The organism is Microbacterium sp. NPDC079356, from assembly GCF_049545465.1.
Classification (GTDB): domain Bacteria; phylum Actinomycetota; class Actinomycetes; order Actinomycetales; family Microbacteriaceae; genus Microbacterium; species Microbacterium gawkjiense.
The window spans coordinates 1-195,321 of the sequence record NZ_JBMWDN010000005.1 but is presented as its reverse complement, the minus strand read 5'-3'; the positions used below and the strand labels follow the sequence as shown (position 1 = coordinate 195,321).

Here is a 195,321-nt window from a genome sequence, read left to right as displayed (position 1 = left end):
AGCGTTCATCCTGAGCCAGGATCAAACTCTCCGTAAAAGAAAAATACTGACAACGACCGGAATAGGCCGAAGCAGCGAGTTTGAACTGACCAAAAGATAAATCATTGCTGACTATCCATCGCCGACACCGAAATGCCGGACTTTGATCCAAAGGAATCTCACCTCAGCCGAAGCCGAGATCGAGGTTATTTGGCATTTGACAAGTGCACGCTGTTGAGTTCTCAAGGATCGGATGCTCCCACACCACCCCCGCAAGGGCTTCGTAGTGAGGCAACTTCTCTACCTTAGGATGACACCCGCGAACCCGTCAAACCCGACACGCCGGCGATCTCGAAAGATCCGGAGTGTGGGAGGTGACGGCTGCGGGAGCGTCCCGATGCCCCGTCCTAGACCTGAGGTCAGACCCAATCGCAAAGCGACTGTTTTTTCTTGGAGGGGTGGTTCGCCATCTTGAGGACGGCGGGCCTTTCGGCCTCTCGCTCTTCCCTGTGGGGCGAACAAGTAATAAGTTACGCGGGGTTCGGGGACTGGGCAAATCAGCCCCGCATCCCGGGCGTGTCGGGCTCGCAGACCCGCTCAGCGCTTGTAGTTCGGCGCCTCGACGACGATCTGGACGTCGTGCGGGTGGGACTCCTTGAGACCGGCCGAGGTGATGCGCACGAACTTGCCGCGCGCCTTCAGCTCCTCGATCGTGCGGGCGCCCACATAGAACATCGACTGGCGGAGCCCACCGACGAGCTGATACGCGACGGCCGAGACCGGACCGCGGTATGCGACCTGCCCCTCGATGCCTTCGGGGATCAGCTTGTCGTCGCTCGGCACGTCCGCCTGGAAGTAACGGTCCTTCGAGTAGGAGGTCTTCTTGCCGCGCGTCTGCAGCGCACCGAGCGAACCCATCCCCCGGTAGAGCTTGAACTGCTTGCCGCCCTGGAAGACGACCTCCCCCGGGGACTCGTCGGTACCCGCCAGGAGTGAACCGAGCATGACCGTGTCCGCACCGGCGACGAGCGCCTTCGCGATGTCTCCCGAGTACTGCAGACCACCGTCGGCGATGATCGGCACGCCGGCCTCGCGCGCCGCGAGCCACGCCTCGTAGATGGCGGTCACCTGCGGCACACCCACGCCGGCGACGACGCGGGTCGTGCAGATCGACCCCGGTCCGACGCCGACCTTGACGGCATCCACTCCGGCGTCGATCAACGCCTGCGCGCCTTCGCGGGTCGCGACGTTGCCGCCGATGACGTCGATGTGCGCGAACGAGGCGTCGGCCTTGATTCGCTTGACCATGTCGATGACACCCGCGGACTGACCATTGGCCGTGTCGACCACGATGACGTCGACCCCGGCATCCCGCAGCGCCTCGGCGCGCTCCCAGGCGTCGCCGAAGAACCCGATCGCTGCGCCGACCCGCAGCCGGCCCTGATCGTCCTTCGTGGCGAGCGGGTACTTCTCGCTCTTGTCGAAGTCCTTGATGGTGATGAGCCCGGCGAGCTTTCCCTCCTCATCGATGAGGGGGAGCTTCTCGACGCGGTGGTGGGCGAAGAGGGCGATGACCTCGTTCGCCCCGATGCCGACCTTGCCGGTGACGAGGTTCTCGCTCGTCATGACGTCGCGCACCTTCGTCGTCTGGCGCTCGAAGCCCGAGACGAAACGCATGTCGCGGTTGGTGACGATGCCGACGAGGTGCCCCTCGTCATCCACCACGGGGAGACCCGAGATGCGGTACTGCCCGCAGAGCGCGTCCACCTCTTCGATGGTCGCGTCGGGGGTCGTCGTGATCGGGTCGGTGATCATGCCCGACTCGCTGCGCTTCACGCGGTCGACCATGGATGCCTGATCGGCGATCGACAGGTTGCGGTGGATGATGCCGATGCCGCCCTCGCGCGCGATGGCGATCGCGAGGCGCGACTCGGTGACGGTGTCCATCGCGGCGGAGAGGAGAGGAGTCGCGACGGTGATGCGTCGCGTGACCCGGGAGGAGGTGTCGGCCTCGGACGGGATGACGTCCGTGTGACCGGGCAGCAGCAGGACGTCGTCGTACGTCAGTCCCACGAATCCGAACGGGTCGTTGTGCTCCATGTGCTCTCCTGCATCGAACGGCTTGTCTGAATTCTAAGGCGCGGGGCGCTGCTTTCATTCCCTCCGCCCGCGATGAGGGCAAGAGGCGGAGTGTCGATGGTTGCGGCAGGGAAACACAGCGGCAACAATCGCTGGATACGGTCGTGTGGCGCCGGGGGCACCCGTACCTCTGCGCGCTGACCATGCTTCAACCAGGAGGTGTCGGTGACGACCACCCGCTCTGTGCGCGCCCGCAATCGATGGCGACGCGCACTCGTAGCCCTCATCGCCGGAGTCTTCTCCGGCGCCCTGCTGTTCGGCCTCGCGAATCCCGCGATGGCCGGCACCCAGGATCCGGAGGATTTCCCTTTCGCCGTCCAAGGCAACGTCCGGGCCGCTGGTGAGCCCGTCGAAGGTGCCACGGTGGTCGTGACGGGCGGTGAATACACGGGTGAGGCGGAGACCACAGCGAACGGATCGTGGCGCGTGCCCGTCCCCACGAAGGACGTGCCCTACACGGTCGAGCTCGTCGAGGACTCGCTTCCGGACGGCGTGAGCGCGCCCGACGGCTTCGAGTTCACGCAAGAGGTGGAGTTCGGCGCGACGAGCAACGTGACGCGCAACTTCACGCTGGGAGCGGCGGAACGGACGACGACGTCCTTCTTCGACCAGTTCCTGTCTCGAGCCGTGAACGGGCTGAACTTCGGTCTCATGCTCGCCCTCGCCGCGATCGGCGCCTCCCTCGTCTTCGGCACGACCGGTCTGTCGAACTTCGCGCACGGCGAGATGGTGACCTTCGGCGCACTGGCAGCGCTCTTCTTCTCCGTAGCCGTGGACATGCCGATCTGGATCGCGATCCCGCTCGCGGTGATCGTCTCGGGGCTGTTCGGATTCGGGATGGATGCCGGCCTGTGGCGGCCATTGCGACGAAAGGGCATCGGCACGGTCCAGCTCATGATCGTCTCGATCGGCCTGTCGCTGGCGCTGCGCTACGTCTTCCAGATGTTCGTCGGCGGTGGGACGGTCAATCTGCCGGGCGGAGCATCCGCAACGATCCCGGGGCTCGGCCCGATCCGGCTGACGGTGACCGACCTGATCAGCATGGGCGTCTCCATCGTCGTCATCGTGGCATTCGCCTTCTGGCTCATGCGCACCCGCATCGGTCGCGCGACGCGCGCGGTCTCCGACAATCCGTCCTTGGCAGCGGCAAGCGGCATCGACGTCGACAACGTCGTCCGCATCGTCTGGATCATGGCCGCTGCGCTCGCGGGACTGTCGGGCGTCCTGTGGGCTTACTTCCGCCCGGGGATCAAGTGGGACATGGGCACGAGCATCCTGCTCCTGGTCTTCGCCGCCATCACGCTGGGGGGTCTCGGCACCGCCTTCGGCGCGCTCGTGGGCGCGATCATCGTCGGCCTGCTCGTCGAGGTCTCGACGCTGTGGATCCCGTCTGATTTGAAGTACGTCGGCGCGCTCGTCGTGCTCATCGTCATCCTTCTGTTCCGTCCGCAGGGTCTCCTCGGGCGCCGAGAGCGAATCGGATAACGCCTCATGGACTTCCTCCAGATCCTCAGCAACACCGCGGCGCAGATCCTGTCGCCGGTCACCCTCGGCTTCGTTCTCGCGGCGATCGGTCTCTCCGTTCATTTCGGCTTCGCCGGCCTGCTCAACATGGGCGTCGCGGGCTTCATGGCCGTCGGCGCTTACGGCTTCGCGATCTCGACACTCACCTTCGGCCTTCCCTGGGCGGTGGCAGCCCTGATCGGCTTGGTCGGTGCGGTGCTGTTCTCCCTGGTCATGGGCATCCCGACTCTGCGTCTGCGAGGGGACTACCTGGCCATCGTCACGATCGCTGCGGCGGAGGTGGTGCGTCTGCTCTTCCTGACGTCCTCCTACCGCGAGGTGACGGGTTCGGCGGACGGCCTCTCGGGCTTCCAGCGCGACTTCCGCGCGAGCAACCCGCTGCCGCCGGGCCGCTACGGCTTCGGACCGTGGACGTATCAGTCCGACCAGTGGTGGGTCATCATCGTCGGCATCGTCGTCATCGCGGTCGTCGTCGCCTTCGTCTGGCTGCTGATGCGGAGTCCCTGGGGACGTGTCATCCGCGGGATCCGCGAAGACGAGGACGCCGTGCGCTCGTTGGGGAAGAACGTGTTCGCCTTCAAGATGCAGGCGCTCATCGTGGGCGGCGTGATCATCGCGGCCGGCGGAATCGTGACGGCGATGGGTACCAACGTGAACCCGAACGTGTACGTGACGTCGCAGACGTTCTACGTCTGGACGGCCCTGCTGCTCGGCGGCGCCGCCACGATCTTCGGCCCCGTGCTCGGAGCGGTGCTCTTCTGGGTCGTCCGCGCATTCCTGTCCAACCTCCTCCCCGCGCTCGTGAAGATCGGCTGGCTGCCCTTCCTCACCGCGGAGCAGAGCCAGATGCTCGTGTTCGTCCTGGTGGGTGTCGCCCTCATGCTGCTGGTCATCTTCCGACCGCAGGGCATCCTCGGAAGCAAGAAGGAGCTGACCTTTGTCCGCTGACGTCGCGCCCCCCGCTCCCCGTCCCAAGGCCACCGGCCTGCACAAGGGCGAGATCCGCCCCGGTGTGGAGAAGGTCGACCCGATCATCGTCGCCGACGGTGTCAAGCGAGTCTTCGGCGGCTTGACCGCCGTCGACGTCGACCACCTCGAGATCCCGCGGAATGCCATCACCGCGCTCATCGGTCCGAACGGTGCCGGCAAGACCACCTTGTTCAACCTGCTGACCGGGTTCGACAAGCCCAACGAGGGCACCTGGTCCTTCGACGGCCAGAACCTCGCCGGCATCCCGGCGTTCAAGGCCGCCCGGATGGGCCAGGTGCGCACCTTCCAGCTGACGAAGTCGCTGGGACTGCTCACGGTGCTCGAGAACATGAAGCTCGGGGCGCCCGGTCAGGGTGGCGAGACCATCTGGCGCGGCATCCTGCCGTTCCTCTGGCGCAAGCAGGAAGCAGCGATCGAGGACAAGGCCCGCGGCCTGCTCGCCCGGTTCAAGCTCGACGCCAAGGAGAAGGACTTCGCAGCATCGCTTTCTGGCGGTCAGCGCAAACTCCTCGAGATGGCGCGCGCCCTGATGAGCGACCCGACGCTGGTCATGCTCGACGAGCCGATGGCCGGCGTCAACCCGGCGCTCACGCAGTCCCTCCTCGACCACATCCTGGATCTCAAGGACCTCGGGATGACGGTGCTCTTCGTCGAGCACGACATGCACATGGTCCGTCACATCGCCGACTGGGTCGTCGTGATGGCCGAGGGGAAGGTCGTCGCCGAGGGGCCGCCCGACACCGTCATGAAAGAGCAGGCCGTCATCGACGCCTACCTCGGGGCCCACCAGGACGTCGATCTCGGCGTCGTCACGGGCCGCTACGAGGGCGAGCTGACCGCCGAAGCTCAGGAACTGATCGAGGAGCAGCACAAGCTGCAGGACACCGTCGAGGCGGATGCCACGACGCACGCCGCGGAGGATTCGTCGGCACCCGGCACTCCGGGCTCGACGCGCGGAACGGAGGAGACCAAGTGAGCGACACCGCCGCATCCCCCGCGGGCGCGACTGCGACTGCACGTGCTCAGAACGTCGTCGAGCTGCGAGATGTGCACGCCGGCTATCTGCCGGGCGTCAACATCCTCAACGGCGCCAATCTGACGGCCGCGAAGGGCGAGCTCATCGGCATCATCGGCCCCAACGGCGCCGGTAAGTCCACGATGCTCAAGGCGATCTTCGGGCAGGTGAAGGTCCGCTCCGGTGCCGTCATGCTCAATGGCGAGGAGATCACGGGCCTGCGAGCGAACAAGCTGGTGGCGAAGGGTGTCGGGTTCGTCCCGCAGACGAACAACGTCTTCCCGAGCCTGTCGATCGCTGAGAACCTGCAGATGGGTGCGTATCAGCGGCCGAAGGTCGTCAACGAACGCATCGACTTCGTGACGTCGATCTTCCCCGACCTCGCCAAGCGTCTGCAGCAACGGGCCGGTTCGCTCTCGGGCGGCGAGCGGCAGATGGTCGCCATGGGCCGCGCACTGATGATGGACCCCTACGTCCTCCTGCTGGACGAGCCGTCGGCCGGTCTGTCGCCGTCCCGCCAGGACGAGGCGTTCCTCCGCGTCTCGGAGATCAACAAAGCCGGTGTGACGACCATCATGGTCGAGCAGAACGCGCGCCGGTGCCTGCAAATCTGCGACCGGGGCTACGTCCTCGATCAGGGCCGTGACGCTTACACGGGCACCGGCCGCGAGCTGCTCAACGATCCGAAGGTCATCGGCCTCTACCTGGGGACGCTCGGCACCTGACCTCCAGAAGGACCCTTCGACGCCCCCGGCTTTCGGTCGGGGGCGTCGTCATGTGCGCACGGAATGCCGCCGGCGGACGTCCTCGGCGGCGGCATCCGCTCCCCTGCCGCGATGCACCGAGCGCCGGCCCATCGCTGCCGGTGACAGCGCGTCGGGCGCACAGAGAACGGCCCCGGTCCGAGGACCGGGGCCGTTCTGTGATCGTCGAATCAGCCGACGTTGAGGAACGAGTAGTTGTTGTCCTCGCCGTACTGGAAGACACCGATGGATGCCTCCGTCGGGTCGCCCACCTCGTTGAAGGTGATGGGGCCCGAGACACCGTCGTAGTCGGCGACCTCACCGGCGTTGATGATGTCGGCGCACTCCGCATAGGTGGTGCACTTCGTGCCGTCACCCGAGCCGCCGGACACCTGCTGCAAGTGCGCAGCGACGTCCGGACCCTCGCTGGAGCCGGCCTCGAGGGCAGCGAGTGCGAGGAGGATGACCGCGTCGTAGGACTCGGGACCGTAGGTGTAGTCCTTGAGCTCCTCGTTGCCCTCGCCCGTCCAGAACGCGTTGAGATCCTCGCGGAACGTGGCGATGCTGTCGGGGTCGACGGCGGGGTAGGTTCCCTTGGCGCCCGTCAGGGTGCCGGCCTCGAATTCGTCGCCGAAGTTCGAGAGGTTGCCGTCCACGAGGTACATCTTGTCCTTCGGGAAGTCGGCACCCACGAGCTCGGGGATGATCGTCTTCACCTCTTCGAACGTGATCAGCGCGATGGCGTCGGGGTCAGCCGCGAGGACGTCCTCGACCTGAGCCGAGAAGTTGGTGTCACCCGTGTTGTACAGCGACGCGGAGACCACCTCGCCGCCGGCGTTCTCGAAGGCGGCCTTCGTGAAGCAGGCGAGACCCGTTCCGTACGAGTCGTTGAGGATGATCATGCCGAGCGTCTCGGCGCCGTCGCCCGCGATGAGGTTGCCGAGCACCTCGCCCTGCAGGACGTCGGAAGGAGCGGTGCGCCAGTAGAGACCCTTGTCCTCGTAACCCGTGAAGGCGGCCGAGGTGTTGGCGGGCGAGAACTGGATCGCGTCGGCGGCGATGACCTGATCGATGAACTGCAGCGACGTGCCGGAGGACGCCGCGCCGATGATCGCCGTGGCGCCCGCGTTCAGCAGACGGGGGATCTCGGTCTCGTAGGCCTTGTTGTCGGTGTCGCCCGAGTCGCCCTGGACGAGGTTGATGGTCACACCCTTCGCCGCGTCGTTGACCTCAGCGGCAGCGAATTCAGTGCCGGCGATCTCGGGCGGGCCGAGGAAGGCGAGGTTTCCGGTGACAGGCAACGCGGTGCCGATGGTGAACTCGAGGTCGGTGGCGGGGCCCTCCGACGTGGAGGTGTACTCCGGGGTGTACGAGGCCGGTTCGGCCTCGTCGCAGTTGACCGGGAACTTGAAACCGGCCGGCTCGTTGGACGCGCCGCCGGACGCTGTGGGGGTCGAGGATCCGGCGCAACCGGCCAGGACCAATGCGCTCGCGCCGACCAGGGCGATGGCGCCCATGACCTTTGCGGAACGCGAACGGGAGAGAACGCTCATTGTGCTCCTTGCTGTGGTGACACGGGTCAGTTCGGGACCAGCCCGGTGTGTTCAACCTAGTGGCGCGCTCGTCTCCCCAATGTTGCCGTTCGTTAACGATGTGTAACGAGGTGGGCACGCTCCCATAACGGTCTCGGAAAGCGCGGTCAGACGGGGTCGGGCACCAGCGCTTCGGCGCGGGTCCGGTTGCGCCGGGACGACAGAAGCGAGTCCACCGTGAAGACCGCGACGGCGACCCAGACGAGGCCGAATCCGATCCAGCGCTCGAAGGGCATCGGCTCGCCGAGGATGAGCACCCCGGTGAGGAACTGCATGATCGGCGCGATGAACTGCAGGATGCCGACCACGGTCAGCGTGGTGCGGCGGGCGCCGGCGGAGAAGAAGAGGAGCGGAACGGCGGTGACGGCCCCCGCCAGCAGGAGCAGGACGGTGTGCCCGGTCCCTTCGCGGCCCATCGTCAGTCCGGAGGTGACGCCGACGAGGACGAGCTGGAGGACGGCGATCGGCACGAGCCAGAAGGACTCGAGGGTGAGGCCGCTCACGGCATCCACCGACGGTCCGATCTTCTTTTTGACGAGACCGTACGTCGCGAAGCTCGCCGCGAGGGCGAGCGCGATCCAGGGCACGCGGCCGACCGCGACGATGATCACGACCACCGCGACGCCCGCGATGCCGACCGCGACCCACTGCGCAGTGCGCAGGCGTTCCTTCAGCACGATGACGCCGAGGAGCACGGTCGCGATCGGGTTGATGAAGTACCCGAGGCTCGTCTCTACGACGTGACCGGTCAGGGTCCCGATGAGGAAGACCTGCCAGTTGACGTAGATGAGCAGGCCCGCCAGGAGCGTCCAGAGCATGAGGCGACGATCGCGCAGGATGACCCGCATCCGCCCCCAGCCGCGGGTGATCGCGAGCAGCGCGATGCAGAAGACGAGGCTCAGCAGGATGCGCCAGCCGACGACCTCCCACGGGGTCGTCGGGGCGAGGCTGACGAAGTAGAGCGGCAGGAAGCCCCACAGGACGTAGGCCGAGAAGACGAAGACGCCCCCGAGGGACTTCTCGCGCGCGGCCTGCTCGGGTGTCATGAGCACAAGCCTATGACGGTCATGACAGCGGGCGCGTCATCCGCACTGCCGTCGATCGCCCGGATCCTGCCATCAACGGGACAGGGCCCGGATGCCGAAGCATCCGGGCCCTGCGCTGCAGTCGCTGCGTGTCAGCGGACGACGACCGCCAGGACGTCGCGAGCCGACAGGACGAGGAACTCGTCGGCGCCGAACTTCACCTCGGTGCCGCCGTACTTGCTGTACAGGACGCGGTCGCCGACGGCGACGTCGAGCGGAACGCGGTTGCCGTTGTCGTCGATGCGGCCGGGGCCCACGGCCACGACCTCGCCCTCCTGGGGCTTCTCCTTGGCGGTGTCAGGGATGACCAGGCCACTTGCGGTGGTCTGCTCGGCCTCGACCTGCTTGATGACGATGCGGTCTTCGAGCGGCTTGATGGAAACCGACACGGTCTACCTCTTTCTTGCTGGTGGGGTCCTGCTACAAGACTCATCAGCACTCGCTTACCGAGAGTGCTAACAAAAGTCTAGAGCGCGGTTGGCACTCATGCAACGCGAGTGCCAACACGATGACGGATGCGGCGACGCACCATCCGACCGCGGAGACCTAGGCTGGCCGGATGGACAAGGCCGAGCTCACCGCCCTCCTGACCCCCCAGGGGCTGCGGATGATCGACGAGGTCGGACCCCTGGCATCCACCGCCGAGGTCGCGGCCGCCGTCTCGCGGCTGCGCTCCGCCGGCCACTCCCCCGATCTCGTGTCGGCCGTCGTCGGGCAGGCGCACCTGCGGGTGCGTGCAGAAGGCAAGTTCGGTCCGTTCGCCGAGCGCATGCTGTTCACCCGCGCGGGACTCGAGCAGGCGACCCGCCTCGAGGTCGCCGCCCGGCACGCCGGACGGTTCCGGGCCGCGGGGATCACCCGCGTCGCCGACCTCGGATGCGGCATCGGCGGCGACGCCCTGGGACTCGCGGGCATCGGCCTCGATGTGCTCGCGGTCGACGCCGACGAGACGACGGCCGCCCTCGCCGCCTACAACCTCGCGCCGTTCGGCGATGCGGTCACCGTGCGGCAGGGCCTCGCCGAGGAGACCGACCTGGACGGCTGGGACGCGGTCTGGCTCGACCCCGCCCGTCGGACCGCGGGGCACAGCGAGACCAGCCGCACCCGGCCCGAGGACTGGTCACCCTCGCTCGACTGGGCGTTCGCCCTCGCAGAGCGGATGCCGGTGGGCATCAAACTCGGACCGGGCCTCAATCGCAGCCTGCTCCCCGACGACGTCGAGGCGCAGTGGATCAGCGTCGACGGTTCGACCGTCGAGCTCGTGCTGTGGTCGGGCGCCCTGCGTCGCGACGGCGTGGCACGCTCGGCGCTCGTGATGCGGGGCCGGGCCGCGGCGGAACTGACGGCGGCCGCCGACGCGCCCGACGAGCCGGTCCGCGAGCTCGGCGCCTTCCTCCACGAGCCCGAGGGCGCCGTCATCCGCGCGCGCCTGATCGGCGAGGTCGCCCGGGAACTGCAGGCGGGGATGGTGGCCGAGGGCATCGCCTACCTGACCTCGGATGCCGCCTTGACGAACCCCTTCGTGCGGACGTTCCGGGTGCGGGACGTCCTGCCGATGAAGGTGCCCGCGATCAACGCCGCTCTCCGCGACAGGGGCGTCGGCACGGTCGAGATCAAGAAGCGCGGCGTCGACGTCGACCCGGCGCAGTTCCGGCGCAAGCTCGCGCTGCGCGGCGACGCCTCGGCGACGCTGATCCTCACGAGGGTGGGCGAGGGGCGGGACGCGAAGCGGGTCGCCGTGCTCGCGGAGCGCGTCTGAGTCAGCCGGATAGGGCGCCCTGCGAGGCCGCCCACCACAGCCAGCCGGCGCTGTAGGCGAGCGAGGCGATGCTCAGACCGAGACCCCAGAACGCGGTCTCGCGCTTCTCCCACGGGCGTCGCAGCGCGAGGACCGCGAGGACGACGCCGATCACCCCGACCGGGAACCCCCAGCCGACGAAGCAGGCCAGCACGAGCGCGAGCGACCCGAACAGCAGCGACCAGCCGGCGCTCCGCGGCAGCACCGGCGCCGGGGGGATCCAGCGGACGTCCGGCGCGGCGGCCTCGTCGGGATCCGGGTGCACCGCGAGCGGCGGCGCGACGGGCAACGGCTGCGTGAGCTCCCGACGGAATCCGCCCCGGTGCGCGCCGGGGAGCGCGGTGTCCGTCGGCGCAAGGACGACGTCGGGCGATGCCGCCTCGACGGCGGGGGCGGCGGGGGGCTCGTCCGCGGCTGGTGCGGCGGGCGGCGGCATCCGCTCGTCGCTCATGACGAGGGCTCCACCTGGATCGTCGTGACGGGCAGGGTCGAGTCGGCGCCGAACGCGAGGGTCGAGGCGGGGCGACCGCTCATGATGAGCTCGGACGCCAGTGCCGCGATCATCGCCCCGTTGTCGGTGCAGAGCGAGAGGGGCGGGATGCGGACGGCCACCCCCGCGGCCTGCGCACGCTCGAGCGCGACGTCGCGCAGGCGCTTGTTCGCGATCACGCCGCCGCCCAGCAGCAGGCGGGGCACGTCGTGACGCGCGCAGGCGTCGAGCGCCTTCGTCACGAGGACGTCGACGACCGCTTCGCGGAAGGATGCCGCCACGTCGGGCACCGAGACGGGCTCACCGGCCGCCTCGCGCTGCTCGACCCAGCGCGCGACGGCGGTCTTGAGCCCCGAGAACGAGAAGTCGTAGCGGTGCTCGGCCATGTCGGACGCACGCGACATACCGCGCGGGAACCGGATCGCCTGCGGGTCGCCCGTCGCGGCGGCCTTGTCGATCTCGGGGCCGCCGGGATAGGGCAGACCGAGGATGCGGGCGATCTTGTCGAAGGCCTCGCCGGCGGCGTCGTCCATCGTCTCGCCGAGCAGCTCGACGTCGGAGACGAGGTCGCGGACGAGGAGCAACGAGGTGTGCCCGCCGCTCACGAGCAGCGCGACGGTCGGGTACTCGACCTCGTCACCGGTGAGGATGTCGGCGGCGATGTGCCCCACGAGGTGGTTCACGGCGTACAGCGGTTTGTCGAGGCTGACCGCGAGCGCCTTGGCGGCGCCCACGCCGACCATGAGGGCGCCGGCGAGACCCGGCCCGCTCGTGACGGCGACCGCGTCGAGGTCGGCGAGCGAGACCTGCGCCTCGGCGAGCGCCGCCTCGATCGCCGGCTGCAGCGCCTCGAGGTGGGCGCGCGCGGCGACCTCGGGCACGACGCCGCCGTAGCGGGCGTGCTCGTCCATCGAGCTCGCGATCGTGTTCGAGAGCAGGGTGCGTCCCCGGACGATGCCGATGCCGGTCTCGTCGCAGCTCGTCTCGATACCGAGCACCAGGGGTTCGTGCGTCATCTCAGCACCATCCTTCGGCGGCGGTCGGCGCCGCGGTGCGACGGGCGTCCCAGGCGACGAGGTCCAGCTGCATGACGATCGCGTCGACGTCGTCGGGCTGGTAGTAGCGCGGCCGGCGGCCCACCTCGGCGAACCCTTCGGACAGGTAGAGCGCGGTGGCTCCGGGATTGTCGGCGCGCACCTCGAGGAACACCTCGCGCGCGCCGCGGGACCGGGCCGTCGCGAGCAGTTCGCGCAGCAGCGCGCGGCCCCGGCCGTGACCCCGCGCGTCGGCGGCGATGGCGATCGTCTGGATGTCGGCATCCGCTGCGCCCTGCACGGCGCGCACACCGCCGTACCCGACGAGGCGGCCCGCCTCGACGTCGACGACGTACCGGCCGTGGGGGGAGGCGAGCTCGCCCGCCATGAGGGCGTCGCTCCACGCGTCGGTCGGGAAGGACGCGCGCTCGAGGCGCATGATGTCGTCGAGGTCCGCGGCGGTCGCGGTGCGGAGGGTCACGAGCCGACCTTCTTGCGAGCGCCGGGGAGGGTGACGTCGGGTGCGCGCAGGTAGAGCGGCTCGCCGAGGGACTCGACCCGGCCCGCCGCGACCGCGCGCGCCGCGACGAGCGCGACCATCGCGCCCGGGATCGCCGTCACGTCCCGGCGCTCGGCGCCGTGCGCGGCGAGCGCGTCGTCGACGGCGTCGCGCGGGGTCAGGGTGGCGTCGATCACGCGCCGCGGGAGTCCGTCGTCGTCGATGCCGTCGTAGACGGTGTACGCGAACTCGCGGCGGCGGGCGTCGGTGACGACCGCGAACCGCGGCAGCTCGGCGAACGGGTCGGCGAGCAGCACCGCGAGGGCGGCCGCGTCGTGGCTGCGGACGGGGACGACCGGGATGCCACGGCCCAGCGCGAACGCGCGCGCCGCCGCGATCCCGACCCGCAGCCCCGTGAACGGCCCGGGACCCATGCCCGCGGCCACGTGGGTCAGGGCGACGGGCTGCGGAGCGCCGGTCGCACCGATGGGGCCGTGCGCGGCATCCGTCATCACCTGCTGCAGCAGGGAGCCGATGATCTCGGCGTGCCCGAGCGGGTCGGCACTGGCGACCTCGGCGCGCACCGCACCGTCGACATCGGTGACGGCGACGGCCGTGCCGAGGGACGTGTCGATGCCGAGGATCACAGGATCAAGGGTATCGGGAGGACGGATGCCGCGACGCGGCCGCCGTGGTCAGGGACGCCGCGTGACGGTGACGATGCGCGGCGCGGCGTCCTCGAGCTCGGCGGCGTAGGGGCCGGTCGTGCCGCAGGCGTTGTCGACGCCCGTGCCGCTCCAGCCGCGCTCGATCTCAAGCTCCCACCACGTGTCGACGAGGCCGTCGACCATGCCGCGCCCCCACTCGACGATGGTGACCGACCGGTCGGGGTCGAGGCCCAGGTCGTCGAGCTCGGCCGGGGAACCGAGCCGGTAGGCGTCGACGTGCACGAGCGCCGGGCCGCCGACTTCGGACGGGTGGGTGCGGGCGATCACGAACGTGGGGCTCTGCACCGGGCCGCGGACCCCCAGGCCCGCGCCGATACCGCGGGTGAGGGTCGTCTTGCCGGCGCCGAGGGGACCCGTGAGGACGAGCAGGTCGCCGGCGCGCAGGGCGCCGCCCAGCTCGCGGCCGAGCCGCTCCATGTCCTCGGGCGAGGCGACCTCTCGGCGCCCCTCGAAGTGCTCCATCCCGGTCACGACCGCACCTCCCGTCGCGGCACGCGCGGGCCGATGCGCGTGACGATCTCGTAGTTGATGGTGTCGGCGGCGTCGGCCCAGTCGGTCGCCGCGGGCACACCCGTCGCGGGGTTGCCGAAGAGCACGGCCTCGTCGCCGACCGCGACCGGGGCGTCGCCGACGTCGACGACGAACTGGTCCATCGCGATGCGTCCGGCGACGGGGAACGTGCGCCCGCCGATCGAGACGGGGCCGGCTCCCGAGGCCGCGCGCGGAACACCGTCGGCGTAGCCCATCGAGATCAGCGCGAGCGTCGACTCGCTGGCCGTGCGGTGCAGGTAGCCGTAGGAGACCCCCTGCCCCGCGGGCACGCGGCGCACAGCGGCGACCGCCGCCCGGAGCGTCATCGCGGGACGCAGCCCGAGGTCGGCGGACGACCGGTCGGCGAACGGCGACAGCCCGTAGATCGCGATACCGAGACGGACGCAGCCCAGGCGCGCCTCGGGCAGGTCGAGGGCGGCGTGGGATGCCGCGATGTGACGCAACGGCGGACGGAGACCCGCCGCTTCGGCCGCCGCCTGGGCGACCGTGAAGCGCGACAGCGCCGTGCGGTCGTCGGCGGCGGACGTGTTGGAGAGGTGACTGAACAGGCCCAGGACCCGGATGACGCCGGCCTCCTCGAGGGCCGCCGCCTCGGCGAACACCGCGCCGTAGTCGGCGGGGGCGATGCCGTTCCGACCGAGGCCCGTCTCGACCTTGAGCTGCACCGTGACGGGCCGCTCCCGCGACCCGGCCGCCGCGGCGGCGCGGACCTGCTCGAGGCTCGACACGCCGAGCTCGATGCGGGCGGCGGCGGCCTCGGCGAAATCCGCGCCCGGGGCGTGCAACCAGGCGAGCACCGGGGCGTCGATGCCCGCGGCGCGCAGCTCGAGCGCCTCGCCGACATCGGCGACCGCTAGGCGCGCTGCCCCGCCGGCGAGGGCCGCACGCGCCGAGCGGACGGCTCCGTGACCGTACCCGTCGGCCTTCACGACGGCGATGACCTCCGACGCGGTCACCCGCGCGAGGTGTCGTACGTTGTGCTCGATCGCGCCGACGTCGATGACCGCTTCCCGCGCGACGCCCTCCGGCATCCGGGTCACGATCCCACCTCCGCGACGACGTAGGCCGTCGCGAGTCCCGCGTCGTGCGAGAGCGACAGGTGCACGGTCGTGATGCCGCGGTCGGCGACGGTGACGGCGGTCTCGCCCGACAGCGCGAAGACGGGGCGGCCCGACGGTTCGGAGGCCACCTCGATGTCGGTCCAGTGCACGCCGTCCGAGCCGCCGAGCGCCTTGATGAGCGCCTCCTTCGCCGCGTAGCGGGCGGCGAGCGAGTGCGGCTTGAGGGTCTGCTCGGCGGGCGTGAACAGGCGCTGCATGAGTTTCGGGGTGCGGGCGATCGACGCCTCGAAGCGCGGGATGTCGACGAGGTCGACGCCGATGCCGATGATCATGCCGCCTCCCCCTCGCCGCGCTCTACGGCATCAGATCAGGATATCCGGGGTGCGCGGCAGGACGTTCGCACGGCGCGGCCGGCACGTACTTCGGAGATCCGGCGCCGGTGTGCGAGGAGAAAGGCGGACTTTCCGCCCGGAGTCGCTCCGTGGCGCCGATTTCTCCGCGGATGTTGCCGCCGCCGGGATCAGCCGCCGGGATCAGCCGCCGGGATCGGTCGACGGGATCAGCCGACGGCGAGGCGGACGACGCGCTCGACGGCGTCGAGACCGGGCGAGAGCTGCGCGTCGGAGCGTGCGTAGGTCTCGCGGGAGCGGCCGTAGGGGTCGACCACGTCGTCGTCGGCGGGATCCGCGGGCGGGAGCACGAGACCGCGCTGCCCCGACAGGACGGCGAGCGCGCCCCGCAGGCGGTCCCGCGGCTCCGCGCCGACGGCACCGGCCCGCAGCGCCTCATCGGGGGTCGCTGCGGCGAGGCGCTCGAACTCACGGATCGTGAACGCGGTCCGCAGCTGCCCCGGGGCGAGCTCGACCACCGCGCGCCGGTGGTCGCGGTCCATGGCGAGCACCAGGTCGGGGCCTCGCAGGATCGCCTCGGTCAGGTACCGCGATCCGTGGGCCGCGATCCGGTCGGCGGGCACGCCGCGGGCGATCGCGAGCTCGGCGGCTTCGACCGGCATCCGCACCCCCTCGCGTGCGCGGATGCCCGCGCTCGTCGCCGCCACGCCGAGGTCCGCGAGGCGCTGCTCGAGGACGAGCGCCGCGAGCGGCGAGCGGCAGATGTTGCCCGTGCAGACGGTGAGGATGTGGATCACGCGGGGCCCTTCGAGACGGATGCCGCGACTCGCCCTCGCCCGAGTCGCCCCCTCGGTGCTCGGCGGGACGGTGGCGCGGGGATGGGACGCGGACGGGCACCCGGTACGGTAGGCCCGTGCAGGATCAGCTTAGCGACGGCCCCTCGTCCCCCGCGGCGGAGGCGGAGACCCCGATCGCCGAGCCCGAGCACCGCCCCGACGGCGACGAGCGGCGCCGCCGCGGCCGTCGCCGACGCCGCACCGACTGGCGCCTCGGCGGCACCGGGGTGCGCCCCTGGAACGGCAGTCTGCTGGTCCTCGCGCTGCTCAGCCTGGGCGCGGCGATCTTCGCCGGCTCGCTCGTGCAGCTGCTGTGGCGGTCCCCGTCGGCGCCGCTGGTCTCGACGGCGATCCTGTGGGTCGGGATGCTGGTCCCCGTCGTGGTGGCGTTCCGCCGAGGACGCCCGGCCGGGCTGCTGCGCGTGCGCGGCGCGGACGTGATCTACGGACTCGCTCTGGGCCTCGGCCTGCGGGTGATCGAGGGATGGGTGTCGGATGCCGCGGCCCGCCCGTTCCCGTCCGCGAACCTCACCTCGTCGTGGCTGCTGTTCGAGGCGATCCCGTCGGGGCTCGTCGGCCCGGTGGTCGAGGAGTTCTTCTTCCGCACCGTCATCCTCGTCGCGATGTACGGGCTCCTCCGTCGCACCGCGGGTCGCGCGGCGGCGGCGGTCGCGGCGGTCCTCGTCTCGACGGCGAGCTTCATCCTCATCCACGTCGTCGACGGCTCGCTGCCGCTCGGCGAGTCCCTCTCGGTGGGCGCCGTCGGCCTCGTCTGCGCGACCCTCGTCATCCTGACCGGTCGCGTGTGGGGCGCCGTGTTCGCGCACATCGTCTACAACGCGACGGCGCTGCTCCTGATGGCGGCGGGCGCGGCGATCTCCGGCGGGCAGTGACACCACCCGCCGGAGCGCAGCGCATCGGTCAGGGGCGACCCATCCCGTAGTACGTCCAGCCGGCGGCGCGCCACGCGGCGGGGTCGAGGGCGTTGCGGCCGTCGACGACGACGCGGCCGGCGGCGAGGGATGCCGCGTGCGCCGGGTCGAGCTCGCGTCGGTACTCGTCCCACTCGGTGACGAGGATGACGGCGTCGGCACCGGTCAGCGCCTCGTCGCGGTCGGCGACGTAGGTGAGCTGCGGGTGCTGGCGACGGGCGTTCTCGATGGCCTCGGGGTCGGTGAGGGTGACGTTCGCGCCGAGCCCGTGCAGCCGGACGGCGACGTCGAGACCAGGGGAGTCGCGGATGTCGTCGGAGTGCGGTTTGAAGGCGGCGCCGAGCACGGTGACCTTCTTTCCGTAGACCTCGCCGCCGAGGCCCTCCTGGACGAGCTGGACGGCGCGCTCGCGGCGACGCATGTTGATCTCGTCGACCTCGCGCAGGAACGCGACCGACTCACCGCGGCCGAGTTCCTCGGCGCGGGCGGAGAAGGCGCGGATGTCCTTCGGCAGGCAGCCGCCGCCGAACCCGATGCCGGCGCCGAGAAACCGGCGACCGATGCGGGCGTCGTGGCCGATCGCGTCGGCCAGCATCGTGACGTCGGCACCGGCGACCTCGGCGATCTCGGCCATCGCGTTGATGAAGCTGATCTTCGTCGCGAGGAACGCGTTCGCCGACACCTTCACGAGCTCGGCGGTCGCGTAGTCGGTCACGATGAAGGGCGTGCCCTTTGCGATCGACGGGTGGTAGACCTCGCGGAGCACCTGGGTGGCGCGCTCGCCCTCGTCACCTGCGGGGACACCGGCGACGAGGCGGTCGGGGTCGATCGTGTCCTGGACGGCGAACCCCTCGCGCAGGAATTCGGGGTTCCAGACGAGGGTCGCGCCCGTCGCGCTGACGCGGGGAGCGAGGGATGCGGCGGTGCCGACCGGAACCGTCGACTTGCCCGCGACGATGTCGCCCTCGGACAGGTGCGGGAGGAGCGCGTCGACGGCCGCGTTGACGTAGGTCAGGTCGGCCGCGTAGCCGCCCTTGACCTGGGGCGTGCCGACACCGACGAAGTGGACGGCCGCGCCCGCGGCGGCGGCGAAGTCGGTCGAGAAGGACAGTCGACCGGAGGCGATGCCCTCGGAGAGGATCTCGGACAGGCCGGGCTCGAAGAACGGCGCCTCCCCCGCGGCGAGCGACGCGATCTTGCGCTCATCCACGTCGATGCCGACCACCTCGTGGCCGATCGAGGCCATGGCCGCGGCGTGCACGGCGCCGAGGTAGCCGCATCCGATGACAGAAAGTCGCATTGAAAAAGTCCCTCCACAACGAACGCCGTGTCGTCGACGCCCCGGTCGTGTCTACCAGATTCCGGTCACGATGTTTTTTCGCCGCCGTGTCGTCGCGCGTGCGGATCGTGTGGACGGGCCGGGTCCGACACGTGACGCCGCGGGCTCCTGTCGCTATCGTGAGCGCAACCGCACCGTCACTTCCGCCTGCGCACACCGACGCGCCCGCGTACACGCCCGACGACCGCGTCGCCCCCGAGGATCGTTCGCTCCTCTGGCCGGACGCGCACCTCCTGGCCGCGCCGCCGCCGGGCTACGAGCCGCTCGAGATGCCGGAGGTGTGGGAGCCGGATGCCGCGCCGGCGGCGCCCCTGCAGCCGTGGCCGTACGCGCCGTATGCGCCGACCCGGCAGCAGCCGCCGGAATCGGAACCGACGCCGGCGGCCGGTCCCGTTCCGGGCTACGTCATCTCGGTGCCCTACGAGGGGTCGCCGGCCCCGGCCGCGACGCCGCGCGCTCCCGCGGGACCGGCGACGCCGAGGAGCTTCCGGGACCTCCGCACCGGTCCGCTCGCCGGCCGGGACTTCGGGTCGATGCAGGAGTTCGCGGTCGCGGCCGTGCTCGAGGCGGGCTATGCGCAGGCGGACGTCGCGCGGCTGTTCCGGTTCGCGCCGTGGCAGCTGCGCGCCTGGGTCGACGAGGCGCGGAACGCGTCGTTCGGGCCGGGACGGAACCCGGCCTGACTCACTCGACCGTGACGGACTTCGCGAGGTTGCGCGGCTGATCGACGTCGAGGCCCTTCGCCGTGGCGAGACCCATCGCGAAGATGTGGAGCGGCACGACCGCGAGCAGCGGCTCGAAGAGCGGACCGGCCAGCGGGATGCGGAGCACCTCGTCGGCGAACGGGAGGACGGCGGCATCCCCCTCTTCGGCGACGGCGATCACACGAGCGCCGCGGGCGCGGATCTCCTGGATGTTCGAGACGACCTTCTTGTGCAGCTCACGCGAGGCCCGCGGCGACGGGACGATGACGAAGACCGCCTGACCGGGTTCGATGAGCGCGATCGGGCCGTGCTTGAGCTCGCCGGCCGCGAACCCCTCGGCGTGGATGTAGGCGAGCTCCTTGAGCTTCAGTGCACCCTCGAGGGCGATCGGGTACCCGACGTGGCGGCCGAGGAAGAGCACCGACTGGGTGTCGCCCATCCACCGCGCGAACTGCTCGATGTGCTCCTGCTCGGTCTCGAGGACCCGTGCGATGCCGGCCGGGACGGCCTCGAGCTGGGCGACCGCGTCGCGGGCGACCTCCGTCGCCAGCGACCCGCGGACGCGTCCGATGTGCAGGGCCAGCAGGTAGAGGGCGGTGATCTGGGCGACGAACGCCTTCGTCGAGGCGACGGCGACCTCAGGACCGGCGTGCGTGTAGACGATCGCGTCGGACTCGCGCGGGATCGTCGCGCCCTGCGTGTTGCAGATCGACAGCGTCTTGGCGCCCTGCTCGCGGGCGTACTTGACGGCCATGAGGGTGTCCATCGTCTCGCCCGACTGCGAGATCGAGACGATGAGGGTGTCGGGGCCGATGACGGGGTCGCGATAGCGGAACTCGTGCGCGAGCTCGACGTCGACGGGCACGCGCGTCCACTGCTCGAGCGCGTACTTGCCGACCATTCCGGCGTACGCGGCGGTGCCGCAGGCGACGACGATGACGCGGTTGATGCCGAGGAACAGGTCGTCGAGGCCGTCGAGCTCGGGGATGACGACCGCACCCTCGTGCAGTCGGCCGCGGAGCGTGTTCGCGACGGCTTCGGGCTCCTCCGAGACCTCCTTGGCCATGAACGACGACCAGCCGCCCTTCTCGGCGGCGGACGCGTCCCAGACGACCTCGAACGGCTCGACCTCGACGGTGCCCCCGGCGAAGTCGGTGACCTCGACGCCCTGCGGCGTGATGGCGACGATCTGGTCCTGCCCGATCGCGAGGGCGTTGCGGGTGTGCTCGACGAAGGCGGCGACGTCGGAGCCGAGGAAGTTCTCCCCCTCGCCCAGCCCGATCACCAGCGGCGAGTTGCGACGCGCGCCGACGACGAGGCCCGGCTGGTCCTGGTGCATCGCGAGCAGCGTGAACGCCCCCTCGAGGCGGGCGACGACGGCGCGGAAGGCGGCGACCAGATCGTGGGATGCCGCGAACTCCCGCCCGAGCAGGACGGCGGCGACCTCGGTGTCGGTCTCGCTGCGGAACGTGTAACCCTCGGCGAGGAGCTCGGCCTTGAGCTCGGCGAAGTTCTCGATGATGCCGTTGTGGATGACGGCGAGCTTTCCGTCGTCGGCGAGGTGCGGGTGCGCGTTGACGTCGGTCGGTCCGCCGTGCGTGGCCCACCGCGTGTGGCCGATGCCCGTCGTGCCGTCGGCCATCGGGTGCGCGGTCAGGTCGTCGCGGAGCACCTGGAGCTTGCCGGCGCGCTTGCGCATGTCGAGGTCGCCCTCGCGGTCGATGACGGCGATGCCGGCGGAGTCATAGCCGCGGTACTCGAGACGGGCGAGACCCGAGAGGAGGATGGCCTGGCTGTCCCGAGGCCCCACGTATCCGACGATTCCACACATGCGCTCCATGCTAGGTGCGGGCGGCTGGGACTCCGCCCCCCGGCGGGGCGCCGGGCGCGTCGCCGTCGGCAACGGCAAGGTGTGGTGCACGAAACATGCGTTTGGTACCTATGGACTTCTGCGTCCCCAGCGCGGCCGTGCCCCCACACGATGGAGTTCCCCCCATGTCCGCATCCCCTCGCGTCCGACGACGGTCGGCGCTCGCCCTCACCGCGGCCCTCGCGCTCGCCCTCTCCGTGCTGCCCGCCGGCACGGCGTCGGCGGCCGTGTCGACGTCCTGCACCGGAACGACCCAGTCCGCTGTGCAGAAGCGGATCCTGGCCGACGTGAACGCCGCCCGGAAGGCGAAGGGCAAGTCCGCCCTGTCGCTGAACTCGGCGATGTCGACCGTCGCGGTGAACTGGTCCGGCAAGCAGGCTGCCGCCAACCGGATGAGCCACAACCCGTACTACGCATCGCAGATCCCGAAGGGATGGACCCGCGCGGGTGAGAACGTCGCCTTCGGGTACACCCCGCAGAAGGTGACCGCCGCGTGGATGGGATCGACGGGTCACCGCGCCAACATCCTGGGTTCGTACAACCGCATCGGGATCGGCGTCGCGTGCTCGTCGAAGGGCCTCCCCTATTACACGCAGGTGTTCGGGTACTACCCGGCGCGGTGACGGGCGCGGGCGCCCGCGCGGCCCGTAGACTCGCGCTCACGTCGCAGCGTCGCGTCACCCCCGAGGAGGACCGATGCCCGACACCCCGCCCCCGCTGCCGCCGGGGACGCCGCCCCGCCCGCCGCTTCCCGCGCGGGCGCGGCGACCGCCGGCATCCGTCCCCGTGCTCGTCCTGGCGGGGTACCTGCTCCTGCTCGCGGTCATCGCGTTCTGGCCGACGCCCGTCGACGCCGATGTCGCCCCGCTGATCGACGCACTCTCGCGGCGCCTGCCCGCGATCACGCGACCCCGCGTCGAGTTCGCGGCCAACGTCGCCCTGTTCGTGCCGTTCGGAGTGCTGCTGCCGCTGATCCTGCGCCGCTCGCCCGAACTCGTGCTGCCGATCGCCCTGGTCGCGACCGTCACGATCGAGTGCGGGCAGGCGCTGCTGCTCAGCCACCGGGTGCCGAGCGTGCTCGACATCGTCGCGAACGTGACCGGAGCGAGTATCGGGATGCTGGTGCTCGCCCTGTGGCGCCGGATGCGGCGCGCCTGAGTCAGAGCTTGCGCAGGCGCACCGTCTCGACGGTGTGGTCCGCGGCCTTGCGGAGGATGAGCCTCGCACGGTGGCGGGTGGGCTCGACGTTCTCGACCAGGTTGGGGAGGTTGATCTCGTTCCAGTATCCGAGCGCGCGTGTCACGGCCTCGTCGTCGGGGATGTCGGCGAAGACCTTGAAGAACGAGTGCGGGTTCGAGAACGCCGCTTCGCGGAGGGCGAGGAAGCGGTTCACGTACCACTGCGCGATGTGGTCGTGGTCGGCGTCGACGTAGATGGAGAAGTCGAACAGCTCGCTGACGGCGATGTCGTGCGGGTTCGGCGCCGAGGCGAGGACGTTCAGCCCCTCGACGATGATGACGTCGGGTCGACGCACGGTGACATGGGCGTCGGGGATGATGTCGTACCGCATGTGCGAGTAGTAGGGCGCCTTCACCTCTACCTCGCCGGACTTCACCGCGAGCAGGAACTCGACGAGCGCGCGGCGGTCGTACGACTCGGGGAAGCCTTTGCGGTCCATGATCCCGCGGCGTTCGAGCTCGGCGTTGGGGTAGAGGAAGCCGTCGGTCGTGACCAGCTCGACCCGCGGGGTACCCGGCCAGCGGCTCATCAGCTCGCGGAGCAGTCGGGCGACCGTCGACTTGCCGACCGCGACCGATCCCGCCACCGCGACGATGAACGGCGTCGTGGCGTCGTTCTCGCCGACGAACTCCGCCGTGTCGGCGCCGAGCCGTTTGGTCGCCGAGGCGTACAGGGACAGCAGCCGGCTCAGCGGCAGGTAGACCTCGCGCACCTCGGTGATGTCGAGGCGGTCGCCGATGCCGCGCAGCTGCACGACCTCGGTCTCGGTGAGGGGCTGCTCCATGCCGGCGGCCATCCGCGCCCATTCGGCACGGGGGATCTCGCGGTACAACGAATCGTTCGTCGTCGGCGTCTCGTCGGGGGACATTGCGGCAACTCTAGCCGTGCCGCCGTCGCCCCTTACGCGCGCGCGTGCGGGTCCGCGTGCCGTACCCTGAGATCCGGTGTTCCGACGCGGCGATTCTGCCGCTCTCGACGGGGGTTTTCCATGTTCCGACGCGTGCTCGCGGTCGCGACCGCGCTCGTGCTCGCGGCATCCCTCGGCATCGCCGCGACACCGACGACGGCGGATGCCGCGACGGCCCCCCTGTCGTGGCTGAAGACCAACGGCAACAAGATCCAGTACGTCTCGACCGGCAAGACGTTCACGATCCGCGCGACGTCGTGGTTCGGCATGGAGACCGAGACCTGCGCGCCCCACGGACTGTGGTCGATCTCGCTCGATCAGGGCATGGCGCAGATCGCCGGCATGGGGTTCAACACCGTCCGCGTGCCGTTCTCGAACGAGTGCCTGGCGAAGAAGTCCGTCGGGTCGGTGAACACGGCCCTCAACCCGAAGCTCGCGGGCGCCTCGACGCTGACGGTATTGGATGCCGTCGTCGCGACGGCGCGCAAGTACAAGCTGCGCGTGATCCTCGACCGGCACCGCCCGGGCTCGGACGCGCAGTCCGCGCTCTGGTACACGGCGCGCTACTCCGAAGCGAAATGGATCTCGGACTGGAAGGCGCTCGCGAAGCGCTACAAGGGCGAGCCGACCGTCTTCGGGTTCGATCTGCACAACGAGCCGAGCGGGAACGCCTGCTGGGGGTGCGGCGTGCGGTCGCGCGACTGGCGCGCCGCGGCGATGCGGGCGGGTGACGCGATCCACGCCGTCAACCCGAAGCTGCTCATGATCGTCGAGGGCGTCCAGTACGGCGCCGACGGCAGCAACTCCTGGTGGGGCGGCAACCTGACCGGCGTGAAGACGAAGCCGGTCACCTTGAAGGTGAAGAACCGGGTCGTCTACTCGCCGCACGAGTACCCCGCCTCGGTGTTCGATCAGACCTGGTTCTCCGCGAAGAACTACCCCGCCAACCTCACCTCGGTGTGGGACAAGCAGTGGGGCTACATCTCGCGGAAGAACATCGCTCCGGTCTTCGTCGGCGAGTTCGGGACGAAGCTGCAGAGCGCGTCCGACAAAGCGTGGATGAAGAAGCTCGTCGCCTATCTGAAGGATCGGCGCATGAGCTGGGGGTACTGGTCGTTCAACCCGAACAGCGGTGACACCGGCGGCCTGCTGAAGGACGACTGGTACACCCGCGAGAAGACGAAGCTCGCGGCGCTGAAGCCGATCCTGACGCCGAAGAAGGTGCCGTACCCGGCGCCGCCGGTACCGAGCCAGCAGCCGCAGCCGAGCCAGCCCTCGCAGCCGCAGCCGTCGCAGCCCCCCGTCGTCGGCGGGACGTCGAGCGCGTCGTCGAACGGGGTGTCGGCGACGCTGACCGTCACGAGCGCGTGGCAGGGCAAGTACCAGGTCGGGCTCTCACTGACCGCACCGTCGACGGGCAAGGTGCGGTCGTGGACGGCCTCCTGGGCGTCGCCGGGGGCCAGCGCGATCGACAACGCGTGGGGCATGTCGTGCACCGTCGCAGGGGCCGGTTCGTCGTCGGCACGCATCACATGCCGCGGTTCCGAGTGGGGTGTCGCCAACCTGACCAACGGGGCACGCGTCGACGTCGGCGTGATCCTCAGCGCGCCGCAGCCGCCCGCGAAGCCGAAACTCTCGCTCTCGGTCAGCCGCTAGCCCCGGATTGGAACGCGCCGGGCGTCTGACGGTCAGGGCGTGACCATGCCGCCGTTGACGTTGAGGGTCTCGCCCGAGACGTAGCTGGACTCCGCCGACGCGAGGAACACGAAGGCCGGTGCGACCTCGGCAGGCTGTCCGGCGCGCTTGTACTCGTTCTCCTCGTCGAACGCGCGCATCTGCTCGTCCGAGACGCCGTCGCTGACCTGCAGCGCCGTCCAGACCGGACCGGGGGCGACGACGTTGACCCGGATGCCGCGGGGCGCCAACTGCTGTGCGAGACCCTTCGACAGGTTGTTGACCGCGGCCTTCGTCGCGGCGTAGTCGAGGCGGTCGGGCGCGGGCTTGTAGGCCTCGAGCGAGGCAGTGCTGATGATGGATGCCCCGGGAGGCATGTGGACGAGGGCGGCCTTCACGATCCAGAAGAAGGCGAAGACGTTGGTCGCGAACGTCTCGCTGAATTGCTCGTCGGAGAGGTCCTCGACGCGCTCGACCGCGACCTGCTTGCCCGCGTTGCTGACGAGGATGTCGATGCCGCCGAGGAACTCCGCGGCCTCGGCCACGAGTTCACGGCACTGCGCGCGGTCGCTGATGTCGGCGACGATCGCGTGACCGCGGACGCCCGCGTCGGCGATGACCTGCAGGACGTGATCGGCATCCTCCTGCTCGTCGGGCAGGTGCACGATGACGACGTCGGCGCCCTCGCGCGCGAACGCGATCGCCGCCGCCGCGCCGATGCCTGAGTCGCCGCCCGTGACGAGCGCCCGGCGCCCGCGCAGCCGCTCCGAACCGCGGTACGTCGACTCGCCGAGGTCGGGGACCGGCGTCATCCGCGCCTGCACGCCCGGCTCGGGCTGGTGCTGCAGGGGCGGCTCGACACGCGGGTACCGGGTGACGGGATTGTCGAACGTGTACTGATCGGTCATCGCGCCACCGTAGGTCGGGATGCGGCATCCGTTCGCCCCCTTGCCAGCGACGGCTTCTGGTGTAAGCGGGGGGTGGCGGGGGCGCCGGGATGATCGCAGGTGCCCGCCCCGGGCGCAAGCGTTCTGCCGAGGTGGGCGCCGTTCCTAGAGTGAGGCCGTGTCGAGCGCCCCCTTCCCCTCCCCCGAGTGCACCGTCTTCTTCCTGCCCGGGTTGGGGTTGGATGCCGCCGCTGCCGACGCGATCATCGCCGCCGCCGACCCGCGTCTGCGCATCGTCGGGATCGACCTGCTGGATCGCGGACGGGCGGCGTCGGTGGACGACCTGGCCGACACGGCGCTCGAGCGGATCGCGGCCGCGTCCGACGGCGGCCCGTTCCTGGTGTGCGGGCACAGCCTCGGCGGCAAGGTCGCCGCGCGGGTGATGGCCCGCGTGCTCGCGGGCACCGAGCCGGTGTTCGGGCTCGCGGGCGCCGTGCTGCTCGCCCCCTCTCCCCCGACGCCCGAGCCGATGCCCGACGACAAGCGCGCCGAGATGCTCGCGACGGCGCATGGCGCTCACCTCTCGCGCGAGGATGCCGCGGCCTTCGTCGCCGCGAACGTCGCCGCCTCGCTCGCCCCCGAGGTGCACGAGGCCGCCGTCGACGCGGTCGTGCGACAGCCGGCATCCGCTTGGCGCGACTGGCTCACCGCGGGAAGCCTCGAGGACGCGACCGGACTCGTGGGCGTGCTGGATCTGCCCGTGGTCGTGCTGGCGGGGACGGAGGACGACGCGCTCGGCGCCGACGCGCAGCCCGGGCTGATCGCCGATGTCTACCCTCGGGCGCGGGTCGAGCGGATGCCGGGGGTCGGCCACCTGCTGCCGTACGAGGCTCCCGAGCGGGTCGCCGCCGTGCTCGCCGAGCTCTGGGACGCGATCCGCACGACGGCGCCGACGGTCCTCGCGGAGTGGGGTCGGGTGATCGCGTCGTCGCGGGTCGACGTCGCGGTGCGGCGGACGCTCGCGCACCGCGCGATCGCGGATGACCCGCGTCGCGTGCCACGCGCCCTCACCGACGCGCAGGTCGGGACCCTGCGCGAGCTGGCCGCACGGATCGTGCCGCAGCACGGCGCCGCCGTCGACCTGGCCGCGCGGATCGACGACATGCTCGCCGACGGCGGCGGCGACGGGTGGCGGCCGGCCGGATCCCCCGTCGACACCGTCGCGTACGCGCTCGGGCTCGACGCGATCGCCGAGGTGTGGCCGAGCGACGCCGCCGAGCAGCGCGCGTTGATCACTCGGCTCATGACCGACGGGATGCCCGCGGCGGGTCTGGGGGCCGACGGCATCCGCTCGTGGTTCGAGGATGCGCGCAACGACATGCTGCGGATGTGGCTGTCGCACCCCGCGTCGCTCGCACGGATCGGGTTCGACGCGTTCGCGGTCGGCGGGACGGGTCCGCGACCCGTGGGGTGGTCGGAGATCTCCGCCGGGAGACGCGAGTCGTGGGAAGCGGCCGAGCTCGGGGAGGGGGCGGCATGAGCGGCGATCGTCGCCGGGTGACCGACGCCCCCGGCATGCAGCGATTCGACACCGACGAGGTCGTCGACGTGGTCGTGGTGGGCACGGGCGCCGGCGGTGCTCCGCTGCTCGCACGGCTGGCGCAGGCGGGGCTGCGGGTCGTGGCGCTCGAGGCGGGGCCGGACTTCGCGCCCGCCGAGTTCACGCCCGACGAGCTGGAGTCCACCAAGATCAACTGGATGTCGGACCGGCTGAGCGGCGGCGCCGACCCGACGGCGTTCGGACCGAACAACAGCGGCTACGGGGTCGGCGGCAGCACGCTGCACTGGGGTGCGTTCACGCCGCGGCCCGATGCCCGCGACCTGCGGCTGCGCTCGGAGACCGGCGAGGGCCGGGACTGGCCGATCGATCACGCCGAGCTGATCCGCTACATCGAGCGGGTGGAGTTCGACATCGGGGTGAGCGGCCCCGAGCATTACCCGTGGGATCCGTCGCGCCGGTACGCCTATCCCCCGGTGCGCCGCAACGGGTCGTCCGACGTGATGATCCGCGGCTGCGACGCACTCGGCATCACCGCGACCGACGGCCCGGCGGCGATCCTCACGCACGACCGCGATCAGCCGCATTTCGGCGTGCGGTCGGCGACGCTCGACAACGGCGACATCCACCAGGGCGACCGGTTCGGCGCGAAGGCGACGACCGCGAACACGTACCTGCCCGCCGCGGTGGCGGCCGGTGCCGAGGTGCGCCCGGACGCATTCGTCCACGGGATCGAACGGGATGCCGCCGGCCGGGTGACCGCGGTCGTGTACCGCTCGGACGGGGTCGAGCGGCGGCAGCGGTGCGCCGCGCTCGTGCTGGCGGCGGGCGGCGTGGAGACGCCGCGGCTGCTGCTGCACACCGGGGTCGGCAACGCGAACGGCGTCGTGGGGCGGGGGTTCATGGCGCACGGCGGCGTGCAGGTGTGGGGCCGGTTCGACGAGCCGATCCGCGCATACCGGGGCTACCCGTCGTCGATCATCAGCGAGGACTTCGTGCGCCCCGCGGATGCCGACTTCGTGGGCGGGTACCTGCTGCAGAGCCTCGGCGTGATGCCGCTGAACTTCGGCACGCAGCTCGTGCGCGGCGCGGGGCTGTGGGGCGACGAGCTCATGACGGCGGTCGACGAGTACCCGTACAGCGCGGGTGTCGGCATGAACGGCGAGTGCCTGCCCGACGACCGCAACGCGCTGACGCTGAGCGACGAACTCGCCGAGGACGGGATGCCGCGCGCCGAGATCTCGTTCTCACAGGGAGAGAACGAGCGGGCCATCGACCGGCACGGCGTGGCCGTCATGGAGGGAATTTTGCGGGCGGCGGGGGCGCGCAGCACGCGGGTCACGCAGCGCTCGTGCCACACGCTCGGGACCGCGCGCATGAGCGACGATCCCGAGGACGGCGTCGTCGACGCATCCGGTCGTTCCCATGAGGTCGACAACCTCTGGATCTGCGACAACTCGACGTTCCCGAGCGCCTTGACCGCGAACCCGGCACTGACGCAGATGGCCCTGTCGCTGCGGACCGCCGACCTCATGCTTGCCGCGCGCTGAGGTCGGCCGGTCGCGTCGCCCGCGTTCGCCGTGACGTTCGCGGATGCAACAGATCCACCCCGACACGCCGACCCCCGACCGCAGGATGCCGCGTGTCGCCCGGCATCCATTGCATCCGTGAACGCGGCAACGCGGCGACACCCGCCCCCAACCCGCAGGGTCCCGTTATGTCAGCTCGCTCGTCGACCCGTCGTCGTCGCAAACGGTCTGCTCCGAAGCCGCCGGGGCTGCCCCGGTGGGCGTATGCCGTGCTGGTCGTGGTCGCGCTCGGCGCGCTCGCGCTGGTCGTCGCGGCGCTGCTCGAGTACTGATCCCCGAGTACTGATCCTCAGCCGACGCGCGACGCCCGCGGCGTCCACCACGGCCGCCGAATCGGCGCGGCCGCGACGACGAGCTCAGGGCTGAGCGGCACCGGCACCTCGAGCACGACGACGTCGTCGCGCTGGTAGATGCGCGACCCGACGCCGAGCACGACGATGCCGCGCAGCTCGGGGCCTCCCGCGGGGAGACGGTCGAGCACTCCGCGCGACCACGTGCGGACGAGCAGCGCACCGTCGACGACGTCGATCGACAGCCACACCTCCTTCGCCTCGGAGTGCTTGATCGCGTTGACGAACCCCTCATTCACGACGGTCGCGACGCGGCGTGACAGCGCCGGGTCCTGCAGCGCGTCGACCGCCTCGGGCGAGATCTCGCTCGACACCCCGAGCACCGTCCGCCACGTCGCGACGAGCTCGAAGAGGTCCTCGTGCGCCCCCTGCAGGGTTCCCTCGAGCGCGGCCGAATCCGTCTCGGCGATGAACGCGAGTATCGAGTCGAAGGCGGCATCCGTCTCCCGCCGGAACGTCTCGATGTCGTCGGGCGTGAGCTCCCACTCGTCGGCGGCCGCGGCGAGCAGCACACACCGTCCCTGCACCCGCCCGTGCAGCACGTGCGCCGCGTTCCGCAGCGGGCGGCGGGCCGACGCGGTCTTCGCGGTCAGGGTGCGGGCGACGAGGCTCAGCACCGCTTCGAGGCGATGGGCGCTGTCGGCGGCGCGGGCGATCGCGTCGGTGCACGCGGCGAGCGCGAGCGCGACGAGCGGCAGCGAGATGAGGGGCACGAAGCGGGTCGGATCGGCCGGTCCGAGGATGACCCACGCGACCGCGGTCATCGCGATGCCGGCTGCGAGCCACACGCCGACGAGGATCCGTCCGCGTCGTGCGGGGGCCTTGCCGGGGGCGAGCCACCGGATGACGGCGTCGGCCGCGAGGGTCACCGGCGCTCCGGCGAGGATCGCGGCGAGCGCCGCCCACGGTCCGTTCGACTCATACGCGTACGGCACGGCGCCGACGAGGAAGACGAAGCCGGTGAGCAGGTACGGCGCGGGGCGGAGCATCGTCAACGCAGACCGGGACGGCGGCTCGATGGCGTGCTCACCGGTGCCGCCCTCGACGGCGCGCAGGTCGAGCCCGGCGCGTTCCTCGAGACGGTGGCTGGCGGTGCGCACCTCCTCGGAGTATGCGCGGGCCGCGGCGAAGTCGATCGTGCCCGCGAGCATCTCGTCGCGGCGGCGACGCAGTCGCGAGACGAGCGGGGCGAGCTCGGCACGGTTCTCGGATTCGAACCGGGCGAGACGCCGGCGGCCGGCGGTGAGCGCGGCGATCGCCTCGGTGAGTCGCCGGCGCGAACCGCGGGTGAGCTCGATCGACCGCACCGTCATCGCGATGATCGACAGGCCGGCGAGCCAGACGAACACGTTCGACCCGATGCGCGCGCCGATCCCGTCGAAGTCGGGCACCCCGTCGTACAGCCCGACGTAGATGGCTTCGTTGACGAACGGGCGGATGCCGGCGGCCACCGCGACCGCGGTGAGGACGAGGATGCCGCGGTGCGACGCGCGGCGCAGTCGCCGCTCGGCGAGCGCGACCGGGACGAGCAGCACCGCGAGCGCCGCCCACCCCAGGAATCCGACGGACACGACGTGGGCCACCCCGGCGCCCTCGTCGATGTGCTGGAACGGGGCGAGGACCGTGACCGCGATGAGGATGCTGATCCACAGCGCCGCGGGCGAGAAGAAGGCACCGCTGGTCACGGCATCCCACCACACGTGAGCGCCGAGACCGATGCGTCGCCGAGCGACGGGTGCGGGATCTCCCCCGGCCATATTGCGTCTTTCCCCAGCGGGCCCGGGTCGGCCCGGCGTCAGTCTAGCGAGGGGTCAGGCGCGGTGCGCGTGGACGTCGGGCGCGATGGGCGCGTGCGGCTGCGGCCGCTTCTTCGTGCGCGCACGGACGAAGTCGCCGACGCGACGCGACAGCTTGTGGCTCGGGATCTCGACGATCTTGAAGAACACCCACGACAGCGGGATCGACAGGACGGCGCTGACGAGGGCGGCGATGCGCAGGTTCTGGTCGCCGAACAGGTGCGCCATCGAGATCACGACGGGCTCGTGCACGAGGTACAGGCTGAACGAGATGAGCCCGAACCACTGCATGACGCGGCTCTCGAGGAAGCGGCGGAAGATCGGGACGACGATCGCGGCGATCACGGCGACGACGGCGCCGATGGTGGTGACCGCGTCGAACGGCTTCACGAGGAAGCGGAGCGACTCGAACGGGCGGATGAGCCACGGCGAGACGAGCAGGATGGGTGCGGCGAGGAGGAGCAGCGCCTGCGTGCCGCGGCTCGGCTTCCACGCGCGGATGGTCGGCAGCCAGGTGGCGATGACGACGCCGATGAGGAACATCGGCAGGTACACGAGCGCACGGTTGCCGAGGGTTGCCGAGACGCCGATGCCGACGACGGCGGCGATCGCGAGGATCCAGTTGTACCGGGCGAACCGGACGCCGAGGAAGACGAACACGGGCAGCAGGAACGAGAACGCGATCTCCCACTGCAGCGACCAGAGCGGGCTGACGAGGTCACCGGTGCCGAACAGCAGGGTCGCGTCGCCCCAGATCGCTTCGGGGCTGACGGGCTTGCTCGTGATGTCGAGCCAGGCGCTCTCCATGCCGCGGTCGCGCGGGATGATCAGCACCCAGCCCAGGTAGACGATGATCGCCGCCCACACCGGCAGGTAGAGGCGCAGGAGTCGCTGCGGGTAGTAGCCGACCCATGAGAAGTCGCGGCCCTGCTTGAGCACGGGCAGCGTGAGCACGACACCGCTCAGGACGAAGAAGATGAAGACCGCGCCCGCGCCGTCCCAGAAGATGTGCAGCGGGCTGTAGGCGAGCAGCTCGGGAAGGCCGTTCTCGGCGCGGCCCTTGAGATAGGGCTCCGCGAACAGCGGGAACGTCAGCATGATGTGGTGCACGAGGACGATGAGCGCGGCGAGTCCGCGCAGACCGTCGAGCGATGTCAGCCGTTTCATGGATCTCCCGGGACGCCCGCCGACGGCCGTGGAGGGGGGGGAGATCACGCGTCGCGTCGGGGAGAACGTCGAGTGAAGTGTACGTGAACGGGTGTGGCGGGCCCCGGCATCCGCCTGTGAGTCGTCGGATGCGGGGTGGGATGCCGAACGCCCGGGTCCGTGGCGAGCCCGGGCGTTCGGTGGGGGCTTACTTGAACGCGTCCTTCACGTTCTCGCCGGCCTTCTTGAGGTTGGCCTCGGTCTGGTCCTGGTGGCCTTCGGCTTCGAGGCGCTCGTTGTCGCTCGCCTTGCCGGCAGCTTCCTTGCCCTTGCCGGTGAGGTCCTGTGCGGCGTTCTTGATCTTGTCGTCGAGTCCCATGATCTGGTCCTTCCGTCGATCTTTCCGGAAGCGGCGCGTTCCGGGACCACCCACGCTAGGCAGGGGCCGGATGCGAGCCAACCCCTGGCTATTCGCGGCGTGATGGGTTACCGCGTCATGGTCGACGGGGCGCGGGTTGTCAACGCCCCGGCGGGCGGCGGTGTCGCGACCTATCGTGGCGGGGTGGGAGAAGAAGTCGAGAGCCAGGAGATCACGGGTGCGGACCGCACCCTTCATCGCGAGAAGATCCGTCGCAACCTCGACGTGTTCGAGCGGATGCTGCGCGAGGCGCGCTTCGACACGGATGACCCGATGACGGGTCTCGAACTCGAGTTGAACCTCGTCGACGCCGTCGGTGACCCGGCGATGCGGAACGAGCAGGTGCTGCGGGCGATCGCGGACCCGGCGTTCGTGACGGAGCTGGGGCGTTTCAACGTGGAGATCAACGTCCCGCCGGCGAAGCTGCGCGAGGGCGGGCTGACGACGTTCGAGGAGGGTTTGCGCGAGCGGCTGAACGAGGCCGAGGCGCGGTCGGAGGACCTGGGTGCGCATCTGGTGATGATCGGCATCCTTCCCACGTTGGCGGAGCGGCATCTGAGCCGGAGCACGTTGAGCGCGGATTCGCGGTACGACCTGTTGAACGAGCAGGTGCTCGATGCGCGCGGCGAGGATCTGGCGATCTCGATCGCGGGGCCGGAGCGGCTCGAGACGACGGCCGACTCGATCGTGCCGGAGGCGGCGTGCACGAGCACGCAGTTCCATGTGCAGACGTCGCCGGCGCAGTTCGCGGCGTATTGGAACGCGTCGCAGGCGATCGCGGGGGCGCAGCTGGCGGTGGCCGCGAACTCGCCGTACCTGCTGGGGCGGGAGCTGTGGCGGGAGTCCCGCATCCCGCTGTTCGAGCAGGCGACCGACACGCGCAGCGAGGAGTTGAAGGCGCAGGGGGTGCGTCCGCGGGTGTGGTTCGGCGAGCGCTGGATCACGTCGGTGTTCGATCTGTTCGAGGAGAACGTGCGGTATTTCCCTGCGCTGCTGCCGATCGTCGACGATGAGGATCCGCTGGAGGTGCTCGAGGCGGGCGGGGTGCCGTCGCTGGCGGAGCTGAAGCTGCACAACGGGACGGTGTACCGGTGGAACCGTCCGGTGTACGACGTGGCCGACGGGATGCCGCATCTTCGCGTCGAGAACCGGATCCTTGCGGCGGGGCCGACGGTGGCGGACACGGTCGCGAACGCGGCGTTCTACTTCGGTCTGGTGCGTTCGCTCGCGGAGGATGAGCGGCCGGTGTGGTCGCGGATGCCGTTCGCGACGGCGCGCGAGAGCTTCCTCTCGGCGGCGCGCGACGGCATCGACGCGCGGCTGTCGTGGCCGGGTGTGGGCCACGTGCCGGCGACCGAGTTGGTGCGCGACACGCTGCTGCCGCTCGCCGCCCAGGGCCTGGACGCGTGGGGCGTGTCGACTGCGGAGCGCGACCGGTATCTCGGGATCATCGAGGGGCGCTGCGCGACGAAGACGAACGGTGCGGAGTGGTTCGCGAAGCGGATGCGGGCCCGCACCGGCATGGAACGTGCCGACGCCCTGCGCGCCACCCTTCTGGAGTACCGCGAAGCGATGCACACGAACGAGCCGGTCCACACCTGGTCGTAACCCGCGCCGCACCTGCGCGCCGCGACACGCACCTCACGACGCCCGCGCCCGCACCCCGGCGGTGCGCCATCCCGCGCGGTCGGGCGGCGGATCCCACAGCCACCGCAGCGGCGATTTCGACCGGAGCGGCACGGGCTCCCGCCCGCTGCCGAGCGGAGCGTGCAGCACGAACCCGGCCTCGACCCGCTCGATGCGCCACCCGTTGTTGTGCAGGAGCAGGTGATGGAACCGGCAGAGCAGCACGCCCTCGTCGGTGTCGGTCCTCCCACCCTCGGACCACGGCACGCTGTGGTGCGCTTCGCAGTACGACGGCGGTCGTTCGCACCCGGGCCAGAGGCATCCCCCGTCGCGGGCGGCGAGCGCGACCCGCTGCGCGCGGGTGAACAGGCGCTCGTCACGTCCGACGGCGAGGGGTGCGCCGGCGGCATCCACCTCGATGCGGATGCGGCCGCCGGTGCAGTGCGCGCGGTCGACGACCGAGCCGGGCAGGGCTGAGCCGCCGTCCTCGACGATCCCGGTCGCTCCGTGACGCCCGAGGCCGTCGCGGGGCGCCTCGGTGACGATGACGCGCACGCCGGGCTCACGCGCTCCGAACACGTCTTTCGCGGTGGCGAGCGCGCCCGCGCGCAGGACGTCGACGAGCACGTCGTACGAGAGCTGTTCGTTCGATCGCGCGTCGTCGACGAGCGCGGCGGCCTCGGCGCGTTCGGCGTCGGTCATGAACCTGGGCCCGCCGCGGCGGGGGCGGAGGGCGGCGTCGAGGACGCTCCGCATCCACGGCCCCATCTCGTCGTCGAAGACCATCGATCCTCGGGAGAACCCGTCGCCGTCGGTCCAGAGCCGGAACGCCCTGCGCTCGAAGCGCCGCGCGAACCGCTCTTCGGCTCCGGCGGGGTCGAGCATGTCGCGCAGTGTGCGCGCCTGCGCGGTGAGTTGTTCCACCGACCACTGGTCGGCCTCGCCGGCGAGCCGTTCGGCTCCCCTGGCCCACACGGCCGCAGCTCCCGGCGTCGGCGGATCGCCGAGCCCGGTCAGGATCGCCCCGTACTGCGCCGACGACAGCGCCCCGTCGTAGAGGAGTCGATCGAGCGCGCCGTGCCACCCGGCATCCCCCGCGCCCATCAGCGCCTCACCCACTCGCACGGCGCGCGTCGCCTCGGCGCGCGTGATGCCGGTGGTCGCCTGGATCATCTCGACCGGCGTGCGATGCCCGGTCTCGGCGCTGAGCCCACCGCTGCCCCGCTCGCGGCTCGATCGCTGCGCCGCGACACCGGCGAGCACCGCCTGCAGCACACCGATTTCACGGGCCACCCGCCCCGCGCGGGCGATGAGCGTCCTCACCGTGTCGTCATCGAGACGACCGACGGATGCCGCCAGGTCAGACGTGTCGACGTCGAGCGCATCGAGGGCGGTGAGGCCCTCGACACTCTCTTGCAGCATCGTCCCGAATGGCATATCTGTACGATGCCACACCCCTCCGACATTCGTACACGTGTTCCCCGATCTGTGGATAACCGACTGGCCCACCGTCGTGCAGGCCCTGCGAACGCGGTGGTCACCCGCGAGCGGCGACAGCACAAGTCGTTCGCGATCGAGTTGGCCGGTGAGGATGCGAGGGCGTGGCGCGGTTCCGGGTGTCCGGCAACGACCTCGCCGTCTTCCCGTGGTGGGTGGGGCACATCGGCGATGAGACGCGCAATATCCCGCGCTCGGCCTGCGGGATCGTCGGTGCGCGGGTGCAAACGCGCCCTCTCGCCGAATGGACGCCGGAGGAGTTGCACGCCGCGGTGCTGGCCGCGCTCCGGGACATCGCCGCACACGGCGACGGCCGATGCGGTTGCGGCGAGGCGATCCGCTGATCCGAGCGTCTCGCCTTCTCGCGAGACCACCGCACCCGGCGCCTACCCCGCCACAGCCTCCGTCTGCACGTTCCGCTGCACGCGCCGCTCGGGTCGCAGCTTCATCGCGTGGCGTTCGAGCAGGAACCAGCTGGCCGCAGCGAGCGGCAGGGTCAGCAGGATCGACAGCGCCCCGGACATGAGCGATCCGTTCCAGTAGCCCGGATGCGGCACGTTCAGGGGCGTGCCGGCGATGCTGTGGTCGAAGATCCGCAGCCCCGCGTTCTGCAGCACGTGCTTCACGTTCTCGAACGAGATGACGTCGAGGTAGCTGCGTCCCGTGACGAGTGCGGTCGTGATCGGGGCGATGACGAAAGCGGCGACGATGAGGCATGCCCAGAAGCCGGGAATGCCGCGCGCCCCCTGATCTCGGCGGGCACACCAGCCTCAGCCCCGCACGACCTCCGCAAGCTGCTCCGCGACTCGCTGCGCGTCGGCTTCCGACGCTGCCTCGACCATGACGCGCACGAGCGGCTCGGTGCCCGAGGGCCGCAACAGCACGCGCCCCGCGTCGCCGAGCTCGGCTTCTGCCTCCGCGACGGCCGAGACCACGTCGGGGTCGGTCGCCCGCGACCGCTCGACGCCCGTCACGTTGATGAGCACCTGCGGGAACACGGTCATCACCTTCGCGAGCTCCGACAGCGGCTTGCGCTGACGGGCGACCTCTGCGGCGAGGTGCAGGCCGGTGAGCAGCCCGTCGCCGGTGGTGGCGTAGTCGCTCATGATGACGTGTCCGCTCTGCTCGCCGCCGAGCGAGAAGCCGCCTTCGTTCATGCGCTCGAGGACGTAGCGATCGCCGACGGCGGTCGTTTCGAGGTGGATGCCGTGGGCCGCCATCGCGCGGTGGAGTCCGAGATTGCTCATCACGGTCGCGACGAGCGTGTCGTCCTGCAGCAGGCCGCGCTCCTTCATCGAGACGGCCAGGATCGCCATGATCTGGTCGCCGTCGATGATCCGACCGTCGGCGTCGACGGCGAGGCAGCGGTCGGCGTCGCCGTCGTGCGCGATGCCGAGGTCGGCGCCGGTGCGGAGGACTTCGGCGGTGAGCACGTCGAGGTGGGTGGAGCCGACGCGTTCGTTGATGTTGAGGCCGTCGGGGTCGGCGCCGATGACGGTGACTTTCGCTCCGGCATCCCGGAACGTCTCGGGTGACACGCCGGATGCGGCACCGTTGGCGCAGTCGAGCACGACGTGCAGGCCGCGCAGGCTGGTGCGCAGGGATGCGAGGAGGTGCACGACGTAGCGGTCTTCGGCGTCGGCGAAGCGGCTGATGCGGCCGACGGCTCCCCCGGTGGGCGCGAGCTTGGGCCCGGCCATCGCTTCTTCGATGCGCTGCTCGACCACGTCGGGGAGCTTGACGCCGCCACGGGCGAAGATCTTGATGCCGTTGTCGGGTGCCGGGTTGTGCGACGCCGAGATCATGACGCCGAAGTCGGCGTCGATGTCGCCCACGAGGAACGCGGCGGCCGGGGTCGGCAGGACGCCGGCATCGAGCACGTCGACGCCGGAGGATGCGAGTCCTGCGGCGACGGCTGCACTGAGGAAGTGACCCGAGACCCGCGGGTCGCGTGCGACGACGGCGGTGAGGCGGCGTCCGCTGCGGCGGCGGGCTTCGGCGATACGACCCTGGCCCAGGACGACCGCGGTCGCCTGGGCCAGGGTGAGCGCGAGATCGGCGGTGAGGGGGCCGTTTGCGAGGCCCCGCACACCGTCCGTCCCGAACAGTGCCATCGAAGGATTAACGCTTCGAGTACTGGGGAGCCTTGCGCGCCTTCTTGAGACCAGCCTTCTTGCGCTCCTTGACGCGAGCGTCGCGCGACAGGAAGCCGGCCTTCTTGAGGGTCGGGCGGTTGTTCTCGGCGTCGATCTCGTTGAGGGCACGCGCGATGCCGAGGCGCAGGGCGCCGGCCTGGCCCGAGGGGCCACCACCCGAGATGCGGGCGATCACGTCGTAGCCACCGGCGAGGCCGAGGACCGTGAACGGGTCGTTGATGAGCTGCTGGTGCAGCTTGTTGGGGAAGTAGTCCTCGATCGTGCGGCCGTTCACCGTGATGGTGCCCGAGCCGGGAACCAGGCGCACGCGGGCGATGGCCTGCTTGCGACGGCCCACAGCGGCGCCGGGGACGGAGAGGACGGGGCGAGCCGGGGCGGCCTCAGCGGCAGCCGGCGTCTCGGTCGAGTAGTTCTCGGGAGTCTGGTCGAGGGAGTCAGCGATCTTCGCCATCAGATAATCCTTGTTCTTCTCTGCGGCGCTTACTGGGCGACCTGGTCGAAGGTGTACGTGGTGGGCTGCTGGGCCGCGTGCGGGTGCTCGGCACCGGCGTAGACCTTGAGCTTGGACAGCTGCTGGCGACCCAGGCTGTTCTTGGGGAGCATGCCGCGGACGGCCTTCTCAACGGCGCGCACCGGGTTCTTCTCGAGGAGCTCGGCGTAGGTGACCGACTTGAGACCGCCCGGGTAACCCGAGTGGCGGTAGGCCTTCTTCTGCTCGAGCTTCTGGCCGGTGAGGGCCACCTTGTCGGCGTTGATGATGATGACGAAGTCGCCGGTGTCGACGTGGTTCGCGAAGGTGGGCTTGTGCTTGCCGCGCAGGAGCGTGGCAGCGTGCGAGGCGAGGCGGCCGAGGACGACGTCGGATGCGTCGATGACCACCCACTCACGGGTGATCTCACCAGCCTTGGGAGTGTACGTGCGCGTCACAGTAGTGCTGCTTTCATTGATTCGAACGGAGAAGTTCGTGAATCCCACTCCGGGGTGGTTCGCTCGGGATGCCGGTCGAACACGCCAGTGGAGGGCTCACGTTCGCGGTGCGAGGCCAGCAGGGCGCAGGCACCAAAACTCGATACTACGCGATCGGATGACGCTTCGCCAACTTCAGCTCCTGGTGTGACGCGCCGCGGCCACGTCCATTTCCCAGTCGACATACAGGCGTCACATGACGGCCATAACCGCATGCCATGGTGACACCGACCTCTGCGCGAGCCATCCGGAGAGTCGACTGCGATTGCTCGAGAGAGATTGGAGGCTTCCGAGATGGTTGCGAGTCCGGCTCCTGATGTTCAGCTCAAGGCGCTCGGCATCCGAGTAACCCCAATGGATGCGAGGGAAGTCGTTGATTCGATCGGGATGGGTCATGGAAAGCGACGCCTTGCCCTCCGTCGTCGTCGCCGTCCTCGTCGTCGCCCTGACCGCAGGCGTCGGCGGCCTGGTCGTGCTCGCTCTGCAGCGCACGCAGGGAGTGGATCCCGAGCGCGCCGCGCGGCCCGTGGCATCCCTTCCCGTCGACAGCCCGTCTCCGACGGCGAGCGCCCCGCCGGCGGTGACGGCACCCGCCCCGGCCGAGCGCTACCTCGCCGCCGGAACCGACGTCGTCGCCCTCGACACCCTCGACGGCGAGATCATCGCCGCGACCTGCACCCCGGACTGCGACGGCCTGCTGCTCACGTCGCTGACCTCCGCCACCGACCCGCTCGCCTGTGTGACAGCGGATGCCGCGACCCCGGCAGCCCTCGCGATCACCCCCGACGCGGTCCTGTTCTGGACCGGCGACGACCTGACCACCGTCCCACGCTGAGAACACCGGACTGCCGCTACGCTGCCCATGTGCAGGGCGAGAGGACAGAGGTGCCGTCGAGGTGGCGCCGCCTCACCGACCTCGCCGTCGCCGTCCTGTCGGGCCCGTTCGCGAGCGGCGAGTACTTCACACGCTGGTCGCTGCTCATGTCGTTCGTCATCGGCACGTTCCTCAGCGTGCCGAGCGTCGGGATCCCCTCCTTCGACGGCTACCTGCGCGGCGTCGCCGTCGCCGCGATCGGCTGGGTGCCGCTCGCCCTCCTCGGCCTCGTCGCCGCTTACGCCGAACGCCGGCTCGCGAAGTCCGCCGCCGAGCGGGTCGCCGTCGTCATCGCAACCCTGGTCGGCCTCTCGGCGATCCGCCCCTTCCTCAACGACGCCATCAGCGTGGGCCTCTTCGGCCTGACCACCGGCGGCAACTGGACGGCGCGGATCACCACGAACATCGTGACCACCGGCATCCTCTTCACGGTCTGCGCCGTCGCCGTGACCTACCACCGACAGTTGCGGGCCACGACCCGACGACTGCGCCAGGCGAGCGCCCTCATGCGCGGGGGCACGGCCGAGGCCGCCCACCTGCGGACGAAGGTTTCGGGCATCCTCGCGCAGATGGCCGACGACCTCGCGCGGCACCGCGACCGCCTCCTCGCCGGCACGGTCGACTACGACGCGGTGCGCGACTACTCCACCCGCGTGCGGTCGGCCAGCCACCGTCTCGACGAACTCACGCAGTGGCCGACCGACGATCAGCCCGATTTCACCCCGACCGACGTCCCCCGCGGTGTGCCGCTCCTCGCGCGACTGAGCGCGACGCCGCCCCTCACCGTCGGACTGACCTATGTCGCCGCGACCCTCCCCTTCGGCCTCGCCCACGGCGGGCCGTCCGTGGCCGCCGCGGCCCTGGCGGCGAGCGCCGCCCTCGACCTCGCCGCGGGCGCCGTCACCCGTCGCGCGCGCCGTCTGCCCGCGACACCCCGCGGTCTCGTGTTCCTCGCCGTGTGGGCCCTCGCGGGCGTGGGCATCATGTGGCTGACCTACACACTCCTGCCCGACGTCGGCGCGCTCGGGCTCGTCCCGCTGCTCGGCCTGCCGCTCGCCGCGAGCGCCATCGCCATCTCCGTCGACTCCTACCGACGGGCCCGCGCCGAGGAGGCACGCGCCACCGCCGTCCTCCGCACCGCGGCCCGCACCCTCGCCACCGCCGTCGACACCGCGCGGGCACCGCTGCGTCGAGGGAGCGACCTGCTGCACGGCCGCCTGCAGAGCCGGTGCGTCATCCTCGCCGCGCACGTCGACGAGAACCCCGCCGACGAGGCGACGCTCACCGCCTTCCGCGCCCAGACCGACGAGATCCTCCACGACCTGCGCACGGGAGCCACCGCCGTCGACGAGGAGACCATCGAGGATCTCATCGAGGCCTGGGCGGTCGTGATGGACGTCCGCGTCGGCATCGCCGACGACGCGCGCGCCGCCCTCGACCGTCCCGGCGTCGGCGAAGAGGCCAACCGCATGGTCAACGAGGCCCTTGTGAACGCCGTCAAGCACTCCGGCGCGCGCGAAGCCGCCGTCGAGCTCACCCGCACGGGCGACCGGCTGCGCGTGCAGGTCTCGAGCCCCGGCATCCTCTCCGCCCGCGCCCTCACCCTCGCCGTCCCGGCGGGGCTCGGCACCCGAGAGGCGGGCACGGCGCTGCGTCAGGTCGGCGACCAGGTCGTGCTCGAGCGCGAGCTGGTGGTGCCTGCCGACTGACGACTCAACCGGCGAGCAGGTTCTCGACCCGCTCCCGCAGCTGACGCGGGGTGAACGGTTTGACGACGTAGTCGTCGACCCCGGCCGCCTTCGCGCGCGAGACGTCCTGCGGCGACGACCGGGCGGTGAGCATGAGGATGCGGGTGTCGGCGAACCCCGGATCCGCCCGCAGTTCGGAGCACACCTCGATGCCCGTCTTGATCGGCATCATCCAGTCCAGGATGACGACATCGGGATGCTGCGCATGCGCCGCATCGAGCCCAGCGCCGCCGTCGTGGGCGACCGAGACCTCGTGACCGACGCGCGCGAGCACCTGCTGCAGCAACAACGCGACATCGACGTCGTCCTCCACCACCAGCACGTGTGCCACGCGCTCACCTCGCGTCATCGAGCCGACCCGAACGTCGGCGATGCAGCAGACAATACACCGCCGTATCCACCGGAACACCGCCGACTGTACGGTGTACGCGTGACGAGGAGCGGGGGCGGGCAGGGCGCGCCGCCGCGCGGCCGCGCCGCAGGTCTCGCCCCGGACCTCGCCCCGGGCCGCCGCATCCTGTGGTGGGCCCTCACGTCGGCCGGCATCCTGCTGCTCGCCCTGGTCGGCGTCCGCCTGCAGGCGAACGGCCTGCCGATCGCCATCTGGTGGCCGGCCGCCGGTCTGTCGCTCGCCTTCGCGCTGCGTGTCGCGCCCGAACGGCGCTGGATCGTGTTGGCGCTGATCTTCGCCCTCACCGCCACCGCCAACGCGATCGCCGGCCGCTCCTGGGAGCTGTGGCTGCTGTACGCCTTCTTCAACACCCTCGAGGTGCTGCTCGTCGCCGCGCTGCTCACCCGGCGCGGCACCGGGTTGCGGCTCGACACCCTGTCGCGGGCGACGGGGTTCGTCGCGGCCGTGCTCGGGGGCGCCGCCGTCGCGAGCGTCGGGATCGCCGCGACCAACGTCCTGCTCCTCCGGGATGACTTCTTCCCCACCTCGATCGTCATCTTCGCCTCGCACAGCTCGGCGATGATCCTGATCGGGAGCCTCGCGATCCTCCCCGCCGGCCGCGAGGAGCGCGCGCGTCCCCTCGAACTCGTGGTGCACGCCGCGGCCGTCGGAGCCAGCGTCATCCTCGCCTTCGGCCCGCCCGGCCTCGCACACCTCTCGTTCCTCACCTTCGCGGCGATTGCGGGCGCGTGCCTGCGCTTCCCGGTCCGCGTCGCCACCTGGTCGGCGCTGCTCACCTCGATCGCGGTCCTCCTCCTCACCCTCACCGCCGGGGGCAGGAGCGGACTCGGCACCGTCGAGTCGCGGGATGCCGCCGTGACGCTCGTCGTGTTCATGAGCGCGATCGGCGTCTTCACCGTGCTCGTCTCGATCGCCCGTTTCGAGGGGCGCACCAACGCCGCCCTCGCCGTCCGGGCCGCCGAGGACATCGCCGCCGCCGAGCGGGCGCGCGCGGCCGCGATGACGCAGCAGCTCGACCTCGAACGCCAGCGCGAGGACTTCGTCACCGCGGCCAGCCACGAACTGCGTACCCCCGTGACCAACGTGCTCGGCTATGCCGACCTCCTGACAGACTCCCCTCTGTCGGGCGACCAGCGCGGTTGGGTCGAGGCGATCCGGCGCGGGGCCGCCCGCCTGGCAGGCCTGCTCGACGGACTGACCCAGGCCGCCTCGGGCGGCGAGCCCACCCGCCTCCCGGTCGACGACCTCATCCTCGAGGTGTGCGACGCCCACCGCCCCGAGGCCGTCGCCCGCGGCACCCACCTCGTGACGACGCTGAGCGCCCTGCACGTCTGGGCGGCCGAACCCGACGCGCGGCGGGCGCTCTGGAGTCTCGTCTCGAACGCGGTCACCTTCGCCGAGGCCGGTACCGTCTGGGTCGAGGCCCGCCGTGACGGCGACGACATCGCGATCGTCGTCGCCGACGACGGACCGGGCATGTCGCCCGAGACCCTCGCCAGCGCCTTCGAACGGTTCTTCCGCGGCCGCGAAGCCGAGGGGCGCACCGCCAGCGGCCTGGGCCTCGGGCTCGCCAACGCGCGCGATCTCGCCCGCCGCAACAACGGCGACGTCACGCTGGTCTCGACGCCGGGGCGGGGTGTGCGGGCGACGCTGCGCCTTCCCGCCGCGCCCGCGGTGTAGACCGATGACATCCTCGACACATCCCTGTTACAGGTCGCTGGTACGGTGCCCCATCGATGTCGCTCGTCGGCCCCCGCCCGCCGCTGCCGCGCGAGGTGGAGCTCTACGCCGATCACGTCCACCGGCGATTCCTCGTCAAGCCCGGCATCACCGGACTGTGGCAGGTCAGCGGCCGTTCCTCGCTGTCGTGGGAGGAGTCGGTGCGGCTCGACCTGTCGTACGTCGAGAACTGGACGCTCGTCGGCGACGTCGGCATCCTCTTCACGACCGCACGAGCCGCGCTCGCTCCCGGCGACACCGCCTTCTGACGTCGCGCGCTCTGCGCGTGGTTACACTGGCGACGGAGCCAACTGATGCCGACAACCGAAAGCCGCTGGGCGGACAGTCAGCTCATCGGCACGCGTGTGAGATCCGTGTGGCAGTGGCAGCTGGTGTTCACCTTCAGCGTCGTGGCCATCACCGTCGCCGTCGGCGTCCTCAACGTGGGACTGCTCGCGAGCCCCGGCTTCCTCATCGGGATCTTCGTCATCATCATCTGCTCGATGGCGACCCTGGTCACCCCGTGGGCCCGCACGCCTCGGCACGCCGCCTTCGTCCTCCCGCTGGTCGACATCGTCGCGATCGGGTTCCTCACCCTCAGCGAGCCGAGCCTCGGCTACCTGTGGGTGTTCCCGATCGCCTGGATCGCGACCTACTACGGGTCGGCCGAGATCGTCCTCGCCATCTGCGCCGTCGCGGTCATGAGCCTCGCCGACCCGTCGCACTGGGGTTTCTCGCCCGACGTGATCGTCGAGCTGCTGATCATCCTGCTGGCGCTGGCGTTCCTCGCCATCACGGTCGCCAGCGGCGCCCGCCGCATCCGCGCGTTCCGGGTCCTCGCCCGCAACCAGGCGCGCCGCCTGGCCGCCACCGTCGACCGGGTCCAGGCCGCCGAGCAGCGGGTCAATGCCGTGTTCGACTCCATCTCGGTCGCGCTGGCGCGGGTCACGCCCGGCGGCGAGATCGTCTCGGCGAACGCCGCGTACCGCGCCCTGTACTCCCTCGACACGCAGGACCTGCGCTTCCCCCTCGGCGGCGCCGTCGAGTACTCCGACTACCGCGGGCGGGCGCTCAGCCCCGCCGAGACGACCGTCGCGCGCGCCGTGCGTGGCGAGCTGGTCGAGAACGAGCGGCTCTGGCTCTTCGACCGCATGGGCACCTGGCGCGCGCTCGGACTGTCGATCCGCGACGCCGCCCCCAACTCCCTCGGCCAGCAGACGGTCGTCATCGAGCTCGCCGACCTCACCGCCGTCGCCGAGGCCCAGCGTGAGCGGCCCCACGTCACCCGCGTCGTCGCGCACGAGCTGCGCAACCCGCTGACGGTGATCCTCGGCCACGCCGACCTGCTCCTCGAGGGCTCGAACCTCACCCCCGGGCAGCGCGACCACCTCGACGTCATCGAATCGGCGAGCGAGCGCATGCTCACCCTGATCCAGGGCCTGCTCTCGCAGTCGACGGATGCCGCGGAGGACCATGCGAGGTTCGACGCCGCCGCGCTCGTCGAGGCCTCGATCGAGGCGTTCGAGCCCGCGGCATCCGCCTCGGCCCTCGCCATCGAATCCGTCGTCGCGGGTCCCCTCCTCGTCGAGGGCGACGAGTTCCGGCTGCGCCAGGTCGTCGACAACATCATGAGCAACGCGATCAAGTACAGCGACCGCGGCACCCTGCGCGTCGCGGCGGCGCTCGACGACGACGGCTGGGTCGCCGTCTCGATCGCCGACGAGGGCATCGGCATGACAGCCGAGGACGTCGAGCGCGTGTTCACCCCGTACTTCCGGGCGCAGAACGCGCAGGAGGGCTCAGTGTCGGGCACGGGGCTGGGCATGGGCATCGCCCGCGACATCGTCGAGGCCCACGGGGGTAGCATCGCGGTGGAAAGCGCCCTCGGACGCGGGACGACCGTCACGGTCCGACTGCCCGCCGCGGATCGTGATGAGGGGGTCGAGTCATGACGCAGGTCGATGTGACCATCGCGCTCGTCGCGATCGCGACCGCCTGCACGATCATGATGATCGGGCTGGGCTTCCTCCCGTTCCCGGGCCGCGCGGCGGCGATCTGGTCGTCGGGCTTCGCCCTCGCCATGCTGAGCTGCTACCTGCTCGTCGTCGCCGACCAGCTCGACTCGAGCTTCCTGCGCGCCGCCGCGCACGGCCCGATCCTGTGCGCCTCCGCCTTCGTGTGGGTCGGACTGCGAGCCCGTCGGGGGCGTGAACCGATCATGCTGGTGCCCACGATCGTCGTTTTCAGCGCGCTCGCGATCATCCTCGGCCTCGCCGCCGAGAGCGGCGCCTACGGCACGGTTCTGCGCATCTCGTTCACGGTGGCGGCCGTCGTCGCGGCCCTCACGGCGGGCGAACTGCTGCGGCTGCGCAAGCCGGAGCGCGAGATGTCGCTGCCGCTGCTCGTCGTCTCGCTCGGGTTCATCGGCCTCGCGGCCCTCGTCGTCGTCGACGGTGTGGTGCGCCTCGCCCAGGGCGCCGGCGCGCAGACCGAGGCCGACATGACTGCCCTCTACTCGCTCAACGAGCTCGTCGCGCTCGTGTACCTCGTGTGCGCGGTCGTCACCCTGCTCTACCTCGTGCGTCGCGGCTCGCAGAACGTCGACCCCCGACAGGGACTCGACTTCTTCGGCATCGCGCGTGACCGCCTCGCGCGCGCCGAGGCCGCGGAGGACCGGTGGTGGTCGATCCTCGACGTGCGCCTCGACGATCCGGGCGAGCTGCTCGAGGCGTCGAGCGGTCGCGCCTTCCAACGCGTGACGGCGCGCTTCGCGCAGGACATCCGCGACGTCATGCCTCCCGAGGCCGACATCCACGCGGTCTCCGCCACTCAGGTCCTCGTCCTGCTGCCGCGCCCCGACACCGCCGTCCGCGGTCTGCTCTCGCGACTGCTCGATCGCATCGGGACGCTCACCGACCAGCAGGCGGTGCCCGTCCGGCTCTCGGCGAGCATCGGTGTGGCCGCCGCGCCGCTCGCGGACTGGAACCTCGACCGCCTCTGCGCCGCCGCGGCCGAGGCCGCCGCGCACGCGCAGGTCTCGGGCGGCGACCGCTGGGAACGCGCGGTCTTCGCCCCCTGATCCGGCGCGGTCGGCCGACCCCCGCAGGATCATGCCGATGCCCGAGACCTTCCTGGCCGAATGGCGCACCCTCGGCGGCATCGTCGGCTCGATGACCCCGGTGCGCGCCGACGACGGACGTCTCGCGCTCGGCGAGCAGATCCAGGCTCGCGCGACGACGCAGTACCCCGAGTCGATCCTCGATCTGGGCGAGTACGCCTCGATCTACCAGGCCAAACCGGGGCGCTTCCTGCAGAACATCACGCAGGTGCCCGATTTCCGGCTGACCGCCGAGTTGGCGAAGGAGTTCGCGGCACGCGAGGACGTGCCCGTCGACGGCGTCATCTCCATCGACCCCGTCGCCCTGTCGTACCTGCTCGAGGCGACGGGCCCCGTCGACCTTCCGACGGGCGTGACGTTGACGAGCGCCAACGCCGCACAGTTCCTGCTCAACGACGTGTACCTCGACTACCCCAACGCCGATCAGCAGGACCTCGTGTTCTCGGCGGCGGCGGGCGCGGTCTTCTCGGCGCTGACGAGCGGCGACGTCGACGCCGGCGCACTGTTGCGGGCCCTGTCCCGCGCCGGTTCCGAGCACCGCCTGTACCTCTGGAGCGCGGGCCCGGCCGACGCCGACGTCCTCGCCGGCACGACACTCGCAGGGGCTCCCCCGACGAACGACGCCGACACCGCGCGATTCGGCGTGTACGTCAACGACGGCACCGGCTCGAAGATGGACTACTACGTCACGCCCGACGCGCACCTCGACATCACCGGATGCGGGGTCGGCGCCACCCCGCGCACCCTCACCGTGCAGGTCACGCTGACCTCGAACGCCCCCGCCGGCGCCGCCACCTCGCTCCCGGACTACATCACGGGCGGCGGCGCCAACGGAGTCCCGCCCGGGATCGCCCGCGTCGTCGGCGAGGTCTACCTGCCCGAGGGCTTCGAGGTCGCCTCCTCCGAGATCACGACGGAGAGCGGGTTCGGCGGCGGCATGGTCGGTGGCCGTCACGTGCTGTCGTACTCGGTCGACCTGAAACCCGGCGACACGCAGACGGTGACGATCGAGGTCACCGCCGACACCGACATCCGTGACGCCGAGGCATGGGTCCCCCCCCACCGCCGACGCCGATCTCCCGCCGGTCGTGCGCGCGTCGTGCGACCCCGCCGACGGCGCGATCCTCGGCTGACCCGGCGGGCACCCCGAATCGTCACGCGACGGAAACCGCAGGTCGGGCGGCCTCAGTTCCACTCAGGTGAGTACCCGGCCGCAAAGCATCATCCATGCGCCGTCTCCCCCGCGCCCTCCTTACGACCACCGTCTTCGCGACACTGCCCGTCGGCGCGCCCGTCGCCGCTCACGCCTCGACGATCTACCCGCCGGTCGACGCCTGCCAGTCGGATGCCGCCGGTGCCGGCCCGGGCGACACGGTCAGCTTCTCGTGCGACGACACCACGTTCGGCCCGAACGAGACCGTCACGGTCACCGTCACGGGAGAGAACGGCGCCGGCGCGACCTTCGCGATGATGCGCATGGCCGTCTCGGCGACGTCGGCCGGCGGCACCGCCAGCGCCGTCATCGACACCAGTCAGAGCACCGGCCCGCTCGTGCGGGCGGGCTTCGACGGCAGCCAGCTCTCGGGGCTGTGGATCGGCGCCGGCGCCCTCGTCGCCGCGGGTGCCGTCATCCTCGTCGCCGCGGGTCTGCGTCGCCGACGAGACCGGATCGACGACTGACGTCAGGCGACGTCGGGCTTCGCCCGCGCGATCGGCTCAGCCGTCACCAGGATCGGGAGGTGGTCGCTCGCGCCCTGCGGCAGCGTCCGCACCTGCTGGATCTCGAACCCGCTCGAGGTCGCGAAGTCGTAGTAACCCTTGAAGAACTTGTACCGCGTGTACGTGCGCGCATCGCTGAGACTCAGCTCGTATCCGCTCTCGCGGATGACCTGCCCGAGGTTCTCCTTGAACACCGGGTAGTTGAAGTCGCCGACCATGAGGATCGGCGCGCCCTTGCCTAGCGTCGACAGCTCGCGCAGCGCCGCCCGGATCTGATGACGACGCAGCGAGTTGAGCGCGGTGAGCGGTGCCGCGTGGAAGGACGCGACGATGAACTCGGTGCCGTGATCGATGTCACGCAGGTGGAGCCCCAGCATCCGCTCGTCGGCGGGCTTGAGGACGATGTCGTGCAACGACTTCTTGAGCGAGAAGGTGCGGCTCGCACCGGCGCGGAACCCGTTCTCGCGGTAGTAGATCGCCAGGCCCAATCGATTGGAGCGGGTCGCATCGGCGAGGACGAGGCCGCCGATGCGCTCGGGCATGTCGGTCGTGTCCACCTCTTGCAGACACAGCACGTCGACGTCGTAGCGGCTCACCAGTTCGGTGAGTTCGCCCGCTGCGGCGTGCTTGCGCAGGTTGTACGAGACGACAGTGATCATCGGTGTATCAGCCTATGACTAGAGTTCAAGAGTGGCTCCCAGGAAGAAGCTGCGGATGCCGCCGGCCCGCATACTCGTCCCCCTGGGCATCGTGCTGGGACTCGTCGTGGTCCTCGTGCTCGTGGGCGTCATCGGAGGCGCGGTGACCCGCGGATTCCAGGCCCTCACGGCCCGCGCCCCCGAGATGGGGACGACGGTCATCGCGCCGACCCAGGCTAAGGCCGCCGCAGCCGCGCGCGAGCTCTCCGGTGAGCAGAAGGATGCCGCCGACTACCTCGCGGCGCAGCCCACCGCGTACTGGCTGACCCCGGAGCAGGACCCCATCGGCACCGCCGGCGGGACCGTGCTCGACCTCATCTCCCAGGCGCGCGACCAGGGACGCTCCGTCGCACTGGTGGTCTACGGGCTGCCCGGGCGCGACTGCGGCAACCACTCCGCCGGCGGCCTGTCCGAGCAGGACTACCCCGTCTGGCTGCGCGAGATCGGCTCGGCCCTCGAAACCGCGCCCGACGTGCAGAAGATCGTCGCGCTCGAGCCCGACAGCATCGCCCTGTCGGAGGAGTGCGGCAACATCGCCGATCGCGCGCGCCAGCTCAGCACGGCGGTCGACCTGATCACGTCGCCGAACACCTGGATCTACATCGACGGCGGGCACAGCAACTGGCTGCCGCCGCAGAAGATGGCCGACCTCATCCGGCAGACCGGTGTCATCGACCGGGTGCGCGGCTTCGTGACGAACGTCTCGAACTACCAGTCCCCCGCCGACGAGTTCACCTACGCGGCGTCGCTGTCGTCGCTCCTCGACGGTGCTCACGCCATCGTCGACACCTCCCGCAGCGGCGCGGCGACCTCGGGCGGCGAATGGTGCAACCCGCCGGGGCAGCTCGTGGGAGACCCGGGCGGCACCTTCCACGACACCGTCGTCGACACGAACCTCTGGATCAAACCGCCGGGCGAGAGCGACGGCGACTGCAACGGCGGACCGGCGGCCGGTGTCTACTGGCCCGAAGCCGGCGTCGAGCTGACGCGGGCCGTCCGGTGAGAGCGACGGCGACCGCGCGAGGCGGCGCCTGCCGCCTGTGTAGCATGAGGACCGACTTTCACACCGGAATCGGGGGCTACATCGATGAGTGATTCGATGTCGATGCATAAGACGGCGGTCATCGTCGAGGACGATCCCGACATCCGTCATCTCATCGTCGAGGTCCTCGAGGCCGCCGGCTTCTCGACCGTCTCGGTCGGCAACGGCATCGACGGCGTCCGCGCCGTACTCTCGTACCAGCCGCTCATCACGACCCTCGACGTCAACATGCCGGGCATCGACGGGTTCGAGGCGGCCCGCCGCATCCGTGCGCAGAGCGACACCTACATCATCATGATCACCGGCCTCGAAGAAGAGGCGGACGTCGTCCTCGGCCTCGGTGCCGGCGCCGACGAGTACGTCGTGAAGCCGTTCCGCCCGCGCGAACTGCGTGCGCGCGTCGAGTCGCTGCTGCGCCGCCCGCGCGCCACCGGCACGGCCGTCGCCGCCGCGCCGCGGCAGGAGGCGACCGGTCCGTCGTTCCCGGGCGCACGACCCGCCGTGCCGCAGTACGACGCCGTGCCCACCTCCCCCGTGTTCGATGAGCGCATCATGACGCCCGTCTACAGCGAGCAGCCGCCGCAGGGCGGGGCGGTGGTCCTGCCGCCGCAGGGCGCTCCGCATCAGGGTGCGCCCCACCCGGGCATGCCGCAGCCCGGCGGCGCGGTGGCCCCGGCATCCGCTGTCCCGCCCGTGGGCGGACCCGGCTGGACCGTGCACCGCGACCTCGCCGTGCACGCCGAGCACCGGGTCGTCCTCGTCGCGGGGCGCGAACTGACGCTCACCCGCACGGAGTTCGACCTGCTGTCGACCCTCATGGAATCCAAGCGTCGCGTGCGCAGCAAGGCCGATCTGACGCTGGTGCTGCGCGGCGAGTCGTACGTGACGAGCTACTTCGTCGGCGAGGCCGACAAGCGGGCGATCGAGGCGCACATGACGAACCTGCGCCGCAAGCTCGGCGACAACCCGAACAACCCCCGGTACATCGAGACCGTCCGGGGTGTCGGCTACCGCCTCACCTCCGAAACCGTCGCCGGCGCCTGACCCTCGCCCCGCCATCCTTTCGCCGAATCACCACCCCGCTGCCGAGTCACCACCCGACGGCGCGCATCTGAGTGGAGAGTCGGCACGCGAGTGGTGAATCGGCACGCCGATCGTGAGTCGGCGCAGACCGGATGCCGGGGTTCGGACATCCGATCTCGATCGCCGTATCCGCGGAGATCCCGCCCGACACGCCGCATCGAGACCCCGGCACGCGGCGTGTCGCCGAGGATCTCCGCGGTTGTGGCCCATGCCACCCGGTGCCGGCACCCGATGAGCTCACGGTCGCACTGCATGCCGCGTCCCGCCGCATCCCCTCGCCGAATCACCACCCGGCTGCCGAGCCACCACCCGAGGGCACGCACATCAGTGGTGAGTCGGCACGCGGGTGGCGATTCGGCGCAGAGCGGATGCCGCGCACCGGGATTCGGCGCAGAGCGGATGCCGCGCAACCCGGAGCCGCGCCGGCGCGGGGTCAGACCTTGTAGCCCTGGTGGCGCTGGAACAGCTTGATGGCCATCGTGAGGGTCTGCAGGACCGTGACGACACCGACGATCGGCCAGCCGACCCATAGGATCGCGGACTGGGTGATCGGGTCGAGCAGGTTCCAGATGACGGCGATCGCGACGGCGACGATGGCGAGGATGATGAAGGGCGTCCAGTGTCCGAAGCTCACGCCGCCCTTCTCGGCTCTCGCCTGCAGGGCCCAGTTGTCGACCTTCTTCTTGGAGAGGAAGCGGGTCCACGACCGGATGAAGTGACTGATGCGGATCCACATGAAGATCTCGGCGGGGAACAGCAGCACGGCGAAGGCGATGTCGCGCGAGTTACACTTCTCCATCGCGCGGGCCATCCGCAGGTTCAGGCCGGCGGCCACGAGCGGCGGGATCAGCCACCACGGGGAGAACACGAACGCGTTGATCGACAGCGACGCGATCAGCAGGGTAATGAACGCGACGCGGACGAAGAAGTTCGTCAGCATCGAGAACTGCTCGAACCAGCGCAGACGCAGGTTCGGGTGGAACGGCTGCCCCTTCGTGTCTCCACGCTGACCGGGCCACATGAGCTCGATGGCGCCGTAGGTCCACTTCACCTGCTGCGCGTCGTACCCCTTGAGGGTCGTCATGCCACCGACATCCGCCCGGGCGAACGGGCTGATCTTCGTCAGGTACCCGGCCGACTTGATCTGCAGGGAGAGCAGCGAGTCCTCGACCTCTGAGTCCTTGACCCACGGCGAGTTCTGGTGGTTCTCCTTCATGATGTCGCGGAGCGCGGTCGTCGAGAAGATCGAGAACTGCCCGCCGAGCACCGCCATGTTGCGGCCGCGCAGCAGGTTCTGCATGTTGAAGGCCGCGAACTGGGTGCGCTGACCGGCGATCAGCCACTTGGCGATGAAGCCCTTGATGGGGCGGTCGTCGATCGTGTAGATCGCCGAGATGCCGCCGATGCGCGAGTCCGACACGGCCTCGTTCTCGAGGTACTCCACGGCGCGGCGGTCGGCGGTCGTGTCGCCGTCGACACCGAGCAGGTAGTCGTACCCCTCGACGAGGGCGTAGCCGTAGTTGAGCGCGCCGACCTTCTTGTCGGGGTTCTTGCCGATATCGTGGACGAACACCTCGGTGAACTGCAGTCCGAGCTCGGTCTCGACCTCGTGCGGTCCCGAGAACTCCGACGCGATCTTGACCGTGTCGTCCGAGGTGTTGTTGACGACCACGTGAATGACGTCGGGCACGCGGCTCTGCTCGAGGAGCGACCGGATGACGTCGGCGATCGACTCGGCCTCGTTGTAGGCAGGGACGATGCATCCGATCGTCGACCGGTGCACCGAGTGGTTCTCGAGCACCGAGGCGAAGTCATCGGCGAACTCGTCGACCGGCACGATCGCACCGGGACCGCCGGGCGACGCGGCATAACCGACCGCTTCGGGGGCCGCCTGCCAGGAACCCTGCGGGGCGACGCCCTGCCACTGCGCCTGCGGCTCCTGCCACTGCGAGGCGGGCTGCTGCCATTGCGGCTGCTGCTGCGCCTGCGGAGGCTGCCACGCGGGCTGCTGGCCCCACTGCGGCTCCTGGCCCGGCCAGGCGCCGGCCGCCGGCTGCGCGCCCACCGGGGGCTGCGCGGGCTGCCAGCCCTGCGGGCCGGGGATGTACGGACTCGTCACGTCGGTTCCTCGAGCTGGATCACGGAGTGGTGGGACCGCCGGTACCGGGGGTGGTGGTCCACCCGTCGGTGCCGGTGGTTCCCTGGGAGCCGTCGTTCGACGTGCCGTCGGTCGCGCCCCCCGTGGACCCGTCGGTCTCTGTCTCACGAGGATAGATCGCAATCGGGATGACGGGGTAGACCGTCTGCTGCACGAACGACTTGTCGTCGTCGGCCGTCCCCTCGACCCACACGTCGAGCGCGAACTGCAGCGTGATCCCGTAGGTGTCCGGCGGCAGCTGGTTGATCGTCGTCTCGGGGACGAGCAGACCGCCCTGGTAGCTGTTGATCAGCAGGCCCTTGCTCGAGCGGATCGTGTCGGTGGGCACGAGCGTGCGGGGGTCGGCGCTGAACTGGAACGGCGAGCTCACCTGGTTCGAGGACTGCGCGGTCTGCGACGAGATCGACACGTTCGAGAGGAACACGCGACGCTTCTGCTTGAGCACCGCCTTCTCGTCGACGCGGGTGTCCTTGACGTTGACTGCGAAGCCGAAGGTCTTCGCGTTGTCGGGGTACCACTCGCGGGTGCGCTTGGAGTCGACGGCCCAGAAGTCGAGGATGATGTCGAGACCGTCGGCGATCTCGTACGTCATCTGCACCGAGCCGTCGTAGGTGAACTGCGAGTCGAACGGCATCTCGACCGTCCCGGCGGCGGGCGTCGCGTTCGGAGCGGGGGTGGCGGCGACGTTCTCGCTCGTCCCCGAGATGGAGTTGAAGGCTTCGACGACCTGAGCGCACCCCGAGAGCGACAGCGCAGCCGCGGCGGCCAGTGCGACGACGCCGAGCCGGCGACGGGCGGTGGGACGGATGGACATGCGCGAACCTCGCTCGGTCGGAAGGGTGGAGGGCACCGGCGGCGGGGTTCGGGTCGCCGCCGCCAGTGCCACGTCTTCACCGTAGGGGCGGAAACCCTCGCTCACCGGTGACTTCGCGAAGCCTCGCGCTGGTCTTTACCGGACCTTGAGGTTCTTGAGGCTCAGCCGGATGCCGCCTGCTGCGCGATGGCGACGGTCACCGTGTCGGTCGCGGTCTGCTTCGCGTACTCGTCGGCCTTGGGCTTGGTCTGCACGAGGAAGTCGTAGGTGAACTGCAGCGTCACGTAGGTGGCGCCTTCGGGGACCTGACCGACGTTGAAGGTCTGCGAGTAGCTGTAGGGCTTGAGGACGAGGTAGCCGTTCTTCACGCTGGCCTCGTCGATCTGCGGACCGAGCGCGGGGAAGGTCTCCTCGGCGTTGGCCGGCACGGCGAGCATGGTCGCCTTCTGCAGGTACACCTTCTGCCCGTCGTTGGGCGTGATGGTGGTCACGAGCGACAGGCTGACGGGCTTGACGGCGTTCGCCGTCCACCGGTCCATCCGCAGGTCGGACCAGTAGTTGACGGCGACGCTCACGGCGCCCGCCTTGAGGTCCCGCTGCGTGGAGCCGCTCGAGAGGTCGTTCTCGACCGGGGGCGCGACCACGACGGGCGGGCTCGACACCGCGGCCGGGGCCGTCGGGGTCGGGCTCTGCAGGGCCCACGGGGACGGGCCGCATCCCGACAGCACGACCGCGCTACCGACGAGCGCCGCCGCGGCGGCCAGACGCATGGTTCTCATCCGCATCATGACCCCTCCCTGCGGTGCCGTCAGTCTACTGGCGTGGATCAGCGCAGCGCGGTCACTCAGTCATCGGCGGCGCCCAGGTCCCGTCGGGCCCGGGTCTGCTCCGCGCGCGCGGCCAGCAACTCACCCGCCGGGTAGCCGACCTCGGTGAGCGTCAGGCCGCGCGCGGCGAGCACCTTCACCTCGTTCGTGCGGACCAGCTCGTCGCGGATCTCGGCGACGCGGTCCACGCTGATCCGCCCCTCCCCGACCGCGACGCAGGCACCCACGAGCGCGCGCACCATGCTGTGGCAGAAGGCGTCGGCTTTCACCGAGGCGACGAGGACGCCGGACTCCTCACGCCGCCAGCCGTACTCGAGCAGCGTGCGGATCGTCGTCGCCTCCTCGCGCGGTTTGCAGTACGCCGCGAAGTCGTGCAGGCCGCGCAGGCTGCGGGCAGCGGCATCCATCGACGCCACATCGAGATGCGCCGCGACCCAGGTCGTGCGCCCTCGCTCGAGTGGGTCGTATCCGGTCGCCCGGTCGGCGACGCGGTAGGCGTACCGACGCCACACGGCGGAGAATCGCGCGTCGAAACCCTCGGGCGCCACGCTCACGCGGTGCACCGCCACATCCGGGTACGGACCGAGCACACCGTTGATGCGCGCGGCGAGCGCCTCGGGCTCCGGTCGCCGTCCCGACAGCAGCCGGCGCTCCTGTCCGTCGGTCAGGTCGAGGTGAGCCACCTGCGCTGACGCGTGCACCCCGGCATCCGTCCGTCCGGCGACGACCAGCCGCGGATCCCCGCCCAGGATGCGGGCGATCGCCGCCTCGAGCGTCCCCTGCACGGTCCGCAGGCCCGGCTGCCGCGCCCAGCCTCGGAAGTCCGTGCCGTCGTAGGCGAGATCGATCCGGAGGCGCACGGTGTCAGCCTATCCGCGCCGGTCAGACCGTCGCGTCGACCTCCGCGCGCGTGGGCGGGTTCGCGCCCGGCCGCGACACGGTGATCCCCGCGGTCACGACGGCGCGGCGGAGCGCGCGCGGGAGGGCGTCGACGTCGCCCGCGAGCAGTCCGAGGTCGTCGACGAGGCTCGTGATGAGGCTCGCCATGAACGCGTCGCCCGCGCCGATCGTGTCGGCGACGTCGACGACGAGCGGCGCGACCTCGACGAGACCCGACGGTCCGAGCGCGAGGGCGCCCTCGCCGCCGCGTGTCATCACGACGATCTGCGACCCCCGGGCGGCGATGGTCTCGAGCACGCGCGCGGCGGGCACACCCGGGTAGAGCGCCTCGGCATCCTCATCGCTCAGCTTCACCAGCGTCGCCGCCGCGAAGGCCCGCTCGGCGACCGGCCGCGGGTCGGGTCCGACGAGCGCCGGCCGCACGTTCGGGTCGACCGTCACGACACGGCCCGCCTGACGTGCGCGCTCGAGGGTCGCGAGCGCGACCTCTCCCCCGGGCTGCAGGAACAGCGCGATCGATCCGGAATGGACGACGGATGCCGCGACTGCCGCGTCCGCTGCGGCGTCCGCCTCGAGCGCCCACACGATGTCGAAGTCGTACTCGGCCGAGCCGTCGGCGCGCAGCCGGGCACGGGCGGTGGAGGTCGCGGCATCCGTCCAGGACGCCTCGTGGACGACCGCACCCGACGCGGTCACCTGCTCGGCGATCCGGCGGCCGCGGTCATCGCGGCCGAGGCGCGTCAGGAGGGTTGCCGGCACGTCCTGCCGCGCGATGCCGACGGCCACGTTCGCGGGACTGCCGCCGACGAACTCGGCGTCACCGCCGTCCCGTTCCACGATGTCGATGAGTGCTTCGCCGAGGACGAGGACGGCGTGCCGAGAGGTCATGCCCTCACTTTCGCACGTCGCCCGCGGGCGCGCACGTCGATGTCAGCGGACGACGGCGGTGACGGTCGGCAGGTGCGAGAGGAGCTCCTGACTGATCGACCCGAGCAGGAAGCGGGCGAGCGCACCCCGACCATGGGTGCCGACGACGACCATGCGGGCGTCGGCGGCGATCCCGGCCAGCACCTGCGACGGATAACCGCGCTCCACGCGGCGGACGATGCGCAGGTCGGGGTAGCGCGACGACAGGCCGGCGACGGACAGCGCCAGCACCTCCTCGGCCGTCGACTGCATGTTCGCGAGGTAGAGGTCGGGGTAGACCTCCATCGCGTTCCGCGGCGTGTGCAGCGGCGTCCAGACGTTCACCGCGATGAGCGGCTCGCCGAGCCGGTCCGCCTCCGCGGCGGCGAACTCGATCGCGTGCTCGGACACCTCGGACCCGTCGATGCCGACGACGATCCCCGCCCCCTCCCCGAGATCGCGGTCGGGGACGACCACGACGGGGCACTTCGCGCCCGCCGCGATCCGGATGCCGTGCACCCCGCGTGCCGGGCCGGTCCCTGGTCCCCGGTAGTCGCTGCCGATGACGAGGAGCGCGGCGTCCGCGGCGGCTTCGATGAGCTTGGTGACGGGGTTGCCGGATTCGACGCGGGTCGTGACCGGGACCCCGGCATCCGTCACCCGCGCCGCCTCGCCGTCGAGCAGACGCTGCGTCGCGGTCTGCGCCGCACCGAGCACCTCGGCCTCGCCGACGGCCCCGACAGCGCCGCCGACGACCGAGACGAGCTCGACCGCCTGCTGGCGCTGGGCGGCACGAGTGACTGCCCAGTCCACGGCACGGCGCGACACCGGGGCACCCGTGACTCCGACGATGATCTTTCCGGCCATGCTGCACGTCCCTTCTGGGGGCGACGCGCCCGCCGGATCGCGGTGACGTCTGCGGGCGCTCGTCCGTGTCTCGGTGATGCCAACCTATCCCGACCACGGGCGCGGCGGGAAGGGGCGGGCCCGTTCAGGATGCCGACCTAGACTGGATGCCGCGAATCGCCCGCTCGCCTCGAGACCCCTCCCCGCTTCGACATGACTCGACCTTCTTCCGCGCGCCTGCCGGGCCTCGACGGACTTCGCGCCGTCGCGGTCCTGCTGGTCGTCGTGTACCACCTGTTCCCGGCGCTGCCCGCCGGGTTCCTCGGTGTCGACGTCTTCTTCGTGATCTCCGGGTTCCTCATCACGACCCTCCTCCTCCGCGAGCACGACGAGCACGGCCGGATCGGCCTGGTGGACTTCTGGCGGCGGCGGGCCCGCCGGCTGCTGCCCGCGATCGGGGTCGTCGTCCTCGTGACCGCGTCGCTCGCCTGGATGGTGGGCGGCGACATCCTCGTGGGCCTCGGCGGTCAGCTGCTCGGGGCGACGACGTTCTCGTACAACTGGGTCGCCGTCGCGAACGGGTCGTCGTACTTCGGCGGCGGTCTCGACTCCTCCGCGCCCGAACTGCTGCGGAACCTCTGGTCCCTCGCCGTCGAGGAGCAGTTCTACCTGCTCTGGCCGCTGCTGCTGCCGCTCGTCCTGCGGCTGCGACGCGGCCGGGTGCCCGTCGCCGTCGGGTTGGCGGCGGCATCCGTCCTGGCCGCGGTGCTCCTCGCCGGCAGCGGCGCGACCCGCGTGTACTACGGCACCGACACGCACGCCTTCGGTCTGCTGCTCGGCGTCGCCCTCGCCTTCCTGCGCCCGGCGGAGCGCCGCGGCGGCGTGCCTGCCGTGGTCGGCGGTGCGGCGATCGCCGGGGTCGTCTTGCTCGCGTTCGTGACGCCGGGCGACGGGATCGAGACCTTCCCCGGGCTTCTCGTCGCGGCATCCGTCCTGACCGTCGTGGCGATCGCGTCAGCCGTGCGCGCGGGCTCGCGCCTCGGACGGGCGCTGGACGTCGCGCCGCTGCGCTGGATCGGCGAGCGGTCCTTCGGGATCTACCTCTGGCACTGGCCTCTCGTCGTCATCCTGACGGTCGCGACCACGCGCTCCTCCCCCGACGTCGCGGTGCCCGTCGAGGTCGCGCTCCTCACCCTGGCGCTCACGCTGGTCGCCGCCGAGGTGTCGTTCCGCTTCATCGAGCAGCCGGTACGCCGGCTCGGCTTCCGCGCCTCGCTCCGGTCCGTCCGGCGCGCGTTCCGCGGCGGCCCCGTGCGACGCCTCGCCGCCACGGCCGCGATGGCCGCAGGGCTCCTCGTCGTCGCCGGCACGACCGCGGCGGTCGCCGACGCGCCGACGATGGCCTCGAGCGAAGCGGCCGTCCGCGACGGACGCGCGGCGCTCGACGCGGCATCCTCCCGCTCGCATCACGCGACGCTGCCCGGCGCCGCCCTCCGGAGCGACGACGCCGTGCTGCGTCCGGAGTGCCCATCCGCGCACCTCAGCGACGACGAGGGACTCTGCACCCCGCCGGACGGCCGCCCCGCTCCGCCCGCCTCCGTCCGTGTCGCCGGAGCGCGCGTGACCCTCGTCGGCGACTCGGTGATGCTCGCGTCCGCCGGCGGCCTCCTCGACCGGATGCCGGGCGCCCAGGTCGACGCGAAGGTGTCGCGCTCGATGGGGGCCGGCGTCGCGATCGTCGACCGCCTCGCCGCCCGCGCACAGCTGCGCGACTACGTCGTCGTGGGGCTCGGCACGAATGGACCGGTGGACCCCGACGACCTCGCGCGCCTGAAGAAGGATGTCGGCCCTCACCGCACGCTCGTGCTCGTGACCGCCCACGCGCCCCGCGACTGGATCCCGGGCGTCAACGAGGAGCTCGAGTCCTTCGCGCAGCACACCCCCGGCGTCGCGATCGCGGACTGGTCGGCGGCGATCAGCGGTCACGATGACCTGCTGGCGGGCGACGGCATCCACCCCGGCGCCCGTGGCGGACAGCGCTACGCCGACGCCGTGGCCGACGCGATCGACGGCGTCGAGAACAGCCGCGCGCAGCTGCGCTACCGCGTCGAGCTCGCCCAGTGGGCCGTCGCCCAGACCTTCGACGCCGCGCGCTGACCCTCTCAGGACCGATCCCCCGCCACCGCGCCCGCCGCCCCACCGCGCCCGCCGAGCGACGCCCCTCCGCATCCACATCATGTGCTCCGGACGAGGGCACACGTTCTGGACCGTGCACAGCGTGTGATGTCGTTGCGAGCACATGATGTGGCCAGGGAGGCGGCGGCCCCACGCCCCCGCGCGGGTACGAGAAAGGGCCCGCCCCGAAACGGGGGCGGGCCCTCGGATTCCCTCCGGGGAGGGAGCCTTACTTGGCCTCGTCGGCCTTCTCGTCGTCGGACGCGACGGCGTCCTCGGCGGTGGCTTCGGCAGCAGCGCCCTCCTCGGGCGACTCGGCACCGGCGTCGGCGGCGTCCTCAGCGGGCGTCTCGACCTCGGTCTCCTCCGCAGCGGGCTCCTCGGCGGCCGGCGCAGCGGCGGCCGGAGCAGCCTTCTTCGACGACTTCGCCTTCGGGGTGACGGGCTCGAGGACGAGCTCGATCACGGCCATGGGCGCGTTGTCGCCCTTGCGGTTGCCGACCTTCGTGATGCGGGTGTAGCCACCCTCACGCTCGGCGACCAGCGGCGCGATCTCGGCGAAGAGCTCGTGCACGACGGACTTGTCGCCGATGACCGACAGGACGCGACGGCGAGCGTGCAGGTCGCCGCGCTTGGCGAACGTCACCAGGCGCTCGGCGAACGGACGCAGGCGCTTCGCCTTGGTCTCGGTCGTGGTGATCGACTTGTGCGTGAACAGCGCGGCAGCGAGGTTCGCAAGCAGAAGACGCTCGTGGGCGGGGCCGCCACCGAGGCGGGCACCCTTCGTGGGCTTGGGCATGTCAATTACTCCTGGAAAGAAATTCAGTCAGTGGACCGGGGCGAACCGGAGTCCGCTCAGACGGTCTCGTCGTCGTAGCCGCCGTAGAAGTGCGCACCGTCGAACCCGGGGACCGAGTCCTTCAGCGACAGGCCGAGCGAGACGAGCTTGTCCTTGACCTCGTCGACCGACTTCTGACCGAAGTTGCGGATGTTCATGAGCTGCGTCTCCGAGAGGGCGACGAGCTCGGACACCGTGTTGATGCCCTCGCGCTTGAGGCAGTTGTACGACCGGACCGACAGGTCGAGGTCCTCGATCGGCATCGAGAGCTCGTTGGTCAGGACCTCGGCGACCGGCGCGGGGCCGATCTCGATGCCCTCGGCCTCGACGTTCAGCTCGCGGGCGAGACCGAACAGCTCGACCAGCGTGCGACCGGCCGACGCGACGGCGTCGCGAGGGCTGATCGACGACTTGGTCTCGACGTCCAGGACGAGCTTGTCGAAGTCGGTGCGCTCACCGGCACGGGTGGCGTCGACGCGGTAGCTGACCTTGAGGACGGGCGAGTAGATCGAGTCGATCGGGATCTGACCGGCCTCGGCGTACTCGTTGCGGTTCTGCGTGGCCGAGACGTAGCCGCGGCCGCGCTCGATCGTCAGCTCGAGCTCGAACTTCGCCGAGTCGTTGAGCGTCGCGATGACCAGGTCGGGGTTGTGGACCTCGACACCCGCCGGAGCGGAGATGTCGGCGGCCGTGACCTCGCCGGCGCCCGTCTTGCGCAGGTACGCGGTGATGGGCTCGTCGCGCTCGCTGGAGACCACCAGCTGTTTGATGTTGAGGATGATCTCGGTGACATCCTCCTTGACACCCGGGACGGTGCTGAACTCGTGCAGCACGCCGTCGATGCGGATGCTGGTGACCGCGGCACCCGGGATCGACGACAGCAGGCTGCGACGCAGCGCGTTGCCGATCGTGTAGCCGAAGCCCGGCTCGAGGGGCTCGATGACGAATCGGCTGCGGAAGTCGCCGACCTTCTCCTCGGTCAGAGTGGGACGCTGTGCAATGAGCACTATGTGTTCCTTTCAGTCACGTGACCGCTATATGACACGTGCAGTTGTTGAAGTGTTGAGTTGTGACCGGGATGCCCGGGCCGCGACGCACGTCGCACCCCCGGCATCCGTCGAGGATCAGACGCGGCGGCGCTTCGGGGGGCGGCAGCCGTTGTGGGCCTGAGGCGTGACGTCCTGGATCGAACCGACCTCGAGACCGGCGGCGGTCAGCGAACGGATCGCGGTCTCGCGGCCCGAGCCGGGGCCCTTGACGAAGACGTCGACCTTCTTGACGCCGTGCTCCTGCGCCTGACGCGCAGCGGACTCGGCGGCCATGCCGGCGGCGTACGGGGTCGACTTGCGCGAGCCCTTGAAGCCGACGCCACCCGAGGAGGCCCAGCTGATGACCGCACCCGAGGGGTCGGTGATCGAAACGATCGTGTTGTTGAACGTCGACTTGATGTGGGCCTGGCCCAGCGCGATGTTCTTCTTCTCCTTGCGGCGCGGCTTGCGCGCAGCGGACTTGGCCTGTGCCATGTGAGTGTTCTCCTAAACCTGTGGCGGCCGCGCTTTAGCGCGCCTTCTTCTTGCCGGCGACGGTGCGCTTGGGACCCTTGCGGGTACGCGCGTTGGTCTTCGTGCGCTGGCCGCGCACGGGCAGGCCGCGACGGTGGCGGATACCCTCGTACGAGCCGATCTCGACCTTGCGGCGGATGTCTGCGGCGACCTCGCGGCGCAGGTCACCCTCCACCTTGTAAGTGCCTTCGATGTGGTCGCGGAGAGCGACCAGCTGGTCGTCGGTGAGGTCCTTGACGCGGATCGACTCGTCGATGCCGGTCGAGCTGAGGATCTCGACGGAGCGGGTACGGCCGATGCCGTAGATGTAGGTGAGGGCGATCACCACGCGCTTGTCGCGCGGGATGTCAACGCCGGCAAGACGTGCCATGCGATGTCTCCTAGGAGTAAGTGGAGGTGTGGAGCAGGATCGGTGCCCGGGCCTCCGACCCGAGGTGTCCCCCGCTGAGCGGGTTCTGATCCTGCCGAGATGTGTTCAGTTGTGAGCCTGCGAGGCCGCGCCGGGGCGCGGCATCCCATCAGCCCTGGCGCTGCTTGTGACGCGGGTTCGACTTGCAGATGACCATGACGCGACCGTGGCGGCGGATGACCTTGCAGTGGTCGCAGATGGGCTTGACGGAGGGGTTGACCTTCATGATTTTCCTGATTCGCTGTCTTCGCCGACGCACACGGGTGTGCGGGGCGTTACTTCTCGACCGGTCTCAGCGGTAGCGGTAGACGATGCGACCGCGCGTGAGGTCGTAAGGCGAGAGCTCCACGACGACACGGTCTTCGGGGATGATGCGGATGTAGTTCTGCCGCATCTTTCCGGAGATCGTGGCCAGGACCTTGTGACCGTTGCTCAGCTCGACGCGGAACATCGCGTTCGGCAGAGCCTCGGAGATCACACCCTCGATCTCGATGACACCGTCTTTCTTCGCCATACGCTCGCTTACAGTTGGCAGACCGGTCGGTCTGCGGTGAGTGGGGATTGTGGTGACACGCCGAAACAGGCGCAACGCACCAAAGATTTAGTGTACGTGATATCCAGGCGACCCGCCACTCGGCGTGTCGCCGCCGCGCGCTCAGCCCGCGATTGTTCTTCGCCGAGTCACCATCCACGTGCCGACTCACCATCCGATGGCGCGCATCTCGCTGGTGATTCGACGCACCGATGGTGATTCGACGCGCCCATGGCTTCCTGCACAGCCCGATGGATGCCGCGGACGTCCCCCGACGGCTGTTCCGCATCGCGCGGGCTTCGACGGGAGGCGAGGGTGAGCGGATGGACTTCGACGACGCCGTGTGCCGGATCGAGACGCGTCCCGCGCTCCTCCGAGGGGGAATGACCCGCCGCGACATCGCGACGCTGAGCCACGGAGATCTTCGAAAGCTCGCACGGGGCACGTTCGTCGCATCGGAGACGTGGGACGCGGCGTGGCCCGCCGAACGCCATCTCCTGCAGGTGGCGGCCTATGAGCAGCGCCGGCGCGGCGGCGTCGTCTACTCCCACCTGACCGCTGCGCTGCTGCACGGACTGCCTCTCTGGGGCGCCCCGCCGACGCATGTGCACGTCTCCGGCACGCAGCACAACGGGGCGGTCTCGCGAGGGACACCGTATGTGTCCCGCCATCGATGCGCCGTACCCGACGTCGACGTGGTCTCATCGGGTGGCCTCGTCCTCACCGCGCCCGCACGCACCGTCGCCGACGTGCTGCGGACGACGCCCCGCGACACCGCGATCGCGATAGCGGATGCCGCGCTCCGCGCGGTCGCGTGGGACGCACGGCAGCGACTCTTCGACGCCGATGCAGCCGAATATCTGCGCGCCGAGATCGCGCGACGGTTGACCACAGGCGCTCGCGGGGTACGTCAGGCGCGCGAACTCCTGGAACTCGCCGACGGGCGCTCGGAGTCCGCGGGAGAAAGTGTGAGCCGCTTGCGCCTGCACGAGCTGGGATTCCGGCGGATCAGGCTTCAGGTGCCGGTGGGGCCCTACTTCGTCGACTTCGGCCTCGATGACGCCGCGGTGTGGGGCGAGTACGACGGCGAGGTGAAGTACCGCGACGTCGCCATGCGGCACGGGCGGGCCCTGGAGGATGTCCTGCGAGCGGAGAAGGAGCGGGAGGACTGGATCCGCGGGCTGACCGGGCGTCGCGTCATCCGCTGGACGACCGCCGACATCCGCTCCCCCGGCGGTCTGCGCTCGAAGCTCTACCGGTTCGGCGTGTTCCCCACCCCGAATCACCGCCGAAACGCCGAATCACCACCCGAAGGCGCGCATTCGGGTGGTGACGGGGCAACCGAGTGGTGACTCGGCGAGTGAGCGCCGCCGCGCTCAGCGAGCGGACAGTCGCGAGAGGATGTCGGCCTGCGGGTCGTACGTGACCGGGACGACCTCGTCGTTCACGACGAGCGTCGGGGTCCCGGTGGCGCCTTCCGGCAACTCCTGCGACTGGGCGAAGCTCTTGTACTCGTGGTCCTTGATCGACTTCTCGAGCTCGGCGGTCACGTTCACGCCGGCATCCTTCGCGATCTGGATGAGCTCGTCGTCGGTCAGGCCGGGCGTCTGCTCCTGGGGCCGCTCGTCCCACAGCGCACGGAAGAAGGCGTAGGCGTTGTCGGGGTCGGCTTCGGCGACGGCGTACATGGCGGATGCCGCACGGCTCGAGTACTCGGTGCCCTGCGACAGCCGGTCGAGGATCGTGACCGGGTGCACCTCGAGGGTGATGCTGCCGTCGTCGACGAGGCCCGAGATCGTCTTGCCCTCCGTCTCCTCGAACTGGCCGCAGTACGGGCACATGAAGTCCACGTGGGTGGCGACGGTGTCGGGCCCGTCGCCGAAGGTGATCGCACCGGTCTCGCGGTTGATGCCGCTGGCCTGCGGGACGGGTCCGGGGTCCGACGCCTGCGAGTTCAGCACAGCGACAACGGCGACGACACCCACCAGGACCGCCACCACCGCGACGCTGATCCAGATCGCGAACCAGTTGGTCTTACCCGTGGCCGTCGCCATGTGCGTGTCCTCCTCAGGAGATGGGGGTCGGGGTGATGCCGAAGGCCGCGAGTCCCGCGGCGCCGCCGTCGGGGGCCGTCAGCACCCAGATACCTCCCTCGTGCACCGCGACGCTATGTTCCCAATGGGAGCCGTCCTGGCCGTCGACCGTGCTGACGGTCCAGTCGTCGTCCTCGACGAGGGTCGCCTCGCCCCCCGCGACGATCATGGGCTCGATCGCGACGCACAGCCCCGGCCGCACCTCGGGTCCGAGGTCGGCGACGCGGTAGTTGAAGACCGTCGGGCCCTCGTGCATCTTGCGGCCGATCCCGTGTCCGACGTAATCGCGGAGGATGCCGTAGCCCTCCCCCGACCCCTCGACGTAGGACTGCACGGCGTCGCCGATCTCGCCGACGCGCGAGGCCGAGGCGAGCGCGGCGATGCCGGCCCACAGCGAGCCCTCGGTCACGTCCGACAGCCGCTGACGACGTTCGACGAGCTCGGGACGGTCCGGGTCGGGCACGACGATCGTGATCGCCGAGTCCCCGTTCCACCCCTCGAACTGCGCGCCGCAGTCGATCGAGACGATGTCGCCCGGCTGCAGGACCCGATCACCCGGGATGCCGTGGACGACCTCCTGGTTGACCGAGATGCACGTCGTGTGGTGGTAGCCGCGCACCAGCTGGAAGTTCGATTCCGCCCCGCGGGCGAGGATCGTGCGCTCGGCGATGGCATCGAGCTCCGCGGTCGTCACACCCGCGCGAACCGCCGGACGCACGGCATCCAATGCCGCCGCGGTGATGAGACCCGGTTCGACCATCGCGCGCAGCTGCGCGGGCGTCTTGTAGATGGAGCGTCGGAAGACCATCAGGCGGTGATGCCGCGTGCCGCGAGGGCCGCCGTGATGCGCTCGGTGATCTCGTCGAGCGACCCGACGCCGTCGATCTCGTCGACGATGCCGCGCTCGCGGTACACGTCGAGGATCGGCGCCGTCTCGGACTCGTAGATCGACAGGCGCTTCGCGATCGACTCCTCGTTGTCGTCGGCGCGGCCCTGCTCGGCCGCGCGACGCGAGAGGCGGGCGATCGACTCGTCGCGCGGCACCGAGAGCTCGATGACCGCGGTGAGCGGTTCGCCCCGCTGATCGAGGAAGCCGTCGAGGTGGCCGACCTGGGTCAGGTTGCGCGGGTAGCCGTCGAGCAGGAAGCCGTGCGCGGCATCCTGCTGCGACAGCCGGTCGCGGACGATCTCGCTCGTCAGCTCGTCGGGGACGAGGTCGCCGGCGTCGATGATCGCCTTCACCTTGAGCCCGAGGTCGGTGCCGTCCTTGACGTTCGCGCGGAAGACGTCGCCCGTCGACACGGTGGGGATGCCGAGCCGTTCGGCGATGCGGGCTCCCTGCGTCCCCTTGCCCGAGCCCTGCGGGCCGATGATCAGGAGGCGGGCGGGGGTCTGCGTCATCGGAGGAGTCCTTCGTAGTGGCGCTGCTGGAGCTGGGCGTCGATCTGCTTCACCGTCTCGAGACCGACACCGACGATGATGAGGATCGACGCGCCACCGAACGGGAAGTTCTGGTTGGCGCCCACCGTCGCGAGGGCCAGGAGCGGGAGCAGGGCGATGAGGCCCAGGTAGATGGAACCCGGCAGGGTGATGCGGGTGAGGACGTAGTCGAGGTACTCCGCCGTGGGACGCCCCGCACGGATGCCGGGGATGAACCCGCCGTACTTCTTCATGTTGTCGGCGACCTCGACCGGGTTGAACGTGATCGCGACGTAGAAGTAGGTGAAGCCGATGATGAGCAGGAAGTACACCGCCATATAGAGCGGGTGGTCGCCGTTGACGAAGTTCGCCTGGATCCACGACACCCAGCCCGGCACGCTGCCGTCGGCGGCGGGGTTCGCGTTGAATTGCGCGATGAGGGCCGGGATGTACAGCAGCGACGAGGCGAAGATGACGGGCACGACGCCGGCCATGTTGACCTTGATCGGGATGTACGTGTTGCTGCCGCCGAGCGTCCGGCGCCCGACCATGCGCTTCGCGTACTGGACCGGGATGCGGCGCTGCGACTGCTCGACGAACACGACCAACGCGACGGTCGCGATGCCGACGGCCAGGACCAGCAGGAAGATCTCGAAGCTGCGGGCGACCGCGATGCTCCACAGCGCCGACGGGAAGGTCGCCGCGATGGAGGTGAAGATGAGGAGCGACATGCCGTTGCCGATGCCGCGCTCGGTGACGAGCTCTGCCATCCACATGATGAGGCCGGTGCCGGCGGTCAGCGTGACGATCATGAGGAGCTGCGCCCACCACGCCTCGTCGGTGAGGAGCTGTTGGCACTCGGCCACGCCGGTGATGCCGAAGAGCTGACCCGAGCGGGCGACGGTGACGAGTGTGGTCGACTGCAGCAGCGCCAGCGCGATCGTCAGGTAGCGGGTGTACTGGGTGAGCTTGGCCTGGCCGGCCTGGCCCTCCTTGTACAGGGTCTCGAAGTGCGGGATCACCACGCGGAGGAGCTGCACGATGATCGTGCCGGTGATGTAGGGCATGACGCCGAGCGCGAAGATCGACAGCTGCAGCAGCGCGCCGCCCGAGAAGAGGTTCACGAGCGAGAGCAGGCCCTCGGTCGACCCGGACTGGTCGAGGCAGGTCTTCACGTTCGGGAAGTCCACGAACGGAGCCGGGATGTGCGCGCCGAACCGGTAGATGGCGATGATGCCGAGCGTGAAACCGATCTTCCGACGGAGATCCGGAGTGCGGAAGACCCGCGCGATGGCGCTGAACAAAGGGATTTCCTCCAGTGGGATGCCGGGCGCGCCGGAGCTCGCCGCATTCCAACATACGGCAACAGGGGCCGGAGGTTATCCTCCGGCCCCTGGCACGTGATTACTTGATCGAGCCGCCGGCGGCAACGATCTTCTGCTCGGCCGAACCCGAGACCTTGTCGACGGAGACCGTCAGCGCGACCGAGATGTCGCCGGTGCCGAGCACCTTGACCTTCTCGTTCTTGCGCACGGCGCCCTTGGCGACGAGGTCCGTCACGGTGACGTCGCCACCGTTGGGGTACAGCTCCGCGAGCTTGTCGAGGTTGACCACCTGGTACTCGACGCGGAACGGGTTCTTGAACCCGCGCAGCTTCGGCGTACGCATGTGGAGGGGCATCTGCCCACCCTCGAAGCCCACCTTGACCTGGTAACGAGCCTTCGTACCCTTGGTACCGCGGCCCGACGTCTTACCCTTCGAGCCCTCACCGCGACCGACACGGGTCTTCGCGACGTTGGCACCGGGGACCGGACGCAGGTGGTGGACCTTCAGCACGCCGGGGCGCGCCGCATCCTTCTTCGGGGCAGCCTTGTCGGCAGCGGGCCCAGCCGCAGCCTTCCGGGTTGCCGGCTTCTTGGCCTTGGGCTCGACGGCCTCGACCGTCTCGTCCTTCTTCTCAGCCATCAGTCGATCTCCTCAACCTTCACGAGGTGCGCGACGGTCTTGATGTACCCGCGCGTCTGCGCGTCATCGGGACGAACGACGGAGTCGTTGATCCGCTTCAGACCGAGCGAACGCAGCGTGTCACGCTGGTTCTGCTTCTCGCTCACCTTGGACTTGACCTGGGTCACCTTCAGACGAGCAGCCATCATGCACCCACCTTTGCAGCCTTGGCGGCGTCAGCCTCGGCACGGACCAGACGCGCGGGGGCGACCTGGTCGAAGTCGAGACCACGACGCGCAGCGACGGCGCGCGGCTCCTCGAGCTGCTTCAGCGCTGCGACGGTCGCGTGCACGATGTTGATCGTGTTCGACGAACCCAGCGACTTCGACAGCACATCGTGGATGCCGGCGCACTCGAGGACGGCGCGGACCGGACCACCGGCGATGACACCGGTACCGGCAGCGGCCGGACGCAGCAGCACGACACCGGCAGCAGCCTCACCCTGGACGGGGTGCGGGATGCTGGAGGCGACACGCGGCACGCGGAAGAAGTTGCGCTTGGCCTCTTCGACACCCTTCGAGATGGCGAGGGGGACCTCACGCGCCTTGCCGTAGCCGACACCGACGAGACCGTTGCCGTCACCCACGACGACGAGCGCCGTGAAGCTGAAGCGACGACCGCCCTTGACGACCTTCGACACGCGGTTGATCGTGACGACGCGCTCCAGGAACTGGTTGTCGCCGCGGTCGCGCGAGTTGCGGTCGCGGGTCTGGCTGCGCTCGCGGCCACCGCGGCGCGGCTCGCGCTCGCGCTCGGCGGGCGCCTCGGCCGTAGCCGCAGCCGCAGCGGGCTGCTCGGTCGCGGTCACTTCGTTCTCCTTGTTCTCGGTCACAGGTTCAGACCTCCTTCGCGAGCGCCGTCGGCGATCGCAGCGACGCGGCCCGCGTAGCGGTTGCCGCCGCGGTCGAACACGACCGTCTCGATGCCGGCAGCCTTCGCACGCTCAGCGACGAGCTCGCCGACCTTGCGGGCCTTGGCGGTCTTGTCACCATCGAACGTGCGCAGGTCGGCCTCGAGGGTGGAGGCCGATGCGACGGTGAAGCCCTTGCTGTCGTCGACCAGCTGGACGAAGACGTGGCGGGCGGAACGGGTCACGACGAGACGCGGGCGCGCCTCGGTGCCCACGATCTTCTTGCGAAGACGGGCGTGACGACGCGAACGTGCGTCGGACTTCGACTTGAGAGCCATGGTTACTTACCACTCTTTCCGGCCTTGCGGCGAACGACCTCGCCCGCGTACCGCACACCCTTGCCCTTGTAGGGCTCCGGCTTGCGGATCTTGCGGATGTTGGCGGCTGCCTCGCCGACGGCCTGCTTCGAGATACCGGCGACGGTGAGCTTGTTGTTGCCCTCGACGGTGAGCGTGATGCCCTCCGGCGCCTCGACCAGGACGGGGTGCGAGAAGCCGAGTGCGAACTCGACCGCCGTGCCCTTCTGAGCGACGCGGTAACCGGTGCCGACGACCTCGAGGCCCTTGGTGTAGCCCTGGGTCACGCCGATGATGTTGTTGTTGATGAGGGTGCGGGTGAGCCCGTGGAGAGCACGCGACTCGCGCTCGTCGTCGGGGCGGGAGACCAGGACCTGGTTCTCCTCGACCTTGACCTCGATGGGCTGTGCCACGGTGAGCGAGAGCTCGCCCTTGGGGCCCTTGACGGCGACGTCCTGGCCGGAGACCGTGACGGTCACACCGGCGGGGATGTCGATGGGAAGACGTCCAATACGCGACATGTCAGATCACCACACGTAGGCGAGGACTTCCCCGCCGACGCCCTTCTGCTCGGCCTGGCGGTCCGTGAGGAGGCCAGAGGAGGTGGACAGGATCGCGACCCCGAGGCCACCGAGGACCTTGGGAAGCTCGTTCGACTTCGCGTACACGCGGAGACCGGGCTTGGAGACGCGCTTGATGCCGGCGATCGACCGCTCGCGGTTCGGGCCGTACTTCAGGGTCAGGGTGAGGGTCTGGCCGACACGGGCGTCGGAGACCTCCCAGCCGGAGATGTAGCCCTCCTGCTGGAGGATCTCGGCGATGTGCGTCTTGAGCTTCGAGCTCGGCAGCGCGACGGTGTCGTGGTGCGCGGAGTTCGCGTTGCGCAGACGGGTCAGCATGTCTGCGACCGGGTCTGTCATCGTCATAAGTGTGTTCCTTTAGTCATGAGGTTTCGACTGCCGTTACACGACAGGCGACCTTCTATGAATGAGCGATATGCAGTTGTGCAGTCGTTCGGCCCCGGAGCACGCCCCGAGGCCGAACGCTCGATCTTATCGGATCACGCCTGAGCGTCCGCCGACTTGAACGGGAAGCCCAGGTGCTTGAGCAGCGCCCGACCCTCGTCATCCGTCTTCGCCGTCGTGACGATGGTGATGTCGAAACCGCGGACGCGGTCGATCTTGTCCTGGTTGATCTCGTGGAACACGGACTGCTCCTGGAGACCGAAGGTGTAGTTGCCGTTGCCGTCGAACTGCGTCGCCGACAGTCCGCGGAAGTCGCGGATGCGGGGCAGGGCGAGGTTGACGAGACGGTCGACGAACTCCCACGCACGGTCACCGCGGAGGGTGACGTGGGCGCCGATGGCCTGGCCCTCACGCAGCTTGAACTGCGCGATGGACTTGCGGGCCTTGGTGACGACCGGCTTCTGGCCGGTGATCTTGGTGAGGTCGTCGACCGCACCATCGATCACCTTGCTGTCGCGCGCAGCCTCACCGACACCGGTGTTGACGACGACCTTCACGAGACCGGGGATCTGCATGACGTTGGCGTAGCCGAACTCGTCCTGCAGAGCCTTCTTGATCTCGGTCTGGTACTTCTGCTTCAGGCGGGGCTGGATCTTGCCAGCCTCCGCGGCAGTTGCGTTGCTCATGTTCAGAGGTCCTTGCCGCTCTTCTTGGCGTAGCGGACGCGGACGGTGCGCTTGACGCCGTCCTTCGTCTGCTCCTCGACGCGGTGGCCGACACGGGTCGGCTTCTTGGTCGACGGGTCGACCAGCGCCACGTTGGAGATGTGGATCGGGGCTTCCATCGTCTCGATGCCGCCCGTCTTGGTGCCGCGCTGCGACTGGCCGACGCGGGTGTGCTTGGTGACGTAGTTCACGCCCTCCACCACGACGCGGTTCTGCTCGACGAGGACCTCAAGGACCTTGCCCTGCTTGCCGCGGTCGCCGCCCTTGTCCTGCTTGCGGCCACTGATGACCTGAACCAGGTCACCCTTCTTGATGTGCGCCATGATCAGATGACCTCCGGTGCCAGCGAGACGATCTTCATGAACTTCTTGTCGCGAAGCTCACGACCGACCGGGCCGAAGATGCGGGTGCCGCGGGGCTCCCCGTCGTTCTTCAGGATGACGGCGGCGTTCTCGTCGAACTTGATGTACGAGCCGTCGGGACGACGGGTCGACTTGACGGTGCGGACGATGACGGCCTTGACCACATCGCCCTTCTTGACGTTGCCGCCCGGGATCGCGTCCTTGACGGTCGCCACGATGACATCCCCGACACCGGCGTAACGGCGGTTGGAACCACCGAGGACGCGGATCGTGAGGAGCTCCTTGGCGCCGGTGTTGTCGGCGACCTTGAGGCGAGACTCGTTCTGGATCATTGCTTACTTCGCCTTCTCGAGAATCTCGACCAGGCGCCAGCGCTTGGTGGCGCTGAGCGGACGGGTCTCGTTGATGAGGACGAGGTCGCCGATGCCGGCGGTGTTCTGCTCGTCGTGAGCCTTCACCTTCGACGTGCGGCGGATGACCTTGCCGTAGAGGGGGTGCTTCACGCGGTCCTCGACCTCGACGACAATCGTCTTGTCCATCTTGTCGCTGACGACGTAGCCGCGGCGGGCCTTGCGGTACCCACGGGCGTTGACGTCGCGGACGTCGTGCTCGGCCGACTCGTGACCAGTGGTCACGGGCGCCGTAGCGGCATCCTTCTTCTCAGCCATCACTCGGCCTCTTCCTTCGCGGCCTCAGCGGACTCGTCCGCCTTCTTGGCCTTGCTCTTCTTCGCCTTGGTGGCCGTCTCGACCGGGGCGGGGGTGGCACGGATGCCGAGCTCCCGCTCGCGGATGACGGTGTAGAGCCGCGCGATGTCGCGCTTGACCGCACGGATGCGGCCGTGGCTCTCGAGCTGGCCGGTGGCCGACTGGAAGCGCAGGTTGAACAGCTCTTCCTTGGCCTTGCGCAGCTCCTCCACGAGGCGCTGGTCTTCGAACGTGTCCAGCTCGCTCGGGGCGAGCGTCTTGGTGCCGACGGCCATTACGCGTCGCCCTCCTCGCGCTTGATGATGCGTGCCTTGAGCGGCAGCTTGTGGATGGCACGGGTCAGGGCCTCGCGAGCGAGCTGCTCGTTGACGCCCGCGACCTCGAAGAGGACGCGACCCGGCTTGACGTTGGCGACCCACCACTCGGGCGAACCCTTACCGGAACCCATGCGGGTTTCGGCCGGCTTCTTGGTGAGCGGACGGTCGGGGTAGATGTTGATCCACACCTTTCCGCCACGCTTGATGTGACGCGTCATGGCGATACGAGCGGACTCGATCTGACGGTTCGTCACGTAAGCGGGCGTGAGGGCCTGGATGCCGAACTCACCGAAGCTGACCGTCGTGCCGCCGGTGGCGGCGCCGTCACGCTTCGGGTGGTGCTGCTTGCGGTACTTGACCTTGCGGGGAATAAGCATCAGGCAGACGCTCCTTCTGCGACGGGGGCCTCGCTGCGGGGGCCACGACGACGGTCGCCACCGCGGTCGTCACGACGTGACTTCGGCGCGTTGGCCTGCTCGCGAGCGAGCTCCTTGTTGGTGAGGTCGCCCTTGTAGATCCAGACCTTCACGCCGATGCGGCCGAAGGTGGTCTTCGCCTCGTAGAAGCCGTAGTCGATGTTCGCGCGGAGGGTGTGCAGGGGCACACGGCCTTCGCGGTAGAACTCCGAACGGCTCATCTCGGCGCCGCCGAGGCGGCCGGAGACCTGGATCCGGACGCCCTTGGCACCGGCGCGCTGCGCACCCTGCAGACCCTTGCGCATCGCGCGGCGGAAGGCCACACGGGCGGAGAGCTGCTCGGCGATGCCCTGCGCGACCAGCTGAGCGTCGGCCTCGGGGTTCTTCACCTCGAGGATGTTCAGCTGGATCTGCTTGCCGGTGAGCTTCTCGAGGTCGGCGCGGATGCGCTCGGCCTCGGCGCCGCGGCGGCCGATCACGATGCCCGGGCGGGCGGTGTGGATGTCGACGCGGACGCGGTCACGCGTGCGTTCGATCTCGATGTTGCTCACGCCGGCACGGTCGAGCGACGTCGTCAGGAGGCGACGGATCTTGACGTCCTCCGCCACGTAGTCGGCGTAGCGCTGCCCGGGCTTGGTGGAGTCCGAGAACCAACGCGACACGTGGTCGGTGGTGATGCCGAGGCGGAAGCCGTACGGGTTGACCTTCTGTCCCATTACTTGCTCGCCTTCTTGGTCTGGGCAGCCGGGGCGGACTCGGCGACCTCGGGGGTCGAGAGCACGACCGTGATGTGGCTGGTGCGCTTCTTGATCTGGAACGCGCGACCCTGGGCGCGGGGCTGGAAACGCTTGAGCGTCGTGCCCTCGTCCACGTACGCGTTCTTCACGTACAGGTCCTGCTCGTCCAGGAACTCGTTGTCCTTGTCGGCCTTCACACGAGCATTCGCGACCGCAGCGGCCACGAGCTTGTAGATGGGCTCGCTGGCACCCTGGGGAGCGAACTTCAGGATGGCGAGAGCCTCCTGAGCCTGCTTGCCCTTGATGAGCGCGACGACACGACGAGCCTTCTGAGGGGTCACGCGGATGTGCTTCACGCGTGCGATGGATTCCACCATTTGTACTCCTCCTCTTCCTCTCTCTGAGAGCGTCGCCGCGTCAGCGGCGACGGCCCTTCTTGTCGTCCTTCTCGTGGCCGCGGAAGGTGCGGGTGGGCGCGAACTCGCCCAGCTTGTGACCGACCATGGTCTCGGACACGAACACGGGGATGTGCTTGCGTCCGTCGTGCACGGCGATCGTGTGACCCAGCATGGCCGGGATGATCATCGAACGACGCGACCAGGTCTTGATGACGTTCTTGGTACCGGCTTCGTTCTGCGAGACGACCTTGCGAAGCAGGTGCTCGTCGACGAAGGGGCCCTTCTTAAGGCTGCGAGGCATCTTCCTCTACTCCTACTTCCGCTTCTTGCCGGCGTTGCGACGGCGAACGATCAACTTGTCGCTTTCCTTGTTGGGGTGCCGGGTACGACCCTCGGCCTGGCCCCAAGGAGTGACGGGGTGACGTCCACCGGAGGTCTTACCCTCACCACCACCGTGCGGGTGGTCGACCGGGTTCATGGCGACACCGCGGACGGTCGGGCGGATGCCCTTCCAGCGGTTGCGGCCGGCCTTGCCCCAGTTGATGTTGGACTGCTCGGCGTTGCCGACCTCGCCGATGGTGGCGCGGCAGCGCGCGTCGACGTTGCGGATCTCACCCGAGGGCAGACGCAGCTGCGCGTACGGGCCGTCCTTCGCCACGAGGCGGACGGACGCACCGGCCGAGCGCGCCATCTTCGCGCCGCCGCCGGGGCGGAGCTCGATGGCGTGGATGACCGTACCGGTGGGGATGTTGCGCAGCGGCAGGTTGTTGCCGGGCTTGATGTCGGCGCCGGCACCCGACTCGACGATGTCACCCTGCGACAGCTTGTTCGGGGCGAGGATGTACCGCTTCTCACCGTCGAAGTAGTGCAGCAGCGCGATGCGCGCGGTGCGGTTGGGGTCGTACTCGATGTGAGCGACCTTGGCGTTGATGCCGTCCTTGTCGTTACGACGGAAGTCGATCACGCGGTACTGGCGCTTGTGGCCACCACCGATGTGACGGGTCGTGATGCGGCCCTGGTTGTTGCGACCACCGGTCTTCGCCAGCGGGCGAAGGAGCGACTTCTCGGGCGTCGACCGCGTGATCTCAGCGAAGTCGGCGACCGACGAACCGCGACGACCGGGGGTCGTGGGCTTGTACTTGCGAATAGCCATGTCTCTAGTCCTCTATCCCAGCTGTCAGCCGACGGCCGTGAAGATGTCGATGGTGCCCGACTTCAGGCTCACGATGGCGCGCTTGGTGTCCTTGCGCTTACCGGTGCCGAAACGGGTGCGGCGGGACTTGCCCGGGCGGTTGAGCGTGTTCACCGACGCGACCTTGACGCCGAAGATCTTCTCGATGGCGAGCTTGATCTCGGTCTTGGTGGCGCGCGGGTCCACGAGGAACGTGTACTTGCCCTCGTCGATGAGCCCGTAGCTCTTCTCGGAGACGACCGGCTTCAGGATGATGTCGCGCGGGTCCTTGTTGACGGCGGTCATGCCGAGACCTCCTCGGTGGAGCCGGCCTTCGCAGCGACGAACGCGTCGTAGGCGGCCTTGGTGAAGACGATGTCGTCGGAGACGAGCACGTCGTAGGCGTTGAGCTGGTCGAACGTGAGCACGTGGACGTACGCGAGGTTGCGGACGCTCTTGACGCTCAGCTCGTCATCACGCGTGATGACGACCATGACGTTCTTCGTCGGCGCGAGCTGAGCCAGAACCGCGGCAGCAGCCTTCGTCGAGGGCGCACCCTCGATGCCGAACGAGTCGATGACGTGCAGACGCCCGCCGCGAGCCCGGTCGCTGAGCGCGCCCAGGAGGGCGGCGGCGACCATCTTCTTGGGGGTGCGCTGCGAGTAGTTGCGCGGCTTCGGTCCGTGGACGATGCCACCACCGGTCATGTGCGGCGCGCGGATCGAGCCCTGACGGGCGTTACCCGTGCCCTTCTGCTTGAAGGGCTTGCGGCCGGCACCGGAGACCTCACCGCGACGCTTGGTCGAGTGGGTGCCCTGGCGAGCCGACGCGAGCTGCGCGACGACGACCTGGTGGATGAGGGGGATGTTCGTCTTGACGTCGAACAGCGCGGCGGGCAGCTCCACGGAGCCGGCCTTCTTGCCGTCTGCCTTCACGACGTCGAGCGCGAGAGTCGAGTCAGCCATGTTCAGGCACCCTTCACTGCGTTGCGGACGTAGACGATGCGGCCACGAGCACCGGGGACGGCGCCCTTGACGAGCAGCAGACCCTTCTCGGCGTCGACGGCGTGCACCGTGAGGTTGAGGACGGTCACGCGCTCGCCACCCATACGGCCGGCCATGCGCATGCCCTTGAAGACACGGCTCGGGGTCGACGAGGCGCCGATCGAACCGGGCTTGCGGTGGTTGCGGTGCGCACCGTGCGAAGCGGAGACGCCCTTGAAGTTGTGACGCTTCATGACACCGGCGAAGCCCTTGCCCTTGCTGGTGCCGACGACGTCGACCAGCTGGCCGGCCTCGAAGGTGGCGTCGACGGTGAGCTCCTGACCGAGTGAGTAGTCAGCGGCATCCGCCGTGCGCACCTCGGTGAGGTGACGACGCGGGGTCACACCGGCAGCCTCGAAGTGGGCCGTCTGCGGCTTGTTGACCTTGCGGGGGTCGATCTGGCCGTAAGCGATCTGCACGGCGTTGTAGCCGTCGCGCTCGGGCGTGCGCACCTGGGTCACCACGTTGGGGGCGACTTCGATGACGGTGACGGGAACGACCTTGCCGTTCTCGTCCCAGACCTGGGTCATGCCGAGCTTGGTGCCCAGCAGGCCCTTGGAAACCTTGGAGTTGATGTCAGCCATGATGATCGACCTCAGAGCTTGATCTCGATGTTGACGTCGGCCGGGAGGTCGAGACGCATCAGCGAGTCGACGGCCTTGGGCGTCGGGTCGATGATGTCGATGAGGCGCTTGTGGGTGCGCATCTCGAAGTGCTCGCGGCTGTCCTTGTACTTGTGCGGCGAACGGATGACTGCGATCACGTTCTTCTCGGTCGGAAGGGGCACCGGGCCCACGACCGTCGCGCCCGCACGGGTCACGGTGTCGACGATTTTGCGTGCCGACGAGTCGATGACCTCGTGGTCATACGACTTCAGGCGAATGCGGATCTTCTGTCCCGCCATTGTCTGCTCACTCTCTTTCTCGCGTCGTACCTCGAGGGCATTGGACGCACGGGGCGCTTGCGCGCCGGGCACTTCTCCCCGCCGAAGCGAGGGATGCTGCACCGCTGTTCTGATGTCAATCCGCGGGTGACCCCGCGGCATCCGATCCCCCGCACGCACGCATGCGTGTCCGATGAAGGAGGGGGTGGGGATGTGGTGTTCTGCTACCCGCGGCCTAGGTCTTCGCATCCGGCTTCAGAAGAAGGGATGCCGCCTATGCACTGCCCTGGCAGTGATCCCGCGCCGAGGCGCAGGAATGTGGAACCTGTACAGTCTACGTTCCCGTCGGGCGTGTCGCAAACCCGGGCGTGTCGCGATGTCGCGGACGCGGTCGCGGGTGGCTCAGTGAGCGCTCGCGCCGGGCGCGAGGACCGCGCGGAACGTGCGCAGGAGGATGTGGAGGTCCTGGACGAACGACCAGTTCTCGACGTAATACAGGTCGAGGCGGAGGGAGTCCTCCCAGTCGAGCATCGACCGTCCACTGACCTGCCAGAGACCGCTCATGCCCGGCTTCACGAGCAGGCGGCGGTGGGCTGCCTCGTCGTACAGCGCGACTTCGTCGGCGCGCTGCGGGCGGGGCCCCACGAGGCTCATGTGCCCGAGGAGGACGTTGACGAGCTGGGGCACTTCGTCGATGGAGTGCTTGCGGATGAAGCGGCCGACACGGGTGATGCGCGGGTCGTCGACGACCTTGAAGAGAGGCTGGTCGCTCTTGCCCTGGAGGTCGAGGAGGCTCGCGAGCTGGTCGTCGGCATCCTGGGACATCGAACGGAACTTGAGCATGCCGAACTCGCGGCCCTCGCGTCCGATGCGCACCTGGCGGTAGAAGACAGGTCCGGACGAGTCGAGACGGATCGCGATGGCGGTCGCCAGCATGATGGGCGAGGCGACGAGGAGGATGAGCGCCGACCCGATGAGGTCGAACGTGCGCTTGACGAAGCGCTTGCCGCCCTCGAGCTGCGGAAACTCGATGTGGATGAAGGGGAGTCCGGCGGCCGGCGTCGCGTGGATGCGGGGGCCGGCGACGTCGGTGAGAGCCGGTGCCACGACGAGGTTGGCGTCGCGGTCGGCGATCTCCCATCCGATGCGGCGCATCGTGCGGGGATCGATCTCGTCGGCGCCGCCGATGATGAGGGTGTCGGCATCGACGAGGTCGAACACCTCGATGACGTTGGCGAAGCCGCCGATCACCGGCACTCCCCCGATGGTGTCGGGTGAACGCTTGCCGCTGGTAACCACGCCGACGACGTCGAAGCCGCTGCCGTGCGTGCGCTTGATCGAATCGACGACGTGCTCGGCATTGCCTGCCTCCGCCATGACGACCGCGCGGTGGACGAACTTCGCGTCGCGCTGCTGACGGCGAAGCCACTGGCGCATGGCCCAGCGCGACAGCACCAGCACCATGATTCCGATGGGGATCGCAGCGAGGAACAGACTGCGCTGCACCTCGATGCGGAAGAAGAAGGCGATTGCGATCAGGACCGCGAGGAGGGTGATGGAGCCGTTGACGACGCGCCGATACTCCAAGCCGCCGTTGCCGACGACATGACGTTCGCGGCTCTCGAACATGGTCAGGGCGATGACCCACAGGCCCCCGACAACAGCGAGCGGCAGCCAGCTGGAGACCGCCGGTGAGTCGCCCCACGTGAGCGTGATGGGTTCTGGAGGGGTGATCACGGCTCGATAGACGGCGAGCGTGACCATGATCACGAGCACGTCGCTCACCACGAGAGAACGGCCGTACATCCGCGGCCAATCGCGGCTCGAACGCCGTGCACGGACCACCCGTGCCGCTACGCGAGCGCGCGCTTCGGTTTTTCGCATTTGCCCCCCTCGGCGTTCGAAGCCCCCAACGCCGAACTGTGCGAAAGTCCAGCAACCTCTAGGCAGATTCTAACGTGAGTTTACGTAAACGGCGAAAGCCCCGATCAGCGGCACGAATCGTCGATCACGACGTCTGTGCCCCGCACGGTAGGAGTCGTTCGGACGGCGAGTGGCCCGAAGTCGCCGGTGCCGGTGAAGGTCGCCTCGACCGTGACGGTCTCGCCGGGAGCGACACGGCTCTGGAACGGGACGACCGCGCGCCCGAGATCGGTATTGCCCTGACGGAACGGCTCCGCGAACTCGCCTTCGGTCTTTGTGTCGACGAGTTCCATGCCCGGAGGCGCGTAGACGAAGAAGTGCTTGGAGAAGAAGTTGGCACCGTTTCGGAAGCTCTGCACGTAGCGCGGCAGGTTCTCGGCATCCGCCTGCGTGATCGCCAGATGGGCGGTGGCCTTCGTCGTGAGGGTGGTCACACCGTCGGCGCAGCTCATCGTCGCGTCGACTGCCGCGTCGAGGTAGTAGTCGATCTTCGAAGCGGAGACGTCGCGGAAGTACACGCCGACCACGGTCTCATCGGTGTTGTCGGAGGGCAGGATGCCGGAGATCTTGCCGGCTGACTCGATGAAGGACTGCTGTTGCGCATCGGCCATCCACGCCATGACGCTTCCGGTCTCCACGCTCTCCGATACCGCCCACGCCATGTCTTTGAGGTTGAAGTCACCCGAGGCGATCGAATTGAAGACCGTCGACGCGACGGTGCCGAAGAACTTGTCAGAGGCGAGAGCCCCTTCCGGCGTGTAGGCATCCCACCACTGATACACCTTGCTCAGGAGCACGTCGTTGGCATTGCCTTCATTGAGTTCGAAATCACCGTCGGGACCGGGCACCGTGATGGGGCCCGTCGCCTTGAGGATGCGTGCCAGCGCGAGCGGATCGATCGACACGGCGCCGTCGACTCGAGTGTCATCGATGGTGCGGTTCCAGAACGCCGCGACCATCTGCGCTGCAGCCGGCCAGTCGGGCCGCGTCGTCGACATGTTCACGCGGGTGCCGTAGGTCTTGCCGTACAGCTCGCGCAAGGGCTCGGAGATCTCGATGCCGATATCGCGCTTGTCCCGGTCAAAGATTCCGCTGCTGCCTTGGCCCGTGATCTCGAGGTCGCCGGCGTCTGCGCGGATCATGGTCTCCGAGGCAGCGCTGCCTCCGAGCGGAAGGGTCTCGGCGTTGTTCTGGAACACCAGGAGATAGTTCTTGGCCTCGTCGGCACCCAACAGGCCCGGCATGATGGCAAGAACGGGCTGAAGCGCGCCTACGACATCGTTGACCTGGGTCACGCCCGACTGGACGGGCGCGAGGAGCGTCGTGCTTGACGACAGGCTCGCGAGGTCGGTGCGGAGCGGAGCGAGCAGTTCGGCTCCGCGCTCGATCACGGGAAGTGCCCGAGAGAGTATCGCCCCCTCGCCGTCGCCTTGCATGTCGAGGATTGGCTTTCCGATGTCGTTCGCGACGACATCGAGTGACTGTGAGGCCAGGCGTACACCGCGAAGGTTCTCGCCCACGAAAGGGAGGATTTCGGCGGCGGCCCAGATCGGATCGCTCGCGGCAGACGATGCGTTGCCCGCTTCTCGCGCGACGATATCGATCGCACCGGCGACATCGCCACCCTCTTGAGCCTGCTGCAGCGCGGACTGAGCCGACTCAAGCGCGTTCTTGACCGTGAGGGCACGGAACGCCAACCACGCCGCGCAGAGGAGAACCACGACAAGGAGGATCGCGAGGACCCACTTGATGCGTAGCCGACGACGCGGACGTTCGGTCGTCTCGCCCTGCTCGCGCGGCTGCTGTCGTGCCTCGCGGCGGGTCGTCGGGGTCATGGGTTCCATCATAAATAGTCAATCTGCGAGTCTCGCGAACGAGCCCTGCCCCCCGACGGTTCGGGAGGCAGGGCTCGTTCGGATGACGCTTACCTGGTGACGCCCGCGGTGGCCTTGCCGCTGCGGACGAAGACCGGGTTGGTCGTGACGCTGATCTTGACGACGCCGTTCTTCGGCTTGACCTTGCGGCTCGTGCCATCGAAGTTCACGACGACGACAGGGGTCTTCGTCTTGATGCTGGCTGTCTTCTTGCCCTTCGCCGACCAGACGACACGCACGGTGTCGCTCTTGGAGCCGAAGGCCTGGGAGACGACTCCGGTGCCTGCCTTCTCGGTGGCGCGGAATCCGCGACCACCCAGCTGCGTGATCGTGAGCGCCTGCGAGAACGCGCCCTGCTTGGGCGCAAGCGCCGCGATGCCCTTCTGCGGGTGGGAGTAGAGACCGAAGTTGCTCTCGTGGTCCTTCGCGCTCGGGCCGTCGTTGATCAGGTCGTACCAGTAGAACTTCTTGACCCCACCGGCGAAGGCGGTAACGGAGGAGCGCACGAGAACGGAGGCCTGCTCCGTCGTGGTCCGGTTTCCGGTGCGCGAAGACGTGCCGAGTTCCGTGATCCAGATCGGCTTCGTCGTCTTCCCGTTCTTCTTCATACTCTGACGCGCCTTGGACAGAATCCCTGTCAGCGCTTCGGGCTTGCCCGTCACTTCATAGGGGTGGAAGCTGACGGCATCCGCCTGCTTCAGACCACCCTGCTTCTTCCAGAGGTCGTCGAACCACTTGGCGTCGTAGCGCGCTGTGGCCCCCGCAATGACGGGAAGCTTCGGCTTGACCTTCCCGACCGATGCATTCGCTTGTTTCAGAATGGGCGCGTAGCACTTGGCCGTCACACAGCCGGATTTGTTCTTCGGCTTGTGGTTGAACTCGTTGTAGACCTCGACGCCAGCGAGGTTGAACCGCTTAGCGACTGCTCCCGCGTACTTGCCGTATGCCTTGAGCGCCGTCTTCGACTTCGGGGCGTAAGGGTTTCCGTAGAAGCCGCTTCCGTATCCGAGGATGCCGAGGACGCCGACTCCCTGTGCGTTGAGCTTGTCCAACGGCGCTGCGTAGTCGGAGAAGTCGAACGAGCCCTTCTTCTTTTCGACGAGGTACCAGTAGATGTCGTTTCGCGCCCCCGAAAGCCCGAGGGCTCGGGTGTGGCGGGCTGCCTCCGCGTAGATGGGCTTCTCGACGTGAAGACCGACACCGTAGCGAGAATCCTGCGTGATCCACGGATTCGGGCTGTCGAGAACCGCGATCTTGGTCTTCATCGTCTTCTTGTCACTCGACCGCACCGTCAGCGTGTAATAACCCTGGGGAACACCCGTCAGCGGCAACGCGGTGATCTCGGCCTTCGATGTCGCCGATCCCTTCGCAACTCGCTTGTTGCCACGATGCGCTTCCCAAGTGATCTTGCCCTTCGGGAGAGCCACTGCGACGGCAGCCGTCTTCGTCGTCGCGATCAATGACGTGCTCACGATGCCGCGCTTAACCCCGACACCCTCAAACGATCCATTCGGAACGACGTTCACACCCTTCGCTGACCCGGCCGTGGGCGCCAGAGTGATGTGGTCAACAGCGAAGCCTCGTACGGCCTTTTGCAGATTCACGGCGATGTCCACCGACGTCTCCGACGATCCGGTCTTGTACGTTCCGGTGACGCGCTTCCAGCGAGCGTCGATCTTGGTGAGCGGGATCGTCTTCTTGTTGATCTTGAACGACGCCGGGACCCACTTCAGGGTGCGAGACGCGACCCTCACGTAGGCACTGAAGGCGTAGGTCGTCCCGGGCGCGACCGTGGCCTTCGTGGTCGCCGCCGTTCGGGTCTTCGTGATCACCGGCGCATCGATGCCCAGGGCGATCGAGCCCGACTTGGCGCTGCCGACGACGGGCCCCACCTCCGCGATGTTCTGCGCAGGAGCAAGCTTCCACTTGTCGATGGAGGCTTCCGCCATCGCGGTGCGCGGGATTCCGACGCTCTTGGCAGCGGCCGCGACCTTCACTCCACGCTGCGCACCGGCCGACACGGAACTCACGCTCGAGGAAGATGCAGACGCGGAATCGGCAGCAGCGACAATGCCGACGCTACCGACCAAGGCGGCCATGGACACGGTGGCGATCAGTCGAGTGATTTTCCTACCGTAGGGAGGGGCCGAGCCGATTGTGCGAGCAGTCATCGTCATCCTTCAACGCCGGCGCGCGGTAACGCGACTGGCTAGGTATAGGGCGAGTGGAAGACCTCGCAACGGCGCGACGTGCACCGCCTGCATGAAGCTGGCCCCCGAACATCAGCATACGGCCCCGCAGATACGCTTAGGGAATGACTGACCTTCTGCGCGTGGCGCACCTGGGCCACGCGCTGGAGCCCGGCGGCGCAGAGCTCGCTCTTCGCCGGATACTCGTCGTCTCCCCGGGCCGCTGGCGGGCGCGGCTCGTTCTCTCCGGACAAGGTGAGGATGCCGGCGTATTCAATGGACTGCCCTCCGATGTGGAGATCATCCGATCTGGCGTCGCTCAGCCTCCGGGTGCGACCGACGCAGGCCCGCTCGGAGCGGTTGCGGTCGCAGTACGCCTGGTGCAAGAGGCGCTGGCTTACCGTCGCCTGCGTGCCCTCCACGACGTGGACGTTGTCCACGCCAACACCAGCAGGTCGGCGATCGTCGGCGCCTTGGCACTCATTGGAAGACGCGTGCCCTTCGTCGTGCACCTCCGCGATCGGATCGACCGTCCATCCCTTGGCACCTTCGGGTTCTACGCTTTCAAGCTGCTGGTGTCCCGGAAGGCCTCCGTCTACATCGCGAACTCCGAGTCGACTGCGTCGAGTGCCCGAGGCGGCTCGAAGGGTCGGCCGATCTTCGTGCTTGCTAGCCCTATCGGGGTAGAACGCGCACAGCCACGCTCCCTCTCGTCAGCACCCACCCTTCGTATCGGGATGGTGGCCCGGCTGGACGCGTGGAAGGGCCAGGACCTGCTGATCGAGGCCTATCGGGTCAGCAGGGTGAGCGATCGGGCCAGCCTGACCTTCTTCGGCGACGCCGCCTTCGGCAAACAGGCCTATGCACGCCAGCTCACCGAGCTCGTGACGTCGAGCGGGCTCACGGACGTCACCTTCGCAGGTTTCGTTGACGACGTGAGCGCGGCGATCGACTCCTTGGATGTCTGCGTTCAGTACTCGACGCGACCGGAGCCGCTCGGACAGAACGTGCTGCAGTACCTCGCCCGGGGAAAGACGACAGTGGTTGCGGACGAGGGAGGGCCGACCGAGTGGGTCGATCACGAGAAGAACGGTATCCGCGTGCCGCCGCGAGATGTCGACGCTCTCGCCGCGGCACTCGATCGCGTCATCTCGGACCCGGTGCTCCGATCTCGGCTGGGCGAAGCAGCGCGTAAAACGCCTCACCTTCCCACCGATCAAGCCGCAGCCGACGCTCACCTTCAGGCCTTTCGAGACGCGGCCGATGAAGGCGCCCGTCGATGACCGACGCGCTCTGCCGCCACGTCTCATCTAGGCTTCACCTGTGCTCCGGGGGATAGCAAGCGTCGCGGGGACCAAGGTCTTCGCACTGCTCTGCAGCTTCGGCGCCACCGTCCTCACGATCAGAATCATCTCCGCGGCGTACGGACCGAGCGAGTACGGAGCAGTGTCGCTCGTTGCCGCACTGATCATGATCATGCCCGTTGCGGACCTCGGCCTCAGCCTCAACCTGACGAACCAGGTCGCCCGCGGCGCTCACACTCGAAGCTGGACCGCCTTTCGGCTGTCGTTTGGGCCAACGACATTGCTCCTCTGCGGCATCGGCGTTGCGGTCGCTTGCGTATTCGGCATCCTGGGGGCAACCGGGCTCTGGCCCGCGCTTCTGGGCGACGCATCGAGGCTGCTGGGCGACCCGAACTCGTATATGCCGATCTATGGCATCCTCTGCGGCCTCTGGGTCATCTCCAGCCCCTCCTATCGGCTCCTCGCGGGCCTCGGTCGGATCAACACCCTCATCGTGTTGCAGTCGGCCGGCCCGGTGATCGCCGTCACCGCGACCGCGATCACCGCGGCGAGTGGGGGGCCGCTGGTCATGCACGCCTTCTTCCCTCTCGCCGGCGCGTTGATCTCAACTTCCGCTGGATGGTTGATCGTCCTCCCCCACATCCGGTCTGCTGTGACCTCGGCACCACGCATCGGGCAACTGCGGCGCATGCACTTCGCATCGGCGCTCTCGGCGGGCCTCAGCGGCGTGCTTTTCACCGTCGGGAGCCAGCTCATGTTCGCTTTCGACCGCGTCCTCCTGGCCCAGATAGGTACGGCGATCGCTCTAGCAACATTTGCCGCGTCGATCGCCCTTTACAGCGCCGCACAGTCGGCACTCGGCTCGTTTGGCACCTACATGTGGCCGAGATACACCCGTCGACGCCTGGACGGCACACTCAGCGTCAAGATCGTGCTCCGCCATACCGGCTTCTTTGCAGCAATCGGAGTGTTGGCTTCGGTGTCAATCTGGTTCGGGTATCCGCTGTACGCCGCCGTCGCCGGGGTGCGCGCCCCAGCCGATTCGCTTTTCGTTGGCACGATGGCCGTCCTGGTTTTCACTCAAGCCTTGCTGCTCGCTCCGACGAGTGCGCTCACGACCCCGCGGCTCCTACAAGCTCAGGGCGCCGCGCTTTTCGGAGCTCTTGTCGTGAAGGTCTCCCTAGCAGTGGTGCTCATCCCGCAATTCCAAGCTTCGGGCGTTCTGATCGCCAATGTGTTGGGAATCTGGCTTGTTCAACTGCCGACTGTGGCCTACCTCATGACCCGCCACCTCGGCCGGACCCTCTCACGAGGAGACACTCCGTGACCAGAAGTACTCCCGCTCACCGCGGCGCCTCAGCGCGTCTCAGAGCACGTATCGAAGCTCTGGGCGCCCGGGCGGTCCGGTACCGCGTGCCGCTGATCATCGTCGCGCTCGCTGCCGTCTCGGCGGCGCGAGTGGGCCCCGCGCCCGTTGGCACGGTTCTCATCCTTCTGTCGGCTCCGCTGTGGTTCCCCGCGCTCGTTCGGCTTCGCCCGGCGCTCTGGCTCGCATGCGCCCTCCTCCTCCTCGGGGCATCGGGGGCGGCGCTCTTCTTAACGTCGACCGGTGCCGCCGATTCAGGAGTCGCCGCGAGCGTCATCGGAATGACCATCACCGGCGCGTTGCTCGTCGGGATCTTCGCGTGGGCCGCGTACTCCCACGGACCGGCGGCCACAGCCGTCGCCTACGGCGCGGGTGCGCTCCTGGATGTGCCACTGTCGCACCTGCCGCTCGATGAGAACGGGTGGAAGTACTACATCGCCTACCCCCTGGCCCTCGTCGTTTTCGGTCTCCTCGCTCGCCGGAGCCTCTGGTTTTCGGTGATCGCTCTCGGCGGGATCGCTGTCGCGAGCGCCGTCGGGGGGTACCGAAGCATGATCGCCATCTGTGCAGGAGCGCTGATTCTCACTCTCCTGGCAAACTACCTTGGCCGGCGGCGCATCTCCGTCCGAGGACTCGACGTGAGGCCTGCTGTCTTCACCCTCGGAGCCGTCGCAGCTGCAGGAGCAGGCGTCGTCGGGTTCACTCAGCTCCTTCTGTCGGGACTGCTGGGGTCCCGCGTTCAGGAATCCACGCAATTGGCTCTCTCCCGCGGGGGAGACATCATCACCGGCGGCCGAGTGGAATGGATCGCCACGCGCCACCTCTTTTCGGAGCGTCCCTGGGGGTACGGGCCTGGTTACGTCCCGACAGAGACGGACAAGTCCGGCATCATCGACTCATACGCGACCGCGGGTGTCGAGCCCAGCCTGCAGCATCTGAGGGTCTACGTCTTCGACGACAGATTCAAACTCCACTCGCTCTACGGCGATTTCTGGGTGAACTTCGGCCCCGTGGCAACGCTCGTTTTCCTCGTGGTCGCCGTGGCCATCCTGGCACGCTTCATCATCGCTGCTACGACCGATGGACGCGCGCCCATACTGCTCTGGTTCGTCTTCATCCTCGCGCTTTGGGACATCGCATTCTCCCCGATCTACACAAACCTCGCCCCTGTCCTGTTGAGCTTGGTTCTGCTCACTAGTTTCGCGTTGCAGAGCAGGCACAGCGATAGGAGCCCCTCATGAGCAGCAAACCCTCGCGCACATTCGTCATCATCGTCAACTACGACTCCGCGGAGCTGGTTCAAGCATGCGTGTCGAGTTTCACGGAGGACCCACTCCTCCGCTTCGTCGTGATCGACAACGCGTCACCCAGCGCAGACCAGCGCGCAGCTCTCGATGCGCTGGCGCAGTCCGAGCCGCGGATGACCTCGATCTTCTCAGACCAGAACCTCGGTTTCGGTGGAGCCGTGAACACCGCGGTCTCTGCGTCCGAAGCGAGCGCCCAGGACCGGATCTGGATACTCAATCCCGATACAGAACTCTGCGACGGCGCAGAAGATTCACTTCGGCTCGCGCTTGACCGCAACCCTGGCAGCATCATCTCGCCGATCATTCGATACGCGCACCAGCCGAGCGAGGTGTGGTTCCAAGGGGGAACGTTCGATCGGCAGCGGGGAGTCACGCGCCATTCGATCGACCCCGGGGCGACATGCACCTTCCTGTCGGGCGCTTCCCTCTTGATGGACGTCGGGACATGGGACAGCTTGGGCGGGTTCCGGGAGGACCTGTTCATGTACTGGGAGGACGCGGACCTCTGCGGGAGAGCGGTGGCAGCGAATGTCCCCCTCGTCATCGCCCCTGAGGCGGAGATCCTGCACCATGTCGGCGCCACGACGTCGACCGACGGGATGAAGTCGTTGGTCTGGTACAGGTTCATGGCACGGAATCGACTCATCGTCTGCGCGGACTCAGTATGGCGAGCGATCGATCTCACTGTCGGCCGCGGCCTCATACCCACTGCCCGCCTGTTCTGGCGTGCGATCAAAGAGCCGGGTCGTACGGCTCCGCGGTTCGCCGGTCTCCTCAGTGGTATTAGAGAAGGCTTTGTCGCCGTCAGCCAATGGAACCCAGCAGACTCATAATACGCTCGTCTCGCCGCCTGGTTCAGGCCGCTGCCGATGACGATGGCAGATTTGATAGGTGATCATCTCCCTGCGAATCCCTCATCGGAGGGGTTCCGGCCCGTCTCCTTCGTCAGCTGAGCTGACGACGCCGGCGCGCACTCAGCAGCCCGCTGAAGAATCGCTCTGTACTTGCCGCGATGGCGGCCCACTCGAACGAATCGAAGTTCGGACTGGAGTCAGGCCTCCCCGCGGTCGCCGCCGTCGCCAAGGTGTCCGGGGTCAAAGGCCCGTCGTAGACCCGTATCCAGTCACCGCCGAGCATGGTCGAAACCTCGGGGATGCTGCCCATGTCCGGGGCAAGGACGGGCGTCGAATATTCGACGGGGACGAGGATCGAGCCGCTGTTCAAGATCCGACGATACGGGTACACAACCAAATCAGCGGCCGCGCTCAGTTCGGCGAATCGCTCATCATCCAGCCACGCTTCTTCCGTCAGGATGGGCGCCGCTTTGATGGCTTCCCGAAGCCGATCGCCTTCCTGATTCGACGGAACGGTCCCCGCGAGGAGCAGCCGGATCCCACTCGATGAGGGCAGCTGGGAGTACGCCCGGACGAGGTCCAAGGGCCCCTTGTAGCTTTCCATCCGTCCGAGGAAAGCGACCAATGTCTCGTCGTCCGTCACCCCAAGGCCGGCCCTGGTCTGCGAGCGGCGCTCCTGGGCTTGCGGGTAGCGCACGCCGAAACGCCCATGCGGCGTGACGGTCGAGGGTAGACGACGAGCCCATGTGGAGGAACGAGAGAACTCTTCGCGGGAGGCATCCGACAAGAAAAGCAACCCTGACAACGTCATTCGCATACCCACATGCAGAGCGCGGAGCCCTCCCTCGGATGCCGGGCGGTGAGGCCGCTCGTTGTGCACCGTCCACACCACCCGTGCCCCGCGAAGCCGGGCCACCGCGAATGTGAGCCCGACTGCGAGCGCTGCCGGCACGGCACGCCAGAGAGGCTTCCCGGGCAGAACACCTTCGGGCCAGTGGACGTGGAGAATGTCATAGTGCGCGCGAAGCAGCGCGCCGAAGGTGAACTCCGTGGCGATGATCCCGCGATCCCGCAACGCCGCATAGAGATTGTTCGTGTAGGGGTTCTCGCCGCTTCGGTCGAGTGGCCACGCTAGCACCGTAAGCGGACGAGCACCCGCCCGCGAGCCGGGCGCTCGAAGGGTCATGCCACTCCGCTTTCCGCCGCGACCCAGGTCGAGATCTTGTCCTGGAACACCTTGACCCCGAACGCACCGGCCCGCCGAAGGCAATCCTCGGGCGCCGAGGTTAGTGCGCGGCCGATCGAGACGTTCACCTCCGACAAGTCGGCCCACTCGCGTACGTGCGCGCCGGTGACCCCATCGATGACCGATTCAGCTGCCCCACCCACGGCGTTGACAAGAACGGGCGTTCCCGATGCCATCGCCTCAACCGGCATGATGCCGAAATCTTCTATGGGAGCGAACACCAGCAGCGCCGCCCGCCGGTAGAGGGCGCTGAGGAGCGCCTGAGAGGGGTCGGAGACGAAGTGCACGGCTGCCGCAGAACTCTCGGCCACGGCGCGAAGCCGCGCCTCATCCGGCCCACCTCCGGCAAGCACGACGGGGATGTCAGCCAGGGCACCCACACGAATCGCTTCCTCGAGCCGCTTGTACTCTACGAAGCGAGACGCCCCGAGGACGAACCGGTCGGGAAGGGCCTTGAGGATGCGAAGGTCGCGCTCCCGGAGGTCAGGCTCTGACGCGAAACGGTCGACGTCGACAGGAGGGTAGATCACCTCCGCCTCCCTCCCCCAGGTGTTCAGGATGCGATCGGCGACGTATTGACTGTTGGCAGCGATGGCTACGGGTTCCTGGGCTCGAGCTCGGTCCAGCGGTCGAAGTGCACTGGAGAGTGCACGGGCGGGCAGGCCTCTCCCTCGTCCGTCTGCTTCCGGGACCCACACATAGCGCGCCGGGGTGTGCGCGTAGACGAGCTTCGGGACGTCCCTGGCAGGGCCGCGAAAGCGCGCGTGATGCGCGAATGCGTGACTGCTCACGAGAACCCAATCGGCGTCGCGCTCGGGCAGCATGCGCCACGCCAACGGCATGAACGGCACGGAGAGCGCCTTCTTGCCTCTCAGGGGGGAGCGAGCGAGCACCGTCTCGTTGACCCCCTCGAAGCGCCCGTTGCTGTCGTTCCAGAGGCACCACCGCTCTGCATCCGGAAAGGTCTCCGACAGAACCTCGAACACGTTCTCCGAGCCGCCGCGCTCTGCGAGCCACTCGTGCACCAGGATGCCTGCCATCAGCGTTCCCGCGGCAGAGAGCGGGAGTCACGCGATGAACAGACAGTACTCCTGGATTTCACGACGCGATTCCCCCCCCCGAACGCGGCCCGCCCTGGGTCGACATTCCATTCTGTCAGAGCCTCCCCTCTACGGCAGACGCCGCCCTCCACCCCGCACATCCCCGGACGCGACGAAGGGCCGGATGCCGCAGCATCCGGCCCTTCAAACCCGTCGTGTTACTCGTTGCCGATGCGGCGGTCGACGTTGTCGCGTACCTCGTCGACCTTCGCGTCCACGGAGTCGGGCGCGACCTTCTTCACGAACTCCGCGGCTGCGTCGAGCACCTTGTCGCTGACGCCCTCGGCCTTCTCGGACTTCAGATTCGTCTGGATCTCGTCCTTGTGCTGCTCGAGGAACTGCTTGCTCTTGTTGACCACGTCGTCGATACCCATGAGTTCCCTCTTCCGATCCTGAGCCGCGCGGATGCCGCGGCGCGGTCAGTCTAAGTCGGCACCCGCCGAGTGCGCACCCCCTCGACAACGACAAAGGGCCGGGCCCGAAGGCCCGACCCTTGTCGGTATGTCCGAAGGACTTACTTGATGATCTTCGTCACCGTGCCGGCGCCGACGGTGCGGCCACCCTCACGGATCGCGAATCCGAGACCGTCCTCCATGGCGATCGGCTGGATCAGCTCGACCGTCATGTCGGTGGTGTCACCGGGCATGACCATCTCGGTGCCCTCGGGCAGCGAGATGACGCCGGTGACGTCGGTGGTACGGAAGTAGAACTGCGGGCGGTAGTTCGTGTAGAAGGGGTTGTGACGCCCACCCTCTTCCTTCGAGAGGATGTACGCGGTGCCCTCGAAGTTGGTGTGCGGCGTAACCGAACCCGGCTTCACGACAACCTGGCCACGCTCGACGTCGTCGCGCTTGAGGCCACGGAGGAGCAGACCACAGTTCTCGCCGGCCCATGCCTCGTCGAGCTGCTTGTGGAACATCTCGATACCCGTGACCGTGGTCTTCTGGGTAGCGCGGATGCCGACGATCTCGACCTCGGAGTTGATGGCCAGGGTGCCACGCTCGGCGCGGCCCGTGACGACGGTGCCACGACCGGTGATCGTGAAGACGTCCTCGATCGGCATGAGGAACGGCTTGTCCTTGTCACGCACGGGGTCGGGGATGTGCTCGTCCGCAGCCTCCATGAGGTCGAGGATCGACTGGACCCACTTCTCGTCGCCCTCGAGAGCCTTGAGGCCCGAGACGCGGACGACCGGAGCGTCGTCGCCGGGGAAGCCCTGGCTGGACAGCAGCTCGCGGACCTCGAGCTCGACGAGCTCCAGGATCTCCTCGTCGTCAACCATGTCCGACTTGTTCAGCGCGACCATCAGGTAGGGAACGCCGACCTGCTTGGCGAGCAGGACGTGCTCACGCGTCTGAGCCATCGGGCCGTCGGTGGCGGCGACCACGAGGATCGCGCCGTCCATCTGAGCGGCACCGGTGATCATGTTCTTGATGTAGTCAGCGTGACCCGGGGCGTCGACGTGTGCGTAGTGACGCTTCGGGGTCTCGTACTCGACGTGCGAGATGTTGATCGTGATACCACGCTGGCGCTCTTCGGGAGCGGAGTCGATCGACGCGAAGTCACGCTGCACGTTGGTGGCCGACGGGAACTTGTCGGCGAGCACCTTCGAGATGGCAGCGGTGAGCGTGGTCTTGCCGTGGTCGACGTGACCGATCGTTCCGATGTTGACGTGCGGCTTGGTCCGCTCGAACTTGGCCTTGGCCACTGGGTCCTCCTCAGGACTGTCGTGTAGTCATCCGGGCGCTGGATTGCGACCGGGTTTCTACGGGGATGTTGTCAGTGTAGTTGACGTGACGATATTCAGTTTGGGCGGATGCCGGGGGCCGGGCCCCCGGCATCCGAAGAACGAGTGTTACTCGCCCTTGGTCTTCTGGACGATCTCGTCGGCCACCGCGCGCGGGACCTCGGAGTAGCTGTCGAACTCCATCGCGTAGACCGCGCGGCCCGAGGTCTTCGAGCGCAGGTCACCGATGTAGCCGAACATCTCCGACAGGGGGACGAGGGCGCGGACGATCTTGATGCCCGCTCCGTCCTCCATCGACTGGATCTGGCCACGACGCGAGTTGAGGTCGCCGATGACGTCGCCCATGTACTCCTCGGGAGTACGGACCTCGACGGCCATCAGCGGCTCGAGCAGCACGGGGCTGGCCTTGCGGACAGCCTCCTTGAAGCCCATCGAACCCGCGATCTTGAACGCCATCTCGGACGAGTCGACGTCGTGCGACGCGCCGTCCATGAGGATCGCCTTCACGCCCACCATGGGGAAGCCGGCGAGGACACCGACCTGCATGGCGTCCTGGAAGCCCTGGTTGGTCGGCTCGATGTACTCGCGCGGGATGCGGCCACCGGTGACCTTGTTCTCGAACTCGTACGTCTTGTCGGCCGTGACCTCGAGGGGCTCGAGCGCGAACTGGATCTTCGCGAACTGGCCCGACCCACCGGTCTGCTTCTTGTGCGTGTAGTCGTAACGCTCGACGGTCTTCTTGATCGTCTCGCGGTACGCGACCTGCGGCTTGCCGACGTTCGCCTCGACGCGGAACTCGCGCTTCATGCGGTCGACGAGGATGTCGAGGTGCAGCTCGCCCATGCCCTTGATGACCGTCTGACCGGTCTCGGGGTTGAGCTCGGTGCGGAAGGTCGGGTCCTCCTCGGCGAGCTTCTGGATGGCGACACCCAGCTTCTCCTGGTCGGCCTTGGTCTTCGGCTCGATCGCGACCTCGATGACCGGCTCGGGGAACGTCATCGACTCGAGGACGACGGGCTCGCTCGGGTCGGCGAGGGTGTCACCGGTGGTGGTGTCCTTCAGGCCGATGACCGCGTAGATGTTGCCCGCGGTGACCGCGTCGACCGGGTTCTCCTTGTTGGCGTGCATCTGGAAGATCTTCCCGATGCGCTCCTTCTTGCCCTTGGTCGAGTTGATGACCTGCGCACCCGAGTCGAGCTGACCCGAGTAGACGCGGATGTAGGTCAGGCGACCGAAGAACGGGTGCACGGCGACCTTGAAGGCCAGCGCGGCGAACGGGTCGTTGGCATCGGGGTGACGCTCGATGACCTTCTCCTCGTCCTTCGGGTCGTGCGCCTCGATGGCGGGCACGTCGAGGGGCGACGGCAGGTAGTCGACGACCGCGTCGAGCATCGGCTGGACACCGCGGTTCTTGAACGCGGAGCCGCAGAGCACGGGGTAGAGCTCGCCGGCGACGGTCATCTTGCGGATGGCGCCCTTGATCTCGGCGATCGTGAGCTCCTCACCGCCGAAGAACTTCTCAAGGAGCTCCTCGTCGCTCTCGGCGACGGTCTCCAGCAGCTGCTGGCGGTACTCCTCGGCGCGGTCCTTGAGGTCGGCGGGGATCTCCTGCACCTCGTACTTGGCGCCCATGGTCACGTCACCCTTGGCGTCGCCGGGCCACACCAGTGCGCGCATCTCGACGAGGTCGATGACGCCGACGAAGTCGTTCTCGGCACCGATGGGCAGCTGCAGCACGAGCGGCTTGGCGCCGAGGCGCTTCACGATCGTGTCGACGGTGAAGTAGAAGTCCGCGCCCAGCTTGTCCATCTTGTTGACGAAGCAGATACGGGGGACGTCGTACTTGTCGGCCTGACGCCACACGGTCTCGGACTGGGGCTCGACGCCCTCCTTGCCGTCGAAGACGGCGACGGCACCGTCGAGGACGCGGAGCGAGCGCTCCACCTCGACCGTGAAGTCGACGTGACCAGGGGTGTCGATGATGTTGATCTGGTTCTTGTTCCAGAAGCAGGTGACGGCGGCCGACGTGATCGTGATGCCGCGCTCCTTCTCCTGCTCCATCCAGTCGGTGGTCGAGGCGCCGTCGTGGGTTTCGCCCAGCTTGTGGTTGACACCCGTGTAGAAGAGGATGCGCTCGGTCGTCGTCGTCTTGCCGGCATCGATGTGCGCCATGATGCCGATGTTGCGGACCTTGTTGAGGTCGGTGAGCACTTCTTGTGCCACGGGGTGTCCTTACGTGTAGTGACGGATGTCGCGGGGCGACCGGCCGGGGGTGACCCGGCCGGCCGCCGAGGTGCTGATTACCAGCGGTAGTGCGCGAAGGCGCGGTTCGACTCGGCCATCTTGTGGGTGTCCTCGCGGCGCTTCACCGCGGCACCGAGGCCGTTCGAGGCATCCAGGATCTCGTTCTGGAGGCGCTCGGTCATGGTCTTCTCACGGCGACCCTTCGCGTACGAGACGAGCCAGCGCAGCGCGAGCGTGTTCGCGCGGTGCGGCTTGACCTCGACGGGAACCTGGTAGGTCGAGCCACCGACGCGGCGGCTCTTGACCTCGAGGGTGGGGCGGACGTTGTCGAGCGCCTTCTTGAGCGTCGCGACGGCGTCCTGGCCGTTCTTCGCCTCGACGCCCTTGAGGGCGTTGTAGACGATGGCCTCGGCGATGGACTTCTTGCCGTCGACGAGGATCTTGTTCACCAGCTGGGTGACGATCGGAGCACCGTAGACCGGGTCGTTGACGACGACGCGGCGGGGTGCGGGTCCCTTACGAGGCATCTAGCTCAACCCTTCTTGGCGCCGTAGCGGCTGCGAGCCTGCTTACGGTTCTTGACAGCCTGGGTGTCCAGGGCGCCGCGGACGATCTTGTAACGCACACCGGGGAGGTCCTTCACACGACCACCGCGGACGAGCACGAGCGAGTGCTCCTGCAGGTTGTGGCCCTCACCGGGGATGTAGGCGGTGACCTCGGTCCCGTTGCGGAGCTTCACACGGGCGACCTTGCGCATCGCCGAGTTCGGCTTCTTGGGCGTGGTCGTGTACACGCGGGTGCAGACACCCGCCTGCTGCGGGTTCGCCTTCAGGGCGGGCGCCTTGGTCTTCGAGACCTTGGGCGAGCGACCCTTGCGAACCAACTGCTGAATGGTTGGCACGTTCTCTCCTTGTCGATCTGCACGCGGCTCGCGCCGGGCACAGGTGCTGCACGGTGACAGCGTTCGTGGTTTCACCACAGATCCATCTGCACGCCGCGACCGCGACGAACGGGAGTGATGGATATGCCGTGGGGGTGGCCTGTTCGCAGGCCCTGTCCCTGGTGCGCTCGCCTCGCCCGTCCCGTGCCGGGGCACGTCGCATGGCGCGCGTGTGCGCACACCCGATCAATGATACGCGGGATGACGAAGTCGGGTCAAACGAGGGCGGACTTCACCGCGAGTGCTCAGGTGAGGTAGCCGCCGGTCAGGAACCGGCATCCGTCCGCTGCAGTCGGAGCGCCGCATCGCCGAGGAGGAACCGCTCGGCCACCTCCGCCGCCCCGCCCGGCTCGACCTCGACGTCCGTGCCGAGGGGACTGGGCAGCAGGATGCCGTTCGTCGAGCCCAGATCGACGATGCGCCACACCTCGCCGCGCCGCTCGAGGCGGGCATGGGTCTTCGACACGGTCCGCGTCGGGTCGGCGATCGCAAGGAGCTGGGCACGCGGATGCGCGGGGTCGGCGACGGGGTTGCGCCCCAGGATGACGACGTCGCCCGACAGGTCGGCGGTGGAGCCGTCGGGGAGCACGAGTTCCCACCGCGCGTGACCGCGACGCACGACGACGGTGCGCTCGAGGTCTTCGCCCCACGGCGCGGGGGCCGATTCCTGCTGCTCGCGCTCCTGCGCCGAGACCGAGGAGCTCGCCGACACGGGAGCACCCGCGGCCGGCGAGCCGGGGATGGCGGACACCTCGCCGGTCAGCTCGGGGAAGACGTCGCGTTCGTCGCGGTCGGCGCCGAACGCCGGCGGGCGCAGACGCGTGACGGGCGCCTCGTCGCGCCCCGGCATCGACGAGATGATGCCCGGCGCGGCGGCGACGGGAGGGCTCGCATCGCGGGGCGCGTGAGGTGCGGCCTGCGGAGGGAACGGCGCCTGCGGCGCGGTCGTGGACGTGTCGGCGACTTCCGGCAGCGCGCTGCCGGAACGCATCGTCGGCGTCGGAGCGGTCGGGTCGGGCTGCTCCCCCGTCGCCCCCGGATCGGCGCCGAGCGTCGACGCATCGGCGGGAGCCGCCGCGGAGGTCTGCGGGGCCCACGGCTGGGGCGCGACGGGTGAGGCCGGCGCGGCCGCGGGACCGGGCCGCGCATCGTCGCCCGGCGCGGCGGCCGGCGCGGGGAAGGGCGGCGGCGGCAACGGCGCGCCGAAGTCCGTTCCGAGCGATCCGAACGGCGCGTAGGGAGGCGACGCGGGCCGCGCCGCCGGATCGGGATGCAGATGGGCGGGGCGCGCGCCCCGCCACTCAGCCGGACCGAACCCCACGATCGTCGCCCAGACCGGGAACAGGAGCGCCCCGACGACGGTCATCCCGCCGCCGTAACCGAACCCGGGGTTCAGCCGGTGCACGGTCAGGATCAGGAGGATCCAGACGGCGATCGGGCCGACACCCGGCACGAGGACGAGGAGGGTGAGCCACATCGAGAATCCGCCCCAGCGCAGCAGCACGGCGATGTTGAGGAGGGGCACCCATGCACGCCAGGGCTCCTCGCCCATCTTCCGGAAGGCGGCCGAGAGCGCCAGGGCGACCCACACGTACACCGCCGCACCGAGGACGAAGGCGAGCAGTCCCAGGACGACACCCGCACCGCTGTCGACACCCGTGATCATCCCCCCACCCTAAGTGAGCAGGACCGGCCCCCGCGGAAGGGAGCGGAGCCGCGTCAGACCCCGGGAAGACCGTCGCCCGAATCGAACGGGGCGTCGAGCGACCGGGTCAACTCGTCGAGCAGTGCCGCGATCTGCGGCTCGACGTACTGGGCCACGGCCGTCTGGATCCGGAGGCGATGCCGCAGCAGGATCGTGCACACCTCGCGACCCACCATGCTCGCGTACTCGTCGGCGAGGCGGACCTCCTGACGGAGCGCCGCCTTCGCGTCCTCGGTGAGCGGAGCGAGCGCGGGCACCGCGGCATCCGCTTCATCCGCCAGACCCGCGATCGTGAACAGGAAGGGGGCGCCGGGGACGGGATCCGGGTCCATCGGCAGGCCGTCGAACTCGGGCTCGAGCCCCTCGGCGGGCCGGTAGGTGCGGGACCGGTTGCGGTCGGCCTGCTGGTCGAGCTCGGCCTGCAGCATCGGGAGGTTGCGTGCCGTGTAGTGCGCGACGGCGTTGTCGACGATCGTCTTGATCCGGGTCGACAGACCGTGCTGCACCCCGTGCGGCACGTCGGACCCGAGACCCGCCGCCGAGAGGACAGGAGAGCCGAGGCACCGTCGGCAGGGCGCGACCCGGCCGCGATGCGTGGCCGGCTCCCAACGCGGCAGCCAGCGCAGCCAGGCCTCGACGGCCTGGTCCACTTGCGTCTCGAGCGAGCGCTCCACGGCTCCATTGTCGCGGAGATCCGCGCCGATCGGGGCATTTCCGCCGTTCCGGATGCCGTCGCCCGTCACTCCTCCTCGTCGGCGCGCTCCCACGGCCACTGCGGTCTGCTCGCCCGTGTGCGCCCGAGCGCGATCCCGGCCCACGCCGCGACGGCCGCGGTCACCGCCAGGACGAGGAGGTACCACGACACCGCGACGTCGCCGACGGCACCGACCGCCACCGCGGGATCCGTCCCCGTCAGGATGCCGCCGGCCGCGATCCCGACGAGATAGGCGGCCACCGTCGCGGCTGCCACCCAGAGCGCCCCGACGTAGCGGCCGCGGCGGATCGCTCCGTATCCGGTGGCCGCGAAGACGAGGGCCGCGAGCAGCATCGCCGTGATCCCGGCGCCCTGGCCGAGCGCCGGCTCGGCGAGGACGTCGGTGTCGGTCAGCAGGCTCGTGAAGCCGAAGCCGAAGATCGCGAGCGCCGCGAATCCGATCGTCGCGAAGAACGCGGCGATCGGCGGTGCGACACCGGCGGACGGCGACACCTGCCGCGGCCGCCTGTCAGTACTGCTGGAGCTGCGGGCCGGCCTCGAGCGTGCGCTCGTACTCGCGCTGGGCCTCGTCGTTGAGCTCGGTCACCCGACGACCGCGACGCGCGACCCAGGCACCGAACCACACCGTGATCTCACGACCGAGGACGAACGCGATGACGGCGAGCGGGGCGAGGAGCTGCTCCCCCATGAGCTGGGCAGCCTGAGACGGCGCGATCGACCAGAACGGCGCCTGGAACAGCTGGCCGAGCAGGTGACCGCCGTAGGCTGCGGCGCCCACGAGCAGCCCGAAGACCACCCACAGACCCCAACGACCGCGGTTGATGAAGGCGCCGAGGATCCAGAAGCCCAGGAAGAAGACCGCCACCGGCACCCAGAACGCCCAGGTGGTGAGGATCTCGAGGGTGCGGCTGCCGAGGCCCGCGAGCGCGATCGGCTCGTCGAGCGCTGCAAGACCGAGCGTGGCGGCCAGGTAGAGGAGCGCGAACACCAGCGCGGCGACCAGACCGATCGCGCCGGCGGCACCGCGGTTGCCGCGTGCGCGCGGTGCCTCGGGGGCCTGCACGAAGATCGGCTGCTGCGAGTAGACCGCCGTGGGCGCGGCGGGCTCGCTCGAGGTCACCGTCGTCGGGGTCTGGTCGGCGTGTGAGTAGGCCGCCGTGGCGACGGCCGGGGCCGCCGCAGCAGCGGCGGGAGCCGCGGTCGTGGCGGGCTCCGCGGCGTCGTCGTGGCGCGCGGGCGCGTCGACGACGTCGGTGTGGGCGGTGGACGCCTCGGAGTCCGTCTCCGTCGCCGCCGGACGGTACAGCGGCTCGCTCTCGACGGCGGACGCCGTCACGGGCGCGTCGGGCTCGCTGTACTTGCCGTAGTCGATCGACAGGTCCGAACCGCGGTCGGTCGCGGAGAAGTCCGCGTCACCGCGCGGGCGGTCCTCGGTGGTGCGCGAGGCGGCCTCGGCCTCGGCGAGACTGTCGTTGGCGCTGCCGACGACGTGGTCGACGTCGCGGGGCTCGCCGGTGGACGTGGACTCCTCGACGGGCTCGCCGTAGGCAGGCTCGCGCGTCGGTTCGTTCCGCTCGCCGAACTGGGGGTCGCTCATGGCGGTGTCACTCCTCACGCGGAGGCGTGCGCCACCGCTGCAGCGAGCGTATCGTCGGCGCCCCCACCCGCCGCGGAGGCGCCCCGACGTGTCTCGACGCCGCGTCCGGGTCGAGACGTATCGTGGACCCCATGTCGAGCCGACGCCCCCGCATCCGCCGTGCGCTCGTCGGCGCCCTCGCCGCCCTCACCCTCGCGGGCGCCGTGACGGCCTGTGCCCCCGAGCCCGACGCGGTGCCGCCCGCGCCGACGGATGCGGCATCCGGAACCCCCAGCCCGACCGTCACCCCCGTCGCCATCGCGGAGTTCCCGTTCGGCCCGTCGACCTCGACCACGCCGCTGCCGAAGGACTGCGAGAGCATCCTGACCCCCGACATCCTGGACACCCTGCAGGGCATCCCGCTCAACGCACCGGGCATGGGCGGCGGCATCCGACCCGACAGCAGCCGCGTGTGCGTGTGGGCCGACCCCGGCGCGAGCCGCACGAGCCTCGTCACCGTCGTGGGCTACTCCCCCGAACGCGAGGCGCGCGATGCGCTCTACCTGCTCGGCCTCGACGAGGGCTACACCTGCTACGAGCCGGACGAGGGACTGCGGTGCGAGAAGAGCGGCACCGACGAGCTCGGGCTCCCGGTCGGACGCACCGTCTACTGGCGCGACGGCGTGGCGATCGACACGCAGTACTCCAACCTCGCACCCCAGGGGTACACGGCGGCGATCGTCCGGTCGATCTGGGGCTGAGCGCTCAGCCTGCGCGCGACCAGACCGCGGCGGCGACGCCGTCCGCGTACTGGGTCGGATGCCACGCCTGCTGCGACGTCGACACCCACTGCCCGCCGCCGGCCTCGATCGTCTCGAGCAGGTCTCCCTCGGTGCGCGAGCAGCGCACGCGGTCACCCTCGGGGGCGCACTCGAACCCGAGCGGCGGCAACGCAGCCGTCGCGATGGCCCCGGCATCCGGCGGCACTGTCGCGACCGTCGTGGAGATCTCGCCTCGCCCGGAGGTCCAGGTGCACGCGCCGAGGACCTGCGGCTCGAGTGCGGCGACGAGGTCGGCGGCCGTCGACACCGGCGCATCCGTCGAGGCGACCATCTCGGCACCCTCGGTCCACCGGAGACCGGCCCACGCCGCTTCGTTGTAGAGATCGCGGCAGCCGACGGGGGCCGAGGTCGCCGCAGCGGATGCCGTGGGTTGCGGCACCCCCGCGGCCTCGGAGATCCATCGCGAGGCGGCAGGGAACATCGGCACGGCGAGCACCAGCAGCGTCACGACGATCGCCGCGCTCACGACGCCGACGAACCACGCGAAGCCGGCGTTGCGCCCTCCCACCCCTGCCATGCGTCCCAGGGTAGCCGTCCCCCGCGCCGACGACGCCGAAGGCCCCCGGGAGATCCCGGGGGCCTTCGGTCAGACGATCACGCCTCGATCAGTTATAGCTGCCGGGGGTGAAGTCGTCGGTCGAGAAGCTGTCGAAGTCGACGTAGCTCAGGTCGGCGTCGCTGTACGCGCCGTCCGAGGCGAAGATGCGGTTGGGGTACCGCTCGCTCTTGGCCTCCTCCGTCGCCTCGACCACGACGTTGCGGTACTTCGCAAGGCCGGTGCCGGCGGGGATGAGCTTTCCGATGATGACGTTCTCCTTGAGGCCGACGAGCGGGTCGCTCTTGCCCTCCATGGCCGCCTGCGTGAGGACGCGGGTGGTCTCCTGGAACGATGCGGCCGACAGCCACGACTCCGTCGCGAGCGACGCCTTCGTGATACCCATCAGCTCGGGGCGACCCGAGGCGGGACGCTTGCCCGCCGCGACAGCCTCGCGGTTCATCTGCTGGTAGCGCTTGAAGTCCACCAGCTCACCGGGCAGCAGGTCCGTCTCGCCGTGATCGACGACCGTGACCTTGCGCAGCATCTGGCGCACGATGACCTCGATGTGCTTGTCGTGGATCGGCACACCCTGCGAGCGGTACACGCCCTGCACGCCGCCGACGAGGTACTTCTGCACCTCGCGGGCACCCTGCACGCGCATGACCTCCTTGGGGTCGAGCGTTCCGACCTGCAGCGGCTGACCGACCACGACGCGCTGGCCGTCCTCGACGAGGAGGGTGGCGCGCTTGAGGACCGGGTAGACGTGCGGCTCGTCACCGTTGTCCGGGGTCAGGATGACCTTCTTGGCCTTCTCGGTCTCATCGATCTTGATGACACCGTCGGCCTCGGCGATCGGGGACGCACCCTTGGGGGTACGCGCCTCGAACAGCTCCTGGACACGGGGCAGACCCTGGGTGATGTCGTCCGCCGATGCCGAACCACCGGTGTGGAACGTACGCATCGTCAGCTGGGTACCGGGCTCACCGATCGACTGGGCCGCGATGATGCCGACGGCCTCGCCGATGTCGACGAGCTTGCCGCTGGCCAGCGAACGGCCGTAGCACTTGGCGCACACACCGACAGCGGAGTCACAGGTGAGGACCGAGCGCACCTTGATGCTCTCGATGCCACCGGCGACCAGCTTGTCGATGAGGACGTCGCCCACGTCGTCGCCGGCCTCGGCCAGGACAGTGCCCTGCGCGTCGACGACGTCGGCGGCGAGGGTACGGGCGAACACCGAGTTCTCGACGTTGGCGTCACGCACGAGCGTGCCGTCGGTGCCGGGAGCAGCGATCGTGAACTCGAGACCCTTGGTCGTGCCGCAGTCCTCCTCGCGGATGATGACATCCTGCGAGACGTCGACGAGACGACGCGTGAGGTACCCCGAGTCGGCGGTACGGAGGGCCGTGTCGGCCAGACCCTTACGGGCACCGTGCGTCGCGATGAAGTACTCCGCCACCGACAGACCCTCGCGGTACGAGGAGATGATCGGACGGGGGATGATCTCACCCTTGGGGTTGTTCACCAGGCCTCGCATACCCGCGATGTTGCGGATCTGCAGCCAGTTACCACGGGCACCCGAGCTCACCATGCGGTTGATGGTGTTGTCGGCCGGGAAGTTGTCCCGCATCGCCTTCTGGACCTCATCGGTCGCCTCGGTCCAGATCTTGATGAGCTCCTGACGACGCTCGGCGTCGGTGGTGAGACCCTTCTCGAACTGGCCCTGGACCTTCGCGGCCTGCTTCTCGTAGGCAGCGACGATCTCCTTCTTGTTCGGCGGCGTGAGGACGTCGCTGAGGGCGACGGTCACACCCGAACGGGTGGCCCAGTAGAAGCCGGCGTCCTTGATCCGGTCGAGGGATGCCGCGACCTCGGTCTTCGGGTACTCCTCGGCCAGCTTGTTGACGATCTGCGACAGCTTGCCCTTGTCGGCCTGCTCGCGGACGAACGGGTAGCCCTTGGGGAGCGTGTCGTTGAAGATCGCCTGACCCAGCGAGGCATCCACCAGACCGTGGCGCTCGTAGCCCTCGGGCGCTTCGCCCTCGAGGAACGTCAGACCCGGAACGCGGATGCGAACCTTGGCCTGCAGGTCGAGGGTGCCCTCGTCCTTGGCCAGGATCGCCTCGCCGACGGAGCCGAACACACGGCCCTCACCGGCAGCACCCTCCTTGATGGTCGTCAGGTGGTGCAGACCGATGATCATGTCCTGCGAGGGCAGGGTCACCGGGCGGCCGTCCGACGGCTTGAGGATGTTGTTCGACGCGAGCATCAGCACGCGGGCCTCGGCCTGAGCCTCGACCGACAGCGGCAGGTGCACGGCCATCTGGTCACCGTCGAAGTCCGCGTTGAAGGCGGCGCAGACGAGCGGGTGGAGCTGGATGGCCTTGCCCTCGACGAGCTGCGGCTCGAACGCCTGGATGCCGAGACGGTGCAGCGTGGGCGCACGGTTCAGCAGCACGGGACGCTCGCGGATGATCTCCTCGAGCACGTCCCAGACCTCGGGACGGGTGCGCTCGACGGCACGCTTGGCGGCCTTGATGTTCTGCGAGTGACCGAGGTCGATGAGGCGCTTGATCACGAACGGCTTGAAGAGCTCGAGCGCCATCTGCTTGGGCAGACCGCACTGGTGCAGCTTCAGCTGCGGGCCGACGATGATGACCGAACGGCCCGAGTAGTCGACGCGCTTGCCGAGCAGGTTCTGGCGGAAACGACCCTGCTTACCCTTCAGCATGTCGCTGAGGGACTTCAGGGCGCGGTTGCCGGTACCCGTGACGGGACGACCGCGGCGGCCGTTGTCGAACAGGGCGTCGACGGCCTCCTGCAGCATCCGCTTCTCGTTGTTGACGATGATCTCGGGGGCACCGAGGTCGATCAGGCGACGGAGACGGTTGTTGCGGTTGATCACGCGACGGTACAGGTCGTTCAGGTCGCTGGTGGCGAAACGGCCACCGTCGAGCTGGACCATGGGACGCAGCTCCGGCGGGATCACCGGGACGACGTCGAGCACCATCGATGCCGGGCTCATGCCGGTCGACAGGAACGAGTTGACGACCTTGAGGCGCTTGATCGCACGGATCTTGCGCTGGCCCTTGCCCTCGGAGATCTGCAGGTGCAGCGACTCGGCCTCGGCGGCCAGGTCGAACGCCTCGAGGCGACGCTTGATCGACTCGGCGCCCATGTAGGCCTCGAAGTACTGACCGAAGCGGTCCTGCAGCTCCTGGAAGATGTCGTCTTCCTGCTTGAGCTGACCGACCTCGAGGCCCCGGAACTCGTCCCACATCCGCTCGAGCTTGGCGACCTGCTCGTCGCCGCGCTTGCGGATGGTGGCCATCTCCTTCTCGGCGGCGTCCTTGGCCTTCTTCTTCTGGTCGGCCTTGGCGCCCTCCGCCTCGAGGGCGGCGAGCTCGTCTTCCAGCTTCTGGAGGCGGTCGGCGACACGGGCGTCGCGACGGTCGGCGATGTTCTTGATCTCGAGGCGGAGGTTCGCCTCGTGGGTCGGCAGGTCGCGGTGGCGTGCGTCCTCGTCGACCGAGATCACCATGTAGGCGGCGAAGTAGATGACCTTCTCGAGGTCCTTCGGCGCCATGTCCAGCAGGTAGCCCAGGCGCGAGGGGACGCCCTTGAAGTACCAGATGTGGGTGACGGGGGCGGCGAGCTCGATGTGGCCCATGCGCTCACGACGGACGGAGGACTTGGTGACCTCCACGCCGCAGCGCTCGCAGACGATGCCCTTGAAGCGGACGCGCTTGTACTTGCCGCAGGCGCACTCCCAGTCGCGGGAGGGCCCGAAGATCTGCTCTCCGAAGAGGCCGTCCTTCTCGGGCTTCAGCGTGCGGTAGTTGATGGTCTCGGGCTTCTTGACCTCGCCGAAGGACCAACGACGGATGTCGTCGGCGGTGGCGAGACCGATACGAAGCTGATCGAAGGTGTGTGACTCGAGCACTGATTCTCCTGTGTCGGAATTCTGTTCGTTGCCGGTACGGGTCAGATCTCGTCGATCGACGTCGACTCGAACCGGGTGGAGATGTTGATGCCGAGCTCCTCCGCTGCGCGGAAGGCCTCGTCGTCACTGTCGCGCAGGTTGACCTCGGTGCCGTCGGCCGAGAGGACCTCGACGTTCAGGCAGAGGGACTGCATCTCCTTCATGAGGACCTTGAACGACTCCGGGATGCCGGGCTCCTGGATGTTCTCGCCCTTGACGATGGCTTCGTAGACCTTGACGCGTCCCACGATGTCGTCGGACTTGATCGTCAGCAGCTCCTGCAGTGCGTATGCGGCACCGTAAGCCTCGAGCGCCCAGACCTCCATCTCACCGAAGCGCTGGCCACCGAACTGGGCCTTACCGCCGAGCGGCTGCTGGGTGATCATCGAGTAGGGGCCCGTCGAGCGTGCGTGGATCTTGTCGTCGACGAGGTGGTGCAGCTTCAGGATGTACATGTAGCCGACCGAGATCGGAGCCGGGAACGGCTCGCCGGAGCGACCGTCGAACAGCTTCGCCTTGCCCGAGCTGTCGATGAGACGCTCGCCGTCACGCGTGGGGTTCGTCGAGTCGAGCAGACCCGCGATCTCCTCCTCGAACGCACCGTCGAACACCGGGGTCGCGACCTTCGTGCCGGGCGCGGCCTCGCGGGCCTGCTCGGGCAGCTTCGCGGCCCACTCGGGCGAACCGTCGACCTTCCAGCCCTGCTTGGCGACCCAGCCGAGGTGGGTCTCGAGGACCTGACCGAAGTTCATTCGACCGGGGATGCCGAGGGGGTTCAGGACGACGTCGACCGGGGTGCCGTCCGCGAGGAAGGGCATGTCCTCGACGGGCAGGATCTTCGCGATGACACCCTTGTTGCCGTGGCGGCCGGCGAGCTTGTCACCGGCGGTGATCTTGCGCTTCTGGGCGATGTAGACCACGACGCGGCGGTTGACGCCCGAGCCGAGCTCGTCGTCGCCGTCCTCGGCGTTGAACTCCTTGACGGCGATGATCGTGCCCTGCTCACCGTGGGGCACCTTCAGCGAGGTGTCACGGACTTCGCGGCTCTTCTCGTTGAAGATCGCGCGGAGCAGGCGCTCCTCGGCCGACAGCTCGGTCTCACCCTTGGGCGTGACCTTGCCGACGAGGATGTCGCCGGGACGCACCTCGGCGCCGATGCGGATGATGCCGCGCTCGTCGAGGTCCTTCAGCAGGTCGGGGCTGACGTTGGGGAGGTCACGGGTGATCTCCTCCTTGCCGAGCTTGGTGTCGCGCGCGTCGACCTCGTACTCCTCGATGTGGATCGAGGAGAGCGTGTCGTTCTTCACGAGCTCCTGGCTGAGGATGATGGCGTCCTCGAAGTTGTGACCCTCCCACGTCATGAAGGCGACGAGGAGGTTCTTGCCGAGGGCGAGCTCGCCGTTCTCCGTGGCGGGGCCGTCGGCGATGACCTCGCCGACCTCGACGCGGTCGCCGGCCGAGACCACGACGCGCTGGTTGTACGAGGTGCCCTGGTTGGAGCGGTCGAACTTGCGCAGGAAGTAGTCCTGCGTGCCGCCCTCGTCGAGCTGGACGGTGACGACGTCGGCCGAGACCTCGGAGACGACACCGGCCTTCTCGGCGGTGAGGACGTCACCGGCGTCGATGGCCGCGTAGCCCTCCATACCCGTACCGACGATCGGCGACTCGCTGCGCAGCAGCGGGACGGCCTGACGCTGCATGTTCGCACCCATGAGTGCGCGGTTCGCGTCGTCGTGCTCGAGGAAGGGGATGAGGGAGGTCGCGACCGACACCATCTGGCGCGGCGAGACATCCATGTAGCCGATCTCGTCGACCGGGAACAGGTCGACCTCGCCACCCTGACCGCGACGGGCGAGGATGCGGTCGTTGACGAACGTGCCGTCGGCGTTGAGCTCGACACCGGCCTGCGCGACGACGTAGTCCGCTTCTTCGGCGGCCGTCAGGTAGTCGATCTGGTCGGTGACCTTGTTGCCCACGACACGGCGGTACGGCGTCTCGATGAAGCCGAACGCGTTGATGCGCGCGAACGATGCGAGCGAACCGATGAGGCCGATGTTCGGGCCTTCCGGGGTCTCGATCGGGCACATGCGGCCGTAGTGGGAGGGGTGGACGTCACGGACCTCGACGCCGGCACGCTCACGCGAGAGACCACCGGGGCCGAGCGCCGAGAGGCGACGCTTGTGGGTCAGACCCGCGAGCGGGTTGTTCTGGTCCATGAACTGCGACAGCTGCGAGGTTCCGAAGAACTCCTTGATCGCGGCCACGACGGGACGGACGTTGATCAGGGTCTGCGGCGTGATCGCCTCGATGTCCTGCGTGGTCATGCGCTCGCGGACGACGCGCTCCATGCGGGACAGACCGGTGCGGACCTGGTTCTGGATGAGCTCGCCGACGGCGCGGATGCGACGGTTGCCGAAGTTGTCGATGTCGTCGACGTCGAGCCGGATCTCGGCGGGCTTGCCGGCGCGGACGCCGTCGTAGCTGACGTCACCGCGGTGCAGGCGGACGAGGTACTTGATCGTCGCGACGATGTCCTCGACGGTCAGGACCGAGTCGCTGAGCGGCTTGTCGATGCCGAGCTTCTGGTTGATCTTGTACCGACCGACCTTGGCCAGGTCGTAGCGCTTCGGGTTGAAGTAGAAGTTGTCCAGCAGCGCGCGGGCGGCCTCGGCGGCGACCTGCTCGCCCGGACGGAGCTTGCGGTAGATGTCGCGGAGCGCGTCCTCCTTGGTGAGGATCGTGTCCTTCTCGAGGGTCTCCTCGATCGAGCTGAAGCCCGCGAACTCCTGCATGATGTCCTCGCTCGACAGGCCCAGGGCCTTGAGGAAGACGGTGACGGACTGCTTGCGCTTGCGGTCGATGCGCACGCCCACCTGGTCGCGCTTGTCGATCTCGAACTCGAGCCAGGCGCCGCGGCTCGGGATGACGCGCGCCGAGACGATGTCCTTGTCGGAGGTCTTGTCGGGCGTCTTGTCGAAGTAGACACCCGGCGAACGCACGAGCTGCGAGACGACGACGCGCTCGGTTCCGTTGATGATGAAGGTGCCCTTGGCGGTCTGGAGCGGGAAGTCGCCCATGAAGACCGTCTGCGTCTTGATCTCACCGGTGAGGTGGTTCATGAACTCGGCCTCGACGTAGAGCGGGGCGGCGTAGGTCTTGCCGCGCTCCTTGCACTCCTCGATGGAGTACTTCTCGGGCTCGAGGTAGGGGTTGGTGAACGAGAGCTGCATCGTCTCGCCGAGGTCCTCGATCGGCGAGATCTCCTCGAAGATCTCCTCGAGGCCGCTGATCTCGGGCACATCGGTGCGGCCGGCGGCCTGCGCCTCGGCGACGCGTGCCTTCCACGCCTCGTTGCCGACGAGCCAGTCGAACGACTCGGTCTGCAGCGCCAGAAGGTCGGGGACCGTCAGCGTGTCGGAGATCTTGGCGAACGAGAGGCGGGATGCCCCGCGGCCGTTCTTGGTGGTGGTGGTGGAAGTTGCGTTGCGCGCAGCAGCCAAGGGAATTACCTCCGTGAGCCCGGGGAGGGCTGGTTTTCCTTGTCGTCAGGTGGAGTACTCCCGCATCCGACACCTGCGGCGCGCGCCGACGGGAACCGTCGGGGGCGCAGGCACAAGCCGACCACCATATGAGGGCAAGTAGAGGGGAGCGCAACTACTCACTATAGGACGGACGACGCGCCGTGTCCAGTCGGATCGTTGACGAGTTTCGGATGCTGCGGTATAACTCGCGCTAGGTCGGCGCCGCTCAGACCCCCGGCTCCGCCGCTCAGACCCACTGCCAGGTCGCGAGAACGGACATCGCGAGCGCGTCGCGATCCTCCTGCGGCACGTCGACGCTCGAGGAGAAGGTGACGATGTAGGTCTGCCCGGCGTCGACGAGGTAGTACTGGTCGATCACGTACGGGACCTCCCCCGTCGACACGGTCGCCGTGAGGTGCGCGGACTCGGAGCCCGCCGCGGTCACCCGGTCGAGGGTCTGCACGTCGGTGGCGCCGGCGCCCTCGAGTTCGTCGATGCCGCTCTGCTCGACCTGGTCGGAGGTGACCTCGCCGCCGGGCGAGACGAGGATGTTGACGTTGTCGGGGTAGTCGTCGTCGTCCTGGAGGTCGGCGGCGAACGTCGTGGGGTCGAATGCGTCGGGGGCGCCGTCGGGGAAGCCCCAGCCGTCGGGGAGGCGGAACGTGTACTCGTCGGTCGCGACCTCCGTTCCGGTGGCGGGGGCGAACTCGACGGCTTCCGTCTGCTGCGGCGAGACCTCCTGCGTTTCGGCGGGCGGCGCGGACTCGGTGGTGCATCCGGTCAATCCCACCGCGGCCGCCGACCCCAGGGCGGCGGCGAGCGCGAGGGCGACGGAGGCGCGACGGAACGACATGCGGCCGACCCTACGCGCCGGCGGCGATCACCGCCGAGGGCTTGCGCTGCGGAGCCGAAGGTGAGAACCGGGTCGGGCCTGGGCGAGCGCCGCGCGTCCCGCGGCGGTCACCACGCCGATCACGGGGTACCCGCCGGTCACCGGTCCGTCCGGCCCAAGGACGACCGGCAGACCGTCCGGCGGCACCTGGACGGCGCCGGGCAGCATCCCCTCGCTCGCGAGCTCCCGGGAGGCGGCATCCGCCGTCCGCGCCAGCGGCGGACCGTCGAGACGGATGCCGACACGGTCGGCGCGGGCGCCGACGACCCACGTCGTCTCGAAGAACGCCTGCCGCGCCGCCGGGGTGAACCAGTCGGCGCGGGGACCGGCGGCGACGGGGACGTCGATGACGGTCGGCGGCGGCGTCCACGGCCACAGGTCGACGGGTGGGACGGGATGCCGGGCGGCATCCGCCGTCGCGATGCCGTCGCCCGCGCGCAGCGGTGCGGGTCCGAGGCCCGCGAGCGTGTCGGTCGCGACCGATCCGAAGACGGGATGCCCCGCGACGCCGCCACGGATCGCGAGCAGCGCGCGGACCCCGGCGCGGAAGCTGCCGATCGACAGGTCGGTGCCGGCGGGCCAGAGCACCGGGCGGTACGGGTCGACCTCGCGCCCGGCGACGTGGACGCTCCCCCACGCCCCGGTGACGGCGATCCAGAGATCACGGGTCGCGGTCGCGCGGAAGCCGCCCAGGGTCACCTCGATCGCGGCGGCGCCCGGTGCGTTGCCGACGAGCCGGTTCGCGGCGGCGAGCGCCGGGCGGTCGGCGGCGCCGGAGCGTGCGACGCCGTCGGCGAGCGCGTCGGGGCGACCGGCATCCTGCACCGTCGCGAACGGGCCGGGGTCCTGCACGACGGCGGCCGGGCGGCCGACCGGAAGGACGGCGGTGGCGGAGCCCGCGGTGACCGCAGCGGCGGCGACGCGTCGGAACCGCACGCGGGTGCCGGGGCGCAGGAGCACGGGGGTGTCGGCGAGCGGGTCGAACAGGGGCGCGGCGGTCGCCCCGATGAGCTGCCAACCGCCGGGGGTCTCGCGCGGGTAGGCGCCCGTGAACTCCCCCGCGAGGGCGACGGACCCCTGCGGCACCCGTGCGCGGGGGGTCGCGCGGCGGGGGACCTCGATGCGCCAGTCCGCGCTGACGAGGTACCCGAACCCGGGGGCGAACCCCGTGAAGGCGACCGTCCAGCGCGCCGCGAGGTGGCGCGCGACGAGCTCCCCGGCGCCGATGCCGAGCAGCGTCGCCGTCTCGTCGAGGTCGGGGCCGTCGTAGACGACGGGGATCTCGATCTCCTCCGCAGGCGCCGGTTCACCGGGCGCGGCGGGTGCGCCGGCGGCATCCACTCCCTCGATCCACCGGCGCGCGGCCGCGAGCGGGAGGACGGCCGGGTCGACGTGGATGAGCACCGTCCGCGCGGCGGGGACGAGATCGCGCACCCCGCGGGGCCGGCTCGCCACCAGGGCGGTGTGGAGCCCGAGCACCTCGGCGAGCGCGTCGACCTCGACGAGCAGCGCGCTGTCGCCGAACGGGCGGATCACCACGGCGCGCGCACCTCGACCCCCGCGGCGTCGAGCGCCGCGCGCACGGCCCGCGCCATCGCGACCGAACCCGTGGTGTCGCCGTGGAGGCAGAGGGATGCCGCGTCGACGGCGAGGACCGAGCCGTCCACGGCCTCGACACCGCCGCCCGTCGCGAGGCGCACGGCGCGCGCGGCGACGACCTCGGCGTCGTGCAGCAGCGCGCCCGGGTCGGTGCGCGGCACGAGGGTGCCGTTCGGCAGGTACCCGCGGTCGAGGAACGCCTCGAGGAGGAACGGGATGCCGCGCCTCGCGGCCGCGCCGGCGATCGCCCCCGGCATCCCGAGCAGCGGCAGCGCGCGGCCGAGGTCCGCGGCCACGTCGGCGACGGCGTCGGCGACCGCCTCCGCCGTCTGCGGATCGGCGGAGACCGCGTGGTAGAGCGCCCCGTGCGGCTTGACGTACCGGAGGTCCGCACCGGCGGACACGAGGGCGGCGATCTGCGTCCGCACCTGGTCGCGGAGGACCTCGGTCGGGACGGCGAGCCGCACGCGCCCGAACCCGGCACGGTCGACGAAGGACGGGTGCGCCCCCACGGCGACGCCCCGCGCCGCCGCCCGGCGGACGGCATCCCGCATCGAATCGGCGTCGCCCGCGTGACCGCCGCACGCGACGGAAGCGCTGGAGACGACGGCGAACATCGCCTCGTCGTCGGCCGTCGGCACGCCGTCGACGGTCTCGCCGAGGTCCGCGTTGAGGTCGATCGCCGCCATGAGGCAACGCTAGCGGCGGGGGACGGTGAACGGCGGGCGAAGGATCCCGTCAAGCTCTGGCCGCGACCGGACCGGGGCCGTAGCGTCGGGATGTCGCCGGACGACCGTTCCGGCGGGAAGGAGCGCCGCTGTGGCGTACATCACCGTGGGGACCGAGAACTCGGTCGACGTCGACATCTTCTACACGGATCAGGGGTCGGGACAGCCCGTCGTGCTGATCCACGGCTTCCCCCTCAACGGGGAGTCGTGGGGCAAGCAGCAGGCCGCGCTGCTCGAGGCCGGCTACCGCGTCATCGCCTACGACCAGCGCGGGTTCGGCGCCTCGACGAAGACCGCGTCGGGCTCTGACTACGACACCTTCGCCGCCGACCTGCACGCCCTCATCGAGGAACTCGAGCTCACCGACGCCGTCCTCGTCGGCTTCTCGATGGGCACCGGGGAGATCGCGCGCTACCTGTCGCGCTACGGCGCCGACCGCATCGCGAAGGTCGCCTTCCTCGGCTCGCTCGAGCCGTGGCTGCTGAAAAACGACGAGAACCCCGACGGCGCGGGCGACCAGGCCTTCTTCGACGGCACCGCCGCAGCCGTCGCCGAGGACCGGTACGCCTTCCTGACCGGCTTCTTCCAGGACTTCTACAACCTCGACGACTACCTCGGGAACCGCATCTCGCAGGAGGCGCTCGACGCCTCGGTCGCCGTCGCGAACCAGGCCGGCAACGCCGCGATCGCCGCCGCCCCGCTCACGTGGGCGACCGACTTCCGCGGCGACATCCCCGCCGTCACCGTGCCGACGCTCATCCTGCACGGCACCGCCGACAACATCCTCGCGATCGACGTGACCGCTCGCCGGTTCCGGGAGCTGCTGCCCGACGCGACGTACGTCGAGATCGAGGGCGCCCCGCACGGCCTGCTCTGGACCCACGGCGCCGAGGTGAACGAGGCGCTGCTCGCCTTCCTGCAGGACTGAGCCCCGCACACGGCGTCCGGGACGGTGTTCCGTCCCGGACGCCGTGTCTCGATCCGATGGTGGAACCGGCGGACGGGTCGTGTCACGATGAGGGCACGAGCGAGGGGGTCGCGATGACGGATGCCGCAGTGCAGGAGACGTCGACGGGCAAGAGCATCGTCATCGATCACGGGATGAGGTGGCGCCTCGCCCGCGACCACCAGCGGACCAAACAGACGGGGCTGTGGGTCGGCGGCATCCTGATCCTGCTGGTCTACGGCTTCGGGCTGTTCGCGCTCAACGGGAACGTCCGCTCCCTGGTCATGGCCGCGTTCTGGGGCCTGCTGATCGCGATCGGCTTCGTCGCGATCCGCCACCTGGGCACGCAGAAGCTCACCGCCGTCATCGAGGGGCTCTACCCCGCCGGCGACCGACTGACCGTCGCCGTCACCGAGTCCGGGCTGACCGTGACCACGTCAGCCACGAGCCTGACGGTCGCGGCATCCGCTCTGTGGCGCATCTCGACGGGGCCGCACTCGGTCAGGGTGCGGGTCCACGGACTGACCGGGCCGGCCATCATCCTGCCGCGCGAACTGCTGGACGACGCCGACATCGCGCGGCTGCGCGCGATGGCACCCCGCATCCGTCGGGGCTGACGCGCCGGGGTCGAGGCACCGGATCAGCCGACGACGACCGCCTCGGGCAGGCGGGTGCGCATGACGGCGAGCGCGTCGGCGCTGTGGTCGACGAGGACGGCGTCGCGGCCGAGCGCGTCGGCGACGGCGCCCGTCGTCCCCGAGCCCGCGAACAGGTCGAGCACGCGGTCGCCCGGACGGCTCGACGCCTGCACGATCCGCCGCAGGATCCCCTCGGGCTTCTGCGTCGGGTAGCCCGTCTTCTCGCGGCCCGACGTGGGGACGATCGTGTGCCACCAGACGTCCGTCGGCAGCTTGCCGCGCGCCGCCTTCTCGGGGGTCACGAGGCCCGGAGCCATGTAGGGCTCTCGGTCGACGGCATCCGAGTCGAAGAAGTAGGCGGACGGGTCCTTCACGTAGACGAGGATCGTGTCGTGCTTGCTCGGCCAGCGCTTGCGGGACTTCGCACCGTAGTCGTAGGCCCAGATCAGCTCGTTGAGGAAGCAGTCCCGGCCGAAGACGGCGTCGAGCATGACCTTCGCGTAGTGGGCCTCGCGGTAGTCGAGGTGCAGGTACAGCGTGCCGTCGTCCTGCAGCAGCCGCCACGCCTCGCGCAGCCGCGGCTCGAGGAAGCCCCAGTAGTCGTCGAACCGGTCGTCGTACAGCCGCAGCGCGCCGCGCGTGCGGGCGTAGGACGTGCCGCGGAACCCGCCCTTGACGGGGCCTGCCGGCGGGGCGGGGGCGTCCGGGTCGGGCACGAGGTGTTCGGTGTTCAGTCCCGACGAGGATGCGTCGACCGCGGTTTTCCGGGAATCCGGGGATGCCGGGGCGGCGGCATCCGCTGCGGATTGAATACGGAACGCGGACTCGATCGCCCGCTCCTGGGTCCGGCCGGTGTTGAACGGCGGGTCGAGGTAGACGAGCGCGAAGGAGGCGTCCGGCAGGCGCCGAGCGACCTCGAGGTTGTCGCCGAGATGGATCTCGACGGTCACGGGACGCGGCGCAGCCAGGCGTCCGTCGAGAACTTCGACTCGACGAGCGCCTCGGCCTCGGCGTACTCCTCCTCGGAGATCGAGCCCGGCTTCGCGCCGTACAGCGACGTGAACGTCTCCTTGAAGCGCTCGATGATCTCGGCGCGCGGCAGCCCGGTCTGGCTGCGCAGCGGGTCGACGCGCTTCGCGGCAGACGCCGTGCCCTTGTCCGAGAGCTTCTCGCGACCGATGCGCAGGACCTCGGTCAGGACCTGGCCGTCCATGTCGTAGCTGAGAGTCGCGTGGTGGAGCACTCCCCCGTTGGCGAGGCGCTTCTGCGCCGCACCGCCGATCTTGCCCTTCGACGAGGCGATGTCGTTGAGCGGCTGGTAGGTCGCGTCGATGCCGAGCGAGCGCAGCGCGTGCAGCACCCAGTCGTCGAGGAACGCGTACGAGTCCGCGAAGGTCATCCCCGCGACGAGGGATGCCGGCACGTACAGCGAATACGTGACGATCGAGTTCGCGGCCATGAGCATGGCCCCGCCGCCGGAGATGCGGCGGACGACCTGGAAACCGTGCTTCGCGGCCCCCTCGGGGTCGACCTCGTTGCGGTACGACTGGAACGAGCCGATGACGACGGCGGACTCGTCCCATTCCCAGATGCGCAGGGTCGGCGTGCGGCGCCCGTCGCCGACGCGCGTCGTGAGCACCTCGTCGAGGGCGAGGTTCATCGCCGGCGAGACCGCCTTCTCGTGGACGACCTCCCACTCGAACTCGTTCCAGCCGGGGGCGACGATGAGCGCGCGGCGCACCGCGGTGGCGACCGACTCGGGCGTGAAGCCGAGCAGCTGCGCACCCTCGGGCAGCGCGCCGCGGACGGCGGCGGCGATCGTCGCGACGTCCGCCTCGACGGGGAGCCCCGTGACCGCCGCGTCGATGTCGGCGAGCGCGTCGTCGGGCTCGAGGAAGAAGTCGCCCGCCAGGTGGAAGTCCGCGATGCGGCCGTCGGCCACCTCGAGATCGACCACGACGAGCTTGCCGCCAGGGACCTTGTACTCGCCGTGCATGGTCCTATTCTCCCGTCTCCGCAGCGGCGTCGGCGCCGGAAGCGGATGCCGCGTCGCGCCGCGCGATGCGCGCGTCCAGCCACGCGAGCAGGTCGGCGCGCGCCTCGGCGGCGCAGTGCTCGTTGAAGATCTCGTGCCGCGCGTCGGGGTAGACGAGGGTCGTGACGTCGGTGAGTCCCGACCGGCTGCGGTAGGCGTCGGCGAGGCGGTGCACGCTCCGCGGGCCGCCGACGGGATCGTCACGCCCGACCATGAGGAGGACGGGCAGATCGACCCCGAGGTCGCGCTTCGGCTTGCCGAGGAGACGCACGGTGTCGGCCGGGCCGAACAGCGTCGGCAGCGGGACCATCGTCGTGAGCGGGTCGTCGAGGAACGCGCGGCCGACCGCGGCATCCGTCGACAGCCACTCGACACCCGTCGCGTCGGCACCCGCCCAGCGCTTGTTGAGGGGCGCGGCGTTGAGGGCGCCCGGCCACAGGAGCGACGACCCGGAGAGCACCAGCGCGTCGTAGGCGCCCGGGTCGGCGTTCACGAGCTTCTGCGCGAGGAACGACCCCCACGAGTGCCCGAGGAGCACGAGCGGCAGGTCGGGGTGGCGACCCCGGGTGATGCCGGTGAACTGCCGGCACGCGGCGATCGCGGCGCGCAGACCCCCCGGCCCCAGGCGGCCGAGACGGGAGTGGTCGCCGTCGTGCTGGCGCAGCCCGGTGCGGCCGTGGCCGCGGTGGTCGTCGGCGTAGACGGTGAACCCGTCGGCGGTGAGCGCGGCGATGAGGGCGGCGTAGCGGCCGGCGTGCTCGCCGACGCCGTGCAGCAATTGGACGACGCCCCTCGGCGTTCCCTCGGCGGGGTGGACGTCGTAGACGATCGCGATGCCGTGTGCATCGATGAACTCGGGCATGGCTCGAATCCTAGGGCCGATCGGATGCCACGCTCCGAGCCGTTAGCCAGACTAATGAGCTATGCTAATGAAACATGAGCGACGCGACCGGTGATCAGACCCAGGACCTCGCTCACGCGGCATCCGATTTCCGCATGGCGACCTTCCGGCTCGCGCGGCGCCTGCGCTCGCAGCGCGCGGTCGACACGATGAGCGACGGCCAGTTCGCCGTGCTCGCGGCGCTCAGGGTGCACGGTCCGCACACGCTCGGCGAGCTCGCGGAGCGCGAGCGGGTGTCGGCGCCCTCGATGAACCGCACCGTCAACTGCCTCGAGGAACTCGGCTACCTGAGCAGAACGCCCGACGAGAACGATCGCCGCAAGGTGATCATCGAACTCACCGACAGCGGACGGGAGGTCGTCGTCGAGACGGTCCGGCGGCGCGACTCCTGGCTGGAGCACGCCTTCGAGGACCTGACCGCGACCCAGCGCGCGACCCTGGTGAAGGCCGCCGCGATCATGCAGGAGGTGGCCGAGCGATGAGTTCCGCGATGTTCCGCTCCTTCTCCGTCTTCAACTACCGCGTCTGGTTCATCGGCGCGCTCGTGTCGAACGTGGGCGCGTGGATGCAGGCGACGGCGCTCAGCTGGGTCGTGCTGACGCAGCTCACCGACAACGACGCGACCGCCATGGGTGTCACGATGGCGCTGCAGTTCGCGCCACCCCTGCTGCTCGTGGGCGTGACCGGGCTCGTCGCCGACCGCTTCGACCGCCGCAAGCTGCTCTTCGTGACCCAGGGCTCGCTCATGGTGCTCGGGCTCACGATCGGCGTGCTGCTCCTGCTCGGCGCGATGAACCTGTGGACGATGTACGCCTTCGCCTTCGCGCTCGGCGTCGTCGCCGCGTTCGACAACCCGACCCGGCAGGCCTTCGTCTCCGACCTCGTGGCGCGCGAGAACGCCTCGAACGCGGTCGCCTTGAACGCAGCATCCTTCAACACCGCCCGCATGATCGGACCCGCCGTCGCCGGTCTCGTCATCGTCGCCGTCGGCACCGGCTGGGTGTTCCTCATCAACGCGCTGACGTTCCTCGCGATGCTCGTGGCCCTCCTGCTCATCCGCCCCGCGGAGCTCGCCCCGCGACCGAAGCTGCGCAGCGCCGCGCGGATGGCCGACGGGCTGCGCTACGTCGGCGGCCGACCCGACCTGGTCGTCACGTTCATCATGGTGTTCCTGCTCGGCGCGTTCGGCATGAACTTCCCCATCCTCGCCTCGACCATGGCTCTCGAGTTCGGCCAGAACGCCGACGGCTACGGCGTGCTCAGCTCGATCCTCGCGATCGGGTCGCTCGCCGGCGCCCTGCTCGCGGCGCGACGCGACCGCGCCCGGCTGCGCCTGGTCATCGGCGGACTCGGGCTGTTCGCGATCGCCTCGGTGCTCTCGGCCGCGATGCCCGTCTACGTCGCCTACGCCGCGACCCTCATGTTCATCGGGTTCGCGACGGTGACGACCCTCACCACGGCGAACGGTTACGTGCAGACGACGACCGAGCCGGCCCTGCGCGGACGCGTGCTCGCGCTCTACATGGCGATCCTCATGGGCGGCACCCCGTTCGGCGCCCCCATCGTCGGCTGGGTGGCCGACGCGTTCGGACCGCGCGCCGCGATCCTGCTCGGCGCCGCGGCGGCGCTCGTCGCCTTCTGCGTCGGCGGCGGCTGGCTGCTGCTCTCGGGACGCCTGCACCGCCACGAGACGCGCCGATTCGCGATGACGATCGACGAGACCCGTCCGATCAGCGTCGTCTCGCCCGAGGAGTTCAGCGACGAGGTCGCCGCGACGACGCCGATCCGACTCCCCGAGGACGGCGACGTCGTCCCCGGGCGAGCGGATGCCGCGGCCCGACGCGGACGCTGAGGTCGGGCGCGTCAACCCGCGTGAAGGTGGTGCACGAGCACGACGATCGTCGCGCAGACACCGAGCAACAGCACGAACGCGGCGAGGGCGGCGAGGAGCGCACGACGACGATCGCGACGGTCGTCCCCGGGCCGTGGCACCCGCCGCCGGCACCCTAGGTTGACGTGCGGGGGAACCGACGTGCCAGGCTTCGACTCGTCGGCTCGGGACCCAGCGACTTCGGGGGAAGTCCGGGCCCCGACTCCCCCACCACTCCGTGGGCACTGTCAAGGGGTCGGATGCCGCCGGTCGCCGCGCGTACCGTCGCGGCCATGAGCGACGCATCCCCCACTCCCGAGCAGGACGACCCGACCGGCGGCGACGAGACGACCGAACAGCAGCTCGACGCCGACAACGCCGTCGAGCAGGACACCCTCAAGACGCTCGACCCCGACGACTCCCCGGCCTGACCCGGCGGTCAGGCCTCGCGGGTGATGAGCACCCGAACCTCGAGACGGCTCTTGAACGGTCCGGCGTAGACGCCGCGCAGCGGCGGCACGTCGTTGTAGTCGCGCCCGCGTCCCACCGTGACGTGTCGGTCGCCGATCTCGGCGTCGTTGGTCGGGTCGAAACCGTGCCACGAGCCGGCGTACCACTCGATCCAGGCGTGCGACTCGCCGACCACCGGCACACCCACCTCGGCAGTGGGGTTGGGGTGCAGGTACCCCGAGACGTACCGGGCCGGGATGCCGACCGAGCGCAGCGCGCCGAGCGCGATGTGCGCCATGTCCTGGCACACGCCCTTGCGCTCCGCCCACGCCTCCGCACCGGTGGACTGCACCTCGGTCGCGCCGGGCACGTACTCGACGGCCTCGCCGATGGCCGTCGCGATGGCGAGCGCCGCGTGCGACGGGTTCTCGTGCTGGGCCGCGATGCCCGACGCGAGCGCCGCGACCTCGGGATGCGGATCGGTGCGGCGCGTCTGCGACAGCATCTCGACCGTGCCGATCGACCGCTGCGCGTCGCGCGAGAGGGCCTCCCACGACATGTCGGGGTGCGTGAGGGGCCGCGCGCGCACCTCGACGAGCGAGCGCGCCGTGATGTGCAGCGCCGAGTGCTTCGCCAGCACGTCGAACGCCGCGACCCGCGTGCCGAAGTAGTCGACGTAGTAGTTCACGTTCGTCGAGGGCTCGATGTCCAGCTGCGAGCTGAGGACGAACTGGCTGTCGCTCGTCGTCGGCAGCATCCGCGCCTCGTTGTACGACGCCCCGACCTCGCCCGGGTAGTCGAAGCCCGTCGTGTGCTCGATACGCAGCCGCTTCATGAGGTCTCTCCGATCCAGCTGGGTTCGGCCTGGGTGGGGAAGAAGCGCCCGCGAATCGCCTCGGACGCCTCCCGCGTGACCGATTGGACGCTCTGCATGTGGGCGGGGAGCTCGGCGAGGACCTCCTCGATCGGCCGGTACTCCAGCTCGTTGCGCATGCGACCGAGCGCGCGCAGCACCGAGTTGGAGTGCCCGACGCGGTCGGCGACAGGGTCGATCGCGCTCATGCACTGCTCGGCGGTGCGGATGGAGTGGATGATCGAGCGCGGGAACAACCGGTCGAGCAGCAGGAACTCGGCCGCGTTCTGCGAGCTCGGCATGCCGCGGTAGGTGCGCAGGTACGCCTCGTAGGCCCCGCACGAGCGCAGGATGGTGGTCCAGGACGGACCGGATGCCTCGGTCAGCGACCGCGTCGCCAGCATCCGCGCCGTCATGTCGGTGCGCTCGATGGCCCGACCGAGGGTGAAGAACTGCCAGGCCTCGTCGTGGCTCGTGGAGCTGTCGGTCACGCCGACGGCGAGCGCGGCCCGTTCGCGCACCCACTGGAAGAACTCGTGCGTCTTCTCGTCGTTGAGCCGTCGCGGCATCCGCGAGTACGTTGTGTTCAGCGTCTCCCAGAGCTCGGTCGAGACGATCTCGCGGGCGCGCCGGGCGTTCTCGCGCGCCGCCTGCAGGCAGTAGGCGATCGACGACGGGTTGGTGCGGTCGACGGCGAGGTTCGTCAGCACGGCGGCGCGCGTCACGGGCTGATCACCGGCGGGGGTCACCGTGCCCATGACGCCCATGAGCGAGCGGCACGCGGTGTCCTCGTCGATCCACGGGTCCTCGAGCAGGAGCTGCAGGTGGACGTCGAGGATGCGGGCGGTGCCGTCGGAGCGCTCGATGTAGCGCCCGATCCAGAACAGGCTCTCGGCGATGCGGCTCAGCATCCGTCCTCACCTCCCGCGGTCTCGCGTCCCTGCTGCTGCTGCTCCTGCTGCTCGGCCGTCGCGCGGGGCCGGTCCTGCGGCGAGTGGTCCGGCTCGTCCTGGGCGTCGTAGATGATCGGGATGGCGGAGGTCGCCGTCGCCTGCTCGGCGACGAGGCCGGCGAGGGACTGCGACTGCCCGTACTCGCCGCGGTTCGGCGCGTCGCCGCCGACGATCCACGTGTCCTTCGACCCGCCGCCCTGGCTGGAGTTGACGACGAGCTGCCCCTCGGGCAGCGCGACGCGGGTGAGCCCGCCGGGGAGCACCCAGACCTCGTCGCCGTTGTTGACGGCGAACGGTCGCAGGTCCGCGTGGCGCGGCCGCATCCCGTCGTCGACCAGGGTCGGGATCGTCGAGAGCATGACGACCGGCTGCGCGATCCAGCCGCGGGGGTCGGCGAGGAGCTTCGAGCGCAGGGCGTCGAGCTCGGCGGGGCTCGCGTCGGGGCCGACGACGAGGCCCTTTCCGCCCGAGCCGTCGACGGGCTTCACGACGAGCTCGTCGAGTCGGTCGAGCACCTCTTCGAGGGCGCCCGGGTCCTCAAGCCGCCACGTGTCGACGTTCTTGAGGATGGGCTCCTCGGCGAGGTAGTACCGGATGAGATCGGGCACGTACGTGTACAGCAGCTTGTCGTCGGCGACGCCGTTGCCGACCGCGTTCGCGATCGTGACGTTGCCCAGGCGCGCGGCCAGCATGAGCCCCGGGGCGCCGAGCATCGAGTCGGCGCGGAACTGCAGCGGATCGAGGAAGTCGTCGTCGACGCGGCGGTAGATGACGTCGACCCGGCGCGGACCGCGCGTGGTGCGCATGAAGACCTTGCCGCCCTGGCAGACGAGGTCGCGCCCCTCGACGAGTTCGACGCCCATGAGGCGGGCGAGGAGTGTGTGCTCGAAGTACGCGGAGTTGTAGACACCGGGGGTGAGGACGACGACGTTCGGATCGTCGACACCCGGAGGCGCGGAGTTGCGGAGCGCCTGCAGCAGCTTGTTCGGGTAGTCGCCGACGGGACGCACCCGCATCGAGACGAACAGCTCGGGCAGCGTCTGCGCCATGACCCGTCGGTTGGAGATGACGTAGCTCACGCCCGAGGGCACTCGCACGTTGTCCTCGAGCACGCGCATCTCGCCGTGCTCGTCGCGGATGAGGTCGATGCCGGCGACCTGGATGCGGACGCCATTGGCGGAGCGGATGCCGGCCGCCTGCCGGTAGAAGTACTGCGACGACGCGATCAGCTTCGCCGGCAGCACGCCGTCGCGGACGACGTGCTGGTGGCCGTACGCGTCGTCGAGGAACGCCTCGAGCGCACGGACGCGCTGCTGCACGCCCTTCTCGATGCGCGACCACTCGTCGTAGGCGATGACCCGGGGCACGGCATCCAGCGGAAACGGTCGTTCCTCGCCCGCGAAGTCGAACGTGACGCCCTGTGCGAGGTACGAGCTCGCGAGCGATTCGGTGCGCCCCCGCAGCTCTTCCTGCGTCATCTGCGCGAGGGCCTGGTAGAGCTCGCGGTAGGTCGGACGCGACTGCGCCGCCTCGCCGGGATGCGCCACCTCGGCGAACATCTCGTCGAACGCGGGGACGCCGGAAGGGGTCTTGCGCGGCGCCAGCGTGGAGCCGTATCCGTCGAAGAGGTCACCCATGCGACGAGCCTAATCCGGGCGGTGTTGCCGGAGTGTTTCGCCCCGCGGGTCAGCCTTCGAGGGCGAGGCGCAACTGCTCGACGGCCCAGTCGATCTCGGTGGCGCGGATGACCAGCGGCGGCGCCATGCGGATGGTCTGCCCGTGCGTGTCCTTGACGAGGACTCCCCGCGCGAGCAGCCGCTCGGCGACCTCGCGGCCGGTGCCGACGGCCGGGTCGATGTCGACGCCCGCCCAGAGGCCCGCGACGCGGATCGCGGTGACACCCGACCCGAGGAGAGGTTCGAGCCGCGCACGCAGGTGGTCGCCGAGCGACAGTGCTCGCTTCTGCAGGTCGCCGGTGCGGAGCAGGTCGACGACGGCGAGACCCACGGCCGCCGCGAGCGGGTTGCCGCCGAAGGTCGAGCCGTGCTCGCCGGGGTGGATGACGCCCAGCACGTCTCGATCGCCCACGACGGCGGACACGGGGAGGATGCCGCCGCCCAGCGCCTTGCCGAGCAGGTACAGATCGGGGACGACACCCTCGCGCTCGCACGCGAACGTGGTGCCGACCCGCCCGAGGCCGGACTGGATCTCATCGGCGATGAACAGCACGTTCGCCGCGGTGCACGCCTCGCGGACGGCGCGGAGGTATCCGTCCGGCGGGATCACGACGCCCGCCTCGCCCTGGATCGGCTCGATGAGGACGGCGGCGGTGTTCTCGTCGATCGCGGCGGTGAGGGCCGCGGCATCCCCGTAGGGCACGATCTCGAACCCGGGCGCGAACGGCCCGAAGCCGTCGCGGGCCTGCGGGTCGTCGCTGAAACCCACGATGGTCGTCGTGCGGCCGTGGAAGTTGCCGGCCGCGACGACGATCTTCGCCGCCCCGTCGGGCACCCCCTTCACGCGGTACGCCCACGCCCGCGCCACCTTGATGCCGGTCTCGACGGCTTCGGCGCCCGTGTTCATCGGGAGGACCATGTCCTTGCCGGCGAGGGCGGCGAGCGCGTCGGCGAAGGCGCCGAGGCGGTCGTTGTGGAACGCCCGGCTGGTGAGGGTCAGTCGCCCGAGCTGCTCCGTCGCCGCGGCGACGAGGGCGGGATGCCGGTGCCCGAAGTTCAGGGCCGAGTACGCCGACAGCAGGTCGAGGTAGCGCCGCCCCTCGACGTCGGTGACCCACGACCCCTCACCCTCGGCGACCACGACGGGCAGGGGGTGGTAGTTGTGCGCCACGTGGGCTTCTTCGCCCGCGATCAGATCTGCGGACGGGGTCGTCTGGGGCCGGACGTCGGTCATCGCGCACCTCCGCGCAGTTCGAGCGTGCAGCACTTGATGCCGCCGCCGCCGAGCAGGAGCTCGGACAGATCGATGGGGACGGGGATGTAGCCGCGCTCCTCGAGCTGCGCGGCGAAGCCGGTGGCGCGGGGCGAGACGAAGACATGGAGGCCGTCGCTGGCCGCGTTCAGCCCGAAGACGGCACCGTCGGCATCCGACACGTGGATGGCGTCGGGGTAGCGCTCGGCGAGCACCCGCTGCGACGCCTCGTCGAACGCGGACGGCAGGTAGGCGATGTTCGCCCGCTCGACTCCCGTGGGGCCCTCGACGGGATCCAGGACGGTGATGGCCGTGTCGAGGTGGTAGAACCGCGGATCAACGAGGCGCAGTGACACCACCTCGCGCCCGAAGACCTCGGCGAGTTCGCGGTGACTGTCCCCGACCGAACGGAATCCGGTGCCGGCGAGGATCGTGTCGCCGACGAGCAGGAAGTCACCCTCGCCCTCCTGCACCTCGACGGGCTCGACGACCTCGAAGCCGTGGGCGGCGAACCAGTCCATGAAGGGCCGCTCCTCGCCGCGACGCTCGTCGACGCGGAAGCGGACGCCCAACGCGCGGCCGTCGACGATGAATCCGCCGTTCGCGGTGTAGACCATGTCGGGCAGCCCCGGCACCGGGTCGATGAGCTCGACCCCGTGCCCGAGCGCGACGTAGGCGTCGTGCAGCGCCTGCCACTGCCGCACGGCCTTCGCGGTGTCGGTGGGGTTCGCCGGATCCATCCAGGGGTTGATCCGGTACGACACCGTGAAGTGCTCGGGGCGGCACATGAGGTAACGGCGGCGCTGGGCGGTGCGCACCGGCGCGGTCTCGTGCTGCGTCGTCATTCTCGCTCCTCGTTCCCGGGGCGGCGGACGCTGTCCAGAGGCCCGACGGAGCTTGCAGAAGCCGACGAATCGGGCACGCCGGGACCCATCATGCCAGGTCGACCCGCACGGACGGCGGTGGACAGGCGGCACGGATGCATGCCGATGAATGACAGGATGCAGAGCATGGCCAGACGCACGGGTGCGCAGACGAAAGCCCTGCTGCTGCGCACCGGCATGCAGATGCTCCTCGAGCGCGGGGTGAGCGCCGGCGTCCAGCACATCCGGCTGCAGGACGTGCTGCGTCGCGCGGGCCTCACGACCGGTGCGGCGTACCGGCTCTGGAGCGACCAGGCCGACTACCACCGCGAGCTCGCCGTGGCGATGATGCGGATGCGGGTGGCCGGACCGGCCGACGCGATGCGTGCCCAGGTCGAGGAGCTCATCGGCGAAGAGGTCACCGGCGAGGAGATCATCCGCCAGGCGGCCCGGCAGCACGTCCTCGCCGCGGAGCTGTCCACCGAGGACCCGACCGACCTGCTCGAGGCGCAGTCGTTCCGGGTGGCTTTGGCGCTGCGGACGGCTGCGGACACCTGGCCGGAGCTCACCGAGGCCAGCCACGAGCGTCACCGCGAGTCCATCCGGGCCTTCACCGAGCTCTACCAGTACCTCATCGACGCCTACGGGATGCGCATGCGCGAGGGGCTGACGATCGACGACTTCGCCGAGGCGATGGCGGCGATGGCAGAGGGCTTCGCCATCCGGTCCCTCGAACGGATCCCGCACCCGACGTTCCGTCTGTCGGGCGCGGACGGCACACCGACCGGCGAGTGGACGCTGCTGGGGCTCACGGTGCGCGCGCTCGTCGACTCGTTCATGGTGCCGCGGGAGGACGCCGACCCCGACACCTCCGCCCGTCGTCCGCACTACTCCTGAGCCGCCGGGACGAAAGATGCCCCGGGCCGAGGACGCCAGGTCCTCGATCCGGGGCGACACTCCCCCCAGAGTGTTCTCGTGCGCCTCCCCCAGAAGCGCACGAGGACAGTCAACAGGGTGGACGGACGCCGCACCAGAAAGATAAGTTGTTTTCTTCTTCGGGTGGATAAACTCTTCGTCGGCCGCCCCGCCCGGTCTCAGATGACGGCTTCGCTCCACCGATCGGGGTTGCCGAAACGGTGCGCCGTGATCGTGATCGACTGCTCGCGCAGGAACGGGAGCAGTTCGATCCGCCCGGCCTGCGTGACCTCGTCGGCGTAGACGGCCAGATCCGGATCTCCCGAGATCGCCGCGGCGAGCGCAGTGCGCACCTCGCCCGCCTGCGCCGGCGGCCCCACCAGGCGCACCCGGTCGGCCCGCGCGGGGACGCCCTCGGCGCGGGGCGCCGCCATCCGCGCGATCCAGTCCTCGTCCGATTCGACGAACACCGCCACCTCGAGCGCGCCGAGCGCCTGTCGCACGGTGGCGGGCAGTCCCGCGGGCGTGCTGACGGTGAACGTCGAGCGGGCGCGGACGGCGGCGATGATGGCGCGCACGAGGGTCTGCGGCGCGGCATCCGTCGTCGATCGGATCTCGACGCTCGCCGGACGGTAGCGGAAGAGATTGCGCTCGACGCCCAGGTGCGAGACGTCGACGACCTTGCCGAAGGTGCGGTCCCACGCGACGGCGTCGGACAACGCCGCACGGCGCAGCCACTCGAACGCCTCGTAGCCCAGGGCGGGCTGGGCCGCCTCGATGACGTCGGCGATCGACGAGTCGAGCCCCTTGAGGTGCAGCGTCGACGACCCCGCTACCCCCGCGGTCGGCCGCCAGGACCCGAGTCCGACGAGGTGATTCGGACCGCCGGCCTTCGCGCCACCGCCGACGGAGGACCGCTTCCAGCCGCCGAACGGCTGACGCTGCACGATCGCGCCCGTCGTGCCGCGGTTGACGTAGAGGTTGCCCGCTTCGACCCGGTCGAGCCACACGGCGAGGTCGTCGGGGTTCTGCGTGTAGAGCCCCGCGGTGAGGCCGTAGTCGACCGCGTTCTGCAGCTCGATCGCGTGCTCGAGCGACCGCGCGTGCATGACCCCCAGGACGGGGCCGAAGAACTCCTCGAGGTGCACTCGCGAGCCCGGCTTCACACCGGTGCGGATGCCGGGGGTCCAGAGCCGTCCGCCGTAGCGCTGGTGCGGCAGTTCGCGCGGCTCGACGAGCCACTCCTCGTCCTCGTCGAGGGTCGTCAGCGCCCAGGCGAGCTTGCCGGTCGGGGCCTCGACGAGGGGGCCGACCTCGGTCAGCGGGTCCTCGGGCGCGCCCACGCGGAGCGAGGTCGCGGCATCCACCAACTGACGGCGGAACCGCTGCGACCGGGCGACCGGACCGACGAGGATCGCGAGCGAGGCGGCGGAGCATTTCTGTCCCGCGTGGCCGAACGCCGAACGGACGAGATCGGATGCCGCCAGGTCGAGGTCGGCCGAGGGCATCACGATCATGGCGTTCTTGCCGCTCGTCTCGGCTTGCAGGGCGAGGTCCGGACGCCACGAGCGGAACAGCGCCGCGGTCTCGAAGGACCCCGTGAGGATGACGCGGTCCACCGACGGGTGGGTGATGAGCTGCGCGCCGAGGCCGCCTTCGTCGAGATCGACGAGGGCGAGGATGTCGCGGCCGACGGCGGCGCCGTCCAGAGCCTCCCAGATCGCTTCGGCCACCACCGCCGCGCAGCGGCGCGCCTGGGGTGCGGGCTTGAAGACGACACCCGAGCCCGCCGCGAGGGCGGCGAGCGCGCCGCCGGCGGGGATCGCGACCGGGAAGTTCCACGGCGGTGTGACGACCGTCACCCGGTCGGGGACGAAGACGGCACCGCTCACCCGATCGAGCTCGCGCGCGGTCGCAGCGTAGTAGCGGGCGAAATCGACGGCTTCGCTCACCTCGACATCGGCCTCTGCGAGTGTCTTGCCGGTCTCGGATGCCGCGACCTCGATCAACTCGGCGCGGCGCCGTTCGAGCGCGCTCGCCGCACGGAGGAGGACCTCGGCGCGATCGGCGGCGGGCAGCGAGCCCCACGCGCCCGCCGCCGAACCCACGCGGCCGAGCAGGGCCTCGAGCTCGGACTCGGTGCCGATGCGGGCTGCGGCGATCGCGGCATCCCCCGCCGTCGACGACGGGACACGGCCGAGGATCTCGCGCGCCCACGCGCGGTTCGCGGGGAGGGCGGGGTCGGTGTCGGCGGCGTTGCGGAAACCGGGGGCGCCCGCGGCGGCGGCGCTCTCGCGCGGCGAGAAGACGGCGGTCTCGACGAACGCGTCGCCGGCGAACCCACCGGGCAGGCCGGCCGGCTGCGTCTCGTCGGGGTCCGCCGGGCGCGCGTCCTTCGCGGCGATGCCGAGGACGACCTGCGTGAGGGCGGCGTCGTCGGAGGGCGCGAGGGCCGCGGCATCCGTCGTCACCGTCACCTCGTCGGCGGCTGCCGCCGTGCGGTCCTGGCGGCGCCGGGGTCCGGTCACCAGCGTGCGGTCGGCGGCGCGGTCGATGGATGCCGCGAACCGGTCGCGCTCGCGCACGAACATGGCCCGGTCGTAGGCGAGGTCGAACGCGGCGGAGAGGAAGTTCTCGCTCGAGGCGTTCTCCTCGAGCCGGCGGACGAGGTAGCTGATCGCGACGTCGAACTCGTCGGGCCGCACGACGGGGACGTAGAGCAGCACGTGCCCGACCTCGCGGGCGACGGCCTGCACCTGGCCCTGCGCCATGCCGAGGAGCATCTCGACCTCGACGTCGCGCTGCACCCCGCGCTCGCCGGCGAGCAGCCACGCGTACGCGATGTGGAAGAGGTTGTGTCCGGCGACGCCGATCCGCACCGCCTCGGTGTTCTCCGGGCGCAGCGCCTCGTCGAGGCAGCGCACGTAGTTCGCGTCGGTGTCGAGCTTGGAGTCGTAGGGGGCGGTGGGCCAGTCGTGCATGACCGCGTCGACGTGCTCCATCGCGAGGTTCGCGCCCTTGACGAGGCGGATCTTGATGCGGGCGCCGCCGGCCGCGACGCGCTCGCGCGCCCACGCGGTGAGCGTTCGGAGGGCGGGGAGGGCGTCGGGTAGGTAGGCCTGCAGCACGATGCCCGCCTCGAGGCCCTTCAGGCGCGGGTCGTCCAGCACCCGCATGAACACGGCCATCGTCAGGTCCAGGTCGCGGTACTCCTCCATGTCGAGGTTGAGGAACGTGCCGTCCTCGGCCGCCGACAGGTAGAGGGGGCGCAGCCGCTCGACGACGCGATCCACGATCTCGTCGAACGCCCACATCGAGAGGTGGCTCGCGATCGCCGAGACCTTCACCGAGACGTAGTCGACGTCGTCGCGCCGGACGAGCTCGTGGATCCCCTCGAGGCGTCGGAGGGCCTCGGCCTCGCCGAGCACCGCCTCGCCGAGGAGGTTGAGGTTGAGCCGCGCCCCCGACTCGCGCAGGGTCTGCAGAGCGGGACCGAGCTTGTCGGGCCGGGCGTCGACGATGAGGTGAGCGACCATCTCGCGCAGCACGCGGCGGGCGATGGGGACGACGGGCGTCGGGAGGACGGGGGCGACGACGCCGCCCGTCCGCACGGCTGCCCGGAGGTACCAGGGCAGGAAGGCGGGGGCGAGCGGCGCGACACGCTGCAGGTTGGTGGCCGCGGCGGTGAGGGACTCCGGTCGCATCACCCCGTCGACGAAGCCGAGGGTGAACGGCAGGCCGTTCGGGTCCTTCAACACCCCCGCGAGACGCTCGGCCGACGGGTCGACGGTGACCTCGGCGGATTCGGCGACCCAGCGCTCTGCGAGGGTGATGGCCCGCTCGGCGAGGTCGGAGGAGGGCGCTTGTGGCGCGACAGAGCTGTCCGACATGACGCTCAGCCTATGCGCGCCTCCGGCCGCCGGGGCGGGACACGCTAGGGCCAGATACTGGGCGCCTCGGCACGGGTCGAGGGAAGAGCGGATGCCGCGGCCCAGTCGTGGATCCACTGCGGGATCTCGGGCAGGGTGTCGGGCCGGTGGAGCGCGTCGAACAGCTCCTCGAGCGGCACGATGCCGCCGGTCTTGCGGAGGAACCGGACACGCAGGACCATCTCGGCGTAGATCTCACCGTCGACGACGGCGCGGTGCATCTGAAAGACCGACTTGTCGTCGTGGCCGATGATCCGCGTCTCGACCGTGAAGCGCTGCCACAGCTGCAGGGATTTGCGGAACGTGACCGTCTCGCTCGCGACGACGCCGTACCAGCCGCGCTCGTCCATCGTCTGCCAGATGCCGGTGCGGGTGAGCAGGTCGAACCGGCCGAGGTCGAACAGCGAGGCGTAGCGACCGTTGTTCATGTGGCCGAGCAGGTCGATGTCGGTCGGCAGGGTCCGCAGCCGGATCCGGCCCACCGCGTCGGGCGGGAGGGGCCCGCGGCGGCGGTACAGCACCCGCGCGCGCATCAGGGTCAGCAGGGTCCGCCACCACACGTTCACGAGCGGCGAGCCTAGTCATGGTCACACGTACAGTGCGGCATCCGTTGTCGCTCTCCGACAGTCGACGGGCCGTGCGCGCGGGGGCGACCCTGTCGATTTCACGATCCGTCGGGCCGTGCGTAGAGTCTGGCCATGGACCCCGAACTCCAGACCGACATCGTCGTCCGTCCCGTTCGCGATGTGGATGCCGAAGCCCTCGGTCGCGTGCATGCGACGTGCTGGCACGAGACCTACGACCACCTCATCAGCAAGGCCGCGCTCGAGAACGTGTCGGCCCGCCGCCTCGCCGAGTTGTGGACGCACTGGGCCCAGCAGGGTCCCGATTTCCGCATGGTCGCCGCTCTCGTCGGCGGCGAGATCGTGGGATTCGCCGGGTCCGGCCCCGCCCGCGACCGCGACGCGCCCCGCAACCGCGAGCTCTACTTCATCTACCTGCTCGACGCGTGGCACGGCACCGGCATCGGCCAGCGCCTGTTCGACGCCGTCGTCCCCGACGATGAGACCGAGCTGTACCTGTGGGTCGCCGAGGACAACCCCCGCGCCCACCGCTTCTACACCCGCAACGGGTTCGCCCTCGACGGAGCGAGCCACACCGAACCCTTCCTCGGCGAGACGCTGACGGAGGTCCGCTTCGTGCGCTGACGCACGCTCGGAGACTCGACGGCGCGGCATCCCGTTTCGGATGCCGCGCCGTCGGCTGTTGCGGGGGGGGGTGAGGGTCGGGGGCCGTGACGTCCCCGGGGGGTGGCCTGACGTCTGCACGATCGCCGGGGCTGGGGTGAACTCGCGCGCCGGTTCCGGGCCACACGCGCACCTCGCGTCGTGCATCCGTCACCGGTGCGACGCCGCGCGGCGCGGGCTCAGCGGCTCTTGACCTCGCCGAACAGGCGGGCGATCGGGGCGACGACGAGCGGGCGCATCGCGACGTAGGCCGCGACGATGACCGCGATCGACAGGGCGAAGAGCCAGAAGCCGGTCCAGTTGTCGGCGTAGGCGTCCGGATCGGTCGATCCCTGCGCCGCGTACATGTGGTTCAGGTTGCGCAGCGCCCCGGTCGAGAGCACCAGCAGAACATGGACGGCGATGAAGGCGACGAAGTAGAGCATCGTCGGGAAGTGCAGCTTGCGAGCCCACTCGACGGGGTAGACGCGGTTCAGCGTCGCCGCCTGCTTCGGCCACATCGCACTCATCCGGTATCCGGTGAGCGCGGCGACGGGTGCGGCGATGAAGATCGTCGTGAAGTAGGCGAGCTGCTGCAGCGCGTTGTAGTTGACCCACCCGTTCTCGGTCGGCCAGTCGAGGGAGACGTACTGCAGGGCGGCGGACAGCGCGTTCGGGAACACCTCCCACGACGTCGGGATCACCCGCATCCACTGACCGGTCGCGAAGAGCAGGACGACGAAGATCAGGCCGTTGGCCAGCCACAGGATGTCGAGGGCCTGGTGCAGCCAGAGCGTGAGGCTCATGCGGCGCTTGCGGTCCTTCTTGGAGATCCACATGGCGGCCGGGCGCTTCTCTGAGCGGACCTGCAGGCCGGTGCGGATGATCAGCACCATGAAGAACGCGTTGAGGAAGTGCGACCAATTCAGCCAGGCGGGGAAGCCGACGGGCGCGCCCTCGGGCAGGTGGTACTCGCCGGGGTAAGTGGCGAGGAAGTCCTGCAGCGGCTCGAGGCTGAGGATCCAGCGCACCGCGAGCACCGCCATCGCCGCGGCGTACAGGATCGCACCTCCCCCGAGGACGACGACTCCCGCCCACTGCGCCTTCGTGAACGGACCGATGCGCGCGGGTTCCGGCCGGGGCGCGGGACGGCGGGCGACGCCCGCGTGCGCGAGCGGCCGCTCGGCGAGCGGGGGGCGCGGGGCGTCGGGGGTGGGCTCCGGCTCGGGCGCCGGCGCTGGCTCGGGTGCGGGGGCGGGGGCGGGGGCCGGGGCGCGCTCCAAAAACGCCGAGACTGCAGGCTCGCGCCGAGACTGCGGCGCGAGATCGCTGTCTCGGCCGCCACGTGCAGTCTCGCGGAAAGAGGGCGGGGCGGGCGTGGTCTCGGCGGGAGGCCAGGCGTCGCCGCCGACGGCGCGCGGAAGGCCGCGGCGGACCGCGCCGGTCGCGGGGACGGATGCGGCGACGGGCGCGCTCTCGGGGGTCGCCGGCCGCGGGTCGTCGGCGGGGTGGGGCGCTGATGCCGCCGCGGATGCGGTTGCGTCCGAGTCCGGGCGACGCTCGGCCTGTGCTGCGCTTTCGGCCGGCGCCGGGCCGGTGGATGCGGGGGGCCAGGGCTCGCCGCCGGGGGTTCGCGGCAGTCCGCGTCGTGTCGCGGTCGCGGGGGTCGAGGCGTGGTGCGAGGCGACCGCATCCTCCGTTGTCGTCGACCCGGAAGCCCGTGTCGCGGACTCAGCCGACGCTGTCGTCGCGGAGTCGGCGCGCGGCGCCACCTCGTCGGGGACCGAAGCCGTGCCCGCATCGGCGAGCTGAGCCGCGGCTGCATCGGCGACCGGTGCCGCGGCTGCGTCGGCGACCGGAGCCGACCCGGCGGGCGGCCAGGGGTCGCCGCCGGAGACGCGCGGGAGCCCCCGACGCACGGAACGCGCGTATGTCGCCATCCGCTCCTACTTCTTCCCCGCCTCGAGCGCCGCGATCAGCTGCGGCACGACGGTGAACAGGTCCCCGACGACACCGAAGTCGGCGATGTCGAAGATCGGTGCGTCTCCATCTTTGTTCACCGCGACGATCGTCTTCGCCGTCTGCATGCCCGCCTTGTGCTGGATGGCGCCCGAGATGCCGAGAGCGACATACAGCTGCGGCGACACCGAGACACCGGTCTGACCGACCTGGTACGAGTAGGGGACGTAGCCCGCGTCGACCGCGGCGCGCGAAGCTCCGACCGCTGCGCCGAGCACGTCGGCGAGCTGCTCGACGAGGGCGAACTGCTCCGCCGAGCCGAGGCCGCGTCCGCCCGAGACGACCTTCGCGGCGCCGCGCAGCTCGGGACGGCTCGAGACGGCGACCGCCTCGTCGAATCCGGTGATGGTCGCGGCGGGAGCGCCCGAGGCGGCGACCTCGAGGGGCGCGACGGCCGGCGCGTCGACCGCGGTGCCCCGGGCGTCGACGGATCCCTGGCGCAGGGTGACGACGAGCGGGCCGTAGGTCGCGGCGGCGGTCACGTTGTAGGCGCCGCCGTAGACGGAGTGGTGCGCGAGCACGCCCTCGTCGTCGCGCGAGACGCCGACGGCGTCGGCGCAGAGGGCGGCCGAGGTGCGCGCCGCGAGGCGGCCCGCGACATCCCGACCCTCGATCGAGTGCGACACGAGGATCGCGTCGGGCTGCACGAGAGCGGATGCCGCGGCCACCGCGTCGACGACGGGCACGGTCAGTGCCGTGTCGGCGCCGCCGAGGCCCGCGGTGAGCACGGTGGTCGCGCCGAGGGCGCCGGCTGCGGAGGCCAGGTCGCCGTGGCGGGACTCGTCGGCGACGATCACGGCGACGGGGGTGCCGATCGAGGCGGCGGCGCCGAGGAGTCCGGCCGCCGAGGCGGCGAGGTCGCCGGCGGGGGTCACGTCGAGCCAGACGAGGACGGAGTCGGGGGCGAAGTCGGTCACGGTGGTCTCCTCGGTGCTCACGCCAGGCGGTTCTCGATGAGGAACGCCGCGAGCTTCTCGCCGGCATCCCCCTCGTCGATGATCTTCGTGCCTGCCTGGCGGGGCGGCTTCTGCGCGACGGCGGTCATGATCGACTGCGGAGCGGATGCCGGGTCGACGTCGACGTCGAGATCGGCGAGGGAGAGGGTCTCGAAGGGCTTCTTCTTCGCCGCCATGATGCCCTTGAAGTTGGCGAAGCGGGCGTCGGGGAGTGCTTCGGTGATCGAAATGACGGCGGGGAGCGCAGCCGTGACCGAGGCGGTGCCGAAGTCGGTGGCGCGGGTGCCGCTGACGGCGTCGGCGGAGATCTCGACGGCCGAGAGGGCGGTCGCCTGGGGCACACCGAGGTGCTCGGCGAGCATCGCCGGCAGGACGCCCCCGGAGCCGTCGGTCGACAGGTTGCCGGTGATGACGAGGTCGAATCCGGTGCGGCGGAGTGCGGCGGCGAGGACCCGCGCGGTCACGCCGAGGTCGGCGCCGCGCAGGGCGTCGTCGGTGATCTGGACGGCGGAGTGAGCCCCCATCGCGAGACCCTTGCGAAGGGAGGCGGCCGCGGCATCCGATGCCATCGTCATCACGACGACCTCCGTGCCCTCGTTCGCCTCGGAGTAGGTCAGCGCAGCCTCGAGGGCGCGCTCGCCGATCTCGTCGAGGACGCGCTCGGACGCGTCGCGCGCGGCGAGCCCCGTCTCGAGGTCGAGCGTGCGATCACCCCAGGTGTCCGGCACTTCTTTCAGCAGGACGACGATCTTCATTGACTCCTCCTCGGCATCGTGTCGAGTCTACGGTCGGGGCCGGGGTGGATGCCGCGCGCGGGGCGCGGTGCGGTGGGCGCGAGGGGGTGGGCGGGGGGCGGTGGGCGCGGGGCGCGGTGCGGTGGGCGCGGGGGCGCGGTGCGGCGGGATGGGCGCGGGGGCGCGGCGGGGTGGGCGCGAATTCGGAGATGTGCGTCGGATTCGGATCAGGTGCGAGGTGTCGATCCGAATCTGGCGACACTCTCCGATTCCGGTCGGGGCGAGGATCGGACGTCGGGTGGCGCCCTCGCCACGGATGAGAGGACTCTCATTTTCCGGGTGTGCAGAACGTGTGTTCTGGGCCGGTTTCGCCAGGGTGGATGTCGGTGGCCAGTGGCAGAGTGCAGGTATGACGGATGCGGCGGAAACCCCCGGTGGCGAGAACTATCTCGCCACTCTGGCGGGCGTCGTCGCGGACGTCGATTCCGCGGCCCGGCGGATCGCTGCCGCGCAGATCGAGGAACTGCGCGCGCTGGCCGCCGCGGGCCGGTTGGCGGAGGCGCAGAGCGCGCAACGGAACGCCCGCGTGCAGGTTCACGACATGGCGTTACGGTCGATCGCGGCCGAGGTCGGCGGGGTCATGCGGGTCACCGACCGGACCGTGCAACGCCGGATCGGCGAAGCACGGACTTTGGTCGAAGGGTTCCCCGCGACGGTCGAGGCGTGGGAGCAAGGTCGCATCGTTCGAGGCCACGCGATCGCGATCCTCGAGACCGGGACGAGTCTGCCCGCGGAGATGTGGGCGGAGTTCGAACAGGTCGCGATCACCCGGTGCGAACGGGACACTCCCAACCGGGTGCGAGGCGAGCTGGAGATCCTCGCGCACCGGATGCACTCTCGCTCGTTCGCGGAGCGGCATGAGGAAGCCGCCGCTGGGCGGTGCGTGCGGATCGTGCCCGGACGAGACGGGATGAGCGACGTGGTCGCAACCGTCCCGACGGTGATCGCCGAAGGGATTCACGACCGGCTCACGCAGCAGGCAAGGGCGATCATCGACACCCGCGACGAACGTGCCACTGCACGCGGCGGTGCTGGTGTCGCGTTCGGGGGCGCAGCCACGCAGGTCGGAGACGACAGCGACAGCGATGACGCCGCGACGATCATCGCCACCGATCAGCGCTCCACCGATCAGGTCCGCGCCGACGTGTTCGCCGACCTCCTCCTCGCCGGGACCCCGGCGCTGGACGACACCCGAGACACCACCGCCGGCCCGCTCGGTGCGATCCGCGCCCGCGTGCAAGTGCTCGTGCCCGCCGCGACCCTCACCGGAGAAGACGACGGCCCCTGCGACCTGACCGGCCGGTCCCCCATCGACCCCGCGACCGCCCGCACCCTCGCGGGTGGCACCCGCATCTGGGAGCGGCTGTTCCACGACCCCACCACCGGTGTCACGGTCGCGACCGACTCTTACCGCGTCCCGTCCGGGATGCGACGATTCCTGCAAGCACGGGATCAGCACTGCCGGTTCCCCGGATGCCGCGTCGCAGCCATCCGCTGCGAGGTCGATCACACCCACGACCACGCCCTCGGCGGGCGCACCGAACTCACCAACTTGGCGCACTTGTGCCAACGGCACCATTCGATGAAGCAGTTCACCGCCTGGCGGGTCCGACAACTCAAGGGTGGAGTCCTGGAATGGACCTCACCCCTCGGCAGGACCTACCGTGAAGACGCACCCACCCCGGCCGTCGCGTTCACCCCTGCACCACCACCACCACCCGCACCAGCGGAACCCGCGCCCTTCTGACCCAGGGGCAGACAGGCGCGACCCAGCGCGCTCGAGTCCCGATGAACGCGGGCGCATCTCGGGTAATGATCAGTGCACCACCTCGCGCAGGCACGCACGCATGCACGACGGCCAGCCGCTCTCGACATCGTCGGTGACCACCGCGACGATGTGCCGCGCGGGAACCCACCCCGACCCCCGGCATCCGCCGATCAGCCGCGACGCACCGCGGCGACGACCTCGACCTCTACCAACTGGTGCGTATACCCCAGGGCGGCCACCCCCATCAGGGTGCTCGGCACGTCGTGCTCACCGAACGCCGCGCGCACGACCTCCCAGGCCGCGACCAGATCCCGCCGCTCCGACGACGCGACGAGGACCCGCGTCGAGGCGACGTCCGCGATCCCGGCACCCGCGGCATCCAACGCGACGAGCATGTTCTCGACACAGCGCCGCGCCTGCCCCGCCACATCCCCCACTGCGACCGTCGACCCGTCGTCCGCCAGCGGACAGGCCCCCGCAAGGAAGATCAGCTCCGCCCCCGGCTCCACCCGCGACGCGTACGCGTACGGCGCCGCCGCCAGGGCATCCGACCGCACGAGATGCACGGCGCTCATCGGTGTCGGAACTCCGGTGCCCGCTTCTCCCGGAAGGCCGCCATGCCCTCCTTCTGATCCGCCGTGTCGAACAGCCCCGCGAACGCCTGCCGCTCGAACCGCAACCCCTCGGCGAGCGTCGACTCAAGTGCGACGTCCAACGCCGCCGTCGCCGCGTACAGCGCCGGCAGCGGCTTCGACGCGATCGTCTCGGCCGTCCGCTGCGCCTCCTCGCGCAGCTCCGCCGCGGGGACCACACGCGACACGAGCCCCGCACGATCGGCCTCCTCGGCGGTCAGCTGCCGCCCCGTCAGCACCAGCTCCGCCGCCTTGAACGACCCGATCGCCCGCACGAGACGCTGCGTGCCACCCAGCCCCGGGATCACACCCAGGTTGATCTCGGGCTGACCGAACCGCGCCGAATCCGCCGCGAGGATGATGTCGCACATCATCGCCAGCTCGCACCCACCGCCCAGCGCGTAACCCGCCACCGCGGCGATCGTCGGCGTCCGCACCGCCGCGAACCGCGACCACTTGCCGAAGTGGTCGGCGAGCAGCATCTCGCTGCCGCTGAGCGCCTCCATTTCCTTGATGTCCGCTCCCGCCGCGAACGCCCGCTCACTGCCGGTCACGACGATGGCGCCGATCCCGGCATCCGCGTCGAACGCCTCCGCGGCATCCACCAGGTCGTGCATCACCTGCGCGTTCAGCGCGTTCAGCGCGTCGGGCCGGTTGAGGGTGATCCACCCGACGCGTCCGCGCGTCTCGGTGACGATGGTCTCGTAATCGGTCATGTCGACATGCTCGCAGACGGATGCCTCCACCCGCCCGACACGCTCCGTTCACCCATCGGCCACTCGGCGACACGCCCCGGACACCCACGGCGGCCGTCGTGCCCGACCCCGTCCGCACCTCCGCCGAGGGTGCCGCCCTCAGCCTCACGCCCGTCGGATCGTACGAGACCGGCGTCTTCGACGCCTCCACGCGTCCGACCCCGCACAGCCCACCAAGCTTTTCTCGATCGCCTCCGACGGCGTCGCGAACCCCGTCGCGATCCGCGAGGCAGCGGGCCTGACCCCCGGTCAGGTGCTCGCCGCGCTCAGCCGTCCCAGCGACGCAGCAGCGCGGCGAGCGCCTGACCGCCGCCGATGCACATCGTGACCACGGCGTACTCCGCACCCGTGCGCTGCAGGGTCAGCGCCGCCCGGACCGTGAGGATCGTCCCGGTCGCCCCGACCGGGTGGCCGAGAGCGATCGCACCGCCGTACGGGTTCGTCCGCTCGGGATCGAGCCCGGTGTCCCGCATGACGGCGATCACCTGGGACGCGAACGCCTCGTTCAGCTCGACGGTCGCGATGTCGGCCGGGGTCAGCCCCGTCTGCGCGAAGAGCTTCCTCAGCGCGAGCGTCGGGGCGTACCCCATGATCGCGGGGTCGAGCGCGGCGGTCGTGACCGCCTCGATCGTTGCGAGCGCCGACAGCCCCTCGGCCCGCACGTCGGACTCGCGCATGAGCACGGTCGCGGCGGCGCCGTCGTTGATGCCCGAGGCGTTCCCCGCGGTGACCGTCCCGTCCGTCGTGAACGCCGGTCGCAGCCGGGCGAGCGCCTCGAGGGTCGTGTCGGGTCGCGGATGCTCGTCGGCGGTCACCTCGACCGGCCGGCGTCCGGTGGTGGTCGTCGGGGCGATCTCCTGCGCGAACGCCGCGCGGGCGGCATCCGTCGCTGCGCGTCGTTGCGACTCGACCGCGTACGCGTCCTGCTCCTCGCGCGTCACACCGAACCGCTCGGCTACCGTCTCGGCCGTCGTCCCCATGTGCTTCCCGCTGAAGGGGTCGGTGAGCATGGCGAGCGTCCCGTCGAGCAGGCGCCGGTGGCCGAGCGTCGCCCCCGACCGGGCGTCCATGTCGTAGAACGGCATCCGCGTCATGTTCTCGGCGCCGCCCGCGACGGCGACGTCGATCCCGCCCCAGCGCAGCTCCTGCGCGGCCGACCAGATCGACTGCAGACCCGACCCGCACAGCCGGTTCACCGTGAACGCGGGGGTGTCGTCGGTGAGGCCCGCCGCCAGCGCGATGCGGCGCGCGATGTAGGCGTCACCCGCGACCTGACCGATCGTGCCGATCACGACCTCGCCCACCCGCTGCGGGTCGACTCCCGACCGGCCGAGGGCCGCCGTCACCGCCTGCGCGCCCAGCTCGTGGGCCGGGGTGTCGCGGAACGCGCCGTCGAACCGGCCGACCGGGGTGCGCGCGCCGGCGACGATCGCGATGCGCTCGGCAGAGGTCACCCCGCGGCCTCCTCCGGCCGCTCCAGCGCCTCGACCTCGGCAGCATCCGGAACGTAGCCGTCGATGTGCCGCTCGGCCGCGCCGTCGTAGGCGGACAGGGGACGGATGAGGGCGTTGGATGCCTGCTGCTCCATGATGTGCGCCGTCCACCCCGTGATCCGCGCCGCGATGAACAGCGGCGTGAAGGTGAGGGTGTCGAAGCCGATCAGGCTGTACGCCGGGCCCGACGGGTAGTCGAGGTTCGGGTAGATGCCCTTGCGCGAGACGAACTCGGACTCGAGCGTCTCGTACAGCTCCGCGACGTCCCGGCGGTCGTAGTGCGCGACGAGCGCGTCGAGCGCGGCCTTCATCGTCGGCACACGGGAGTCGCCGCGCTTGTAGACGCGGTGCCCGAAGCCCATGATCTTGCGCTTGGCGGCGAGGGCCTCGTCGAGCCACGGCACGACCGCGTCGGCGGTTCCGATCTCGTCGAAGATGTGCATGACGGCCTCGTTCGCACCGCCGTGCAGCGGTCCCTTGAGTGCACCGATCGCACCCACGACCGAGGAGTACAGGTCGCTGAGGGTCGAGGCGATCACGCGCGCCGTGAAGGTCGAGGCGTTGAACGAGTGCTCGGCGTAGAGGATCATCGAGCGGTTGAAGGCGTCGACGACGACCTCGTCGGGCTCCTCGCCGAAGGTCATCCAGAGGAAGTTCGCGGCGTACCCGAGGTCCTCGCGCGGCTCGACGATCTCCTCGCCGCGCCGGCGCCGCTGCCCGTACGCGACGACGGCGGGCAGGATCGCGAAGAGGCGGATGCTGCGGTCCAGGTTCTCCGCCGGTGTGCCCGCGGCATCCAACACATTCGCGATCCCCGCGGTCTCGAACGCCCCGAACAGGCTCACGACCGTGCGGGCCTCGTCCATCGGATGGGCCGAGACGGGCATCGCGTCGATGAAGGAGCGGATGTCGGCGGGCAGCGCGCGGTTCGCGCGCTCGACCGCCTGCAGCTCGGCGAGCTGGTCGGCCGTCGGCCGCTCGCCGTGCCACAGCAGGTAGGCGACCGCCTCGAACGACTGCGTCGCGGCGAGCTCCTGCACGGGGTAGCCGCGGTAGAGCAGCGAGTTCGTCTCGGGGTTGACCTTGCTGATCGAGGTCGTGTCGGCGTAGACGCCGGCGAGACCCTTCTTGATGTCGGGGTCGGTCATGCTCGCTCCTGTTCCTCGACCGTCAGCGGTCGATCCGGAAGGTGAAGACGTTCGTGTCGAAGTGGTTGTACGACTCGTAGTCGATGAGGTCGTACAGGTCGGCGCGGTGCTGCATCTCGCCGAGCCGGGACGTGAGGTGCCCGTCGTCGATCAGCGTATCGAGCGCACGCTCGGCCGCGCCCATCGCCATCCGCAGGAGCGACACCGGCCAGATGACGATGTTCACCCCGACGTCCCGCAGCTGGTCGACCGTGAACAGGTCGCTCTTGCCGAACTCGGTCATGTTCGCGAGGATCGGCACGTCGACCGCCTCGCGCACCGCCGCGAACTCCTCGAGGGTGCGCATGGCCTCGGGGAAGATCGCATCGGCGCCCGCGTCCACCAGCTTGCGCGCGCGGTCGGTCGCGGCATCCAGTCCTTCGACGGCGCGGATGTCGGTGCGCGCCATCACGAGGAAGTTCGGGTCGCGGCGTGCGTCGACCGCGGCGCGGATGCGCTTGAGCGCCGTGTCCTCGTCGACGACCGCCTTGCCGTCGAGGTGGCCGCAGCGCTTGGGGTTGACCTGGTCCTCGATGTGCGCACCGGCGATGCCGGCGTCCTCGAGGGTCTGGATCGTGCGGGCGACGTTCATCGGCTCACCGAACCCGGTGTCGGCGTCGATGATCGCGGGCAGCTCGGTCGTCCGGGCGATCTGCTGCCCGCGCGCGGCGACCTCGGTGAGCGTCGTCAGGCCGATGTCGGGCAGTCCCAGGTCGGCCGAGAGGACGGCGCCCGAGATGTACACGCCCTCGAAGCCCTTGCGCTCGATGAGCCGGGCCGACAGCGGGTTGAAGGCGCCGGGGAACCGCAGCAGCTCCCCCGAGGCGAGCCGCTCCCGGAACAGGCGGCGCTTCTCGTGCGCCGGCGTCTGCGCGTACAGCATCAGCGGGTCCCTCTCTCGATGCGACCGCGTTCCGAATTCAGTCCCGACAGATGCCGCATCTCACCGTGCGTCCCGGAATCGCGGGTTTCCGCAGCCGGACGACGATCGGCTCCCGAGAGCAGGGACTGAATGCCGAACGCGCGGCCGACCACGCTCTCCATCAGAAAAGTCCCTTCGGGGCGGGGGCGGCCGCGAGGACGCCGGGCGCGGCCACGAAGTCCAGCTGACGGACCTCGTCCGCGGTGAGTTCGGGCAGGCGCTGCACGAGCGCGAGGAACCGCTCGATCTCGGCGGCCTCGAGCACCGGCTCGGCCAGCAGCCGGAACTTGCGGATGTAGTCCTCGCGGGCGAACGGCCGGGCACCCAGCGGGTGGGCGTCGGCCACGGCGATCTCGTCGACGACGGTGGAGCGGTCGGCGAGGGTGATCTCGACGCGACCGCCGAACGCCTTCTCGGCGGGGTCCTCCGAGTGGTAGCGGCGCGTCCACTCAGCATCCTCGGCGGTCGTGACCTTGTGCCACAGGGCGACGGTGTCGGGCCGTCCGGTGCGCGCGGGGGTGTACGAGTCGACGTGGTGCCATCCGCCGTCCTGCAGCGCGACCGCGAAGATGTACGGGATCGAGTGGTCGAGCGTTTCGCGGGATGCCGCGGGGTCGTACTTCTGCGGGTCGCCGGCGCCCGAGCCGATCACGTAGTGCGTGTGGTGGCTCGTGTGCAGGACGATCGAGGCGATGTTGGCGGGGTCGCGCAGCTCGGGGCGCTCGGTGCCGAGCCTGCGGGCGAGGTCGATCCACGCCTGCGCCTGGTACTCGGCCGAGTGCTCCTTCGTGTACGTGTCGAGGATGCCGCGCTTCGGCTCGCCGGCGGCGGGGAGCGGCACCTCGTAGGCGGCGTCCTTGCCGTCGAGGAGCCAGGCGATGACGCCGTCCTCACCCTCGTAGATCGGCGACGGCGAGGTCTCGCCGCGCATCGCGCGGTCGACGGCTTCGACCGCCATCTTCCCGGCGAACGCGGGGGCGTGCGCCTTCCACGTCGAGATCTCACCCTTCCGCGACTGGCGAGTCGCGGTGGTGGTGTGGAGCGCCTGGGCGACAGCCTGGGAGATCGTTTCGACGTCGAGGCCGAGGAGCGTGCCGATGCCGGCGGCGGCCGACGGCCCGAGGTGCGCGACGTGATCGATCTTGTGCTTGTGCAGGCTGATCGCCCGGACGAGGTCGACCTGGATCTCGTACCCGGTCGCGAGCCCGCGGACCAGGGCTGCCCCGTCGGCGCCGACGTGCTGCGCGACCGCGAGGATCGCGGGGATGTTGTCTCCCGGGTGCGAGTACTCCGCCGCCAGGAACGTGTCGTGGTAGTCGAGTTCGCGGACGGCGACGCCGTTGGCCCACGCCGCCCACTCCGGGCTCGTGCGCGTCTCGTTCGGCACGCCGAACACCGTGCCGCCGTAGCCGCCCGTCGACACCGGGTGCGACAGCGCCTGCGAACGGGCTGCGCTGACGGGACGACGGGTGAGGGATGCCGCGGCCACCGCCGCGTTGTCGATGACCCGGTTCACGATCATGTCGACGACGTCGTCCTCGACGGCGACCGGATCGACGGCGACCTGCGCGATCTTGTGGGCGAGCTGCTCCTCGCGGGGCAGCGGCTCGTCGCTGCGGTAGACGCGGACGTGGTGGGTGGCGGTCATGTCGGTTCCTCCGGGGTGTCGGACAGGGAGTCGAGGATCGAGGCGAGCGCGTTGTGCAGGTGCACGTGCGTCGCGTGGGCGGCGAGGTCGCCGTCACCGGCGGCGATCGCGCCCGCGATGAGGCGGTGCTCGGCGACCGAGGCGGCGAGGCGTTCGGGGTTGTCGCGAGCCAGGCGCCGCACGCGCACGAGGTGAGTGCGGACGGTGCGCAGCGCCGAGGTGAGGTAGTCGTTGCGGACGGCGGCGTCGAGCTCGGCGTCGAAGCGGGCGATGAGCGCGTAGTACGCGTCGGCGTCGGATGCCGCTCCGCCCGACGCCTGCGTCGCTGCGAACTCGGCGGCGAGCGCAGCGAAGACGGATCGATCGCCCGCTCGGGCCGCCAACCGGGCCGCGGTCTCCTCGAGCGCGCGGCGCACGGCGAACAGGGCCTCGATATCGGAGGCATCGATGCCGGCGACGACGGTGACCCGCGGGGACGCCTGCTCGACGAGCCCGCCGGCGGCGAGTCGGCGGAGTGCCTCGCGGAGCGGCGTCCGACTCACGCCGAGTCGTGCGGCCTGCTCGACCTCGGCCAGAACGGCCCCGGGAGGCAGCGTCCCGTCCTGGATCTCGCGCAGCAGCGTCTCGTACGCGCGGACCCCGGCGTACCGCGCGGGTGCATCCGTCATGATCTCAGTGTATGCACAGTGGGTCTAATCGTGGGCGAAAGAGAGAAGATGGCCGGATTATGTATACACAGGGGCTGCGCCGGCATCCCACGACGCGACAGCGGTGAGGACCGCGCCGAGGCTGCGATCAGCGGCATCCGGATCCACCCTCGCCACGGCGAGCGCGGCGATCACCAGCGACGCACAGACCTCCGAGAGAGCCGCGCGCGAGGCTGCCGAGATCTCCGGCCGCGCGGAATCCACACCCGCGGCGATCGCGGCACGGAGCTCATCGGTGTACGCCGTGACGAGCGCGCGCACGTCGGGGTCGTCGTCGACGACGGGCGCGCACGCGGCGTTGAGCAGCAGGCATCCCGCCTGCGCCCGTGGTGTGCCGCTCGCGATCGCGCGCCGCATCTCGGCGACGTAGTGCTCGAGCGCGTCGGGACCGGCATCCGATCGCTGCAGCCGGCCGATGCGGGAGCGCACGACCTCGTCGAGGTACCGCGCGACGACGGCCTCGAACAGACCCTTCTTGCTGCCGAACGCGTGGTACAGGCTCGAGCGCTTGAGCCCCGTCGCCGCTTCGAGTTCCGCCACACCGGTCTCGGCGTAGCCGCGCGCCCAGAAGACGTCGCGCGCAGCGCGGACGACGTCGTCGCGGTCGAATGTCGCCGTGCGTCCCATGGATGCCCCTCTCAGCCGTCGGTACTATATTAGACCGATCGTTACAAAATGACGCCTTGGAGGAGAACATGCGCGCAGTCACCCACCCCGTCTTCGGCGAACCGGCCGACGTCCTCGAGACCACGGAGCTCCCCGACCCCACCCCCGGTGCGGGAGAGGTCCGGGTGCGGCTGCTCGCCTCGCCGATCCACAACCACGACCTGTGGACCATCCGCGGCACCTACGGCTTCAAGCCGGAACTCCCCGCCCGTTCGGGCACCGAGGCCGTCGGCGTCGTCGAGGAGCTCGGTGAGGGCGTCGAGAACCTGCAGGTCGGCCAGCGCATCGCCACCGGCGGCACCTTCGGCGTGTGGGCCGAGCAGTTCATCGCCCGCGCCGCGACCCTCATCCCCGTTCCCGAGGGCCTTCCCGACGACCAGGCCGCTCAGCTCGTCTCCATGCCGTTCAGCGCCATCAGCCTCATCGACTTCCTCGACGTGAAGCCGGGCGACTGGATCGTGCAGAACGCCGCGAACGGCGCCGTCGGCCGCATGGTCGCGCAGATGGGTCGCGCCCGCGGCCTCAACATCCTCGGCCTCGTCCGCCGCAGCGCCGCCGTCACCGAGCTCGCCGAGCAGGGCATCGACCGAGTCGTCGCCGTCGACACCGACGACTGGCGCGACAAGGTCGCCGAGATCACCGGAGGCGCCCCCATCATCGCCGGCGTCGACTCCGTCGGCGGCGAGTCGAGCGGTCACGTCCTCTCGCTCCTCGGCGAGAACGCCACGCTCGTCGTCTTCGGCGCGATGGACGCTCCCGTCATGCAGCTCGCGTCGGGCCCGGTCATCTTCCGCCACATCACGATCGAGGGCTTCTGGGGAAGCAAGGTGAGCACCGAGATGGATGCCGAGGGGCGCGGCCGGCTCTTCGGCGAACTCGCCCAGCACCTCTCTTCCGGCGTCCTGACCCTGCCGGTGTCGGCGACGTTCCCGCTCGAGCAGGCGCGCGACGCCGCCCGTGCGAGCCTGACCGCCGGCCGCGTCGGCAAGGTCCTGCTGCGCCCGTGACACCCCTCCCGCGCGCGGCGGTCGTGCCGCGCGCGGGTAGCGTGGTCGGGTGACCGATTCCTCCCGTTATGTCGTGGCCACCGACGGCGCCTGCAAGGGCAATCCCGGACCGACGGGCTGGGCGTGGGTCGGTGAGGACGGCCACTGGGCGGCGGGCTCGATCATCCAGGGCACGAACAACGTCGGCGAGCTGATGGGCCTCCTCAAGGCCATCGAGGACCATGCGGATGTCCGCGAGCTCGTCGTGCAGGCCGACTCCAAGTACGCCATCGACACGTACGAGAAATGGATGGACGGTCACCGCCGCCGCGGCTGGAAGACGTCCACCGGCGCGCCCACGAAGAACGTCGACCTGCTCGAGCAGCTGATCACCGCGCGCGACGCTCGCCGCGCCGCGGGCCTTCCCGACGTGGTCCTCGAGCACGTCCGCGGACACCGCGGTCACGTCCTCAACGAGTGGGCCGACGAGCGCGCCGTGCGCGGCGCCGAACACGCGGCATCCGGCAAGGAATCGGCGTGGTCGTCGCTCGGCGGCCTGCACGAGAGGCTCGACGTGTCCGAGGCGCCGAAGAAGAAGCGCTGACCCGCGCGCCGGTGCGGGCACGGACCGCGGAGTCTTCGTCGAGGTCGAGCTCCGCAACCGGTTCCGACCCGCGACCCCCGCGAATGCTCCGCGGTTGTTGCCGCGGCCGTCAGGTGTCCGCGGCGCTCAGCAGCTCGGCCAACCGATCGAACGCCGGCCGCTGCCCCTTCACGACCCGCTCGCGCGCGCGATCCAGCGGCATCCATTCGGCGCGGTCGACCTCGGGGAAGGATGCCGTCCGGCCCGATCGCGGCGGCCACTCCATCTCGAACTCACCGAACACGAACCCCTCCGCCTCGAAGCCCGTACCGTCGGCGACGAACACCGTCACCCGCTTGCCCGACGAGTACGCGAACGTGCCGAGCTCGGCGTAGTCCGCCTCGGGAGGGGCGACGCCGAGCTCCTCGCGGAACTCGCGCTTCGCGGCATCCAACGCCTCTTCGCCGTCCTCGAGTTCACCCTTCGGGACCGACCAGGCACCCTCGTCCTTCGACGCCCAGTACGGCCCGCCCATGTGAGCGACGAACGCCGACACCCCGCCCCCACCGTCGAGACGGTAGAGCAGGATGCCGGCGCTCTGCGTGGCCACGAACGGGCGGCGCTCGTCAGATCAGACGGGACTTCGGCGAGACGGAGTACGTCTCCTCCGGGTCGGTGACCGCCACCGGCGCCAGCGCCTCGTTGATCGCGGCGTACGTGTCGTCGTCGAGCTCGATCCCCGAGGCCTTCACGGTGTCCTCGAGCTGCTCGGGACGCGACGCCCCGATGATCGCCGCGGCGATGTTCGGGTTGTGCAGCACCCACGCGAGGGCGAGCTGCGGCATCGTGATGCCCGCGCCCTCGGCGATCGGCTGCAGCTTCTGCACCGCGGTGAGGGTCTCGTCCTTCATGAAGCGCTTGATCATGTCGGATCCGCCCTTCTCGTCCGTCGCGCGCGAGCCCTCGGGCGCCGGCTGACCGGGCTGGTACTTGCCCGTCAGGACGCCCTGCGCCAGCGGCGACCAGACGATCTGCGAGATGCCGAGCTCCGCAGAGGTCGGGACGACCTTGCCCTCGATGACCCGCCACAGCGCGGAGTACTGCGGCTGGTTCGAGATGAGCTGGAAGCCGAGCTCCTTCGCCAGCGCGTGCCCGGCCCGCAGCTGCTCGGCGGTCCACTCGCTGACGCCGATGTAGAGCGCCTTGCCCTGACGGACGATGTCGGCGAAGGCCTGCATCGTCTCCTCGAGCGGGGTCTCGTAGTCGTAGCGGTGCGCCTGGTAGAGGTCGACGTAGTCGGTGTTCAACCGCTTCAGCGAACCGTTGATGCCCTCGAGCAGGTGCTTGCGCGACAGACCGTGGTCGTTCGGCCCCTTGGGACCGGTCGGCCAGTAGACCTTCGTGAAGATCTCGAGGGATTCGCGGCGCTGACCCTTCAGCGCCTCGGCGAGGACGGACTCGGCCGCCGTGTTCGCGTAGGCGTCGGCGGTGTCGAACGAGGTGATGCCGAGGTCGAGGGCCTTGTGGACCGTCGCGATCGCCGCGTCGTTCTCGACCTGCGAACCGTGGGTGAGCCAGTTGCCGTAGGTGAGTTCGGTGATCTTGAGGCCGCTGTTGCCCAGGAATCGATAGTTGACCATGCCGATGACGCTACTCTCGCGCCCCGGTCGACTCCGCGGGCCTTGACAGGGTTACGCCGCCGGCGGAATCGCCTCCGGAGTCAGACGGATGCCGCCGCGGCCTGATCCTCTTCGGTCGCGACGAGCTGACCGCACGCGCCGTCGATCTCCTTGCCGCGGGTGTCGCGGAGGGTCGTCGGGATGCCGGCGTCGTTGAGCCTGCGGACGAACTCGTTCTGCACGTCGACGTCGGACGAGGTCCAGATCGAGCCGGGCGTCGGGTTCAGCGGGATCGGGTTCACGTGCACCCAGCCGCGACCGCGCGCGTTGAGCTTCTCGGCGAGGAGATCCGCGCGCCAGGCGTGGTCGTTCATGTCCTTGATGAGCGCGTACTCGATCGAGACGCGACGCCCGGTCTTGTCGAAGTACTCGCGCGCGGCGTCCAGGGCCTCATCGACCTTCCAGCGCGAGTTGACGGGGATCAGCTCGTCGCGCAGGTGGTCGTCGGGAGCGTGCAGCGACAGTGCGAAGGTGACCGGGATCTCCTCGGCGGACAGCTTGCGGATCGCCGGCACGAGCCCGACGGTCGAGACCGTGATGCCGCGGGCGCTCATGCCGAGCCCGTGCTTCTTGTCGACCATCGTGCGAACGGCCTGCATGACGCGGGCGTAGTTGGCGAGAGGCTCCCCCATGCCCATGAAGACGATGTTCGTGACGCGCTCGTCCTTGTGGCCGACCTTGCGGGGATCGCCCAGGCCGCCGTCGGCGATGAGGCGGTTGGCGCGGACGACCTGGTCGACGATCTCGGCCGCCGACATGTTGCGGGTGAGGCCCGCCTGGCCGGTGGCGCAGAAGGGGCAGTTCATGCCGCAGCCGGCCTGGCTCGACACGCACAGCGTGATGCGCCCGGTGTACCGCATGAGCACGGACTCGACGAGCGCGCCGTCGTGCAGGCGCCACAGGAACTTGATCGTGTCGCCGCCGTCGGTCTCGAGCCGGCGCACCTCGGTCATGAGGTTCGGCAGCAGCCCGCCGACGAGCTCGTCGCGGTTCGCCGCCGGCAGGTCGGTCATGTGGGCGGGGTCGGACGTGTAGTGCTGGAAGTAGTGCTTCTCGAGCTGCGCGGCGCGGAAGCCCGGCATCCCGAGCTCCTTCAGCTTCTCTACGCGCGCGTCGTGATCCAGGTCGGCGAGGTGCACGGGCGGCTTGCCCCGCTTGGGGCTCGCGAACTGCAGGAGCGGGCGGCCTTCGGCATCCTTCGCCTGCGTCCACCCCTCGGTCGCGGGACGCACCTGCTTGGGCGTCGTCGAGCGCACGGCGGACATGCCCTCGGGGCGCGCGGGAGTGGACTCGGTCATGCCTTCCAGGCTACCGGGGCGGGCTGGACGGATGCCGGGCGGCTCAGTCCTTCAGTCGGCGGGCGAGGCCGGCGATGTCCTCGGGAGTCGTGCGGCAGCATCCGCCGATCAGCCGTGCCCCCGCCTCCACCCAGGCGTCGACGTCGGCGAAGGTGGCCGTCGCGTGGCCGTGCCACGAGCGCGAGGCGGCGTCCCAGACCTCGCCGCTGTTCGGGTAGACGACGGCGGGCGTCGTCGGCGGCATCCGGTCCAGCACGCGGGTCAGTGCGGCCGGCGGGCAGCAGTTCGCTCCGACGGCGACGGCCCCGGGCGCAGCCGCGGCGGCCGCCAGCGCAGCGGCGAGCGCGTCGTCGCCGTCGAAGGCCGTGCTCGCGCCCGACAGCGAGATCCACGCCGGGATCCCCACGCCCTCGAGCGCGGCCGCCAGCGCCTCGGCCTCGGCGGGCGATGCGATCGTCTCGACGGCGAGGAGGTCAGGCCCCGCCTCCGCGAGCGCGAGCAGTCGACGGCGGTGCCACGCGGTCAGCTCGGCCACCGACAGACCGTACGCACCGGTGTACTCGCTGCCGTCCGCGCGCACGGCACCGAAGGGACCGACGGATGCCGCGACCCACGCCCGGCCGTCCGACGCCTCGCGGGCGAGGCGAACCGAGGTGGTCAGCAGCGCATCGACCTCGGCGGCTTCCCGCCCCGCCGCGGCGAGGTTGTCGTACCCGAGCTGGTAGGAGGCCGTCGTGACGACGTCGGCGCCGGCCTCGACGAACGCGGCGTGCACGTCGCGCACGTCACCGGGCGCGTCGATGAGCACGCCCGCCGACCAGAGCACTCCGCTGAGATCGTGGCCGCGGGCCTCGAGCATCGTCCCGAGCCCACCGTCGAGGACGAGCGGACGGGTGGCGATCGCGGCGGCGACATCGGGCATGCGGTCACTCTAAGCCGCCGGCCGCGGGCCGCCGAAGGCGGATTACGCTGAACGGATGAGCACCGCCCGCATCCGTCCCATCACCGTCGACGACGCGGGCGAGGTGCTCACCCTGCAGCGGGCCGCCTTCGTGCAGGAGGCGCTCATCTACGACGCCGTCGACATGCCGCCGCTCACGCAGACGCTCGACGAGGTCCGCGCCGAACTCGAGGACAACCTCGGATGCGTCGCCCTCGACGGCGAGCGCATGGTGGGCTGCGTGCGCGCCCGCGTCGACGGCGACCTGCTCCTCATCGGCCGCATCGCGATCGCACCCGATCAGCAGGGCTCGGGGCTCGGGACCGCGCTGCTGTCGGCGGTCGAGGAGCGGGGCCGTGAGGCCGGCGCGACGACGGCCGAACTCTTCACGGGGTCGCTCAGCGAGGCGAACATCCGCCTGTATGAACGCGAGGGGTACGAGGAGAGCGAGCGCGTCCCCGGCGACGACGGCACCGAGCAGGTCTTCCTGCGCAAGCAGCTCTGACCCGCCCGCGCACCGAGCGTTCATCCGCGTCCGGGAGAATGGACGGATGACGCGCATCGCTTTTCTGGACGTGGACGGAACCATCCTCGAGCACGGAACGGCCGTCGCCGACTCGACGATCACCGCGATCCGGACGGCACGCGAGAACGGCCACCTCGTCTACCTCTGCACGGGACGCGCCGCCGGCGACATCCACCCCAAGGTCCGCGAGATCGGCTACGACGGCGCGATTACCAACGGCGGCGCCTACGCGGTGCGCGGCGACGAGCTGCTGTTCGCCGACCCGATGCCGCGCGAGGACACCGACCGCCTGATCGCCTACTTCGAGGCGGAGGACATCGACTACTTCCTGCAGTCGAACGAGGCCGTCTACGCGAGCGACGGGGTCGGTGCGATGCTCGACGAGTACTTCGCCGAGCGCCGGAAGCGTCACCTCGAGGACGCCCGCCGGCTCGGACAGACCGATGCCGTCGACCCGAAGCCGATCGTCACCTACCGTCCCGTCGGCGAGGCGGACCTGGACGCCATCGCGAAGACCACGTTCATCAGCAAGCGCTCCGACAGCGTCGACAAGGCCCAGGCCGACCTCGGCGAGCGCTTCCACGTCATCCCCGGCAGCATCCCCCTCCCCGGCGGGTCCAACGGGGAGATCGGACTGGCGGGGACGAACAAGGGTTCGGCGATCGTGCGCGTGCTCGACATCCTCGGCCTCGACGCCGCCGACGCGATCGGCATCGGCGACAGCTGGAACGACGCCGAGATGTTCGACGTCGTCGGCTCCCCCGTCGCCATGGGCAACGCCGATCCCGCCCTCAAGGAGCGGGCGGGCAACGTCACGACCGACGTGCTCGACGACGGTGTGTGGAACGCGTTCGTGAAGCTCGGCCTGGTCTGACGCGCGGGCGCGCTCCGACCTCAGTCGAGGAAGATGTCGGGGAACAGCTCGGCGTCGGGTGTCCCCGGCGTCGCGGCGTAGCGCGAGAAGTCGGTGACACCGGCATCCCTCAGAACGTCCTCGACGATGAGAGTCTGCCCGGTGTACTCACGCGCCGGCTTGCAGAGCACCTCGTACGCCGCGTCGGCGTAGACCTCGGGCGTGCGGCTGACCTTCATCATCCGGTCGCCGCCGAGGGCGAACTGCACCGCGGCCGTGGCGATCGTCGTCTGCGGCCAGAGGGTGTTGGCGGCGACGCCGTCCTTCGCGAACTCGGCGGCCATGCCGAGCGTCGCCATCGTCATGCCGTACTTCGCGAGCGTGTAGCCGGTGTGCGCGCCGAGCCATTTCGGCGACAGGTTGAGGGGCGGCGACAGCGAGAGGATGTGGGGGTTCGCGGCATCCTTCAGGATCGGCAGCGCCGTGCGCGACAGCATGAAGGTGCCGCGCACGTTGACGTCCTGCATGAGGTCGTACTTCTTCGCGGCCAGTTCGAGCGAGCCCGACAGGTCGATGACCGACGCGTTGTTGACGACGATGTCGATGCCGCCGAACTCGCCCTGCGTCTTCATGACGGCCTCGGTGATGTCGCCGTCGTCGCGGACGTCGCCGACGATCGGCAGCGCACGACCCCCCGCCGCGCGGATCTGCTCCGCCGCCGAGTGCACCGTGCCCTCGAGCTTGGGATGCGGGGTGTCGGTCTTGGCGAGCAGCGCGATGTTCGCGCCGTCCCGCGCGGCGCGCAGCGCGATCGCGAGGCCGATGCCGCGGCTGCCGCCCGACATGAGGATGGTCTTTCCGGCGAGGGTCATGGGTTCTCCAGTGGGTCAGGAACGGCGCGAACGGGATGCCGCGGCGAACGCGGCGATCCGCGTCGCCGCATCGGGGGTGTCGAACGAAGCACCGATCGTGCGGGCCTCGTCGTCGAGGTTGTCGGCGAACGGGCGCGCGGCGCCGGTGCGGACGAGGCGCTTCGCCTGCCCGAACGCCCCGGTCGCGCCGTCGAGCCAGGCCCGCGCGATCTCGTCGGCACGCTCCCCGGGCTGGTCGACGACCTCGGCGATGAGCCCCCACTCGTGCGCAGTCGGCGCGTCGATCGTCGTGTCGGTGAGCAGCATCTGCAGCGCGCGGCGCTGTCCGACCGCCGCCGGCAGCAGCGTCGAGACTCCCAGATCAGGGGTGAGCCCGATGTTCGCGTACTTGCTGACGAACACGGCTCGCGGCGACGCGACGATGTAGTCCGCAGTCAGCATGAGACCGAGGCCGCCGCCGGCGACCGCGCCCTGCACCGCGGCGACCATCGGGATCGACGACTCGACGAACGTCCGGATGCCGTCGTGAATCACCCCGGCCATCTCGGTGATCGTGTCGCCGCTGCCACCGGAGGTCGCCATCTGCACGACGTCGCCGCCGGCGCAGAACGCCGGGCCCGCGGCATCCAACACGATCGCGCCGACCGTGTCGTCGCGCGTCAGCTCGTGCGCGAGGTCGCGCCAGCGCGTGCCCATCTCGAAGTCCATCGCGTTGAGGGACGCCGGGCGGTTGAAGGTCAGCCGGGCGAGGGCGCCCTCGCGGCGCAGCAGGATCGAATCGCTCATCGGGTCTCCACTCACTTCGGGGCCATGCGGATCGAACCGTCGAGACGGATCGTCTCGCCGTTGAGATAGCCGTTCTCGACGATGTGCTGAACGAGCGCGGCGTACTCGTCGGGCTTGCCGAGCCGCGCCGGGTAGGGCACCTGCTGGCCGAGCGACTCCTGCGCCGCCTCGGGGAGCCCCGCGAGCATCGGGGTCTCCATGATCCCGGGCGCGATCGTGCAGACGCGGATCGCCGAGCGCGCCAGTTCGCGCGCGATCGGCAGCGTCATCGCGTGCACACCGCCCTTGCTGGCCGCGTACGCGGGCTGCCCGATCTGACCGTCGAAGGCCGCGACCGACGCGGTGTTCACGATGACGCCGCGGTCCCCGGATGCCGTCGGTTCGGTCGCCGCCATCGCCGCCGCCGCGTGGGCGATGACGGTGTAGGTGCCGATCAGGTTGATGCGGATGATCCGTTCGAAGTCGGCGATCGGGCTCGGCGAACCGTCGCGGGTGAGGACCTTCGCGGGCGGCGCGATCCCGGCGCAGTTGACGGCGACGCGCAGCGGGGCGACGGCGGATGCCGCGGCCACGGCCGCCTGCACCTGCGCGGCATCCGTCACATCGGCGGCGGCGAAGGTCCCGCCGAGCTCCGCGGCGACGTTGGACCCGGATGAGGTCGGCAGGTCGACGATGACGACGTGCGCACCCTGCGCGGCGAGGCGGCGGGCCGTGGCGAGACCGAGTCCGCTGGCCCCGCCGGTGACGAGGGCGGATGCTGCGGCGATGTCCATGCGCTCTCCTTCGAACGGGATCGGGTTCCACCTTACGCGCGACTGGGTGCCACGGCAGCAGGATGCCTCCAGGCTAGCCGTCCCCGAAGGTGGGCGACAGGATGGAGGGATGTCCGTCCCCCTCGCCGACGCGCCCGTCCCCCCGATCGTGCGCCGCCTCGCGCGCGGTGCGGCACTCCTGCCGGTGTGGGAGAACAAGCTCGGCGGGCAGACGTTCCGCACCGACGACGACCGGTTCATCAAGGTCGGTCCGGTCCATCTCGAGACCTCGATGGCGGATGAGGCGGAGCGGATGGCCTGGGCAGCTCCCTACGTGCGCGTGCCGACGGTGATCGAGCAGGGCGACGACGGCGAAACGGAGTGGCTCGTGACCCGCGCCCTCACCGGCCTCTCGGCGGTCGATCCGGCGTGGGTCGCGCGGCCCGAGACGGCGGTCAGGGCGATCGGCGAGGGCCTGCGCGCCCTGCACGAGAGCCTGCCGGCGGCATCCTGTCCCTTCGACTGGACCGTGCCGGCGCGCGTCGCGAACGCCGCGGCGCGCGGGGTGATCGTCCCCGACGAGCTGCGCGAGGCGCCGCCGATCGACCAGCTCGTGGTCTGCCACGGCGACGCCTGCGCGCCGAACACGCTGATCGGGGACGACGGCCGATGGAGCGGGCACGTCGACCTCGGCCAGCTGGGCCTCGGCGACCGGTGGGGCGACATCGCCGTCGCCGCGATGAGCACCGGCTGGAACTACGGCCCCGGGTGGGACGGCGTGCTCCTCGAGGCCTACGGCGTCGCGCCCGACGAGGAGCGCCTCGCCTACTACCGCGACCTCTGGAACGCGACCTGACCCGTCAGCGCACCGCGCCGTCGAAGAGCGCCGCCGCCGCGAGATAGCCCGCCACGACGACGGATGCCGAGACGATCGGCACCCACGCGAGGTCGCGCCCCGTGCGCCAGGCGACGATCGCGGCGACCGCGGTGAGGACGAGGCTGGTGAGGATCGCGCCGCCGAAGAGCATGCCCGCGGCATCCGCCGCCCCCCCAGTCGCACGACGGAGAGCAGTGCCCGCCGGCGAGGACGCCGCGCAGGAACCACAGCACCCCGGTGACCACGATCGCGACCGCCTGCAGCACCGCGACCGCGAGGACGCCGCCGGCACCGCTCCGCCGCAGGCGCGGAGGAACGGCGGGGGCGGACATACCGCGGACGCTACCAGCCGCGACACCCCCGCGGGCGCTTAGGCTCGACCGGTGAGCGAACGGACGAGCACCGGGTCCCGCATCCTCGAGGTCGCGTGGGCCGACCCGCGCGCGACCGCGCTCCGCGATGAGTTGGATGCCGACCTCGGCGCCCGCTACGACGGGTTCCATGGCGACGAGCCCGCCGAGCGGAAGGCCGCGCGCTCCCGCGCCCTCGCGATGCACCCCGACGAGATCGTCGCGACCCTGATCGCGGTGGATGCCGACGGCACACCGACCGGCCACGTCATCCTCCGTCGCCTCGGCGAGGAGTGGGAGATCAAGCGCCTCGTCGTCACCGAGGCGGCGCGGGGCCGCGGCATCGCGCGAACCCTCATGGGCGCCGCGCTCGACCGGGCACGCGCGGGCGGTGCCGATCGGGTCATCCTGCAGACCGGCATCCCGCAGCCCGAATCGGTCGCCCTCTACGAGTCGCTCGGATTCACCCGCATCCCGGTGTACGAGCCGTACGCCGAGACGATGCCCCGTTCGATCTGCTTCGCCTACGTGTTCTGACCCGCGACTCACATCCAGACGACGCGGAACGAGCCGACGGCCACGGCGACCGAGATCGCCACGGCCACGATCGCCAGCGCACCGACCACGGCGACCGCGTCCCGGCGGGACAGCCGCGACGTGCGGGCCCAGGTGCGTTCGACGGGCGCGCCGAACCCGCGCGCCTCCATCGCGGTCGCGAGGCGCGTGCCGCGACGCACCGCGAAGACGAGGAGCACGAACGCCATCGAGAAGAACCGGCGCACGGCGTTCCGGTCCCCCACGCCGCGCGCCCGCCGCGCGAGGCGCATGGCCCGCCAGTCGTCGACGACCAGCCCGAGCGTGCGCGTCCCGGCCAGCACCCCGAGCACGAGTCGCGCGGGCAGCCGCACGATCTGAGCGAGCGCCGCGGCGAGCTCGATCGGGTCGACGCGGCTGAACAGCAGGACCGTCGGAAGCGCGAGCGCGATGACCCGCACCCCGACCGCCACCGCGAACCCGATCGACGCGTCGCTGATCGTCGCGTACCAGAACGAGGCGTACACGCGCCCGCCCGGCTCGGCGTACAGCAGCATGCTCAGCCCGGCGACCGGCATCAGCACGAGCACGGGCGCCATCCGTCGCAGCGTCGCCCCGAACCCGATCCCGGTCAGCGGGATGCACAGCACCATCAGCACGACGGCGACACCAGCGCTGACCGCGTCGATCGTCGTCAGCAGCGGGATGGCCAGGACGAAGGCGAGCAGGATGCGGACCGCCGGGTTGACCCCGTCGAGCCACGCGTCCCGCCTCGCGGTCCCGGTGTCGGCCGCCGCGAGGATCATGACGCCACCGCCGCGAGCTCGATGTGCCGTCCGCCGAGCAGCCGCACCGCATCCTCGTCGTGCGTCACCGCGACGACCGCGCGCCCGTCGGCGACCTGCGCCTGCAGCAGCGAGACGATGCCGGCCCAGCCGCGACGGTCCTGCCCGAACGTCGGCTCGTCGAGGACGATGACCTCGGGCGATGTGGCGAGGACGGTGGCCACCGACAGCCGCCGCTTCTGACCGCCCGACAGCGTGAACGGATTGGCGCGCGCGAGCGCGGTGAGCCCGAGCTCGTCGAGCAGCCGGTCCACGACGGCGTCGATCTCGCGGGGCGGGCGCCGGAGGGCGCGCGGTCCGACCTCGAGCTCTGCACGCACCGTCGAGGCGAGGAACTGGTGCTCGGGGTCCTGGAACACGGTGCCGATCCGGGTGAGGAGCTCGCGCGAACTCCAGCGGGAGGGCCGCGCTCCCCGACGCCCCGCGGGCACGGTGCCCGCCTCGACGGTCCCGGCGAACTCCGGCAGGAGCCCCGCGACGGTCAGCGCGAGGGTCGACTTGCCGACGCCGTTGGGTCCGGTGATGACGGATGCCGCCCCCGCCGCCACCTCGAGGTCCAGTCCCTCGCGCACCGGCGTCCGCCCGTCCCGTGAGACGGCCAGCCCCCTCGCCCGGAGGGCGGCGGGGACGTCCGCCGTCACGGCCGGCAGCGCGGGCAGGTCGACGGGGTGACCCGGCAGCCAGACCCCGGCCGCGAGCAGGGTCGCCGCGTGACGGGTGAACACTTCGGCGGGTGTTCCGTCCGCGAGCAGACCCCCTTCGGCGTCGAGAACCACGACCCGCGTCATGAGGTCGACCCACACGTCCGTCCGGTGCTCGATCACGACGAGGGTGGCGCCCGTGGCCTCCACCGCCCGTCCGACCGCGGCGCGCACCTCGCGGACCCCGACGGGGTCGAGGTTGGCGGTCGGCTCGTCGAGCAGCAGCAGACCCGCGTCCATCGCGAGGGCGCCCGCGATCGCGAGGCGCTGCTTCTGGCCGCCCGAGAGCCGCGTGGTCTCGCGGTCGAGCGGGACGTCGAGCCCGACGGCGTCGAGCGCGGCGCGCACCCGCGCCGGGATGCGTTCGGGCGGGACGCCGAGGTTCTCGCAACCGAATGCCACGTCGTCGCCGACGCGGGAGAGCACGACCCCGGCGTCGGGATCCTGCAGCACGAGGCCGACACGGCCGCGCTGCGTGCCCGGATCGGCGCCGTCGATCGTCATCCGACCCGACGCCTCGCCGTCCTCGTCACCGCCGAGCAGCCCCGCCATCCCCGCGAGGAGCGTCGACTTGCCCGCGCCCGATGCACCGAGCAGGAGCACCCGCTCGCCGGGGGCGATGTCGAGGTCGACGTCCGCGACGGCCGGTCGGCGACGGCCCGCGTAGCGCCACCCCCAGCCGCGTGCGCGGAGTCCGGCCGGGCGGGACCCGGTGGTCAGACCTCGTCCGCCTGTTCTCGACCCGCGGCGAACCGGCTGAGGGCACCGGTCTTTGCGAGAGCCCGGACGAGCAGCCAACCCACGACGCCGGCGAGCACGACGCCCGAGACGATGATCGTGCCGAGGTAGATGAGGTTGAACTCGAGCGTCTTCAGGATGTTCGGGGTCGAGCCGAAGAACAGTTCGAAGATCCACGCGGCGACGCCCGCGCCGACGCCGGCGAGCGCGGCCACACCGATGCCGAAGCGGCGGTAGAGGAACACCGCGAAGATGAGCTCGGCGCCGAGGCCCTGGACGAGGCCCGACAGCAGCGTCGACGGGCCCCAGATGTTGCCGATCGTGGCCGAGACGGCCGCGGCGACGACCTCGACGAGCAGCGCGGCACCGGGCTTCCGGATCACGAGACCGCCAATGACACCGCCGATGAGCCAGATGCCGACAGCGAAGCCGCCGAGGCCGGGGGTCGCGGCATCCATCACCTCGAACCAGCCGTAACCGACGCCGTTCCAGAACCAGAACAGCAGGCCCACCGCGACACCGAGGACGGCGGCGACGACGATGTCGACGACCCGCCAACGCGAGCGGTTCGGCGACGTGGTGGTCCGGGTCTCGGACGTGGACGCGACAGCGTGCATTTCTCTCTCCTCCCTGCGCCGGCATGATCCGGATCAGGTTCGACGGTCGAAGCGTGGATCGCTTCCTCTCAGCCCGGCTCACCGGACTCCCGTGGTTGTGCGTCGAGTATAGCCACAGGGAGAGCGCGCTACCGTTGTCCGGTGACCGTGGACGACGCCGATTCCCGCACGCGCCGACGCCGGCGCGGTGCGACGCCTGCCTCCCCTGCCGCCGATCACCGTGCGCTCGGGTGGGTCGACGAGGAGGGGCGTCCGGTGAGCGCCTCCCAGGCTCAGCCCGCGACCTTCGAACTGCTGCCGCCCGAGCGTCGGCGGCGCGGCATCCCGCTCGCCGTCCTCGGCATTCCGGCCCTCGCCGTCCTGGCGGTCGTGACGGCCTACACGAGCGCCATGCTGCTCTGGCCCTTGAACAACGTGACGCCCTCGGCGACGACGACCGACGCCGCCGCCCTGACGGGGGCGGCGAGTGCGATCGCGTGGCCCGCCGAGGGCGAATCCGCCGTCGGCATCACCGGGTTCGCTCCCGCGGCCTCGTCCGAGACGCCGGCGCAGATGGCGAGCACGACCAAGCTGGTGACCGCCCTCGTCATCCTCGACCAGGCGCCCCTCGCCGCCGGCGAGCAGGGTCCCGAGTACGCGTTCACGTACGCCGACCGCCTGGAGTACTGGGACTACGTCGGGCAGAACCAGTCGGCGCTCAACGTCCCCGACGACGGCTCGCTGACCGAGTACCAGATGCTTCAGGGCATGCTCATCGCCTCGGCCAGCAACTACGCCGACCGTCTCGCGACCGACGCGTTCGGCTCCGTCGAGGAGTACGTCACCGCCGCGAATGCGTGGCTCGCCGAGAACGGGCTCGACGGCATCACGGTGACGGATGCCTCCGGCTATGACCGCGGCAACGTCGCCACCCCGGCGGCCATGGTCGCCCTCGCCGAGAAGGCGCTCGCCAACCCCGTAATCGCCGAGATCGTCGCCACGGAGACCGCGGAGCTGCCCGGCGCGGGCGAGTTCGAGAACACCAACGCCCTGCTCGGCACCGACGGCGTCGTGGGTCTGAAGACCGGCAGCTACGCGGGCTACTACAACCTCGTCGCCGCGCGGACGGTCGACCTCGGCGGCGGCCCCACGGCGCTGTTCGCCTCCGTCGCCGGCGCGCCGACGGACGGCGCCCGCGTCGACGATACCGAAGCCCTGCTCGACGCCGTCGCGCAGGAGGCGTCCGTCACCTCCACCCTCCCCGCCGGCACGGTGGTCGCCGAGGTCACCACGGCCTGGGGCGCGAAGACCACGCTCGTCACCGACGAGGACGCCGAGCTGCACCTGTGGAACGGTGCGACGGCGACGGCCGAGGCATCCTTCGACATCGAGGCGGATGCCGCGGCCGGAGCGGATGCGGGCACGCTCGTCCTCTCGGGGCCGGCCGACCAGGTCGAGGTGCCGGTGAGCGTGAAGACCGCGATCTCCGGCCCCGACCCGTGGTGGCGCCTCACGCACCCGATGCAGCTCATGGGCGGCCGCGACTGAGACTCAGGCGAAGCGGACGGTCTGCTGCAGTCGCGTCCGCACGTCGAAGAGCTCGTTGCCGCCGATGTCGCGCGCACCGCTGACGCCGCGGCGGAGGACCGTCGCGAGGGCGCTGCGGGCGACGACGGCGACGGGCAGACCCTTCACCTTGCCGAGTTCCTCCACCGCCGTCGCGACGTCGTCGTCGGGGAGGACGACGAGCGCGGCGCTGAACCGCACCTTCGCCGCACGGCCGAGCGCGCGCGCCGCGAGCACGAGCTGCGCGACGGGAGCGCCGACGACCGCGTCGCCCTCGAGCTCACCGCGGCGGGTGCGCACCGGCGCGCCGAAGTCCTCCGACAGCACGGCGTAGAGGCCGCTCGGCCCCAGCACGACGTGGTCGAGCTTCACGTCCGGGTTCCGCGCATCGGCCGCCACGTCGTGCCACACGGTGTACCCCATACCGAGCTCGGCGACGATCCGCGCCGTCGCCTCCTCGGCGAGCGCATCCGCGAGCAGGCGGCGCACCTCGTGCGGCGCGCTGCGGACGAGGGCGGGATCGTACGGGTCGGCGAGGTCCACCCCGCGACCCGCCCACTCACGGATCAGGTCGAGGTACCGCTCGCGACGCCAGCCGCCGGGCTGCCCGAACGAGCGGGCGCGCGGCCGGGTGTCGGCCTGCCGGGCAGGGGGCCGCCACATCGGGGCCGACGGATCCGGGCCGTACGAGGCGGTCTCACCGAAGCCGTGGCCGCGGTCGTACGCCGCGCGGGCCTCGGCGGTCCCCACGAGCTCCCACGCGCGCTGCACCTGCACGAACTGCGCGGCGTCGCCGCCGGTGTCGGGATGCGTCTGCCGCAGACGCAACCGGTAGGCCTTGCGCAGGTCGTCGTCGCTCGCGTCGGCGGCCACGCCGAGGACCTCGTACGCCGACGCGGAGAGGGGGCTGTCGAACACGTCAGCTCCAGAGGGGGACGCTCGGGCGGAACGAGAGCGCGGTGTCGGCGGTCTCGGCGGGGACCTCGTGCAGGCGGGCCGGCTGCCAGCGCGGCGCTCGGTCCTTGTCGACGAGTTGCGCGCGGATCCCCTCGACGAGGTCGGGCTGGGTGCGGCCGAACCATTCCACGAGCGCGTACTCCTGCGCCAGGGCCGCGCGCAGGTCCGGCAGCCCGCGTGCCGAGCGCACGGCGGCGAGGGTGACGGTCAGCGCGGTCGGAGCCTGGGTCTCGAGCAGGTCCGCCGTGGCCGCGGCATCCGCTTCGGGGCGGTCGCGAAGGCGGGCGATGATCTCGGCGACCGTGTCGGCGGCGAACGCGTCGTCGATCCACGCGCGCGAGGCGGCGAGACGACCGGGTTCGGGGGTCTCGTCGAACAGCATCGCGATCTCGGTCGGTGTGTCGGGGTCGGCCCGCGTGACGAGGGCGTGCCGCACGTCGCCGAGGCGGTCGGCGGGCACGAAGTGGTCGGCGAATCCGGCGTGGATCGCGTCGGCGGCATCCATCGTCCCGCCCGTCAGGGCGAGGTACTCGCCGACCCGTCCGGGCGCGCGGCCGAGCAGCCACGACCCGCCCACGTCGGGGGTGAAGCCGATGCGGGTCTCGGGCATCGCGAGTCGGGAGCGCTCGGTGACCAGGCGCACCGAGGCGTGCCCCGCCAGGCCGATGCCGCCGCCCATCGTCACGCCGTCGGCGAAGACGACGACCTGCTTCGGGTACTCCGCGATCCTCGCGTTCAGCGCGTACTCGTCGCGGAAGAACGCCATCGCCGCCTCGGCCTCGCCCGCCAGGATCTGCTCGCGGAGCGCGCGCACGTCCCCGCCAGCGCAGAAGCCCCGCTCGCCCGCGCCGTCGAGCAGGATCAGGCGGATGTCGGGGTGATGCTCCCACGCGTCGAGCGCGTCGGCGATGCCGCGGATCATGCCGTGGTCGACGGCGTTGATCGCCTCGGGCCGGTTCAGCGTGATGCGTCCGACGCTCCCCTCCGCACGGACGAGCAGACGGGATGCCGCGGGTTCACTCACCCGGGCAACGTTACCGGCCGGATCCTCGGTGCCGGCCGAGCGCGTCAGGCCTGCGCGGGTCGTACCGCCCGGCGACGCGGCGCCCGCACGGGTCCGTCCGCCGCGGCATCCGGTCGCTGCACCGGGATCTCCGTCGTCACGAGCTCGACGACATCCACGGGCTCGTCGTCGGCTTCGAGGCGCAGGGCCTGGACGAGGGCGAGCCCGTGTCGCGTGGTGATGACGAGGCGCTGGAACTCGGGGTCGCCGTCGAGGTCGATCACGACCGAGGGGCGCCGCCGCCGCACGAGCACGAAATCGTCGCCGCCGGCGGAGCGCCACCGCCCCATCGCGACGGTCCGCGGGATGACGGTGCCGGGGGTCGGCACCCCGCGCAGCCACGTCCACGGGTCGTCGACGAGCTGCACCTTCGCGATGTGGGTGCGCTCGACGCGGACGGCGTCCTTGCGGAACGACAGCGCACGCTCGGTGGCCGAGAGCGCGACCTCCAGTCGCGACGAGTCGAGCAGCAGCGTCACCATGGGATCAGTCTGCCAAACGCGTCCCGTACGACGGATGCCGCATCCGCAACGATCCGGTCTCGGCCATCCGCCTCAGCCCTGGATGCGGGGGAACGAACCGGTCGGCGGGGCGAACTCGTCGATTGCGTGCGGCAACGGGAACTGGGCCACGGCGGCGATGAGCCCGGCGACCGTCTGCTCCTTCGCGATCACGCTGACCCCCAGCCCGGCGCGGCGGGCGTCCTTCGCCGTGCGGGGACCGATCGCGGCGATCACAGTGCCCGCCGGGATCTCGGGGAACTGCTCGTGGACCTGTTCGGCGACGGAGCCACTGGTGACGAGGATCGCGTTGATGCGCCCGGAACGGACGTCGGTGGCCACCTTCTCGGTGACCGGCACCCCGACGGTGCGGTACGCCACGACACTGCGGACGTCGTGCCCCGCCTCGACGAGCAGCCGCGTCAGGACCGGCTTGGCCAGTTCGCTGCGGAGCGTCAGCACCCGCATGGGCTCCGGCTCGAGGGCGATGAGCTGCGCCGCCATCCCCGCAGCCGAGTTGTCGTCGTCGGGGACCAGGTCGACGCGGTAGCCGACGGCGCCGAGCGCCGCGGCGGTCGTCTCACCCACAGCGGCGACGCGGGTGGTGGGAGGGATCACCGCACGGTAGGCGTGGAGGACGTCGACGGTCGTCGAACTCGTGAGGGTCACCCAGTCGAAGGCGCCCGACGCGAGGTCGCGGAGCGCCGACTCGAGGTCGGTCGGGTCCGCGGACGGGGCGAAGTTGATGAGCGGCGCGATCACCGGCGTCGCCCCCTGCGCGCGCAGCGCCGCGGCGACGCTGTCTCCCCAGGGACCCCCGCGCGGGACGAGCACCCGCCAGCCCTTGAGGGGCTTCGGTGCTGCCGCAGCAGGTGTGTTCATGGTTCGACTCTCGTGTCGGCGGTGGCCGCCCCTGAGCGAGACGGCCGACGCTCAGCGGAGGGATGCGCGCAGATGCGCACGTTCGGGACCCTGTCGTCGGCAGCATCTGCACCATCGCCGCTGCCTGCTCCGAGCATACCCCCGGTCGTCAGCGACGTCGCGGCGACGGGGTCCGGCCGCACCGATCAGCGCGTGTACAGCCGGACGGCTCCCCAGACGACGAGCCCGATGGCGGCCGCGACACCGACCGCGGCGACGACGGCACCCGAGGGGTTGCGGTCCGCGAACTCGCGGGCCGAGACCTGGGCGCGCCGCGTGGCGCGGGCGGCCCGCTTGGGGACGTTCGCCTTCTCCTCGATCGCGGCGAGCGCGGCCTTCAGCTCGGCGCGCGCGCGCTCGACGGGGTCCGTGATGCCGAGCGGAACGGCGGTGCGGGGCAGGTCAGAACTCATCGGCCACTTCCTTCACGATTCGGGCGTCGGTCGACAGGGCCTTCGCGGGGTTCTCACGGTTCTTCATGCGCTTGATCCGCAGCATCCCGAGGATCCCGAAGATCACCACGAGCAGCAGACCGAGCACGACGAGGATGAGCGCCGCCAGCCAGGGCGCCATCCACGAGGACAGACCGATGACCGTGAAGGCACCGATCGCCGGGAGGGTCCAGAACAAGACGAACAGCGCCAGGACGAACCAGAGGCCGACGACGCCGGCATCCTTCCCGGTCCGCGTCGCCCAGGCCTTCGCCGCGTTGATCTCGGCGACGATGAGGTTCTTGACGAGCTCGGGGAGCTCGCCGACGAGACCGAGGAGGTTGTCGTCACCCCGGTCGCGGAATCCGCGAGGCGTGCTCATGAGGCGGACGAAGACTTCTTGGTGCCGGTGCCGGAGGAACGCTTCGCGGTACCCGAGCCGGTCGACCGCTTGGCGGAGCTCGACACGGCGTCGGCAGTCGTCTCGGCGGCATCCTTCACGTCGTCCGCGGCGTCCTTCGACGCGTCGAGGGCGGCGTCGAGTTTGTCTCCCGCGGTGCCCTTCGTGGTGGCGGCGCGGGTGATCTTCACCGCGCTGCTCCACAGCACGCTCGGCAGGGCGAAGGCCGCCGACTTGCCGAACTCGCCGACCTTGTCGACCTGCTTCTGGACGGCGGGGGTGTTGTAGACCCGCAGGTATGCGTCCTTGATCTGCTCGTAGCGCTGGCGGCCCGCACGGGCCCCGAGCACGTAGCCGGCGGTGAGCCCGACGACGATTCCGATCTTGCCCTTCATGGCGATTCCTCACGTTCGAAGCGATGTGATGCCGAGGACCCAGCGTAACGGCGCATTCCGTTCGCGGCATCCACCCTTGACAGGCGGCTCAGGTGGAGGCAGCCTGCCCGCCCGCGTGCCACAGCAGGCCGGATCGGATGCGCTCCGCTTCGTCCTTCGCATCGGCGACGACGCGCGTGAGGCCGGTGCCGTCGACCCACGCGCCGACGACGCCGAGCCGCTCGTCCTGCCGGACGGCGCGGCGCACCTCGTCCCGCGCGGGTGACAGGGCGGAGGACGGCAGCGACCGCGACCAGCGGGCGCGGTGCGTCCCGCGCACGGTGCCCAGGTCGACGCCGAGCAGCTCGGCGGCGGCGGCCGTGGACGCGGCGATCGCGTCGCCGTCGGCCAGGTCGCTCGCCGGTGTCGTCACCCGGACGATGTGCGGCTCGCCCGCGCGGTGCGGCCAGGTCGCCGTCGCGTGCACGACCGCGATCGCCGCCGCGGCGCCGGGAGCCGCGTAGACGGCGTGACCGCGCGGGCGGGCGTCGAGGGCGGGGGCATCGAGGACGAGCGTCACGACGTCGACGTCGTCGGGCGAGAGGACGGCTCCGTCGAGGCCGGGCAGGTAGGGCGCGAGCAGTCGCCGCGCGGGCCCCTCCGGGGCCGCGACGATGACCGCGTCGACGTCGAGGGTCTGCTCCTCGTCCTCCGCCGTCCACGTCACGGTCCAGCCGTCGTCGGTGCGCCGCAGCCCGGTGGCCGCGGTTCCGGTGCGGACGTCGACCTCGAGGTCGGCGAGGCGCTGCGCAACGGCGTCGACGAAGACCGACATGCCGCCCTCGATCGTGGCGCGCGAGGGGCCGGCGTCGCCGTCGGGCAGCTGCTGCGCGACGGCGCCCGAGAGCGAACCGGTGCGCGTGAGCGCGGCGTTGAGGCCGCGGGCGGCCCGGTCGACGTCGACCTCCTCGGGAGGGACGCCGTGGATGCCGAAGGTCAGCGGCGCGACCATCCGCTCGAGGACCCGCGGACCCATCCGGCTCTCGACGAGGGCCCCGAGGCTGCGCTGGGCGCCGATCGTCAGCGGCGGCCGCAGCCGGTCGACATAGGCCCGCCAGGTGCCCGACCATCCGATGATCCGGCGCACGCGGGCGTCGAAGGGGTTGGCCGGGATGCCGAGGATCGACGCATCCGGCAGCGGTGCGACCCCGTGAGGGCCGGCGACCCAGGTCTCGGCCTCGCGCGCCGGCACGACCGCGCCGCCGAGGCCGAGGTCGTCGAGGAGCTCCTGCAGGGCACCCGGGGCGACCCGGAAGCCGTCGGCGGCGACATCGACCCGCCGGCCGTCGAGCTCGGCGGACGCGACGATGCCGCCCAGTCGTTCCCCCGCCTCGAACAGGGTCACCCGGATGCCGAGCTTGGCGCACTCGAGCGCTGCGACGAGCCCGGCGACACCGCCTCCGACGACGGCGACGCGCGCACGTCGCGCCTGCGAGATGAGATCGGGGGCGGCCGCGGCATCCATGGTGTCCATCCTCCCCCACCCCGCGCGAGCCGAGAGTGGGAACATGGACGCATGGCCCTCCACATCACCGGCGACGAGGCCGCCGACGCGCTCCTCACCGACGAACCGCTCGCCCTCCTGATCGGCATGCTGCTCGACCAGCAGATCGCGATGGAGACGGCCTTCGCCGGGCCGCTGAAGATCCGCGATCGCACGGGCGGGCTCGACGCCGCCGGCATCGCCGCCGCAGACCCCGAGGAGTTCGCCGCCGCGTTCGGTCAGACCCCGGCCGTGCACCGCTTCCCCGGGTCGATGGCCGGTCGCGTGCAGGCGCTGTGCCAGGCACTCGTCGACGAGTGGGGCGGGGATGCCGCCGCGCTGTGGACCGAAGGCGACCCGGACGGCGCGACCGTGCTGAAGCGACTCAAGGCGCTGCCGGGTTTCGGTGACCAGAAGGCGCGGATCTTCCTCGCGCTCCTCGGCAAGCAGTACGGCTTCACGGGAGCCGGCTGGCGCGAGGCCGCCGGCGCCTACGGGGAGGAGGGCTCGTTCCGCTCCGTCGCCGACATCGTCTCGCCGGAGTCGCTCGCGAAGGTCCGCGAGCACAAGCGCGCCGCCAAAGCCGCCGCCAAAGCCGCGAAGGGCTGACCCGTGGAGCGCACGGGGCGCGACGTCGGCGAGTTCGTCGCGCAGGTCACGCCCGCGACGCGCCGCTCGGATGCCGAGACCCTCGTCGCGCTGCTGCGGGAGCTCACCGGGCGCGAGCCGCAGATGTGGACCGGGTCGATCATCGGCTTCGGCGCCTGCCGTTACCGCTACGCGACCGGCACCACGGGCGAGATGCCGCTGCTCGGCTTCTCGCCCCGCAAGGCCGCCACGACGATCTACCTCGACCGGACCGACGCGCACACCGAGGCGCTCGCGAGGCTCGGGCCGCATACGACGGGCGCCGGCTGCCTCTACGTGAAGGACCTCGCGGCGGTCGACGAGGGCGTGCTGCGCGGCATCCTCTCCGACACCCTGCGCCAGGTCGTCGACGACGAGCTGCCGGGCGCGACGATCACCGTCCTCGACTGACAGGCCCTTCGCGGGACGGAACGCATTTCAGCCCTTCCGCGCAGAGGAGCGCGATCAGATGCGCGACGATCCGCACCGCGCCGCGCCCGACTCAGGCGCCGCGGAGGCGCGGAGCGAGGTAGGCGTGCAGCTCGGCGAGCGCGATGCGCTCCTGCGCCATCGAGTCGCGGTCGCGGATGGTCACGGCGTCGTCGTCGAGCGAGTCGAAGTCGACCGTGACGCAGAACGGCGTACCGATCTCGTCCTGACGGCGGTAGCGGCGGCCGATCGCGCCGGCGTCGTCGAAGTCGACGTTCCAGCCGTTCGCCCGCAGGTCGTCGGCCACCTTGCGGGCCAGCGGCGACAGGCGCTCGTTGCGGCTGAGCGGCAGCACCGCCACCTTGACGGGCGCGAGGCGCGGGTCGAGGCCGAGCACCGTGCGGGTGTCGGTGCCGCCCTTCGCGTTCGGCACCTCCTCCTCGCGGTACGCGTCGACGAGGAACGCCATCATGGCGCGGGTCAGACCGAACGACGGCTCGATGACGTACGGGACGTAGGTCTCGCCGGATGCCTGATCGAAGTAGGTGAGCTTCTGCCCGGAGGCCTCGATGTGGCTCGACAGGTCGTAGTCGGTGCGGTTGGCGACACCCATCAGCTCGCCCCACTCCTTGCCCGCGAACCCGAAGCGGTACTCGACGTCGATCGTGCCGGCGGAGTAGTGCGCGCGGTCCTCCTCGGGCACGTCGAACTGGCGCATGTTCTCGGGGTCGATGCCGAGGTCGATGAACCAGTTCCAGCAGGCCTGCACCCAGTGGTCGAACCACTCGCCCGCCTCGGCCGGCGGCGTGAAGAACTCGATCTCCATCTGCTCGAACTCGCGCGTGCGGAAGATGAAGTTGCCGGGCGTGATCTCGTTGCGGAACGCCTTGCCGACCTGGCCGATGCCGAACGGCGGCTTCTTGCGGCTCGCGGTGAGGACGTTCGAGAAGTTCACGAAGATGCCCTGCGCCGTCTCGGGACGCAGGAAGTAGAGGCCGCTCTCGTCGTCGACGACACCGAGGTAGGTCTTCACGAGACCCGAGAACGACTTCGGCTCGGTGTACTGGCCCTTCGTGCCGCAGTTCGGGCAGGGCACGTCGCCGAGACCGTTCTCGGCCTTGCGCCCCTTGCGCGCCTCGAAGTCCTCGATGAGCGTGTCCTCGCGGAACCGCTTGTGGCACTGCAGGCACTCCACGAGCGGGTCGGTGAAGGTCGCGACGTGACCCGACGCCTCCCAGACGCGCTTGGGGAGGATGATCGACGAGTCGAGCCCGACCATGTCACCGCGACCGCGGACGAAGGTCTGCCACCACTGCTGCCGGATGTTCTCCTTCAGCTCCGTGCCGAGGGGACCGTAGTCCCACGCCGACCGCGACCCGCCGTAGATCTCGCCCGCCTGGAAGACGAACCCGCGGTGACGGGCGAGGGCGATGACTTTGTCGAGACGGGACTGCTCGGCCACGGTGGCTCCAATGGTCGTCGTGAAGAGGGTGCGCGAGGGCGCGGACGCCGCGACACGCGGCATCCCTCAGTCTATCCGGGCCCGTTCCGGCGCTCGACGAGGGTCAGGAGACGAAGCGGATGCTGAGGGGCGGCGTGTACCACTGCCCCTGGCTCGCCTTCACGGCCGCGACGATCTCGATCACGAGGGCGTAGACGCCCACCGCGAGCAGCAGCAGGAACCCGATGCCGATGAACGACAGCGGGATGCACACGAACGCGGCGATGAGCACCGTGAGCTGGAAGTTGAGGGCGGCGGCGCTGTGGGCGCGGATGAACGGCCCCCGGTCGCGCAGCACGAGGTAGACGACGAGCGCGCCCACGAACGAGAGGAAGATGCCGCTCAGGTGGGTCAGCGTCGCCCAGAGCTTCTCGTCCTCGGGACGCAGCGGCGGCGCGACCGGGTAGGGCTGCGCGGGCGGCGGCATCGTCATGGCGCCAGCGTAGGGGGCAGGGGCGGGATGCCGCGAACCTCGTCACGCGGCTGGAGTAACCGATACGTTCGACGTGGGCACGTTCGCCGTGCCGCACGAAGGACATCGAGACTCACGGGGGAACTCACTTATGGATGCACTCATCGCGGGAGGCGCGTTCGTGGTCGGCGGCATCATCGTCGTCGCCGTCATCGTCTTCATCATCATCTTCATGGTGGTGCTGCGGGCCTGGTACAAGGTCGCGAAGGCCGACCAGGCGCTCGTCATCGTCGGTCGCAATCAGAAGAGCGCCTCGGGGGACTCCTCGCGCATCTCCGTCATCACCGGCGGCGGCGCCCTGGTCAACCCGCTCACGCAGCGCGCCGAGATGATCTCGCTGCGCGCGCGCCAGATCAAGATGGAGCCGACGGCACAGGCATCCAACGGCGTCACCGTCAACGTCAGCGGTGTCGCACTCGTCAAGATCGGCTCCGACCCCGAGTTCGTCCGTCGCGCCGCGGAGCGGTTCCTCTCGCAGGACGGCGCGATCGAGCAGTTCACCACCGAGCAGCTCGAGGGTGCGCTGCGCGGCGTGGTCGCGACCCTGACCGTCGAGCAGCTCATGAAGGACCGGCAGAAGCTGTCGGACCAGATCGCCGAGGGCATCAAGAGCGACCTGCTCGCGCAGGGCCTCATCCTCGACTCGTTCCAGATCCAGGGCGTCACCGACAAGAACGGCTACATCGACGCCCTCGGCGCCACCGAGGTCGAGCGCGTGCGCCGCGAGGCCGAGGTCGCCCGCATCAACGCGGCCCGCGAGGTCAAGGCGCGCCAGATCGCCACCGACGAGGCGAACCTCATCGAGCAGACCGCGTACGACCGCAACACCGCCCAGGCCTCCGCCGAGGTCGGTCGCGCCCGCGCCGAAGCCGAGCAGGCCGAGGCCCTCGCCCGCGCCGAGCGCGAGCAGGCCGTCCTCCTGCAGCAGGCCGAGAACCGTCAGGCCCAGCTCGACGCCGACGTCAAGAAGGTCGCCGACGCGTCGCTCTACGAGCGCCAGCGCTCGGCGGACGCCGACGCGTACACGCAGGTCAAGGCCGCCGAGGCCCGCGCGCAGATCGCGGCCCAGGAAGCCGAGGCGACGCGCCTTCGCGCCCAGGCCGAGGCCGACGCGATCCGGCTCGAGGGTGAGGCCCGCGCCGAGGCGATCAAGGCCGAAGCCGCGGCCATCGCGCAGAACCAGGAGGCGCTGCTCGCGCAGCGCGCGATCGAGGCCCTCGTGCCGCTCATGACCGAGTTCGCCCGCGGCTTCGACAAGGTCGGGTCGATCACGGTCCTCGGCGGCGAGGGCGCGTCGAGCCACATCGCCGGCGAGAGCGCCTCGAGCATGCGCGCCACCTTCGACGCCGTCCAGGCGGCGACGGGCATCGACCTGCGCGGCATCATCCAGGGCCAGGCCACCGGCCGCGGCATCGCCCAGGGGCTGCAGCAGGAGCAGGACGCGCAGGCTTCCGCCCCGCTGCGCCGCCGTGCGTCGGCGGAGCCCGCGGCGCCGGTCGCCGAGTCCGCGACCGCCCCGGCCGCCGAGCCGGCCGCGCCCGCCGCGCCGTCCCCGGACGCCGTGTGACCTCAGCCGAGGGGGGCAGGTCGCTCGTCGTCGATGAGAGCCTCGCCCCCCGGGTGATGCGCGGATTCCTGCGCTGGCAGCTTCGTCGCCCGTCGTGGATCCTGCTCCTGAGCGTGACCGCCGTCGTCGTGGCGCTGAGCGTGTTCCTCACCGCGACCGGCAGCGACGGCGCCGCGTGGGTGGGCGTCGCGCTCGTCGTCCTCATCAGCGCGACGGTCATCGTGTCGTGGGTGGCGGTGCGATCCTCCATCCTCCGGGCGTACCCGGTCGGCTCCGTCGCCAGCGCGACCCTCACCGACGACGCGCTGCACGCCACCTCGGCGCTGGGGACGAGCGAGATCCGGTTGACGGCGTTCCGCCGGGTGGATGCGGTCGGCGACGCGCTCCTGCTGAAGGTCGGCTCGTGGGCCGGCGGGGTCGCGGTCATGCCGCGTGCACTGCTGTCCGAGGACGAGGTCGCGCGGCTGCAGGCGGCTGCGGGGAGCTGACGCGGACGGGTGTTGCGGGGCGGCCCGCCGCTGTCAACCCCGCCCCCTGTCCGCGGCGCGGTCCGTAGCGTCGGCCGCATGACCTTCACCCCTCGCCGTGCCATCGTGACCGCTTCCGACTCCGGCATCGGCCGGGCGACCGCCCTCGCCCTCGCCGACGCCGGCATGGACGTCGGGGTCACGTGGCACTCCGACCAGGAGGGCGCCGAGGAGACCGCCGCCGAGGTGCGCCGCCGCGGCCGGAACGCCGTCGTCGCCCAGTTCGACGCGACCGACCTCGACTCGGTGCCCGGCGTCATCCGCGGCCTCGCCGCCGAGCTCGGCGGGCTCGACGTCTTCGTCAACAACGCCGGCGGCGGGACCGGCGGCCCCTTCCTCGAGATGGACATCGAGGGATGGCGTCAGGTCGTCGGCCTCAACCTCGACGGCGCGTTCGTCGGGATGCACACGGCGGCGATGCTGATGGCGGATGCCGGTCAGGAGGGACGGATCATCGCGGTGACGAGCGTGCACGGCTCGCAGCCGCGGGTCGGGTCGGCCGCGTACGTCGCGTCGAAACACGGCCTCGAGGGTCTCGTGAAGACGATGGCGCAGGAGCTCGGCGCCAAGGGCATCACGGTCAACTCGGTCGCCCCCGGCGAGATCGCCACACCGATCAACGACATGGATGCCGAGGACGCCGAGAACACGCATCGCCCCGGCATCCCGATCCCGCGTCCGGGTAAGCCGGAGGAGATCGCGGACGTGATCGCCTTCCTCGCGTCGCCGGCGTCGTCGTACGTCACCGGGGCGACATGGGTCGTCGACGGCGGGATGCTGCAGATGGGCCCGCAGGCCGGGTCGCACCTCGAGTCCGACGCCTGGCGCAGCGCGGGCTGAGCGCCTCCGGCAGCGCGCGCCGGGGATAGCCTGGAGGGATGGCCCCGGACGACAGACGCAGACTGACCCGGATGCCACGACAGGGCGCGATCGTCGCGGTCCTGGCGATCGCGGGTCTCGCGTCGTCGTTCATGTTCACCCTCGTGGTGCCGATCCAGTCGAAGCTGCCCGAACTGCTGAACGCGAGCCGCGAGGACACGGCGTGGGTGGTGACGGCGACCTTGCTGGCCGCGGCCGTCTTCACCCCGATCGCGGGGCGCCTCGGCGACATGTACGGCAAGCGCCGCATCGTGCTGGTGCTGCTCGGCCTGCTCATCGTGGGATCCGTGATCGCCGCCCTCTCCCCCGGGATCGGCGGCGTGATCGTCGGTCGTGCGCTGCAGGGTGCCGTCACGGGTGTCGTGCCGCTCGGGATCTCGATCATGCGCGACGTGCTGCACGAGGACCGGGTGGATGCCGCGATCGCCCTCATGTCGGCGACGCTCGGTGTCGGCGGCGCGGTCGGCATGCCGGTCAGCGCGATCATCACCGAGACGAGCGACTGGCACGTGCTGTTCTGGATGGCTGCGGGGCTCGGCGCGGTGGTGTTCGTGCTCGTCGCCCTCATCGTGCCGCCGAGCGTCCTGCGCACGGCGGGACGCTTCGACTTCGCCGGCGCCGCCGGGCTCGCCGTCGGCCTCACCGGTGTGCTGCTCGCCGTCTCGCGCGGCACCGAGTGGGGCTGGACGTCGCCCGCGACCCTCGCGCTCGGCCTCGGCGGGCTCGCGGTTTTGCTGCTGTGGGGCTGGTTCGAGCTGCGCATCCGCGAACCGCTCCTCGACCTGCGGGTCGCCGCGCGGCCGGCCGTGCTGCTGACGAACCTCGCCTCGGTGGCGATGGGCTTCTCGCTGTTCGGCTCGAACGTGTCGTATCCGCAGATGCTCGAGCTGCCGGCATCCGTCGGCGGATTCGGGCTCACCCTGTTCCAGGCCAGCCTCATCGTCATGCCCGCGGGCCTCGTGATGATGGTGCTGTCGCCGTTCTCGGGACGCCTCGCCCGCACGATCGGACCGCGCGTGCTGCTGATCATGGGCGCGAGCGCGCTGATCGTCGCCTACGCGTACTCGCTGCTGTGGGCATCGGAGGTGTGGCACATCCTCGTTGCGAACCTGCTCATCGGTGTGGGCATCGGGTTCGGGTACGCCGGGATGCCGATGCTCATCATGCGCTCGGTGCCGCAGAGCGAGACGGGCGCCTCGAACGGGCTGAACGCGCTGTTCCGCTCGCTCGGCACGTCGATCGCGGCGGCCGTCGTCGGCGCCGTCCTCGCAGGACTGTCGACCGTGCAGAACGGGGTCGCCGTGCCGACCCCCGCCGCCTTCCAGGTCTCCTTCGCGCTGGGACTCGGCGCCGCCGTCGTCGCGCTCGGCGTCGCCCTGTTCATCCCGCAGCGACGCGACCCGCACGAAGCGCACCCCTCGCTGCCGCGCTGACGGACGGCTCGGGGTGCTCGGGCGTCGGGCGCGGTCGGTGGGTGTCAGGGGATGCAATGGATCTCGCGCGACGCGCCGCGGCATCCGCTCGGTGGACGGCGTGTCGGGACGGATCTCTCGCATCCGTTGACGCCGGTCAGGTGAGGCGGCGGGGCGAGGCGGTGAGGAGCGCGGCGACGACGAGCGCGAGGGCGATCAGGACCGCACCGGCCGAGAGCGCGGTGGCTCCCGTGGGATGCGCGGCGCCGCCGACGAGGTCGCCGAGCCAGGGACCGGCGGCGATGCCGACGTTGAAGGTGACGACGGTGCCGGCGCTGGCGAGCGTCCGCGTGCGATCGGTCGCGATGCGCATCAGCATCGACTGCTGCAGCGGGAAGTAGGCGCCGATCGTGAGACCCCACACCGCGAGCGCGACGTACATGAGCGGGGTGTCGGCCGCGATGCTCAGGATGCCGAAGGCCGCCGCCAGACCCGCGAGGGCGACCACGAGCGACGCCCGCGGCCACCGGTCGGCCAACGGGCCCGCCGCGACGACACCGAGGAGTCCGGCGGCGCCGTACCCGAACAGCAGCACCGGGATCTGGGCGGCCGGAGCCCCCGCCGCCACCTCGAGCAGCGGGCGCACGTAGGTGAAGGTCCCGAACTGGGCGAGGGCGAACACGAGCGCGGCCGCCGCGAAGAGCACGATGGGGAGGAGCGAGGCATCCGCTCCGGTCGGACGCTCCGCCCTCGGCAGCGCCGGCTCGGGCGTCCGCCGCGGCAGCCGGATCGCGATCGCCGCGGCAAGGGCGAACGCGACGAACGCGAGCACGCCGAACGACCAGCGCCACGACAGCAGCTGCGCGATGAGCGCACCGGCCGGAAGGCCCGCGAGCGTCGCGACCGTGCCGCCCGCCGTCACGAGGGCGAGCCCGCGCCCCAGGTGGGACGGGACCAGCAGCGACGTCGCGTAGACGATGACGATCGCCCAGAAGAGGCCGTGCGCGACACCCGCCGCGATGCGCGTCGCGACGGCGACCTCGTACGTCGGCGCGAGCGCGGTCGCGGCGTTCGCGACCGCGAAGGCGGCGAGGGCTCCCGCGGCGACGAGCCGCCGGTCGAACCGCGCCGTCAGGCGCGCGAGCGGGATGCTCGTGACGATCACCGTCAGCGCCCACACCGAGATGAGCAGACCCACGCCGAGCGGGTCGGTCTGCAGCCCCGCGACCATTTCGGGCAGGAGGCCCGCGGGGAGCGACTCCGCCGTCACTGTCACGAAGACGGCGAGGCTGAGCAGCAGCAGCGCTCCGAGCGGGAACCGCGGCGCACTGGTGGCCGTGGTGGGGACCGAAGCGGTGGACGTGCTCATGCCTCGAGCGTAGAGTCTCACATCAATGTGAAGGTCAAGCGGCGATCGGGGACGCGATGAGGATCGGCGAGGTCACGGCGCGCACCGGCATCCCGCAGCGGATGCTGCGCTACTACGAGGAGCAGGGCCTGCTCGCCTCGGAACGCGCGGACAACGGCTACCGCGAGTACGACGACGACGCGGTGGAGCGCGCGCAGCGGGTGCGCGGCCTGATCCAGGCAGGGCTCTCGACGCGCATGGTGAAGGTCGTCCTCGACCTCGAGGCGGACTGCCGCGCCACCCGGCCCCCGTCGTGCACCCGCGCCCTCGCCGAGGAGCTCGCCGCCGAGCTGCAGGCACTCGACGACCGCCTCGCCTGCCTCACCAAGAGCCGCGACGCCGTCGCGCTGTACCTCGGCCGGTCCGCGCACGCCGACCTGCTCGCTCACTAGCACGCCCGATCCTTCGGGACAGCCCCATCGCGGCATCCGACGCCTCAGGGGAGGATGGGTCCATGTCCTACGCCACCGAACGCCGCTCGAACCCGACCGCCTGGGCCGCCTTCTGGGTGGGGCTCCTCGGCCTCATCCTCATGCCGATCCCGGCCTTCATCGGACTGATCCTCGGCGGCGGTCTGTCGCTCATCGCGGCCGTGCTCGTCGTCATCGCTCTCCTGAAGGGTCTCGCCCGGCGGGGGAAGGGCATCGCCCCCGTCGTCTTCGCGGGCATCTTCGTCCTGCTCACCTGGGGTGGGATCTCGCTCGGCGGCGGCATCTGGTGGTGACGCCCGCCTGAGCGCCCTCAGGGCCGCAGCGTCTCGCGCGCCACGGTGAACCGCTCGAGCGCGTCGAGGTCGACCTCGACGCCCAACCCGGGACCGGTCGGTACCCGCACGTGCCCGTCCTCGAGGACGGCCGGCTCCGTCACGATGTCCTCCGTGTAGAACCGAGCGGATGCCGAGACGTCGCCCGGCAGCGTGAACGCAGGGTGCGCGGCGAGCGCCGCGTTCGCGGCACGTCCGATGCCGGTTTCGAGCATGCCGCCGCACCACACCGGGATCCCCGCCGCCTCGCAGAGGTCGGCGATGCGGAGCGCCTCGAGGTAACCGCCGACGCGGCCCGCCTTGACGTTGATGACGGTCGTCGCGCCGAGGGCGAGCGCGTCGCGCGCGGCCTTCACCGAGGTGATCGACTCGTCGAGGCAGATCGGGGTCGTCAGCTGCTGGGCGAGGGCGGCGTGGTCGACGATGTCGTCCTCCTGCAGCGGCTGCTCGATGAGCAGCAGACCGAAGCGGTCGAGCTGCGCCAGGATGTCGGCGTCGGGGAGCGTGTAGGCGGAGTTCGCGTCGACCTGCAGCGGGATCTCGGGGAACGCGGAACGCACGGCATCCGTCTCGGCGATGTCGCGACCGGGCTTGATCTTGATCTTGATGCGCACGTACCCCTCGTCGAGGTAGCCGCGGACGGTCTCGACGAGCGCCGCCGGGTCGGATTGGATGCCGACGCTCACCCCCGACGGGATCGTCGCCGCCGTGGCACCCAGGTACGACGCGAACGAGCGTCCCTCGGAGCGCAGCGCCGCGTCGAGGACGGCGAGCTCGAGACCCGCCTTCGCCATGCGGTGGCCGACGAACGGATCGAGCGTCGGGGCGACCTGCTCGGGAGCGAGCTCACCGCGGTGCAGCAGGGCCGGGCCGAGCCAGCGGGTCGCGACGTCCCACGCGCCCTGCGTGTACTCGCTCGAGTAGACCGGCGCGCTCTGCGTGACGATCTCGCCCCAGCCGTCGCCCGCGTCGGTCCGCGCGCGCACGACGATGACCTCGCGATCGGTCATGGTCCCGAACGACGTCGTGAACGGCGCGACGAGCGGGATGCGCAGGATCCGCAGCTCGAGTCGGTCGAGGCGGACGGATGCGGCGGGCTGGGCGAGCGGCATGGGCTCAGGCTACGCGCGGCGTCACGGCCGGACGAAGAGGTAGCCCTCGCCGGTGCGGAACCCGCCCACGACGAGACCCGCGTCGAGCTGCGCCCGGAACGCGGCGCGCACCTCGTGGCGCGCCCGGGCCGCGGCATCCGGATCCGTCCGACGGAGCGCCTCGACGTCGGTCGGGATCGCGACGGTGGCGACCACCTCGGCCGCGTCGGGCGTGGGCACCGGCGAGGCGAGGTGCCACGCGACGTGCAGCCGGTCGCTCTCGTCGCCGCTGTTGATCGCGTCGCCCATGTCGCCGTAGTGGTCGACGAGGTAGTCGGTGACCCGCGCGCCGAGGGCCGCGAGATTGAAGTGCGCGTTGCGGGCGATGAGCGGGTCGAAGGTCCAGGTGATCGTGCCGACCTCGCGCGCGAACGCCCACTCGCGCTGGTGCGCCTTCAACGCCCGCCCGATCCCCCGCGCCTGCGCATCGGGGAGCACACCCGTGACGTGGGAGTGCATGCTGCGGGATGCCGGGGGCCCGAAGAACGCCGCCGACGCCGCGATCATGCGGTCGCCGTCGTACACCCCGACGACGTAGTTGCCGGAGTGTTCGAGAGCCCGCAGCAGGTTGGGCGGCATCCCGCCGTCGGGCGAACCCCAGACAGCTTCGAACACGCCGCTCGCGGCGACCATCTCGTCGATCGTGTGCAGTTCGCGGATGTCGAGCCCGTCAGCCATGCCGCCACGCTACGCCGATCAGCGGCGCCAGCGCTCCAGCGTGGGCCGCAGCCGGTCGACCGCGCCGCGGACGAATTGCGGGTGCTCCCGGTACCAGGCGAGGTGCGCGTCGCGGACCTCGGCGAGGTCGACGCGTCGCCCGTCGACCGTCCAGTCCGGGACCGCGTCGGCGTCGAGACCCCACGCGTCGATCACCCAGTCCTCGCGCGGCGCGTGGACCGCGTTCAGGAGGGGTCGGCCCGGGTCGCGCGCGGCACCGTCGCGGCCGAGCGCACGCAGGATCCGGTCGCCGAGCGCGAGGATCACCTCGTTGCCCGGATGGTTCACCGTGCGGACGAGGTCGAACCGGGGCTCGGCGAACAGATCCGACGCCGCGACGTCGAGGGTCTCCTCGCGCCGGCGGAGTTCGGCGAGCGAGGCGGCGGCCTCGGCGCGCACGCCGTCGGGGTCGAGCCGCTCCCGCACGGGCGCCCCGGCCGCCAGCGCGAGCGTGCGGACGTCGTGGTACGCGACGAGCGGCGGCGTCTCCTCGACGCCCGGCACGTGCAGCGCGGCCTGGAAGGGGTGCAGGCCGGTGAAGCGGACGATCGGGAACGTGACTGCCCGGCCCGACGGCGGGAGGGATGCCGCGAGCTGCCGCGTCCCCAGGGGAAGCCCGTGGTAGTCGTCCTTCACCGGCTGCGCGATGAGCGCCGCGGCGCCCGCGACCACCTCGTGCAGGCGGCGGGTCGCGGCGGCATCCAGCAGGTACACGGGAGGGACGCGCACGAGCGGCAGCTCGTCGGAATCGAGGACGAGGCGCACCGATTCGGCCTGGCAGTTGCCGACGACGACCCCATAATCCGTGCGGGGCAGGTCGCCGAAGAAGCCGGCGTCGTGGTCCCGGGGGGCGGGGTGCGCATCGGTGATCATCGCTCGAGCGTCGCACGCCGCATCCGTCGCCGCGAGCGCTTGCGCGCGTGCCCCTCGCGAGCAAGGGGCACGCGCTCGCCACCTCCGCTGCCTAGGATCGTTGCCGTGCAGCTGAACGAGACCCGCGCCTGGAACCGCTTCTACGCCGCCGGCACGCCGGTCGACATCGAACCCGTCACGGGCTCGCTCGTCGACCTGCTCGAGCAGCGCGTCGCCCAATACGGCGAGCGCGACGCGATCGCGTTCTTCGGCCGGACGGTGACCTACGACGAGCTCGGGGCGCGGGTCGCGCGCGTCGCCGAGGGCCTGCGGAAGCTCGGCGTGGGCGCCGGCGACCGCGTCGCGCTGATCATGCCCAACGCCCCGCAGCACGTCATCGCGTTCTACGCGGTGCTGCGGCTCGGTGCCGTCGTCGTCGAGCACAACCCGCTCTACACGCGGGACGAGCTCGAGGTGCAGTTCCGCGACCACGGCGCGCGCACCGTCATCGCGTGGGACAAGGTGGCGCCGCTCGTGCAGTCGCTGCCGGCCGAGCTCGGCATCCGCGACGTCGTCTCGGTCGACGTGACCACCGCGATGCCGCTGACGACGCGGATGCTGCTGCGCCTCCCCGTGGCGAAGGCCCGGGAGTCGCGCGCCAAGCTCACGGGTGCTGCACCCGGGACGATCCCGTTCGGGCGGCTCGAGAACTCTCCCGCCCTGCCCGCGAGCCATCCGCGACCGAGCCGCGACGACCTCGCGTGCCTGCAGTACACCTCGGGGACCACCGGGGTCCCGAAGGGCGCCATGATCACCCACGGCAACCTGTGGGCCAACGCCCGCATGGGCGCCGCGTGGATGCCCGACTTCCGACACGGCGAGGGCAGCATCTACGGGCTGCTGCCGATGTTCCATTCCTTCGGGCTGCTGCTGTCGGTCATCTACTCCGTCGAGACCGGGTCGCGCGCCGTCCTGTTCCCGACGTTCGACCCCGAACTGGTGGTGGATGCCGCGAAGCGGTTCCCCCCGACGTTCATCCCCGCCGTCCCGCCGATGTTCGACCGGCTGGCCCGGGTCGCCCGCGACGGCGACCTCGACCTGAGCCGCGTCGTGTATTCGATCTCGGGTGCGATGACCCTCACGCCCGCCGTCGTCTCGCGCTGGGAGAAGCTCGCCGGCAGCATGCTCAACGAGGGGTACGGCCTCACCGAGACGAGTCCCATCGCCCTGGCCAACCCGTTCGACGAGTCGCGCCGCATCGGGGCCATCGGCATCCCCTTCCCCTCCACCGACATCAAGGTCGTCGACCAGGAGGAACCGACCCACGAGGTGGCGCAGGGCGAGACCGGCGAGCTGCTCATCCACGGGCCGCAGGTGTTCGCCGGCTACTGGAACCGCCCCGAGGAGACGGCGGCGACACTGCTCGAGGGCGGCTGGGTGCGCACCGGCGATCTCGTGCAGCAGGACGAGGACGGCTTCGTCACGGTCGTCGACCGCAAGAAGGAGCTCATCATCACGGGCGGCTTCAACGTCGCCCCGTCGGAGGTCGAGCAGGTCGTGACCGGGACGCCGGGCGTCGCCGAGACGGCGGTGGTCGGCATCCCCCGCGGCGGTGGCGCCGAGGTCGTCACGGCGGTCGTCGTCCTGGAGGACGGTGCCGCCTTCGACGAGGCCGCCGCGCGCGAGCTGGCTCGTGAGCGGCTCGCGGAGTACAAGCGGCCGACGACCTACGTCGTCTGGGAGGAGCTGCCGAAATCCCTCATCGGCAAGGTGCTCCGTCGTCGCGTGCGCGACACCCTTGTCGCCGATCGGCACGCGACGCGCGCCGCTGACGCGGACTGATACACCCGCGTGGGGTGCGGCACAACCTGGGCGCCTCGTCCAGGACACGCGCCTAGCCTGGGACGAATGCGGAACGTACCTCCCGTCGACCTCCCGCCCTCCGACGGCACCGCAGCGCGCGACACCCGATTCTTCGGCCAGCCGTTCGCGCTCGCGCACGTGTTCGGCGTCGAGATGTGGGAGCGCTTCAGCTTCTACGGCATGCAGGGCATCCTGCTCCTGTACCTGTACTTCTCCGTCACCGACGGCGGGCTCGGGGTCGACAAGACGGTCGCCGCGAGCATCGTCGGCGCGTACGGCGGCGCGGTGTACCTGTCGACCGTCCTCGGCGCCTGGATCGCCGACCGCATCCTCGGCGCCGAGCGCGTCCTGTTCCTCAGCGCGATCGTCATCATGGCGGGGCACATCGCGCTCGCACTGCTCCCCGGCTTCGCGGGGGTGACCGTCGGCCTCATCCTCGTCGCCTTCGGATCCGGCGGGCTCAAGGCGACCGCCACGAGCGTCGTCGGCACCCTGTACGCCGCCGACGATCCGCGACGGGATGCAGGTTTCTCGCTGTTCTACCTCGGTATCAACCTCGGCGCGTTCGCCGGCCCCCTGCTCACCGGGCTGCTGCAGTCGACCCTCGGGTTCCACTGGGGCTTCGGGCTCGCCGCCCTCGGCATGGCGCTCGGCCTCACGCAGTACTCGTTCGGCCGCCGGAGCCTGCCCGCCGAGGCACGCGTGGTGCCCAATCCGCTGCCGCGCGGGCGCTACCCGCTGTTCGCGGGGATCGGCGCGGCGGCCGTCGTGGTCATCGTGGTCCTGGTCCTGACCGGTGTCATCCGCGCCGACAACCTGGCGTTGATCGTGATCGGGGCGGTGATCCTCGCGGCGATCGCGTACTTCGCCGTCATCCTGCTGAGCCGGCAGATCACGACGCAGGAGCGCAGCCGCGTGTGGGGCTTCCTGCCGCTGTTCGTCACGTCGGTCGTCTTCTGGTCGCTCTACCAGCAGCAGTTCACGGTCGTGACGCTCTACTCTGCCGAGCGCCTGAACCGCGACCTGTTCGGCTGGGAGATGCCGATCCCGTGGGTGCAGTCGATCAACCCGGTGTTCATCATCCTGCTGGCGGGCGTGTTCACGGCCGTCTGGTCGAAGCTCGGCGCGCGTCAGCCCTCGACCCCGGTGAAGTTCGCGCTGGGTGTCGCCGTCATGGGTGTCGCGTTCCTGCTCTTCCTGCCGTTCGCCGGTGGCGGGGCGAACTCGACGCCGCTGCTGGCGATCGTCGGCATCCTGCTCGTCTTCACGATCGCGGAGCTGATGCTCTCGCCGGTCGGCTTGTCGGCGGCGACGAAGCTCGCGCCGGTGCGGTTCCAGACGCAGATGGTCGCGCTGTTCTTCCTCTCGGTGTCGCTCGGCACCGCGATCGCCGGTCAGCTCGCGACGCTGTACGACCCGACGAACGAGGTGCCGTACTTCGCGACGCTCGGCGGGATCTCGATTGCGATGGGCGTGCTGCTGCTCGTCTGCGTGAAGCCGGTGCTGTCGCTCATGAAGGGCGTGCGCTGACGGATGCCGCGCGTCACGCGGTCGGCATCCGTCATCTCACAGGGCAGAATCGAGGGATGACGTCGCCCGCCCCGCAGCTCCACCCCGACCACGCCTGCCTCATCGTGCACGGCAAGGACAGCCCGGGGATCATCGCCGCCGTCTCGGCGATGATCACGCGGATCGGCGGCAACATCGTGCAGTTCGACCAGTACTCGGACGACCCCCGGGGCGGGGCGTACTTCCAGCGCGTCGTGTTCCACCGGCCCGGCTTCGGTGCGCAGCGCCCCGCGATCGAGGCGGAGATCGCCGAGACCCTCGCCCCGTTCGAGCTCGAGTGGTCGCTGACGGACCAGTCGGTGCCCAAGCGCATGGCGATCCTGTCGTCGAAGCAGGACCACTGCCTGCTCGACCTGCTGTGGCGCAACCGTCGCGGTGAGCTGCCCACCAGCATCCCGATGGTCATCTCCAACCACACCTCGTCGGCCGAGGACGTCCGCTCGTTCGGGGTGCCGTTCTTCCACGTGCCGTCGACGCCCGGCCCCGACAAGTCGGCGTCCGAGGCGAAGATCCTCGAGCTACTCAAGGGCAACGTCGACTTCGTCGTGCTGGCGCGGTACATGCAGATCCTGTCGCCGGAGTTCCTCGAGGAGCTCGCGGTGCCGGTCATCAACATCCACCACTCGTTCCTGCCCGCCTTCATCGGCGCCGAGCCGTACCGCAAGGCCAAGGAGCGCGGCGTGAAGCTCATCGGCGCGACGAGCCACTACGTCACCGGCGACCTCGACGAGGGCCCGATCATCGAGCAGGACACGATCCGCGTCACGCACGCCGACACGACCGCCGAGCTCGTCCGCCGCGGCGCCGACGTCGAGCGTCAGGTGCTGTCCCGCGCGGTGCGCTGGCACTCCGAGGACCGCGTCATCCGCCACGGGAACCACACGATCGTCTTCTGACGCGGGGGCGCGGGGTTCCGGCGTCACAGCGTCCCGGTCAGCACTCCGCCGTCGGCGCGGAGCGCGGCGCCGTTAATCGCCGACGCACGCGGACTCGCCAGGAACGCGACGAGCGCCGCGATCTCCTCGGGTCGAATGAAGCGCTGCAGCAGCGTCGTCGTGTTCCGACCGATGACGGATGCCGCGACGGCGTCGGCCGGCACGCCCTGCGCCGCCGCGATCGACTCGATCACGGTCGCGACGCCGTCCGAGTATGTCGGCCCGCCGAGCACGGTGTTGACGGTGACCTGCGTGCCCCGCGTGAGTTTCGCGAGGCCGTTTCCGAGTGCGATCGTCGCCGCCTTCGAGACGCCGTACGGGATCATGTCGGCCGGGACGTTCACGCCCGACTCGCTCGCGATGAAGAGGATGCGGCCCCATCCGCGCTCGAGCATGCCCGGCAGCACTCGGCGCGAGAGGCGGACGCCGGCGGTCAGGTTCACGTCGAGGTATCGCTGCCACTCCGCGTCGTCGGCGTCGGCGAACTCGTTCAGCCCGAACGCGCCGGCGTTGTTGACGAGGATGTCGACCTCGGACAGGCCCGTGAGCGCAGCCGGGTCGGTGACGTCCCCGGGCGCGACGTCGACGTCCGCTCCGGGGACGAGCGCGCGGAGCCGATCCGCAGCCGCGTGCGTGCGGACGGCATCCCGTCCGTTGAGGATGACCGCGGCGCCTTCGGCCGCGAGGGCTTCGGCGATCGCGAACCCGATGCCTTGCGTCGAACCGGTGATGAGAGCGCGCGTGTCACGCAGCTGGAGGTCCATCGATGGTGCCTTTCACTTGACTGAGCAAGTGACGGTAGCCCGGATCGCTTGACTGAGCAAGTCATGACATAGGCTCGGAAGGTGGCTGCGGACGACGACCTCTCCCCCGACGACCTCGAGACCTGGTCGTCGCTGGCGACGCTGCTCGAGTGGCTGCCCGCGGCGCTGGACGCCCAGTTGCAGCGGGATGCCGCACTTACCCACTTCGAGTACGGCATCCTCTACGCCCTGTCCCGCGCCGAGGACGGGCGGCTGCGGATGAGCACGCTCGCCGGGTACGCCCACAGCTCGCTCTCGCGCTTGTCCCGCGCGGCGACCCGCCTCGAATCGCGCGGATACCTCCGCCGTGAGACCGACCCCGCGGACGGCCGTTACACCCTCGCGATCCTCACGGATGCGGGGGCCGAGGTCCGTCGCGCGGCGGGCCCCGGCCACGTCGATCTGGTGAGACGCGCGGTGCTCGACCGGCTCACCGCCGCGCAGCAGAAGCACCTGCGGACGATCACCGCCCGCATCCTCACCGGCCTCGGCGATGAGCCCGGGTGGAGCGCGTGACGCAGGCCTGAGCCGTCTGGCGCAAGCTTCCAGGGACCCGAATCGTCGTCGTCCCTGCGACCGCGCGACAGTTCGCGTCCCCGGAGCACGACCGCCGGATGCAGACATGCGCCGTACGGCGATGATGCCGACGCAACAGCGTGGATCATGAGGAAGGCGTCCAGAGCCGTCGAGCTACGAGCCGTGACGAGTTCAGCCAGCTTCGCACCGCGAGGCTCCCGCGTGCCGGTACGCGGCTTCTGGACGAAGCTCGTCCGAATGGGTACGCCCGATCGGCGGGTATCAGTGAGCGTCGTCTCGAGGAGCGTCGCTCGACTCGGGCGCGACGAAGGGCGAGGGGAGCGAAGCTCGGGCGCCGCTAAAGCTTGCAGTCGTTTCCGCCTACCCCTCGCATCCGCTCCTGCCGCCGAGAATCGGCCGTTCGGACATCTGTGGAGCGCAAGCCCTGTCCCCGCCGGACGAGGTATCTTCGTGCAGGCCGGGCGCGCGGTCACCGTCCAGGTGCCGCTCGTGGAGGAGGCTGCACTCCCCGTCCCCGCACGGTCGTGAGAGGAGGTTCTGCATGAGCACCCGTACCGTTCAGCTGGTGGGCAGCAACGAGGAGATCATCGCGGTCGCGCGTGCCGCTCACCAAGCCATCGCCGCGGACCGCGGGCTCTCCAATCGACTGCTCCCCGCCGTGATGCGCCTGTCGCGGGAGCGCCGCGACTTCATATCCGGGCCGCGCGACGCGATCCCTGTCCCGCGCCGTTCGGACCTCGGAACAGGCTCCCACGACCGTGCCTGGGGCACCGTGCTCACCTTCGCGCTGCTGGCGGTCGTGACGGCGGCGTCGATGTTCCTGCCGCCCGTTCGCGGCGTCGTCGTCGACATCGAGATCGCGCTGCCGCTCGTCATCATCGCGACGCCGATCGCCGCCGTGCTGCTGGTGGTCGTCGGGTTCCTCGCCCGGCGGGCCTCGCCCTACCCCGCATACGTGGGGATGGTGATGACGGTGATCGTCGCCGTCGTCCTCGCGCTGCTCATCGGATACCGGATGATCGTCGGCACGGCATCCCGCGGCGTGCCCTTCACGCAGGAGCAGCTGGGATCGTGGTTCGTGGCCGGGGGCATCCTGCTGGTCGAACTGGTCGCCCTGGCGGTGATCTTCGCCCGCCGGCGCGGCAGCGCGACCAGCCCCGCGCGCGGCGCCGACGCGCGCGCCGACCGCAGCCGCGACGATCAGGCGCTCCGGAAGGAAGCAGTGCGGCTGGCCGCCTTCCGCCCGGATGCCGCAGACGCCGCCGCCCTGTCATCGCGATGGGAGGCGGCGCTCACCGCCGCGGGCGCCTCCGACGAGACCCGCGCGCAGGCTCGGCAACTCGGCCCGGTGCCGTGGCTCGTCTGGGCGCATTTCGATGGCGAGATCGAGCTTCGGTGAACGTGCCACTCCCACGGCCCGCCGTAGACGTCGAACACGATCGACTCTCCGGTCTCATTCGTCGCCTGGAACCGCCAGCCGAACAGTCCGCAGGCGCAGTCGGCGACGCGCCTCTGTTGCTGACGCCGGCGGAGGCCGCGGAGGTGCTACGAGTCGACCTGTCCGAACTTCGGACGATGCGCACCATCGGCATCGGGCCCGACTATCACGACGTGGGCCGCGGTCTCATCCGGTACGCGCGGGACAGCGTCCTAGCGCTCGTTGGTGATCCTCGACGGGAGCGCGCATCAGCGGCAGCGCTACCGGTCATTCCGCCCCCAGGGCGGGTCGGGATGGCACGGTCCGCCGAGCTGGAGAACGTCACCTAAGGGTTCGCGGAGACGATGAAGGTGTCGGTCTCCTCCGCGCATTCTTCGGGCAGGTCTTGACTATTGACGAAGCCGCCACCCAGTCTGATCGTGTCCCCCAGGCTGTAAGTCTGGCTCCTGTAGAGGATGGCCTCGCCGTCGACGGCGATCGCATCATCGGGGAACACAGGCACCACGGAGGAATCACCAGATGCGATCGTGAGACACCCTGACTCGCTCCGGGTCAGAGTGCCAGCAAACGCGGCGCCATTCCCACCTTCGCCTGTTGGCTTGTAAGTAGCGACGGTCAACTCGTCAGTACCGGCACACCCCGCCAGCATCACGGCGAGCAGCGAGGGAACAATCACGAGCGACCTAAGCTTCATCTTCATCTGCTTAGTAGTTGTACCGTGGCCGGGTGCCGCTGGGCGCGTACTGGAGCTTCGAAAAGATGGCGAAGGAAGCGCCGCCGCCCTTGTGTACTCCGAGGACTACTAGGGCGTGTTGATCAAGAGGTTCCGCTCCTCGGTGGGTGAGTCTTGAACGGTGACGCGACAGGAGATCTCTGACGAGGTGTGGGCCGTGATGGAGCCGTTGATGCCGACGGTGACCGGTCGGTCGCGGCCGTGGACGGATCACCGGCTCGCTATCGAGGGGATGGCGTGGAAGTACCGGACCGGTGCGCCGTGGCGTGACGTTCCGGAACGGTTCGGGAAGTGGAACTCGATCTACAAGCGGTTCAACCGGTGGGCCGGAGACGGCACCTGGCAGAAGCTGCTCACCGAGGTGCAGAAGCAGGCCGACGCCGCTGGGGAAATCGACTGGGTCGTCTCGATCGACTCCACGATCGCGCGCGTGCATCAGCACGGCGCGACCCTCGCCCGGGACACAGGGGGCTGTGCCGAATCACAAGAATCCGTGGTCCGAGCCGCCTGATCACGGGATCGGACGCTCCCGCGGCGGGCTGACGACCAAACTGCACCTGGTCTGCGACGGCCGCGGCCGGCCGCTGAGCATGATGATCACCGCCGGGAACATCAACGACACCACGATGATGAGCGCGGTGCTGGAGAACATCCGCGTTCCCCGCGACGGGAAGGGCCGCCCCCGCACCCGCCCCGACCGGGTGCTCGCCGACAAGGGGTACCCCTCAAGGGCGAACCGCGCCTGGCTCCGCGACCGGAGGATCGCGGCGACCATCCCCGAGCGGGACGACCAGATCGCGCACCGCCGCAAGAAGCCGGGCCGGCCGATCGCTTTCGGCGACAAGCAGAAGCGCAACTCGCGGCGGCTGGCCACCCCGCACCTTCTTGATCAACACGCCCTAGGCGTCCAGTTGCCTTGCAATGAATGCGGCCATGCCGGGAACGGTGAAGGCGACGACTCCGTGTTCCGGGGCATACACCAAGCCCTTCCCGATCAGCGCGGCGCGGGTCGGGCCCAAGCTTTTTGGACTCTTGCCGAGCCGTGACGCGATCTCTCCCGAGAAACTACCGGCGTCTCCGTCCGCAGCCATCGCTCTGAGGTAGTGCTGTTCTGACCGAGTGGCCCGGTCCCATCGCGCACGGAAGAAGCCGTTGTCCAGCTGATTGTTCCCGTGAGCGATCCCGAGTTCGGCGTCAGTCTTTGTGATGACAGGACCCGCTGCGACGTTCCAGGTTTCCTGGCCGTACTGCTGCAGAAAATATGGGTAACGACCGGAGTTCGCCACCACGAGAGCGACGGCTTCATCCTCCCACTCTGCGTCTTCCTGCGCAGCGGGGATTGTCAGAGCCTCGGCGACGACGCTCTCATCAATCTGTTGGATCTTGAAGTAGTGGATCCGCTCCGCGTAAGACTTCGCCTCAGCCAGGATCCGCGGGAGGCTCGGCAGGCCCGCGAACGCGAACAGAAGCGGCCATTCATCCTGGGCCGCTGCGTGAGCTATCGCGCAGAGGGTCGCGAGTTCGTCTGGATCTAGATCCTGTGCTTCGTCGATGAAGATCGCCAGGCCGACCCCCTCTTCTTCGGCCGCTCCCGACAGGTCTCGCAACAGCTTCCGCAAGTCGGTATCAAGAATCCCCGTGTCAGCCCCACCTCCGTCTGATCCCGAGAGATCTAGCCCAAAAGACCAACTTCCAGTGGCGTCATACGACGCGTTGAAGGTAAGCGCAGTTCTCAGCGCCTTGAGGAGACGCTTTCCTGCCGTTGGCCGTGCCAGATCGGACAGGGGCCCATAGAGTGCTTCTCCCAGGAGCTCGCGCAACGCCTTCCCGGTGCCCGCCTCCACCTGCGCAGCAATCCACCCGCGCTTGATGGCATTGCGGCGAAACTCAGACAGTAAGACTGTCTTTCCAACGCCGCGCAGCCCGTATAAGACGAAGGGCTGATCGGTTCGCCCACGTTCCGCCCGCTGCAGCGCGGTAAACCACGCGCGTAGCCCGTCGTCTCGGCCGACGAGGGCAGCCGGCTTCCGTCCCGCGCCCGGCGAGTATGGATTGCGAACGGGATCCACGCGAACTCCCATCTACTGAAAACTACCAATATCTAGATAATCACTAGACTTAGCTAGATAATCATAGAAGCTTAGCGTGAGCATCGCTGGCTCAGGTGGCGCCAAGCGCTTGAGCAAGCCAGCCGAAGCGTCTCGAGCGCGCACGCTCCGTCGGTGTTGTCCGATCCCGAAGCGCTGGCGAGATTGAAGGCAGCCGGGTTCCTGCAGGCGCCCGTCGTGGAAACGGCCGATCAGTCATGGTCGGGGTTCCGTCCCGACAAGATCGACGACGTTGCCAAGAAGCGAGCTGCTCGATGAGGGCGGGGGCGGTCGTCGACGGCCCGCTGCTGCTCACGCCGGCGGAGGCCGCGGAGGCGCTGCGAGTCGACCTGTCCGAACTTCGGACGATGCGAGCAGCTGGCGCGGGACCCGACTTCTATGACGTCGGGCGAGGGCTCATTCGGTACGTGCGGGAGAGCGTGGTGGCAGCGATGAGTGAGTCGGATTGATCGACGGCCTCTACTGCATCACTTGGACGGCGACATGGGGAGGATTACCTCATTCATCCAGCTGAGTGTCGACAGGGAACCATGAGCTCCCCTAGAGTCCCAGACGACGGCCGCCATTAGGACGGCTTCCTGGGGGGAACATGAAATCATCAAGACTTGGTGTACAACTAGGCGTCGCCGCGATCGCAGCCTCGTTCTTTCTTCTGCCAACGCCAGCCGCCGCTGAGACGTTCGCATGTGATGAGGCTGTGGAATCCGGGCAGATTTGGGCTAGCGAGCTGGATGAGGTAGCTAATTGCACCGATCTAGGCGACCTGATCATCCGAGACGATGCCTCGGGTGTCGGCGCTGTGCTTCCGGAAAGGGGGACTTCGGTCACTTACAGCGCCACATCGGCAGAGCCGGGGTGGAAGTCCCCGAATTCACGGTCGCTCAATCTGAAGACGGAGAGATCGCCACGCTCTCGATGACGCATGACGCCGTCGAGATCCAGGGTTCACCCTCGGTAGCCGCGGAGTTTTCGCTGGCCGAGAACCCTGTCTTCGACCCCGTGGTGACTCCATTGGCAACCAGCCCGAAATGCGACAGCTACGCGTACTCAATCTCAAATGAACGCTGGCTCTCCACAGCAAAGTGGTGGTACAAAACTCCCAGCTTCGGCGGCCAGGCGCGAGTTGCGGGCGCGTTCACTGCCATGGCAGACGGCATCGGAGCATGCGGTCAAAACAAGCCAAACAGCGCCGCGCACGCATATCAAGGCACCACGAGCACGTCAGCCAACATCAACGATTCACTCTGCCTTGCTAACGACCTCAAGAACGTCGTCGATGGCGGCCCGCTTTCCAGCGGGACACTCGCGGGCACATGCACATGGCGCACATCCGGCCAAATCATCAACGCAGATATCAGAATCGACACTTCCAGCCGCTCTTGGTACACCGGTTCGTCAGTCACAGGATGCTCCGGCGCCTACGACCTGCAGGGAGTGATGACCCACGAAGCCGGTCACTTTTTCGGCCTGAACCATGTAGCTCTAGCGACCCAGCAGGTCATGATGCCTGAGTCACCCACCTGCCTCACTTCACAGCGCAATCTCGGCAACGGAGACCTGGCCGGAATGAAGGCGAGATACCCGTGAGTAAACGAGTGGCAATAGTGCTCGGAATCGTTGTCGTAGTCGTTGTCGCAGCACTCGTTGCGCTTTACGTGACGGGCAACCTGGGCAACCGGATAGTGCCCTGAACGAACGACCAGCGATCGTATCCCGTATAGCGTCTTCCTGTGGGCGTTGCGAGTCAACGTGTCCTGACCCCGGCGACGTGGGCCTCCGGCCAAGGTCGACCTTTCGTCACGTCGGCCCTGGGCTTCCCTCGCTGCATGTCGCGGGCGCGACGAATCCGGCGAGGCGCTCCTCTCTCCAGAACCCCAATTGTGGCTTCCGCACGGACCGACCGCGGCGAGAGCGCCGATGAAGACCTCCCATGTCTCGATCAGTCCGTCCATGGCTGGATAGAGTCCGAGGACGAATCGGCGCACCACGCCGACCACAATCCAAGCGAGAATCTAGGCCAAGTGGTGGAGGCGGCGACCCGAGCTCCCGAGGAAGACGCGACATTTGCCTCGACCGGGCTTAGCCCGGTCGGTCCACCTCTTCGCCGTCAGCGCTCTAGGGTGGCGTCGTCAGTACGACCCTGACGTGCTCCGCGACTGGGCGTCCGTCTCAGTGCCTGCACAGACGCTGTCGGCACGAGGGTTCGCTCCGCACCAACGCGAGTCATATCGACGGCCAGCGACGGCTCTGCGCGGCGCCCCTCCGCCTCGGCCTTGCGAGCCTCTTCGGTTGTCGTCCGGTAGACGCGGTAGCGGCTGACGGCGGGGGTCGCCTCAGCGAGAGCGCGGGCCGCGGCTTCGGGCTTCGACCTGCCGCCTGGGCCGTCGAACACGTCTCGCGTGACTTTGTCAACCTGATTTGGCCCCGGGGTGACGGTTTGAAGTGGCCCCGTCGTGGCGGCGGGTCGATGTGGGTGGCTGTCTGTTGTCAGGCGCAGCAGGAAGTGGGGAGTTCGTTGCGGAAGAGGTTCGCAGTGAGGCGGATGCCTTCGGCCATGGTGAGGTACGGGGCCCAGGTGTCGGCGAGTTGGGTGACGGTGAATCCGGCTTTGATGGCGTAGGTCGCGGCGAGCATCATCTCGCCGGCGGTGTCGGCGAGGGCGTGGACTCCGAGGACTTTGCCGGTGTCGGCGTCGGCGACGATCTTGATGCCGCCGCGGGTGTTGTGGTTGGCGATGGCTCTGGGCACGTCGGCCAGTCGCAGGTATCGGCAGGCGCATCTGTATCCGGCGGCGATGGCTTCGGCTTCGGTGATCCCGGCCGAGGCGAGTTGGGGTGAGGTGAACAGGACGGAGGGCAACCCGGTGTAGTCGACCTGCTCAGAGTGACCGAGGGCGTTGTGTGCGGCGATCTTCCCGGTCCTCGCGGCGACGTACACGTACTGGGGCACGTCGGTGACGTCGCCGGCGGCGAGCACCGCCGGGTTCGTGGTCCGCTGTTGTTCGTCGACAATGATGAAGCCGCGGGTGTCGGTCGCGATGCCCGCAGTGGCGAGGCCGAGCCCGTCGGTGCGGGGGGTGCGGCCGGTGGCGACGAGGACGCGTTCACCGGTAGCTACTTTCCCGGTGCGGGTGAGGACTCGGACCAGGTCGTCGTGTGGGGTGATCGTTGCGGCGCGGTCGCCTATGACGGTGATTCCGTCGGTCAGGAAGGCTTTGCGGAGCTCGGAGGAGAGTTCTGGTTCGGCGTGCGGGGCGAGCCGGCCGATGATGGTGACCTCGACCCCGAGCCGGGCGAACAGCTGGGCCTGTTCGAGGCCGACGAATCCGCCGCCGATCACCACGAGCGAAGCGGGCAGCTCGGTGAGTTCCATCGCCGTGGTCGACGTGAGGTAATCGATCTGCTCGAGGCCGGGGATCGTTGGGATGGTCGGTTCGGCGCCGGTGGCGATGAGATACGACTTGGCGCGAACCGGTCGTCCATCGACGAGCAGTGTTGAGGGATCGGTGAATGTTGCGGTGCCGGGGAGGATGTCGAACCCGTAGGCGGCGGCGATGTCGGCGTACTTGGTCTGGCGGAGCATGCCGACCAGCTCATCCTTCTGCTGCACGAGCGCGCCGAGGTCGACGGCCCCAGCGGAGGTGGCGGCGCCGGGGAACGGGTTCGTGAGCGCGGCGTGGCGGGTGTGCGCGGCCGCGAGGAGTGTCTTGGAGGGCACGCAACCCACGTTCACGCAGGTGCCACCGAGCGTGCCCGATTCGATGGCGACCACGCTCGCCCCCTCGAGTCGGGCGTGGATCGCCGCGGACATCGCCGCGCCGCCCGTCCCGACCACCGCAAGATCGAACTCGTTGTGCTGAGTCATGATGCCTCCTCGGGTGGACCGGGCCGCACGTGCGGCCCTATGCGACAGAATGGACCTTCAAGCATGCTTGAAGGTCAAACTGACGGTGGAGGTGTCACGATGCGGATCGGAGAACTCGCGGAGAAGGCGAGGACGAGACCGTCGACGCTGCGGTACTACGAGGAGCGCGGGCTGCTGCAACCGCCGGAGCGCACCCCGGCCGGGTACCGCAGCTATGGTGACGAGACGGTGCAGCGGCTCGAGTTCATCGATCGGGCTCGCGCGGCGGGGCTCACCCTTGCGCAGACCGCGGAGATCCTCGATGTTCGCGACACGGGTGGTTCGCCGTGCGCTCACGTGCTGGATCTCCTTGACCGCCGGCTCGTGGAGATTGATGAGCAGCTCGAGCAGCTGCGCGCCCTACGAGGGAGCATCGTCGAGCTTCGGGCGCACGCGACGGCAACGGCGTCCGAAGCCTGCACGCCGGAGTCCATCTGCCGCTACCTCTGATGACTTTCGGATCGCTACTGCCGCTGACGGGTGTGGTTGAGGCGGTACGAGGTGGTGCCGGTTTCGATGATGGTGCCGTTGAACGTGAGCCGGTCGACGATTGCCGCACACAGGCGCGGGTCAGTGAAGGTCTTCGTCCACCCGCTGAACGACTCGTTGGATGCGATCGCGACGGAGTTCTTCTCTTCCCGCTCTGTGAGGACCTGGAACAGGAGTTCGGCGCCGCGTCGGTCGAGTTCCATGTAGCCGAGCTCGTCGATCAGGAGCAGGTCAACGCGTCCGTACCGGTTGATGGTGCGGGTGAGTTGTTTCTCGTCGGCGGCTTCAACGAGCTCGTTCACGAGCTTCGTCGCCAGGGTGTACCGGACGCGGAAGCCCTTCTCTGCAGCGGCGGTGCCGAGGCCGATGAGGAGATGCGACTTCCCGGTGCCGGAGTCCCCGATCAGACACAGCGGATCGCCGCGGCGGATCCAGTCCCCGTTCGCGAGCGTATGGATCGTTGCAGGGTTGACGTTCGGATTCGCGTCGAAATCGAAGTCCCCGAGCCACTTGTTCCTCGGGAACCCGGCTGCCGACACGCGGCGGACAACGGACCGGCGGTCCCGGTCGTCGCACTCGGCGAGGAGGAGCTCGGCAAGGAACCCTTGGTAGGTCAGCTGCTCACGTTCCGCGGCCGTGATCGCTTCGTGCATCACCGCCCGCATGGTGGGTAAACGGAGCCTGCGGCAGGCTTGGTCAACTGCGGCCGCGGCGGCTTCTTCGGTCAGCCCGCGCTGCCGACGCAGGGTCGTGGTGACATTCGTGGGGTTGCTCATGATCCGGCGATTCCTTCTCTCTCATCGGTGACCGGCGGTTCTGGTTCGGAACGTCGGTTAAGGAGTTCGTCGTAGTGCGCGACGGATGGCAGTGGCCGCCGGTCGGCTGGGAGTCCGGCGATCACCGCGGCCGGATCCATGAGGCGACGCTGGGTCAGGCTGACAACTCGCTGCACGTCACGTCGTGGTTGTTCAACGCGATGACGGTCTGACTCGGGCCCGGCGGCGTGCAGTCGGGCTTCGACCGCGACGACGTCGGCGGACACCGCCCCGACCGTGAGGGCGGCACGGATCCCCGCGATCACGTCGACGGTTCGCATGGTCCTGTGGAGCAGGAGCACATCGATCAGAGCCCTTGTGCCGGCGCTGTCGCCATCGACCTTCCGCGCTTGCTGCCAGAACGCGTCATGCGCTGTCGTGAACACGCTGGCTTCGCGTGCACGGGCCAGCGCGGTGGACCCGGACAACGCGCCGGGCTTGCGCCTGAGGACCTCGAGGTAGTGGTCAAGGTTGATCGACTCCCCGCCGCGGGCCACGACCCGCTCGTGCCGAGCGACCTCGGCGTGGCCGTCGAACACCACGAGTTCAGACGCCCGCAACGAGACCCGCACCTTCCGCCCGATCAGACGGGCGGGCACGGAGTACCTCGCCATCCGCACGGTGATCAGGCTCGAGCGGTCTACCCGCGGGTAGAGCACCAGGCCAGGATCGAACCGCTCGCCTGGCAATGGCGTAAGGCGGGCTTGTTCGTCGATGAAGTCTTGCCCGACAGTGCGGATCCGGGTGTTGATGCGTCGCTCGTTGTCGCGGGCGTCCCACCGGCGGATCTGCTCGTTCAACTCGGCGAGCGAGTCGATGACCGGCATCGGCGACAGCCAGGTGCGGCGAAACCGACCAACTTCGCCTTCGACGCCACCCTTCTCGTGGGCGCCGTCGATTCCGGGCTGGCAATAGAACGAGTCGAACCCGTAGTGCGAGCGGAACAGTACCCATCGGTCGTTCTCTACTCGGCTACGGCCCTTCCCATACAGCACCGTCTGTACCGCGGCAGTGAGATTGTCGTACCGGATGTGCCGGGTCGGGATCCCACCTATCTCGTCGAACGCGTCGATATGTCCTTCCAGGAACGCTTCCTGCGATTGCGTCGAGTACACCCGGTGCACCGCCTTCCCCGAGTGCGAGAGCCGGAACGTGAACACGTGGCACTTCGTTTTCACCCCGCCAAGGATCACCCAGACCTCGCCGAAATCGACTTCGGCTTCCTCACCAGGTGCGTGTTCCTGTGGGACGAACACCTCGACGCGGCGCCCGGCTGCGGCATCGATCTGGGCACGACGTACGCGCACGTAGTCGCGGACCGTCGAGTACGACAGTCCCGCCGCTTCGTGCTCGTCGACCAGCCGCGCGAGAACCCTTGTCGCCGTGTGCCGCTGCTTACGAGGCGCGTCCAGATCCTGAGTGAGCATCGCGTCGATCACCGCCTTGTACGGCCCCAGCCGTGGAGACATCCGTGACGGTATCTTCCGCGGCGGCGGAATTGGCAACGCCAAAGCCTGCCGCACCGTGCGACGGTGGACCCCGAACCTGTCTGCCAACGCGCGCACCGATAGCCCGTCGACGCGCGAGGCACGGCGGATATCCGCGAACAATTCCACTTTCGACCCCTGCCGGGCCCGCTCATCCTGAAGCAACACGAAACACACGCTCAGGTGGGGCCAGATCAAACCGTCAGAACCGCCCCGGCAAGTCAGAAAGTGGGGCCACTCCTAGCCGTCACTCCGGGGCCAAAACAGACTGACAGAGCCAACCTGGAGGGCGTGAGGAACGAATCGGTGACAACTGATCGTTAGTGCCGGGAGGCGCTGGCGGGGAGGATGTCATCATGCCCGGTCCCTATCCCAGAGAGTTCCGCGAGGACGTTGTCGCGGTCGCTCGGCGTCGTGAGAGCGGCGTCACCATCAAGCAGATCGCCACTGACTTCGGTATCAGCGAAGCGACGCTGCAGAACTGGCTCCGCCAGGCCGATGTCGAGGACGGCAACCGTCCCGGT

General features: G+C 70.0%; 199 protein-coding genes, 2 pseudogenes and 1 riboswitch. Of the genes and pseudogenes, 66 read left to right on the top strand and 135 right to left on the bottom strand.

Annotation, left to right across the window (positions count from 1 at the left end; translation table 11 throughout):
• Nucleotides 1–576 precede the first annotated feature (576 nt).
• Nucleotides 577–2,079, bottom strand: coding sequence for an IMP dehydrogenase (guaB, locus tag ACPEH0_RS12590; RefSeq protein WP_359919841.1), 1,503 nt, complete (start codon nucleotides 2,077–2,079; stop codon nucleotides 577–579).
• A gap of 204 nt (nucleotides 2,080–2,283) precedes the next feature.
• Here guaB and ACPEH0_RS12585 point away from each other — a divergent pair, with 204 nt between their 5' ends.
• The 4 genes from ACPEH0_RS12585 to ACPEH0_RS12570 are packed head-to-tail and all read left to right on the top strand — an operon-like array spanning nucleotide 2,284 to nucleotide 6,372.
• Nucleotides 2,284–3,603: a branched-chain amino acid ABC transporter permease gene (locus tag ACPEH0_RS12585; RefSeq protein WP_217528267.1), complete on the top strand. Its 1,320-nt coding sequence runs from the start codon at nucleotides 2,284–2,286 to the stop codon at nucleotides 3,601–3,603.
• 6 nt (nucleotides 3,604–3,609) lie between these two features.
• On the top strand, nucleotides 3,610–4,590 hold the full coding sequence (locus ACPEH0_RS12580; protein WP_217528277.1) for a branched-chain amino acid ABC transporter permease: 981 nt from the start codon (nucleotides 3,610–3,612) through the stop codon (nucleotides 4,588–4,590).
• On the top strand, nucleotides 4,580–5,608 hold the full coding sequence (locus tag ACPEH0_RS12575; RefSeq protein WP_217528279.1) for an ABC transporter ATP-binding protein: 1,029 nt from the start codon (nucleotides 4,580–4,582) through the stop codon (nucleotides 5,606–5,608). The genes ACPEH0_RS12580 and ACPEH0_RS12575 overlap by 11 nt, the downstream gene beginning before the upstream one ends.
• A complete protein-coding gene (locus ACPEH0_RS12570; protein ID WP_366214317.1) occupies nucleotides 5,605–6,372 on the top strand; it encodes an ABC transporter ATP-binding protein in 768 nt (255 codons plus the stop codon). Before ACPEH0_RS12575 ends, ACPEH0_RS12570 begins: the two co-directional genes overlap by 4 nt.
• 209 nt (nucleotides 6,373–6,581) lie before the next feature.
• On the opposite strand, the gene ACPEH0_RS12565 is transcribed toward ACPEH0_RS12570, so the two are convergent.
• From ACPEH0_RS12565 to groES, 3 genes are all read right to left on the bottom strand, one after another.
• On the bottom strand, nucleotides 6,582–7,943 hold the full coding sequence (locus ACPEH0_RS12565; RefSeq protein ID WP_366214316.1) for an ABC transporter substrate-binding protein: 1,362 nt from the start codon (nucleotides 7,941–7,943) through the stop codon (nucleotides 6,582–6,584).
• Between the two features lie 146 nt (nucleotides 7,944–8,089).
• Nucleotides 8,090–9,028: an EamA family transporter RarD gene (gene rarD / locus ACPEH0_RS12560; protein ID WP_253035318.1), complete on the bottom strand. Its 939-nt coding sequence runs from the start codon at nucleotides 9,026–9,028 to the stop codon at nucleotides 8,090–8,092.
• Between the two features lie 131 nt (nucleotides 9,029–9,159).
• On the bottom strand, nucleotides 9,160–9,456 hold the full coding sequence (gene groES / locus ACPEH0_RS12555; RefSeq protein WP_017203655.1) for a co-chaperone GroES: 297 nt from the start codon (nucleotides 9,454–9,456) through the stop codon (nucleotides 9,160–9,162).
• Between the two features lie 170 nt (nucleotides 9,457–9,626).
• On the opposite strand from groES, the gene ACPEH0_RS12550 reads away from it, so the two are divergent.
• Nucleotides 9,627–10,826 carry a class I SAM-dependent methyltransferase gene (locus ACPEH0_RS12550; protein ID WP_366214315.1) on the top strand — a complete coding sequence of 400 codons (1,200 nt, stop codon included), beginning with the start codon at nucleotides 9,627–9,629 and terminating at the stop codon, nucleotides 10,824–10,826.
• A gap of 1 nt (nucleotide 10,827) precedes the next feature.
• Here the strand turns inward: ACPEH0_RS12550 and ACPEH0_RS12545 are convergent, their stop codons facing one another.
• From ACPEH0_RS12545 to ACPEH0_RS12510, 8 genes are all read right to left on the bottom strand, one after another.
• On the bottom strand, nucleotides 10,828–11,316 hold the full coding sequence (locus ACPEH0_RS12545; RefSeq protein WP_366214314.1) for a hypothetical protein: 489 nt from the start codon (nucleotides 11,314–11,316) through the stop codon (nucleotides 10,828–10,830).
• Nucleotides 11,313–12,371, bottom strand: a complete 1,059-nt coding sequence (tsaD, locus tag ACPEH0_RS12540) for a tRNA (adenosine(37)-N6)-threonylcarbamoyltransferase complex transferase subunit TsaD (RefSeq protein ID WP_064003267.1) — start codon at nucleotides 12,369–12,371, stop codon at nucleotides 11,313–11,315. Before tsaD ends, ACPEH0_RS12545 begins: the two co-directional genes overlap by 4 nt.
• Nucleotide 12,372: 1 nt before the next feature.
• The gene (gene rimI / locus ACPEH0_RS12535; protein WP_217528293.1) at nucleotides 12,373–12,870 is read right to left on the bottom strand and encodes a ribosomal protein S18-alanine N-acetyltransferase; all 498 of its coding nucleotides are present in this window, start codon (nucleotides 12,868–12,870) and stop codon (nucleotides 12,373–12,375) included.
• Complete coding sequence (gene tsaB, locus ACPEH0_RS12530) at nucleotides 12,867–13,535, bottom strand: tRNA (adenosine(37)-N6)-threonylcarbamoyltransferase complex dimerization subunit type 1 TsaB (RefSeq protein ID WP_311861609.1); 669 nt, start codon at nucleotides 13,533–13,535, stop codon at nucleotides 12,867–12,869. Before tsaB ends, rimI begins: the two co-directional genes overlap by 4 nt.
• A gap of 48 nt (nucleotides 13,536–13,583) precedes the next feature.
• Complete coding sequence (gene tsaE / locus ACPEH0_RS12525; protein ID WP_064003270.1) at nucleotides 13,584–14,087, bottom strand: tRNA (adenosine(37)-N6)-threonylcarbamoyltransferase complex ATPase subunit type 1 TsaE; 504 nt, start codon at nucleotides 14,085–14,087, stop codon at nucleotides 13,584–13,586.
• Complete coding sequence (gene alr / locus ACPEH0_RS12520) at nucleotides 14,084–15,199, bottom strand: alanine racemase (RefSeq protein WP_366214323.1); 1,116 nt, start codon at nucleotides 15,197–15,199, stop codon at nucleotides 14,084–14,086. The genes tsaE and alr overlap by 4 nt, the downstream gene beginning before the upstream one ends.
• A 5-nt stretch (nucleotides 15,200–15,204) precedes the next feature.
• Nucleotides 15,205–15,561: a holo-ACP synthase gene (locus tag ACPEH0_RS12515; RefSeq protein ID WP_366214313.1), complete on the bottom strand. Its 357-nt coding sequence runs from the start codon at nucleotides 15,559–15,561 to the stop codon at nucleotides 15,205–15,207.
• A 227-nt stretch (nucleotides 15,562–15,788) separates the two neighbouring features.
• The gene (locus tag ACPEH0_RS12510; RefSeq protein WP_366214312.1) at nucleotides 15,789–16,376 is read right to left on the bottom strand and encodes a low molecular weight phosphatase family protein; all 588 of its coding nucleotides are present in this window, start codon (nucleotides 16,374–16,376) and stop codon (nucleotides 15,789–15,791) included.
• A 116-nt stretch (nucleotides 16,377–16,492) separates the two neighbouring features.
• Between ACPEH0_RS12510 and ACPEH0_RS12505 the strand changes: the two genes are divergently transcribed.
• Nucleotides 16,493–17,308 carry a CPBP family intramembrane glutamic endopeptidase gene (locus ACPEH0_RS12505; RefSeq protein ID WP_366214311.1) on the top strand — a complete coding sequence of 272 codons (816 nt, stop codon included), beginning with the start codon at nucleotides 16,493–16,495 and terminating at the stop codon, nucleotides 17,306–17,308.
• 28 nt (nucleotides 17,309–17,336) lie between these two features.
• Here the strand turns inward: ACPEH0_RS12505 and ACPEH0_RS12500 are convergent, their stop codons facing one another.
• Nucleotides 17,337–18,647 (bottom strand): UDP-glucose dehydrogenase family protein, encoded by a 1,311-nt coding sequence (locus ACPEH0_RS12500; RefSeq protein ID WP_366214310.1) that lies wholly within the window; start codon nucleotides 18,645–18,647, stop codon nucleotides 17,337–17,339.
• 158 nt (nucleotides 18,648–18,805) lie between these two features.
• Here ACPEH0_RS12500 and ACPEH0_RS12495 point away from each other — a divergent pair, with 158 nt between their 5' ends.
• Nucleotides 18,806–19,369, top strand: coding sequence for a hypothetical protein (locus ACPEH0_RS12495; protein ID WP_366214309.1), 564 nt, complete (start codon nucleotides 18,806–18,808; stop codon nucleotides 19,367–19,369).
• Nucleotide 19,370: 1 nt separating this feature from the next.
• Here the strand turns inward: ACPEH0_RS12495 and glmS are convergent, their stop codons facing one another.
• Nucleotides 19,371–21,221 carry a glutamine--fructose-6-phosphate transaminase (isomerizing) gene (gene glmS, locus ACPEH0_RS12490; protein WP_366214308.1) on the bottom strand — a complete coding sequence of 617 codons (1,851 nt, stop codon included), beginning with the start codon at nucleotides 21,219–21,221 and terminating at the stop codon, nucleotides 19,371–19,373.
• 164 nt (nucleotides 21,222–21,385) lie between these two features.
• Here glmS and ACPEH0_RS12485 point away from each other — a divergent pair, with 164 nt between their 5' ends.
• Together ACPEH0_RS12485 and ACPEH0_RS12480 are read left to right on the top strand one after the other, a co-directional pair.
• Nucleotides 21,386–21,883, top strand: coding sequence for a CAP domain-containing protein (locus ACPEH0_RS12485; protein WP_311861595.1), 498 nt, complete (start codon nucleotides 21,386–21,388; stop codon nucleotides 21,881–21,883).
• 73 nt (nucleotides 21,884–21,956) lie between these two features.
• Nucleotides 21,957–22,418 carry a VanZ family protein gene (locus ACPEH0_RS12480; RefSeq protein WP_366214307.1) on the top strand — a complete coding sequence of 154 codons (462 nt, stop codon included), beginning with the start codon at nucleotides 21,957–21,959 and terminating at the stop codon, nucleotides 22,416–22,418.
• Between the two features lies 1 nt (nucleotide 22,419).
• Here ACPEH0_RS12480 and coaA read toward each other — a convergent pair whose 3' ends face one another.
• The gene (gene coaA / locus ACPEH0_RS12475; protein ID WP_366214306.1) at nucleotides 22,420–23,367 is read right to left on the bottom strand and encodes a type I pantothenate kinase; all 948 of its coding nucleotides are present in this window, start codon (nucleotides 23,365–23,367) and stop codon (nucleotides 22,420–22,422) included.
• 120 nt (nucleotides 23,368–23,487) lie between these two features.
• Between coaA and ACPEH0_RS12470 the strand changes: the two genes are divergently transcribed.
• The gene (locus tag ACPEH0_RS12470; protein ID WP_366214305.1) at nucleotides 23,488–25,062 is read left to right on the top strand and encodes a cellulase family glycosylhydrolase; all 1,575 of its coding nucleotides are present in this window, start codon (nucleotides 23,488–23,490) and stop codon (nucleotides 25,060–25,062) included.
• A 32-nt stretch (nucleotides 25,063–25,094) separates the two neighbouring features.
• Here ACPEH0_RS12470 and ACPEH0_RS12465 read toward each other — a convergent pair whose 3' ends face one another.
• Complete coding sequence (locus tag ACPEH0_RS12465; protein WP_366214304.1) at nucleotides 25,095–25,988, bottom strand: SDR family oxidoreductase; 894 nt, start codon at nucleotides 25,986–25,988, stop codon at nucleotides 25,095–25,097.
• A gap of 157 nt (nucleotides 25,989–26,145) precedes the next feature.
• Between ACPEH0_RS12465 and ACPEH0_RS12460 the strand changes: the two genes are divergently transcribed.
• From ACPEH0_RS12460 to ACPEH0_RS12450, 3 genes are all read left to right on the top strand, one after another.
• On the top strand, nucleotides 26,146–27,507 hold the full coding sequence (locus ACPEH0_RS12460; protein ID WP_366214303.1) for an alpha/beta fold hydrolase: 1,362 nt from the start codon (nucleotides 26,146–26,148) through the stop codon (nucleotides 27,505–27,507).
• Nucleotides 27,504–29,075 (top strand): GMC family oxidoreductase, encoded by a 1,572-nt coding sequence (locus tag ACPEH0_RS12455; RefSeq protein ID WP_366214302.1) that lies wholly within the window; start codon nucleotides 27,504–27,506, stop codon nucleotides 29,073–29,075. Before ACPEH0_RS12460 ends, ACPEH0_RS12455 begins: the two co-directional genes overlap by 4 nt.
• A gap of 167 nt (nucleotides 29,076–29,242) precedes the next feature.
• Complete coding sequence (locus tag ACPEH0_RS12450; RefSeq protein ID WP_197471646.1) at nucleotides 29,243–29,386, top strand: hypothetical protein; 144 nt, start codon at nucleotides 29,243–29,245, stop codon at nucleotides 29,384–29,386.
• Nucleotides 29,387–29,403: 17 nt separating this feature from the next.
• On the opposite strand, the gene ACPEH0_RS12445 is transcribed toward ACPEH0_RS12450, so the two are convergent.
• The 3 genes from ACPEH0_RS12445 to ACPEH0_RS12435 all read right to left on the bottom strand — a co-directional run bounded on the left by ACPEH0_RS12445 (nucleotide 29,404) and on the right by ACPEH0_RS12435 (nucleotide 32,785).
• A complete protein-coding gene (locus tag ACPEH0_RS12445) occupies nucleotides 29,404–31,221 on the bottom strand; it encodes a hypothetical protein (RefSeq protein ID WP_366214301.1) in 1,818 nt (605 codons plus the stop codon).
• A 54-nt stretch (nucleotides 31,222–31,275) separates the two neighbouring features.
• Complete coding sequence (locus tag ACPEH0_RS12440; RefSeq protein ID WP_253035339.1) at nucleotides 31,276–32,427, bottom strand: acyltransferase family protein; 1,152 nt, start codon at nucleotides 32,425–32,427, stop codon at nucleotides 31,276–31,278.
• A gap of 187 nt (nucleotides 32,428–32,614) precedes the next feature.
• On the bottom strand, nucleotides 32,615–32,785 hold the full coding sequence (locus ACPEH0_RS12435) for a CsbD family protein (protein WP_064003284.1): 171 nt from the start codon (nucleotides 32,783–32,785) through the stop codon (nucleotides 32,615–32,617).
• Between the two features lie 183 nt (nucleotides 32,786–32,968).
• Here ACPEH0_RS12435 and ACPEH0_RS12430 point away from each other — a divergent pair, with 183 nt between their 5' ends.
• The gene (locus tag ACPEH0_RS12430; RefSeq protein ID WP_366214300.1) at nucleotides 32,969–34,432 is read left to right on the top strand and encodes a glutamate--cysteine ligase; all 1,464 of its coding nucleotides are present in this window, start codon (nucleotides 32,969–32,971) and stop codon (nucleotides 34,430–34,432) included.
• Nucleotides 34,433–34,465: 33 nt separating this feature from the next.
• On the opposite strand, the gene ACPEH0_RS12425 is transcribed toward ACPEH0_RS12430, so the two are convergent.
• Nucleotides 34,466–35,872: an HNH endonuclease signature motif containing protein gene (locus ACPEH0_RS12425; protein WP_366214299.1), complete on the bottom strand. Its 1,407-nt coding sequence runs from the start codon at nucleotides 35,870–35,872 to the stop codon at nucleotides 34,466–34,468.
• A gap of 179 nt (nucleotides 35,873–36,051) precedes the next feature.
• Between ACPEH0_RS12425 and ACPEH0_RS12420 the strand changes: the two genes are divergently transcribed.
• Nucleotides 36,052–36,291: a hypothetical protein gene (locus ACPEH0_RS12420; RefSeq protein ID WP_366214298.1), complete on the top strand. Its 240-nt coding sequence runs from the start codon at nucleotides 36,052–36,054 to the stop codon at nucleotides 36,289–36,291.
• Between the two features lie 42 nt (nucleotides 36,292–36,333).
• On the opposite strand, the gene ACPEH0_RS12415 is transcribed toward ACPEH0_RS12420, so the two are convergent.
• From ACPEH0_RS12415 to rplM, 4 genes are all read right to left on the bottom strand, one after another.
• Entirely contained in the window at nucleotides 36,334–36,573 is a 240-nt protein-coding gene (locus ACPEH0_RS12415; RefSeq protein ID WP_423719476.1) for a hypothetical protein, read from the bottom strand.
• 144 nt (nucleotides 36,574–36,717) lie between these two features.
• Complete coding sequence (gene glmM / locus ACPEH0_RS12410; RefSeq protein ID WP_366214296.1) at nucleotides 36,718–38,061, bottom strand: phosphoglucosamine mutase; 1,344 nt, start codon at nucleotides 38,059–38,061, stop codon at nucleotides 36,718–36,720.
• 7 nt (nucleotides 38,062–38,068) lie between these two features.
• A complete protein-coding gene (gene rpsI / locus ACPEH0_RS12405) occupies nucleotides 38,069–38,554 on the bottom strand; it encodes a 30S ribosomal protein S9 (protein ID WP_064003289.1) in 486 nt (161 codons plus the stop codon).
• A 29-nt stretch (nucleotides 38,555–38,583) separates the two neighbouring features.
• A complete protein-coding gene (gene rplM, locus ACPEH0_RS12400; RefSeq protein ID WP_253036147.1) occupies nucleotides 38,584–39,030 on the bottom strand; it encodes a 50S ribosomal protein L13 in 447 nt (148 codons plus the stop codon).
• A gap of 433 nt (nucleotides 39,031–39,463) precedes the next feature.
• Here rplM and ACPEH0_RS12395 point away from each other — a divergent pair, with 433 nt between their 5' ends.
• A complete protein-coding gene (locus ACPEH0_RS12395; RefSeq protein ID WP_366214295.1) occupies nucleotides 39,464–39,904 on the top strand; it encodes a hypothetical protein in 441 nt (146 codons plus the stop codon).
• A gap of 50 nt (nucleotides 39,905–39,954) precedes the next feature.
• A complete protein-coding gene (locus ACPEH0_RS12390) occupies nucleotides 39,955–41,652 on the top strand; it encodes a hypothetical protein (RefSeq protein ID WP_366214294.1) in 1,698 nt (565 codons plus the stop codon).
• A gap of 4 nt (nucleotides 41,653–41,656) precedes the next feature.
• Here the strand turns inward: ACPEH0_RS12390 and ACPEH0_RS12385 are convergent, their stop codons facing one another.
• A complete protein-coding gene (locus tag ACPEH0_RS12385) occupies nucleotides 41,657–42,022 on the bottom strand; it encodes a response regulator transcription factor (RefSeq protein ID WP_366214293.1) in 366 nt (121 codons plus the stop codon).
• A gap of 99 nt (nucleotides 42,023–42,121) precedes the next feature.
• Between ACPEH0_RS12385 and ACPEH0_RS12380 the strand changes: the two genes are divergently transcribed.
• From ACPEH0_RS12380 to ACPEH0_RS12355, 6 genes and pseudogenes are all read left to right on the top strand, one after another.
• Nucleotides 42,122–43,783, top strand: coding sequence for a sensor histidine kinase (locus ACPEH0_RS12380; RefSeq protein ID WP_366214292.1), 1,662 nt, complete (start codon nucleotides 42,122–42,124; stop codon nucleotides 43,781–43,783).
• A 53-nt stretch (nucleotides 43,784–43,836) separates the two neighbouring features.
• Nucleotides 43,837–44,091 (top strand): annotated as a pseudogene (locus ACPEH0_RS12375) (sugar transferase); the annotation flags it as partial.
• Nucleotides 44,092–44,136: 45 nt separating this feature from the next.
• Nucleotides 44,137–45,774 carry a sensor histidine kinase gene (locus ACPEH0_RS12370; protein ID WP_366214291.1) on the top strand — a complete coding sequence of 546 codons (1,638 nt, stop codon included), beginning with the start codon at nucleotides 44,137–44,139 and terminating at the stop codon, nucleotides 45,772–45,774.
• Entirely contained in the window at nucleotides 45,771–46,901 is a 1,131-nt protein-coding gene (locus ACPEH0_RS12365; protein ID WP_366214290.1) for a hypothetical protein, read from the top strand. The genes ACPEH0_RS12370 and ACPEH0_RS12365 overlap by 4 nt, the downstream gene beginning before the upstream one ends.
• Before the next feature lie 37 nt (nucleotides 46,902–46,938).
• Entirely contained in the window at nucleotides 46,939–48,411 is a 1,473-nt protein-coding gene (locus tag ACPEH0_RS12360; protein ID WP_366214289.1) for a DUF4012 domain-containing protein, read from the top strand.
• A gap of 5 nt (nucleotides 48,412–48,416) precedes the next feature.
• Nucleotides 48,417–48,620 carry a hypothetical protein gene (locus tag ACPEH0_RS12355; RefSeq protein ID WP_366214288.1) on the top strand — a complete coding sequence of 68 codons (204 nt, stop codon included), beginning with the start codon at nucleotides 48,417–48,419 and terminating at the stop codon, nucleotides 48,618–48,620.
• Nucleotides 48,621–48,622: 2 nt separating this feature from the next.
• Here the strand turns inward: ACPEH0_RS12355 and ACPEH0_RS12350 are convergent, their stop codons facing one another.
• A complete protein-coding gene (locus tag ACPEH0_RS12350; protein ID WP_366214287.1) occupies nucleotides 48,623–49,318 on the bottom strand; it encodes an endonuclease/exonuclease/phosphatase family protein in 696 nt (231 codons plus the stop codon).
• Nucleotides 49,319–49,349: 31 nt separating this feature from the next.
• Between ACPEH0_RS12350 and ACPEH0_RS12345 the strand changes: the two genes are divergently transcribed.
• Both ACPEH0_RS12345 and ACPEH0_RS12340 read left to right on the top strand, forming a co-directional pair.
• Entirely contained in the window at nucleotides 49,350–50,360 is a 1,011-nt protein-coding gene (locus ACPEH0_RS12345) for a glycoside hydrolase family 6 protein (RefSeq protein WP_366214286.1), read from the top strand.
• Nucleotides 50,361–50,444: 84 nt separating this feature from the next.
• A complete protein-coding gene (locus tag ACPEH0_RS12340; protein ID WP_366214285.1) occupies nucleotides 50,445–51,443 on the top strand; it encodes a response regulator transcription factor in 999 nt (332 codons plus the stop codon).
• Between the two features lie 472 nt (nucleotides 51,444–51,915).
• Here ACPEH0_RS12340 and ACPEH0_RS12335 read toward each other — a convergent pair whose 3' ends face one another.
• The 6 genes from ACPEH0_RS12335 to ACPEH0_RS12310 all read right to left on the bottom strand — a co-directional run bounded on the left by ACPEH0_RS12335 (nucleotide 51,916) and on the right by ACPEH0_RS12310 (nucleotide 57,954).
• Nucleotides 51,916–53,601 carry a glycosyltransferase family 2 protein gene (locus ACPEH0_RS12335; RefSeq protein ID WP_366214284.1) on the bottom strand — a complete coding sequence of 562 codons (1,686 nt, stop codon included), beginning with the start codon at nucleotides 53,599–53,601 and terminating at the stop codon, nucleotides 51,916–51,918.
• A 19-nt stretch (nucleotides 53,602–53,620) separates the two neighbouring features.
• On the bottom strand, nucleotides 53,621–54,454 hold the full coding sequence (locus ACPEH0_RS12330; protein ID WP_366214283.1) for a fructose 1,6-bisphosphatase: 834 nt from the start codon (nucleotides 54,452–54,454) through the stop codon (nucleotides 53,621–53,623).
• A 161-nt stretch (nucleotides 54,455–54,615) separates the two neighbouring features.
• A complete protein-coding gene (locus ACPEH0_RS12325) occupies nucleotides 54,616–55,233 on the bottom strand; it encodes a hypothetical protein (protein ID WP_366214282.1) in 618 nt (205 codons plus the stop codon).
• Nucleotides 55,234–55,298: 65 nt separating this feature from the next.
• Complete coding sequence (truA, locus tag ACPEH0_RS12320; RefSeq protein ID WP_366214281.1) at nucleotides 55,299–56,141, bottom strand: tRNA pseudouridine(38-40) synthase TruA; 843 nt, start codon at nucleotides 56,139–56,141, stop codon at nucleotides 55,299–55,301.
• Between the two features lie 22 nt (nucleotides 56,142–56,163).
• The gene (locus ACPEH0_RS12315) at nucleotides 56,164–57,069 is read right to left on the bottom strand and encodes a PfkB family carbohydrate kinase (RefSeq protein ID WP_366214280.1); all 906 of its coding nucleotides are present in this window, start codon (nucleotides 57,067–57,069) and stop codon (nucleotides 56,164–56,166) included.
• A 42-nt stretch (nucleotides 57,070–57,111) separates the two neighbouring features.
• Complete coding sequence (locus tag ACPEH0_RS12310; protein ID WP_217528382.1) at nucleotides 57,112–57,954, bottom strand: universal stress protein; 843 nt, start codon at nucleotides 57,952–57,954, stop codon at nucleotides 57,112–57,114.
• A 192-nt stretch (nucleotides 57,955–58,146) separates the two neighbouring features.
• Here ACPEH0_RS12310 and ACPEH0_RS12305 point away from each other — a divergent pair, with 192 nt between their 5' ends.
• Nucleotides 58,147–60,090, top strand: a complete 1,944-nt coding sequence (locus ACPEH0_RS12305; RefSeq protein WP_366214279.1) for an acyltransferase family protein — start codon at nucleotides 58,147–58,149, stop codon at nucleotides 60,088–60,090.
• A 247-nt stretch (nucleotides 60,091–60,337) separates the two neighbouring features.
• On the opposite strand, the gene rplQ is transcribed toward ACPEH0_RS12305, so the two are convergent.
• From rplQ to infA, 6 genes are all read right to left on the bottom strand, one after another.
• Nucleotides 60,338–60,907, bottom strand: a complete 570-nt coding sequence (rplQ, locus tag ACPEH0_RS12300; protein WP_253034947.1) for a 50S ribosomal protein L17 — start codon at nucleotides 60,905–60,907, stop codon at nucleotides 60,338–60,340.
• 56 nt (nucleotides 60,908–60,963) lie between these two features.
• Entirely contained in the window at nucleotides 60,964–61,953 is a 990-nt protein-coding gene (locus ACPEH0_RS12295; RefSeq protein ID WP_217528388.1) for a DNA-directed RNA polymerase subunit alpha, read from the bottom strand.
• A gap of 117 nt (nucleotides 61,954–62,070) precedes the next feature.
• Nucleotides 62,071–62,469 (bottom strand): 30S ribosomal protein S11, encoded by a 399-nt coding sequence (rpsK, locus tag ACPEH0_RS12290; protein ID WP_018171470.1) that lies wholly within the window; start codon nucleotides 62,467–62,469, stop codon nucleotides 62,071–62,073.
• Between the two features lie 34 nt (nucleotides 62,470–62,503).
• Nucleotides 62,504–62,878 carry a 30S ribosomal protein S13 gene (gene rpsM, locus ACPEH0_RS12285; RefSeq protein ID WP_064003314.1) on the bottom strand — a complete coding sequence of 125 codons (375 nt, stop codon included), beginning with the start codon at nucleotides 62,876–62,878 and terminating at the stop codon, nucleotides 62,504–62,506.
• Between the two features lie 148 nt (nucleotides 62,879–63,026).
• A complete protein-coding gene (rpmJ, locus tag ACPEH0_RS12280; RefSeq protein WP_005050492.1) occupies nucleotides 63,027–63,143 on the bottom strand; it encodes a 50S ribosomal protein L36 in 117 nt (38 codons plus the stop codon).
• A 66-nt stretch (nucleotides 63,144–63,209) separates the two neighbouring features.
• Nucleotides 63,210–63,431 (bottom strand): translation initiation factor IF-1, encoded by a 222-nt coding sequence (infA, locus tag ACPEH0_RS12275; protein WP_017201569.1) that lies wholly within the window; start codon nucleotides 63,429–63,431, stop codon nucleotides 63,210–63,212.
• Nucleotides 63,432–63,661: 230 nt separating this feature from the next.
• Here infA and ACPEH0_RS12270 point away from each other — a divergent pair, with 230 nt between their 5' ends.
• Nucleotides 63,662–64,801 (top strand): hypothetical protein, encoded by a 1,140-nt coding sequence (locus tag ACPEH0_RS12270; RefSeq protein ID WP_366214278.1) that lies wholly within the window; start codon nucleotides 63,662–63,664, stop codon nucleotides 64,799–64,801.
• A gap of 24 nt (nucleotides 64,802–64,825) precedes the next feature.
• Here the strand turns inward: ACPEH0_RS12270 and ACPEH0_RS12265 are convergent, their stop codons facing one another.
• From ACPEH0_RS12265 to ACPEH0_RS12135, 27 genes are all read right to left on the bottom strand, one after another.
• Nucleotides 64,826–65,503 carry a DsbA family protein gene (locus ACPEH0_RS12265; protein WP_217529157.1) on the bottom strand — a complete coding sequence of 226 codons (678 nt, stop codon included), beginning with the start codon at nucleotides 65,501–65,503 and terminating at the stop codon, nucleotides 64,826–64,828.
• A gap of 13 nt (nucleotides 65,504–65,516) precedes the next feature.
• A complete protein-coding gene (map, locus tag ACPEH0_RS12260) occupies nucleotides 65,517–66,350 on the bottom strand; it encodes a type I methionyl aminopeptidase (protein ID WP_366214277.1) in 834 nt (277 codons plus the stop codon).
• Nucleotides 66,350–66,943, bottom strand: a complete 594-nt coding sequence (locus ACPEH0_RS12255) for an adenylate kinase (RefSeq protein WP_366214276.1) — start codon at nucleotides 66,941–66,943, stop codon at nucleotides 66,350–66,352. Before ACPEH0_RS12255 ends, map begins: the two co-directional genes overlap by 1 nt.
• A complete protein-coding gene (gene secY / locus ACPEH0_RS12250; RefSeq protein ID WP_064003319.1) occupies nucleotides 66,940–68,265 on the bottom strand; it encodes a preprotein translocase subunit SecY in 1,326 nt (441 codons plus the stop codon). Before secY ends, ACPEH0_RS12255 begins: the two co-directional genes overlap by 4 nt.
• A 100-nt stretch (nucleotides 68,266–68,365) precedes the next feature.
• Nucleotides 68,366–68,926: a 50S ribosomal protein L15 gene (gene rplO, locus ACPEH0_RS12245; RefSeq protein WP_082886191.1), complete on the bottom strand. Its 561-nt coding sequence runs from the start codon at nucleotides 68,924–68,926 to the stop codon at nucleotides 68,366–68,368.
• Nucleotides 68,926–69,111: a 50S ribosomal protein L30 gene (rpmD, locus tag ACPEH0_RS12240; RefSeq protein WP_020098644.1), complete on the bottom strand. Its 186-nt coding sequence runs from the start codon at nucleotides 69,109–69,111 to the stop codon at nucleotides 68,926–68,928. The genes rplO and rpmD overlap by 1 nt, the downstream gene beginning before the upstream one ends.
• The gene (rpsE, locus tag ACPEH0_RS12235; RefSeq protein WP_064003320.1) at nucleotides 69,111–69,797 is read right to left on the bottom strand and encodes a 30S ribosomal protein S5; all 687 of its coding nucleotides are present in this window, start codon (nucleotides 69,795–69,797) and stop codon (nucleotides 69,111–69,113) included. Before rpsE ends, rpmD begins: the two co-directional genes overlap by 1 nt.
• On the bottom strand, nucleotides 69,794–70,153 hold the full coding sequence (gene rplR, locus ACPEH0_RS12230; protein ID WP_064003321.1) for a 50S ribosomal protein L18: 360 nt from the start codon (nucleotides 70,151–70,153) through the stop codon (nucleotides 69,794–69,796). Before rplR ends, rpsE begins: the two co-directional genes overlap by 4 nt.
• A gap of 2 nt (nucleotides 70,154–70,155) precedes the next feature.
• Complete coding sequence (rplF, locus tag ACPEH0_RS12225) at nucleotides 70,156–70,692, bottom strand: 50S ribosomal protein L6 (protein WP_217528400.1); 537 nt, start codon at nucleotides 70,690–70,692, stop codon at nucleotides 70,156–70,158.
• A 6-nt stretch (nucleotides 70,693–70,698) separates the two neighbouring features.
• On the bottom strand, nucleotides 70,699–71,097 hold the full coding sequence (gene rpsH, locus ACPEH0_RS12220) for a 30S ribosomal protein S8 (protein ID WP_064003323.1): 399 nt from the start codon (nucleotides 71,095–71,097) through the stop codon (nucleotides 70,699–70,701).
• A gap of 134 nt (nucleotides 71,098–71,231) precedes the next feature.
• The gene (gene rplE / locus ACPEH0_RS12215; protein WP_064003324.1) at nucleotides 71,232–71,822 is read right to left on the bottom strand and encodes a 50S ribosomal protein L5; all 591 of its coding nucleotides are present in this window, start codon (nucleotides 71,820–71,822) and stop codon (nucleotides 71,232–71,234) included.
• A gap of 2 nt (nucleotides 71,823–71,824) precedes the next feature.
• Nucleotides 71,825–72,184, bottom strand: a complete 360-nt coding sequence (rplX, locus tag ACPEH0_RS12210; protein WP_064003325.1) for a 50S ribosomal protein L24 — start codon at nucleotides 72,182–72,184, stop codon at nucleotides 71,825–71,827.
• Nucleotides 72,185–72,186: 2 nt separating this feature from the next.
• Entirely contained in the window at nucleotides 72,187–72,555 is a 369-nt protein-coding gene (gene rplN / locus ACPEH0_RS12205) for a 50S ribosomal protein L14 (RefSeq protein WP_064003326.1), read from the bottom strand.
• A gap of 3 nt (nucleotides 72,556–72,558) precedes the next feature.
• Nucleotides 72,559–72,891, bottom strand: coding sequence for a 30S ribosomal protein S17 (gene rpsQ, locus ACPEH0_RS12200; protein WP_253034943.1), 333 nt, complete (start codon nucleotides 72,889–72,891; stop codon nucleotides 72,559–72,561).
• On the bottom strand, nucleotides 72,891–73,205 hold the full coding sequence (gene rpmC, locus ACPEH0_RS12195; RefSeq protein WP_018187344.1) for a 50S ribosomal protein L29: 315 nt from the start codon (nucleotides 73,203–73,205) through the stop codon (nucleotides 72,891–72,893). Before rpmC ends, rpsQ begins: the two co-directional genes overlap by 1 nt.
• Nucleotides 73,205–73,624: a 50S ribosomal protein L16 gene (rplP, locus tag ACPEH0_RS12190; protein WP_217528404.1), complete on the bottom strand. Its 420-nt coding sequence runs from the start codon at nucleotides 73,622–73,624 to the stop codon at nucleotides 73,205–73,207. The genes rpmC and rplP overlap by 1 nt, the downstream gene beginning before the upstream one ends.
• Entirely contained in the window at nucleotides 73,624–74,379 is a 756-nt protein-coding gene (gene rpsC, locus ACPEH0_RS12185; protein WP_064003328.1) for a 30S ribosomal protein S3, read from the bottom strand. The genes rplP and rpsC overlap by 1 nt, the downstream gene beginning before the upstream one ends.
• Nucleotides 74,379–74,777 (bottom strand): 50S ribosomal protein L22, encoded by a 399-nt coding sequence (rplV, locus tag ACPEH0_RS12180; RefSeq protein ID WP_064003329.1) that lies wholly within the window; start codon nucleotides 74,775–74,777, stop codon nucleotides 74,379–74,381. The genes rpsC and rplV overlap by 1 nt, the downstream gene beginning before the upstream one ends.
• Before the next feature lie 40 nt (nucleotides 74,778–74,817).
• A complete protein-coding gene (gene rpsS / locus ACPEH0_RS12175; protein ID WP_018187348.1) occupies nucleotides 74,818–75,099 on the bottom strand; it encodes a 30S ribosomal protein S19 in 282 nt (93 codons plus the stop codon).
• A gap of 12 nt (nucleotides 75,100–75,111) precedes the next feature.
• Nucleotides 75,112–75,951 carry a 50S ribosomal protein L2 gene (rplB, locus tag ACPEH0_RS12170; protein ID WP_036309862.1) on the bottom strand — a complete coding sequence of 280 codons (840 nt, stop codon included), beginning with the start codon at nucleotides 75,949–75,951 and terminating at the stop codon, nucleotides 75,112–75,114.
• A 24-nt stretch (nucleotides 75,952–75,975) separates the two neighbouring features.
• Entirely contained in the window at nucleotides 75,976–76,275 is a 300-nt protein-coding gene (rplW, locus tag ACPEH0_RS12165; protein ID WP_064003330.1) for a 50S ribosomal protein L23, read from the bottom strand.
• Nucleotides 76,272–76,934, bottom strand: a complete 663-nt coding sequence (rplD, locus tag ACPEH0_RS12160; protein ID WP_366214275.1) for a 50S ribosomal protein L4 — start codon at nucleotides 76,932–76,934, stop codon at nucleotides 76,272–76,274. Before rplD ends, rplW begins: the two co-directional genes overlap by 4 nt.
• A gap of 2 nt (nucleotides 76,935–76,936) precedes the next feature.
• A complete protein-coding gene (gene rplC, locus ACPEH0_RS12155) occupies nucleotides 76,937–77,596 on the bottom strand; it encodes a 50S ribosomal protein L3 (RefSeq protein WP_064003332.1) in 660 nt (219 codons plus the stop codon).
• An 11-nt stretch (nucleotides 77,597–77,607) separates the two neighbouring features.
• A complete protein-coding gene (rpsJ, locus tag ACPEH0_RS12150; RefSeq protein ID WP_018171443.1) occupies nucleotides 77,608–77,916 on the bottom strand; it encodes a 30S ribosomal protein S10 in 309 nt (102 codons plus the stop codon).
• Between the two features lie 381 nt (nucleotides 77,917–78,297).
• Complete coding sequence (locus tag ACPEH0_RS12145) at nucleotides 78,298–79,701, bottom strand: sugar transferase (RefSeq protein ID WP_366214274.1); 1,404 nt, start codon at nucleotides 79,699–79,701, stop codon at nucleotides 78,298–78,300.
• 182 nt (nucleotides 79,702–79,883) lie between these two features.
• A complete protein-coding gene (locus ACPEH0_RS12140; protein ID WP_366214273.1) occupies nucleotides 79,884–81,653 on the bottom strand; it encodes a DUF4012 domain-containing protein in 1,770 nt (589 codons plus the stop codon).
• An 89-nt stretch (nucleotides 81,654–81,742) separates the two neighbouring features.
• Complete coding sequence (locus ACPEH0_RS12135) at nucleotides 81,743–83,863, bottom strand: glycosyl hydrolase (RefSeq protein ID WP_366214272.1); 2,121 nt, start codon at nucleotides 83,861–83,863, stop codon at nucleotides 81,743–81,745.
• 143 nt (nucleotides 83,864–84,006) lie between these two features.
• Between ACPEH0_RS12135 and ACPEH0_RS12130 the strand changes: the two genes are divergently transcribed.
• The 4 genes from ACPEH0_RS12130 to ACPEH0_RS12115 all read left to right on the top strand — a co-directional run bounded on the left by ACPEH0_RS12130 (nucleotide 84,007) and on the right by ACPEH0_RS12115 (nucleotide 88,691).
• Nucleotides 84,007–85,164: a glycosyltransferase family 4 protein gene (locus ACPEH0_RS12130; protein WP_366214271.1), complete on the top strand. Its 1,158-nt coding sequence runs from the start codon at nucleotides 84,007–84,009 to the stop codon at nucleotides 85,162–85,164.
• 40 nt (nucleotides 85,165–85,204) lie between these two features.
• Nucleotides 85,205–86,512 carry a hypothetical protein gene (locus ACPEH0_RS12125; protein WP_366214270.1) on the top strand — a complete coding sequence of 436 codons (1,308 nt, stop codon included), beginning with the start codon at nucleotides 85,205–85,207 and terminating at the stop codon, nucleotides 86,510–86,512.
• 86 nt (nucleotides 86,513–86,598) lie between these two features.
• On the top strand, nucleotides 86,599–87,792 hold the full coding sequence (locus tag ACPEH0_RS12120; RefSeq protein ID WP_366214269.1) for a hypothetical protein: 1,194 nt from the start codon (nucleotides 86,599–86,601) through the stop codon (nucleotides 87,790–87,792).
• On the top strand, nucleotides 87,789–88,691 hold the full coding sequence (locus ACPEH0_RS12115; RefSeq protein WP_366214268.1) for a glycosyltransferase family 2 protein: 903 nt from the start codon (nucleotides 87,789–87,791) through the stop codon (nucleotides 88,689–88,691). Before ACPEH0_RS12120 ends, ACPEH0_RS12115 begins: the two co-directional genes overlap by 4 nt.
• Before the next feature lie 112 nt (nucleotides 88,692–88,803).
• Here the strand turns inward: ACPEH0_RS12115 and ACPEH0_RS12110 are convergent, their stop codons facing one another.
• From ACPEH0_RS12110 to ACPEH0_RS12060, 11 genes are all read right to left on the bottom strand, one after another.
• On the bottom strand, nucleotides 88,804–89,898 hold the full coding sequence (locus ACPEH0_RS12110; RefSeq protein WP_366214267.1) for a glycosyltransferase: 1,095 nt from the start codon (nucleotides 89,896–89,898) through the stop codon (nucleotides 88,804–88,806).
• The gene (locus ACPEH0_RS12105) at nucleotides 89,895–90,998 is read right to left on the bottom strand and encodes a glycosyltransferase (RefSeq protein ID WP_366214266.1); all 1,104 of its coding nucleotides are present in this window, start codon (nucleotides 90,996–90,998) and stop codon (nucleotides 89,895–89,897) included. The genes ACPEH0_RS12110 and ACPEH0_RS12105 overlap by 4 nt, the downstream gene beginning before the upstream one ends.
• A gap of 218 nt (nucleotides 90,999–91,216) precedes the next feature.
• Nucleotides 91,217–91,432 (bottom strand): hypothetical protein, encoded by a 216-nt coding sequence (locus ACPEH0_RS12100; RefSeq protein ID WP_366214265.1) that lies wholly within the window; start codon nucleotides 91,430–91,432, stop codon nucleotides 91,217–91,219.
• Between the two features lie 140 nt (nucleotides 91,433–91,572).
• On the bottom strand, nucleotides 91,573–92,766 hold the full coding sequence (gene tuf, locus ACPEH0_RS12095; protein WP_366214264.1) for an elongation factor Tu: 1,194 nt from the start codon (nucleotides 92,764–92,766) through the stop codon (nucleotides 91,573–91,575).
• Nucleotides 92,767–92,913: 147 nt separating this feature from the next.
• Nucleotides 92,914–95,028, bottom strand: a complete 2,115-nt coding sequence (gene fusA / locus ACPEH0_RS12090) for an elongation factor G (RefSeq protein ID WP_064003335.1) — start codon at nucleotides 95,026–95,028, stop codon at nucleotides 92,914–92,916.
• Nucleotides 95,029–95,105: 77 nt separating this feature from the next.
• On the bottom strand, nucleotides 95,106–95,576 hold the full coding sequence (gene rpsG, locus ACPEH0_RS12085; RefSeq protein WP_018187368.1) for a 30S ribosomal protein S7: 471 nt from the start codon (nucleotides 95,574–95,576) through the stop codon (nucleotides 95,106–95,108).
• Between the two features lie 5 nt (nucleotides 95,577–95,581).
• Nucleotides 95,582–95,950 carry a 30S ribosomal protein S12 gene (gene rpsL / locus ACPEH0_RS12080; protein ID WP_018171438.1) on the bottom strand — a complete coding sequence of 123 codons (369 nt, stop codon included), beginning with the start codon at nucleotides 95,948–95,950 and terminating at the stop codon, nucleotides 95,582–95,584.
• Nucleotides 95,951–96,254: 304 nt separating this feature from the next.
• Nucleotides 96,255–97,655 carry a DUF5684 domain-containing protein gene (locus tag ACPEH0_RS12075; RefSeq protein ID WP_366214263.1) on the bottom strand — a complete coding sequence of 467 codons (1,401 nt, stop codon included), beginning with the start codon at nucleotides 97,653–97,655 and terminating at the stop codon, nucleotides 96,255–96,257.
• A gap of 53 nt (nucleotides 97,656–97,708) precedes the next feature.
• Entirely contained in the window at nucleotides 97,709–98,368 is a 660-nt protein-coding gene (locus tag ACPEH0_RS12070) for a spermidine/putrescine ABC transporter substrate-binding protein (RefSeq protein WP_366214262.1), read from the bottom strand.
• A 65-nt stretch (nucleotides 98,369–98,433) separates the two neighbouring features.
• Nucleotides 98,434–98,901 (bottom strand): hypothetical protein, encoded by a 468-nt coding sequence (locus ACPEH0_RS12065; RefSeq protein WP_366214261.1) that lies wholly within the window; start codon nucleotides 98,899–98,901, stop codon nucleotides 98,434–98,436.
• A 16-nt stretch (nucleotides 98,902–98,917) separates the two neighbouring features.
• The gene (locus ACPEH0_RS12060; protein ID WP_366214260.1) at nucleotides 98,918–100,006 is read right to left on the bottom strand and encodes an ABC transporter; all 1,089 of its coding nucleotides are present in this window, start codon (nucleotides 100,004–100,006) and stop codon (nucleotides 98,918–98,920) included.
• A 131-nt stretch (nucleotides 100,007–100,137) separates the two neighbouring features.
• Between ACPEH0_RS12060 and ACPEH0_RS12055 the strand changes: the two genes are divergently transcribed.
• Nucleotides 100,138–100,746, top strand: a complete 609-nt coding sequence (locus ACPEH0_RS12055; RefSeq protein ID WP_366214259.1) for a hypothetical protein — start codon at nucleotides 100,138–100,140, stop codon at nucleotides 100,744–100,746.
• A gap of 4 nt (nucleotides 100,747–100,750) precedes the next feature.
• Here ACPEH0_RS12055 and ACPEH0_RS12050 read toward each other — a convergent pair whose 3' ends face one another.
• The 6 genes from ACPEH0_RS12050 to pxpA form a co-directional block, all read right to left on the bottom strand.
• Nucleotides 100,751–101,344: a hypothetical protein gene (locus tag ACPEH0_RS12050; RefSeq protein WP_366214258.1), complete on the bottom strand. Its 594-nt coding sequence runs from the start codon at nucleotides 101,342–101,344 to the stop codon at nucleotides 100,751–100,753.
• 88 nt (nucleotides 101,345–101,432) lie between these two features.
• A complete protein-coding gene (gene rpoC, locus ACPEH0_RS12045) occupies nucleotides 101,433–105,308 on the bottom strand; it encodes a DNA-directed RNA polymerase subunit beta' (RefSeq protein ID WP_217528420.1) in 3,876 nt (1,291 codons plus the stop codon).
• A gap of 41 nt (nucleotides 105,309–105,349) precedes the next feature.
• Complete coding sequence (locus ACPEH0_RS12040) at nucleotides 105,350–108,847, bottom strand: DNA-directed RNA polymerase subunit beta (protein ID WP_064003342.1); 3,498 nt, start codon at nucleotides 108,845–108,847, stop codon at nucleotides 105,350–105,352.
• Between the two features lie 268 nt (nucleotides 108,848–109,115).
• Nucleotides 109,116–109,721 carry a hypothetical protein gene (locus ACPEH0_RS12035; protein ID WP_217528422.1) on the bottom strand — a complete coding sequence of 202 codons (606 nt, stop codon included), beginning with the start codon at nucleotides 109,719–109,721 and terminating at the stop codon, nucleotides 109,116–109,118.
• 27 nt (nucleotides 109,722–109,748) lie between these two features.
• The gene (locus ACPEH0_RS12030; RefSeq protein ID WP_366214257.1) at nucleotides 109,749–111,299 is read right to left on the bottom strand and encodes a 5-oxoprolinase/urea amidolyase family protein; all 1,551 of its coding nucleotides are present in this window, start codon (nucleotides 111,297–111,299) and stop codon (nucleotides 109,749–109,751) included.
• The gene (gene pxpA / locus ACPEH0_RS12025; protein ID WP_366214256.1) at nucleotides 111,293–112,048 is read right to left on the bottom strand and encodes a 5-oxoprolinase subunit PxpA; all 756 of its coding nucleotides are present in this window, start codon (nucleotides 112,046–112,048) and stop codon (nucleotides 111,293–111,295) included. Before pxpA ends, ACPEH0_RS12030 begins: the two co-directional genes overlap by 7 nt.
• Before the next feature lie 130 nt (nucleotides 112,049–112,178).
• On the opposite strand from pxpA, the gene ACPEH0_RS12020 reads away from it, so the two are divergent.
• On the top strand, nucleotides 112,179–113,015 hold the full coding sequence (locus ACPEH0_RS12020) for an alpha/beta fold hydrolase (protein WP_423719473.1): 837 nt from the start codon (nucleotides 112,179–112,181) through the stop codon (nucleotides 113,013–113,015).
• A gap of 113 nt (nucleotides 113,016–113,128) precedes the next feature.
• Complete coding sequence (locus tag ACPEH0_RS12015) at nucleotides 113,129–113,650, top strand: hypothetical protein (protein ID WP_366214254.1); 522 nt, start codon at nucleotides 113,129–113,131, stop codon at nucleotides 113,648–113,650.
• 23 nt (nucleotides 113,651–113,673) lie between these two features.
• Here the strand turns inward: ACPEH0_RS12015 and ACPEH0_RS12010 are convergent, their stop codons facing one another.
• Genes ACPEH0_RS12010 through ACPEH0_RS12000 form a run of 3 tightly spaced genes read right to left on the bottom strand, consistent with a single transcriptional unit; the run spans nucleotide 113,674 to nucleotide 116,568 of the window.
• Nucleotides 113,674–114,621, bottom strand: a complete 948-nt coding sequence (locus ACPEH0_RS12010; RefSeq protein WP_366214253.1) for a DNA-methyltransferase — start codon at nucleotides 114,619–114,621, stop codon at nucleotides 113,674–113,676.
• Complete coding sequence (locus tag ACPEH0_RS12005) at nucleotides 114,618–115,667, bottom strand: biotin/lipoate A/B protein ligase family protein (protein ID WP_311286190.1); 1,050 nt, start codon at nucleotides 115,665–115,667, stop codon at nucleotides 114,618–114,620. Before ACPEH0_RS12005 ends, ACPEH0_RS12010 begins: the two co-directional genes overlap by 4 nt.
• 4 nt (nucleotides 115,668–115,671) lie before the next feature.
• Nucleotides 115,672–116,568, bottom strand: a complete 897-nt coding sequence (locus ACPEH0_RS12000) for an alpha/beta fold hydrolase (protein WP_366214252.1) — start codon at nucleotides 116,566–116,568, stop codon at nucleotides 115,672–115,674.
• A 74-nt stretch (nucleotides 116,569–116,642) separates the two neighbouring features.
• On the opposite strand from ACPEH0_RS12000, the gene ACPEH0_RS11995 reads away from it, so the two are divergent.
• Complete coding sequence (locus ACPEH0_RS11995; RefSeq protein ID WP_217528436.1) at nucleotides 116,643–117,089, top strand: MarR family winged helix-turn-helix transcriptional regulator; 447 nt, start codon at nucleotides 116,643–116,645, stop codon at nucleotides 117,087–117,089.
• Between the two features lie 8 nt (nucleotides 117,090–117,097).
• Entirely contained in the window at nucleotides 117,098–118,459 is a 1,362-nt protein-coding gene (locus ACPEH0_RS11990) for an MFS transporter (RefSeq protein ID WP_366214250.1), read from the top strand.
• Between the two features lie 11 nt (nucleotides 118,460–118,470).
• Here ACPEH0_RS11990 and ACPEH0_RS11985 read toward each other — a convergent pair whose 3' ends face one another.
• Complete coding sequence (locus ACPEH0_RS11985; RefSeq protein ID WP_366214249.1) at nucleotides 118,471–118,599, bottom strand: hypothetical protein; 129 nt, start codon at nucleotides 118,597–118,599, stop codon at nucleotides 118,471–118,473.
• Between the two features lie 171 nt (nucleotides 118,600–118,770).
• Between ACPEH0_RS11985 and ACPEH0_RS11980 the strand changes: the two genes are divergently transcribed.
• The gene (locus ACPEH0_RS11980; RefSeq protein WP_311286195.1) at nucleotides 118,771–118,908 is read left to right on the top strand and encodes a hypothetical protein; all 138 of its coding nucleotides are present in this window, start codon (nucleotides 118,771–118,773) and stop codon (nucleotides 118,906–118,908) included.
• Nucleotides 118,909–118,916: 8 nt separating this feature from the next.
• Here ACPEH0_RS11980 and ACPEH0_RS11975 read toward each other — a convergent pair whose 3' ends face one another.
• The 5 genes from ACPEH0_RS11975 to ddaH are packed head-to-tail and all read right to left on the bottom strand — an operon-like array spanning nucleotide 118,917 to nucleotide 124,506.
• The gene (locus ACPEH0_RS11975) at nucleotides 118,917–119,762 is read right to left on the bottom strand and encodes a transglutaminase family protein (protein WP_064003371.1); all 846 of its coding nucleotides are present in this window, start codon (nucleotides 119,760–119,762) and stop codon (nucleotides 118,917–118,919) included.
• Nucleotides 119,759–120,691 (bottom strand): alpha-E domain-containing protein, encoded by a 933-nt coding sequence (locus ACPEH0_RS11970; RefSeq protein ID WP_064003372.1) that lies wholly within the window; start codon nucleotides 120,689–120,691, stop codon nucleotides 119,759–119,761. The genes ACPEH0_RS11975 and ACPEH0_RS11970 overlap by 4 nt, the downstream gene beginning before the upstream one ends.
• On the bottom strand, nucleotides 120,685–122,370 hold the full coding sequence (locus ACPEH0_RS11965; protein WP_366214248.1) for a circularly permuted type 2 ATP-grasp protein: 1,686 nt from the start codon (nucleotides 122,368–122,370) through the stop codon (nucleotides 120,685–120,687). Before ACPEH0_RS11965 ends, ACPEH0_RS11970 begins: the two co-directional genes overlap by 7 nt.
• Nucleotides 122,371–122,419: 49 nt before the next feature.
• A complete protein-coding gene (gene rocD / locus ACPEH0_RS11960) occupies nucleotides 122,420–123,643 on the bottom strand; it encodes an ornithine--oxo-acid transaminase (protein WP_217528446.1) in 1,224 nt (407 codons plus the stop codon).
• Entirely contained in the window at nucleotides 123,640–124,506 is an 867-nt protein-coding gene (gene ddaH / locus ACPEH0_RS11955; protein WP_217528448.1) for a dimethylargininase, read from the bottom strand. Before ddaH ends, rocD begins: the two co-directional genes overlap by 4 nt.
• 165 nt (nucleotides 124,507–124,671) lie before the next feature.
• Here ddaH and ACPEH0_RS11950 point away from each other — a divergent pair, with 165 nt between their 5' ends.
• A complete protein-coding gene (locus ACPEH0_RS11950) occupies nucleotides 124,672–125,421 on the top strand; it encodes a hypothetical protein (RefSeq protein ID WP_366214247.1) in 750 nt (249 codons plus the stop codon).
• Between the two features lie 197 nt (nucleotides 125,422–125,618).
• On the opposite strand, the gene ACPEH0_RS11945 is transcribed toward ACPEH0_RS11950, so the two are convergent.
• Nucleotides 125,619–129,329 (bottom strand): bifunctional proline dehydrogenase/L-glutamate gamma-semialdehyde dehydrogenase, encoded by a 3,711-nt coding sequence (locus tag ACPEH0_RS11945; protein WP_366214246.1) that lies wholly within the window; start codon nucleotides 129,327–129,329, stop codon nucleotides 125,619–125,621.
• A 44-nt stretch (nucleotides 129,330–129,373) separates the two neighbouring features.
• Complete coding sequence (locus ACPEH0_RS11940) at nucleotides 129,374–129,934, bottom strand: acyl-CoA thioesterase (RefSeq protein WP_217528454.1); 561 nt, start codon at nucleotides 129,932–129,934, stop codon at nucleotides 129,374–129,376.
• A 132-nt stretch (nucleotides 129,935–130,066) separates the two neighbouring features.
• Here ACPEH0_RS11940 and ACPEH0_RS11935 point away from each other — a divergent pair, with 132 nt between their 5' ends.
• Nucleotides 130,067–130,576, top strand: coding sequence for a GNAT family N-acetyltransferase (locus tag ACPEH0_RS11935; RefSeq protein ID WP_217528456.1), 510 nt, complete (start codon nucleotides 130,067–130,069; stop codon nucleotides 130,574–130,576).
• A gap of 218 nt (nucleotides 130,577–130,794) precedes the next feature.
• Here the strand turns inward: ACPEH0_RS11935 and ACPEH0_RS11930 are convergent, their stop codons facing one another.
• From ACPEH0_RS11930 to ACPEH0_RS11920, 3 genes are read right to left on the bottom strand one after another with little or no spacing between them, the layout of a single operon-like run.
• Nucleotides 130,795–132,534, bottom strand: a complete 1,740-nt coding sequence (locus tag ACPEH0_RS11930) for a cytochrome b/b6 domain-containing protein (protein WP_366214245.1) — start codon at nucleotides 132,532–132,534, stop codon at nucleotides 130,795–130,797.
• A gap of 6 nt (nucleotides 132,535–132,540) precedes the next feature.
• Nucleotides 132,541–133,530, bottom strand: coding sequence for an electron transfer flavoprotein subunit alpha/FixB family protein (locus ACPEH0_RS11925; RefSeq protein ID WP_366214244.1), 990 nt, complete (start codon nucleotides 133,528–133,530; stop codon nucleotides 132,541–132,543).
• Between the two features lie 17 nt (nucleotides 133,531–133,547).
• Complete coding sequence (locus ACPEH0_RS11920) at nucleotides 133,548–134,324, bottom strand: electron transfer flavoprotein subunit beta/FixA family protein (protein ID WP_359919691.1); 777 nt, start codon at nucleotides 134,322–134,324, stop codon at nucleotides 133,548–133,550.
• 388 nt (nucleotides 134,325–134,712) lie between these two features.
• On the opposite strand from ACPEH0_RS11920, the gene ACPEH0_RS11915 reads away from it, so the two are divergent.
• Nucleotides 134,713–136,110 (top strand): HNH endonuclease signature motif containing protein, encoded by a 1,398-nt coding sequence (locus ACPEH0_RS11915; RefSeq protein ID WP_366214243.1) that lies wholly within the window; start codon nucleotides 134,713–134,715, stop codon nucleotides 136,108–136,110.
• 191 nt (nucleotides 136,111–136,301) lie between these two features.
• Here the strand turns inward: ACPEH0_RS11915 and ACPEH0_RS11910 are convergent, their stop codons facing one another.
• From ACPEH0_RS11910 to ACPEH0_RS11875, 8 genes are all read right to left on the bottom strand, one after another.
• Nucleotides 136,302–136,706, bottom strand: a complete 405-nt coding sequence (locus ACPEH0_RS11910) for a RidA family protein (RefSeq protein ID WP_366214242.1) — start codon at nucleotides 136,704–136,706, stop codon at nucleotides 136,302–136,304.
• Nucleotides 136,703–137,479 carry an enoyl-CoA hydratase-related protein gene (locus ACPEH0_RS11905; RefSeq protein WP_363379583.1) on the bottom strand — a complete coding sequence of 259 codons (777 nt, stop codon included), beginning with the start codon at nucleotides 137,477–137,479 and terminating at the stop codon, nucleotides 136,703–136,705. The genes ACPEH0_RS11910 and ACPEH0_RS11905 overlap by 4 nt, the downstream gene beginning before the upstream one ends.
• Nucleotides 137,480–137,784: 305 nt before the next feature.
• A complete protein-coding gene (locus tag ACPEH0_RS11900) occupies nucleotides 137,785–138,972 on the bottom strand; it encodes a thiolase family protein (protein ID WP_217532485.1) in 1,188 nt (395 codons plus the stop codon).
• Nucleotides 138,969–140,159 (bottom strand): bifunctional 2-methylcitrate synthase/citrate synthase, encoded by a 1,191-nt coding sequence (locus ACPEH0_RS11895; protein WP_366214241.1) that lies wholly within the window; start codon nucleotides 140,157–140,159, stop codon nucleotides 138,969–138,971. The genes ACPEH0_RS11900 and ACPEH0_RS11895 overlap by 4 nt, the downstream gene beginning before the upstream one ends.
• A 22-nt stretch (nucleotides 140,160–140,181) precedes the next feature.
• Nucleotides 140,182–141,081, bottom strand: a complete 900-nt coding sequence (gene prpB, locus ACPEH0_RS11890) for a methylisocitrate lyase (RefSeq protein WP_311861391.1) — start codon at nucleotides 141,079–141,081, stop codon at nucleotides 140,182–140,184.
• A 160-nt stretch (nucleotides 141,082–141,241) separates the two neighbouring features.
• Nucleotides 141,242–142,768, bottom strand: coding sequence for an MmgE/PrpD family protein (locus ACPEH0_RS11885; protein ID WP_366214240.1), 1,527 nt, complete (start codon nucleotides 142,766–142,768; stop codon nucleotides 141,242–141,244).
• Complete coding sequence (locus ACPEH0_RS11880) at nucleotides 142,765–143,436, bottom strand: GntR family transcriptional regulator (RefSeq protein WP_359919677.1); 672 nt, start codon at nucleotides 143,434–143,436, stop codon at nucleotides 142,765–142,767. The genes ACPEH0_RS11885 and ACPEH0_RS11880 overlap by 4 nt, the downstream gene beginning before the upstream one ends.
• A gap of 57 nt (nucleotides 143,437–143,493) precedes the next feature.
• Nucleotides 143,494–144,102, bottom strand: coding sequence for a TetR/AcrR family transcriptional regulator (locus ACPEH0_RS11875; protein ID WP_366214239.1), 609 nt, complete (start codon nucleotides 144,100–144,102; stop codon nucleotides 143,494–143,496).
• 68 nt (nucleotides 144,103–144,170) lie between these two features.
• On the opposite strand from ACPEH0_RS11875, the gene ACPEH0_RS11870 reads away from it, so the two are divergent.
• Together ACPEH0_RS11870 and ACPEH0_RS11865 are read left to right on the top strand one after the other, a co-directional pair.
• Nucleotides 144,171–145,148 carry a zinc-binding dehydrogenase gene (locus ACPEH0_RS11870; protein WP_366214238.1) on the top strand — a complete coding sequence of 326 codons (978 nt, stop codon included), beginning with the start codon at nucleotides 144,171–144,173 and terminating at the stop codon, nucleotides 145,146–145,148.
• A gap of 49 nt (nucleotides 145,149–145,197) precedes the next feature.
• A complete protein-coding gene (locus tag ACPEH0_RS11865; protein WP_366214237.1) occupies nucleotides 145,198–145,731 on the top strand; it encodes a ribonuclease H family protein in 534 nt (177 codons plus the stop codon).
• Nucleotides 145,732–145,840: 109 nt separating this feature from the next.
• Here ACPEH0_RS11865 and ACPEH0_RS11860 read toward each other — a convergent pair whose 3' ends face one another.
• The 4 genes from ACPEH0_RS11860 to mmuM form a co-directional block, all read right to left on the bottom strand.
• Nucleotides 145,841–146,320 carry an NUDIX domain-containing protein gene (locus ACPEH0_RS11860; RefSeq protein WP_217532469.1) on the bottom strand — a complete coding sequence of 160 codons (480 nt, stop codon included), beginning with the start codon at nucleotides 146,318–146,320 and terminating at the stop codon, nucleotides 145,841–145,843.
• Nucleotides 146,321–146,336: 16 nt separating this feature from the next.
• Nucleotides 146,337–147,350: an aldo/keto reductase family protein gene (locus tag ACPEH0_RS11855; protein WP_217532468.1), complete on the bottom strand. Its 1,014-nt coding sequence runs from the start codon at nucleotides 147,348–147,350 to the stop codon at nucleotides 146,337–146,339.
• A gap of 80 nt (nucleotides 147,351–147,430) precedes the next feature.
• The gene (gene rlmN, locus ACPEH0_RS11850; protein WP_423719472.1) at nucleotides 147,431–148,687 is read right to left on the bottom strand and encodes a 23S rRNA (adenine(2503)-C(2))-methyltransferase RlmN; all 1,257 of its coding nucleotides are present in this window, start codon (nucleotides 148,685–148,687) and stop codon (nucleotides 147,431–147,433) included.
• A 43-nt stretch (nucleotides 148,688–148,730) separates the two neighbouring features.
• Nucleotides 148,731–149,609, bottom strand: coding sequence for a homocysteine S-methyltransferase (mmuM, locus tag ACPEH0_RS11845; RefSeq protein WP_366214236.1), 879 nt, complete (start codon nucleotides 149,607–149,609; stop codon nucleotides 148,731–148,733).
• Between the two features lie 55 nt (nucleotides 149,610–149,664).
• Here mmuM and ACPEH0_RS11840 point away from each other — a divergent pair, with 55 nt between their 5' ends.
• Nucleotides 149,665–150,132, top strand: a complete 468-nt coding sequence (locus tag ACPEH0_RS11840) for a GNAT family N-acetyltransferase (RefSeq protein ID WP_217532464.1) — start codon at nucleotides 149,665–149,667, stop codon at nucleotides 150,130–150,132.
• A gap of 46 nt (nucleotides 150,133–150,178) precedes the next feature.
• Nucleotides 150,179–151,027 (top strand): Cof-type HAD-IIB family hydrolase, encoded by an 849-nt coding sequence (locus tag ACPEH0_RS11835; RefSeq protein ID WP_366214235.1) that lies wholly within the window; start codon nucleotides 150,179–150,181, stop codon nucleotides 151,025–151,027.
• A 20-nt stretch (nucleotides 151,028–151,047) separates the two neighbouring features.
• Here the strand turns inward: ACPEH0_RS11835 and ACPEH0_RS11830 are convergent, their stop codons facing one another.
• The 3 genes from ACPEH0_RS11830 to ACPEH0_RS11820 are packed head-to-tail and all read right to left on the bottom strand — an operon-like array spanning nucleotide 151,048 to nucleotide 153,437.
• On the bottom strand, nucleotides 151,048–151,878 hold the full coding sequence (locus ACPEH0_RS11830) for an SDR family oxidoreductase (RefSeq protein ID WP_253035260.1): 831 nt from the start codon (nucleotides 151,876–151,878) through the stop codon (nucleotides 151,048–151,050).
• A gap of 15 nt (nucleotides 151,879–151,893) precedes the next feature.
• Entirely contained in the window at nucleotides 151,894–152,664 is a 771-nt protein-coding gene (locus tag ACPEH0_RS11825; RefSeq protein WP_366214234.1) for an enoyl-CoA hydratase/isomerase family protein, read from the bottom strand.
• An 11-nt stretch (nucleotides 152,665–152,675) separates the two neighbouring features.
• Nucleotides 152,676–153,437 (bottom strand): SDR family NAD(P)-dependent oxidoreductase, encoded by a 762-nt coding sequence (locus ACPEH0_RS11820; protein WP_366214233.1) that lies wholly within the window; start codon nucleotides 153,435–153,437, stop codon nucleotides 152,676–152,678.
• A 109-nt stretch (nucleotides 153,438–153,546) separates the two neighbouring features.
• Here ACPEH0_RS11820 and ACPEH0_RS11815 point away from each other — a divergent pair, with 109 nt between their 5' ends.
• Entirely contained in the window at nucleotides 153,547–154,272 is a 726-nt protein-coding gene (locus tag ACPEH0_RS11815) for an aminoglycoside 3'-phosphotransferase (protein ID WP_253035257.1), read from the top strand.
• Between the two features lie 4 nt (nucleotides 154,273–154,276).
• Here the strand turns inward: ACPEH0_RS11815 and ACPEH0_RS11810 are convergent, their stop codons facing one another.
• Nucleotides 154,277–154,444: a hypothetical protein gene (locus tag ACPEH0_RS11810; protein WP_366214231.1), complete on the bottom strand. Its 168-nt coding sequence runs from the start codon at nucleotides 154,442–154,444 to the stop codon at nucleotides 154,277–154,279.
• 232 nt (nucleotides 154,445–154,676) lie between these two features.
• Between ACPEH0_RS11810 and ACPEH0_RS11805 the strand changes: the two genes are divergently transcribed.
• Nucleotides 154,677–155,180, top strand: coding sequence for a GNAT family N-acetyltransferase (locus tag ACPEH0_RS11805; RefSeq protein WP_366214230.1), 504 nt, complete (start codon nucleotides 154,677–154,679; stop codon nucleotides 155,178–155,180).
• An 8-nt stretch (nucleotides 155,181–155,188) separates the two neighbouring features.
• Here the strand turns inward: ACPEH0_RS11805 and ACPEH0_RS11800 are convergent, their stop codons facing one another.
• The 3 genes from ACPEH0_RS11800 to ACPEH0_RS11790 form a co-directional block, all read right to left on the bottom strand.
• On the bottom strand, nucleotides 155,189–155,983 hold the full coding sequence (locus ACPEH0_RS11800) for an energy-coupling factor transporter transmembrane component T family protein (protein WP_366214229.1): 795 nt from the start codon (nucleotides 155,981–155,983) through the stop codon (nucleotides 155,189–155,191).
• Nucleotides 155,980–157,326, bottom strand: a complete 1,347-nt coding sequence (locus ACPEH0_RS11795; protein WP_423719470.1) for an ABC transporter ATP-binding protein — start codon at nucleotides 157,324–157,326, stop codon at nucleotides 155,980–155,982. Before ACPEH0_RS11795 ends, ACPEH0_RS11800 begins: the two co-directional genes overlap by 4 nt.
• A 113-nt stretch (nucleotides 157,327–157,439) precedes the next feature.
• Nucleotides 157,440–158,078, bottom strand: a complete 639-nt coding sequence (locus ACPEH0_RS11790) for an ECF transporter S component (RefSeq protein WP_253035253.1) — start codon at nucleotides 158,076–158,078, stop codon at nucleotides 157,440–157,442.
• Nucleotides 158,072–158,181: riboswitch (TPP riboswitch) on the bottom strand. Its footprint overlaps the gene before it by 7 nt.
• Nucleotides 158,182–158,219: 38 nt before the next feature.
• Between ACPEH0_RS11790 and ACPEH0_RS11785 the strand changes: the two genes are divergently transcribed.
• Nucleotides 158,220–159,605: a D-alanyl-D-alanine carboxypeptidase family protein gene (locus tag ACPEH0_RS11785; RefSeq protein ID WP_366214228.1), complete on the top strand. Its 1,386-nt coding sequence runs from the start codon at nucleotides 158,220–158,222 to the stop codon at nucleotides 159,603–159,605.
• 3 nt (nucleotides 159,606–159,608) lie between these two features.
• Here ACPEH0_RS11785 and ACPEH0_RS11780 read toward each other — a convergent pair whose 3' ends face one another.
• The 8 genes from ACPEH0_RS11780 to ACPEH0_RS11745 all read right to left on the bottom strand — a co-directional run bounded on the left by ACPEH0_RS11780 (nucleotide 159,609) and on the right by ACPEH0_RS11745 (nucleotide 165,794).
• Complete coding sequence (locus ACPEH0_RS11780) at nucleotides 159,609–160,541, bottom strand: J domain-containing protein (RefSeq protein ID WP_366214227.1); 933 nt, start codon at nucleotides 160,539–160,541, stop codon at nucleotides 159,609–159,611.
• Nucleotide 160,542: 1 nt separating this feature from the next.
• Nucleotides 160,543–161,604, bottom strand: a complete 1,062-nt coding sequence (locus ACPEH0_RS11775) for an enoyl-CoA hydratase/isomerase family protein (RefSeq protein ID WP_366214226.1) — start codon at nucleotides 161,602–161,604, stop codon at nucleotides 160,543–160,545.
• Between the two features lie 44 nt (nucleotides 161,605–161,648).
• On the bottom strand, nucleotides 161,649–162,125 hold the full coding sequence (locus ACPEH0_RS11770; protein ID WP_366214225.1) for a hypothetical protein: 477 nt from the start codon (nucleotides 162,123–162,125) through the stop codon (nucleotides 161,649–161,651).
• Between the two features lie 72 nt (nucleotides 162,126–162,197).
• The gene (locus ACPEH0_RS11765) at nucleotides 162,198–163,025 is read right to left on the bottom strand and encodes a uroporphyrinogen-III synthase (protein WP_366214223.1); all 828 of its coding nucleotides are present in this window, start codon (nucleotides 163,023–163,025) and stop codon (nucleotides 162,198–162,200) included.
• 185 nt (nucleotides 163,026–163,210) lie between these two features.
• Nucleotides 163,211–163,477, bottom strand: coding sequence for a hypothetical protein (locus ACPEH0_RS11760; RefSeq protein ID WP_064003416.1), 267 nt, complete (start codon nucleotides 163,475–163,477; stop codon nucleotides 163,211–163,213).
• Entirely contained in the window at nucleotides 163,467–163,877 is a 411-nt protein-coding gene (locus tag ACPEH0_RS11755) for a phage holin family protein (RefSeq protein WP_366214222.1), read from the bottom strand. The genes ACPEH0_RS11760 and ACPEH0_RS11755 overlap by 11 nt, the downstream gene beginning before the upstream one ends.
• Nucleotides 163,874–164,290 (bottom strand): hypothetical protein, encoded by a 417-nt coding sequence (locus ACPEH0_RS11750; RefSeq protein ID WP_064003418.1) that lies wholly within the window; start codon nucleotides 164,288–164,290, stop codon nucleotides 163,874–163,876. Before ACPEH0_RS11750 ends, ACPEH0_RS11755 begins: the two co-directional genes overlap by 4 nt.
• Before the next feature lie 88 nt (nucleotides 164,291–164,378).
• Nucleotides 164,379–165,794 (bottom strand): protoporphyrinogen/coproporphyrinogen oxidase, encoded by a 1,416-nt coding sequence (locus tag ACPEH0_RS11745; RefSeq protein WP_217532434.1) that lies wholly within the window; start codon nucleotides 165,792–165,794, stop codon nucleotides 164,379–164,381.
• A 51-nt stretch (nucleotides 165,795–165,845) separates the two neighbouring features.
• Between ACPEH0_RS11745 and ACPEH0_RS11740 the strand changes: the two genes are divergently transcribed.
• Nucleotides 165,846–166,421, top strand: a complete 576-nt coding sequence (locus ACPEH0_RS11740) for an HhH-GPD-type base excision DNA repair protein (RefSeq protein ID WP_217532432.1) — start codon at nucleotides 165,846–165,848, stop codon at nucleotides 166,419–166,421.
• 3 nt (nucleotides 166,422–166,424) lie between these two features.
• Nucleotides 166,425–166,850 carry a DUF1801 domain-containing protein gene (locus ACPEH0_RS11735; RefSeq protein ID WP_366214221.1) on the top strand — a complete coding sequence of 142 codons (426 nt, stop codon included), beginning with the start codon at nucleotides 166,425–166,427 and terminating at the stop codon, nucleotides 166,848–166,850.
• Nucleotides 166,851–166,941: 91 nt separating this feature from the next.
• Here the strand turns inward: ACPEH0_RS11735 and ACPEH0_RS11730 are convergent, their stop codons facing one another.
• Nucleotides 166,942–168,330: a glycine--tRNA ligase gene (locus ACPEH0_RS11730; RefSeq protein ID WP_366214320.1), complete on the bottom strand. Its 1,389-nt coding sequence runs from the start codon at nucleotides 168,328–168,330 to the stop codon at nucleotides 166,942–166,944.
• A gap of 103 nt (nucleotides 168,331–168,433) precedes the next feature.
• Entirely contained in the window at nucleotides 168,434–168,802 is a 369-nt protein-coding gene (locus tag ACPEH0_RS11725) for a DUF4870 domain-containing protein (protein WP_366214220.1), read from the bottom strand.
• Between the two features lie 130 nt (nucleotides 168,803–168,932).
• Here ACPEH0_RS11725 and ACPEH0_RS11720 point away from each other — a divergent pair, with 130 nt between their 5' ends.
• From ACPEH0_RS11720 to ACPEH0_RS11705, 4 genes are all read left to right on the top strand, one after another.
• On the top strand, nucleotides 168,933–170,408 hold the full coding sequence (locus ACPEH0_RS11720) for an SPFH domain-containing protein (RefSeq protein WP_217532426.1): 1,476 nt from the start codon (nucleotides 168,933–168,935) through the stop codon (nucleotides 170,406–170,408).
• On the top strand, nucleotides 170,405–170,896 hold the full coding sequence (locus ACPEH0_RS11715) for a hypothetical protein (RefSeq protein WP_366214219.1): 492 nt from the start codon (nucleotides 170,405–170,407) through the stop codon (nucleotides 170,894–170,896). Before ACPEH0_RS11720 ends, ACPEH0_RS11715 begins: the two co-directional genes overlap by 4 nt.
• A gap of 78 nt (nucleotides 170,897–170,974) precedes the next feature.
• Nucleotides 170,975–171,775, top strand: coding sequence for an SDR family oxidoreductase (locus ACPEH0_RS11710; protein ID WP_217532422.1), 801 nt, complete (start codon nucleotides 170,975–170,977; stop codon nucleotides 171,773–171,775).
• A 71-nt stretch (nucleotides 171,776–171,846) separates the two neighbouring features.
• Nucleotides 171,847–173,247: an MFS transporter gene (locus ACPEH0_RS11705; RefSeq protein ID WP_366214218.1), complete on the top strand. Its 1,401-nt coding sequence runs from the start codon at nucleotides 171,847–171,849 to the stop codon at nucleotides 173,245–173,247.
• Nucleotides 173,248–173,383: 136 nt separating this feature from the next.
• Here the strand turns inward: ACPEH0_RS11705 and ACPEH0_RS11700 are convergent, their stop codons facing one another.
• Complete coding sequence (locus ACPEH0_RS11700) at nucleotides 173,384–174,595, bottom strand: MFS transporter (protein WP_366214217.1); 1,212 nt, start codon at nucleotides 174,593–174,595, stop codon at nucleotides 173,384–173,386.
• A 56-nt stretch (nucleotides 174,596–174,651) separates the two neighbouring features.
• Here ACPEH0_RS11700 and ACPEH0_RS11695 point away from each other — a divergent pair, with 56 nt between their 5' ends.
• Both ACPEH0_RS11695 and ACPEH0_RS11690 read left to right on the top strand, forming a co-directional pair.
• On the top strand, nucleotides 174,652–175,026 hold the full coding sequence (locus ACPEH0_RS11695) for a MerR family transcriptional regulator (RefSeq protein WP_311861348.1): 375 nt from the start codon (nucleotides 174,652–174,654) through the stop codon (nucleotides 175,024–175,026).
• Between the two features lie 62 nt (nucleotides 175,027–175,088).
• Complete coding sequence (locus tag ACPEH0_RS11690; RefSeq protein ID WP_064003430.1) at nucleotides 175,089–175,358, top strand: hypothetical protein; 270 nt, start codon at nucleotides 175,089–175,091, stop codon at nucleotides 175,356–175,358.
• 17 nt (nucleotides 175,359–175,375) lie between these two features.
• On the opposite strand, the gene menC is transcribed toward ACPEH0_RS11690, so the two are convergent.
• Genes menC through ACPEH0_RS11675 form a run of 3 tightly spaced genes read right to left on the bottom strand, consistent with a single transcriptional unit; the run spans nucleotide 175,376 to nucleotide 178,138 of the window.
• Complete coding sequence (menC, locus tag ACPEH0_RS11685; protein ID WP_366214216.1) at nucleotides 175,376–176,509, bottom strand: o-succinylbenzoate synthase; 1,134 nt, start codon at nucleotides 176,507–176,509, stop codon at nucleotides 175,376–175,378.
• 21 nt (nucleotides 176,510–176,530) lie between these two features.
• The gene (locus ACPEH0_RS11680) at nucleotides 176,531–177,226 is read right to left on the bottom strand and encodes a GNAT family N-acetyltransferase (RefSeq protein ID WP_366214215.1); all 696 of its coding nucleotides are present in this window, start codon (nucleotides 177,224–177,226) and stop codon (nucleotides 176,531–176,533) included.
• Nucleotides 177,227–177,244: 18 nt separating this feature from the next.
• On the bottom strand, nucleotides 177,245–178,138 hold the full coding sequence (locus tag ACPEH0_RS11675; RefSeq protein WP_366214214.1) for a WcbI family polysaccharide biosynthesis putative acetyltransferase: 894 nt from the start codon (nucleotides 178,136–178,138) through the stop codon (nucleotides 177,245–177,247).
• Between the two features lie 105 nt (nucleotides 178,139–178,243).
• On the opposite strand from ACPEH0_RS11675, the gene ACPEH0_RS11670 reads away from it, so the two are divergent.
• The 3 genes from ACPEH0_RS11670 (at nucleotide 178,244) to purU (ending at nucleotide 182,445) form a co-directional block, all read left to right on the top strand.
• Nucleotides 178,244–179,959, top strand: coding sequence for a long-chain-fatty-acid--CoA ligase (locus tag ACPEH0_RS11670; protein WP_366214213.1), 1,716 nt, complete (start codon nucleotides 178,244–178,246; stop codon nucleotides 179,957–179,959).
• A gap of 66 nt (nucleotides 179,960–180,025) precedes the next feature.
• Nucleotides 180,026–181,510: a peptide MFS transporter gene (locus ACPEH0_RS11665; protein ID WP_366214211.1), complete on the top strand. Its 1,485-nt coding sequence runs from the start codon at nucleotides 180,026–180,028 to the stop codon at nucleotides 181,508–181,510.
• 56 nt (nucleotides 181,511–181,566) lie between these two features.
• Nucleotides 181,567–182,445, top strand: a complete 879-nt coding sequence (gene purU / locus ACPEH0_RS11660; RefSeq protein WP_064003436.1) for a formyltetrahydrofolate deformylase — start codon at nucleotides 181,567–181,569, stop codon at nucleotides 182,443–182,445.
• Nucleotides 182,446–182,468: 23 nt separating this feature from the next.
• On the opposite strand, the gene ACPEH0_RS11655 is transcribed toward purU, so the two are convergent.
• Complete coding sequence (locus ACPEH0_RS11655) at nucleotides 182,469–183,248, bottom strand: SDR family NAD(P)-dependent oxidoreductase (protein WP_366214210.1); 780 nt, start codon at nucleotides 183,246–183,248, stop codon at nucleotides 182,469–182,471.
• A gap of 81 nt (nucleotides 183,249–183,329) precedes the next feature.
• Between ACPEH0_RS11655 and ACPEH0_RS11650 the strand changes: the two genes are divergently transcribed.
• On the top strand, nucleotides 183,330–183,803 hold the full coding sequence (locus ACPEH0_RS11650) for a MarR family winged helix-turn-helix transcriptional regulator (RefSeq protein ID WP_366214208.1): 474 nt from the start codon (nucleotides 183,330–183,332) through the stop codon (nucleotides 183,801–183,803).
• A 562-nt stretch (nucleotides 183,804–184,365) separates the two neighbouring features.
• Nucleotides 184,366–185,223, top strand: a complete 858-nt coding sequence (locus ACPEH0_RS11645; RefSeq protein WP_366214207.1) for a hypothetical protein — start codon at nucleotides 184,366–184,368, stop codon at nucleotides 185,221–185,223.
• 364 nt (nucleotides 185,224–185,587) lie between these two features.
• On the opposite strand, the gene ACPEH0_RS11640 is transcribed toward ACPEH0_RS11645, so the two are convergent.
• Nucleotides 185,588–185,962: a hypothetical protein gene (locus ACPEH0_RS11640; protein WP_366214206.1), complete on the bottom strand. Its 375-nt coding sequence runs from the start codon at nucleotides 185,960–185,962 to the stop codon at nucleotides 185,588–185,590.
• A gap of 154 nt (nucleotides 185,963–186,116) precedes the next feature.
• Here ACPEH0_RS11640 and ACPEH0_RS11635 point away from each other — a divergent pair, with 154 nt between their 5' ends.
• Together ACPEH0_RS11635 and ACPEH0_RS11630 are read left to right on the top strand one after the other, a co-directional pair.
• Entirely contained in the window at nucleotides 186,117–186,506 is a 390-nt protein-coding gene (locus tag ACPEH0_RS11635) for an IS5 family transposase (protein ID WP_007929259.1), read from the top strand.
• Nucleotides 186,469–186,789, top strand: a pseudogene (locus tag ACPEH0_RS11630) (transposase); the annotation flags it as partial. The gene ACPEH0_RS11635 and the pseudogene ACPEH0_RS11630, both read left to right, overlap by 38 nt.
• Before the next feature lie 105 nt (nucleotides 186,790–186,894).
• Here the strand turns inward: ACPEH0_RS11630 and ACPEH0_RS11625 are convergent.
• The gene (locus ACPEH0_RS11625) at nucleotides 186,895–188,064 is read right to left on the bottom strand and encodes an ATP-binding protein (protein WP_366214205.1); all 1,170 of its coding nucleotides are present in this window, start codon (nucleotides 188,062–188,064) and stop codon (nucleotides 186,895–186,897) included.
• A gap of 153 nt (nucleotides 188,065–188,217) precedes the next feature.
• Between ACPEH0_RS11625 and ACPEH0_RS11620 the strand changes: the two genes are divergently transcribed.
• A complete protein-coding gene (locus ACPEH0_RS11620; RefSeq protein WP_423719072.1) occupies nucleotides 188,218–188,361 on the top strand; it encodes a hypothetical protein in 144 nt (47 codons plus the stop codon).
• A gap of 597 nt (nucleotides 188,362–188,958) precedes the next feature.
• Nucleotides 188,959–189,690, top strand: a complete 732-nt coding sequence (locus ACPEH0_RS11615) for a matrixin family metalloprotease (RefSeq protein ID WP_366214204.1) — start codon at nucleotides 188,959–188,961, stop codon at nucleotides 189,688–189,690.
• A gap of 900 nt (nucleotides 189,691–190,590) precedes the next feature.
• On the opposite strand, the gene merA is transcribed toward ACPEH0_RS11615, so the two are convergent.
• Nucleotides 190,591–191,967: a mercury(II) reductase gene (gene merA, locus ACPEH0_RS11610; RefSeq protein ID WP_366214203.1), complete on the bottom strand. Its 1,377-nt coding sequence runs from the start codon at nucleotides 191,965–191,967 to the stop codon at nucleotides 190,591–190,593.
• 99 nt (nucleotides 191,968–192,066) lie between these two features.
• Between merA and ACPEH0_RS11605 the strand changes: the two genes are divergently transcribed.
• Complete coding sequence (locus tag ACPEH0_RS11605) at nucleotides 192,067–192,456, top strand: heavy metal-responsive transcriptional regulator (RefSeq protein ID WP_054682943.1); 390 nt, start codon at nucleotides 192,067–192,069, stop codon at nucleotides 192,454–192,456.
• A gap of 14 nt (nucleotides 192,457–192,470) precedes the next feature.
• Here ACPEH0_RS11605 and istB read toward each other — a convergent pair whose 3' ends face one another.
• Together istB and istA are read right to left on the bottom strand one after the other, a co-directional pair.
• Nucleotides 192,471–193,271: an IS21-like element helper ATPase IstB gene (istB, locus tag ACPEH0_RS11600; protein WP_054682946.1), complete on the bottom strand. Its 801-nt coding sequence runs from the start codon at nucleotides 193,269–193,271 to the stop codon at nucleotides 192,471–192,473.
• Nucleotides 193,268–194,962 carry an IS21 family transposase gene (istA, locus tag ACPEH0_RS11595; RefSeq protein WP_366214319.1) on the bottom strand — a complete coding sequence of 565 codons (1,695 nt, stop codon included), beginning with the start codon at nucleotides 194,960–194,962 and terminating at the stop codon, nucleotides 193,268–193,270. Before istA ends, istB begins: the two co-directional genes overlap by 4 nt.
• 191 nt (nucleotides 194,963–195,153) lie before the next feature.
• Here istA and ACPEH0_RS11590 point away from each other — a divergent pair.
• Nucleotides 195,154–195,321 (top strand): transposase (locus ACPEH0_RS11590; protein WP_366214318.1); only part of this gene is annotated, 168 nt, incomplete at its 3' end.

Bases quoted from the DNA above. Each gene is read 5' to 3' on its own strand.
- infA (WP_017201569.1), bottom strand. From the start codon at position 63,431: ATGGCGAAGAAAGACGGTGTCATCGAGATCGAGGGTGTGATCTCCGAG.
- ACPEH0_RS11820 (WP_366214233.1), bottom strand. From the start codon at position 153,437: ATGGACATCGCCGCAGCATCCGCCCTCGTCACCGGCGGGGCCAGCGGA.
- ACPEH0_RS11950 (WP_366214247.1), top strand. From the start codon at position 124,672: ATGGCCAGACGCACGGGTGCGCAGACGAAAGCCCTGCTGCTGCGCACC.
- ddaH (WP_217528448.1), bottom strand. From the start codon at position 124,506: ATGACGACGCAGCACGAGACCGCGCCGGTGCGCACCGCCCAGCGCCGC.
- rplC (WP_064003332.1), bottom strand. From the start codon at position 77,596: ATGGCTGACATCAACTCCAAGGTTTCCAAGGGCCTGCTGGGCACCAAG.
- ACPEH0_RS11810 (WP_366214231.1), bottom strand. From the start codon at position 154,444: ATGCTCTTCGGCGGCGCGATCCTCACCAGCCTCGTCCTCACCGCGGTC.
- ACPEH0_RS11840 (WP_217532464.1), top strand. From the start codon at position 149,665: ATGAGCACCGCCCGCATCCGTCCCATCACCGTCGACGACGCGGGCGAG.
- ACPEH0_RS12365 (WP_366214290.1), top strand. From the start codon at position 45,771: ATGACGCAGGTCGATGTGACCATCGCGCTCGTCGCGATCGCGACCGCC.
- ACPEH0_RS12140 (WP_366214273.1), bottom strand. From the start codon at position 81,653: ATGACCCCGACGACCCGCCGCGAGGCACGACAGCAGCCGCGCGAGCAG.
- tsaD (WP_064003267.1), bottom strand. From the start codon at position 12,371: ATGACGCACGAACCCCTGGTGCTCGGTATCGAGACGAGCTGCGACGAG.
- ACPEH0_RS12060 (WP_366214260.1), bottom strand. From the start codon at position 100,006: ATGAGCGACCCCCAGTTCGGCGAGCGGAACGAACCGACGCGCGAGCCT.
- rpmJ (WP_005050492.1), bottom strand. From the start codon at position 63,143: ATGAAGGTCAACCCCTCCGTCAAGCCCATCTGCGACCACTGCAAGGTC.
- ACPEH0_RS11895 (WP_366214241.1), bottom strand. From the start codon at position 140,159: ATGACCGACCCCGACATCAAGAAGGGTCTCGCCGGCGTCTACGCCGAC.
- rplQ (WP_253034947.1), bottom strand. From the start codon at position 60,907: ATGCCCAAGCCCACGAAGGGTGCCCGCCTCGGTGGCGGCCCCGCCCAC.
- ACPEH0_RS11880 (WP_359919677.1), bottom strand. From the start codon at position 143,436: ATGACGGATGCACCCGCGCGGTACGCCGGGGTCCGCGCGTACGAGACG.
- ACPEH0_RS12100 (WP_366214265.1), bottom strand. From the start codon at position 91,432: ATGGGTATCGACGACGTGGTCAACAAGAGCAAGCAGTTCCTCGAGCAG.
- ACPEH0_RS12340 (WP_366214285.1), top strand. From the start codon at position 50,445: ATGAGTGATTCGATGTCGATGCATAAGACGGCGGTCATCGTCGAGGAC.
- rpmD (WP_020098644.1), bottom strand. From the start codon at position 69,111: ATGGCTGCTCGTCTGAAGGTGACCCAGGTCAAGTCCAAGGTGAGCGAG.
- ACPEH0_RS11655 (WP_366214210.1), bottom strand. From the start codon at position 183,248: ATGGACCTCCAGCTGCGTGACACGCGCGCTCTCATCACCGGTTCGACG.
- ACPEH0_RS12105 (WP_366214266.1), bottom strand. From the start codon at position 90,998: ATGGCAGGCATCCTGGTGCACGAGTGGCTCGCAGAGCGCGGCGGCTCG.
- ACPEH0_RS12000 (WP_366214252.1), bottom strand. From the start codon at position 116,568: ATGCCCGAGTTCATCGATGCACACGGCATCGCGATCGTCTACGACGTC.
- mmuM (WP_366214236.1), bottom strand. From the start codon at position 149,609: ATGCCCGATGTCGCCGCCGCGATCGCCACCCGTCCGCTCGTCCTCGAC.
- ACPEH0_RS12545 (WP_366214314.1), bottom strand. From the start codon at position 11,316: ATGAGCGACGAGCGGATGCCGCCGCCCGCCGCACCAGCCGCGGACGAG.
- rplD (WP_366214275.1), bottom strand. From the start codon at position 76,934: ATGGCTGACTCGACTCTCGCGCTCGACGTCGTGAAGGCAGACGGCAAG.
- ACPEH0_RS11720 (WP_217532426.1), top strand. From the start codon at position 168,933: ATGGATGCACTCATCGCGGGAGGCGCGTTCGTGGTCGGCGGCATCATC.
- ACPEH0_RS11755 (WP_366214222.1), bottom strand. From the start codon at position 163,877: ATGAGCACGCCTCGCGGATTCCGCGACCGGGGTGACGACAACCTCCTC.
- rpsK (WP_018171470.1), bottom strand. From the start codon at position 62,469: ATGGCACAGGCCAAGTCCGCTGCGCGCAAGCCGCGCCGCAAGGAGAAG.
- ACPEH0_RS11870 (WP_366214238.1), top strand. From the start codon at position 144,171: ATGCGCGCAGTCACCCACCCCGTCTTCGGCGAACCGGCCGACGTCCTC.
- ACPEH0_RS11725 (WP_366214220.1), bottom strand. From the start codon at position 168,802: ATGACGATGCCGCCGCCCGCGCAGCCCTACCCGGTCGCGCCGCCGCTG.
- ACPEH0_RS11945 (WP_366214246.1), bottom strand. From the start codon at position 129,329: ATGTCGGACAGCTCTGTCGCGCCACAAGCGCCCTCCTCCGACCTCGCC.
- ACPEH0_RS11665 (WP_366214211.1), top strand. From the start codon at position 180,026: ATGCGGAACGTACCTCCCGTCGACCTCCCGCCCTCCGACGGCACCGCA.
- glmM (WP_366214296.1), bottom strand. From the start codon at position 38,061: ATGGCACTGTTCGGGACGGACGGTGTGCGGGGCCTCGCAAACGGCCCC.
- ACPEH0_RS11975 (WP_064003371.1), bottom strand. From the start codon at position 119,762: ATGAAGCGGCTGCGTATCGAGCACACGACGGGCTTCGACTACCCGGGC.
- ACPEH0_RS11770 (WP_366214225.1), bottom strand. From the start codon at position 162,125: ATGGTGACGCTGCTGCTCGACTCGTCGCGACTGGAGGTCGCGCTCTCG.
- ACPEH0_RS12440 (WP_253035339.1), bottom strand. From the start codon at position 32,427: ATGAAACGGCTGACATCGCTCGACGGTCTGCGCGGACTCGCCGCGCTC.
- ACPEH0_RS11915 (WP_366214243.1), top strand. From the start codon at position 134,713: ATGACGGATGCGGCGGAAACCCCCGGTGGCGAGAACTATCTCGCCACT.
- rpsH (WP_064003323.1), bottom strand. From the start codon at position 71,097: ATGACGATGACAGACCCGGTCGCAGACATGCTGACCCGTCTGCGCAAC.
- rpsQ (WP_253034943.1), bottom strand. From the start codon at position 72,891: ATGGCTGAGAAGAAGGATGCCGCTACGGCGCCCGTGACCACTGGTCAC.
- rplW (WP_064003330.1), bottom strand. From the start codon at position 76,275: ATGACCGCCGTCAACAAGGACCCGCGCGACATCATCCTGAAGCCGGTC.
- rplE (WP_064003324.1), bottom strand. From the start codon at position 71,822: ATGAGCAACGCAACTGCCGCGGAGGCTGGCAAGATCCAGCCCCGCCTG.
- map (WP_366214277.1), bottom strand. From the start codon at position 66,350: ATGGTCTTCCGACGCTCCATCTACAAGACGCCCGCGCAGCTGCGCGCG.
- ACPEH0_RS11745 (WP_217532434.1), bottom strand. From the start codon at position 165,794: ATGGATGCCGCGGCCGCCCCCGATCTCATCTCGCAGGCGCGACGTGCG.
- guaB (WP_359919841.1), bottom strand. From the start codon at position 2,079: ATGGAGCACAACGACCCGTTCGGATTCGTGGGACTGACGTACGACGAC.
- ACPEH0_RS11920 (WP_359919691.1), bottom strand. From the start codon at position 134,324: ATGAAGATCGTCGTCCTGCTGAAAGAAGTGCCGGACACCTGGGGTGAT.
- ACPEH0_RS12580 (WP_217528277.1), top strand. From the start codon at position 3,610: ATGGACTTCCTCCAGATCCTCAGCAACACCGCGGCGCAGATCCTGTCG.
- ACPEH0_RS12035 (WP_217528422.1), bottom strand. From the start codon at position 109,721: ATGTCGTTCCGTCGCGCCTCCGTCGCCCTCGCGCTCGCCGCCGCCCTG.
- ACPEH0_RS11935 (WP_217528456.1), top strand. From the start codon at position 130,067: ATGGACCCCGAACTCCAGACCGACATCGTCGTCCGTCCCGTTCGCGAT.
- ACPEH0_RS12360 (WP_366214289.1), top strand. From the start codon at position 46,939: ATGCCCGAGACCTTCCTGGCCGAATGGCGCACCCTCGGCGGCATCGTC.
- ACPEH0_RS12115 (WP_366214268.1), top strand. From the start codon at position 87,789: ATGAGCAGCAAACCCTCGCGCACATTCGTCATCATCGTCAACTACGAC.
- ACPEH0_RS12395 (WP_366214295.1), top strand. From the start codon at position 39,464: ATGGAAAGCGACGCCTTGCCCTCCGTCGTCGTCGCCGTCCTCGTCGTC.
- rplX (WP_064003325.1), bottom strand. From the start codon at position 72,184: ATGGCGCACATCAAGAAGGGTGACCTGGTTCAGGTCATCAGTGGCCGC.
- ACPEH0_RS11980 (WP_311286195.1), top strand. From the start codon at position 118,771: ATGAGCGACGCATCCCCCACTCCCGAGCAGGACGACCCGACCGGCGGC.
- ACPEH0_RS12435 (WP_064003284.1), bottom strand. From the start codon at position 32,785: ATGGGACTCGACGACAAGATCAAGAACGCCGCACAGGACCTCACCGGC.
- ACPEH0_RS12325 (WP_366214282.1), bottom strand. From the start codon at position 55,233: ATGAGAACCATGCGTCTGGCCGCCGCGGCGGCGCTCGTCGGTAGCGCG.
- ACPEH0_RS12515 (WP_366214313.1), bottom strand. From the start codon at position 15,561: ATGATCATCGGCATCGGCGTCGACCTCGTCGACATCCCGCGCTTCGAG.
- rplF (WP_217528400.1), bottom strand. From the start codon at position 70,692: ATGTCGCGTATTGGACGTCTTCCCATCGACATCCCCGCCGGTGTGACC.
- ACPEH0_RS11930 (WP_366214245.1), bottom strand. From the start codon at position 132,534: ATGGCGACATACGCGCGTTCCGTGCGTCGGGGGCTCCCGCGCGTCTCC.
- rpsG (WP_018187368.1), bottom strand. From the start codon at position 95,576: ATGCCTCGTAAGGGACCCGCACCCCGCCGCGTCGTCGTCAACGACCCG.
- ACPEH0_RS11690 (WP_064003430.1), top strand. From the start codon at position 175,089: ATGTCCTACGCCACCGAACGCCGCTCGAACCCGACCGCCTGGGCCGCC.
- ACPEH0_RS11990 (WP_366214250.1), top strand. From the start codon at position 117,098: ATGTTCCGCTCCTTCTCCGTCTTCAACTACCGCGTCTGGTTCATCGGC.
- ACPEH0_RS12145 (WP_366214274.1), bottom strand. From the start codon at position 79,701: ATGTACGGCCGTTCTCTCGTGGTGAGCGACGTGCTCGTGATCATGGTC.
- prpB (WP_311861391.1), bottom strand. From the start codon at position 141,081: ATGCTGTACGCGCAGACGCCGGCGCACGAGAAGCGCCGCCTGTTCCGG.
- rpsS (WP_018187348.1), bottom strand. From the start codon at position 75,099: ATGCCTCGCAGCCTTAAGAAGGGCCCCTTCGTCGACGAGCACCTGCTT.
- ACPEH0_RS11910 (WP_366214242.1), bottom strand. From the start codon at position 136,706: ATGAGCGCCGTGCATCTCGTGCGGTCGGATGCCCTGGCGGCGGCGCCG.
- ACPEH0_RS12355 (WP_366214288.1), top strand. From the start codon at position 48,417: ATGGCCGTCTCGGCGACGTCGGCCGGCGGCACCGCCAGCGCCGTCATC.
- ACPEH0_RS12455 (WP_366214302.1), top strand. From the start codon at position 27,504: ATGAGCGGCGATCGTCGCCGGGTGACCGACGCCCCCGGCATGCAGCGA.
- rplB (WP_036309862.1), bottom strand. From the start codon at position 75,951: ATGGCTATTCGCAAGTACAAGCCCACGACCCCCGGTCGTCGCGGTTCG.
- ACPEH0_RS12305 (WP_366214279.1), top strand. From the start codon at position 58,147: ATGACTCGACCTTCTTCCGCGCGCCTGCCGGGCCTCGACGGACTTCGC.
- ACPEH0_RS12310 (WP_217528382.1), bottom strand. From the start codon at position 57,954: ATGGCCGGAAAGATCATCGTCGGAGTCACGGGTGCCCCGGTGTCGCGC.
- ACPEH0_RS11800 (WP_366214229.1), bottom strand. From the start codon at position 155,983: ATGATCCTCGCGGCGGCCGACACCGGGACCGCGAGGCGGGACGCGTGG.
- ACPEH0_RS12015 (WP_366214254.1), top strand. From the start codon at position 113,129: ATGACGGATGCCGCAGTGCAGGAGACGTCGACGGGCAAGAGCATCGTC.
- ACPEH0_RS12130 (WP_366214271.1), top strand. From the start codon at position 84,007: ATGACTGACCTTCTGCGCGTGGCGCACCTGGGCCACGCGCTGGAGCCC.
- ACPEH0_RS11830 (WP_253035260.1), bottom strand. From the start codon at position 151,878: ATGACCCTCGCCGGAAAGACCATCCTCATGTCGGGCGGCAGCCGCGGC.
- ACPEH0_RS11885 (WP_366214240.1), bottom strand. From the start codon at position 142,768: ATGACCGCCACCCACCACGTCCGCGTCTACCGCAGCGACGAGCCGCTG.
- ACPEH0_RS11905 (WP_363379583.1), bottom strand. From the start codon at position 137,479: ATGACCGATTACGAGACCATCGTCACCGAGACGCGCGGACGCGTCGGG.
- rarD (WP_253035318.1), bottom strand. From the start codon at position 9,028: ATGACACCCGAGCAGGCCGCGCGCGAGAAGTCCCTCGGGGGCGTCTTC.
- ACPEH0_RS12110 (WP_366214267.1), bottom strand. From the start codon at position 89,898: ATGACCCTTCGAGCGCCCGGCTCGCGGGCGGGTGCTCGTCCGCTTACG.
- ACPEH0_RS12135 (WP_366214272.1), bottom strand. From the start codon at position 83,863: ATGACTGCTCGCACAATCGGCTCGGCCCCTCCCTACGGTAGGAAAATC.
- ACPEH0_RS12255 (WP_366214276.1), bottom strand. From the start codon at position 66,943: ATGACGCAGACCCCCGCCCGCCTCCTGATCATCGGCCCGCAGGGCTCG.
- rplN (WP_064003326.1), bottom strand. From the start codon at position 72,555: ATGATCCAGAACGAGTCTCGCCTCAAGGTCGCCGACAACACCGGCGCC.
- ACPEH0_RS11995 (WP_217528436.1), top strand. From the start codon at position 116,643: ATGAGCGACGCGACCGGTGATCAGACCCAGGACCTCGCTCACGCGGCA.
- rplO (WP_082886191.1), bottom strand. From the start codon at position 68,926: ATGGCTGAGAAGAAGGACGAGACGGTCGAGGCCGTCGAGCCCAAGGCC.
- ACPEH0_RS12445 (WP_366214301.1), bottom strand. From the start codon at position 31,221: ATGGCCGGGGGAGATCCCGCACCCGTCGCTCGGCGACGCATCGGTCTC.
- alr (WP_366214323.1), bottom strand. From the start codon at position 15,199: ATGCCGGAGGGCGTCGCGCGGGAAGCGGTCATCGACGTCGGCGCGATC.
- ACPEH0_RS11750 (WP_064003418.1), bottom strand. From the start codon at position 164,290: ATGAAGGGCAAGATCGGAATCGTCGTCGGGCTCACCGCCGGCTACGTG.
- rocD (WP_217528446.1), bottom strand. From the start codon at position 123,643: ATGACCGACGTCCGGCCCCAGACGACCCCGTCCGCAGATCTGATCGCG.
- ACPEH0_RS12050 (WP_366214258.1), bottom strand. From the start codon at position 101,344: ATGGCAGGGGTGGGAGGGCGCAACGCCGGCTTCGCGTGGTTCGTCGGC.
- ACPEH0_RS11970 (WP_064003372.1), bottom strand. From the start codon at position 120,691: ATGCTGAGCCGCATCGCCGAGAGCCTGTTCTGGATCGGGCGCTACATC.
- ACPEH0_RS12265 (WP_217529157.1), bottom strand. From the start codon at position 65,503: ATGGCGACGGCCACGGGTAAGACCAACTGGTTCGCGATCTGGATCAGC.
- ACPEH0_RS11965 (WP_366214248.1), bottom strand. From the start codon at position 122,370: ATGGGTGACCTCTTCGACGGATACGGCTCCACGCTGGCGCCGCGCAAG.
- ACPEH0_RS12500 (WP_366214310.1), bottom strand. From the start codon at position 18,647: ATGCGACTTTCTGTCATCGGATGCGGCTACCTCGGCGCCGTGCACGCC.
- ACPEH0_RS12425 (WP_366214299.1), bottom strand. From the start codon at position 35,872: ATGCTGCAAGAGAGTGTCGAGGGCCTCACCGCCCTCGATGCGCTCGAC.
- rplV (WP_064003329.1), bottom strand. From the start codon at position 74,777: ATGGTGGAATCCATCGCACGCGTGAAGCACATCCGCGTGACCCCTCAG.
- ACPEH0_RS11645 (WP_366214207.1), top strand. From the start codon at position 184,366: ATGAGCACCCGTACCGTTCAGCTGGTGGGCAGCAACGAGGAGATCATC.
- ACPEH0_RS11640 (WP_366214206.1), bottom strand. From the start codon at position 185,962: ATGAAGATGAAGCTTAGGTCGCTCGTGATTGTTCCCTCGCTGCTCGCC.
- rplP (WP_217528404.1), bottom strand. From the start codon at position 73,624: ATGCTTATTCCCCGCAAGGTCAAGTACCGCAAGCAGCACCACCCGAAG.
- rpmC (WP_018187344.1), bottom strand. From the start codon at position 73,205: ATGGCCGTCGGCACCAAGACGCTCGCCCCGAGCGAGCTGGACACGTTC.
- ACPEH0_RS12565 (WP_366214316.1), bottom strand. From the start codon at position 7,943: ATGAGCGTTCTCTCCCGTTCGCGTTCCGCAAAGGTCATGGGCGCCATC.
- merA (WP_366214203.1), bottom strand. From the start codon at position 191,967: ATGACTCAGCACAACGAGTTCGATCTTGCGGTGGTCGGGACGGGCGGC.
- rpsM (WP_064003314.1), bottom strand. From the start codon at position 62,878: ATGGCACGTCTTGCCGGCGTTGACATCCCGCGCGACAAGCGCGTGGTG.
- ACPEH0_RS12485 (WP_311861595.1), top strand. From the start codon at position 21,386: ATGTCCGCATCCCCTCGCGTCCGACGACGGTCGGCGCTCGCCCTCACC.
- ACPEH0_RS11740 (WP_217532432.1), top strand. From the start codon at position 165,846: ATGGCCCTCCACATCACCGGCGACGAGGCCGCCGACGCGCTCCTCACC.
- ACPEH0_RS11825 (WP_366214234.1), bottom strand. From the start codon at position 152,664: ATGAGCGATTCGATCCTGCTGCGCCGCGAGGGCGCCCTCGCCCGGCTG.
- ACPEH0_RS12270 (WP_366214278.1), top strand. From the start codon at position 63,662: ATGGTGATTCGACGCGCCCATGGCTTCCTGCACAGCCCGATGGATGCC.
- rpsC (WP_064003328.1), bottom strand. From the start codon at position 74,379: ATGGGACAGAAGGTCAACCCGTACGGCTTCCGCCTCGGCATCACCACC.
- istB (WP_054682946.1), bottom strand. From the start codon at position 193,271: ATGAGCAACCCCACGAATGTCACCACGACCCTGCGTCGGCAGCGCGGG.
- pxpA (WP_366214256.1), bottom strand. From the start codon at position 112,048: ATGGCGGCGATCGACCTCAACGCGGACCTCGGCGAGACCGTCGACGGC.
- ACPEH0_RS11815 (WP_253035257.1), top strand. From the start codon at position 153,547: ATGTCCGTCCCCCTCGCCGACGCGCCCGTCCCCCCGATCGTGCGCCGC.
- ACPEH0_RS11835 (WP_366214235.1), top strand. From the start codon at position 150,179: ATGACGCGCATCGCTTTTCTGGACGTGGACGGAACCATCCTCGAGCAC.
- ACPEH0_RS12315 (WP_366214280.1), bottom strand. From the start codon at position 57,069: ATGACCTCTCGGCACGCCGTCCTCGTCCTCGGCGAAGCACTCATCGAC.
- rlmN (WP_423719472.1), bottom strand. From the start codon at position 148,687: ATGACCGAGTCCACTCCCGCGCGCCCCGAGGGCATGTCCGCCGTGCGC.
- ACPEH0_RS11705 (WP_366214218.1), top strand. From the start codon at position 171,847: ATGCCACGACAGGGCGCGATCGTCGCGGTCCTGGCGATCGCGGGTCTC.
- ACPEH0_RS11680 (WP_366214215.1), bottom strand. From the start codon at position 177,226: ATGGCTGACGGGCTCGACATCCGCGAACTGCACACGATCGACGAGATG.
- ACPEH0_RS12005 (WP_311286190.1), bottom strand. From the start codon at position 115,667: ATGCACGGCGAGTACAAGGTCCCTGGCGGCAAGCTCGTCGTGGTCGAT.
- ACPEH0_RS11790 (WP_253035253.1), bottom strand. From the start codon at position 158,078: ATGCACGCTGTCGCGTCCACGTCCGAGACCCGGACCACCACGTCGCCG.
- menC (WP_366214216.1), bottom strand. From the start codon at position 176,509: ATGCCGCTCGCCCAGCCCGCCGCATCCGTCCGCCTCGACCGACTCGAG.
- ACPEH0_RS12550 (WP_366214315.1), top strand. From the start codon at position 9,627: ATGGACAAGGCCGAGCTCACCGCCCTCCTGACCCCCCAGGGGCTGCGG.
- purU (WP_064003436.1), top strand. From the start codon at position 181,567: ATGACGTCGCCCGCCCCGCAGCTCCACCCCGACCACGCCTGCCTCATC.
- ACPEH0_RS12330 (WP_366214283.1), bottom strand. From the start codon at position 54,454: ATGTCCATCCGTCCCACCGCCCGTCGCCGGCTCGGCGTCGTCGCACTG.
- ACPEH0_RS12450 (WP_197471646.1), top strand. From the start codon at position 29,243: ATGTCAGCTCGCTCGTCGACCCGTCGTCGTCGCAAACGGTCTGCTCCG.
- ACPEH0_RS12465 (WP_366214304.1), bottom strand. From the start codon at position 25,988: ATGACCGATCAGTACACGTTCGACAATCCCGTCACCCGGTACCCGCGT.
- ACPEH0_RS11695 (WP_311861348.1), top strand. From the start codon at position 174,652: ATGAGGATCGGCGAGGTCACGGCGCGCACCGGCATCCCGCAGCGGATG.
- rpsI (WP_064003289.1), bottom strand. From the start codon at position 38,554: ATGGCGAAGATCGCTGACTCCCTCGACCAGACTCCCGAGAACTACTCG.
- ACPEH0_RS11760 (WP_064003416.1), bottom strand. From the start codon at position 163,477: ATGAGTTCTGACCTGCCCCGCACCGCCGTTCCGCTCGGCATCACGGAC.
- rplR (WP_064003321.1), bottom strand. From the start codon at position 70,153: ATGGCTCTCAAGTCGAAGTCCGACGCACGTTCGCGTCGTCACGCCCGT.
- ACPEH0_RS11855 (WP_217532468.1), bottom strand. From the start codon at position 147,350: ATGGTCAACTATCGATTCCTGGGCAACAGCGGCCTCAAGATCACCGAA.
- ACPEH0_RS12470 (WP_366214305.1), top strand. From the start codon at position 23,488: ATGTTCCGACGCGTGCTCGCGGTCGCGACCGCGCTCGTGCTCGCGGCA.
- ACPEH0_RS11675 (WP_366214214.1), bottom strand. From the start codon at position 178,138: ATGATCACCGATGCGCACCCCGCCCCCCGGGACCACGACGCCGGCTTC.
- ACPEH0_RS11765 (WP_366214223.1), bottom strand. From the start codon at position 163,025: ATGAACACACCTGCTGCGGCAGCACCGAAGCCCCTCAAGGGCTGGCGG.
- rpsJ (WP_018171443.1), bottom strand. From the start codon at position 77,916: ATGGCGGGACAGAAGATCCGCATTCGCCTGAAGTCGTATGACCACGAG.
- ACPEH0_RS11700 (WP_366214217.1), bottom strand. From the start codon at position 174,595: ATGAGCACGTCCACCGCTTCGGTCCCCACCACGGCCACCAGTGCGCCG.
- ACPEH0_RS12480 (WP_366214307.1), top strand. From the start codon at position 21,957: ATGCCCGACACCCCGCCCCCGCTGCCGCCGGGGACGCCGCCCCGCCCG.
- ACPEH0_RS12055 (WP_366214259.1), top strand. From the start codon at position 100,138: ATGTCGAGCCGACGCCCCCGCATCCGCCGTGCGCTCGTCGGCGCCCTC.
- ACPEH0_RS11605 (WP_054682943.1), top strand. From the start codon at position 192,067: ATGCGGATCGGAGAACTCGCGGAGAAGGCGAGGACGAGACCGTCGACG.
- ACPEH0_RS12350 (WP_366214287.1), bottom strand. From the start codon at position 49,318: ATGATCACTGTCGTCTCGTACAACCTGCGCAAGCACGCCGCAGCGGGC.
- ACPEH0_RS12075 (WP_366214263.1), bottom strand. From the start codon at position 97,655: ATGATCACGGGTGTCGACAGCGGTGCGGGTGTCGTCCTGGGACTGCTC.
- ACPEH0_RS12370 (WP_366214291.1), top strand. From the start codon at position 44,137: ATGCCGACAACCGAAAGCCGCTGGGCGGACAGTCAGCTCATCGGCACG.
- coaA (WP_366214306.1), bottom strand. From the start codon at position 23,367: ATGTCCCCCGACGAGACGCCGACGACGAACGATTCGTTGTACCGCGAG.
- ACPEH0_RS11710 (WP_217532422.1), top strand. From the start codon at position 170,975: ATGACCTTCACCCCTCGCCGTGCCATCGTGACCGCTTCCGACTCCGGC.
- glmS (WP_366214308.1), bottom strand. From the start codon at position 21,221: ATGTGTGGAATCGTCGGATACGTGGGGCCTCGGGACAGCCAGGCCATC.
- ACPEH0_RS11875 (WP_366214239.1), bottom strand. From the start codon at position 144,102: ATGGGACGCACGGCGACATTCGACCGCGACGACGTCGTCCGCGCTGCG.